The organism is Microvirga terrestris (assembly GCF_015694425.1).
In the GTDB taxonomy this organism is placed as follows: domain Bacteria; phylum Pseudomonadota; class Alphaproteobacteria; order Rhizobiales; family Beijerinckiaceae; genus Microvirga; species Microvirga terrestris.
On record NZ_JADQDN010000001.1, the window covers coordinates 53,116 to 282,860 of the forward strand.

Sequence of the window (229,745 nt, forward strand, 5' to 3'; positions counted from 1 at the left end):
TGTAGTCGGCGGACGCATAGACGTGGAAGTGGATGGTGAAGAGGCGGCGCTGGATCAGGTCGGGCTGGGCCGGGCGGCGCAGGCGAATGGCGACATCCGCCTCCCGCATGGCGAGATCCAGTTCCTCATTGGAGAGGATCAGCTCGACCCGGACATCCGGGTAGAGATCCAGAAATTCCGCGATGCGCTGGGCGAGCCAGATCGACCCGAGACCGACAGTGGTGGTCACCTTCAACTCGCCCGAGGGGCGCTCGCTGGTCTCGACGAGCCGGGCCTTGGTGGTCTCGAGCCGCATGCGCATGTCGCGGGCGGCCCGGAACAGCAGGTCGCCCTGCTCGGTAAGGATCAGGCCTCTGGCATGGCGGTGGAAGAGCGGGGCCTTCAGCTCGCTCTCCAGGGCGCTTATCTGGCGGCTGACGGCCGACTGGCTCAGGCCCAGATCGTCACCGGCGCGCGTGAAGCTGCCCGCTTCCGCGACGGTGTAAAAGATCCGGATCTTGTCCCAGTCCACGGCATTCCCCTACAGCATCGGACCCAAAAGTGGATTGCACTTTTGGGATCGGATCCGATGCTTCCTTCTTGGATAAGAGCATCGTTGACGCGGAAAACCGGATCCACTTTTCCGCACGATGCTCTAAGCCCCGCATGCTCCTGACGCAAGGCACCTCTTATCTCTTATGAGCCGCGAGCCCGACGCAACAGGAAATCGGCCTGAAGGCTAAAGGGTTGTTAACAAATCCTATTCGGCGGCTTCCTGGGCGGCCTCGAGGGCCGCCAGATAGCGCTCCGAATCCAGAGCTGCCATGCAGCCCATGCCTGCCGAGGTGACCGCCTGACGGTAGATATCATCCGTGACGTCGCCGGCGGCGAAGACGCCCGGGATATTCGTCTCGGTGGAGCCCGGCTTCGTCACCAGATAGCCGCCCGACTTCATCTCAAGCTGGCCCACGAACAGCTCCGTCGAGGGCTTGTGGCCGATGGCGATGAACACACCGTCGGTCTTGAAGTCCGAGGCCTCGCCCGAGACGAGGTTCTTCAGCCGCACATGTGTGACGGAGGAGGGATTTTCCGAGCCGCAGATCTCCTCGACGGCGGAATTCCAGATCACCTCGATCTTGGGATGCTTGAACAGGCGGTCCTGCAAAATACGCTCGGCACGAAGTGAGTCCCGGCGATGGACGAGAGTGACCTTCGAGGCGAGGTTCGCTAGGTACAGCGCCTCCTCGACGGCGGTGTTGCCGCCGCCTACCACCACCACTTCCTTGCCGCGATAGAAGAACCCGTCGCAGGTGGCGCAGGCCGAGACGCCGAAGCCCTGGAACTGGCCCTCAGACGGCAGGCCTAGCCACTTGGCCTGGGCGCCGGTCGCGACGATGAGCGCATCGCAGGTATAGGTGTCGCCGGAATCGCCCTCAAGCCGGAAGGGGCGTTGCTTCAGGTCCACCTTGGTGATGTGGTCCGAGACCATCTTGGTGCCCACATGCTCGGCCTGCAGGCGCATCTGCTCCATGAGCCACGGGCCCTGGATCACGTCGGCGAAGCCCGGGTAGTTCTCCACATCGGTGGTGATCATGAGCTGCCCGCCGGGCTGGAAGCCGGAGATCATCACGGGTTCAAGAAGGGCACGCGCCGCATAGATCGCCGCCGTATAGCCTGCCGGCCCCGAGCCGATGATGATGAGCTTGGCATGAGAATTGGCCATCAGGGGGTCTCCAGTGGTAAGGCGATGTCCGGCACGCCGAGAGCGCGGCGGTGGCGGCCGAAGCCTTCAGCGATCGCCTTCGCGACCTTGGGTGTTGAATTTAAGGGTTCGTAGGGCTGTCCTACAAGACGGCCCTCGAAGGGATGCACAATTCCATGGCTTTTAAGCCCCTTCATGTAAACATCCAGTTTCGGATGGCCACCGGACGGCTCGAAGACCAGGATCGGCCGCCCCGTGGTGGCAGCCTCGCCGATCATGTTGAAGGAATCCGCCGTCGCGACGATGAAATCGGCCAGCGCTAAGAGGTCCACGTAAGGGTTCTCGCCGGTCCCATCCCAGAAGAAGCCGTCATGCCTGGAGGTGAGGGCGATGAGCGCGTCCCGCAAGGGCGCGGGAGTGCGGCGTGAGGCCGTGACCATCAGCCCGGCTCCGGCCTCGGCGATGGAGGTCAGGTTCCCCATCAGGCGGGCGATATCCTCATCCGTGAAGCGGTGGTGTCGGCTGTTCCCTCCGGCCAGAACGGCCACCCGAGGATGAGGCAGAGGGGCGAGGCGCGGATCGGGTTGCGCACGGGCGGTTTCGATCCGCCGCGCAGAGATCCGATGCGGCGGGGTGAGGGTGGTCAGCACGTTCGGCCCCTTTAAGCGATCGTAGCTTGGGGACCAGATGAAGTCGGCGGTCGTCGGTCCGGTGCGAGGATCCTTGAGGAACACCGTGTAGGTCTGCCCGCCGGACGCCCGTTTCACGTAGCGCAGATAGGCCACGGCCCGGCGGCCGGAGGCGATGAGAAGATCGGGGAAGGGCGGGGCGAGGGGACTGTCGGGAGCACCCGGCCGTTCGCGCGGGTCGATCGGTCCCCAGGGCATCAGCCATGTGAAGAGCGGCCTCGGCTTCACCCGTCGAACTTGCGGGACCAAGCCCAGCGCCTCGGCCACGCTCAGGGCCTGCAGCTCGTCCCCGGCCTTGCCGTCCGTCAGCACCCAGGTGATTGGGCCGGTTTCCTCGCGCAACATTCGATCAATGAGCCTGTGGAGTTCATGAAGTTCGTTGCGACTTAATCGCCCGTCCTCCTTGTGCGGATCCCTTATACGGTCTAGTCAGCCAAGACGAGATTTTTCGAACCAATACTGCATGATCCGGACGACAGGCCGGTTGTCCGCCCGTCCCGACCATGCCTACGGAGTTACCGTGCGCGGACGCCTCGATTCCATCGACTGGGCCATTCTGAAAGAGCTTCAGGCCGACGGCAGCATCACCAATGTGGAGCTCGCGCGCCGGGTCGGCTTGTCGGCGCCCCCGTGCCTGCGCCGGGTGCGGGCGCTGGAAAGCGCCGGCATCATCAAGGCTTACCGGGCGATCCTCGACCCGAAGAACCTGGGCTTCGAGATCGTCTGTTTTGCCATGGTGCAGCTCGACGTTCAGGGCAAGAAGGAGCTCGGGGAGTTCGAGCAGCGCGTGAAGGAATGGGCCATGGTCCGCGAGTGCTGGACCCTCTCGGGCGATATCGACTTCATCATGAAATGCGTGGCCCCGAACCTCGCCTCCTTCCAGGGACTGGTTTCCGAGCTCACCTCCCTGCCGAACGTGCGTAACGTCCGCACGGCCCTGACCCTCGACCTGATCAAGGACGAGCCGCTGGTGCCGATCGAGGACGTCGAGGCTGAGAAGGTCTAACCGGATCAATGCGACTGTAGCAACGTGAGGCGAGAGCCTGATCCCGGCTCTCACAGCGCGTTCAGATCACGAAGAAGTCCGAGATCGTGAGCTTGGGCTTGTTGATGAAGATCGCGATCTCGATGGCCTTACCTGCCTTGTTCCCGTCGGCATCGTAGGACAGGACGCCGTTCTTGCGGTTGTAGACCAGGTAATCGTTGCCGTCGTTCGGCGCGCCGAGTTCGAGATAGGTCTTGGACAGCTTCGCCGGCTTCTCGAGTGAGCCCTTCTTTCCAAGCTTGGTGAAGAACGCGTTGTCGAAATAGAGCGAATCCTTGCGCGGATCGAAATCGGTGATCGTATCGCGGTTGCTGCTCGACGGGCGCTGGTCGAACACCACTACATCCTTGCCGCTGCCGGTGGAGATCCGGTCGCGTCCGAGATCGCCATGCAGCCGGTCGCTGCCGCCGGCGCCCGACAGGGTGTCGTTGCCGAGCTCGCCGAACAGGATGTCGGCCCCCGAAGTGCCGTTCTTGCGCAGCGGCGTCTTCTCGCGCACGTTCGCGACGCTCAACGTCACATCCTGAACATGGCTGCCACCGAAGGCGTCCGTCACCTTGAGGCGCAGGCTGTGAGACGCGGCCTTTTCGTAGTCGAGCTTGGCGCCGGCCTTGAGCTTGATCGCATTGCCTGAAACCTCGAACAGCGCGTTCGACGTCGGCGCGTTGCCTGCATCGACCAGGGTGTAGGTGTGTTTGTCGGACAGGTCGAGATCGACCGTCGAAAGCGTACCGGCCGTGGTGCCGGCCGCAGCCGTTTCTTGGATCGACCCGCTGAGCGCGATGCTTTCCGGCGCGGCATTGATCTTGAAGCGCTGGAAGAAAATACCGCCGTCGGCATCCTCTTGCCCAGGCTGATCGCCGGCGCCCTCCCAGCCGACGACGAGGGTGCCGTCCTCCGCGAGATCCAGGAGCGTGCCGGTCTGGGCGCCGGTCTTTGAGGTGTTGACCAGGATCTCGCCCCCGACGCGCTGGCCGTCGCCGTCGAAGACCTGCATGAAGAGGCCGGTACCGTCGCCATCGGGGCCCTGCCAAGCCACGACGAAGCTGCCGTTCGGCAGAGCGCGGATCATCGCGTCGGTCTGGATTCCGCCTGTCGTTGTGTTGACCCGAATCTCGGAGCCCATTCGGTTGCCGTTGCTGTCGAACATCTGCATGAAGATGTCGCCGTAGTCCTCCTGCCCGCCAATGGAGCTCTTTCCGGTCCAAGTGAAAACGGAGCGTCCGGTGGCGGGGAGATACCCAAAGTTGAATCTGGGAAAGTCATCGACTGACTCCAGGTGGATTTCCATGCGGATTTCTGGGCCGATCTTGACTCCGGACGGACTGAGCGCCTGGACGTAAAGCGCATCGGGCTCCTGCACATCATCGGTGATGACCGACCAGACCGCGACGGCATGCTTGAGGCTATATTGATTGGTGTTCAGGTCCTTCTGGTAGCTGCTGAAGACAAGCAGATCGCTTTGCTCGCCTTCGGTGGTCGTGTTCAAGCGCGTCTCGGAGCCGATTTTTTCCCCACGGGCATCGAAGCGCTGGTAAAACAGGCCGCTGTCGTCCTTATGGCCCTCCTGCGTGCCTTCTCCCGACCAGAACATGATGAAGCCACCGTCATCCATCGTCATCATGGCGGTGGTTCTGAACTGATCTCCTTGAGTCGAGGCGCTGACGACCCGTGCGTCGCCGTTGGGTGTGCCGTCCGCGTTGAAGATCCGGTAGTAGAAGTTGATGCTTTCGTCGCCCTTGGGCTCGTGCCAGAACGTCGCCCATTTGCCGTCCGCCAAAGTACGGATGTTTGGCGCGACGCTCACATTTTGGGACGAGATCTCGATCTCACCGCCGCGCTTTTCACCATTGGCATGGAACGCCTGCTGGTAGGTCCCTCCGAAGGAGGCCTTGTAGGCGATGACAAACCCGCCGTCAGGGAGTGCAGTGGCTGTGGTCAGAGATTCCCGGCGCCCCTCCACGGCCGCGTTGACGCGCGTCTCCCGACCTATGAACTCCCCGTTGGGGCCCATGAGCCGGAAAAAGACGCCTGCGTCATCCTCCTGGCCTGACTGAGTGCCGCGCCCATTCCAAATGACGAGCGAGACGTCGTTGCGCAGGAACACGTTGCGCCAAGACCCTGTCCCCGATAAGCCGTTTTCCGTCTCGTTGATGCGGAATTGCTGTCCGAGGGTTCCGTTTGCATCGAAGGTGCGGAAATAGGCGTTCCCACCTAGGGCGGGATCGGCCATGCTCCAGACCGAGGCCAATGTCGTCCCGGTCAGCGCGACCGTCAGAAAGTCCGATCTGACCTCCCCGTCCGTCTTGTCGTTGACGCGGATCTCGCCGCCGATCTTCACCCCGTTGGCATCGAAAAGTTGCTGAAAATAGCCCTTGTCGTCTTCCTGGCCGGAAATGGTACCGTTGCCGATCCACTGCATGACGAACCGCCCGTCAGGCAGCCCGATCAATTGCTGCGCAGATTGCGCTCCGGATGCAGATAGGCTGGTACGGGTCTCCCCGCCGAGGCGGACGATATTGTATGGCATGGCGAAGAACCTCAAGGACGCGCTAAGCGAAGCTTAAGGTAAGGTTGTATACTTACAAGACAATTTACCTGATAGTCTCAGATCTGCCGCCGCAACCAGCGGACCCAGTGCTGGGTCACAGCGACGGTGCGGCCCTGCTCGTTGGGAGCGACGCTGGGAGCACGGGCGCTGAGCGCGGCCAGCATCGGGTGCTGTGCGAAGATCTCGCCCCGACCGCCGACAGCCAAGGCTTCGCCTTCCACCGTATCGTCTCCCCCACCGTCACCGCCGCGCCAGCGGGAGCCGCCACCCCCTCCCGGGAAAGGGCTCAAAATAACGCTGGTCAGCCGTACGACGAGCCGGGGACCGCGCGGATCGACCCTGTCGGCGAAGGAGCGCCGCAGCTCGTCGAGAGCGACTTCTCCCACGAAATCGGCATAGGGCCCGAGGCCCTTGGCTTTCAGGACGCTCACATCGACGGAGAAGGACGAGAATCCTTGAGGGAAGCTTTGCGCCTGAGCGGGCAAAGTAAGGCCTGCGCCAGCGAGACCGGCAGAGGCGAGAGCTTTCAGAATGGAGCGGCGGGAGAGAGGGGACATCATCGGATTTCTCACTGGTGAAGCCCCCTTCTTCGCATCAGGCGCCAAACTGGACGCCGACAACCTCGTAGGACTTGCCGCCACCGGGGGTCGAGACCTCCACCGTGTCGCCGATGGTCTTCCCCATCAGGGCGCGGGCGATGGGGGAGGCGACCGAGACGCGGCCCGAGCGCACGTCGGCTTCGGGCTCGCCGACGATCTGGTAGGTTTTCTCCTCCTCGGTGTCCTCGTCCACGAGCTTCACGACCGCACCGAACATGATCCGGTCGCCCGAGAGCTTCGTGATGTCGATGACCTCGGCACGGGAGATCAGGCTCTCCAACTCAAGGACACGCCCTTCGTTGAGGGACTGGGCTTCCTTAGCGGCATGGTATTCGGCGTTTTCCGACAGGTCGCCAAGCGCGCGGGCTTCCGCGATTGCTTGGATGATCCGGGGGCGTTCCACCTGCTGCCGGTGCCTGAGCTCTTCTTCGAGCGCCGCAAAACCCTTGATCGTCAGAGGGACCTTGTCCATCGTTTGTCTCGTCCAAAAAGAGGTACGAGGCCGCTGTTTCCAGCGCCCTCGCATGTCAACGAAAACTCCATCGAAGCTTCGCAGTTCCAATGTGAGGCCGGATGCCTCAGGCAAAGTATTCCTGAAGCGCCCGGACTTCGAGATCGCCGCTGAGGTATGCCTTGATACCCTCGGCTGCGGCGACCGCTCCTGCAAGAGTGGTGTAGTAAGGTATCTTATGCAAGAGGGCAGCCTGTCTCAAGGAGCGGGAATCCGACAGGGCGCCGGCTCCTTCAGTGGTATTGAAAACCAGCTGGATGTCACCGTTCTTCATGGCGTCGACCACGTGGGGTCGGCCTTCGAGCACCTTGTTGACGCGCCGGGCCTTGACGCCCTGCTCCTCGAGATACCGCTGGGTGCCGGCGGTCGCCACGATTTGGAATCCGGCCTCCTCCAGCATCTTTACGGCCGGCAGGATGCGTGGCTTGTCCGAGTCGCGGATCGACACGAACAGGGTGCCGGTCTTCGGCAACTGACTGCCGGCGCCGAGCTGGCTCTTGGCGAAGGCCACCCCGAAGCCCCGGTCGAGGCCGATGACCTCGCCGGTGGATCGCATCTCAGGCCCGAGCAGCACGTCCACGCCCGGGAAGCGGTTGAAGGGGAACACGGCTTCCTTCACGGCGATATGCGCTAGCTCCTTCGGCTTGAGGCCGAACGTGGCCAAGCTCTCGCCGGCCATGATGCGCGCCGCGATCTTGGCAACGGGCTCGCCGATGACCTTGGCCACGAAGGGCACCGTGCGCGAGGCGCGGGGGTTCACCTCCAGCACGTAGATCGTGCCGTCCTTGATGGCGTATTGCACGTTCATCAGACCGCCGACTTCGAGCGCCAGCGCCAGCGCCTTCGTCTGGCGCTCCAGCTCGGCGATGATCTCAGGAGACAGGGAGCGGGGCGGGAGCGAGCAGGCGGAATCGCCCGAGTGGATGCCCGCCTCCTCGATGTGCTCCATGATGCCCGCGATGAACGAGTCCTTGCCGTCGCAGAGGCAGTCCACGTCGACCTCGATGGCGTCCGAGAGGTAGCGGTCGAAGAGCAGTGGGTTCTTGCCCAGCACCGTGTTGATCTGGCCAGTCTTGTCGTTGGGGTAGCGGGCCTTCACGTCCGATGGGATCAGGCTCGGCAGGGTGCCGAGCAGGTAATCCTCGAACTGCGCCTCGTCGCGGATGATCGCCATAGCCCGGCCGCCGAGCACATAAGATGGACGCACAACGAAGGGCAGGCCGAGTTCGGCGGCGATGAGGCGAGCCTGCTCCACGGAATAGGCGATGCCGTTCTTGGGCTGCTTCAGATGCAGCTTGTCGAGCAGGCGCTTGAACCGGTCGCGATCCTCGGCAAGATCGATGGCATCCGGCGAGGTCCCGAGGATCGGCACGCCTGCCTCTTCGAGCGCGTGGGCGAGCTTGAGCGGCGTCTGGCCGCCGAACTGCACGATCACGCCATGCAGCGTGCCCTTGGAGCGCTCGGTCTCGATGATCTCCAGCACGTCCTCCTGCGTCAACGGCTCGAAGTAGAGCCGGTCGGAGGTATCATAGTCGGTCGAGACCGTCTCCGGGTTGCAGTTGATCATGATGGTCTCATAGCCCGCGTCCTTGAGCGCGAAGCAGGCATGACAGCAGCAATAATCGAACTCGATGCCCTGGCCGATGCGGTTCGGGCCGCCGCCGAGGATGATGACCTTCTTGGCATCGGACGGATTCGACTCGTCGGCCGGGGCGCCGGCGAACGGAGCAGTATAGGTCGAGTACATGTAGGCGGTGGGCGAGGCGAACTCCGCCGCGCAGGTATCGATGCGCTTGTAGACCGGGCGCACGGCAAGTGAGCGGCGCAAGCTCCGCACCTCTTCCTCGGTCTTGCGGGTGAGCACGGCGAGGCGGGCATCCGAGAAGCCGAGTGCCTTGATCTGGCGGAAGGCGCCGGGTGTCTGCGGCAGGCCGTGGGCCTTCACCTTGGCCTCCATGTCGATGATGTCCTGGAGTTGCTCCAAGAACCAGGGATCGATCTTGCAGGAGGCATGGACCTCGTCATGGCTGACGCCGAGGCGAAGGGCCTGGGCGACCTTCAGGATCCGGTCCGGGGTCGGAGTGCCGATGGCGGCCTTGATGGCGTTCCGGTCGTCGCCCTTGCCCATGCCCTCGATCTCGATCTCATCAAGGCCGGTGAGGCCGGTCTCCAGCGAACGCAGGGCCTTCTGCAGCGATTCCGGGAAGGAACGGCCGATGGCCATGGCTTCGCCTACGGATTTCATGGCCGTGGTGAGGGTCGTCGAGGCGCCCGGGAACTTCTCGAAGGCGAAGCGCGGGATCTTGGTGACCACATAGTCGATGGTCGGCTCGAAGGAGGCCGGCGTCGCGCCGCCGGTGATGTCGTTGGCGATCTCGTCCAGCGTGTAGCCGACGGCGAGCTTCGCCGCGACCTTCGCGATCGGGAAGCCCGTGGCCTTGGAGGCGAGCGCCGAGGAGCGCGACACGCGCGGGTTCATCTCGATCACGATCATGCGCCCGTTCTCCGGGTTGATCGCGAACTGCACGTTCGAGCCGCCGGTCTCGACGCCGATCTCGCGCAAAACCGCCAGCGAGGCGTCGCGCATGATCTGGTATTCCTTGTCGGTGAGCGTGAGCGCCGGCGCGACCGTAATGGAGTCGCCGGTGTGCACGCCCATGGGGTCGAAGTTCTCGATGGAGCAGATGATGATGCAGTTGTCCGCCTTGTCGCGGACGACCTCCATCTCGTACTCCTTCCAGCCGAGCACGCTCTCCTCGATCAGCACCTCGTTCGTGGGGGAGGCGTCGAGGCCGCCTTCCACGATGCTGAGGAATTCCTCGCGGTTATAGGCTATGCCGCCGCCGGTGCCGCCCATGGTGAACGACGGGCGGATGATGGCGGGCAGGCCCACTTCGGCCAGGGCCAGCAGGGCCTCGCCCAGGGCGTGCTCCTGGTAGCGCTTGCGCCGCTCGTTCTCGCCCGCGTCCCACTTGAGCTTGTAGGCGGCAATCATCCGCTTCTTGTCGCCCGGATGGATGTCGAGCGCTTCCATGCGGGCGAGTTCTGCGAGATAGGCGTCGCGGTCGGCCTTCTTCAGGGCCGAGGCGTTGGCAAGCCGCGACTTCGGCGTGTCGAGGCCGATCTTGGTCATGGCCTCGCGGAAGAGCTGGCGGTCCTCGGCCTTGTCGATGGCTTCCGCCGTGGCGCCGATCATCTCGACGTTGAATTTGTCGAGCACGCCCATTTTTTTAAGCGACAGGGCGCAGTTCAGCGCCGTCTGGCCGCCCATGGTGGGCAGAATCGCGTCCGGGCGCTCCTTCTCGATGATCTTGGCGACGATCTCGGGCGTGATCGGCTCCACGTAGGTGGCGTGCGCGAGATCCGGGTCCGTCATGATCGTGGCGGGGTTCGAATTCACCAGGATGATGCGGTAGCCTTCCTCCTTCAGAGCCTTCACGGCCTGGGTGCCCGAATAATCGAACTCCACGGCCTGGCCGATGATGATCGGACCGGCGCCGACGATGAGAATGGAGGAGATGTCTGTCCGCTTCGGCATTGGGCCACCCAGGCGTGTCCAGCCGCGCGGCCGTAGAGCTACGGCGCTTCAAGCGCAGCCGGGATGTGATCGGATTATAGGTTGAGGGAGGCTCTTACACGGACCTTGGGCAAATTCAAAGGCCTTAGAGCATCGGACCCAAAAGTGGTCCCGCTTTTGGGATCCAATCCGATGTCCAACTTTTGGCTGGCTCATCGCTGGATCCTCACGATGCGCCAGCCATGATTTAGACAGCCAATGCCCATGCGGTACGATCCGCCGCGACCGAGTCGGCAACGGAGTTGGGAAAACATGGCCACGACAGAAGAACCGCGCTGGACCGTCGTGACGGGAGCCTCCAGCGGGATCGGCGCGGAGCTGGCCCGCGCGTTCGCGGCCCGGGGCTATCCGCTGGTCCTGACCGCCCGGCGGCACGAGCGGCTGGAGGCGCTGGCCGACGAGATCCGCCAAGCCCATGGGGTTCCGGTCGAGGTCATGGCCCTCGACCTCGGAGACAGGGAGGCACCCCAGGACCTGCAGGATATGCTCCGGGAGCGGGGCATTGTGGTACATACCTTGGTCAACAATGCGGGGTTCGGCTTACGGGGTTACTTTGCCTCGCTTCCCCACGAGCAGCAGCTCGCCATTATCGACCTCAACGTCACGGCTCTGACCTCCCTGTCCCGCTTGATGCTGCCGGGCATGATCGAGCGCCGGCGGGGCGGGATCCTGAACGTGGCCTCCATCGCGGCTTTCCAAGCCGGACCTTACATGGCGGTCTATTACGCCACGAAGGCCTTCGTGCTGTCGCTGTCCGAGGCCCTCCACGACGAGGCCAAACCCCACGGCGTGACCGTGACGGCCCTCTGCCCAGGTCCAACGGAAAGCGAGTTCTCGGCCACGGCAGGCCTGAAGGATTCCCGGCTCTTCAATGCCGGCGTCATGCCCTCGGAGGAGGTCGCCCGCGTCGGACTTGAGGGCTACGAGGCGGGACAGGCCATTGTAATTCCGGGCGCGAAGAACCGGGCGGGCGCCATTGGGGCCAAGTTCATGCCGCGCTTCGTCTCCCGCCGGGTCGCCGGGCTTCTGCAGGGAATGAAGTGACGGGCAGGGCATAAGCCGCTATCGAAGCATCGTGACCGCCTCCCGTCCCCTCCATCGCCTCGCCCGCCAGTTCACCGCCTTCTTCGGCGTGGGACTCGTCGCGGCTGTCATCCATTACGGGCTCCTGATCGGCCTCGTGGAGGGCAGTGGGCTTCACCCGGTTCCGGCGACGCTCGCGGGCTATGTGGCAGGCGGGCTCGTATCCTATGGGCTCAACCGCCGCCATACCTACGGCAGCGAGCGGCCGCACCGGGAGGCAACCTGGCGCTTCGCCGTCGTGGCTCTAATCGGCTTTCTCGTGACCTGGTTCCTGATGCACGCTTTCACGATCTGGCTCGCGGGTCCTTACCTGCCGTCGCAGATCATCACCACAGGCGTGGTGATGGTGTGGAGCTTCATGGCGCACAAGAAATGGACGTTTGCCTAAGGCTTGAGCTGCGCCAGGAAGCACCGGTCAAGTTCCAGGACTGGGGCGCAGCCCTGGGCTGCATTTCTGCGGGTCGCCCGAATCTTTTTGCAGTGCAATATGAAGGCTTGCTCATCCATCACCGAAAGTCTGGGGGCTTCATGTCCGACATGGCCATTGCCGAGGAAGCCTGTCTTGTTGCGAAGGACACGACTCCTGCCTTTCCGCGCTCCCGCCTGGCTGTCGCGCTGATCGAGCTGGCGCTCGCCGTCGGGAGCTTCGGTATAGGCACCGGCGAATTTGCCATCATGGGCCTGTTGCCGAACGTCGCCCAGGAATTCAACGTCACGACGCCTGAAGCCGGATACGCGATCAGCGCCTATGCCCTTGGAGTCGTTGTGGGTGCGCCCATCATCGCCGTCCTGGCGGCCAAGCTCGCCCGTCAGACGCTCTTGCTTCTCCTCATGGCCGTTTTCGCCGTCGGCAATGTGGTGAGCGCCATCGCGCCGAGCTTCGAATCCTTCGTGCTGCTGCGCTTCCTCACCGGCCTGCCGCACGGGGCGTATTTCGGCGTGGCTGCCTTGGTCGCAGCCTCGCTGGTGCCGCCCAACAAGCGCACCCAGGCTGTCGCCCGTGTCATGCTGGGCCTCACCGTGGCGACCTTGCTTGGCACGCCAGTCGCGACCTTCTTTGGGCAGGTCGTCAGCTGGCGGATCGCCTTTGCGGCCGTCGGCTTCATGGGCGCACTGACTGTGTTGCTGATCTGGCTGTTCCTGCCGAAGGACAAGGTCCAGGAGGGTGCAAGCCCCATGCGGGAGCTCGGCGCCTTCAAGCGCAAGCAGGTCTGGTTCACCCTGGGCATTGGAGCCGTGGGCTTCGGTGGCCTGTTTTCCGTCTTCTCCTATATCGCGTCGACAGCCACTCAGGTGGCCGGAATGCCCGAGAGCGCCGTTCCGATGATGATGGCCCTGTTCGGCGCCGGCATGATCGTGGGTAATCTTGTGGGCGGCTGGCTTGCCGACAAGAACCTGATGGCCACCATCGGCGGCACTCTGGCGGGCAGCGTCGTGGTGATGACCGTGTTCTGGCTGACCGCCGAGAACCCTACCATGATCGCGATCTGCGTCTTCCTAGTCGGCTGCAGCGTGGCCATCGGGCCTGCGCTCCAGACCCGGCTCATGGATGTGGCGGCCGATGCGCAGACCCTTGCCGCAGCCCTTAACCACTCGGCCTTCAACATCGCCAATGCGCTTGGCGCCTGGCTCGGCGGCCTCGCGATTGCGGCCGGTTATGGCTTCGAGTCAACGGGCTGGGTGGGTGCCGTGCTGGCGGTTGCAGGTCTGGTCGTCTTCGGCCTGTCGCTGGCGAGCGATCAGCGCTCCGTCAGATCCTCGGCGTCCAGAGCCTGAGCGGGCCGTGCCACAAAGGTCATGCGGGCTTGGTTGTGCCCGAGATTACGCGCAGCCCGTTCCGGCCTGAACCCGGCATCCTCCAGAAGATCGACGATCTCATCCTCGCCGTACTGAGCAAGCCCGAACTCCTCGCGGATCTTGCGGTACTCGGAAAAGGCCGTGCGCGCGAGGCCGGTTACGGCTGAGCGCAGGAAGCCGCCCTGCCAGGCGAAGGACAGCAATGCCCTTGCATCAGTGAGCGGGCTGATGTCTGGCGGGATGATGTCGCCGAGGATCAGCCTTCCGTTCTCTTTCAGCTTGTCGTGGGTGAGCTTCAGAAGGGCGCGGAACTCATCCAGGGACAGGTACTGGACGAGGGAGTTCACCACGATGAGATCAAAGGAGGCGTCCGGAAGATCGGCGACGTCATCCGTCGACAGCACCGTGATCCGCTCATTGCCCTTGAAGCGCTCGTTCAGGCGCTCGCGCACCAGCGGCGCCGCATCGCTTAAGATCAGGCGGGCGCATTTCGCCGCGATCTTGTCCGCAAACAGAGCCTCGCCGCAGCCGTAATCGAGCACCGCCGCGTCCGGGGAGGGAATGAGGCCGATGATGTCGTTCGCGATCAACCGGTAATGGAGGAGCTTGTGCCGCTCGCCCGTGTAGATCGGCGTATCCTGGTTCCAGTAGTCGCGCCAGTTCATCGATGAAGCTTTCCCTGCTCGGTTCAGGATTTCGCGGACAGCGAGGCCGATTCATGAAGCCTGACGGGCAGTTTCGCAACCTGCTCGGTTGGGGTGCGGAGTTCATTCAGGAACACGTCTTGCGCATAGGTCAGGTCAAGCGGGCAAGTACGCCGGGGTTTGCTGATAATGATCTATTAATGAAAGACGCTGGAAAATTTAGGTTGCGCACAATCTAAATAGTGGTTACGGTTGCTTTTATATTGCACGCAATCAAATTGTGAGCATGCAATTTGACAGCTTGATATCAGGCATGACAATCTAAGGAGCTATCTGATGACCCCTCTGTACACAGCCCATGCTTCAGCCCAGGGCGGCCGCGAAGGCGTTGCTGCTTCCAACGATGGGAAGCTGGAGGTTCGCCTCTCCACGCCGAAGGAGCTTGGCGGCGCGGGCGGCGAGGGGACCAACCCGGAGCAGCTCTTTGCAGCTGGCTATTCGGCCTGCTTCCTTGGCGCGCTGAAGTTCGTGGCGGCTCAGAGCAAGGTTGCTCTCCCGGCCAATACCCATGTCGAAGCCAAGGTCGGTATCGGCAAGCGTGATGACGGCGCAGGTTTCGGATTGGTGGTCGAACTGAAGGCCAGTCTGCCAGGGCTGCCTCATGAGCAGGCCACGGACCTGCTGCACAAGGCCGACGTGGTGTGCCCGTACTCGCACGCCATTCGTGGCAACGTTCAGGTCACGCTGTCGGTCTAAGCTTCAACAATAAAGCCGTAGGGGCGAAGGCCCCCTGCTCACCGGGCAGGGGGCTCTTTTATGGTCAGATCCACAGCTTCATAAGCGGCCCGTCGGCGCCGTCCACAGGATCGGCATCCGGCAAAGGCACCTGGGCGATGCGCTGCTGCGAGGACGCCAATGCCTTGGGGTCGTCGCAGACGGTATCGTAATCGGATCCGTTCGGGTAGGCGCCGACCACAGCGAAGTCGTCGCTTGCATTGATTAATGCATGGGCGACGCCGGCCGGAACGACGATGACATCCCCCATGGTGACGGAGACGAGTTCGCCGTCCTCACCACCGAAGCGGACCCGACCCGAGCCCGACACGATGCCGAGCACCTCATGAGTGTTGGAGTGGTAGTGCTGGTAATCGTGGATGCTGTCGAGCCACGCATTCGTCCAGCCGTTCTTGGCGAAGGTCGCCTTGAAGGTTCTGACCGCATCGTGCTCAGAAGGGGAGATCGCCCCACGGCGGACGATCAGCGGCAGCGACGAGTTCGGCACGATGCCGTTGTTGCGGAAGATGTAGGTCTCAGTCCCGAGCGGTGCGTTGTAGCCGTGGGGATCGCCGTATCCTTTCGCCTGAGCCATGTGTCTCTCCCTTCATATCGGGGAGAGAACGCATGGTGCAGGAGAAAGATCGACCTGGACCGTTGAAGGGTTTGGCTTACATGCCGATGAGCATCGCCGCGACGGCGCGGTCGATGGACAGGTAGAACATGCCGAAGGCCACCATTGCGGCGAAGGCGAACTCGATGATCTGGTTCTTGAAGATGCGGAACTGTGCGAAGAGGTTCTGGCCAAAGATGGAAATCAGCCAGGCCGCGGTGAGCACCACCGGGAAAATGAAGAGATAGGACCAGGTGCTCTCGACCGGACCCACATTGGCCGGGTCGATCAGCGGGCGGATGTTGCGCACCCACGGAGCATAGAAGGCGGCGTAGAGCGATGTCAGCCAGGCGAGCGACACGGCAATGCCGAGGTGGAACGTGAACAGATTGTGCAGCCGGCTGAATTCGCCGGAATCGTCATCGAAAGTCATGGATGAAATACCCCCAAATCAAGGCCCGAGATCATTTTCGTTTTATGGTTAATGATCGGTTACCGTGATTTGGGTGGCTGGCGCAACCGACCCGTTTGTCGCGGCGCCAGCCTTTAGAGGGTCGTCAGGCCCTGGTCTTCTTCTCGTCCATCAGCTGCACGAAGCGGTCGAACAGGTAATGGCTGTCCTGCGGGCCCGGCGAAGCTTCCGGGTGGTACTGCACCGAGAAGGCGGGACGGTCGGTCAGAGAGATCCCGCAATTGGAGCCGTCGAACAGGGAGACGTGGGTCTCCACGGCGTTTGTCGGCAGGGTTTCCGGATCCACCGCGAAGCCGTGGTTCATGGAGGTGATCTCGACCTTGCCGGTGGTCCTGTCCTTCACCGGGTGGTTCGCCCCGTGATGGCCTTGGTGCATCTTCTTGGTCTTGGCGCCCACGGCCAGGCTCAGCATCTGGTGGCCGAGGCAGATGCCGAAGGTCGGGATCTTCTCGTCCAACACCTTGCGGATGACTGGCACGGCATATTCACCGGTCGCGGCCGGATCGCCCGGGCCGTTGGAGAGGAACACGCCGTCGGGCTTGAGGGCCAGCACGTCCTCGGCCGTGGCGGTGGCGGGCACCACCGTGACCTTGCAGCCGGCCTGGGCCAGCAGCCGCAGGATGTTGCGCTTCACGCCGTAGTCGATGGCCACCACGTGGTGCTTATGAGCGCCGTCCTGATGGCCGTAGCCCTCGCCCCGGTTCCAGGTGGTCTCGTCCCAGTCGAAACGCTGGCCGCTGGTGACCAGCGGCACGAGGTCCTGGCCGTCCATGGACGGGAGGGCGGCAGCCGTGGCCTTCAGGGCCTCAATGTCGAAGCGGCCTTCCGGGTCATGGGCGATGACCGCATTGGGCATGCCCCGGTCGCGGATCAGGGCCGTCAGCGCCCGGGTGTCGATTCCGGTGAGGCCCACGATCTGGCGCGCTTTCAGCCAGGCGTCGAGGTCGCGGGAGGCGCGCCAGTTGGACGGCTCGGTGATCGAGGCTGCCAGCACGACACCGCGCACGCCCGAGGACGAGGCAGCGTTGACGCTCTCGATGTCTTCCTCGTTGGTGCCTACATTGCCGATATGCGGGAAGGTGAAGGTGATGATCTGGCCGGCGTAAGAAGGGTCCGTCAGGATCTCCTGATAGCCGGTCATGGCGGTGTTGAAGCAGACCTCGCCGGTTGCGTCGCCGATGGCGCCGATGCCGAAGCCCTCGAGAACCGTGCCGTCCTGGAGCACGAGAACGGCCGTCGCGCGCGGCTCTGCCCAGCCACCGCCCGTGTCTTTGTCTTGCAGCATCGTCATGATCTCTTTAAGTCCGGGGCCAATGGGCCGTGCTTGAGCAGGCCGCTAACGGGCCGCCCGTGAACTGTCCTGCGTGACTTAAGGGGCCGGTCGCCGTCAGTCAACGCTCAAGCAACCGAAAACCAAGGAGATATCCATGCTGCGCGAACGTTTCACCGCCGACATGAAGGAGGCCATGAAGGCTGGGGAAAAGGGGCGCCTGGGTGCCATTCGCCTGATCCAGGCCGCCCTCAAGGACAAGGACATCGAGGCTAGAGGCAACGGCAAGGAGCCTCTCTCCGACGAGGAGATCCTGGCCATGCTGCAGAAAATGGTGAAGCAGCGTCAGGAATCGATCACCATGTACGAGCAGGGCGGACGCACGGAGCTGGCCCAGCAGGAAAAGGACGAGGTGGCGGTCATCACCTCCTACCTGCCGCAGCAGATGGATGAGGCCGAGACGAAGGCCGCCATCGAAGCCGTTATTGCCGAGACCGGCGCCGCCTCCATGAAGGACATGGGCAAGGTCGTGGGTGCGCTCCGCGCCAAGTATGCCGGCCGCATGGACTTCGCCAAGGCGAGCGGCCTCGTGAAGGACATGCTTCCGAAGGGCTGAGCCATCCCAAACACACCTTCGTTATCACCGGCCTTGTGCCGGTGATCCCGACCCTGTGAGGTGCAGCGCTTTTCCAATCGAGATGGCCGGGACAAGCCCGGCCATGACATTGGACAAGTAGGACGAAGCCCTTATGGCTTGACCGCCGGAGCCCCGGCACTGGCCTCAGGCGCCTGGCCGGGATTGCCCATCCGGCCGCGTTGCTGTTCCGCCTGCTTCTGAAGCTCCTCCTGGATCTTCTTCTGCTGCTCGGCCAGAACCTGCGGATCGACCGGCGGGCCATCGAAGGCCTTGCCGAATCCATCCGTCGGCACGGTGAAGGTCACTTCCTTGCCGCCTTGGTTCCGGGCGCTGACATTCAGGGTCGTGCCCTTCTTGAGGGCGGCGACGAGGTCATCCTTCACTGCTGCTTCAGCAAAGCAACCATGCGGGAGGCAGCTGGAGTAGCGGCCGGCCACGGGCTGGCTCTTCTCCGCGGCGATCCGGATGCCGGGCGGCACCAGCAGGCCGAGCGGCATCAGGATCCGCAGGAGCTTGGGCGCATTCTTGGCCTTCACGTCATAGAAGGCCACCGCAACAATCCGCTGTCCCTTGTCGGTCACGAAATCGCGTGTGGTGTAGCAAGTCTCGGCATTCGTGCGCTCATCCTTGCCGCAGACCTTCGTCCATTCCGGCTGAGCCGGCGCGGCCTTGAGGGCGACCACCACGGGAGCGGCAGCCGGAGGCTGGGCCTGCTGGTTCTTTGGAGCGGGCTGTTCTTTCGGCGCAGGCTGCTTCGGCTTTGGGGCCTGCCCTGAGGTCTGGGCCAGGGCCGGCAGGGGGCTGAGCGCCAGCATGGCGGCCATCGCGGCCCCGGAAAGTCGGGAAAGGGTGGGCATTTCGGGAGTTCTCCTCTCGTTGAACTGAACGGTCATCGGCCGGCTCTCCCGGGAGCTGAGTGGCACTCAGCTGGAACCCGCCTTGGGGATCGGCCGTCTATCGGGCAGGTTGATGTCAGAATTTGGATGACGGGTCGTTAAGGCCAAACTGCAGGAGTGCGCGAATGAACAAGGGATTTGGCGTAACCGTGACGGTGCCGCAGCCGAACGGCCAGGAACCCAAGACGGCTCCCTTGGTGGTGGTCGCCCGCGACGAGCGGGATGCCGAGCTGGTTGCCGCACAGGCCGCAGGGCCGCAGGCCTCCGCCGAAACCCTGCGCGAACTCACGGACGAGGAGGTTCTGGCCTATGATCTCGATCTCCAGGCGCATGGCAGTGCGAAAGTCCTGCCCATCCTCAATCTCTAGCGCTTCCATATGAGGGCGAAGCGCCGCAGCGACCGGCACCATCGTCTGATGTTCAACACCCGGCTTTGCTGATAGGCAGGTTCACGTCCCCGTTACCTTTACCCAATGTCCTTGCAGTCAATTACCTCCGCATCCCTGACCCGTGAATGGCCTCTGTCCATCATCACCGGGTTGGGTCCAGGCCAGAATTGTAAGGATCATGCCACCGGTGAGCGCAATGCACGGTAAGCCCGAAGCTCCCATGCGCTCTCCAGGAGATGCTCCGACGGACCGTCTGCGGTTCTTCTTTCAGCAGGCCCCGGGGATGATCGCCATCGTCAGCGGGCCCAACCACGTCTTCGAATTCGCCAATGCGGCTTATCTCGATCTCGTCGGCCGGCGCGAGGTCGTCGGTAAGCGAGTTCGCGATGTGCTGCCCGAATTGGAAGAGCAGGGCACCGTGGCGCTCCTCGACAAGGTGTATGCGACGGGAAAGCCGTTCATCGGGCGGAGGATGCCCGTTGCCTTTCAGCGGCAGGCGAACGCCCCGGCTGAAACCCGGTACATGGACTTCGTCTACCAGCCGGTGTTGGACGAACAGGGACGAGTGACGGGCATCTTCGCCCAAGGCTTCGACGTTACCCAGCAGGTCGAGACCGAAACAGCCTTCAGCGAAAGCGAGGCCCGATACCGGCTCTTTTCGGAGGAGACCCGGGAAGGCGTGGTCATTCACAACGGCGAGGTCATTCTCGACTGCAACCCTGCCTATGCGCGAGTCTTCGGTTACGACGATGTCGCCGAGGTGATCGGGCTGCCCAGCACGGCTTTCGTGACGCCCAGGAGTGCAGCCCTTCTTCAGGAGAAGGGGGCTCGCGGTGATGAGGAGCCCTACGAGATCGAAGCGATCCGCAAGGACGGCTCCGCCTTCCCTGCCGAGTTCGTGGGCAGGGTGGCCACATGGAAAGGCCAGAAGGTCCGGATTGGCTTGGCGCGCGATCTCACCGAGCGCAAGCGGCGCGAGGCTGCGCTGCGTGAGAGCGAGGCTCACTTTGCCGCCATCTTTGACCAATCCGCTGCAGGGCTTGCGGAAGCTGACCTGTCAGGGCGCTTTATCCGGGTGAATGACCGGTTCTGTGAGATCTCCGGCTATGCCCGGGAGGAGCTCCTGAATGGCCGGCGCATGCAGGACATCACCCATCCCGATGATCTTCCCCGAAATCTCGTTCTGCTCCAGAGGTCAGTTGAAACCGGCGAACCGTTCGAGATTGAAAAGCGCTACATTCGTCCGGACGGTTCGGAGGTCTGGGTCAGCAATACGGTGACTCTGATCCGTGATTCGATCGGCGAGGCACACTCAATTGCGTCGGTTAGCATCGATCTCACGGCGCGCAGGGAGGCCGAGGCCGCCTTGCGTCAGAGCGAGTCTCGCCTTCGGCTTGCGCTCGATGCCGGTCGCATGGCCGTGTGGGAAAGCGACAACCGCACCAACTCGGTGACGACCTCACCCGAACTCAACCGTCTTCTTGGCTTCCCCGAGGATGCGTCTCCGACCATCGAGGAGATCAGGTCTCGCTATGCGCCGGGGGCTCAGGACCGGCTCCGGACGGCGGCTGCCGCCGCGCTCCAACGGGGTGAGCGCAATGCCGAGGAAGAATTCGAGATCATCTGGCCGGACGGTTCCCGTCATTGGCTGCTTCTGAGGGCAGACCTGGAGGTTATGCCAGGAGAAGACGGCGCGGTTTCCGTCAAAGCGACGGGCGTTGCCTTCGAGATTACTGAGCGCAAACTTTGGGAGGAGCGTCAGCGCCTTCTCATCAACGAACTCAATCATCGTGTGAAGAATACGCTTGCCACCGTGCAATCGATCGCTCTCCAGAGCTTTCGCCACACGGACAAAGCAAACGGTTCGAACGTCACGGCCTTTCAGGATCGGCTGTTCGCCCTGGCACGGGCGCACGACATCCTTACCCGCGACAACTGGGAGGGAGCCGAGCTTCGCGACATTGTCGGCGAGGTGATCGAACCCTATTGCCGCCAATCCAGCGGGCGCTGCGACATCGATGGGCCGCGTGTCCGCCTGACGCCGAGCATGGCGCTCGCCTTGTCCATGGCCGTTCATGAGCTTGCAACCAACGCCGCGAAGTATGGAGCCTTGTCGGTGGCAGAAGGGCAGGTGTCGGTCTCGTGGTCAATCATGTCTGGCACACCAAGGCAACTGACCCTATGCTGGGAGGAGCGCGGCGGCCCTCCCGTCGCGTCGCCGGAGCGAAGGGGATTCGGCACGAGGCTGATCGAACGAAGCCTGGCGCAGGAACTCGCAGGCGAGGTGAGTCTCGCTTATGTCCCGACAGGAGTTGTGTGCACCGTCAAGGCTCCGCTGCCTGACGGCATCATCTAGCCCCAATCAGAATTGCACTGTCGCTCGTGCTTAGGAGCGCGGTATCGGAATCGGTGCCGAATGCCTTGGCTTCGGAGCCTCCACGAGGCGAAACTGCACGGGAGCGGATGTCCAGGTGGTGGGCAGCTTCAGAGGGACAGCGCACGCCGTCAAGAGGCTTTGTCCCTCCGCATTCCTGACCTCAAAGACATAGCCGGGTCGCTCGAGCTGCGGGCATTCCTTCCATCGGTCGAAATCAACCCACTCGCTCAAAGCCTTCTCCCGTCAAAGATAGAAATCCGTCTGCTTCAGGGACAGGACAGTTGGAAGGCTGATCTGAAAATCAGCCACATGGTCGCCGTTGACGTCGCCGGACAACAAGCCGTCACGGAAGTTCAGCTGCCCGGCCTTGCCGGTGAAGGCACTGCCGCCGATGAACGAGAATGCCTGGTTGCCCGAGAGCTTCGTGTTGGCGTCGATGCTGCGCAGGTCAATCCTGTCCGTTCCGGACACGAAATCTTGGATTGTATCAAACGCACCCGCTGCAGTTTCACTCCGCGCCTTGAACACGAAAAGGTCGGCCCCTGAACCGCCGGCCAGGACGTCGCTCCCCGCACCGCCATACAGGGTGTCGCGGCCGCTGTGCCCGTACAAAGCATCGGCCCCAATACCGCCATCCAGATAATCGGAGCCGTCGGCGCCTTCGAGCCGGTCGGAGCCGCCACGGCCGGAGAGAGAATCCGATCCGGAGCCGCCGATCAGAACGTTTGCGGCATCATTGCCTTTGAGCGTGTCGGCATAGGCGCTGCCGGTCAGGTTCTCGATGCCGACATAGCGGTCTCCGGAGGCATCCCGCGTGTTTCTCGATGCGGCCATCAGGTCGGCGATAACGCCCGCTCTGGCGGTCGCATAGCTGGCGGTGTCCATACCGGTGCCGCCATCGAGGATGTCGCGCCCCGAGCCGCCGGTCAGGATGTCGTCGCCATCCTGGCCATAGATGGCATCGTTCCCGGACCAGCCGTTGATCTGATCGTTTCCGTCCGCGCCATCGAGCCTGTCGGCCGCACTGGTCCCGCTGAGCACGAGATCCTGCTTGGGGGGAGGATTCTCCGTGACCGGCGGTTCGTCCGTCACTGGCGGCTCATCTATGACAGGAGGTTCGGTCGGCACCGGCGTGTCAGCCGGGGCGAGTTCCGCGAGGGAGTAGATCCTGTCCTTGAACTGGATCATTTCGATATTCGAGATGATGTCCGTGCCATCCAGCGCGCCCGTGCGCAGGTCCGCGACCTGAAGCGATCCATTGGCCAGCCGTGTGACGCTGTAATCCGAGCGCTGGCTCCCGAAGATCGCCGTGTCGCTGCCGATCCCTCCGTCGAGCATGTCGTCACCTTGGGCGCCGGTGAGCCTGTCGTTGCCGGCATTGCCCTTGAGCGTGTTCGCAGCCTGGTTGCCGACGATCACATCCGCGCCCGTTCCGCCGATGGCATTCTCGATCAGGGAGCGCGTGTCGCCCTGATAAAGCAGCGCGTTGGCGATGTTGCCGGCCGCTAACCGCGAACCGTCATAGTGCAGTTTGGCCAGCTGGCTCGTGGCCGTGGTCGTCCAGCTTCCGGGGCGCAGATCGACCTTCAGGTTGGTGCCGTAATTGGAAAAATCATAGGTGTCGTTGCCGCCGCCGTCCCAGATCGTCAGCAGGATCCTGTTGCCGCCGGGGGCGCTCTGGCCGATGCCATCGACGAACATCTCGCCGGTCGTCGCGCTCCAGCGATAGACCGTGCTGCCGCTGTTGGTGGCGTAGTTGGCGCCATAGAGGTGCTGCACGGCGGCGATGTCGAGCATCATCAGCGACTGGGCGTAGCCCCAGGTCTCGTTCATGTAACCGCGTGTCGCCGAGGCGCCGATATAAGAGCGATAGCTCATGACCGTGTACTCCATGGAGTCACGGTCGGTCGGCATGCCGGCCTCATGAGGATGCTCCAGCCCGAGGGCGTGGCCGATCTCGTGGATAAAGGTCAGGAAGGCGTAGTTGCCCTTCATCGGGTTGCTGTACGCGCCGCTCGACTTGTTGAACCAGGCGTCACCTCCCTCAGTGTCCGTGGAGGGATAATAGGCCCAGGCCGTGCTGGGCAGGTCGGATAGGCCAAAACGCAGATCGGCGTGAGCGGTCGCCGACTCGCTTATTTCAGTAAAGGTGACGTTCGCCACGGAGGCGAACATCGACAGGGCCGTGCGGGTGGTCGCTTGCTGAAGGGGGGTGAGCGCGCCGAAGGTGGCAGTCTCTCCCTCACCGTAGGACATGCCGTAGGGAGAGACGCTTGTCGGAAAGCTGTAGGTGAAGGTGTTGACGGACCATTTCAGGTTTCCAAGAAGGCCGTCGATGTAAGTATCGCCTGATGAACCAATTATCGTAACAGCGGGCATCGCCCTGAGCTCCAAAAATTCTTTGTTGTCGTTTTTTGCAATGCTTAGATGCTGGCACTGGGCCGTTAATAATCTTGAAACAAGCTACGCGACTTAATTCAGAATTTGGCTCCTGCATGGCAGGCGAATCAGAAGGGTAAGTGGTCAGCTAGGCCTTGGGAAGACGCCTTTTGGGGCCTGCGACGAGGTTCCGCTCCTGACCGGAGGACTGCTCCTGTGGATTGTGGGCACAGAAAAGCTTGGCCGTTCCGTTTTTGCGCTCCTGCCCCGCCGCCCTAGGTTATGCAACAGGTTTGGAGACCGACGCCTCGTGCGATACCCACCCCAAATTCTCGAAGAGATCCGCGCCCGGCTGCCGGTTTCGGCTGTAGTCGGCAAGCGCGTGCGTCTCAAGAAGGCCGGGCGGGAGTGGAAGGGTCTGTCGCCCTTCAACGCCGAGAAGACGCCAAGCTTCTACGTGAACGACCAGAAGCAGTTCTATCACTGCTTCTCCTCCGGCAAGCACGGCGACATCTTCACCTTCCTGATGGAAACCGAGGGGCTGTCCTTTCCCGAAGCCGTCGAGCGTCTCGCGGGCGAAGCAGGGGTGCCTTTGCCCAAGCTGTCCCAGGAGGACCGGCAGGAGGAGGTCAAGCGCAAGAGCCTCTACGACGTCATGGAACTGGCAGCCGTGTTTTTCGAGGCTTCGCTGCAGGACCGGGTCGGGACCAAAGCGCGCGACTATCTGGCCGGCCGTACCCTGAGCCGGGACACACAGGTCCGCTTCCGCATCGGCTATGCCCCTCCTGAACGATTTGCCTTGCGGGACCACCTTGCCGGCAAGGGCGTGCCCATCGACATGATGGTGGAGGCGGGGCTCCTGATCGCCGGCGAGGAGGTGAAGGTCCCCTACGACCGCTTCCGCGACCGGGTGATGTTCCCGATCTGCGACTTGCGCGGCCGGGTGATCGCCTTCGGCGGGCGTGCCATGAGCGCGGATGCTCCGGCCAAGTACCTCAACTCCCCCGACACGCCGCTCTTCAATAAGGGGCGGCTCCTCTATAATTACCACCTCGCCCGCCAGCCGGCCCATGACCGGGGCACCGTGATCGCGGTGGAGGGCTATGTGGACGTGATCTCGCTCAACGTCGCGGGGTTTCCCCATGCGGTGGCGCCGCTGGGCACGGCGCTTACGGAGGACCAACTCACCCTGCTCTGGCGCTTGGCTGAGGAGCCCATCCTCTGCTTCGACGGCGACAAGGCCGGGCAGCGAGCCGCCTACCGGGCCCTCGACGTGGCCCTCCCGGACCTGATGCCGGGCAAATCCCTGCGCTTTGCCATGCTGCCCGAGGGGCAGGACCCGGACGACCTCGCCCGCGGCGGAGGGTCTGCGGCCGTCGAGCGGGTGCTTGGCGCGGCCCGACCCCTGGTGGACGTGCTCTGGACCCGGGAACTCGAGGCTGGCCCCCGCGATACCCCAGAGCGGCGGGCCGCCCTGGAGCGACGCCTGCGCGAATCACTTGGCCTGATTCGCGACGAAACCCTGAAGAAATACTACCGGGAGGAGGTGGAAAGCCGTTTGGCGGCTTTGAGTCCCGACACCCGGTCGAACCGGTTCAACCGCCAGGGTGGCGGCCCGCGGCGGGATTTCCAGAAGCCTCAGCCGATGACGCCGAGCTCCCGCCTGAGCGTCTCGCCGATGCTGGCCCGGAGTGCGCTTTTTGCCGGCGGAACGGCCGAGTCTCCCCGGGAGGCGATGATCCTCTGCACCTTCCTGGTGCACCCGGAAATCCTTCAAAATCATGCAGAAACCCTTGCAGATCTTGAACTTGAACGCCGCTCTACCCAAATGGTGCGCAGTCTCCTGCTCGATGGAGCGGCGAGCGGCGAACCTGCCGACCTGACGGTCATGAGGGCCCGCCTTGAGCGGGCTGGACTGACGGCCGAGGCTGACAGGCTAACGGCTTTGGTCCGTCCCGGCGACCGATGGATGCTCGATCCTCACGCGGACCCCTTGCGTCTTGAGGACGCATTGAGGCAAGCCATCACCTTGCATCGCCGCGCCCGCACGTTACATAGCGAACTTCGAGCAGCCGAGCGCGCACTCGCCGAAGATGATAATGAGGCCAATCTCGCTTGGCTGCGGGAGGTCCAGAACCAGCTGTCTTCCGTCGAGGGTGCCGAGGCCGACATGGACGATGCAGGGATCCCCGGGGGTCACTGAAGATCAAGAATTTCAAAATTGCGGCGGGTCGGGTGGCTGCCACAGTTTGAGCAGGAGATGGTTAACGGTTAGTCAGCGACTCACTGTTTATAATCGGGAATGAATTTCGGGTGGCGGAGCCTTCAAGGCTGGCCGCCCTTTCGCGCAGCGCAGGTCCTGTAGGGGGGACAGGCGGGGCGCTGGAGTTGAGCAAAGCATGGCAACGAAGACAACCGGCGGCGACGAAGGCGATACCACGACCACCGAGCAGCAGACCGATGGGCCTCTGCTCGACCTGAGCGATGCCGCCGTCAAGCGGATGATCAAGCTCGCGAAGAAGCGCGGGTATGTCACCTATGACGAGCTGAACGAGGTCCTGCCTCCCGAGGAATTCAACTCGGAGCAGATCGAGGACGTGCTCGGCCAGCTCTCCGAGATGGGCATCAACGTCGTCGAATCGGAAGAAGCGGACGAGGGCGAGAAGCCCGAGGCTGAGGAGGAGGAGGCCGAGAGCGGTGATCTCGTCGAGGCCTCGCAGACCCGCGCCGTTGCCGTCCGTGAGACCACGGCCAAGGAACCGACCGACCGGACGGACGATCCGGTGCGCATGTATCTGCGCGAGATGGGCTCGGTGGAGCTTCTCTCCCGCGAGGGCGAAATCGCCATCGCCAAGCGTATCGAGGCCGGCCGCGAGGCCATGATCGCAGGCCTCTGCGAGAGCCCGCTGACCTTCCAGGCCATCATCATCTGGCGCGACGAGCTCGTCGAAGGCCGGGTGCTGCTGCGCGACATCATCGACCTCGAGGCCACCTATGCGGGCCCCGACGGCAAGGGCGCGCCCAAGGTGGATGCCCTGGGTGAAGGTGAGGCGGAGGAAGAGACACCCGAAACCGAGGAGGGGATGACCCCGCCCGAGGGCGATCTCGACGATGACGATATGGAGAACAACGTGTCGCTCTCGGCCATGGAGGCCGAGCTGAAGCCGCGCGTTCTCGAGACCTTCGACTCGATTGCCGACAATTACAAGAAGCTGCGCCGCCTGCAGGTCGAGCATGTGGAACAGCGCATGCAGAACAAGCAGCTGACCCCGGCCCAGGAACGCAAGTACAAGGAACTCAAGTCGGATATCGTTGCGTCGGTGAAGTCGCTGTCGCTGAACAACAACCGCATCGAGGCCCTGGTTGAGCAGCTCTACGACATCAACAAGCGCCTCATCTCCCATGAGGGCCGCCTGATGCGCCTGGCCGAGAGCCATGGCGTCGCCCGCGAGGAGTTCCTCAAGCACTACCAAGGCTGGGAGCTCGACCCGAAATGGGTGCTGCGCGTGTCCAAGCTCGGCGGCAAGGGCTGGAAGGACTTCGTCGCCAAGGCGAAGGACGGCATTCACGACCTGCGCGAGAACATCCACAATCTGGCGAGCGAGACCGGCCTGGAGATCCAGGAGTTCCGCCGCATCGTCATGATGGTGCAGAAGGGCGAGCGCGAGGCCCGTCAGGCGAAGAAGGAAATGATCGAGGCGAATCTCCGCCTCGTGATCTCGATTGCCAAAAAGTACACGAACCGCGGCCTGCAGTTCCTGGACCTGATCCAGGAGGGCAATATCGGCCTCATGAAGGCGGTCGATAAGTTCGAGTACCGGCGCGGCTACAAGTTCTCGACCTATGCCACCTGGTGGATCCGGCAGGCGATCACCCGCTCGATCGCCGACCAGGCCCGCACCATCCGCATCCCGGTGCATATGATCGAGACGATCAACAAGATCGTCCGCACCTCGCGCCAGATGCTGCACGAGATCGGCCGCGAGCCGACCCCGGAGGAGCTGGCCGAGAAGCTTGCCATGCCGCTGGAGAAGGTGCGCAAGGTCCTCAAGATCGCCAAGGAGCCGATCTCTCTCGAGACGCCCATCGGCGACGAGGAGGATTCACACCTCGGCGACTTCATCGAGGACAAGAACGCGATCCTGCCCATCGATGCGGCGATCCAGAGCAATCTGCGCGAGACCACGACCCGTGTGCTCGCCTCGCTCACCCCGCGTGAAGAGCGCGTGCTGCGCATGCGCTTCGGCATCGGCATGAACACCGACCACACCCTTGAGGAGGTCGGCCAGCAGTTCTCGGTGACCCGCGAGCGCATCCGCCAGATCGAGGCGAAGGCCCTGCGCAAGCTGAAGCACCCCTCGCGGAGCCGGAAGCTGCGGAGCTTCCTCGACAACTGAGCGAATTGAAAAGGCGGGCCTCAAGCCCGCCTTTTTCATTTATGTAACGTCGATGATCGTCAGCCTCACCCTCATTCTTCTGTGCCAGCTTCTCGGCGAGGTCGTCGCTCGCGGGCTCGGCTGGCCGCTGCCGGGACCTGTGCTCGGCATGTTGTTCCTGCTCGTGGTCCTGATCCTGCGCGACCGGATCAGGGCGAAAATTCCTGAATTCGGCCGAGCGCTCGACTCGACGGGGAAGGGGCTGCTCGCCCACCTCTCGCTGCTGTTCATTCCCGCGAGCGTCGGCGTTGTGCAGCGGCTCGATGTGGTGGCGGAATATGGCGTGAGCCTCGCGATCGCCCTCGTGGCCTCGACCTTCGTGACCCTGGTCGTGACGGTCGTCACCTTCGTGGTGGTGTCGCGCCTCAGCGGTTCTTCCATGGAGGAGGGCGAGCGCCGTGACTGATCCCGCCTTCTCCCTCTGGGTCTACCTTTCGCAGACGCCGCTTCTCTGGCTCGTGGTGACGCTCGGTGCTTATGTGATCGCTGACCGCATCTCGCTCGCCTTCAAGCGTCATCCCCTGTTCAATCCGGTGCTGATCTCCGTCGCGGCCGTTGCGCTCGTGCTGTGGAGCACGGGCACGTCCTACCCGGTCTATTTCGAAGGCGCGAAGTTCGTGCACTTCCTGCTGGGACCTGCGACCGTCGCGCTCGCGATTCCGCTCTACGAGAACCGGCACATCGTGCTGCGCTCCATCGTGCCGATGGTGGTGGCGCTGGTCGTAGGTTCGGTGACGGCCATCGTGTCTGCCGTCGTCATCGCGCAGCTTCTCGGCATTCCTAACCTCATCCTCATCTCGCTCGCACCCAAATCCGTCACTGCTCCAGTGGGCATGGGCATCACGGAGACCCTGGGTGGCGATCCATCCCTTACTGCCATTCTGATCATGCTCACCGGCGTTATCGGCTCGATCATGGTCACGCCTCTGATGAATGCGTTGCGCATGAAGGACTGGCGCGCCCGCGGGTTTGCCGTAGGGCTTGCGTCGCATGGGATCGGAACGGCGCGGGCCTTTCAGGTCAATTCCCTGGCCGGCACATTCGCAGGGATCGCCATGGGGTTGAATGCCCTGGTGACGGCGCTGCTTCTTCCGTTGGTGCTGAGGCTCTTGCTCGACTAATCAGGGGCTTGGTGCCTGCCCGCCGTTAGGGCCAACGCTGCCGGTCGTGTCCTCTGACTTCGGCAGAAGCGCTGGAACGAAGCCGTCTGCAACGAGCGCGTGAAGCTGACCAATATAGTTGTCCTCCCGTGACGGCTCCGTCGGGTCGGAGGTCATGGTGATCGTCAGTCCGAGGCTGGGGATCACGTAGAGCATCTGCCCGCCGAAACCCCAGGCGTAATGAGCCTTGTGTCCGTGCATGTCGCGCATGAACCAGCCATAGCCGTAAGCATCGCCGGTGAAGGGTGACGACGTGCGCGGGGTCCACGATTCCCTGATCCAGTTCTCCGACACCACGCGCCTGCCGTCGATGGTGCCACCCTGGCGAACCATCTCGCCGAAGCGGTGGAGCGCACGGGACGAGAGCGCCATCTCGTTGCCGCCGAGATAGATGCCTTGAGGATCGCGGGTCCAGGGCGCAATGGTGATGTCGAGCGGCTCGCCGAGCCACTCGCGGGCAAGCTCCAGGGTGCTGCGCTTCGAAGCACGGGTGAGCGCTGCAGAGAGCAGATGTGTGCTGCCAGTCGAATAGAGCATGCGTCCGCCCGGCTCATCTGCGAAGGGGCGCGAGAGAGCATCGCGCACCCAGTTGCCGGTGCTGATCCAGGCGCCGTAATTGCGGCCGGAGGTGCGCTCCAGCCCGGCCTGCATGGAAAGCAGATGCCCGATGGTGATTTGCCTCACGCGCGGATCGGCGTCGGACGGAATGCTCTGATCGAGGATCGACGCAACCGGCTGATCAACACCCGTCAGAATCCCGCGCTCGATGGCGATGCCCACAAGGGCTGACATGATGGTCTTGGAGGCGGACTTGATGTTCGTCGGACGATCCAGCCTCGCGCCGCCAAGCGCCTGCTCCGTCAGGACGGTCCCGTTGTGCGAGACAATGAGCGAACGGAGATTGGGCAGGTCCTTGGCTCGTTCGACTGTCTCCTCGATCAGCCGGGCGTCGGGAACGACCGGGGGAGGAGAGGCGGGTTGAGCCGCCACACCGACACTACCGGCGACAAGAAGCAGGAGCGATGTGCAAAACTGTCGAAAGCCAGGTTGCGATAGGGTCATGAGATCATCGGTAGCTCTTCTTGACGGTCGGACAAACCCCGAAATGGGACCGCGGTTCTCGACCACAACCCGCCACACACCATTGTGAGTCGCCTCTATCCATGCACGCGAGCACCCTCAGCCCTGCACCTGCGACATTTGTGCTGCGCCCGGTCATGTATTATTTGCATATATCTTCGTAAATATAAGGCAATCCACATGTTTCAACCGTGGTTTACCCGTCCGCTCTGGCAGCGGGTCGCAGTGGGCTTTGCCCTCGGCATCCTCGCAGGCGTGCTGGCCGGCGAGCAGGCAGCCGTCTGGTTCAAGCCTCTGGGCGACATCTACCTGAACCTCGTGCGGATGATCGTCATCCCGCTGGTGTTCTTCACCATCACGTCCAGCGTGGCGAAGCTCGCGGAAGCCGGTAACGTGGCGCGCCTCGGATTGCGCACGCTGTTCTGGTTCGTCGCCACTTCGGCGATTGCCGTTCTGGTCGGCATCACGTTCGGCCACCTGATCGACCCGGGTCTCGGCCTGTCGAACCTGCCGCTCGGCGAGGTGAAGTCGCGCACGATCCCGACACCGCTCGAGGTGCTGATCGGCATCGTGCCCACGAACCCGATCAAGGCCATGGCCGACACCAATGTGCTGCAGGTGCTGTTCTTCTCCGGCATCGTCGGCGCGGCCCTCGTGTCGCTCGGCGAGAAGACGGCTGGCATCCGAAACTTGGTCGATCAGGGCGCAACCCTCGTATTCCGTATCACCCGCTGGGTGCTGCAGCTCACGCCCATCGGCACCTTCGGGCTGATCGCCTGGGTGGTTGGGCGCTATGGCCTGTCATCGCTGCTGCCGCTCGGCAAGTTCATCGCCGCCATGTATATCGCCTGCCTGTTCCACATCATCGTGGTCTATGGCGGCCTGTTGAAGCTGCATGGTCTCAAAGTGGGACGCTTCTTCCGCGGTGCAGCGCCGGCGATGCAAATGGCTTTTGCGACCTCGTCGAGCCTCGCCACCCTGCCGATGTCCTTGCGCGTCGCGGTCGAGAAGCTCGGCGTGCCACAGAGCTATGCGAGCTTCGCGGTGCCGCTTGGCGCCAACGTGAAGATGGACGGTTGCGGGGCGATCTATCCCGCCATCGCGTCGATCTTCATCGCGCAGTATTTCGGACTCGATCTCACGGTCACGCAATATGTGCTCATTGGCCTCACGGCCGTGCTCGGTTCGCTCGGCACCGCCGGCGTGCCCGGCACCTCGATCGTGATGCTGACGCTCACCTTGAGCACTGCCGGCCTGCCGCTCGAAGGCATCGGCTACATCATCGCCATCGACCGCGTGGTCGACATGATGCGCACCATGACCAACGTTACCGGTCAGGTTCTCGTGCCAGTACTCGTGGCAAAGGAGGAGGGCGTTCTCGATCAAGCACTCTATGACGGCGCCATCGAAACGCGCGCTCCTGCACGGGAGACAGTTCTCGTCGCAGCCGAATAAGAGACACGACAACGGATCAGCAAAAAGGCGGGCCAAAAGCCCGCCTTTTTCTGTGTCTACGCAAGTAAATTCAGAACAAGAAGTCCGAAGCGCCGATCAGCGCGACCTTCACGTTGAGCAGAGCAATCGATTGGCCGTCGGCCTTGATGATCACGTCATCCGCCACGCCGTCGCCGTCGCCATTGCCGCGGGCGATGCTGAGTTCACGGAAGCTCAGACCGTTGCCGCGCAGGTCGATGTGGTCGACGCCGTTCGTGAAGTCGGTGATCTTGTCGGCTCCCCACTTGCCCACGAAGCGGAAGGTATCCGCATAGGAGCCGCCGGTGAGAATGTCGTTGCCGCTGCTTCCATTGAGCCTGTCCTTGCCGCTCTCGCCATAAAGCCGGTCATTGCCGCTGTCGCCCACGAGCCCGTCGTTTCCGGTGCCGCCGTAAAGCTTATCGTTGCCGGACTTGCCATAGAGCTTGTCGTTGCCGCCCATGCCCTTGATCGTGTTGGCGGCCGAAGTGCCGGAGAGGCTGTTGGCCGCCGCCGTGCCGATGATCGGGCTGCTGGTGGCGGCTGCCGGATCGATGAGATCGAGCTTCACGTTCGAGGGCCCGACGGTCACCTGCTTGGTGACGGAGGCATAGCCGCCCCCGGAGAACGTGACCGTATAGGCGCCTGCTGCCAAGGCCAGATTGTAGCCTCCTGCAGCCCCTGTCGTGGTCGTATACTTGGCCCCGCTCGCGCTCACGGCCGAGACGGTGAGCCCGCCGAGCCCTTCGCCGATATCGTAGAACCGGTCGCCATCCTTGTCGTCCATGGTGACGCCGGTCAGGAAGGTCTTAGTGCCCGAGCGGGCGAAATTCTGCGTTACGAAGGCCGCGTCCCAGGTCAGGTAGCCCCCGGTCTGAAACCCGATGCCGATTTCCTGGAACTTGCCATTGAGGATGTTGGCTTTATGGCCCGCGCTGTTCATCAGGTTCGTGTGCAGCAGTTCCACCTCGTCCTGCAGCCCTGTCGGCTCCCGGAGGCTCGCCCAGGCGATGTTCTCTCCTGATGTCCAAGATCCGGTGAAGCTGTAACCGGCGTTGATCATCCGCTGATGCGGGGATGTGCCGCTCACTCCTGTGTGGTTGAAGATGTCAGTTGAGATCATCCAGTTGCTGTGCGCATCCGCCGAATCGTTGAGGTTGCCGTTGAAGGCAAGCGGCTGAGCCCCTGTCTTCGCGCGTTCCCGGTTCACCAGTTCGAGCATCAATTGCTCGTAGGATGTGGCCTGAGACATGAAATACCCCTTGTTCTCACACTGTCCCGTTGCCGGGCTTATTCCTTGGGTTTCGGGCTTAGACATCAAATGGGAAAAAGTTGTGACCTATGCGCTATTTTGTTGCATTTCGGTCACGGCCCGGCACGAACAGGAAGCTTGCCCCGCCTGAGCCGTAGCCCTGGATTGCAGGATGGGCAGGAGATCAACATCCCATTCTGGGCTATAGGAGAATCGGAAACGCTGCAGAAGGCCCGAGTCTCAGGCTCGGTCCGATAACAAAGAACATCTGATGGACACCAAATCTCCTGTCATGCCCGCTGCGACCGTCCAGATTTCGGCGGAAAGGGTCGCAGTGCCCATCCTGATTGCCATCAGCGTGTCCCACATGCTGAACGACCTCATCCAGTCGCTGCTCCCGGCGATCTATCCGATCCTCAAGGACAATTACCGCCTCGACTTTGGGCAGATCGGCCTGCTGACGCTCACCTTCCAGATGAGCGCATCACTGCTGCAGCCGCTGGTCGGCACATTCACTGATCGCAAGCCGCAACCCTTCTCCCTCGTGGTCGGCATGGGCTTCACGCTCATCGGCCTTCTGACGCTCTCGCAGGCGCATTCGTATCCGATGCTGCTCTTAGGCGCTGCGCTCGTCGGCATGGGCTCGTCGGTCTTCCATCCGGAATCCTCCCGCGTCGCCCGCATGGCGTCCGGCGGACGGCACGGGCTGGCGCAATCGGTGTTCCAGGTCGGCGGCAATGCGGGCACGGCACTGGGGCCGCTGCTGGCGGCATTCATCGTGGTGCCGTTCGGACAGGGCAGCATTGCCTGGTTTTCCGCGGTGGCGCTGCTGGCGATGCTGATCCTGTTCTCGGTCGGGCGCTGGTACCGGGACAAGCTGGTGGAATTGAAGGCAAAGCCGAAGGCGATGGAGAGGAAGTCCTCCTTTTCGCGCAAGCGCATCGCCCTCTCGATCACGATCCTGATGCTGCTGGTTTTTTCGAAGAACTTCTACATGGCCGGGCTCACCAGCTACTACACCTTCTACCTGATCTCGAAGTTCCAGGTGTCGGTTCAGGATGCGCAGATTTACCTGTTCATCTTCCTCGGGGCGGTGGCGGCAGGCACGCTGCTCGGCGGCCCGGTGGGCGACAGGATCGGACGGCGCTACGTGATCTGGATCTCGATCCTCGGCGTGCTACCCTTCACGCTCCTGCTGCCTTATGTCGGCCTGTTCTGGACGGCGGTGCTGAGCGTCATCATCGGCCTTGTGCTCGCCTCCGCCTTTTCGGCCATCCTCGTCTACGCAACGGAGCTCGTGCCCGGTCGCGTCGGAACCATTGCAGGCCTGTTCTTCGGCCTGTCCTTCGGCATGGGAGGTCTAGGCGCCGCAGCCCTGGGGCAGCTTGCCGACATGACCAGCATCGAGACAGTCTACAAGATCTGCTCGTTCCTGCCGGCCATCGGGCTGCTCGCCTACTTCCTGCCTAGGATCGAGAAGGCGCGCGCTTGAGGTGAGGTTGGCCCTGTCAGAGCAGGGCTTCTCTTGCAGCGCTTTCCAGCGCCTTCATCATCATCCGATACGGTCCGGGCCCGTGGCTGATGCGGGCGACGCCGAGCTCTGCGAGACGTGCAGCCGGCGGCATGGCTGTATTGAACATGACATTCACCGGCAGAGACGAGCCTTCGACCACACGCGCGATCAATGCCTCATTGACGAGGCCCGGCACGAAGAAGCCGTCCGCACCGGCATCGGCATAGGCACGCGCGCGTTCGAGGGCCTCTGCAACGAGGCCTTCATGCGTATCTGCGGGAGCGATGAGAAACACGTCGGTGCGCGCATTGAGGAAGGCGGGAATACCCAGCCTGTCGGCTGCGTGCCGCGCGCCCTTGAGCCGCGCCGCCTGTTCGGAGATCGTGCGCAAAGGCCCGGTCTCACGCGCGCTGTCCTCAAGATTGCAGCCGATGGCCCCCGCCTCCAGCGCGCGGGCGACGGTCATGCCGACACCGTCTGGGGTCACGCTATAGCCGCTCTCCAGGTCGATGGTCACCGGAAGCTCCATGGCGGCCGTAATGCGCTCCAGATTGGCTAGCGCCAGATCGAAGGGCATATGCTCGCCGTCCTCGAATCCATGCGCTGCTGCAACCGACCAGCTACCGGTCGCGAGCGCCTTTGCGCCACTTGCCGCCACGGCTTTCGCGGTGCCCGCATCCCAGATATTGAACAGGATGATCGGATGGCCCGGAACGTGGAGCGTCTTGAACTTCTGGGCTTTCGTGACTTGATCGGACATCTTTCACCTCAGGTCTGCGATTGTGATAGTGCCATGCGCTGTTCGTGATTCAACAGCCATTGCTTGCGCCAAATCTTGCCGCCGTAGCCGGTCATGGACCCATCGGCGCCGATCACCCGATGGCAGGGCACGATGATCGCCACCTGATTGGCACCGTTCGCCCTTGCCACCGCCCGCACTGCGTTCGGGCGATCCATCGCGGCTGCGAGTGCGCCGTAGCTGCGTGTCTGACCGGCTGGAATCTGTCGCAATGCATCCCAGACGCCCGCCTCAAATGCCGTGCCCTTCTGGACGACCGGTATGGCGAATGCCGTCAGCTGCCCAGAAAAGTATTGCTCCAGCTCACCGGCAAGCCTGTCGATCATCGGGTGATGGCCGAAGCGGATCGGTCCGACACGCTCGCGCAGCCGCTTGATCTCTTTGGGAAGTGCTTTGCGCTCGGCGAATTCGAGCAGATGGATGCCCGCATCGTCCACCACGGCCAGCATTGCCCCGATGGGCGTGTCGAGCCATTGTGCCGTGAGGATCTGGTGCGCGGCCGTGCGGACCGGCGCATCGCCGATGAGGCGGTTGATGGCTTCGCGAAAGCCGCTGCCCGACTCGTAGCCGGCATCGAGCTGGGCATCCGTGACGGAGCCTCCGTGCTGGAGGGTATCGACGGCAAGCCCCAGCCGCTGTGACCGGGCATATTGCACGAAGGTGACGCCGTATTCGCGCTGGAAGGCACGGCGCACCGTCGACGGATCGTATCCGAGAGTCTTCAGGTCTTGTGCACTCCACCGCCTGTCGGGCTCTGTCTTGATCCGCTCTTTCAGCGTATGGAAAGCCTCGCTTGCAGGCGGCTTGATGTCGAGGGGCTTGCAGCGCAGGCAGGGGCGAAAGCCCGCCTCCTGGGCAGCATCCCGGCAGGAGAAGAATATGACGTTCGTGCGCTTCGGCTTGCGGGCCGGGCAGGTCAGGCGGCAGAAGATGCCGGTCGTCTTCACGCCCACATAGGCGAACCCTTCATAAGAGGGATCGCGGGCGATCAGAGCGGCAAAGAGAGTATCGTCGTCACGAGGCATTGGCATGACGAGGTTTTAGCGCAGATTCCGGGTCTCTGTCGCCGAAAACGAGGCGTGTATTTTTCTTTCCGTCTTCGCTGCCTCAGCGGGCCCGTGCCGTCGAGACGGTCACGCTCAGTCGCATGTCTGGGTGAATGCCGCAGATCACGTCGTATTGCCCCGGCTGATCGAACCCGATGTTCACCGTGTCGCCAGGGTTCTGGGCATCCGAAATGAAGCTTTTGGCCGGCCCGTCTACGCGCACATTGTGCACGCGGGTATCATCGTTGAGGATGCGCAGCGCTTCGCCCGCCTTCATGAGGATCGCACCGGGCGAGAAGCGGCGGTCCTTCTGGCTGATAGTAGAGGCCACGACAGCATCGACGCTTGCGCCCCATGTCATCGCTTTCGCCGGCAGCCTTGCGGGGCGCGGGGGATCGTCGCCGGACAGGGTGTTCAGAAAGGCAACGAGCTGCGCGCGCTCCGTCGCGCTGAGCTCGATCTGCTTCGGCAGATCGGCCGAGAGGGTAGGGCGCTTCACGATGCGATCCGCATAATGATCGACCACATCCTCGAAGGTGGTGAGCGAGCCGTCATGCATGTAGGGCGCGCTCCAGACGCGCTCGCGCAGGCTCGGCGTCTTGAAGGCGTGATCGGCCGCCGGCACGCCAAGCACCGGCCCACGTCCCTTGTCGGTGCCAGGCAGGCCGATGTCGTGGAGGGCCTCGTCGGTGAAGCGCCAGCCCTGATGGCAGGCAACGCAGCCCGCCTTGCCGACGAAGAGAGAGAAACCCGCCAGTTCGTCCGGCTCCAGCGCGTTGTCGTCGCCCTTGACCCAGCGGTCGAAGCGCGTTTCCGGCGAGACGAGCGTTCGTTGAAAGGCCGCAAGGGCCTTTGCCAGGTTGTCTTGAGTGACCGCAGGATCCTCCGGGAAGGCAGCGGAAAACTCCTTTGGCATCTGGGGATCGGAAGCGAGGACCTGCAGGGCTGTCCGCAGATTGCCCGCCATCTCGCGTTCGTTTTCGATGGGGGCCATTGCCTGGGCCTCCAAGCTCGGTGCCCTTCCGTCCCAGAAGAAGGACAGGCCCCAGGCTAGATTCCACAAGGGCGGCGTGCGCCGGTCGAGCGCCTGCCCATCATGGCCCACATGCCGGTCGATGCCGTCGGAGAAGGAGAGATCGGCCTGATGGCAGGTCGAACAGGCTGTCATGCCGTCGCCCGACAGGCGGGTGTCGTCGAACAGTTTCGCTCCGAGCGCGATCTTCTCGGGCGTGGCCGGATTGTCCGGCGGTGTCGGCGTGTGATCGGGGCGCGCAAAGATCGCGCGCCAATGCGCGGCATCGAACGGAGCGGGCCTGTCGGCCGCTCCGCTCACGAGGCTTGCGAGCACGAGTCCCGCAAGCAAACGGCCGGCCCTGGCGAAACCTTCGCGCACCATCGATCCTAGCGCAGGTTTCCGAGCTGAAGTTCGAACTTCGCGATGGTGCTCAGGAAATCCCCGGAATCCTTGACGGCCTGCTTCGGCGGCGTCACGGACGGGAAGACGGCCTTGAGATCGGCGAGGCTTGCCTGAACGGCCTTGGCTGCATCCGCGTTCTTAGCAGTCGCAGCGGGCATCACCGTTCCCACGAGGCGGTCGGCCTCCATCACGAAGCCGCGCGCATCCTGGTACTCGACCACGTTGGCAATGCGGCCCTTCTCGACGGCTTCCGCATATTCATCGGCGGCCTGCTGCAGCACCTCGAGCGCAGTCTCGAGCACGAAATAGGTGCCGTTCTCTTCCTTGGCCTTCACCGCCGTCTCGGCAGCGGCAAGGCGCTCCTCGAGCGCTGCACGGGCACGGGCATAGGCTTCCTTGTTCTTAGCCTTCACCGTCTGAGAAAGCGATTTCAGGGCCACCTGGAAGGGCGCGATGCTGAAGGTCTTCAGATCGTCGCGAATGCTGGCATAGATCTCTCCCTCGGGGTGCAGGAAGTGAGGCAGGGCATCGGCCCAGCGGCTGGCTTCGATCAGCTCCCCGCCGACAAGAAGGTGGCCGCGGATCATTTCGATGCCGCGGTAGAGGTGCAGCGCCGGGGGAAGCTGCGCGCCGCCGGCCCCGCCTTCATCGCCCTCTCCGCCCGAGGTCGCGGCCGGAGCTGCGGCTCCATGGCCCTGGTGCTGGGCAAGCTGCAGCAGGGCCTGATCCGCCTTGGCCTCAACCCCGGGCTGCCGGGTCTGGACATCCATCATCGTTGCCTGGGAGGCTGCCGGTACCGCAACCATGACGGCGGTGCCCAGGCCCGCCCAAATCTTCCGTCTCTTCATGCGATTTCCCGTCGGCAGGACAAGATCGCCGCCGGCTAGTTTGGAATTGCTAAAAACTACTAGTCTTTACAGATACTTAGCTACATAATAAGGGGTGTCCTGGCAAGCGCGAAGGTGCCTCACTCATGCTCATGACGATTGCTGATGTCCTGACCCCGACCGAGCTCGAAGAGGCTCGTTCCATGCTGGGCTCCATGCGCTTCGAGGATGGCCGCGCCACAGCAGGGTGGAGTGCCAAGCTGGTCAAGGACAACGAGCAGGCCCGTGAGGGAGCAGCGCTCAGCCTCCTGCGGGAAAAGGTAACGAAGGCTATTGCCGGCAACGAGGTCTTCAGCCTCGCCGTCCGTCCGAAGGCCCTGACGCCCTTGATCTTCGCCCGCTACGGCCAAGGCAAGGAATATGGCTCCCACGTGGACAATCCCCTGATGAACGGCATTCGCACGGACATCTCCTTCACGCTCTTCCTGGCCGATCCGGATTCCTATGAGGGCGGTGAACTCGTGATCGAATCCGTCTCGGGCGAGGAGGAGGTAAAGCTCCCTGCGGGCCATCTCGTGGCTTATGATTCGACGAGCCTGCACCGGGTGGCGCCCGTCACCCGCGGCGAGCGCCTCGTCGCCGTAGGCTGGGCGCAGAGCTACGTGCGCGACAGCGCCAAGCGGGAGCTTCTCTTCGACCTGGAGACCGCCAAGCGCAACATCTTCGCGCAGTCGGGAAAGACGCCGGAATTCGACCTGCTGGCAAAGAGCAGCGCCAACCTCTTCCGGATGTGGGCGGAGGTTTGAACCTTACTGCCACGCGTAATTGAAGCTGATGCTGATCCGCTCGGATTCCGCCTCGTTGAGGGGCACCTCATGGCGCAGCCAGCTTTCCCACAGCAGCACGGTACCGGGAACGGGCTTCATATAGGCAAACTGCCGATTTTCAGGCTTGGCCTTGGACCTGCGGGGCGGGGCCGCCATCATGAAGCCGAGGCGCGGGTCCTCCAGCTTGAGGGCGCTCGCGCCCTCCGGGATCGTCACGTAATAGGTGCCGCTGATCACCGAATGCGGATGGATGTGCGAGGTGTGAATGCCGCCGGGAGGCAGGATGTTGATCCAGAGGCTGTCCATGACGAGCTTGCGGCCCTGAAGGTCGTATTCCAGCTCCTTGGCAAAGGCCGCCACATGCTTGTCGATCTCCTTCAGGAGGTCACCGAAGACCGGGACCCGCCAGGGCAGGTCGTTGAGGGATGCGTAGGACGTGTAGCCGGGATAGCCGTGCTTGGCGCACCAGCGCTGGCCGGCCTCGTCATCCTCCGCGATGGACAAGCTCGCAGCCTCAAGCTCGGCGTTGCGCTGTTCGGCTTTGGCGCCGGTCAGCTCGGCGCGGTAGACTTTAGTGACGAAAAGCGTATCGATGCTTGCCATGGTCCGGCTCTGTATGGGGCCTGGCCCCTTGTCAAAATGATTGCCCAATTGAGGCGCATAGCAGCTTTCCCGGGCGAACGCCTCCCCCGACTTGAAGGTTTCACGGGGACACCACACCTTGGCCTTATGACGCTTCCTCCCGCTACAGCCTTTTCGGACGATCTCCTGACCATGGCCAAGAGCCTCGACAAGGAGAGCCTGTCGCGCGTCGTCGCCCTGCGGGATTGGCTCGTCACCATCGCGGCCCGGATGGAGGATGCGAACGAGGTCCTGACCGGCTTCCTCAACCGGCTGATCGATCTGGGACTGCCGATCGATCGGGCGGTTTCGGCCATCGAGGCCCTGCATACGGAATATGCCGGCATCGGCCGATTCTGGACTCGGGAGGAGGGCACCGTCGTGCGCTACCTGCCGCATGGCGACCGGCGCGAGGATATATATCAAGCAAGCCCCTTCGCCTATGTGAACCGCACCGGCGAGTGGCTCATTCTCGATCTCGACGAGACGCCCGATGATCTCTTCCCGGTCATTCCGGAATTGAAGGAGGCGGGCTACCGGCAATACGTGACGGTCCCGATCCAGTTCACCAACGGTGCCGAGAACGCGATCTCGTTTGCGACCCGGACCCCGGGTGGGTTCGGCCAGCGCGAGCTGGCGATCCTGCGCATGGTGATGCCCTCTTTCGCCCTCGTGACTGAACTGCGGGCGACCAGCAATCGCCTCGACGAGGTGTTGCGCGTCTATGTGGGCGACGGCCCGCACAAGGCGATCCTCTCCGGGGCGATTCAGCGCGGGCAGGTGACGCGCATCCGCTCGGCCATTCTGTTCGCCGACATGCGCGACTACACGCATATCTCGTCGACGCTGAGCCCCGAGAGCGCAGTGGAGTTGCTGAACACCTATTTCGACTGCCTCGTGCCACCCATCGAGGACGAAGGCGGCGAGGTGCTGAAATATCTGGGAGACGGCGTTCTCGCCATCGTGCGCGACAAGGGCGACGACACGGGCGGCGCGGCGCAATCGGCGCTCACGGCCGCCACCAATGCGCTTCGCCGCATCGAGGCGGCGAACAGCGAAGGCCGCTTCCCGGTGCCGATCAGCGTGGGCTTTGCCCTGCATCACGGCGATGCGGCCTATGGCAATGTGGGTTCCGGCCAGCGCCTCGACTTCACCGTGATCGGTCGCGACGTGAATCTCGCAAGCCGCATCGCCGAACTGAACAAGCGGCTGGGCGAGCCGCTCCTCATGTCGAAACCTTTCGTGGAGCACCTGTGGGGCAATCCTTCGCCGCTAGGCGCTCATGCGGTAGAAGGATTCGCGGAAGCGATCGAGGTCTACCGGCCCTGAAGGCGCTCGCGTCCATGTGGCGCATCGAGGTCCAGCACGGGCCCGGCCGGCACGATGCCGGTTGGATTGATGGTCTTGTGGCTCTCGTAATAGTGCCCCTTGATATGAGCCATGTTCACGGTCTCGGCGATGCCGTCCGTCTGGTAGAGGTCGCGCAGGTAACCGGACAGGTGCGGGTAATCGGCAATGCGGCGCAGGTTGCACTTGAAGTGGCCGACATAGACGGGATCGAAGCGCACAAGCGTGGTGAACAGCCGGATGTCGGCTTCGGTGAGTCCGTCGCCGCAGAGATAACGGCGTGAGGACAGGCGCTCGTCGAGCGTGTCGAGCGCCTCGAAGAGCGGGCGGACGGCCTCTTCATAGGCCTGCTGCGTCGTCGCGAAGCCTGCCTTGTAGACGCCGTTGTTGATATGATCGTAGATGCGGGCGTTCAAGGCGTCGATCTCAGGCCGGAGACCCTCGGGGTAGTAGTCGCCAGGCTTTGCTCCGATGCCGTCGAAGGCCGCGTTCATCACGCGGATGATCTCGGCGGATTCATTGCTGACGATAGTGCCTTTTGCTTTGTCCCAGAGCACCGGCACCGTCACGCGTCCCGAATAGTCGGCCTTGGCGGCGGTGTAGACCTGATGTAGGTAGCGGGCGTCATGGATGGGGTCCGGAATGACGCCGGGACCGTCCTCGAAGGTCCAGCCGTGTTCCAGCATGCGCCAATGTACGACGGAAACGCCGATCATGGCCTCCAGGCCTTTCAGCTGGCGCATGATCAGGGTGCGGTGGGCCCAGGGGCAGGCGAGGGATACGTAGAGGTGATAGCGCCCAGCCTCGGCTTTGAACCCGCCCTCACCGGTCGGGCCCGGGGACCCGTCCGCGGTGACCCAGTTGCGGAAAACCGCGTTCGTGCGTACGAAGCGCCCGCCCGTAGTCTTGGTGTCGTACCATCGGTCCTGCCAGACCCCGTCGACAAGCAGCCCCATCTCTTCCTCCACCGGCTATGAGACCAGACAGATGGTCGATTTGCGTCTGGATCAAGAGCGCGCCCGGCGACAAACGGTGGCCAGGGGGCTGCCAAAGGCGTCTTAAACCATTGAAAAGATTGGTGGGCCCGGCAGGACTCGAACCTGCAACCAGACCGTTATGAGCGGCCGGCTCTAACCATTGAGCTACAGGCCCTTCCTAAGAAGGAGGGTCACCTTCTGCCTAAGAGGAAACGTTTCCTCCTCGGCTTGTGCCGGAGCATGTCCGGCATCCTCTCATGTTCCTGTAATACATCGCGTCCCCCGTCAAGCCGGTTCTGCCATGGCTGCCCGGTCCCGACTGTTGCGTGCCTATTGCCTCCATTCAGAGTGATAGCAATCTAGAGCGGCCCAGGATTGCCCCGCAGAATGCTCCTCGTGTTAGGCTGACCGAGATTGGGAGCCTTTGATGACCGGACGCGCCAAGAAGATCAGCCACCCTGTCCGCGGGCTGAGGAGCCCGGACGCCGAGAAGCCGGTTTCGCTCGCCTTGCAGGGCGGCGGGGCTCACGGCGCCTTCACCTGGGGCGTTCTCGACTATCTGCTTGAAGATGGCCGCCTCGCCATCGAGGCGATCTCCGGTGCCAGCGCCGGATCCATGAACGCGGTTGTTCTCTTCGAGGGTTGGCTCGAAGGCGGCCGGGATGGTGCACGCGAGCAGCTCCGCACGTTCTGGCAGCGCGTCAGCCTCGATGGCAGTCTGTCGCCTGTGCAGCGCTCGCTGTTCGATCGCATGCTGAGCTTCTGGAGCATCGGCAGCGCAACGACCCATCTCTGGCTCGATGCCTGGTCGCGGGTGGCGAGCCCCTATGATCTGAACCCGCTCGACATCAATCCCTTGCGGGATGCCCTCAATCAGCTGATCGATTTTAACCGGGTGCGCGCCTGCACGGATGCCAAGCTTTTCATCGCGGCGACCAATGTCTGGACCGGGAAGATCCGGCTCTTCACCGGCCCTGAGCTGACCGTCGATCATGTTCTCGCCTCGGCCTGCCTGCCCATGATCTTCAAGGCCGTCGAGATCGATGGCGAGCCCTATTGGGATGGGGGCTATTCCGGCAATCCTGCGCTGTTTCCGTTGTTCTACGAAACAGAGGCGGACGATATCGTGCTCGTTCAGATCAACCCGATCGAACGCCGGTCGACGCCGCAGACCCCCCAGGAAATCCAGAACCGTCTGACCGAGATCACGTTCAATGCCCATCTCCTCCAGGAGCTCCGGGCCGTCGATTTCGTCACGCGTCTGATCGATGAAGGCAAGCTCTCGACGCAGGACTACAAGCGGGTGCTGATGCACCGGATCCACGGCGGCGAATTGCTCGACGAGTTTGCCGCCGCCTCGCGCCTGAGCGCCAAATGGGAGTTCTTCGAGACGCTCAGGGATCTAGGCCGGGCGGCTGCCCGGAGCTGGCTTGCGGAGAACTATCAGAATATCGGAGAAAGAAGCACTCTCGACCTGCGTAGTGCTTATTCCTGACCCGCTTTGTGGAATGTCCCTGGCGGCAGCCACAAGCGCAGAAGTAACTGTGACAGAGTGAAGTCGAGTTGACTGCGTGTAGAAACAGGCCCCGCTGTTGCCAGCGGGGCCTCCTGTCGATCAGCTGCGCTTGGGCGGATTGGCCGGCCAGCTCTTGATGAGCGTGTCGTAATCCACCGTCTCGCCTTTCGGCTTCTCGTTTGCCAGCTTGCGCTGGGGCGCGATGGTGCCGGCGGCTTCGGCCTTCTTGAACCATTCCTCGGCTGAGGTCTTGGGGTTCAGCTTCGGACCGCATTCGCCCTGCACGTTGGCGCGCTCGAGACGTCCGAGAACGTCATCCTGTGCAGCTGCCAGCGAGTCCATCGCCTGCTGCGGAGTCTTGGCGCCGGAGGCTGCATCGCCGATGTTCTGCCACCAGAGCTGTGCGAGCTTCGGGTAGTCCGGGATGTTATTGCCGGTGGGCGACCACTGCACGCGAGCGGGCGAGCGATAGAACTCAACGAGGCCGCCGAGTTGCGGCGCGCGCTCGGTGAAGCTCTTGTCCCAGATGTCGCTCTCACGGATGAAGGTGAGGCCCACGTGGCTCTTCTTCAGCGACACGCTCTTCGAGGTGACGAACTGCGCATAGAGCCAGGCCGCCTTGCGGCGCTCGAGCGGCGTTGACTTCAGCAGGGTCCAAGATCCCACGTCCTGGTAGCCGAGCTTCATGCCATCCTTCCAGTAGGCGCCGTGCGGGGAGGGAGCCATGCGCCATTTCGGCTTCCCGTCCTGGTTCATCACTGGCAGGCCCGGCTTCACCATATCGGCCGTGAAGGCGGTGTACCAGAACATCTGCTGGGCGATGTTGCCCTGCGCCGGCACCGGTCCGGACTCGGAGAAGTTCATGCCGTTCGCCTGCGGCGGGGCATATTTCTTCATCCAGTCGAGATATTTGGCGATAGAATAGACTGCGGCAGGGCCGTTTGTGTCGCCGCCGCGCTCGACCGAGGAGCCGACAGGGCGGCAGCCCTCCATGCGCACGCCCCATTCATCGACCGGCAGGCCGTTCGGAAGGCCCTTGTCGCCGTTGCCGGCCATGGAGAGCCAGGCATCGGTGAAGCGCCAGCCGAGCGACGGATCCTTTTTGCCGTAGTCCATGTGTCCGTAGACCTTGACACCGTCGATCTCCTTCACGTCGTTGGTGAAGAATTCGGCGATATCCTCATAGGCCGACCAGTTCACAGGCACGCCGAGGTCGTAGCCGTACTTGGCCTTGAACTTCTCCTTCAGGTCCGGGCGCTGGAACCAGTCGTAGCGGAACCAGTACAGGTTCGCGAATTGCTGGTCGGGCAGCTGATAGAGCTTCTTGTCCGGGGCGGTGGTGAAGGACAGGCCGATGAAGTCGTTGAGGTCGAGCGTCGGGCTCGTCACGTCCTTGCCTTCGCCGTCCATGAAGTCGGTGAGCGCAATCGCCTGCTTGTAGCGGAAGTGGGTGCCGATGAGATCTGAATCATTGACCCAGGCATCGTAGATGTTCCGTCCAGATTGCATCTGCGTCTGGATCTTCTCCACCACGTCGCCTTCCTGGATCAGGTCGTGGTTGAGCTTGATGCCGGTGATTTCCGAGAACGCCTTGGCGAGCGTCTTGGCCTCGTATTCATGAGTCGTGATCGTCTCGGAGACCACGTTGATCTCCATGCCGGCGAAGGGCTTTGCCGCATTCACGAACCATTCCATCTCCTTCAGCTGCTCGTCCTTCGAGAGCGTCGAGGGCTGGAATTCGCTGTCGACCCAGCGACGGGCTTCGTCCATCCCGGCGAGAGCGGCACTGGTGCCGAGCGTCATGGCGATGACGCTGGTCGAGACGAAGAGTTTCAGGCGCCGGTGAGATTGGGTGAGTTTCATTCTGTTCCTCCCAAGTGATGCCCTGCCGGTTGATGCACCGGTCTTGGTCCCTGCGGTCCGGGCGAACCGCAAGGTCTTGATGTTTCCCTCTCCTCACACGTAGCGGAACACCGCTGCCGCATAGAGGAGCGAAAGACTCGATGCCCACCACAGATCCGGGCCAACGAGCCCGAGCCAGGCGAGGTGGATGAACGCTGAGCCGAGAAGCGAAATGAAGAGCCGGTCGCCGCGCGTCGTAGGGATGCGCAGGATGCCGACGCGTTCCGTCTCAGGCCGATACGCTGCCAGCAGTATCATGGTCAGCAACAGGCTGGCGATGACGGCAAAGAAGATGCCGGTCTGCCACGTCCAAGCCATCCAGGCGAAATCAGGCATGGCGCTCTCCTTCAGACCCGGCCCAGGGCAAAGCCCTTGGCGATGTAGTTGCGGACGAACCAGATCACGAGCGCGCCGGGCACGATGGTCAGAACGCCAGCGGCGGCCAGGAGGCCCCAGTCCATGCCGGCCGCCGAAACCGTGCGCGTCATGGTGGCGGCAATAGGTTTTGCGGTTACGGACGTGAGCGTTCGTGCCAGAAGCAGTTCGACCCAGGAAAACATGAAGCAGAAGAAGGCCGCGACACCGACGCCCGAGGCGATCAGCGGCATGAAAATCTTGATGAAGAAGCGCGGGAAGGAATAGCCGTCGATGGCCGCTGTCTCGTCGATCTCCCGTGGCACGCCGGACATGAAGCCTTCGAGAATCCACACGGCGAGCGGCACGTTGAACAGGCAATGCGCCAAAGCCACGGCCCAGGGCGTGTCGAAGAGGCCGATGGCCGAGTAGAGGTTGAAGAAGGGCAGGGCGAACACCGCCGGCGGTGCCATGCGGTTGGTGAGCAGCCAGAAGAACAGGTGCTTGTCGCCCAGGAACCTGTAGCGGGAGAAGGCATAGGCGGCCGGCAACGCGAAGGCGATCGACAGCACCGTATTGATGAGCACGTAGGTGAGCGAATTGATGTAGCCCGAGTACCAGCTCTCATCCGTGAAGATCTTGATGTAGTTGTCGAAGGTGATGTCACGCGGCCAGAGCGTGAGCCCTGAGGTGATCTCCATGTTTGTCTTCAGGCTCATGTTCACGAGCCAGTAGATCGGCAGCATCAGGAACAGGAGATAGAGGGTCATCACCACCACGCGTCCGTTCACGCGGGGACCGGACAGGGCGCGGTTAGCAGCCAAAGGTGCCGCCACAGGCTTCACGTCCGAACGGCCGACGGCAATGGTTCCGGTCATGCTTCGATTCTCTCGCGCTCGGCATCCACGTTGGTCATGACGGTGTAGAAGACCCAGCAGATGGCGAGGATGATCAGGTTGTAAACCAGCGACATGGCAGCGGCCTTGCCGAGATCGAACTGGCCTAGGGCCAGCTTCACCAGATCGATGGACAGGAAGGTTGTGGCATTGCCTGGACCGCCGCCGGTGAGCACGAAGGGCTCTGTGTAGATCATGAAGGAATCCATGAATCGCAGCAACACGGCGATCAGCAGCACGCGCCGCATCTTCGGCAGCTGGATGGTGCGGAACACGGCCCAGCGCGAGGCGCCGTCGATGCGGGCGGCCTGGTAATAGGCGTCGGGAATCGATTTCAGCCCGGCATAGCAGAGAAGCGCCACAAGGCTCGTCCAGTGCCACACATCCATGACGATGATGGTCACCCAGGCATCTATGGGATCGCCCGTGTAGTTGTAGTCGATGCCGAGACGGTTGACGACCCAGCCGAGGAGGCCGATGTCGCCGCGGGCAAAGACCTGCCAGATGGTGCCGACCACGTTCCACGGAATGAGCAGCGGCAGTGCCATGAGCACAAGGCAGAGCGCCACCGTCCAACCCTCGCGCGGCATGGACAAGGCCACGGCGATGCCGAGCGGCACTTCGATCAGCAGGATGATGGCCGAGAACAGCAGCGTGCGCATGAGCGAGGACAGGAACTGCTCGCCGAGCTGGCTCGATGGATCGAGCAATTCCTGGAACCAGCCGATGCCGTTCCAGAAGAACTGGTTGTTGCCGAAGGTATCCTGCACCGAATAGTTCACAACCGTCATGATCGGCAGAATGGCGGAGAATGCGACAATCGCGAAGACGGGCAGGACGAAGAACCAAGCCCTGTTGTTGAGGGGCTTTGTCATGACGTTTGCCCTCCGTTTGCTTCGCCCGCTACCAGATGCCCGTTGGCATAGATGTGCACGTGCTTCGGATCGAGCACGAGCGAAGCCTCCCTCCCTTCAATGGAGATGCCGTCCGGAACGCTCGCGGCAAGGGAGCGGCCATTCATCTCCACGCGGGCGATGCGTGCCCGCCCGATATCGTCGATGCGCCTCACCTGGACGGGCAGGCCCGCACCTTTCGGCTGGAGCCGTACGAATTCGGGCCGGATGCCGAGCTCGATATGCTCGCCGTCGGAGAGAGTGCGATAGACGCGCCGGAGGGAAATCATGGTGTTGCCCACGAAGGCAGTTGAACCCTCGACCCGGCAGGGCAGGATGTTCATGCCGGGCGAACCGATGAAGTGACCCACGAAGGTATGAGCCGGGCGCTCGAACAGCTCTTCCGGGGTGCCGGTCTGCACCACGGCGCCGTCATGCATGACCACGACCTTGTCGGCGAAGGTGAGCGCCTCGGTCTGGTCGTGCGTGACGTAGATCATGGTGATGTCCAGTGCCCGATGGATCTCTTTCAGGGTGGAGCGCAGCTGCCATTTCAGGTGCGGATCGATCACCGTCAACGGCTCGTCGAAGAGGATCGCCGCCACGTCGGGGCGCACGAGGCCGCGGCCAAGGGAGATCTTCTGCTTCATGTCGGCCGTGAGATTACTTGCCTTGCGGTCGAGCACCCGGGTGAGATCGAGAAGGCTGGCGATCTCCTCCACCCGCCGTGCCGTCCTGTCGCGGGGCACGTTCCGGTTCTTGAGCGGGAAGGCGAGGTTCTCGCGCACGGTCATCGTGTCGTAGACCACGGGAAACTGAAACACCTGTGCGATGTTGCGGGACTCCGTCGACAGGTCCGTCACGTCGAGCTCGTCGAAGAGCACACGCCCGCGCGTCGGGCGCACGAGGCCGGAGATGATGTTGAGCAGGGTCGTCTTGCCACAACCTGAAGGCCCCAGCAGGGCATAGGCGCCGCCCTGGCTCCAGACGTGGTTGATCTCCTTCAGGGCGTAATCCTCCGCATTGCGGGGATTGGCCTTATAGGCATGGGCGAGATGATCGAGCGTGATGCGGGCCATGGTTCTTTCTCACGCTGCTTTTTGAGTGGGATCGGCCGCGGCGAGCCGGCCATCCGCATCGAAGAGGAAGAGGCGGCGGGGATCGAGATAGGCGGTCACGGGAGATTTCGGCTCCAGGCGCCTCACGCCGGGCACCAGGGCGACGAAGCGATGGCCGCTCGCATCGAGATGCACGTAGCTCTCCGAGCCTGTGATCTCGGCGACGGACACGGTCGAGGCGATCGTGATCTCATGGGTGCCGGTGGGCTCGAGCGTGAGATGATGAGCCCGAAAGCCGACGGTGTACTCGCCGTCAGGAACGCTGGCGAGAGGTCCGATCGCAGGAACCTGCCCGCCGGTGCTCAAGGTGGCAACGCCATCCGCCTTGCGGGCTTTCAGGGTGTTGAGCGGCGGGTCCGAGAACACGCGGGCCGTGACCAGATCATGCGGCTGCCGGTATACCTGCGGGGTTGGTCCAAACTGCGTCACCCGGCCTTGGAACAGGGTGGCCGTGTTGCCGCCGAGAAGCAGGGCCTCCGACGGCTCGGTCGTGGCATAGACGAAAATGGCCCCCGAGGCTGCAAAGACCCGCGGCAGCTCCTCGCGCAATTCCTCCCGCAGCTTGTAATCGAGATTCGCCAGCGGCTCGTCCAGGAGGACAAGGTCGGCGCCCTTTACCAGCGCCCGCGCGATGGCGGTCCGCTGCTGCTGGCCGCCGGACAGGTTGAGCGGCTTGCGGTCGAGATAGGGCTCAAGCTTCAACAGCTTGGCGGCATCGCGCACACGCACATCGACCTCGTTCCGGGCTGCGCCGGAAACGCGTAAGGGGGAGGCGATGTTCTCGTAGACGGTCAGCGAGGGGTAATTGATGAACTGCTGATAGACCATCGCGACACTGCGCCGTTGCACGGGCCAGCCCGTCACATCGTTGCCATCGACGAGCACACGACCGCTCGTCGGTGCATCGAGTCCGGCCATGAGCCGCATGAGGGAAGTCTTGCCTGCCAATGTCGCCCCAAGCAGCACGTTGAGCGAGCCACGCTCCAGGGTGAGATTGACATCTTCGATGTGCGTGGAGGCTCCGACCTTCTTCGAGACGCCATCAAGAACGAGAGTCATCGGCACTTCCCTGGAGGGCGAGCAGCATCGAGAGAGTCCAGAACGAACGGGGCAATCCAGGGCTGTTCCGGCAGGACACTGCAGGTGCTGGCATCACACCTCCGGCAAAGTTCATCCCGGCGACACGCTCGGTCGCGTCAAGGGCTCTGCCGTGCCCGTATGCGCAATCCCTCACCGCGACGCGCAGCGTCGCCGTTGCCTGTGGAACCAAGAGCGCTTCTCCCGACTGCCGACCCTCCGGGCCTGTTCTGTTGTTATTGTTATGGTGAAGGTATCTTGCCATCTGGGCGAAAGCAACCGGGTGGCATCGGGTCCGAAATTCGCTTTTTTGGCCGGGCTCGAGGATGCTCCATGAACGATGCCTGCCGCAGGCAGCAGTAAGCTATTGAACTCTCGCGTCCTCCAGGAGTTCAAGCTGATGTGCCGGGCTCACTCGTCTCCAGCAGTGGCCGGTTGAATGCCGTCACACCTGCAGAGAGAGCGCCATGCCCGATACATCCAAGCCACTCGCCGTCGTCACCGGAGCCTCATCGGGCATCGGGTTTGAGCTTGCCAAGCTTTGCGCCCAGAACGGCTATGACCTTCTGATTGCGGCCGATCAGGCGGCTATTCACAACGCGGCGAAGGAATTTCAAGCCCTTGGTGCTTCCGTCGATGCGGTTGAGGCCGACCTTGCCACCACCGAGGGGGTCGACAAGCTTTATGCAGCTCTGAATGGCCGGCCTGTCGCCGCACTCCTGGCCAATGCCGGCCATGGCCTCGGGCGTGCCTTCCTGGATCAGGACTTTGCCCAGGTGCGCCATGTGATCGACACGAACATCACTGGCACGATCTATCTCATCCAGAAGGTCGGACGCGATATGCGAACGCGCGGTGAGGGGCGCATCCTTATCACAGGATCCATTGCCGGCTTCATGCCGGGCTCGTTCCAGGCAGTCTATAACGGCACCAAGGCCTTCATCGATTCCTTCTCGTTCGCGCTCCGCAACGAGCTGAAGGACACGGGCGTGACGGTGACCTGCCTGATGCCCGGCGCTACGGAGACAGAGTTCTTCGAGCGGGCGGGCATGGAAGACACCCAGGTCGGGCAGGATAAGAAGGACGATCCGGCCGATGTGGCCAAGACCGGCTTCGACGCCATGATGCGCGGCGATGGCGACGTGGTGAGCGGGTGGAAGAACAAGTTCACCACCGTTCTGGCCTCCGTCACCCCGGCCGGCGTGCTGGCTGAGCAGCACCGCAAGATGGCCGAGCCCGGATCCGGGAAGAAGTGAGCGCAACCCTGCTGCATTCACCCTGGCTCTCGTGGATACCGCGTTGACGATCCCGCCGCGATCCGTCAGGAGCGGTAATCGATGCCGTGAACGCACGGCTACGAGGACTTACCATGACGATGTCGATGGATCTGCTGCAACGCCTGACGGGTCTTGTCGGACCGGCGGGCATCGTCACGGACCCTTCCGATCTTGAGCCCTATGCGGTGGACTGGCGCAAGCTCTTTCCGGGCAAGCCGGCTTGCGTGGTCCGTCCCTCATCGACCGAGCAGGTCGCCGGGATTGTGCAGATCTGCCGCGAGGCCGGGGTGGCCATCGTGCCCCAGGGCGGCAATACGGGGCTCGCCGGCGGCGCGGTTCCGGATGCGTCCGGCACGCAGGTGGTCCTGTCCCTCAACCGCATGGCGGCCATCCGCCATGTGGATCCCGTGGGCCTGACGATCGAAGCGGAGGCCGGGTGCATCCTGAAAGTCGCGCAGGACGCCGCTTCTGCTGCCGGCCGGCTCCTGCCGATCAGCCTGGCGGCGGAAGGCTCGGCCACCATTGGTGGTGTCGTGGCAGCCAATGCGGGCGGCGTGAACGTGCTGCGCTACGGCATGACCCGCAGCCTCGTGCTCGGCCTCGAAGTGGTGCTGCCGGACGGGACCATTGCCAACGGCCTGCGCCGGCTGCGCAAGGACAATGCGGGCTATGACTGGAAGCAACTCTTCATCGGCAGCGAGGGCACGCTCGGTATCGTGACCGCAGCGGTCTTGAGGCTCCTGCCGCGGCCGAAGCATGCCGTGACGGCGCTGCTTTCGGTGGCCGACCCCGCGGCCGCCCTGCGGCTCCTGGCGCTGGCTCAGGACGAATTGGGTGATCAGATCTCCGCTTTCGAGCTAATCTCGGCCACTTCCATGCAGCTTGTCGCCAAGCACGCCGGCCTGAAGGCTCCCATCGCGGAAGGCGAGTGGTTCGTGCTGATCGAGGCAGCCTCCAGCCTTGCCGGCCTTCGTGAAGCCGCCGAGACCATGCTGGGGGCAGCCTTCGAGCAGGAAATCGCCCTCGATGGCGTCATTGCCGAATCAGGCGCGCAGGCGGCCCAGCTCTGGGCCCTGCGCGAGCATGTGACGGAGTCGGAGGCGCGTGAGGGCAAGAGCGTCAAGCACGATGTCTCGGTGCCGCTCACGGAGGTGCCGCGGTTCCTGTCCGAGGCAGGCGAAGCGTTGGCTGCCGGAGCGCCTGGAACGCGTGTGAACGCCTTCGGGCATCTGGGCGATGGCAACATCCACTACAACATACTCGTTGGACCCGATCACGATGCAGGAGTCGTGAATCGCATCGTGCACGACGTGGTGGCGGCCTTCGGCGGCAGCATCTCAGCTGAGCACGGCATCGGTCAGTACCGCGTCGGCGAACTCGCCCGCTATCGCGCTGCCACCGAGATGGAGCTGGCTCGCACAATCAAGAGGGCGCTCGATCCCGACAATCGGCTTAATCCGGGCAAGGTGCTCCTGCCCTAAGCCTGCTTTTCGACACGGCCGAGCATGTAGAACTCGTCGTTCGGCCGCATGTTGCTGACATTGGCAAGGCGGTTCGACATGGCGAAGAAGGCGGCGATCGCCGCAATGTCCCACACGTCTTCCTCGCTGAAGCCGTGGGCGCTGAGCGCCGCAATGTCCGCGTCACCCACGGTGTGAGCCTCGAGAGCGACCATCATGGCAAAATCGAGCATCGCCCTCTGCCGGGGCGTGATGTCCGCCTTGCGGTAGTTAACCGCGACCTGATCGGCGATCAGCGGGTTCTTGGCGCGGATGCGCAGGATGGCCCCATGGGCAATGACGCAATACTGGCATTGGTTGGCGTTGCTGGTGGCCACCACGATCATCTCGCGCTCGGCTTTGGTGACATTGCCGGGCTTGTCCATCAGGGCATCATGATATGCGAAGAAGGCGCGGAACTCGTCCGGACGGCGGGCTAGCACGAGGAAAACGTTCGGCACGAAGCCGGACTTCTCCTGAACGGCCAGGATGCGCGAGCGGATATCCTCCGGCAGATCGGCGATCTCGGGAACAGGAAAACGACTGATCGGCGGCTGGCTCACGGGACACCTCTTCGTGATGGGCTCCTCCGGAGGGCGTTTTCCAGAGGCTTCTTGCCAGATCGAGCTTATTCGGGTTGGATTCGGTAAACAACGTGTCCTGACTTTCAAGGAGAGCATCCATGAGCGCCCAGCAGGCCTTGTCCGGTGAGAGCATCCTGCTGCGCGAGGAGCAGGGCGGAGTCGTCACGCTCACCCTCAATCGTCCGGCCCAGTTCAATGCTCTGTCCGAGGAGATGCTATCGGCTCTCCAGGAGGCGCTCGATGACCTGAAGCAGGATGAGGCGGTCCGCTGCGTCGTCATCGCGGCATCGGGTAAGGCTTTCTGCGCCGGTCACGACCTCAAGCAGATGCGCGCCAATCCGCGCCAGGATTATTACGATGCCCTGTTCGCCCAGTGCAGCCAGGTCATGCAGGCCATCGTGAACCTACCCGTCCCGGTGATCGCCCGCGTGCATGGCATGGCGACGGCCGCCGGTTGCCAGCTGGTGGCCTCCTGCGATCTAGCTGTTGCAGCCGAGAGCGTGACCTTCGCGGTCTCCGGCATCAATGTCGGCCTCTTCTGTTCCACGCCGGCCGTGGCCCTCTCGCGCAACGTCTCGCCGAAGCATGCCTTCGATATGCTGGTGACGGGCCGCTTCATCTCATCGGCAGAGGCCCTGTCCTTCGGGCTCGTCAGCCGCGTGGCGCCGGATGCTGAGCTCGACGAAGCTGTTGAAGCACTGACGGAAAGCATTTGTGCGAAAAGCCCCGTGGCCATCCGCACAGGCAAGGCCATGTTCGGCCGTCAGCGTTCCATGGGGCTGGAGGAGGCTTATGCTTATGCGGGCAACATCATGGCCTGCAACATGATGGCCGAAGATGCCGCGGAAGGCATCGATGCCTTCATCGAAAAGCGCAAGCCGGTGTGGAAGGGGCGCTAACCCCTCAGCCAGCGGCCTTGTAGGCCCGGGCCATCTCGCGCAACTGGAACTTCTGGATCTTGCCCGTTGAGGTCTTGGGTAGTTCCGTGAAGATCACCGTGCGCGGACACTTGTAGGACGCGAGGTTCTGGCGGCACCAAGCGATGATGTCCTCAGGCGTTACTGATTGGTCGGGTTTGAGCTCCACGAAGGCGCAGGGCGTCTCGCCCCATTTCTCGTCGGGCATGGCTACGACAGCGGCCGCCTGAATGGCCGGGTGCTTGTAGAGCGCATCCTCCACCTCGATGGATGAAATATTCTCTCCGCCCGAGATGATGATGTCCTTCGACCGGTCCTTCAGCTGCACATAGCCGTCCGGATATTTCACACCGAGATCGCCGGAATGGAACCACCCGCCCTCGAAGGCCTTGGCGGTGCCGGCAGGGTTCTTGAGGTAGCCCTTCATCACCACGTTGCCGCGGAACATCACCTCGCCGAGCGTCTGCCCGTCCGCCGGAACGGAATGCAGGGTCTCGGGGTCGAGCACATCGAGGGCTTCGAGGACCGGATAGCGCACGCCCTGACGCGCCTTCTTCGCTGCGTACTGGCCTGCATCGAGTTCGTCCCACTCCTGCTGCCACTCGTTGACGACGGCAGGACCGTAGACTTCCGTCAGGCCGTAGACATGGGTGACGTCGAAGCCGGCAGTCTTCATGGCGGCGAGCACCGCCTCCGGTGGCGGGGCTGCCGCGGTCATGAACCTCACCGTATGCGGCACTGGCCGTTTCTCGCTGTCGGCTGCATTGAGCAATGTCGACATAACGATGGGTGCGCCGCACAGATGCGTGACCTTGTGGTCGGCAAGCGCATCGTAGACAGGTTTGGCCCGCACGGCGCGCAGGCACACATGAGTGCCGGCCACTATGGAGAGCGACCAAGGAAAGCACCAGCCGTTGCAGTGGAACATTGGCAGGGTCCAGAGATAGACTGGGTGCTGGCCTATGCCGCCCGTGATGATGTTGCCCATGGCGAGCAGATAGGCGCCGCGATGGTGATAGACGACGCCCTTCGGATCGCCCGTGGTGCCGGAGGTGTAGTTCAAGGTGATGGCGTCCCACTCGTCCTGCGGCGGGCTCCAAGCGAAGTTCGGATCGCCCTGGCTCAGGAGTTCTTGGTACTCCATGCCGCCGAGGCGCTCGCCTGGACCGGTGAATTCCGGATCATCGTAGTCGATCACCAGAGGCTTGTTCGTGCTCAGCTCAAGGGCGGCTTTGATGGTGGCGGAGAATTCCCGATCTGTGATCAGAACCTTGGCCTCGCTGTGCTCCAGGCAGAAGGCGATGATCTTCGCGTCGAGGCGGGTGTTGAGGGTGTTGAGCACGGCGCCTGCCATCGGCACGCCGTAGTGGCATTCGAGCATGGCCGGCGTGTTCGGCAGCATCACCGACACCGTGTCGCCTCGTCCGATGCCGCGCTGGGCCAAGGCTGAGGCGAGGCGCCGTGCGCGTGCATAGAGGTCGCGGTAGGTGCGCTTCAGGGGGCCATGGATCACGGCGATCCGATCCGGATGCACACCGGCCGCCCGCTCCAGAAAGCTGAGGGGTGTCAGCGGCTGGTAGTTCGCCGGGTTCTTGTCGAGATCGGTGTCGTAGATGCTCGGAGCCACGTCTGGTCCTCCCCCTTAGAGCATCGTGCGGACCCGGCGGGCCGCGCAAGCGAAAAGTGGATCCGGTTTTCCGCACGATGCTCCATCCAAGAAGAAAGCATCGAGTTCGACCCCAAAAGTGCAAGTCCACTTTTGGGTCCGATGCTTTGGACATGAGTATCGCCACGGGGGAGGGGCCTGACAATCCTACCAAATGTCAGGCAAGCGGCTCACGCTTGTGCTGCTGCAACGGCCTTCTGGGCTTTCGCCGTGATCACATCCCAGGCCTGGGCGCGAATGTCGGCGGTTGAGCAGATCCATGAGCCGCCGACCGCCACCACATTGGGCAAGGCAAGCCAGTCCTTGGCGTTCTTCTCGTCAATGCCGCCCGTGGGGCAGAACCGCGCTTGCGGGAACGGTCCTGCAAGAGCCTTCAAGGCAGGAATGCCGCCTGCTGCAACGGCGGGGAAGAATTTGACGGTCTTGAAGCCATGGGTCAGGGCCATCATCAGTTCGGACGCCGTAGCAATGCCGGGGATGAACGGCAGCTCGCTTCGGGATGCTGCATCGAGCAGGTCCGGCGTGGCTCCGGGGCTCAGGGCATAGCGGGCACCGAGACCTTGAGCCCGCTCCAGGTCTTTGGGCGTCAACACTGTGCCGATGCCCACGATGGCTTCCGGCACATCCCGAATGATGGCGGCCGCGGCATCGGCGGCTGCCGGTGTGCGCAAAGTGATCTCAAGGAGGCGCAGCCCGCCTGCCACGAGGGCCTGGGCGAGAGGAACCGCATCCTCCACACGCTCCAGGGTGATGACCGGAACGACGGGCCCGGAGCGGAGCAGATCGGCAAGCTGCCGGTCGCGGGAAACAGCGAGAGCTGACAGATCTTGGGTCATCCGAGGATCTCCTTGAGCTTTGTGTTATGGGTTCGGCATGGCATCGCGAGGAATGATCGCACCGCGATAGCGAACCACCTGTCCGGCGAGGCGATGTCCTGCCTGGGCCGCCTCCTCAGGGCCTTGTCCCAAAAGGCGTGCGTGCAGATAGGCGGCCGCGAAGCTGTCGCCGGCTGCGGTCGTGTCGACCACGTCGTCTACAGGTGTGCCCGGAACGACAATCTCCCGGCCCTGCAACACAACCCGGCAGGTCAGGTCAGGATATTTGAGGACGATCTCCGCCCTGTCCGAGAAGGCCAGCAACTCCTTCACGCCAGTTTCTCCAAACAGGAGATCGAGGTCTTCCGTCGAGGCGAGAACGATATCGGCGCATGTGAAAGCCTGCCGGAAGGCCTTTCGCGCAATCTCCTGATCGGGCCATCCCCGCGGGCGGAAATTGGTGTCGAAGGCCACGCGCTTTCCAGCTGAGCGCACCTCGCGCAGGGCTTCAAACAAACGTCTGCGTCCTTCATCTCCGTAGAGGGATAGCGAGATACCCGAGAAATAAATCAGGTCGTCGCCGGCGAGGGAGGCGATGATCGTGCGGGCCTCGGGAGCCTGGAAGAGTAGGCGGGCGGCCGCGGTCTCGCGCCAATACGAGAACCGGCGTTCGCCTTTGGCATCCGTCTGGATGATGTAGAGGCCGGGCAGGCGGCCGGGCAAGCGCAGTACGCGGCTCGTGCCCACGCCCTCCGCGGCCCAGGCGGCGATCAGCTCGTCGCTCCAGCTGTCGTCTCCGAGGGCGGTGACGTAATCCACCTGTGTGCCGAGGCGGGCGAGATAGACGGCCGTGTTGAGGGTATCCCCGCCGAAGCTGCGGGACAGCCTACCATCGGCCTCCTCCCGAAGCTCGATCATGCATTCCCCAATGCAGGCGACCCGTGTCATGCTTTCACCGTGGCGTTGCTCCATCCCGCTTGGGAATATGATGGGACGATGCGCTTTGTCGATCCGAATATTGCAGTCATTCGCCTGGCCCATCGAAGAAAGGGGATCAAGCCGTTCACGACATCCGAGGCCGTATAGTGGCGGCAAGAACTTGCTCCGATGCCTAACGCGATCTCACACTGATTCTCTGGCAAGTCGTAGGCCTCGCTGGAACTCATCCAAAGTCGAGAGCGATCTGCCGCGCAACGAAGCGGGGCCTATGAATGAAAGGCAGCATTCAGGCAGTCTTTGAGCGGATATGGGCAAGTATCCCTTGTCTATTGTGCGTAAAACGGACTTTACCACTTTAATTCCTGGCTGAACGCGCTAATGAGGAACTGCTGTCTTATGCATTCACCGTCGAAAACAAGGAGTTCCTGATGGCCAAGACTGCAACCAAAGTTTCCAAGAAGGCCCCGGCCAAGAAGGCTGCGGCGCCGAAGGCTGCAGCAAAGGCAACGTCGAAGACCGCAAAGGCGCCCGCCAAGGCTGCCGGCAAAGCGGCTGCGACCAAGGCTGCAAGCAAGACCTCGAAGGCATCCGTGAAGAAGACCGCGAAGGCTTCGGCCTCGTCCGCTTCCCCGATCCTGACGCTGCGCAACATTGCCGATCGTCTCTCCGAGATGCATGAGGTTCCCAAGCGCCAGGCCAACGAGATGTTGACCCAGGTGGTCGAGATGATCGCCAAGAGCCTGAAGAAGGGCGACAAGATCCGCCTGTCCGGCCTCGGCATCCTGCAGGTGCGCAAGCGCGCTGCCCGCATGGGCCGCAATCCCCAGACCGGCGAGCCCGTGAAGATCAAGGCCTCGAAGAAGATCGCCTTCCGCGCGGCCAAGGATCTCAAGGACTCCATCTGAGCGACCTCAGGCGGCAGAGGGCAAAAGCCTTCAACCGCAGAAGGCGCCGGGTCTCTACAAAAGCAAGGCGGGAAACTGCCTTGCTTTTTTGTTGGCTCACGCCTGAAGGAGCATGGCCTCCCTGGATGCGCCCTCCAATAAAGGACGCATCGCATATGGCGTTCAGGTGGATCCTTGACTGACCAGCCCTAGAACAGGGTCGTGCATGACGATCATTCTCAACAGCCGCGACGCTCCACCCTCATGCGGGTCATCCTTGTCCGGCTGGTGCTTGCGCTCGCGCTGGGACTCCTTGTCGCTTCGGGATACATCCGGGCCGGTTTTCTCGACATCCCGAACAGGCTCAATCCCTTCACGCCGTTGCGGATTGCCGATGACGTCAGTTGGCTGACCCGCTGGAAGCTCTCCCGTCTCGAGCGCGATGGGGCTCAATGTCTGGCTGTCCTGGACGGATCACAGGTTTCACACAGAATCGTGCCGGATCGTGCCTCAGAGGAGGGTTGCGGGCTGTCGAATGCCGTCGAGGTATCCCAGTCTTCCGTCAGGTTGAGTGGGAGCTTCACGGCCACTTGCCCACTCACGGTCGCCTGGGCTCTGTTCGAGCAGCATGTGCTGCTTCCGGCTGCACGGGAGCATCTCGGGCAGAACATCGTGAGCGTCATGCATTTTGGCACGTATGCTTGCCGAAACATCAATCATCGGGCTGGCGGGCGGCGCAGCGAGCATGCCACCGCCAATGCCATCGATATTGCCGGGTTTGTTCTTGCCAACGGGCAGCAGATCACGGTGAAAGGCGACTGGGCCGGAGGCGATACACACCAGAGGGCGTTTCTAAGGACTCTGAGAGACGGAGCCTGCCGCTTCTTCGACGTGGTGCTCAGCCCCAACTACAACGAGGCTCACTACAATCATTTCCACTTCGATATGGGATCCTACCGCGCGTGCCGGTAGCAGGTCCCGCATCGTTCAAAAGGCAATGGATCAGTTCATTGCGTAGCTGGGGGCCTCGCCCATCTGAGCCGCCTTGGCCGCCAGAAGGAGCGCTTCGCCGAGTTCACGGGCGTGCTCGGGGGTCATGGCCACCGGCATCTGACGCCGGATGCCCTGCTCATATTCCTCAGGCGTGGTGGCAAGTTCAATCACCATCATCGCGTCCCGGCCATCGAGTGTGCCGACGGAGAAGCTGGTGAGAGCGCCGATCAGGTCCATATCCGGTTTCATTTTCTGCCCCCTTGCGTAACGTTGCTGAACCTTACTGAAGGGTCCGATCCCTGTCTGCTCTGCGTATAGAGAGTGGATTTTGTTACGTCGGGGTTTTTCGAGCTATATTATTGTAATTATTGATTATTTTTCTTCGTAGATGCGCAAAAAATAACGCAATGCCGGCTTGATTTGGCTTCCGCGGCCTCAGGATTAATGCCTCTTTCCGCGCATCAAATGCTCGATTGACGCGTTGACCAAGCGCAGCCTCGGCACCGGTCGCTGGATCAGGTGCCGGGAGCGGAGGTGGTCATGGCGAACAGGCTCTTGAGTGCTCTGGCGTTTTTCCTCCTAGCCGGTCAAGTCCTTGCGGCGGGCCCGATGAATGCCGATGCAGAACTCGACCTTGCTCTCGTCATTGCGGTCGATGTCTCCTCGTCCATGGAGGGTGAGGAGCAGGGCCTGCAGCGTGAAGGTTTCGTGGAGGCGTTCCGGTCGTCTCTCGTGCATGAAGCCATCGCAGAGGGCCTGAATGGCCGCATCGCCGTCACTTATGTGGAATGGTCGGGGGTGAAGGATCAGCGCGTGCTCGTGCCATGGACCATCATCGACAGTCCCGAGCGGGCGATATCGTTCGCCAATCATCTCGCCTACCAACCCATTCGTCAGGCCGGAATGACATCGATCTCCGGCATCATCGATCACAGCCGCAAGCTGTTCGAGCAGTTGGGTGGAATTCCGATCCGCCGTGTGGTCGACGTGTCCGGGGACGGTCCCAACAACGACGGCCGCCACGTCACCTATGCAAGGGATGAGGCTGTTGCGGATGGCATCGTCATCAACGGATTGCCGATCATGTTCAAGCGAGTCTCAGGCAGCACGGAACTGCAGGACCTGGACCTCTATTTTAAGGAATGCGTGATCGGCGGCGCCGGCTCATTCGTTCTGCCCCTGCACGATCCCGAGCAGTTCGCCATGGTCATCCGCACGAAGATCATGCGGGAGATCGCAAGTGTCGATGAGCCAGCCCCTCGCATCATTCCCGCGCAGGCCGGCATGTCGATCATGAATTGCGTGACGGGCGAGAAGCGCAAGCAGGAAGACCTGCTGAGCCAGGAGAGAAAGCCATAGAGCAAGTGAAAAGAGCCAGGCGCACCCGCGGGTGCCTGGCCCTCGCTCACGCGGCTCTGCAAGCCAGCCTATTTCATCAGGCCTGCCGCCCTCAGCGCCTTCGTGATCACCGAGCCAACATCCATGTGCGGCATGCCTGAATTCGGCGTATCCTGTCGCGGCTTGCGTGCAGCACCTCGTGCGGCCCAATCATCGGCTGCTGGTCGTTCGCCGGTGAACACCGTTGGCAGTTCGGTCCGAACGGGTTCGGTAGTGGGACGGATCCGTTGGACGTCCTCCGCCTGCTCGGTCAGGCCCCAGAACTCCGCGATCCGGTAGCTTGATGAGATGCCCACGTCCAGCAGGAACGGGCCGGCCGCACCATAGCTGTTCTCGTCGTCGCCGACGGCCAACGGCGTGCCATGCGCCATGCCGGTGATGACATATTCCTCGATCACGTCGTCGCCGGACGAGTTGGTCCAGACACGGCGCGGATAGCCGTCGACGGTTTCACTGAAGCTGGGGCTGGCCTTGAGACCATGAACATCCGTCCATTGCTTGACGATCTCGCCGGCATTCATCGGCTTCACCGTGGCATCGGCACTGCCGTGCCAGACCGAGACCTTGGGCCATGGTCCCTGATGGGATGAAGCGTTGCGGACGAGGCCTCCCCATTCCTGCGCCGATCGGGTCTGACCCTGGAACATGCATTCGAAAGCCTCGGGAACGCTGGTGGCGCAGCGATAGGGAAGGCCCGCAATGATGGCGCCGGCCGCGAAGACATCGGGGTAGGCGGCGAGCATGGTGGCCGTCATGGCTCCGCCGGCCGAAAGGCCAGTAACGAAGACACGGCTGCGATCCACGTTGTGTTGCTTGATCGCATGATCCACCATCTGCCGGATCGAGTGGGCTTCGCCCTTGTCACGCTCGATATCTCCGGCTTGGAACCAGTTGAAGCAGCGCTTGGGGTTATTCGCATCCTGCTGCTCGGCATAGAGCACGACGAAGCCATGGCGGTCCGCCAGGGAGGACCAGCCGGAGCCATGGTCGTAGCCGGCGGCGGTCTGCGTGCAGCCATGCAGAACGACCACAAGGGCCGGGGAAGAGGAGATGGATTCCGGCACATGGGTCATCATGCGCAGGTTGCCTGGATTGGACCCGAAGCCGACAATCTCTGTCAGACGGCTCGTTACGGTCGAGTTTTCGAAAAAAGCCGCCGTTGCATTGGAGGCTTTCATATTGGTTTCCCACTGACGTCGGTGACGCGCCAGCTGCTGAATCATCTGACCTAAGCGTTGCATTATCGTTTGGCCCTTCCGGGTAAAGGAGGATCTGAAATGAACGCTCAATATGGTGCGTATGTTGCAATGCACAATAGTTATAGTGCGATGCAACAGAAACGAATGCCTTGCCACCTTTGGACTGATGGTCTCCAGGCCGTAAAAGTCGTATGGAGAGGGCTCTCTCCGAAGCTTTAATGCAACAGGCCGGGACATGAACATGTCCCGGCCTGTTGCTTTTGATCAGGGGCGCTTGTCGGTCGAGCGCTTTTTGTCCTTCGGTTTCTTGAAATCCTTTGGACCTTTGAAGTCTTTAGGACCCTTGCCGGCCGGTGGTCCCTTGCGGGCAGGATGAGCATCTCGCTCCCTGGGGCCATGGCTCTTCGGCCCATTGCCCTTCGGTCCGCTCCACGGCTTGGCATCGCGGGGCTTGCCGGGGCCAGCCTTGCCGAATCCTGGCTTCCCAGGCCCTGCATCGGCAGGCTCGATGCTGATGTCCTCATCGTTGGTCTTGCGCACGGCAGCGGCAAATTTCGAGGCCTGCGACTTCACGATCTCGAACTTCGTTTCCCGGTCGAAGATCTTGATCGAGCCGATCTCCTTCTTCGTCACGTGGCCGAGGCGGCAGATGATCGGCAGGAGCCAGCGGGGATCCGCGTTGTTCCGGCGGCCGACGCTCATGCGGAACCACACCATGTCCTCGGACGACCGCTCGAAGCCGCCTTCCGAACCACGGTCACGATCATTGAAGCCGCGGCTTCGCTCCTCCCCCCGCTCGCGCTTGTCCTTGCGCTGGCGCGGCTCGCGGTCCGAGCCCGCATCGACGATCTCTTCGGGAGCAGGCAACCGCGAGCGGTTGAAACGCACCAGGGCGTTGGCAATTTCCTCCGCCGAACGCTCGGCGAGCAGCGCCCGCGCCATGGCCAGATCCTCTTCCGTCGCCTCTTCGGCGAAGATCGGATCCTGCATCAGCCGTTCCCGGTCGCGCACCCGGATCTCGTCCGCAGACGGTGGGCCTGCCCAGGACACGTCGATCCCGGCCATGTCGATCAACCGTTCGGCCTTGCGGCGGCGGGTATAGGGCACGAGAAGGACGCAGGTGCCCTTGCGGCCGGCACGGCCCGTGCGCCCGCTGCGATGCAGGAGGGTCTCGTGATCGTTCGGCAGGTCGAAATGGATCACGAGGCCCAGGTCCGGCAGGTCGATGCCGCGGGCTGCCACGTCGGTGGCTACGCATACCCTTGCGCGCCCGTCGCGCAGTGACTGCAGGGCGTTGCTCCGCTCGCTCTGGGTCAGCTCGCCCGACAGGGACACGGCTGAGAAGCCGCGCTCGATCAGGCTCGCATGGAGGTGTCGCACGGCCTCGCGGGTATGGCAGAACACCATGGCGCCGCGGCTTTCATAGAAGCGCAGCACATTGACGACCGCGTGCTCGACCTCATTGGGCGCGCACCGGAGCGCGCGGTAGTCGATGTCACCGTGTGGCTGGTTCTGAACCAGGGTGTCGATGCGGTGCGCATCACGTTGGTAGCGCCGCGCCAGGGCGACAATGTTCTTTGGCAGCGTCGCGGAGAACAGGAGGGTACGTCGGCCTTCTGGCGTTGCTTCGAGAATGAATTCCAGATCCTCGCGGAAGCCGAGATCGAGCATCTCGTCGGCTTCGTCGAGCACCACGACCCTCATCTTGGAGGTGTCGAGGCGGCCGCGCTCCAGGTGATCGCGCAGGCGGCCAGGCGTACCGACCACGATGTGGCAGCCATCGGCGAGCGCCCGCTGCTCGCGGCGCACATCCATGCCGCCCACGCAGGACGCCACGCGGGCTCCGGCCGGACCATAGAGCCAGATCAGCTCCCGGTTGACCTGTAGAGCGAGCTCACGGGTAGGGGCGATGATCAGGGCGAGAGGTTCGCGCGGCGCCTCGAAGCGCTCGGCGTCGCCCAGCAGGGTAGAGGCCATGGCGAGCCCATAGGCGACCGTCTTGCCGGAGCCGGTCTGGGCGGAAACGAGGAGGTCCCGGTCGAGCGCGTCCGGCTGCAGCACGGCGGCCTGGACGGGGGTCGGGTCGTTGTAGCCTTTGTCGGCCAGGGCGCGGTCGAGGCTGGGATTGGACTTGGGAAAAGGCATGAGAATGGGCTGAACCGTTTCAAGAGGAGCCCTCATGGGCTCCGGTAAGGATGATCAGCCGGAGGCAGCGGCGTCGTCTATTTCGTCGATGGACACCAGGAACACGACATCGATATCGAGGTCGTCATCATCGTCTTCGCCGTCTTCGTCGACCTCGTCCTCTTCGTCCAGGGCCTCATAGAAGGCATCGATCTCGTCTTCCGATGCGGGCCGAGTCGTCAAGGCAGCTGAGCCGTCCCAGAGGGAGCGGCTCTCGCTCTTAAACGACTTTAGGTCATCTTTAAAGCTCTCGCTGAGAAAGAGTTCGCGGGCCTGCTCCTCATCGGCATTCGTCACGGCAACTGCCTTGCCGGCTATTTCCAGGGTGACCATGGCTCATCCTTTGCCACTGCAATGGGATCCAAGTGACTAACGCTCAAGCCCGGAATTCGATCAAACCCACCCTGGGTAAGCTTTTCCGAGCCTTCAGGAAGGGTGTGAACAGCCCTTTAGACCAGTATGGACATGGGGCAACCAATATGAGACCAGTTACGTTGTGAACGTGACTGGCTCCACTGTCTGCTTCCGGTCCCTCGACCGGCTTTCCCTGACTGGTTCCCGCTTTAACGAAGACGGAGCCGGTCTGCGCGGCCGTTTCGCCTGGGTCATTGATGGGGCCACTGGTCTCTCCAACGACCAGCTGACCTCAGGGGGCAGCGATGCCGCGTGGCTTGCGGCCTTCATCGACGAGCGGCTGGCAGCCCTGTCCGAAACGGAAGGCGCCTATCTGGTGCTGCGGCAGCTTGAAGGCGATGTTCGATCAGCCTTTGGGGAAGAGACCGCGCATGTGCAGGATGTCGGCGACCATCACGCTCCGTCTGCCTGTCTCGGCCTGATCGAGTTGATGCCGGGCGACACCGGTCTCCTCAGGCTCCAGGGGCATCTTCTGGGCGATGTGGTCGTGCTCGTGCCCTCGGAACATGGGATCGACCGCTGGAGCGACGAGCGGGCGAAGCCCTTCGAGAGGAAGACACTGGCGGCTCTTGGTGCCCGGGGGCATGAGCCGGGGCAGATCCCCGAAGCCGTCAGGCGACAGATTCTGGAGAACCGTACCCGGCTCAACCAACAGGACGGCTATTGGGTCGTGAACCCGCGCCGGCCCTGGGCTGGCCAGGAGCTGCGGTTCGACGCGCAGGTTAGATCGGATGCGCCCATCGTGCTCGCCACCGACGGCTTCATGCGGTTGGTGGATGTGTTCGCAGCCTATTCGGACCACGAACTCTACGACCGGCTCGCCGCCGGAAAGGGGCAGGACCTGATGCAGGAACTGCGGGAAAGGGAGCGAGGCGACCTCATGGCAGGCGCCTATCCTCGTGTTAAGACCCACGATGACGCAACCTTTCTTGTCATTGCAGCCGAGCGATCGCGCTGAACGAGTTCCGCAGGGCTTGTTCGAAGAGCGGGCTCTGCGGTGGGAGGACTAAGGACTTCAACAATGAGGGAAACAACAATGAAACTGACCCGACGCATTCTTATGGGCGCTGCCGCCGGCAGCTTCCTGCTCTCATCCGGCGCCGCCATGGCCCAGCAGACCGAGCTCACCTTCTGGAGCTGGCGCCAGGAAGACAAGGCATTCTACCAGGACACCATCAAGAAGTTTCAGGAGAAGAATCCCGGCATCACGGTCAAGTTCGAGACCTATGCGCCTGAGAACTACCAGACAATCCTCTCCACGGCGCTTGCCGCCGGCCGCGGCCCGGACGTGATCCAGGTGCGCGCCTACGGCAACCTGGAGACCGTCGCGACCCCGGGCTACCTGCTCGCCCTCGACCCGCAGAACGTGCCGGAGCTGGCGAACTTCCCGGAAGCGGCGCTCGCCGCCGAGACGCTGCGCTCCGACGGCAAGGTCTATGCCGTTCCCTTCGCCATGCAGGCGCAGCTCGTGGTCTACAACAAGAAGATCTTCAAGGATAACGGCGTCAACCCGCCCAAGACCTGGGACGAGCTGATGACGCTCGCTCAGGCGCTCAAGGCCAAGAACATCACGCCATTCGCCAACGGCACGGCCACCGCCTGGCAGAACGAGACCATCGTCGGCGGCCTGCTCTCGTCGATGCTCGGCAAGCAGTTCGAAGCCGACATCGTCGCCGGCAAGGCGAACTTCACCGATCCGCGCTTCGTCGGCGCGCTCACCAAGCTGAAGGACGTCGGCCAGTACTTCTCGCCGAACTTCACTGGCGTCGATTATCCGTCCTCGCAGCAGCTTTTCGTGGCCGGCCGCGCGGCCATGTTCGCGGGCGGTTCCTACGAGGTGGCGAACTTCAAGAACCAGAACCCGACGCTGGATCTCGGCGTGTTCCCGGCTCCTGTCCTGAAGGCGGGCGATCAGGCGCTGATCGCCACCTATTATGACGGCGGCTATGCGGTGAACGCCAAGACCGAGAAGAAGGATGCGGCGCTGAAGTTCGTGCGCTATCTCGCCACGCCGGAATACGGCACGGCCTTCACCAATACGCTCAAGAACCTGTCGCCGATCAAGGGCATCAAGATCGAGGACGCGATCACCCAGGAGGTGGCGAAGCTCGCCGAGAACTCCATGTCGTACCTGATGCTCGTGCGCTTCCGCTATCAGGAGCCGAGCGGCTCGGTGCTGCTGCAGTCGAACGTGCAGAAGATGCTCGCCGGTCAGCAGACCCCCGAGCAGGCTGCGGCCGAGATCAACAAGGGCATCGCGACCTACTACAAGCCCTTCCAGAAGTAAGTCTGTGATACAAGGGCGGCGGGCTCTCGGGCTCGCCGCCCTTTTTGAAAGCTGTCGATGTCCATGCTCGTCTCGCGCAAACAGGCTCCGTCGCTGAAGCGGCAATTATGGGTGGCGTTCCTCGTCGTCCCGCCCATCGTGTTCATGTCGCTCTTCGTGGTTTATCCGATCCTGTCGGCCTTCGCCTATGCCTTCTATGACTGGCAGGGGTTGGCGCGCGGCGAGTTCGTGGGGCTCAGGAACTTCAAGGAAGTGCTGTTCGGCGCCACCATGGCGCCCGTGGTGTGGAACGCCTTCCTGCACAATGTCTATGCGCTGATCGCCCTGATGATCATCCAGAACGGCGGCGGGTTCCTCCTCGCCTGGCTGCTCTACAAGGAGCCCTTCGGCTTCCGTTTCCACCGGATCGCCGTGTTCGTCCCGGTGGTGCTCTCAACCATCATCGTGGGCTTCCTCTGGAAGCTCTTCCTCAATCCGAACTTCGGCATCATCAATCAGGCGCTCTATTCCCTTGGCCTCGATGCTTTAGCCAAGCCCTGGCTCGGCGATTCATCGACGGCGCTCGGCGCGCTGATCCTGGCCAATGCTTGGCATTTCGTGGGCTTTCCGACGCTGGTCTATCTCGCCGGCATGCAGCGCATTCCGCCTGAGATCATCGAGGCGGCGCGGCTCGACGGCACCAGTGAATGGCAGCTCTTGAAGAATATCGTATGGCCCCTGGTGGCGCCGAGCACCACCATCCTGTTCACGCTGCTCTTCATCGGCGCGTTCAACTGGTTCGAGATTCCGTATGTGATGGTGGGCCTCGACGGGTCGCCCTTCGGCACCACCGACGTGCTCGGCCTCGTCTTCTACCGCACAGCCTTTGGCAACCAGAGCGCCAGCATCCAGAACTTCGGCATGGGCTCCGCGCTCGCCACGCTGCTCTTCCTCTTCATCGTCGTCTTCGCGTCCATGCTGACCCTGTGGCTGCGCCGTCGGGAGATCCAGTTTTGACCGCCCTTACATCTCAGGCGCCCGCGGCGCGCCAGCCGATCTCCTTCGCGCTGCTCGCGCAGGTCATCCTGATCGCCAATTCCTTCATCATGCTCTATCCGGTCGTGGTGATGGTGCTCTCCGCCTTCAAGACCACGGGCGAGATCTTCGAGCATCCCTTCGCGCTGCCAGACTTCACGCAAGTCGGAAACTTCGCCAAGGTGCTCAGCGAAACCGCGATGCCGACCTACTTCATGAACTCGATCCTGGTCACGGGCACATCGGTCATACTGATCCTCGTGCTCGGTACCATGGCGGGATATGCGGTGGCGCGCTACGAGTCGCGCACGAACACCTTCATCCTGCTGTTCTTCCTCGCGGGTCTGATGCTGCCCCTGAAGCTGGCGGTCATTCCTCTCTTCATCCTGCTGCGCGACCTCGGCCTGCTCGACAGCCGCTGGAGCCTGATCGTCACCTACACGGCCATCGGCCTGCCGTCGGCCGTGTTCATCATGGCGGGCTTCCTGCGCACGTTGCCGTCGGAGCTTGAGGATGCTGCTCGCATCGACGGCGCGTCCGAGCCGCGCATCATGTGGTCGGTGATGCTGCCGCTGGCCCGCCCGCCCATGGCGATTGCCGCGATCCAGAACGCGGTCCCGATCTGGAATGACTTCTTCTTTCCGCTCGTCTTCATCCAGACCGACGCGCGAAAAACCCTGCCGCAGGGGCTCACCACCTTCATGGGCGAATACACCACCGACTGGGGCATGCTGTTTGCCGGCCTCACCATCGCGGCGGCGCCCATCACGCTTCTCTACATTGCCCTGTCGCGCCAGTTCATCCAAGGCATGACGGCGGGCGCGGTGAAGTAGCATGCTGATCCCGAAGGGCGCGCTCGTCGTCTCCTGCCAGGCCCGCGCCGACAACCCGCTGCACGGGCCGGTCTATATGGCCGCCATGGCGCAGGCAGCCGAGGCGGGCGGCGCCCGGGGCATTCGCGCCAACGGCGCAGATGACATTGCAGCGATCCGCGCCGTGACGGCGCTCCCGATCATCGGCATTGCGAAGGTGTGGGACGACCGCTTCCCGGTCTACATCACGCCAGGCTTCGCGCAGGCAGCCGAGATCGCCAGAGGCGGCGCCGACATCATCGGCCTCGATGCCACGCCGCGCCCGCGCGACGGCGAACCGGTGGAGCGCCTGATCGGGCGCATTCGCTCTGAGCTTGGCAAGGAGGTCTTCGCCGATATCGCCACCCTGGAGGAAGGGCGGGCCGCCCATGCGGCTGGTGCCACTTATGTCGCGACGACGCTCTCCGGCTACACGGAGGGGACGGCCTCCGGCAGAACCGAGGGTCCCGATTTGGAGCTTCTGTCGGCCCTCGTGGCCGAAGTTCCGGTTCCCATCGTTGCCGAAGGGCGCTTCGACACTCCTGATCTCGTCGCAGAGGCTTTCAGGCGCGGAGCCCATGCGGTCGTGGTGGGCACCGCGATCACCAATCCGCGCGAGATCACGAGAAAGTTTGTTCGGGCTGTTTCCTGAAGGGCCCTTAAGGCAAGTTTGTAACGGAAACGTGAGAGCACCTCTGGCGTTCTCGGGTGTACCCATCCACAATGGGTTTCAACCGAGGTGATGCCGTGCTGATCCGCCGCCCTTCCGATATCCTGCCTTCCGAGATCACGCCCCGGGAGGTCTACCTCAATCGCCGCCAGTGGATGAGTGGCGCGGCCGGGCTTGCCTTTGCGGCGTCGCTGCCGGGTGGCCTCTCGGCTGCGCCGCTGTCGGCGGTGAAGAGCCCGTTCTCGACCGACGAGAAGCTGACGAGCCGGGAGGACGTGACGAGCTACAACAACTTCTATGAGTTCGGCACCGGCAAGGACGATCCGGCCGCCAAGGCCAAGTCTCTCAAGACTTCGCCCTGGGCTGTCAAGGTCGACGGCATGGTCGGCAAGCCGGCCGAGTTTGCCATCGAGGACCTCATCAAGTCCTCGACCCTGGAGGAGCGCATCTACCGCATGCGCTGCGTCGAGGGCTGGTCCATGGTGATCCCCTGGGTCGGCTTTCCGCTCGCGGATCTCATCAAGCGCGTGGAGCCCTTAGGGAGCGCGAAATACGTGGCCTTCGAGACGGCTTACCGGCCCGAGGAGATGCCGGGCATGGACACTGTCTTCCCGGTGCTCGAATGGCCTTACGTGGAGGGCCTTCGCCTGGACGAGGCCATGAATCCGCTGGCCATCCTGGCGGTTGGGCTCTACGGCGAGACGCTGCCGAACCAGAATGGTGCGCCCATCCGCCTCGTGGTGCCGTGGAAATACGGCTTCAAGGGCATCAAGTCGATCACCCGCATCAGCTTCGTCGACAAGCAGCCGGCAACCTCCTGGAACAAGCAGGCACCGAGCGAGTACGGCTTCTACGCAAATGTTAACCCGAGCGTCGACCATCCGCGATGGAGCCAGGCGACCGAGCGGCGCATCGGCGAGGGCGGTCTGTTCGTGAAGCGCCGTCCGACGCTGATGTTCAACGGCTATGCCGAGCAGGTGGCGAGCCTCTATACCGGCATGGACCTGCGGAAGCTCTACTGATGGCGGGACGAGTCTCCGCGCCCGGCGCCGCCAAGGGCTTCGTTCTGCCTCAGGTGCCGAAGATCCTCGTCTACATCGTCGGCTTCATTCCGGCCGTATGGCTGTTCTATGCCGGCATCACCGATCAGCTCGGCGCCGATCCCATGAGATATCTGGAGCAGGCGCTCGGCCTCTGGGCGCTGCGCTTCCTCATTGCGACGCTGGCGATCACGCCGCTGCGGCAGCTTTTCAACGTCAACCTGCTGCGCTACCGCCGGGCCATCGGATTGTTGGCCTTCTATTACGCCGCTCTTCACCTCATCACCTATCTGGTGCTCGATCAGGGCCTCGACGTGGCGGCCATCGTGGCCGACATCCTCAAGCGGCCTTATATCACCATCGGCATGGCGACCTTCGTCATCCTCGTGCCGCTGGCCGTGACCTCCAACAACGCCGCGATCCGGCGCATGGGCGGGCAGGCCTGGGCCAGGCTGCATAAGCTCGTCTATGTAGCGGCCATCGGTGCGGCACTGCACTTCATCCTGGTGGTTAAGTCCTGGCCGACCGAGCCTCTGGTCTATGCGGCCATCGTGGCCGTTCTGCTCGGCTACCGGCTGGTTCGCTCCCTGGTGAAGAAGCCTTCGCCCCGGCGGCGCGCTGCTTGAAGAGCAAGCCCACTTGGCTAGGATGCAAGGGGTTAGCATTAGGGTCTCATCCTTGAACAGCCGGACCACCCATCGAAGAGATTTCGTCACCCGCGCAATGGTGCGGGTGCTCCTGGGGGGGCTTTTGTGGGCGGGTCTTGCTCTGCCGGCAGGAGCTTTGGCCCAGAGCAGGGACGTGGTGGTCTTCGCTGCTGCCAGCCTGAAGAACGCGCTCGACGATGCTGCCGCCGCCTGGATGCGCGATAACAGCGGCAGGCGAGTCGTGGTGTCCTATGCCGCCAGCAACGCGCTCGCCAAGCAGATCGAGGTAGGAGCCCCGGCCGACCTGTTCTTTTCCGCCGATCTCGATTGGATGGACTATGCGGCCGCTAAAAGTCTCATCAAGACGGAAAGCCGTGTCAGCCTTCTCGGCAACTCCCTCGTGCTCATTGCCCCGAAGGGATCCCAGGCGCGGATCGACCTCAGGCCCGGCGTTGATCTTGCTTCGATCCTCGGCAGCGATCGCCTGGCCATGGGCCATGTGAACGCAGTGCCGGCCGGCAAATACGGCAAGGCGGCGCTCGAACATCTCGGCGCCTGGGCGGGTGTGAAAGATAGGATCGCCCAGACGGAGAACGTGCGCGCCGCGCTCGTGCTCGTCTCCCGAGGCGAGGCGCCCCTCGGCATCGTCTACAAGACGGATGCGGTGTCCGATCCGAACGTGACGATCGTTGCGACCTTTCCCGAGAGCAGCCATCGGCCGATCGTCTACCCGGTCGCATTGACGAAGGACTCGGCTAATCCCGAAGCCGTAGCGTTCCTGGCCTTCATGCGCTCGGACAAGGTGAAGCCCATTTTCGAGAAGCAGGGCTTCACGATGTTGAGCAGGGCGGGGTCGGGCTCCTGATGGAGGGGCTGTCTCCGGAAGAGTGGACGGCGGTTCGCCTCAGCCTGAAGGTCGCCTCCGTGGCGATGGCGGCAAGCCTCATCCCCGGCATTGCCATCGCGTTCCTGCTGGAGCGCAGGCGTTTCTGGGGGCGACAGGCGCTCGACGTGGTCGTGCATCTGCCGCTTGTATTGCCGCCTGTCGTCGTCGGCTGGTTTCTGCTCATCGGCTTCGGGCGCCGTGGCCCCATTGGGGCCTTTCTCGCTGAGCAATTCGGCATCGTGTTCTCGTTTCGCTGGACGGGTGCTGCGCTCGCCTGCGCGATCATGGGCTTTCCGCTGCTGGTGCGTGCCATCCGTCTCTCCATCGCGTCCGTCGATCGCAAGCTCGAGGATGCGGCTGGCACGCTCGGCGCCCATCCCGTCTGGGTGTTCGGCGTTGTGACGCTGCCTCTCATCCTGCCCGGTATCATCGCCGGCATGGTGCTGTCCTTCGCCAAGGCGATGGGCGAATTCGGCGCGACGATTACCTTCGTGTCCAGCATTCCCGGCGAGACGCAGACCATTCCGTCGGCGATCTATGCCTACACGCAGGTGCCGGGAGGCGAGGGTGGCGCAATGCGACTCACCCTCGTATCGATTATCATTTCCATCGCCGCGCTGTGGCTCTCTGAATGGCTGGCGCGGCGTGTGCGTCGCCGGGTGCAAGCCTGATGATCCTCGACGTTGACATCTATCACCGGCAGGGCGGCTTTTCGCTTGAGGTGCGCTTTCAATCGGATGGGAAACTCACTGCGCTCTATGGTCCGTCAGGCTCCGGCAAGACGACCATCGTGAATGCCATCGGTGGTCTCGTGCAGCCGGATCATGCTCGCATCGTGGTGCAGGGTCGGGAGCTCGTTGATACGAAGACAAACATCGTCGTGCCCAAGCACAAGCGGCGCATCGGCTACGTCTTCCAGGAGGGGCGTCTCTTCCCGCATCTCAACGTGCGCCACAACCTGCTCTTCGGCCGGTGGTTCACACCGAGCGGTGAGCGGAAGGCGAGCTTCGATCATGTGGTGGATCTTCTTGGCATCACCCATCTCCTCGACCGCCGCCCGTCGACATTGTCCGGCGGCGAGAAGCAGCGCGTGGCCATCGGCCGTGCGCTGCTGGCCGATCCGCAGCTCCTCTTGATGGACGAGCCGCTCGCGTCACTGGACGAGGCGCGAAAAAGCGAGATCTATCCTTATATCGAACGCCTGCGCGATGAGGGTGGCGTTCCCATCGTCCTTGTCAGCCATTCCGTCGCCGAGATCGCGCGACTTGCAACCTCCGTCGTGGTTCTCTCCGAGGGGAAGGTGGTGGCCTCCGGTCCGGCTGCCGAAGTCCTGCGGCACACGAATTACTTCGCGCAGAGCGGTCTCACGGAGGCCGGTGCGCTGATCGAGGCACAGGTGTCGGGCCATAATGCGGCTTATGACCTGACCGTGCTGCAGGCCAGGGCCGGCGCCTTGAGCGTCCCGCGTCTTCCTCATCCCATCGGCACGATCCTGCGCGTGCGTCTGCGCGCCCGCGACATCATCCTGTCGCTGGCGCCGCCTCATGGCCTGAGCGCCCTCAACGTGCTGCCCGCATTCATTTCCTCGATTGGCGATGCCGAGGGTGCGAGCATGGACGTGCAGCTCGATTGCGGCGGCGACCCTGTTGTGGCCCGCGTGACCCGCAAGTCAGTGGAGGAGCTTGGCCTCAAGCCCGGTCTTCCGGTCCATGCCATCATTAAGAGCATCGCCTTCGACCCGGAGGCCCTTGGCGTCGCGGGGCAGGAGAATATTTGAGAGCCGAGCCCGTCGAGGTTGCATGAGCAGCAGGGCCGTGTAGCCTCTCCAACCATCTTTTTCAGTCTTGAGAGACCAGGATCATGAACGAACAAGTCCGGAATCTGCCCAATGCGGCCTCCCATGCCCAGTCTCTCGACCGTCTGGCAGAGGTCGCCATTCGGGTCGGGCTTGGGCTGAAGCCGGGGCAAGAGCTGGTCCTGACGGCGCCGCTCGAGGCGATCGCCCTCGTGCGGCGCATCACGGAGCATGCCTATAAGGCTGGTGCCTCCCTCGTGACCACGATCTTTTCCGACGAGGAGAGCACACTGATGCGCTTCCGCCATGGGCGGGATGAGGGCTTCGACACGGCTCCGGCCTGGCTCTACGAGGGCATGACGGAGGCCTACAAGAAGGGCGCCGCCCGGCTTGCCATCGTGGGCGAGGATCCGTCGCTCCTCGCCAAGGAGAATCCGGACAAGGTCTCCCGTGCCAACCGGGCCCGCTCGAAGGCTTATATGCCTGCCCTCAACATGATCGCGGGCTTCGACATCAACTGGACCATCGTGTCTGCCGCGACACCGGCCTGGGCCAAGACAGTGTTCCCGGAGGATACGGACGAGGTGGCGCTGGCCAAGCTGTGGCAGGCGATCTTCTCGGCGTCGCGCGTCGACACGCCCGATCCCATCGCCGCCTGGGAAAAGCACAACACGGCCCTGCAGACCCGCACGCGGATGCTGAATGAGAAGAACTATGCCGCGCTCCATTTCCGCGGCCCCGGCACGGATCTGCGCGTCGGTCTCGCGGATGGGCATGAGTGGAACGGCGGTTCCACGACGGCGAAGAACGGCATCGTCTGCAACGCCAATATTCCGACCGAGGAGGTGTTCACCACGCCGCACAAGGACCGGGTGGACGGAACGGTGACGAGCACCAAGCCGCTCTCCTATAACGGCACCCTGATCCAGGACATCCAGGTGCGGTTCGAGGGCGGGCGGATCGTGGAGAGCAGGGCGCGCACGGGCGAGGCCGTGCTGAACAAGGTGCTCGATACGGACGAAGGCGCCCGCCGCCTCGGCGAGGTGGCCCTGGTGCCCTATTCCTCGCCGATCTCGCAGAGCGGTCTATTGTTCTTCAACACCCTGTTCGACGAGAACGCCTCCAGCCACATTGCCCTCGGCCAGGCCTACAGCAAGTGCATCCGGGGCGGTGGCGCAATGAGCGAGGACGAGCTGACGTCCCGCGGCTCCAACAAAAGCCTCATCCATATCGACTGGATGATCGGCTCCGATGAGGTGGATGTGGATGGTATCACACAGGACGGCAGGGCGGAGCCGCTCATGCGTGGCGGCGAATGGGTGACATCGTAACAAAGGACTCGCGCTTCGCCCTGTGCTGGATCTATGATCCAGATGATTGCCTGATCTGACGCAAACGGTGCTTGACGTAGCGGCATCGTGGCTGTGATGGATAACAGGTATCAAAGAGGTGCTGGTCCGATTGGTTGTCGGGCCGGTGCTGTCTCAAGAGCGTGGATGGATGTCGGACACACCCAATCGTCAATCTGAAGCCCTCCTGTCGGTCCGCTCCCTGTCGGTGGAGTTCGGCACGGGGCAGGGAACCTTCAAGGCCGTCAAGGACGTTAGTTTCGACGTGCAGCCGGGCAGGACCCTAGCGGTCGTCGGTGAATCGGGGTCGGGCAAGTCCGTCACTTCGCTCGCGATCATGCGCCTGACGGATTACACGGGCGGGCGTATCACCAGCGGACAGGTGCTGTTCCGCCCCGATGGCGGCGAGGCCATCGATCTGGTTCAGGCCTCCGACGCCAGGCTCCGGGAGATTCGCGGCAACGATATCGCGATGATCTTCCAGGAGCCGATGACGTCGCTCAATCCGGTCTTCACCATCGGCAACCAGATTTCCGAGACGCTGATCCTGCACCAGGGCCTGAAGGGGCGCGAGGCGCGGCTGCGCGCAAGGGACCTGCTGCAAAAGGTGCGCCTGCCGGATGCTGACAGACTCCTCGACCGCTATCCGCACCAACTCTCCGGCGGCATGCGCCAGCGCGTGATGATCGCCATGGCGCTTGCCTGCAACCCGAAGCTGCTCATCGCCGACGAGCCGACGACGGCGCTCGACGTGACCATCCAGGCACAGATCCTCAACATCATCCGCGACCTGCAACAGGAGATGGGCACCGCCGTCATCTTCATCACGCACGACATGGGCGTGGTGGCCGAGATGGCCGACGATGTGGTGGTGATGTGGAAGGGCGAGAAGGTGGAGCAAGCGCCGGTGCGCGACGTCTTCGCTTCTCCACAGCATCCCTACACAAAAGCGCTTCTCTCCGCCGTCCCGCGCTTAGGAAGCCTCAAGGGCCAGCCGCTGCCGAAGCGCACGCCTGTCATGGTGATGGATGGCAACGTGGCCAAGCCTGTGGGGGACACGCACGAGCAGAACACGGCCGATTACACCAAGCCCGTTCTCCAGGTCGACAAGCTCACCACGCGCTTCGACGTAGGAAAAACTTTCTTCGGCCGCGTCACGCACCGCGTCCATGCGGTCGAGGAGGTGAGCTTCGACATCTATCCCGGCGAGACGCTGGCGCTGGTGGGCGAATCCGGAAGCGGCAAGTCCACCATCGGGCGCACGCTGCAGCAGCTCGTCGAGCCCACGGGCGGCACGGTGCGCTTCGACGGGCGCGATATGGGGGCCATGAGCCCGGCCGATCGGCGACGGTTGCGGCAGGAGATCCAGTATATCTTCCAGGATCCCTTCGCCTCCCTCGATCCGCGCCATTCGGTGGGCTACAGCATCGCTGAGCCGATCATCGTCCATGGCCTGATCAATGACCGCAAGGCGCGCGAGCGGCGCGTACATGAACTCCTGGATCAGGTCGGCTTGCTACCACAGCATGCGAAGCGCTACCCGCATGAATTCTCCGGTGGACAGCGGCAGCGCATCTGCATCGCGCGGGCGCTCGCCAGCAATCCGAAGCTCGTGATCGCGGATGAATCCGTGTCCGCCCTCGACGTGTCGATCCAGGCGCAGATCGTCAATCTTCTCATGGAGCTGCAGGAGAAGCGAAAGCTGTCCTATCTCTTCATCACCCACGACATGGCCGTGGTGGAAAAGATCAGCCATCGCGTCGCCGTGATGTATCTCGGCCAGATCGTCGAGCTCGGGTCGCGGCAGGCGATCTTCGAGAACCCGCAGCATTCCTATACCCGCAAGCTGCTGGCCGCGGTGCCGATTGCCGATCCACAGCGCGAGCGGGCGAGCGTGCGGATCGAGGGTGAGATTCCAAGTCCTGTTCGCCCGGTCGGGCAAGAGCCCGCCATTCATCGCATGCGCGAGGTCGCGCCGGGACATTGGGTTGCCATCGAGGCGGATTCGCTTCGTGGCGCAGCGTAAAAAGACTTTCCAGAGGGAGACAAGACAAGATGAAGTTATCGACAAAACTGAAAGCGCTCGGTTTCACCGTCGCCACGGCCCTGGTGCCGCTCACGGCATCCGGTGCGCAGGCGGCAGGAACCATTACGGTTGCAATCACCATCGATCCGGGTAGCTGGGACCCGATCGACAGCTTCCTCGTGCCGTGGTCGTCGGCGGCCAACAACATCTATGACGGCCTGCTCTCGCGCGGGCCTGACATGAAGCTCCAGCCGGCACTGGCGACCTCGTGGGAGTTTCTCGACAACAACAGCCGCATCCGCTTCAAGCTGCGCCAGAACGTCAAGTTCCACAACGGCGAGCCGTTCAACGCCGAGGCCGTGAAGTTCACCTTCGACCGCCTGCTCGGCGAGGAGGGCAAGAAGGGTCCGCAGCAGTCGAACTACAACTCCATCTCCAAGGTGGAGATCGTCGACGACTCCACCGTCGACTTCATCATGAAGCAGCCCGATCCCGTGCTGCTGACCAAGCTCGCCGGCTACGGGGGCATGATCGTGCCGCCGAAGTACATCCAGGAGAAGGGCGACGCGCACTTCAACATGAATCCGGTCGGCACCGGGCCGTTCAAGTTCGTGGAATACACCCCAAAGGTGAACCTGGTGCTCGAGGCGTTCTCCGAGCATTGGGGCGGCGCGCCGAAGCTGGACAAGGTGGTGAACCGGTTCATTCCTGAGGCCAACACTCAGGTGGCAGAGCTCCAGGCCGGCCGCATCGATATCGCGACGCTCATCCCCTTCGGTCTTGCCCCGACGGTGGAGAAGAGCCCGAACGCCACTCTGGTCAGCATCACGGGCCCGACGGTTGTGGCCCTGCGCCTCAACACCAAGGAGGGCATCACCAAGGACATCAACGTCCGCAAGGCCCTCACCATGGCGGTTGATCGCGATGCGATCATCAAGGCGGTGCTGCTCGGCCATGGCAAGCCGATCGCGAGCTTCCAGTCGGAGCTGTCGTTCGGCAACGACCCCACCTTGAAGCCGCTGCCGTTCGATCTCGCGAAGGCAAAGCAGATGCTGCAGGAGGCGAAGGTTCCGGCCGGCTCTCCCGTGCGCATCGACTTCCGCGGCAATGACGCGACCTTCCGCGAGGTCGCTCAGGCGGCGGCCGGCTACTTCCAGGCGCTCGGCCTCAAGCCGTCGCTCCAGCCGCACGAGCCCCCGGTTCTGCTCAACGACATCATCCCCAATGGGAAGACCGGCGAGGCCTGGCACAATTCCTGGGGCGGATGGACCTTCGACTACGACAACACCGCTTACCTGATGTACCACTCGGGCGAGAAGTGGAACCCGTACGACAACGATCCGAAGCTGAATGCCCTGCTCGAGAAGCAGCGCACCATCTACGACACGGAACAGCGTCAGAAGATCCTGCAGGAAGTCGCGCGTTACGTGGCGGACCAAGCGCTCGAAATTCCGCTCTATAATGAGAATACCGTGCTGGGCGTGAGCAAGCGGGTCAAGAACTTCGTGCCTCCGGCTGACCGGCGGTTCCGCTTCAACGACGTGACCGTCGACTAAGCTCGTATCCCCGTGACCATCGAACAGGCCCTGCGAAAGCAGGGCCTGTTCCAGTGTAGAAGGAAACCCCGTGGCGGGCTTTATTCTCAAACGATTGCTGCAGGCCATTTTCGTGGTTCTCGCCGTCACGCTGATCGTCTCCTTCGCGATCAGGTTGACGGGCGATCCCGCCGTCATGCTGGTGGGCGGCGCCGGCAGCGTCACCGAACAGGATCTGCAGAACATCCGGCAGTCGCTGGGTCTTGAGCGTCCGTTCTTCGTTCAGTATCTCAGCTTTCTCGAAGGCATTCTGACCGGCGATTTCGGCAAGAGCTTCATGGGCGGCACGCCCGTCTCCATGCTCATCGCCCGCGCATTGCCCGCGACGCTCCTGTTGGCCTTCGCCTCGCTGATTGTCTCCATCATCCTGTCCGTGCCGCTCGGCATTTACGCGGCCGTGCATCGCGGCCGCTGGCCGGATCAGATGATCCGCATCCTGTCGCTGGTCGGCCTGTCCTTTCCGAATTTCTGGCTCGCCATCATGCTGGTGCTCCTGTTCTCCATCGTGCTCGGGATCCTGCCTCCGAGCGGCATGGAAGGGCCTGAGAGCTTCGTCATGCCGGCGCTCACCATGGCGACCATTCTCACCGCCACCAATGTGCGTCTCGTGCGCACCTCCATGCTTGAGACCCTGTCGCAGCAATACATCATGGTGGCGCGCTCCAAGGGCCTGCGCGACCGCGTGGTGCTCTACAAGCACGCGCTGCGCAACTCGGCCATTCCGCTCGTCACCTATATCGGCCTGCAGTTCGGCGGCCTCATCGGCGGCATCGTGATCGTGGAGCGGGTGTTCAATTGGCCCGGCATGGGCACGCTCGCTTTCGACGCCATCTCGAACCGTGATTATCCGGTGCTCCAGGGCACCATCACGGTGCTGGCGCTGTTCATCATTCTCATTAACCTTCTGATCGATATCGCCTACGGGCTGATCGATCCGCGCATCCGCACGGAGTGAAGCCTATGGCAACGGCTCAGGCTGTCTCCTCGTCGCGCTCATGGTTCAAGTCGCTCGAGCTTGTTCTTGGCATCCTCTTCGCAGGCGGCATCGTCCTGGTCGTGCTGCTCTCTCCCGCGCTGTTTCCGGATGGTGGCGAGGGCATGGACCTCATGGCGAGGCTCATCCCGCCGTTCCAGAGCTGGCAACACATCCTCGGCACCGATCCTCTTGGCCGCGACGTGCTGGCTCGGGTCGCTGTGGGCGGCAAGATTTCCCTCATGGTCGGCTTCCTGTCCGTGATCGGCGCCGTCATCATCGGCACTCTCGTCGGGTTGGTGGCGGGTTATTACCGCGGCATCGCCGAGATTCTCCTGATGCGTTTTGTCGACATTCAGCTCGCGCTGCCCTTCATCCTCGTTGCGATCATGTTCCTGGCCATCCTGGGTGCGGGCATCGATAAGGTCATCTTGGTGATGATCGCCACCCAGTGGGTGCAATATGCGCGCCTCGTGCGCGGCTCCGTGCTGTCGTTGCGGGACCGCGAGTTCATCCTCTCCGCCCGTGCCATCGGGGTCGGCAACGGTCGCATTATCTTCACCCACATTCTGCCCAACGTACTCGGCCCCATCATCATCCTCATGACTCTGCAGGTGGCCAACAATATCCTGCTCGAAAGCAGCCTGACCTTCCTCGGCCTCGGCGTCGATCCGCTCATCCCGAGCTGGGGCGGAATGCTGGCCGACGGGCGCACCTACCTGCAGACGGCCTGGTGGGTCAGCGTGTTTCCCGGGCTCGCCATCATGTTCACCGTGCTCGGCCTCAACCTTCTGGGTGATTGGCTGCGCGATTATCTCGACCCGACAGGACAGACATCGAAATGACGATTTTGCTCAACGAGCGGGTGCCGCGCACGCTCGACATTCTCGTGCGCGATTGGGCGAAGAGCGACCATCGCGGCATGATCCTTGAGGCCTGGCTGTTCGAAGACGAGGCGGCGCGGCGCCGAGCCGAACAGGTCTTTGCCGCATCCGGCATCCATGCCCGCCTGCGCAGCGCCTACAAGCCGCTCGTGCACGCCTTTCTCGAAGAGTTCGACATGGCGGGCGTGACCCGCGCGGTCGTGCGCTACCCCTTGCACGAGAAGGCGGACCGCCTGCGCTTCCTCTCCGAGGCCTATCCCCTGGCGGCCCTGCTTGGGAACATCGAGACCCGCTTCGAACCCGGCGAGGTCGATCTCACCTATCAGATCACGCTCGAATACGCGGATGGCAGTGTTGCGGAGCATGAGGTGTTCGCCCCCAACCGCCTGCGCACCAACCATCTCGATCAGGTCGACCTCACCCCGACCGGCTGGCTGAAGGTGACAGGACGCGCTGACGCAGGCCCTGACCTGGACGAGCCGCTCGAGACCGAGATCGAGCAGGTGTTTCACAAGGTCATGGCGGCCGTCATGGCTCATGATTGGCCCGCAACCGAGCCCTATATGGAGACGCTTGCCATCGACGTCGCCATTCCGGGCATCGAGCGCGAGCTCGATTACGGCGACGAGGTCATGAGCACCCGCGAAGCGCTGCACGAGGATTTCTATTTCTCGATCCTCGAGTTCTTCAAGCACCGCTCGGGCCGTCCTCCCGAAGACCGCGGCCTGCAGCCTGGCCAGATCGTGCCGGATATTCGCGCAGGGGAAGGTGACGCAGAGATTCGCGTGACGCTGCGCTCCTTTGGCGCGCCGTCTGATCCGGCGCGGCCGGAGCAGGATATCGAAACCGCGGATGCAGCGCCGTCTCTTGCCCAGATCCACCGCGAGCTTGCGGAGCTTCCGGGCGAAACCTTCGAGGGCGTCTCCCGCGAGGGACGGCCGGTGCGCGGCCTCTACCGTCCCGGCTCACGTGCGCCCGTCCTTGTGACGAGCGGTCAGCACGCCAACGAGACCTCGGCTCCGGTCGGCACCCTGCGGGCCGTTCGCCGGCTTCTCGCCAATCCCGAGGCGAACATCGCCTACATTCCGGTTGAGAACCCGGACGGCTACGCGCTGCACGGCCGCCTCTGCGAGGGCAGCCCGCGGCACATGCACCACGCCGCGCGCTACACGTCCCTCGGCAACGATCTGGAATATGGAAGCAGCGAACCTCTTTATGAGATCGGCGCCCGCAATCAGGCCCTCGTCCTGTCGGGCGCGCAGCTTCACCTCAACTTCCACGGCTACCCGGCCCACGAATGGACCCGTCCCTTCACGGGCTATCTGCCGCGCGGCTTCGAGCTCTGGACGATTCCGAAGGGCTTCTTCCTGATCATGCGGCACCACCCTGCCTGGGCCGAGACGGCCAGGACACTGATCGAGGCGGTCACGACGGGCCTGTCGGCCGTGCCGGGACTGGCCGAGTTCAACCGGCGCCAGATCGAGATCTGCTCGATCCATTCGGGCGGAACGCCCTACGAGATCATCAACGACATCCCGTGCCTGATCACGGCCGACGAGCGCCACCCGACCCCGATGACGCTGATCACGGAATTCCCGGACGAGACGATCTATGGCGAAGCCTATCGCTTCGCCCATACCGTCCAGATGGCAACCGTCATCGCCGCCGAGGAAGCTTTCAACACGCTGATGAGTGCGGCCGCTTAAAGTTAAAAGCTACCCGTCCGATGGCCAGGGCTCCCGAGCAATCGTATCGGGACCGATTGCTCGCCTGTGACTGTTCATGTGATTAAATTCTTATTTATAATTCAGAAAGTTAGGCCTTATTGGCGCCAGTCCTCATGCCTTGGCTCTGCTTGATCCCCTCTCCGATATATTGTAATGAAACTCTATATCGCACAATAAGCGAATTTTATGGATCGTAGGGGCAGTTAGTATGGCCAAGCTTTTTGATTTCCAGGCGGAGAGCCTTCCGTCCTGGTGGGACGGCAATTACACCATTCAGGGGGCCAATCTCGACCTTATCAAGGGTGATGGCGCCTCCCAGGTCGTGCTCGTGCCGACCGTCTATATGGATTCACTGACCTCCACCCGGGTCTACCGCGATAATGGTGATGCCGGCGGTTATAATACCGATGGCGCTCCGCGTACGGAGAGCGACGCTTCGATCAGAGAGGCAATTAATGCAGCGCAGACCCGTGGGCTTGAGGTGATCTTCAAGCTGCATGTGAACATGCAGAACGACGACTGGAATGCCCTCATCGGCCCGCCCGCAGGATCCACGCCCGCTGAGGCCAAGGTGTGGGCCGATGCCTGGTTTGCTTCCTACAAGGAAGCCGTGATTCATTACGCCAGGCTCGCGAAGGCGGAAGGCATCACGGCCTTCGCCATCGGCAATGAATGCGAGAGCATGACGCAGCCGCAATACACCCAGTATTGGCGGGACATCATCACGGATGTCCGCAAAGAGCTGGAGGGCACCGACATCAAGCTCACCTACGCGGCAACCTGGACGGAGGCGCTTCACGTCGAGTTCTGGGATCAGCTCGATTACATGGGAGCCAACCCTTACATCGCCTTCACGGCCAACAATGCAAATCCGACCGTGCAGCAGCTGGTCGATGGCTGGACCAAGCCGTCTAATGTCTCCAGCACGAGCAATCCGATCATCGCGAAGTTCGGACAGAACATGTCCGCGATGGATGCCCTGAAGCATGTGGCCCAACAGTTCGGCAAGAAGCTGATCTTCACGGAAACCGGCTTCCGCAGCATGAATCTCAACAACACCTCGCCGTGGGAATGGGGCGAGGACAACTTCATCGATGAGCCCGAACAGCTGAACATGTTCAAGGCCTTCTATAAGATCATCACAGATCGCATCGATGAAGGCTGGATGGGCGGCTACTGGCTCTGGAACTACGATGCCAACCAGCCCAATCCGGCTCCGGATAGCGGCTATGGCACCGACGGCAAGCTTGCCGACGCGATCGTCGAGCAATACTTCAAAAATCCGGGATCGGTTGCCGGCCTCAAGCTCGATGGCACGACTGCGGGTGACAGGCTCGCAGGCGGGTTCAACCATGACACTATCGCGGGCGGTGCAGGAAACGACATCCTGACAGGTAACCGGGGTGGCGACCTGTTCGTCTATGCCGGCGGCGACGGCGCCGACACCATCACCGACTTCCGGTATACCCAGCAGGGCGACAGGATCCGCCTGATCAATGTGGGAGCCGCAGGTTTCGATGACCTCGAGATCGTGCAGACCAATGGCGGCTACATCGTCCGCTTCTCGGATGGCGGCAGCCTCACGGTTCTGACGACTGATACCAACCCGAACGCGAACTGGTTCACCTTCACGGCTGAGACCGGTCCGTCGATCAAGCCAACAGATGGCGATGATAGCATCACCGGGACGAGCAAAGCCAACGTCATTAAAGCCAAGGCCGGTGACGACACCGTACTCGGCCTCGGTGGCAGTGACCGGCTGAGCGGGGAGCTAGGTAACGACACCATCGATGGCGGCACCGGCAATGACGTTCTCTACGGTGATAAAGGAGACGACTACCTCGAAGGCGGCAGCGGAGCCGATCGCGTCTATGGTGGCGAGAACAACGACATCATCTCCGGCGGTGCCGAGAACGATCAACTCCGAGGCGATAGCGGCGACGACATGCTCAATGGCGATGCTGGCAATGACCTCCTGCGCGGCGGTGCCGGCTACGATGTCCTCAACGGCGATGCCGGCCATGACAAGCTCTATGGCGAGGCCGACAATGACCAGCTCAGCGGTGGAGATGGCAACGACCTCGTCAATGGCGGTGACGGAAACGACGGCGTCGAAGGCGGCGATGGTGACGACAAGCTCTATGGCGGCAATGGTGACGATGCCGTCCAAGGCTGGTTCGGCAACGATCAGATGTGGGGCGGAGCCGGCAACGACATGCTGGAAGCAGGCGGCGGCACCGACAAGCTTTGGGGCGGCAAGGGTGCTGACGATTTCGTCTTCGGCCAGGGCATGGGCAAGGATGTCATCTACGACTTCAAGCTCAAGCAAGAGGATCAGCTGATCGTCCAAGGCAACATGAACGGAACCGGCATCGGCAGCGGCGCGACCGATGCGGAGGTCATGCAGATCTTCAGGAAGCTGGTGAAGCAGGTCGGCCGCGACACCGTCATCAACTTCGGCGATGGCGACGTCCTGACCCTGAAGAACTTCAAGGCTTCCACCCTGGACCGCGGCGATCTCTGGTTCTGGTAACCGCCTGATTTTTTCACGTGAAGCGACGGCCGGAGAGAGCATCTCCGGCCGTTTTCATTTCATACGATGGTCAGGTTTGCCCGGCGGAACAAGCCGAGTCCTGCTTTCGTTCTTCGGCTGCGCCGGATGCGGAGATCCGGCCCTGCGGGAGATGGAGCCATGGCCCAGTTGTCCTGGAAGCAGAACGAGAACGAAGCCTCGGTTAAGGAAGCCGTCGATCTCGTGCGCGAGCATGGTGAGGAACTTCCTTCGATCGCCAACGAGCAGGCCTTCGGTGCCATGTTCGACCGTTTTGCCGATGCCAAGGTGGTGCTGCTCGGCGAGGCCACACACGGCACGTCGGAGTTCTATCGGGCGCGAGCGGCCATCACGAGGCGTCTGATCGAGCGTCACGGCTTTTCCATCGTGGCCGTCGAGGCCGACTGGCCCGATGCGGCGCGGATCGATGCTTATGTCCGCCATCGCCGGGTTCCCGATGGCGACGATACAGCCTTCGAGCGCTTTCCCACCTGGATGTGGCGCAACGAGGAGGTGGCCGATTTCGTCAACTGGATGCGCGACCACAACAGGGATCCGGCGGAGGACGAGCGAGCCGAATTCCGAGGGCTCGATGTCTACAGTATGAACGCGTCCATCCGGTCCGTTCTCGACTATCTCGACAAGGTCGATCCGGAAGCTGCGAACGATGCAAGGGGGCGCTACGGCTGCCTCAGCCCCTGGCAGTCGGATCCGGCCCGCTATGGCCGCGCCGTCCTCACGGGTCAGAAGAAGCCCTGCGACGAGGTTCTGCTGCGCCAGCTCCAGGACATTCTCGACAAGCGGATGCACTATCTCCAGGCCGACGGCAGCGACGAATTTTTCGACGCGCTTCAGAACGCCAGGATCGTCCATGCGGCCGAGCACTATTACCGGATCATGTATGAGGGCGCGACGGAGTCCTGGAACCTGCGCGACCGGCACATGTTCGAGACGCTCCAAAGCCTGCTGGCCCGGCGCGGCAATGCCAAGGCCGTGGTCTGGGCGCACAATTCCCATGTCGGCAACGCCGCCGCCACGGCCATGGGTTGGCAGGGCGAATTCAACATCGGCGAGCTTTGCCGCAAGACCTATGGCAATGAGGCCGTGCTCATCGGCTTTGGGACGGATCGCGGCACGGTGGCGGCAGCCGATGATTGGGACGAGCCGATGCAGGTGAAGGGCGTGCGCCCAGCACGGTCGGACAGCCATGAGCGGATCTTTCGCGATACGGGCTTAAGCTGCTTTCTCACCGACTGGCGCGAGAACGGTCAGGCCGACCTGAAAGATGTTCTCGCCCGGCCTCGCCTGGAGCGCGCCATCGGCGTGATCTACCGGCCGGAGACAGAGCTCTACAGCCACTATTTCGAGGCCGTCCTTGCCGAGCAGTTCGATGCCTTCGTCTGGTTCGAGGAAACCAGGGCCGTGACCCCGCTGACCCATGCACACGGCAAGGGCATGCCAGAAACCTACCCGTTCGGGCTTTGATGCATACAACCCTCTCCCGCGAAGGGGGGAGGGCAGTGCGAGTTTATGTTCCTCTTTTGTTCTTGACAATTCTCCTAACCTGGGTTATATCGTTGTGCAGATCTGCTCCTGTCGAGGGGCGCGCTCGCGAGGCGTCGCAGTGTGGGAGCAGACACGGTCCTGTGGTGCAGCCTCGCAAGCCGCATCGACAGGAGGCCCAGGCTGTGGGCCGGTGGTCGGAATCGGTTCCAGGCCCCCGTCGAGCAGACGGGCCACGCCTGGAGCGGTCACCGGGCTGGTCTCGCCTGAACGCCTAAACAAGCCGTGCGCGAAGAGGCACTCCGGCTCTTCCTTCTCACCATCCATCATCGAGCCGGGATGCCTGTCGCGCCACCCTCGATCTTAACCTTAGGCTCGCAGCTCACGCTGCGGGCCCCAAGGTGCTGGCTGTCTGGAACTCTGCCGGCGACGAACCCATGGCGACACTCCCCCGCCTTGCCCCGGTCGTTCGCCCCTGCTAACTGACGGCCAACTCCATTCACATCTCGATCAAGCAGGGCTTTTTAAGTGTCCCGTCAATTCATCTACCACATGCGTGGCCTCACCAAGACCTATTCGGGCGGCAAGAAGGTCCTGGACAACATCCATCTCTCCTTCTACCCGGACGCCAAGATAGGCGTGCTCGGCGTCAACGGCGCCGGTAAGTCGACGCTGCTTCGCATCATGGCCGGCACCGATACGGACTGGACCGGGGAGGGCTGGGTGGCCGAAGGCGCTCGCGTCGGCTACCTGCCGCAGGAGCCGCAGCTCGACCCGTCGAAGAACGTGCGCGAGAACGTCATGGAGGGCGTGGCCGCCAAGAAGGCGATCCTCGACCGCTACAACGAGCTCGCCATGAACTATTCCGAGGAGACGGCGGACGAGATGACCCGTCTCCAGGACGAGATCGAGGCCAAGGGCCTGTGGGATCTCGATTCCCAGGTCGACCAGGCCATGGACGCGCTCCGCTGCCCGCCGGACGACTGGTCCGTGGACAAGCTTTCGGGCGGCGAGCGCCGCCGCGTGGCGCTCTGCAAGCTGCTCCTGGAGCAGCCTGAGCTGCTGCTCCTCGACGAGCCCACCAACCACCTGGACGCCGAGACAACCGGCTGGCTGGAAGGCCACCTGCGCAATTATCCGGGTGCGATCCTGATCGTCACCCACGACCGCTACTTCCTCGACAACGTCACCGGCTGGATCCTCGAACTCGACCGAGGCCGGGGCATTCCATACGAGGGCAACTACTCATCCTGGCTCGAGCAGAAGCAGAAGCGCCTCGCGCAGGAAGGCCGTGAGGACGCCGCTCACCAGCGCACCATCGAGCGCGAGCGCGAGTGGGTGTCGGCCTCGCCGAAGGCCCGCCAGGCCAAGTCGAAGGCCCGTATCCAGCGCTATGAGGAACTCGTGGCCAAGGCCAACGAGAAGGGCCCGACGACCGCGCAGATCATCATCCCGATTGCGGAGCGTCTCGGCAACAACGTCATCGAATTCGACAATCTCAAGAAGGCCTTCGGCGATAAGCTTCTCATCGACGGCCTGTCGTTCAAGCTGCCGCCGGGCGGCATCGTCGGCATCATCGGCCCGAACGGCGCCGGTAAGACAACGCTCTTCCGCATGATTACCGGCCAGGAGCAGCCGGACGAGGGTTCGATCAAGATCGGCGAGAGCGTGAAGCTCGGATACGTCGACCAGAGCCGCGACTCGCTCGATGCCAACAAGACCCTCTACGAGGAGATCTCCGGCGGCAACGAGATCCTCTATCTCGGAAAGCGCGAGATCAACGCCCGCGCCTATTGCGGTGCCTTCAACTTCAAGGGCTCCGACCAGCAGAAGAAGGTCGGCGTGCTCTCGGGCGGCGAGCGCAACCGCGTGCATCTCGCCAAGATCCTGAAGTCGGGCTCGAACGTGCTCCTCCTCGACGAGCCGACCAACGACCTCGACGTGGATACCCTGCGGGCGCTCGAAGAGGCGCTGGAGGATTACGCGGGCTGCGCTGTGATCATCTCGCACGATCGCTGGTTCCTCGACCGCATCGCCACCCACATCCTGGCCTTCGAAGGCGACAGCCACGTGGAATGGTTCGAGGGCAACTTCGCCGATTACGAGGAGGACAAGAAGCGCCGCCTCGGCACGGATTCCACGATCCCGCACCGGATCAAGTACAAGAAGTTCTCGCGGTAAAGGTCGTGCGGACATACCTCGTCACAGGCATCGGACGCGGGATCGGGCAGGCGCTCGCCCGCGTTCTTTTGCAACGTGGTGATCGCGTCGTCGGCACCCTTCGCGACCTGAGTCAGAGCCAGCCCGAATGGCGTGAGTTCATTGCTGGCGGACAGCTCAGGCTGCTCGCGCTGGATGTCCGAGACTTCTCCTCGATCCGTAAAGCGGCTGCGAGCTTCGATGAGCCCATCGATGTTTTGGTCAACAATGCAGGCGTCATCGGCCCGCCGCGGCAATCGACGCTCGACATGGATTTCGAAGGGTTTCTTGAAACCCTGGATATCAATACCCTCGGCCCTCTAAGGATTGTTCACGCGTTCCTGCCTCAATTGAGGCGCGCCAAGGCAGCCAAGATCATCACCATCAGCAGCCGCATGGGCTCGCTCTCCCATGCGAAGTCAGACCGCATCGCCTATCGCGCCTCCAAGGCTGCCGTGAACAAGGTGACGCAGGGCCTCGCGACGGATCTGTATGCAGAAGGGATCGTTGCAGTGTCCGTGCATCCCGGATGGGTGCAAACGGATATGGGCGGCTCTAGCGCCGATATTGCCGTTGAAGAGAGCGCGGCGGGGCTGATCCGGCTCATCGATGGTCTGACGATGGACAAGACGGGCAGCTTCTTCGATTGGACGGGGGCTGAGATCCCGTTCTGAAGCAGGCCTTCAGGAGGTTTGGCATGGGAACTTCAAGCCCACGGACATAAGAAGCGCCCCTTCCATCGCAACAGCTCTGTAGGGTCCCTGCAAAGCAAACTCTCTAAAGACGGCTGCAATTTGCTCGGTAGAAATACCCTCCGGCAAGCAAAACGGGGGAGAGATTTTCTTGTTCTTTACAAGTGTTGATGTAGCGCCCAGAAACCCTTCGATATATGCCTTGCAGATGGGCCACTCTGCTGAACTGGTCTCGCACGCATCTAAATACTGAGAAGCCCATCGCCGCTTCTCAGCTTTTGCAGCTGACGAGGCCGCCGGCATGCACAGGCAAAGTAGGGCTGATAAGAGGATGAGGCGGCTTGTCATGGCAGATCACTAAGCTAGTTATTACATAGTATCAATTGAGAGTGCTTCGAATTCAGTCATCTCAGTTGGGTTCCGAGACGAAACAGTGTATGACCCTTGAGGCACGAGACATAAGAAGAGAGTCCACGTGCCAGTCGACAACATTTTCAGCTTCGAATCCGTCGCAACCCCACAAGAAGCCGTCGAGCGGCTGATCGAGCTCCATGACAGCGCCATCGAGGCGCAGCGCCATGCTCTGGAGCATTTCTTCGCCACCGGCACGCCCCCCACGCCCCTTGAGCGTTCCCGCTTCCGCTATCCGGAGCTGCGCCTGGACTACCGGGCATCGTCCGTGCCGCCGATCAAGCAGCGCGCCTACGCCAAGTTCCAGGGGCCGGGCGTCTATGCGACGACGATCACGCAACCGACCTTCTATCGCAACTACCTGCTGGAGCAGCTCAACTACCTCGTGCGCGACTACGGCGCCACTATCGAGGTCGGGTTCAGTGACCAGGAAATTCCGTACCCTTACGTCTTCGAGCGCGGCGACGAACTGGGCCGGGGGGCGCATTCCGCCTCCGAGCTCGCCCAGCACTTTCCGACCCCACTTCTCGCCAAGGTCGGCGACGAGATCGCCGACGGTACCTGGATGTTTCATGAGAATGAAGCGCGGCCGCTGGCGCTCTTCGATGCGGCCAGGGTCGATTATTCCCTGCGCCGTCTGGTGCACTACACCGGCAGCGACTGGCGCTGCGTCCAGCCCTGGATCCTCCTCACCAACTATCACCGCTACGTGGATCAGTTCGTCCGCTGGGCCGTGAAGGAGCTGGCCGACGAGAACGGGCCCTATACAAGGCTCGACCTGCCCGGCGGCGTCATCATCGAGCGGGGCTTGGACGAGGCAACGGTCGAGGATCTGATCGGCTCGTCCCCTTGGCACCGGTTCCAGATGCCGGCTTACCATCTCATGCGCAAGGACGGGCAGGGCGTGACCCTGGTCAATATCGGCGTCGGCCCGTCGAACGCGAAGAACATCACGGATCACTTGGCGGTGTTGCGGCCGCATTGCTGGCTCATGGTCGGCCATTGCGGGGGGCTGCGCCAGTCGCAATCCATCGGCGACTACGTGCTGGCTCACGGCTATCTCCGGCGCGACCACATCCTCGACAGCGCCGTACCGCCGGAAATCCCGATCCCGGCGCTGGCCGAGATCCAGGTGGCCCTGCAGGATGCGGCCGTCCAGGTCACCGGCGAGCGCGGCGAGGAGCTGAAGCGACGCCTGCGCACCGGCACAGTCGTGACCTATGACGACCGCAACTGGGAGCTGCGCTGGAGCCAGGAGCGGCGTCAGATCAACCTCTCCCGCGCCATCGCGGTCGACATGGAGAGCGGCACCATCGCGGCCCAGGGCTATCGTCTGCGCGTGCCCTACGGCACCCTGCTCTGCGTCTCGGACAAGCCGCTCCACGGGGAGATCAAGCTGCCGGGCGCGGCCAATGCCTTCTACGAGCGCGCGGTGAGCGAACACCTCATGATCGGGCTGGCAGCCCTGGACATTCTCCGGGGACAGCGCACCTCGCTCCATTCGCGCAAGCTGCGCAGCTTCGACGAACCCCCCTTCCGGTAAGCCGGCGCTCCGTGTCCCGCCAAACGCTCGGTCTGCTCCTGGGCTTCATCGGCGTGTGCATTTTCGCCGGCACGCTGCCCTTCACGCGTATTGCCGTCGAGGATTTGAGCCCTCTCTTCATCACGGCGGGGCGAGCGGCACTCGCCGGGCTTCTGGCGCTGGCGACCCTGCTCCTGTTGCGCAAGTGCTGGCCATCGCGTCGGCAGGCGGGCACCTTGACGCTCGTGGCCCTTTGTCTGGTTGCGGGCTTTCCCGGCTTCACAGCGCTCGCCATGCAGACCGTGCCGGCCTCCCATGGCGGCGTGGTGCTTGGCATCCTGCCGCTCGCCACCTCGGCCATCAGCACTCTGATCGCAGGTGAGCGCCCGAGCCCGGCCTTCTGGCTGGCGGCCTTGGCCGGCGCCGCTCTCGTCATAGGGTTCACCCTGTACGAGGGAGGAGGCTCATTAGGGCAGGGGGATGTTTTTCTTCTCGGGGCAGCCCTGTCATCAGCGCTGGGCTATGTGCTCTCCGGCAAGCTCGCCCGCGCTGGCCTCGCCGGCTGGGAGGTCATCTCCTGGGTACTGGTCGTTGCTCTGCCGGTCACGATCCCGGCGGCCCTCTGGAGCATGCCGGCGGCGCCGGCAACGGTTCCAGCTTGGAGTTGGGTCAGCTTCGCGTATGTCGCCCTCATGAGCCAGTATCTAGGCTTTTTCGCCTGGAATGCGGGGCTTGCCATCGGGGGCATCGCCCATGTTAGCCAAGTTCAGCTCCTGCAGACCTTCGTCACCTTGCTGATCGCTTCGGTTCTGAACAGGGAGGATATCCCATTGTCCGCTTGGTTCGTAGCCGGGGCAGTATTCGTGCTGGTCGTCCTGTCGGGCCGCGCAAAAGTGCGCCTAGAAAAGTCCTAAGGCCCTGCTTGCTCCCGCTCCAAAAAAGATATAAACATATCTTTATATGTAAAAGCGAGATTTGGCCGTGCCTGACACTCCGTCTCCATCGCTGGATCTGACCTTGGACGTCCTGCGGGCTGCCGCGGAAGAAACGCGCCTGAGGATGCTCGCCCTGTTGACGGAGGGCGAACTGTCCGTCTCCGACTTCACTGATATCCTGGGGCAGTCCCAGCCCCGCATCTCCCGGCACTTGAAGCTTCTGGTCGAGGCCGGACTCGTGGAGCGGCACCGAGAGGGGGCTTGGGCCTTCTTCCGGCTCACCGATCGGGGCGTCGCCCTGCGCATCATCCGCCCAACCCTGGAAAGCCTGGATCACTCCGATCCGCGGCTGCTGGAGGATCGCACCAGGCTTCAGGCCGTACGCGCCCAGCGGTCACAGGCCGCGCAGGCCTTCTTCTCACGTCTGGCTCCCGAATGGGACCGGATCCGCTCCCTGCACGCGCCGGAGGCCGTGGTCGAAGCCGCCGTACTCGACGCCTTGGGCACACGGTCGATCCGCAACCTTGTCGATCTTGGCACCGGCACCGGCCGCATGCTGCAGCTGCTGGCCCCTCGCGCCCAGCGAACGGTTGGTCTGGATGCCAGCCATGCCATGCTCTCGGTGGCACGCGCCAACCTGGAGAAGGCGGGCTTAAGGGGAATCGAGCTGCGCCAGGGCGACATCTATGCCCCTCCGTTCCCGCGCGATACGTTCGACCTCGTCGTCATCCATCAGGTCCTGCACTACCTCGACGATCCGGCCCGGGCGATCCGCGAGGCGGCGCGCCTCGTGGCTCCGGGCGGACGCATCCTGGTGGTGGATTTCGCACCCCACAGCCTCGAGTTTCTGCGCGAGGCCCAGGCCCATCGCCGCCTTGGCTTTGCTCCGGCTCAGGTGGCCGGCTGGCTCGACGAGGCCGGCCTCGACTGCACCCTGAACCGGGAGATCGCTCCGCCCACGAAGGGCGACGAGCATCTGACCGTATCCCTTTGGCTTGGCCAGGATCGCCGCGTGATGACGGATTGGCCCTTGAACGAACCCGACAGAGAGGTCGCCTGATGTCACCGCTCACTCTTCGTCCCAGCCGGCAGGCCTTTCGTCCCATCAAGGTGTCGTTCGAATTCTTCCCGCCGAAGACGTCGGAGATGGAAGCGACCCTGTGGTCGTCGATCCAGCGTCTTGCTCCGCTCAATCCGCAGTTCGTCTCCGTTACGTACGGTGCAGGCGGGTCGACCCGTGAGCGCACGCACGCCACGGTGTCCCGCCTCGTCCAGGAAACGCATCTGAAGCCTGCCGCGCATCTCACCTGTGTTGCGGCCACGAAGGCCGAGGTTGACGATGTCGTGCGGTCCTATTGGGATGCAGGCGTGCGCCACATCGTGGCTCTGCGCGGCGATCCGGTCAGCGGCATCGGCACAGCGTACGAGCCTCATCCGGGTGGCTATCGGCAGACCTGCGATCTGGTCGCTGGCATCAAGGCCATTGGGGATTTCGAAGTATCCGTCTCAGCCTATCCGGAGAAACATCCCGAAGCATCCTCGCTGGATGCGGATATCGACGCGCTGCAGGCCAAGGTCGATTGCGGCGCGGATCGGGCGATCACGCAGTTCTTCTTCGACAACGATCACTACTTCCGCTTTCTCGACCGCGTGCGTGCCCGCGGCATCAGCATCCCGATCGTGCCAGGCATCGTGCCCGTGCAGAACTTCAAACAGACTTCGAATTTCGCATCCAAGACAGGCGCGAGCGTTCCGGACTGGTTGGCAGCCCGCTTCGAGGGTCTAGAGCACGATGTGGAGACCCGAAAGCTCGTGGCCGCAGCTGTGGCCGCCGAGCAGGTGATCGACCTCGTGGATGGCGGCGTCAACGAGTTCCATTTCTACACCATGAACCGTGCCGATCTGGTCTATGCCATCTGTCATCTGCTTGGATTGCGCGATCAGGGCATGAAGGCTGCAGCCTAAACTTCACTCCACGCCCGGCTCGCTGCCGGGCATTTGCATGTGCCCAATGGCATCAGCATCGGCGGCCGAACCCAAGTCTGCTGCGATGAAGAGAGAACAAATCGAATGACTGCGTTCAATCCTTGCCCTGCCAGTGGTTCCGATGTGCTCAAGGCGCTTCGTGAGGTCGCCTCCAAGCGCATCCTCGTGCTCGATGGCGCCATGGGCACGGAGCTGCAGAACTCGCGCTTCTCGGAAGAGGACTTTCGTGGGCAGCGGTTCAAGGACTGGAAGCAGGACGTCAAAGGCAACAACGATCTGCTCATCCTCACGCAGCCTGACGCAGTCCGCAATGTACATCTCGACTATTTCCGCGCAGGCGCTGACATCGTCGAGACGAACACCTTCTCCGGCACCTCCATCGCCCAGGCCGATTACGGCATGGAGGAGATCGTCTACGAGTTGAACTTCGACGGTGCGCGCCTTGCCCGTGAGGCTGCGCTGATGGCCGAAAAGGAGGATGGCCGCCGTCGTTTCGTCGCTGGAGCCATCGGCCCGACGAACCGCACGCTCTCCATCTCGCCCGACGTGAACAACCCCGGCTACCGCGCGGTGACATTCGATGAGGTGCGCGAGGCTTACGCCGAACAGGTGAGGGGACTCGTCGACGGCGGTTCCGAGATCATCCTGATCGAGACCATCTTCGACACGCTCAACGCCAAGGCCGCCATCGTGGCCACGCAGCAGGTTTTTGCCGAGAAGGGCGTGAAGCTGCCCGTGATGATCTCGGGCACGATCACGGATCTCTCCGGTCGCACGCTTTCGGGCCAGACGCCTGAGGCCTTCTGGTATTCCGTGCGCCATGCGGAGCCTTTCTCCATCGGCCTCAACTGTGCCCTCGGCGCCCGCGAGATGCGGGCGCATATTCAGGAGATCGGCCGGGTCGCCGACACCCTCGTCTGCGCCTACCCGAATGCCGGTCTGCCGAACGAGTTCGGGCTCTACGATGAACGCCCCGAGGCGACGGCTTCCATGCTGGCCGAGTTTGCCGATTCGGGTCTCGTGAACGTGGTTGGAGGCTGCTGCGGCACCACGCCGGCGCATATCCGCGCTATCGCTGAGGCTGTCGCCGGCAAAGCACCGCGCAAGGTCCCGGTGATGCAGCCGCTCATGCGCCTATCGGGTCTTGAGCCGTTCACGCTCACCTCCGAGATTCCGTTCGTGAATGTGGGCGAGCGCACGAACGTCACGGGCTCCGCCAAGTTCCGCAAGCTCATCACCAACAACGATTATGCGGCTGCGCTCGACGTGGCGCGCGATCAGGTGGCGAACGGGGCGCAGATCATCGACGTCAACATGGACGAGGGCCTGCTCGATTCCGAGAAGGCCATGGTGGAGTTCCTCAATCTCGTTGCGGCCGAGCCTGACATCGCCCGCGTGCCGGTGATGGTGGATTCCTCCAAGTTCCACGTGATCGAAGCCGGCCTCAAGTGTATCCAGGGCAAGGCCATCGTGAACTCGATCTCCATGAAGGAGGGCGAAGCGGCCTTTATCGAGCAGGCTAAGATCTGCCGCGCTTATGGTGCGGCTGTCGTGGTCATGGCCTTCGATGAGGTCGGTCAGGCGGATACGCTTGAGCGCAAGGTCGAGATCTGCACCCGCGCCTACAAGATTCTCACCGAACAGGTTGGCTTCCCGCCGGAGGATATCATCTTCGATCCCAACGTGTTCGCGGTCGCAACGGGCATCGAGGAGCATAACGGCTACGGCGTCGACTTCCTGGAAGCGACGCGCATCATCCGCGAGACGCTGCCGCATGCCCATATCTCGGGCGGCGTGTCGAACCTGTCGTTCTCCTTCCGCGGCAACGAGCCCGTGCGCGAGGCCATGCATTCGGTGTTCCTGTTCCACGCCATCAAGCTCGGCATGGACATGGGCATCGTCAATGCAGGCCAGCTTGCGGTCTATGACGAGATCGACCCCGAGCTGCGCGAGCTGTGCGAGGACGTGGTGCTCAACCGCCGGCCCGACGCTACTGAGCGCCTACTGGAAGCCGCTCCTCGCTTCAAGGGTGATGGCAGTGGTGCAGTCAAGGCGGCCGATCTTGAGTGGCGTTCGTGGCCCGTCGCGAAGCGCATCGAGCATGCTCTCGTCAACGGCATCACCGAGTTCATCGAGCAGGATACCGAAGAGGCACGTCAGACGGTTGAGCGTCCGCTGCATGTGATCGAAGGCCCGCTTATGGCCGGCATGAACGTGGTGGGCGATCTCTTCGGCGCCGGAAAGATGTTCCTGCCGCAGGTGGTGAAATCCGCCCGCGTCATGAAGCAGGCAGTGGCTTATCTCATGCCGTTCATGGAAGCCGAGAAGGCAGCCAACGGCTCGACCGAACGCTCGGCTGCCGGCAAGGTGCTGATGGCCACCGTGAAGGGCGATGTGCACGATATCGGCAAGAACATCGTCGGCGTCGTGCTCGCCTGCAACAACTACGAGGTCATCGACCTTGGCGTCATGGTGCCGGCCCAGAAGATCCTGGAGACCGCGCGCCGGGAGAATGTGGACGTGATCGGCCTCTCGGGTCTCATCACGCCGTCGCTTGACGAGATGGTGAACGTGGCGAGTGAGATGGAGCGCGAGGGCTTCGAGATTCCCCTGCTCATCGGCGGCGCCACCACCAGCCGCGTGCACACAGCGGTGAAGATCCATCCGAACTACAACAAGGGCCAGGCTGTCTATGTGACGGATGCAAGCCGTGCCGTCGGTGTCGTGTCCTCGCTGCTCTCGTCAGACATGAAGGACGGCTATGTTGAGACGCTCCGGGCCGAGTACCGGAAGGTGGCGGATGCGCATGCGCGCTCCGAGGCCGACAAGCAGCGCCTCTCCATCGAGAAAGCACGCGCCAACAGGCTGACACTCGATTGGACGTCTTACCAGCCGCCGAAGCCTACCTTCACCGGCGCGCGGGTGTTCCGCAGCTACGATGTGGGCGAGCTTGTGCCCTATATCGACTGGACGCCGTTCTTCCAGACCTGGGAACTCAAGGGACGCTTCCCGGCGATTCTGGAAGACGAGAAGCAGGGCGAGGCGGCGCGTCAGCTCTGGGACGATGCGCAAGGGATGCTCAAGCAGCTTGTCGAGGAGCGCTGGTTCAACCCAAAGGCGATCATCGGCTTCTGGCCTGCCAATGCAGTCGGCGATGACATTCGCCTCTTCACCGGCGATAGCCGCAAGGATGGTCTTGCGACATTCCATGGCCTGCGTCAGCAGCTCTCCAAGCGCGATGGCAAGCCGAATGTGTGTTTGTCCGATTTCGTGGCGCCCGCCGAGAGCGGCAAGCCCGACTGGATCGGCGCCTTCGTGGTGACGTCCGGCATCGAGGAGGTGCGCATCGCCGAGAGATTCGAGCGCGCCAACGACGATTACCGCTCGATCATGGTGAAGGCTCTGGCCGATCGCATCGCGGAGGCTTTCGCCGAGCGCATGCACGAGCGTGTGCGCAAGGAGTTCTGGGGTTATGCGCCGAACGAGAGCCTCGGCAATGACGGGCTGATCGGCGAGGAGTACCAGGGCATCCGCCCGGCCCCGGGCTATCCGGCTCAGCCCGATCACACCGAGAAGGCGACGCTGTTCAGCCTGCTCGAAGCCGAGCGGCGCATCGGCGTCAAGCTCACGGAATCCTATGCCATGTGGCCGGGCTCATCGGTGTCGGGCCTCTACCTGTCGCATCCGCAGTCCTATTACTTCGGCGTCGCCAAGGTGGAGCGGGATCAGGTGGAGGATTATGCCGAGCGCAAGGGCATGAGCGTGACGGAGGTGGAGCGCTGGCTCGGCCCCATTCTGAACTACGATCCTGCGAGCTACCGGGTGATGGCGGCGGAGTAATTCTTGGGTGTCCTCCCGGATCGGCCTGCGCCGTCCGGGATGACGGGATCTGAACTCTACTCCCGCCTTAACGCCTCGATCGGGTCGAGCTTCGCCGCACGCTGCGCCGGATAGAAACCGAAGAAGATGCCGACCAATGCCGAGAAACCCACGGCCATGAAGATGGCGTTCGTCGACACGAGCGACGGCCAGCCGGCAAGTTGCGCCACGAGATAGGCGACGCCCATGCCAAGGCCGATCCCGAGCGCGCCGCCGATGGTGGAGAGCGTCGTCGCCTCGATGAGGAACTGCCTGAGGATATCGCGCGGGCGCGCACCAACCGCAAGACGCAGGCCGATCTCGCGGGTGCGCTCGGTCACTGAGACCAGCATGATGTTCATGATGCCGATACCGCCTACCAGCAGTGAGACGGCCGCGACGGCGGCGAGCAGCATGGACAGGGTGTTGGCGGAGGCGGTCGCGGTATTGGCGATCTCGGTCAGGTTGCGGATCGAGAAATCGTCTTCCTGCTCTCCGATGATCCGATGGCGTTGGCGCAGAAGTTCCGTCATGCTCTCGATGCCGGGCTCGATGTCGCTCTCATTGGCGAACTTCACGAAGATCGAGCCGACGGAACGGTCCTTGGCGTAGTTGCGGCCGATCACACGGCGTCGGCCCGCATCGAGCGGCACGAAGACCACGTCGTCCTGGTCCTGCCCGAATGCTGACTGGCCTTTTGACGCCATCACGCCGATGACCCGGAAGGGCACGTTGCGCACGCGCACGATCTGGTCGATGGGATCGTCCTCGCCAAAGAGATTGCGCGCCACCGTCTGCCCTAGAAGGATGACGATGTCGCCGCGGCGCACCTCTTCAGGATCGAAGGTGCGGCCGGTCGCAACATCCCATTCGCGGGCGGAAAACCAATCGAGGTCGATGCCGTAAATCCGCGTGCCCCAGTTGCTGCCGCCTGCCACCACCTGCGCGCCGCCCTGCACGAAGGGTGCTGCCGCCACCACGCCGTCGATCTCACGCCGGATCGCCTGCGCATCCTCGTCGGTCAGCGATGAGGCCGCGCCTGCACCAAGGCGTGCGCCGCCCTGTGTCACGTTGCCGGGCGTGACGATGGCGAGGTTGGCGCCGAGCGATCGGATTTGGCTGTCGACGAGATTGCGCGCGCCCGAGCCGATCGCCACCATGGCGATGACCGCTGCCACCCCGATCACGATGCCGAGCATGGTGAGCAGGCTGCGCAGGGCGTTGGCCATAATGGCCGAGAGGGCTGAGCGGATCGCTTCGATCAATCTCATTCGGCCGCCTCCGATGCGAGATCGCGGGCATCGACGGGTGTCTGGCGGCGATCTTCGGTCACGCGGCCGTCGCGGAAGCGGACGAGACGTTGCGCGTGGCGGCCGACCTCCGCATCGTGCGTCACGAGCACGATGGTCACGCCTTCGCGGTTGAGCTCTTGGAACAGCGCCATGATCTCATTGGCCGTGCGACTGTCGAGGGCGCCGGTCGGCTCGTCGGCGAGCAGCAGGCTTGGGCTGTTGACGAGGGCGCGGGCAATCGCCACGCGCTGCTGCTGTCCGCCTGAGATCTGCATAGGGCGGTGGTGAGCGCGTTCAGCAAGACCGACGCGGCCGAGCGCCTGCAGGGCGTGCTCCCGGCGCGTCCTGCGGTCGAAGCCCGCATAGATCATGGGCAGTTCCACATTGGCCAGGGCGTCGACGCGCGGCAGCAGGTTGAACTGTTGGAACACGAAGCCGATCTCGCGGTTGCGCAGGCGCGCCAGACCGTCCGCATCAAGGCTCTCGACGGCGGTGCCGGCGAGCCGGTACTGGCCATCAGTCGGCCGGTCAAGGCAGCCGATCAGGTTCATGAAGGTCGACTTGCCCGAACCCGAAGGTCCCATGACAGCCACGAAATCACCCTGATCGATGTCGAGGGAGACGCCGTCGAGCGCCACGACGCGTCCGGCATCGAGACTATAAACCCGGCTGAGATCGCGCGCTTCGATGAGAGCCACGGGGCGCGTTCCTAGAACATCCGCGGCGGACGCGGGCGGCGGTTGGCGGGGGCGCCATTCGCCTCATCCGCCGCGTCACCACGCGGCGCACCGATGATGATCGCAGCCCCTTCCTGCAGGTCGTCGCGCAGGATCTCCGTATAGGCCCCATCCGTCACCCCAAGCCGCACGGGCAGGGGCTGAGGATTGCCGTCAGGTCCGACGCGATAGATGCGCGCTCTGGTGCCTTCGTCCTGCATGGAAACGGCCCGTTCGCCACGGGGCCGCCGCGGTCCTTGGCCATCCCTTGCAGTGCCCCGTCCTTCGCCGTTGCCAGCCTGCTCATCCGGCAGACGAGGCCGTCGTCTTGGTGACTGGCCGTCCCGTGCGCCGTCTCCTGCTTCGGTCGCCGCCATCGTGACGGCGGGCCGGAAGCGCAAGGCCGCATTCGGAATGCGCAGCACGTCCTCGCGCTCGTCGGTGATGATCTGGAGGTTCGCCGTCATGCCGGGCAGTAGCGCCTGGTCCTGATTGCGCACGCTGATGACGGCCGTGTAGGTGACCACATTCTGCACCGTCTGCGCGGCAAGACGCACCATGCGAACCCTGCCGTCGAAGGTGCGGTTCGGATAGGCGTTGACCGTGAAGGACACTTTCTGCCCTTCCTTGAGACGGCCCACATCTGCCTCGTCGATATTGGCATAGATGTCGATCTCGCGCAGATCCTGCGCGATGGTGAAGAGAGTTGGGGCGGAGAGCGAGGCGGCGACCGTCTGGCCGAGCTCGATGTCGCGTTTGACTACCACGCCCTCGACCGGCGACTTGATCTCCGTGCGGGCAAGATCGATCTCGATATCTCGCAGTTTTGCCTGCCGCTGCAGGATGATCGCCTCGGCAGATTTCACATTCGCTTCCGACAATGCGAGATCGGCTTTCAGCCCAAGCGTCTCCGCTTGGTTTGATGCGATCTGCGCATCGGCCGAGGCGAGGTTCGCCGTTTGAATGTCCACCTGCGTGCGGGCCTGCTCGAGGGCGGTCTGCGTTCCCACCGCGCGGGTGTTGAGTTCCGTCTGCCGCTCGAGACCGCGTCGGGCTTCCTCCAGCTGAGCCTGAGTCCGGTCGCGCTGCGCCCGAAGGTCGGCAGCCTGCGCTTCGGCGCGCCCGAGCCCGGAGCGGGCCTTGTCGATCTGGGCGCGCTTGGTGTCGAGGTCGGCTTTTGCCTGGGCGAGATCCGCCAGCGCCGCATCCCGGCGCGACTTGATCTGCTCCGCATAGAGGCGGGCCACCACCTGGCCTTCTTTCACGGGCGTGTTGTAATCGGCCAGGATCTCGACAACTTGGCCGGAAAGCTGCGAGCCGACAAGCACCGTCGTGACCGGGTTGAGCGTTCCTGTGGCACGCACGCTCGCGACGATCGGCCCGCGATCGACCGCGCCGAGGCGATAAGCCTGGGCCGAGGCATTGCCGCCTGTTGGTTGCCACACAACGAAGCCGGCGCCTCCTGCCACCAGAAGAATGACGATCAGCCACAACCAGACGCGACGCACCCAACAACCCTCAGCAAGACATGATCATTCATGCAGGGTGATTGTGGCCGATTTCCTATAGCGTTGCGAGTTAACTCTTTGTCATGTGGCGGCTTGCGGCCGGGCTGCGATCAGGTTGCGCAGGGTCATGATCGTGGAGGCATCCGCCACGCCATCCACGCGCTCGGGCCGGAAATGGCGCTGGAAGGCGGCGACGACCTTTTCCGTATCCTCATCGAAGACGCCATTGATCTTGAGACCATAGCCGTACATCACGAGCATGGCCTGCAGCGCCTCGATGGGCATACCCTGATCGCCACGGGAGAAGAAGCGGCCGTCGCCGGTCGCAGCCGGCGCGACCCAGTGGCCGACGCCCGCCTCGTGCAAGGCTTTCCAGGGAAAGAGCTCGCCCGGATCGACCTTGCGGCCGGGCGCGACATCCGAATGGGCAAGCACCCGGGTGGCCGGAATGCGCCAGCGGGTAACGATGTCTTTCGCCAGAGACGCGACGCTCTCGATCTGGTCTCCGGGGAAGGGCGGCAGGCCGCCGGGATGACCGGGATTGGCGATTTCGATGCCGATAGAGCAGGAGTTGATATCGGTGTCTCCGTCCCAGGTGGAGAGACCCGCATGCCAGGCCCGGCGCGATTCCGGCACCAGCTGCAGCACGTGCCCATCGCCGAACACGAAGTAATGGGCGGAGACCTGGGAGACCGGATTGCACAGCCATTGCAGCGCTTCGCCCTCGTCGGGCATGCCCGTGTAGTGAAGGATGAGCATGCTGGGGCGCTGACCGTTCTTGCGCTCTCCGTGATTGGGAGACGGAAACACCTTGGCGGCGACGGGGCTCTCCGGTGTCAGCGCGCTCATGCGGTCACCTGATGTTCCGCTCGGCGGCGATGCGTTCCCAAGCGGCGTTGATGGTGGCAACCCGCTCGGTGGCGATCTTCACGGCTTCCGGCGGCAGACCGCGGGCGATCTCCCGGTCGGGGTGATTGTCGGCGACGAGCTTGCGATAGTGACGCTTCAGATCCTCGTCGCTCATGCCGCGGTCGGCGTTGAGGATGAGATAGGGATCGTCCTTGCGCTTCACATGGCGCGCGGCGATACGCTCGAAATCCTTGTCTGAGAAGGCGAAGATCGTCGCTACCTCCTTGAGGTAGGCGTATTCGGCCTCGTGAACGGCCTCATCCGCTTTGGCGATGTGGAATAGGCCGTCGAGCACGTCCTCGAGAAGGCTGGGCTCCTCGCTGAACTCCTCGTGGATCTGGCGGGCATAAGCCTCGAACCCGTCCGAGGTCTGCATGGCGAGGTTAAACAGACGCTCCACCCGGTCATGCTCGCTGTCCGGCACCTCGACGATCTGCTCGAAGGCCCGGACCTCGACGTCGACCACGACGCCGTCGGCCTTCGCCATCTTGGCGGCGAGCGCCACAAGGCCCATGGTGAACATGACGTCACGCGGCGGCTTTCCGAACAAAGCGCCTTCGCGATCAACGAGAACATGGCCGGCGACGCCACCCAGGAGGGCACCTATCGGCCCACCCAACGCGAGGCCGATGCCGGCGCCTCCGAGCTTACCCCAAATCGACTGAATCATCTTGAATTAAGTCGTACGCTCAAGTGCAGGCAAAAGAAAAGGGGCCGAGAACGCCTCGGCCCCGAAATTCGCTTTCAGGCGCGATTAGCGGCAGTACACGTTGCCGTAGACGTCCTGGTAGGTGCCATAGGGGCAGGCCGGGCCGCGCGGAGCCGTCGAGGCACCCACGATCGCACCACCAGCGCCACCGATGGCTGCACCGGCGAGAGCGCCGCCTGCCGAGCCTGTCGCTGCACCGCCGATAGCCGCACCGGCGAGACCGCCGATGGCTGCGCCGCCGACGGCACGCTCACCAGGAGTATTGCAGGCGGCCATCGAGAGGGTGAGAGCACCGGCGGCAATGGCTGTCATGATCTTCTTCATGGAGGCTTCCCTGTTGTTGAGCGGGCCGTTGGCCCGGCGGTAGTTAGCTTGACCTTACGCTGTCGCCAACTCCTGTGCGAAGAAAGAGTTCCTCCAGCGCACGGGATAGGGCGGGATTCGGAGCCAATCGGAGGCTAGAATCCCGTTGTAGGGCCCGAGTACCGTCAAGACAATACGGTCAAGCTTGAACCCATTCTGAACAAAGTCGTGTCATGATGCGCCACATCTTCGCCTCATTCCGCCGTCACCCAGCGCCCCCTTATGGTTACCGCCAGCTGGAGTTTCGGTTTGACTTGGCAACACTTCCTCAGAACGCTGGCGATTGCAGGCTTGGGCGCAGCGGCCCTTGTGGTGGCATCTCAAGCCAAGGCGAGCGGAGGCGAGAGCGCCCCCATCTCTCCGGATCAGGCCGAGGAGTTCCTCGACGCTGCCGCAGCTGAAGCCGCTGCCTTCGCCAAGGAAGAGGCTACCGCGGAGGCCCCGGAGCCGGATGCCAAGGGCGTGGCCAAGAAGAAATCGAAGGAAGCGGTTGCCTCCAAGTCCAACAAGTCTCAGGTCAGCAAGGCGGAAGAGGCCCAACCCGAGGCAGTTGCAAAGACGATGGCTGCGCTTGAAGGGGCCGATCAGCAGACTGCTTCCCTTCCTGCTCCGTTGATGGCCGCCGGGTCGAAAGCGCGCCTGCCCGATGCAGCACGTGCCGGTGTGCTCAAGCCGCTCATCGTCCGCTATGCGTCCGAGAACGGGCTGCCCTATGAATTGGCCGATGCCGTGATCCGGCTCGAGAGCCGGTACAATGCCGGCGCCCGCAACGGGCCGAATATGGGCCTCACCCAGATCAATATCCGCACGGCGCAGTCGCTGGGCTACAAGGGCGATGCCGCCGGGCTTTTCGATGCGGAAACGAATCTCCGCTACGGCCTCAAGTACCTGGCCACGGCCTATAAGCTCGCGGGTGGCGACACCTGCGGCACGATCCTGCGCTATCAGTTCGGCCACCGCACCCAGACCATGACGGCTGCTTCGCGGGCCTATTGCGCCAAGGTGAAGGTGATCACGGCGGCTGCCGATTGATCGACCGGCCTTGACGGCAGGGCCCTTTTGGCACCACATCCCATCCGTCAGCCGGCCGGGCGGCCGCTTCGAGTTCATCTCGGGGAGGAAAGTCCGGGCTCCATGGAAGCAAGGTGCCGGATAACGTCCGGCGGGGGTAACCCTAGGGAAAGTGCCACAGAAAGCAGACCGCCCTGCAAGGTCTTCGGACCCCAGGGTTAGGGTGAAAGGGTGCGGTAAGAGCGCACCGCGGACGCAGCAATGCGGACGGCATGGTAAACCCCACCAGGAGCAAAACCGAATAGGGACGACAGGCGCTCGCGCCAGGCCTGCTTCCAGGCTGGTCGTCCGGGTTGGTTGCTAGAGGCGGTCAGCAATGATCGTCCCAGAGGAATGGTCGCCACGTCCGAAGTCTTAGACTTTGGGCCCTACAGAACCCGGCTTACAGGCCGGCTGACCCCATCTTTCCACAGGCTCGAAATTTGCAGAAAGCGGAGCAAACCTTTGCTCCGCTTACGATTCATTAACCGTAAATGCGTCTCATGAGGAACACATGCCATAAGGCCTGCGCTCCACCTCCGTTCCGTTGACGACCATATTATCCCATGTTATCCCAAACCATCCCGTCGACGGTGTCTTCCGAAGAGGGCGTCAAGCACCCGAGAAGTGCTGGCGTACTGCTTCGGAAAGTAGCGTCACCACCGACAACGGGTGGCAGATCCTCAGGATCTGTCGGGGGGCTGACAATCAGGAGCGTGCGAGCTGCGGCCAATGAACCGCTTCGTGTCCAATTTCACCAACAAGTTGGATTCGAAGGGTCGCGTCTCGATCCCCGCATCCTTCAGGGCCGTGCTGGCTCGGGATGGATTCGAGGGGCTCTACGTACATCCGGCGCTCGATGCGCCGGCACTGGACGCAGGCGGCAACGTGCTTCTGAACGAGATCGATGCGTTCTTGTCGACGCTGTCGCCCTATTCGGACGAACGGGATCAGCTGTCGACGGCATTGTTCGGAACCAGCGAGATTCTGAAGGTCGATCCGGAGGGGCGTGTCATCCTGACGGACACAGTAAAAGTGCATGCCGAGATCGGCGATACGGTGACGTTCGTCGGACTTGGTCACAAGTTCCAGATTTGGGAGCCCGAGCGCTTCCGTGCGCACTTGGAGGAGGCGCGCACGAAGGTCCGAGACCTGAAGAAAGCATTGGGCAATCGAATATTGGAACCGAGGCTAGTGCAGAACGCCTCACCAGGAGTACGGGAGCGATGATGGGACGCGGCGACGGCCCAGGAGCCGGAGCCGCTGGCGGACCGTCCCGTCACGTTCCTGTTCTCCTGGCGGAGGTTGGCACAGCGCTCGATGCAAATCGCGGTGGCATTTTCATCGATGGCACTTTCGGTGCGGGCGGCTATACGCGCGCCATTCTCGACGCCCATTCGCAGAATAAAGTGATTGCTATCGACCGTGATCCCGATGCGATCGCCGGCGGCGAAGCGCTTGCAGCCAAATTCAAGAAACGCCTGATGCTCGTGCCGGGCCGCTTCGGCGACCTCGACGACATCGCGCGAGCACAGGGGTTCGAGAGCGTCGATGGCGTCGTGCTTGACATCGGCGTGTCGTCCATGCAGCTCGATCAGGCCGAGCGCGGCTTCTCGTTCCGCAACGAGGGGCCGCTCGACATGCGCATGGAGCAGTCGGGCCCCAGCGCGGCGGATCTTGTCAACGAAGCGTCCGAGTCCGAACTCGCGGACATCTTCTATCATTATGGCGAGGAGCGGCGCGCGCGCGCCGTGGCGCGTGCGGTGATCGAAGCGCGCCGCCGTCAACCTTTCGAGACCACGCGGCAGCTGGCCGATCTCGTGGCCTCCCTGATCCGGCAGGAGCCCAGCGGCATCCATCCCGCCACGCGCGTGTTCCAGGGACTGCGCATTGCCGTCAACGACGAACTCGGTGAGTTGGCTCGTGCCCTGCATGCGGCGGAGCGCATCCTGAAGCCCGGCGGACGTCTCGTGGTCGTCACGTTCCATTCGCTCGAAGACCGCATCGTGAAGCAGTTCTTTGCCGCCCGCACCGGCCGCGCGCCCACCGGCTCGCGCCATTTGCCGACGGCGGCGGCCGCTGAGCCCACTTTTGACGCGATCACCCGCGGCCCTGTCGCGCCAAGCGAACAGGAGATGGCGCGCAATCCGCGGGCCCGTTCGGCGAAGCTCCGCGCAGGCGCTCGCACCGATACGCCGCCGCAGGACCCCTTGAGCGCCATCACCATGCTGGCCGAACTGCCGCAGACAGCCGAGAAAAAGGGAGGCCGTCGGTGATCCGTCTGCTCCATATCATCGCGATCTCCGCCCTCATCGCATCGGCGGGCTATGCCTATTCGGTCAAGTACGAAACCCTCTACTACGTGGAGCAGGTGGCGAAGCTGAAGTCGCAGGTCAGCCGCGAGCGCGAAGCCATCGCGGTTCTGCAAGCCGAGTGGCAATATCTCGACCGTCCGGACCGCCTCCAGGATGCCGCCGACAAGCACCTCGATCTTCAGGCGCTGAAGATCCAGCAGCTCGCGCGTCTGTCCGACCTGCCGAACCGTCCGTCCCGCGAGGACGAGATCGGCCGCAAGCTCGAAGCGCTCGGGCTGCTCGAGCCGACCTCGACTCCGAAGGACAGGAATTCGGACGCCCGCACCCCGACGACTCAAACTCCGAAACGGTGAGCCTCGTGTCGCAAGAGTCCCAAACCGAATGGCCGGGTAAGACCTTTCCCGCAAAGCGTGGTCTGCTCGGTCATGCCCGCGAGCTGTTTCGCCTGCGTCATGACAAGAGCACGTCGCGCGTGGGCTTGGCTGCGGTCTGCTTCGTCGGCCTGTTCAGCTTGATCGGTGGACGTCTCGTTCATCTCGCGCTCACAAGCGAGAATACGAGCGAGGTGCGCCGTGCGGCGTCCTCCGAGATTTCCGCCGCGCGCCCTGACATTGTCGACCGCAATGGCGAAGTTCTTGCCACTGACGTGAAGATGGTGTCGGTTTTCGCCGAGCCGCGCAACATCGTCGACAAGGACGAGGCCGTCGAGCTGCTGACCGCCGTTCTGCCGGATCTCGACGCCACGGACCTGCGCAACAAGCTCGGTACCAAGAAGGGCTTCGTCTGGGTCAAGCGCGAGATCACGCCGCGCCAGCAGGCGGAGGTCCATCGGCTGGGCATTCCCGGCATCGGCTTCCTGCCGGAGAACAAGCGCGTCTATCCCAATGCAGAGGCTGCCGCTCACGTGCTCGGCTTCGCCAACGTGGACAATGTGGGCATCGCCGGCATCGAGAAATACATCGACAGCATGGGCCTGCAGGACCTCAACGGCGCAGGCTTCAACATTTCCGCCGCTGACCTGAAACCCATCCAGCTCTCCCTCGATCTGCGCGTGCAACACGCCCTTCGCGACGAGCTTGCCAGAGGCATGGCCAAGTTCAAGGCCAAGGCCACCGCCGGCGCGATCCTGGATGTGAATACGGGCGAGATCATCGCCCTTGTGTCGCTGCCCGACTATGATCCCAACAACCCGGTCGATGCCCTCGACAAGGACCGGATCAACCGCATCAATGTCGGCGTGTTCGAGATGGGCTCGACCTTCAAGGCGCTCACCGTCGCGATGGCGCTCGATTCCGGCAAATACAACATCAACTCGACCTTCGACGCCCGCTCCGGCCTGCGCTACGGCAAGTTCACCATCGGTGACTATCACGCCACGCACCGGGTGCTCAGCACCCCTGAAGTCTTCGTGCACTCGTCGAACATCGGCACCGCCCGCATGGCGCTCGGCATCGGCGTTGAAGGTCACAAGTCCTTCCTGCGCAAGATGGGCCAGCTGACCCGCCTTGAGACGGAGCTGCCGGAGAATGCCCTGCCGATCGTTCCGCCACGCTGGGGTGAGCTGAACACCATGACCATCGCGTTCGGCCACGGCCTTGCAGTGGCGCCGCTCCAGGCCCTCATGGCGGTGGGCGCACTGGTGAATGGCGGCGTCATGATCAAACCGACATTCATGAAGCGCACCATCGATGAGGCACGCCGGAACGCTCTTCAGGTTCTCAAGCCCGAGACGAGCGAGGCGATGCGCTACGTGATGCGTCTCAACGCCTCGACGCCGGAAGGCTCCGCCGGAAACGCTTCGATTGCGGGCTTCTTCGTCGGCGGCAAGACCGGCACCGCCGAGAAGGTGATCGGCGGCCGTTATGCCAAGAACAAGAATTTCACCACCTTCACGGCCGTGGTGCCGGCGGACAAGCCGAAATACGTGTTCCTGACCATCATGGACGAGCCGCAGGCGATCGAAGGAACCTATGGCTTCTCGACGGCCGGCTGGAACGCCGCTCCCGTGACCGGCAACATCATCGAGCGCATCGCGCCGCTGCTCGGCGTTCCGCCGCGCTTCGAACCACCAGTGCAGCCCTTCCCGCTCATGTCGCGCCTCGGCGCCTGGGGCAGCAATCGATGAGCGCGCAGGTTATGCATCTCGGCAACCTTCTCGACCTCGCGGCAGGTGACGCTCACGCGTCCCTTTCCGTTTCGAAGATCGCCTCCGACAGCCGCAAGGTGGTGTCTGATACTCTGTTCTTTGCCGTACCCGGCACCAAGGTGGACGGCATGAGCTTCGTGCCGCAGGCGGCGGCCGCCGGTGCAGTTGCCATTGTCGGCGAAGCGGAGCGCCCGGCCGATCTGCCGGAATCCGTAGCTTACATGCAGGTGAAGGACCTGCGCCGGACGCTCGCACTTGCGGCCGCACGCTTCTATCCCAATCAGCCCGAGAAGGTCGTCGCCGTCACGGGCACGAGCGGCAAGAGCTCGGTGGCCGATTTTATCCGCCAACTCTTCGCGCATCTTGGCTACAAATCCGCCAGCGTCGGCACACTCGGCATCATCACGTCGGACGGCGCCGCCTACGGCTCGCTCACGACACCTGATCCGATTTCCCTGCATGAGAGCCTCGACCGGCTGGCTAATGACGGCGTCACGCGCCTTGCCATGGAGGCGTCCTCGCATGGCATCGACCAGCGCCGCCTCGACGGGGTGCGCCTGCATGCTGCAGGCTTCACCAATCTCGGCCGCGACCATCTCGACTATCACGCCACCACGGAGGCCTATGCGGCGGCGAAGCTTCGCCTCTTCGATACGCTTCTGCCGCAGGATGCGCCTGCGATCATTAATGCGGACGGTCCTTATGCGGACGTGTTCCTGCATGGCGTTCGCAATCGGGGGCTCAACGTCATCACCACCGGCAGCATGGGCGAGACCATCCGCCTCGTCGAAGCGCGCGCGGAAGGCTTTACGCAGGCCCTGACCATCGAGGCGGTTGGGAAGACCTTCCAGACACATCTTCCGCTTCTTGGCGCTTTTCAGGTCGAGAACGCCCTCGTCGCGGCCGGCCTCGTGCTGGCCGTGGAAGGCGAAGGCCGGGCGGCCGAGGTATTCGAGGGCCTTAAAACGCTCAAAGGCGTTTCAGGCCGTTTGGAGCAGGTGGGTGAGGTGGACGGTGCCATCTGCATCGTCGACTACGCCCACAAGCCCGATGCGCTCGCCCATGTGCTCGATGCGCTGCGCCCCTTCGTGAAGGGAAAACTTGTCTGCATCATAGGCTGCGGCGGCGACCGGGATCGGGGCAAGCGCCCGCTCATGGGACGCATCGCCAACGACAAGGCGGATGTGGTCATCGTCACGGACGATAATCCTCGCTCCGAGGACCCGGCCGCCATCCGCGCCGAGGTCATGAAGGGCGCTCCCCGCGCTCGGGAGATCGGCGACCGCGCTCAGGCCATCCGCACCGCTGTGAGCGAGCTTCGCCGGGGCGATATTCTGGTCGTGGCCGGCAAAGGTCATGAAACGGGCCAAATCATCGGCGACCGGACCCTGCCGTTCTCGGACCATGACGAGGTCCGGGCGGCCATTGCAGCGAGGCAGGGATGAATTCGCCCCTTTGGACACGAGACGAAATCGCAGCCGCCACTAATGCCCGCATCGGCAGCGGTTTCGCGAAAGGCACGGGTGCGTCCATCGACACGCGCACGCTCGAGCCCGGCGATTTGTACTTCGCCATCAGGGGCGACGTGCATGACGGGCACGATTTCGTGCCCGCGGCCCTGGAGAAGGGCGCATCGGCTGCTGTCGTGTCCGAGGAAAAAGCTCCTGGCTTCGCAGGCTTCGACAGGTTGATCGTGGTTACCGATGTGCTCGAGGCGATGCGCCAGCTCGGCCGCGCGGCCCGCGCCCGCACGAATGCCAGGATCGTCGCGGTCACCGGCTCCGTCGGCAAGACCGGCACGAAGGAGGCCATGCGTCTCGCTCTCTCCCGCCAGGGTGCGACGCATGCTTCGGTTGCGTCCTACAACAATCACTGGGGCGTGCCGCTGACGCTCGCGCGCATGCCACGTGAAACCGAGTTTGGCGTGTTCGAGATCGGCATGAACCATGCCTATGAGATCCTGCCGCTCACCGGCATGGTGCGCCCGCACGTGGCGGTGATCACCACGGTCGAGCCGGTTCACATTGAGTTCTTCCCCTCGCTCTGGGGCATCGCCGACGCCAAGGGTGAGATCTTTTCAGGCTTGGAGCCCGGCGGTACGGCCGTTATCAACCGCGACAACGCCTATTTCGAGCGCATGCGCGTTCATGCCCTGGCCTCCGCGGCAGGCCGCGTCATCACGTTCGGTGAGCATGAGGCGGCGGATATCCGTGCGAACCGCATCATCGTGAAGCCCGACCATTCGGTGGTCGATGCCACGATCTTCGGCCAGCCCCTGACCTACAGGATCGGCACGGCGGGCCGGCACCACGCGCTCAACTCTCTGAGCGTACTTGCGGCATCCCATGCGCTCGGCGCGGATATCGCTCTGGTGGCGCTCTCCTTCGCCGAACTCAAGCCCCCGGTCGGACGCGGCGAGCGCACGATGCTCACGGTCGGGGAGGGCGAGGCCCTGCTGATCGACGAGAGCTACAATGCCAATCCGGCGTCCATGCGCGCGGCGCTGGCCAATCTCGGCGCGGTGGAACTCGGGCGCGGGGCGCGGCGGATTGCCGTTCTGGGCGACATGAAGGAATTGGGCGAGACGGGCCCGCAGCTTCACGCGGAATTGGCGGAGGCGGTCCAGGCCAACGGGATCGATCAGGTCTTTGCCGCCGGTGCCCTGATGCAGAACCTTGTGGACGCATTGCCGAAAGCCATGGTGGTGGCTCACACGCAAACCTCCGCCGATCTGGTCGACGCGGTCTGCGCCGCAATCCGTCCTGGCGATGCTGTGACCGTCAAGGGCTCGCTCAGCATGAAGATGGCCCTGGTTGTCAAAGCTTTGAAAGAACGTTACGGCGCGAGCCCAACGGCCCACGCGCTGAAAGGATGATCGATGTTAACCTGGTTGGCTGAGCTCAGCCCCTATTTCAGCCCCCTCAACATTTTCCGCTACATCACGTTCCGCACTGGGGGCGCGACGGCGACCGGCATGCTGTTCGTGTTCCTGTTCGGACCAGCGATCATCTCGCTCCTGCGCGTGCGCCAGGGCAAGGGACAGCCGATCCGCGAGGACGGGCCGCAATCGCACCTGCTGACGAAGCGCGGTACGCCCACCATGGGCGGCCTGATGATCCTCGCCGGCGTGCTCGTCTCGACCCTGCTCTGGGCAAACCTCGAGAACCATTATGTCTGGGTCGTATTGTTCGTCACCGTGGGCTTCGGCGCCATCGGCTTCTATGACGATTACCTGAAGGTGACGAAGCAGTCGCACAAGGGCTTTTCCGGACGCTCACGCCTGACCATCGAGGCGATCATCGCGGTTCTGGCCTGCCTGGCGATCTCCTACATGGCGACACCGGGACTGGCGAACAAACTGGCGCTGCCGTTCTCGAAGGACCTGATCATCAATCTCGGCTGGTTCTATGTGATCTTCGCCGGTTTCGTCATCGTCGGCGCCGGCAACGCGGTGAACATCACCGACGGTCTCGACGGGCTCGCCATCGTGCCGGTGATGATCGCGGCAGGCACTTTCGGTTTTATCGCTTATCTCGCCGGTAACGCGGTGTTCTCCAACTACCTGCAGATCCATTTCGTGCCCGGCACCGGCGAACTCGCGGTGCTCTGCGGTGCGCTCATCGGGGCTGGCCTCGGCTTTCTCTGGTTCAATGCGCCGCCGGCGCAGATCTTCATGGGCGATACGGGTTCGCTTGCGCTCGGCGGCATGCTCGGCGCCATCGCGGTTGCGGCCAAGCACGAGATCGTGCTCGCCATCGTGGGCGGCCTGTTCGTACTGGAGATCCTGTCAGTTATCATCCAGGTCACGTCGTTCAAGCTCACCGGCAAGCGCGTCTTCAAGATGGCGCCGATCCACCATCACTTCGAGCAGCTGGGCTGGACCGAGCCGCAGGTGGTGATCCGCTTCTGGATCATCGCCGTGGTGCTCGCGATCACCGGCCTCGCCACCCTGAAACTCCGGTAAGCGCATGACACCCGTCACCTCCTTCGCAGGCAAAACGGTCGCTCTCTTCGGCCTCGGCGGCTCGGGGCTCGCGACTGCGCTTGCCTTGAAGGAGGGCGGCGCGCGGGTGATCGCCTGCGACGACAATCCGGCGAAGATGGCAGAAGCAGGCGCGAAAGACATCGAGACCGCCGACCTGCGCAACATCGACTGGTCCGAGGTCTCGTCCTTCATCCTCTCGCCCGGCGTACCGCTCACCCATCCCGAGCCGCATTGGTCAGCGAAGCTCGCGCGTGAAGCCGACGTCGAGATCATCGGCGACATCGAGCTGTTTTGCCGCGAACGCGCCAAGACCGCCCCGAACGCGCCCTTCATCGCGATCACCGGCACCAACGGCAAGTCGACCACCACGGCCCTCATCGCCCATATCCTGCGCCAGGCAGGCCATGATGTGCAGATGGGCGGCAACATCGGCACCGCGATCCTGTCGCTCGAACTGCCTGCCGACAATCGCATCCACGTGATCGAGTGCTCCTCGTTCCAGATCGACCTCGCGCCGTCGCTCGCGCCCACCATCGGCGTCCATCTCAACCTGTCGCCCGATCACATCGACCGTCATGGGACGATGGAGCTCTACGCGGCGATCAAGGAGCGGTTGGTGGCGAAGGCGGGTCTGGCCGTCATCGGCGTTGATGATCCGATGAGCCGTGCGATCGCTGACGCCTGCGAGGCCAAGGGCGTGAATGTCGCCCGCGTTTCGGTCGAGCCTCTTAACGTGAAGGGTGTCTTCGCTGACGGAGAAACCCTGGTCAGCGTGACCGGAGCTGACGCCGTTCCATTGGCAAACCTGTCCGGCATCGGCTCGCTGCGCGGCGCTCACAACGCGCAGAACGCTGCGGCGGCCATCGCCATCGCCCTGGCCTTGAACGTGCCTGCGGACGAGATTCGCTCGGGCCTTCACACCTTCCCCGGCCTGCCGCATCGCATGGAAGAGGTCGGCCATATCGGCGAGGCGCTCTTCATCAACGACTCCAAGGCCACCAACGCGGATTCCACCGAGAAGGCGCTCAAGTCCTTCGACGATATTTTCTGGATTCTCGGTGGCAAGGCGAAGGAAGGCGGTATCGAGCCGCTGAAGCCTTACTTTCCGAAGATCCGCAAGGCCTATCTCATCGGCGCAGCTTCGGATGAGTTTGCAAAGACGCTCGGCACGCAAGTCCCGCACGTTCATTGCGGCACCCTCGACAAGGCGGTAGCGCAGGCGGCATCCGATGCGCAGTCGCTCGGCGCTCATGCCGTCGTCCTGCTCTCGCCGGCCTGCGCCTCCTACGACCAATTTCCCAATTACGAAGTGCGCGGAAACCATTTCCGCGATCTGGTCCGGGCATTACCCGGCATCGAAGCCAGGGGGGCTTGAGAGATGGTGTCACGCGCGGAACGCTCGGCATTCGGCGATTGGTGGTGGACGGTCGACCGCCTGCTTCTCGCAGGCCTCGCCATCCTCATGCTGGCAGGCCTCGTTTTCCTCATGGCGGGCGGTCCGCCCGTTGCGGAGCGGCTCGGGCTCTCCACCTTCCACTTCGTGAACCGGCAGGTGATGTTCCTCGTCCCGGCCCTGTTCATCATCGTCATCGTCTCGTTCCTGTCCCTGCGCCACCTGCGGCGTCTCGCTCTGCTGGTCTATGCAGCCGGCATGGTGATGATCCTTTTGGCGTTCCAGTATGGGCCCGAGATCAAGGGCGCCCATCGCTGGATCATGGTCGGTCCGCTCGGCCTGCAACCGTCCGAGTTCGTGAAGCCCGCCTTCGTGGTGCTTTCGGCCTGGGCGTTCTCGGAAGGTGCACGGCGCAAGGACGTGCCGGGCACGTTGCTGGCCTTCCTGCTCCTGCCCGCCACCATCATCCCGCTCATCCTGCAGCCGGATTTCGGCCAGACCATGCTCGTCACCATCGTGTGGTGCGGCCTGTTCTTCGTCGCTGGCCTGCACTGGTTCTGGGTGATGGGTCTCGGCGGTGCCGGGCTCCTCGGCATCGGCGCGGCCTATCAGTTCCTGCCGCACGTGCGCGCCCGCATCGAGCGCTTCCTCGACAAGGATTCCGGCGACACCTTCCAGGTCGACACGGCGATGGAATCCTTCTCTCGCGGCGGCTGGCTGGGGCGCGGCCCGGGCGAGGGCTCGGTGAAGCGCATCCTGCCCGACGCCCATACCGACTTCATCTTCGCCGTCACGGCGGAGGAGTTCGGCATCATCGTGTGCATCGCGCTGCTCATGGTCTTCGCCTTCATCGTGCTGCGCGGCCTCACGCTGGCGCGCCGCAACGATGATACCTTCTGCCGCCTTGCCGCCACGGGCCTCATCTTCATGTTCGGCCTGCAGGCCTGCATCAACATGATGGTGAACGTGCATCTGATGCCCGCCAAGGGCATGACGCTGCCCTTCATCTCCTATGGCGGCTCGTCGCTCCTGTCGCTGGCGCTCGGCATGGGCTTCCTCATCGCGCTCACGCGGCGGCGCCCGCGCGCCGAGATGATGGACCATTTCGGCCAGGATCGGATGTGAGGATGAGCGCGCCTCTCATCCTCCTGACCGCCGGCGGCACCGGCGGTCATCTCTTTCCGGCCGAGGCCCTCGCTAATGCGTTGAAGGCGTCCGGCGCGCGGGTGGCGCTTGCCACCGACAAGCGCGCCAATGCCTATGCAGGTTCGTTTCCGGCCGACGAGATCGTCGAGATACCCTCCGCCACGCCGTCAGGCCGCTCCATTCCGCAGATGGCGAAAGCCGCGCTGATGCTCGGGCAGGGGACCCTGAAGGCCATGGCCGTGATCCGCCGGATGAAGCCCGCCGTAGTCGTGGGCTTCGGCGGTTACCCCACTGTGCCGCCGGTGATTGCCGCCTCGCTTCTGAACGTGCCGAGCGTGATCCACGAGGCGAACGGCGTTATGGGGCGGGCCAACCGCCTGCTCGCCCGCCGCGCCACCGTGATCGCGACGGGCTTTGCCGGCATCAAGGGCATTCCGGCCAATGTGCCGGGCAAGACGATCCATACCGGCAACCCGATCCGCCCCGCGGTGCTGGAGGCGGCGAAGCAAGCTTACACGCCGCTTGAAGCCAATGACAAATTCCGCCTCCTCGTGGTCGGCGGCAGCCAGGGCGCCCGGGTCATGAGCGACGTGGTGCCGCCCGCCATCGAGCGTCTGCCGCCGGAGCTTCGCTCCCGCATCGTCATCACGCAGCAGGCGAGGGGCGAGGATCTGGATCGGGTGCGCGCCCAATACCAGCAGCTGAATGTGGAATTCGAGGCCGAGCCCTTCTTCAAGGACCTGCCGCACCGGCTGGCTCAGGCCCATCTCGTGGTCTCCCGCTCGGGCGCCTCGACGGTGGCGGAACTGGCCGTAATCGGCCGTCCCTCGATCCTCGTGCCCCTGCCGGGCTCCCTCGATCAGGACCAGGCGGCCAACGCCAAGACCCTCGGAGATCTGGGCGCCGCCATCGTTTGCCCGCAATCGGAGTTCACCCCTGAGCGGCTGGCAAACGAGATTCAAGCGTTTTTTCAAGAGCCTGACCGCTTGACCCGGGCCGCCGCCGCCGCACATAGCGCCAGCATCACGGATGCGGCGGAGCGCCTGGCTCACGCCGTTCTCACCCTCACTTCTGCGAATCATAACGGAAAAAGCCCATGAAACTGCCGCCGAAGCTTGGACCCATTCACTTCATCGGCATCGGCGGCATCGGCATGTCGGGCATCGCCGAAGTCATGCACAATCTGGGCTACACGGTGCAGGGCTCGGACGCCGCCGACAACTACAACGTCAAGCGTCTCGCCGACAAAGGCATCAAGACCTTCATCGGCCACAAGGCCGAGAACGTGGAGGATGCCGAGATCGTCGTGGTCTCTACCGCCATCAAGCGCGACAACCCTGAACTCGTCGTTGCCCGCGAGAAGCGCCTGCCCGTGGTGCGCCGCGCCGAGATGCTGGCCGAGCTCATGCGCTTCAAGTCCTGCGTGGCGGTGGCCGGCACCCATGGCAAGACCACGACGACATCGCTGGTCGCGACGTTGCTCGATGCCGGCGGCCTCGACCCGACGGTGATCAACGGCGGCATCATCAACGCCTACGGCACCAATGCCCGCATGGGTGACGGCCAGTGGATGGTGGTGGAGGCGGACGAATCCGACGGCACCTTCCTGAAGCTCCCGGCCGATGTGGCGATTGTCACCAACATCGACGCCGAGCATCTCGACCATTTCGGTACCTTCGACGCGATCAAGGACTCGTTCCATTCCTTCATCAACTCGATCCCGTTCTACGGCTTTGCTGTGATGTGCATCGACCATCCGACGGTGCAGGACCTTGTGGGTCGCATCGAGGACCGGCGCATCATCACCTATGGTGAGAACCCGCAGGCCGACGTGCGGATCATGGATGTCGATCCGCGTGGCGGGCAGACCAAGTTCCGCGTGATGATCCGCGACCGCCGCCCCGGCTTCCGCCTGGAGCTCGAAGACCTCGTGCTGCCGATGCCAGGCGCGCATAATGCGCTCAACGCCACAGCGGCAATTGCGGTCGCCCATGAGCTCGGCGTCTCGCCCGATGCGATCCGCAAGGCGCTCGCCGGCTTCGGGGGCGTGAAGCGCCGCTTCACCCGCACGGGCGAGTGGAACGGCGTCACGGTGTTCGACGATTACGGCCACCATCCCATCGAGATTGCCGCGGTGCTGAAAGCCGCGCGTGCTTCGACGGACGGGCAGGTCATCGCCGTGGTGCAGCCGCACCGCTATTCGCGTCTCTCGTCCCTGTTCGATCAGTTCTGCACCTGCTTCAACGATGCCGATGCAGTCATCGTCGCGCCGGTCTACGCGGCAGGCGAGCAGCCGATCCCCGGCATGGATCGCGACGGTCTCGTGTCGGGTCTCAAGGCGCGTGGGCATCGCAACGTGATGGCGCTGGAGAAGTCCGAGGATCTCGCCAATCTCGTCAAGGGCGTTGCAAATCCCGGGGACTACGTGATCTGCCTCGGCGCCGGCAACATCACCCAATGGGCCTATGCACTACCGGGCGAACTCGAGCACATCGGCGAGAAGGCGGCCTGATGTTTGCCGACATCACTGCCGACCTGAAGGCCGGTATGCCCGAGCTGCGCGGCAAGCTGGATGCGAACGCGCCGACGGCGCCGCTCTCCTGGTTCCGCACGGGCGGCCCGGCGCAGGTGCTGTTCACGCCGGTGGACGCGAACGATCTGGCGTATTTCCTTCAGCGCCTCGACCGCAGCGTTCCGGTTCTCGTCGTGGGTCTTGGCTCAAACCTGCTCATCCGCGACGGCGGATGGGAAGGTGTCATCATTCGTCTCGGCAAGGGTTTCGCCGAAGTCTCAATCGAGCCCAATCTGCGCGTGCGGGCCGGTGCTGGCGCTCCCGACGTGAAGGTGGCGCGCGCGGCTGCCGAGGCCGGCATTGCGGGGCTCTCCTTCCTGCGCGGCATTCCCGGCGCCATCGGCGGGGCCTTGCGCATGAATGGCGGCGCCTATGGCGGCGAGACCAAGGATGTGCTCGTCGAGGCCAAGGGCGTCACGCGCACCGGCGAGGCGGTGACCTTCACCAATGCGCAGATGGGCTTCACCTATCGCCACGCGGCCGTGCCGGACGACGTGATCTTCACCGAAGCTTTGTTCGAGGGCCGGGCCGGCAATCCGGAAGAAATCCTGGCCGAAATGAACGCCATCACCGAGGCGCGCTCCTCGACCCAGCCGGTCAACACCCGCACGGGCGGCTCCACCTTCAAGAACCCGCCGGGCAGGAAGGCCTGGGAACTGGTCGATGCCGCAGGCTGCCGGGGCTTGCGCATCGGCGATGCCCAGGTGTCCGAGATGCACTGCAACTTCCTGATCAACCATGGCTCCGCCTCTGCAGCCGACATCGAAGGCCTGGGCGAGGAAGTTCGCCGCCGCGTCCGAGAGACGTCGGGCGTGGAGCTCGAATGGGAGATCAAGCGGGTCGGGATTGCGAGCGCATCGTACGGAAAAGTGGATCCGGTTTTCCGCGCCTAACGATGCGCCAGCTAAGAGAAGGATCATCGGACCCAAAAGTGCAAGTCCACTTTTGGGTCCGATGATCCGGGCCTGATTCGAATCACTTTCTGACCCGGTGTCGCCGGGCGCATGACGGGAGACACCTATGGCGAAGCACGTAGCCATCCTTTATGGCGGCTGGTCGGCGGAGCGCGAGGTTAGCCTGGCGTCGGGCCGGGCCTGCTGCAAGGCCCTGGAGAGCCAAGGCTACAAGGTCACTCCCATCGATGTGCAGCCCGACATCGCCACCGTTCTCCAGGCAGTTGCGCCGGACGTGGTGTTCAACGCGCTTCATGGGCGCGTGGGGGAGGACGGGACCATTCAGGGCCTGCTCGAACTCTTAAAAATTCCCTACACCCATTCCGGCGTCCTCGCTTCGGCGCTCGCTATGCAGAAGGACAAGGCGAAAATCGTCATGGAGGCGGCCGGCGTGCCGGTTCCCAGAGGCATGGTCGTTAACCGTTTCGAGGCGGCGAAAAGCCACGTTCTGTCGGCCCCCTATGTGATCAAGCCGATCAGCGAAGGCTCGTCCTACGGGGTCATCATCGTTCGCGAGGACCGCTCCCATCCGCCCCAGGAGCTGTTGCGCGAGGACTGGGCCTTCGGCGACCAAGTCCTTGTGGAATCATACGTTGCGGGCCGTGAGCTGACCTGCGCGGTCATGGGCGACAAGGCCCTTGGGGTCATCGATATCCGGCCCGCCACCGGGGTCTTCTACGATTACGATGCGAAATATGTGAAGGGGGGCTCCATTCACGTCCTCCCGGCAGAAATTAAACCGAATATTTACCAAAAGGTCCAAGAGTTGGCGTTAACGGCGCATCAAGCGCTCGGCTGTCGGGGAATCAGCCGCGCCGACTTGCGGTACGACGATACTCCTGGGGGAACCGGGGAACTCGTCGTTCTTGAGGTCAACACGCAACCCGGCATGACCGAGACGAGCTTGGTGCCAGAACTGGCAGCCCATGCGGGCTATACGTTTGGCGAGCTTGTGCAATGGATGGTGGAGGACGCTACCTGCAACCGATGACGGCCTACCCGGCCGGATTCGCCGTTGCGCGCGCTGCCTCCGGGGACCGGAGGCCCGCCTCATCGTTCAAGCAGCCCTCCCGAATCAGAAAGCTGTTCGGCGCCTCCAGCAGCGTGCGCCGACGCTCCGCCGCCCCGATCGAGCAGCGCCTTCCGCGTTTTCTCGGAACCGGCCTGACGCTGGCCTTCTTCTCGGCCGTCGTCGGCTACGGCCTCTGGCAGGGCGGTCATATCGACGGTTTCATCCGCCAGCACGGCGAACCGCACCATGCGCTGGCGCGCACCGTGGGTCTCGGCCTCGAGCAGGTGACGATCTCCGGCATCTCGCAGATGAGCGAGAACGAAGTTCTTGCCGCGGCCGGCATAAACGGAAAGCTGTCGCTCGCCTTCCTCGACGTGAACGACCTGCGCGAGCGCCTCGAGCGCGTGCCGATGGTCAAGTCGGCGACCGTGCGCAAGCTCTATCCCAATGAACTCGTGATCACGCTGGCCGAGCGCGAGGCCCATGCCATCTGGCAGAACAACGGCGAGCTCTTCGTCATTGCCGCCGACGGCACGGTGATCGACCTGATGCAGGACGAGCGCTATGTCGGTCTGCCGTTCGTGGTGGGCGAGGGCGCGAATGCCCGCAGCAAAGATTATCTCGCGCTGGTCGAGGCCGCGGGCCCGCTGAAGCAGCGCATCCGCGCCGGAACGCTCGTGGCCGGACGGCGCTGGACGCTGAAGATGGACAACGGCATGGACGTGCGCCTGCCGGAGATCGGGGCAACCCATGCGCTGGCCCGTCTCGTGAAGCTCGAGAACGAGCAGAAAATTCTGGAAAAGGACGTGCTGGCGATCGATCTGCGCATGGCGGATCGCGTCGTCGTCCGCTTGACGGAAGAGGCCGCCTTGGCCCGCGCCGAGGCACTCAAGAAAAAACCAATGCGCGGCAAGGGGGTCGATACATGAGTCTCTCGGGTCACGGTTTGACGCCTCGCCTGAAGCCACTCTCCGCACGCAAGAGCGCCATTCTTTCGGTGCTCGATGTCGGAACGAGCAAGGTCGTCTGCGTGGTGGCGGAACTGAAGCCGGCTGATGAAACCGAGTCACTGCGCAGCCGCACACACGTGGCGCGCATCCTCGGCATCGGCCATCAGCGCTCCATGGGCCTGAAAGGTGGCGTGGTCGTCGATCTGGAAGCGGCTGAGACTGCGATCCGTCAGGCTGTGCATGCCGCCGAACGGATGGCGAAGGTCGAGATCCAGTCGGTGATCGTCAATCTCACCGGCGGGCGTCTCGCGTCCGAGCATTTCGAGGCGCATGTTCCCGTGCGCGGTGCGGTGAGCGAAAACGATGTCCACCGCGTGCTCGATGCCGCATCCAGCTACGATCTGCGCCGCGGCCGCACCGTTCTTCATGCCTTGCCCACGGGCTTCTCGCTCGATGCGCAGAACCACATCGTCGATCCGGCCGGCATGATCGGCGAACGCCTCGGCGCGGACCTGCATGTGGTGACCTCCGAGGCGGCTGCCGCGCGAAACCTGATGCTGGCCGTCGAGCGCTGCCATCTCGGCGTCGAGGCGGTGATCTCCACGCCTTACGCTGCGGGTCTGTCGGCTCTCGTCGACGATGAGGCCGACATGGGCTGCGCGGTCGTCGACATGGGCGGCGGCACCACGAGCGTCGGCATCTTTTCCAACGGGCATCTGGTTCACACCGATGCCATCGCGGTCGGCGGTCATCACGTGACCATGGACATCGCGCGCGGTCTCACGACCCGCGTGTCCGCAGCCGAACGGCTCAAGACTTTCTACGGCTCCGCCATCGCTTCGAGCGCGGATGACCGGGACATGATCGCGGTGCCGCAGGTCGATGAGGACGAACGTGACGTTCCGAATCATCTGCCGAAGTCGCACCTCGTTCGCATCATCAAGCCGCGGGTCGAGGAGGTTCTCGAACTCGTGCGCGACCGGTTGAAGGGCGCGGGCTTTGCGGCCCAGGCCGGACGGCGGGTCGTGCTGACGGGCGGCGCAAGCCAGCTCGTCGGGCTGCCGGAAACGGCACGTCGCATCCTGCAGGGTCAGGTTCGTGTCGGGCGTCCGCTCGGCATCAAGGGCCTGCCGGAAGCGGCAAAGGGTCCTGCCTTTTCGGCAGTGGTCGGCCTCCTGGTTTATCCACAGGTGGCACACATCGAGTATTTCGAGCCGCGTTCCAGCGGCTTGTTTCAGAGTACGGGAACCGACGGCTACTTCTCTCGGATGGGCCGGTGGATTCGCGATAGTTTCTAAGACGAGTAACGCGTTGGCGCGGCGGGCCATCGTGAAGAGTTCAAGTAAACAAAGGTCAGCGTCCGCCAAACGCTCATCACTATAAGGCCAGAAGAGGCACAGATCATGGCTATCAATCAGCAAGCTCCGGACATCCGGGAACTCAGGCCGCATATCACGGTTTTCGGCGTCGGCGGTGCCGGCGGCAATGCCGTGAACAACATGATCGAATCCGGTTTGGAGGGCGTCGAGTTCGTGGTGTCGAACACCGACGCGCAGGCGCTGGCTTCTTCCAAGGCCCAGCGTGTGGTCCAGATGGGCATCCAGGTCACGGAAGGCCTCGGCGCCGGCTCGCAGCCGGAAGTCGGCCGCGCGGCCGCCGAAGAGGTGATCGACGAGATCCGCGATCAGCTCGCAGGCTCGCACATGGTGTTCATCACCGCCGGCATGGGCGGCGGCACCGGCACGGGCGCGGCCCCCGTCGTGGCCCGCGCAGCCCGCGAACTTGGCATACTGACGGTCGGCGTCGTGACGAAGCCGTTCCAGTTCGAGGGCGTGCGCCGCATGAAGCTGGCGGAGGCCGGCATCAACGAGCTGCAGCAGGCGGTCGACACGCTCATCGTGATCCCGAACCAGAACCTGTTCCGGGTCGCCACCGAGAAGACGACCTTCGCGGACGCCTTCGCCATGGCCGACCAGGTGCTCTACTCGGGCGTCGCCTGCATCACCGACCTGATGGTGAAGGAAGGCCTCATCAACCTCGACTTCGCCGACGTGCGCTCCGTCATGCGCGGCATGGGCAAGGCCATGATGGGCACCGGCGAAGCCTCCGGCGAGAAGCGCGCGATCCGCGCGGCCGAGGCGGCCATCGCCAACCCGCTCCTCGACGACGTGTCGATGAAGGGTGCCCGCGGCCTGCTGATCTCCATCACGGGCGGCAACGACCTCACCCTGTATGAACTCGACGAAGCCGCCACCCGCATCCGCGAGGAAGTCGACCAGGATGCCAACATCATCCTCGGCGCCACCTTCGACGAGAGCCTGGAAGGCATCATCCGCGTCTCCGTCGTGGCGACCGGCATCGACCACGCGATCATGGAGAACGGCGGCGATCTGACGGCCACCGAGCAGCGCATCTCCGAGGTTGCCGAGCGCCTGCGGGCCGAGGCCCGCGCCCGCGCCACCCAGGCCACGCCGACCTTTCGCTCCGCCGCCCATCCTGAACCGGTGAAGGCGGCCCCGATCCTGACCCAGGGCTCACCCGTTCTGGCTCCGGCCCCCGTCGTCGCGGCTCAGCCTGTGGAGCCCGCTCCCCAGCCGATCGTGCGCGACGACGTGGTTCTCACCCCGGCCCAGCCGCGCCAGGCGGTGGCCTATGAGGCGCCGGCGCCTCAGGCTCCGGTCTACGAGGAGCCGATGGAGCAGGGCGCCTTCATCCCGCCGCAGGCCGAGCGCGCCATGCGTCCGGCCCGGATGCCGCGCATCGACGAGCTGCCCATGCCCGGACAGGTCGCCCTGCGCGCCAGCCGCGGCGAGGAGTCCGCCCAGGAGCACAGGCCTTCGCTGATCCAGCGTCTCGCGACCATCGGCTTCGGCCGCCGCGAGGAACCGCAGCAAGTTCCTGCCGAGCCCCGTCAGGAAGCTCCGCGCCAGCCCATGTCGTCGGTTCACGCCGAATACGCCCGCCGGCCCATGCCGGCCCAGGCGCAGCGGCCGCCGCAGGGCCAGCCGGCCCCGGCTCCCCGGGCGACGTCGGAGGACGATCAGCTGGAGATTCCTGCCTTCCTCCGCCGCCAGGCGACCTGAGCAGGCCCGACGAGGCTGTTACCGCTGTTGCAAAAGGCTCCCAGCCCGAACCGGCTGGGAGCCTTCTTCGTTAAAAAATCATTAATATCAAAGATTTGGCGCTTACCACTTTTGTAACACACGGTAAGAAAGCGTGATTTGGCCTGGCCATATAGCGGGACTATGGTGCCTCACATCAAAAGGGGCACCGCTACAAGAAGCCTGCCGCGGGAAGCACAACGCAGACAATGCACCTTCCTCCGGCGAAACAGGCTCTGTCAGGCGACAAGGGTAATTGAGGTCCAGGACTAATGAAGCAAAGCCAGCAAACCACGCTTCGCGCCGCCGTGACCCTCATCGGAACCGGGGTCCATTCCGGGGATGAAGTGAAGATGATTCTTCATCCGGCTGAAGCGAACCATGGCATTGCTTTCCTCCGCACCGGTCTTCCGGGCGGCCTGGACCGTCTGATCGATGCTCGGCATCTGGCGGTCACCGCCACCGAGCTGTGCACGGTCATCGGCGACCGCGATACGGGCGCGGTCGCCACCATCGAACACCTCATGGCGGCTCTTTCCGGCCTTGGCATCGACAACGTTCTCGTCGAGATCGACGGGCCGGAAGTTCCGATCCTCGACGGCAGCTCGGAGCCGTACATCGACGCCATCGACCAGGTCGGCATCGTGGTTCAGGGCGTCACCCGCCGCTACATCAAGGTTCTCAAGCCCGTTCGGGTCACGCAGGGCCGGGCCTTCGCCGAGCTTCTCCCCAACGAGCGCGCCTTCCGCCTCGACGTGGAGATCGATTTCCAGACCCCGGTGATCGGCCGCCAGCGCAAGGCCATCGACCTGTCTCCCTCCGTGTTCCGCCGCGAAATCTCCCGCGCCCGCACCTTCGGCTTCATGCGCGACGTGGAGAAGCTCTGGAGCGCCGGCTTCGCGCTCGGCGCCTCCCTTGAGAACACCGTGGCCATCGGCGACGACGGTATCATGAACCCGGAAGGCCTGCGCTATGCCGACGAGTTCGTCCGGCACAAGCTCCTCGATGCCATCGGCGACCTTTCGCTTGCCGGCCTGCCGCTGCTCGGCACCTACCGGTCCTATTGCGGCGGTCACCGCATGAACTTCTCCGTGCTGGAAGCCCTGTTCTCGAGCCGCTCAAACTACGCCATCGTCGACGCCACGCCGCGTCGCGAGACGGGCTATGCCGACATCGGCAGCGCGGTCGCTTCGGTTTTCGCTCCCGAAGTGCACTGAATTCCTTCCTGAAGATCACCGCTACGTTACCTTAGGTTTCAAGGCGCCCATTGGCCGCATGATTTCGTGCAGGCTTTCTTAATTCCTATTGGGTAAACCCTGTGCTATGGGCTTGGCTCTTCCCATATGCTTGGGCTAAAGAACCTTTGATGCACCGTTAAAACATCGGGCACGGTTTTTGGAGGACCGCGAAGCATGTCGTTCGCGAAGGCTTATTCGGGTATGAAAAGCGCGGCCGCCCGCGCTCTGATCCTTGGCATCTGCGGCTTGGGGCTCGCGGGATGCGACACGCTCTCGTCCCTGAACCCGTTCGAGAAGGACACGAGCTACAAGCCCGAGGTCGTCGCCAACCTGCCTGCCGAGGAGATCTATAACGACGGTCTTGCCCGGGTGCAGAAGGGCGATTTTGACGGTGCGGTCACCAAGTTCAGCAGCCTCGACAAGCAGTATCCCTACACCGACTGGGCCCGCAAAGGCTTGATCATGGAAGCTTACGCCAATTACGAGGGCGGCTTCTACGACGAGGCGATCACGGCTTCGCGCCGCTATCTCCAGAGCTATCCGAACACCACGGACGCAGCCTACGCCCAGTACATCATGGCGTCTGCCTATTACGACCAGATCCCGGACATCACCCGCGACCAGGAGAAGTCAGAGCGCGCCATCCTGGCCCTGCAGGAGCTGGTCCAGCGCTATCCGAGCTCCGAGTACGTGTCCGACGCCAGGAAGAAGATCCAGGTTGCCAGCGACCAGCTCGCCGGCAAGGAGCTGGAGGTTGGCCGCTTCTACCTGCAGAAGCGCAACTACGCCGGCGCCATCAACCGTTTCCGCCAGGTCGTGTCCCGTTATCAGACGACCCGCCACGTGGAGGAGGCTCTCGAGCGTCTCACCGAGGCCTATATGGCCATGGGCATCGTGGGCGAGGCGCAGACCGCCGCCGCCGTTCTCGGCCACAACTTCCCCGACTCTCCCTGGTACAAGGACGCCCACGCCCTTCTGACGAAGGGCGGCGTTGAGCCTCGCGAGGATTCCCAGTCCTGGATCAGCAAGGCCTTCCGCGGCGTTCCCCAGGTCGGTCAGCGGACGGGCTAAGCCTCACGATCCATGCTCATCCAGCTGGCGATCCGCGATATCGTCCTCATCGACAGGCTTGAGCTTCACTTCCATGAGGGCCTGAGCGTCCTCACGGGTGAAACCGGCGCGGGCAAGTCGATCCTGCTCGATGCCTTCGCCCTGGCCCTCGGCGGCCGTGGCGACGGCAGCCTCGTGCGCCATGGCGAGAACCAGGGCCAGGTGACGGCCGTCTTCGACTGCCCTCTGGATCATCCGGCCCGCCGCATTGCGTCGGATGCGGATATCGACATCGACGGCGACCTGATCCTGCGCCGCGTGCAGGTGGCTGACGGGCGCACCCGCGCCTTCGTCAACGACCAGCCGGTCAGCGTCCAGGTGCTCAAGGCCATCGGCGCGACCCTGGTCGAAATCCATGGCCAGCACGATGATCGCGCCCTCGTCGATCCCGTGTCTCACCGCGCCATCCTCGATGCCTTCGGTGGTCTCTCAGAGGAAAACCAGGCCGTGGCCGATGCGGCTCGCCGGGTGCGCGAGGCGCGCACGGCCCTGCAGGATCATCGCAACCGCATCCAGAAGGCCCGCAAGGAGGCCGATTTCCTGCGCCACGCGGTCGAGGAGCTGACGAAGCTCAACCCTCTGGCCGGCGAGGAGGAGAGCCTCGCCGAGCGCCGCGTGATCATGATGCAGTCCGAAAAGGTGTCGACGGACCTGAACGAGGCCTACGAGGTCGTGGCCGGCAACGCCTCCCCGGTCAACGAGCTCTCCGCCGCCGTGCGCAAGCTGGAGCGCCGTGGCGCCCAGGCGCCGGCTCTCGTGGACCCGAGCGTCAAGGCCCTCGACGCCGCGTTGGTTGCCATCGACGAGGCGCGCGCGGCTCTGGAAGACGCGATCCGTGCCACTGAATACGACCCGCGCGAGCTGGAGCAGACGGAGGAGCGCCTGTTTGCGCTTCGCGCCGCCGCCCGCAAATACGACGTGCCCGCCGATGAGCTGGCCTCCCTGCGCCAGCGCTTCGAGGAGGACGTGGCCGCCATCGATGCCGGCGAGGAGAAGCTTGCCGGATTGGAGAAGGCGTTGAGCGAAGCCGACGCCGCTTATGTGAAGGCCGCCAAAGCGCTGTCCGCCGGCCGCAGGAGGGCTGCTCAGGCCCTCGACGCCGCCGTGCAGGCGGAGCTGCCGCCGCTCAAGCTGGAGCGGGCGCGTTTCATCACTGAGATCACCACCGACGAGGCGAGCCGCGACGCAGGCGGCTTCGAGCGCGTCGAGTTCTGGGCTCAGACGAATCCCGGCACCCGCGCCGGCCCGCTCATGAAAGTGGCCTCGGGCGGCGAGCTTTCGCGCTTCATGCTCGCCCTCAAGGTGGTGCTGGCGGACAAGGGCTCGGCCCCGACCCTGGTTTTCGACGAGATCGACACGGGCGTCGGCGGCGCCGTGGCGGATGCCATCGGCCAGCGCCTCGGGCGTCTGGCCCGCAAGGTCCAGGTGATGGCCGTGACCCACGCGCCGCAGGTGGCCGCCAAGGCCGAGAGTCACTTCCTCATCGCCAAGGAGGGCGTGCGCGGCGCCGAGGACCGGGTCGCCACCCGGGTCATTCCGCTCGAGGCCACGCCGCGCCGCGAGGAGATCGCCCGCATGCTCGCCGGCGCGACCATCACCGAGGAAGCCCGTGCGGCGGCTGCGCGTCTGCTCGAAGCGGCGGCGCATTAGTCTAGTCTCACGTCTGTGTGAGGGAACAGGCTGCCGCACTTGTTGCGGCACGCACTAACCCGATTTTCCATGGCCGCACCCAGAGGTGCGGCCATGGAAACGAGCCCCGCGTGCCCCGATTGCAGCCGAACATCCGCCGAACCGCACTCGCTGCCTGTGCCCTGCTGATCGGTGCAGCATCGTCCTACGCCGATGTCGGCCTGCCGGCCTCTGCCATGCAGATCGATCCTTTCCGCCATGTCCAGGCGCTGCAGGATATCGCCACGGCGAATGGCGGCAACAGGGCGGCTGGCACGCCCGGATATGACCGCTCCGCCGAATACATTGCCGATCAACTGCGCGCCGCAGGCTACAATGTGCGGTTCGAGGAATTCACCTTTCCGTTCTTCGACGAGCGGTCTCCGCCGGTTGTCGCCTTCGAGTCCTTCACACCGCCCCGCGAGGCGCTGCGCACCCTGGCGAGCTCCGGTTCCGGCGATGTGGCGGCACCCGTCCAGGCGGTGGATCTTGGCTTGGACGAGGAGCCCCTGCAGACATCGACCAGCGGCTGCGAGCGCGAGGATTTCGCTGGCTTCATCCCAGGCCACATCGCTCTTGTGCGGCGGGGCACCTGTCCGTTCCAGACCAAGGCGGAGCTGGCCCAGGCGGCGGGAGCCGCGGGCCTCATCATCATGAATCAGGGCACTGGGGACCAGGCCGGCACCTTCGGTGGACGTCTGTCGACGCAGGCGTCGATCCCCGTGCTGGGGGTAACCACCGAGGTGGGGCGCAAGCTCGCAGAGGCGGCGCAAGATCCATCGCTCAAACAGGTGCGCCTCAAGGTCGATGTCGAGACTGGCACCCGTTCCACCCGGAATGTCCTGGTGGATCGCGGCGAGACGAGCGGTTCCTTCATCGTGGTGGGAGCGCATCTCGACGGCGTCGCGGAAGGGCCCGGCATGAACGACAATGCCAGCGGTTCGGCCGCTGTTCTTGAGACGGCCCTGCGCCTTGCAAAGGAGGCTGGGATCGGCATGCCGATCCGCTTTGCTTTCTGGGGTGCGGAGGAACGCGGCCTCATCGGCTCGCGCCATCACCTCGATGCGCTCTCCGAGGACGAGCGGCGCCGGATCCGGTTCTACATCAATCTCGACATGGTCGGCTCGGTGAATTTCGGGCGGTTCATCCAGCTGTCGCAGACGGAGCGCACCGCCGAGACCGCCGGCTTCATTCAGGCCTTCATCGATCACTTCGCGTCCAAAAACCTTGCCGTGGAGGAGCGGTCCCGCAACCAGCGCGGCTTCGGCTCTGACGATGCGGCTTTTGCTGGCAAGAACATCCCGACGCTCGGCCTCTTCACCGGCGCCAGCAATGCGAAGACCGACGAGCATGCCGCGCGGTTCGATGGCAAGGCCGGGCAGCCTTACGATCCCTGCTACCACAAGGCGTGCGATACTGCGGAGAACGTGGATCGGGTGGTGCTCAGACAGATGACCGATGCGCTGACACAGATGCTGCGCGGTGCGCGGCCGATCATGCCGGATCGATAATCAAGCAGGATCGCTCGCCCTGTCGCCTAGACGGCTGCATCTAGCTCAACCGCCGCCAACAGCGCAGCTTCCTTCTCCGGCGGCATCCCAGCCTTCAGGGGCGTAGCACGGCGGGTCCTGTCCCAAGTGAGGATGTTGCCGAGCGTTTCACCCAACGGCCGTGTCCGAAGCCCATGGGCGAAGGCCTTTTCCGTATCGATCTCCAGAAAATGGCGGAACGCCTCATCGGCCTGCGGTAGCCAGAGAGGAACTTCCGTCCAAGGCTCGAGTCCTGCGGCCAGCACTGCCTCATCCGGGCACCAGACGAACCGCGCATCCGATCCCGCCACATGACGGCACGAATCGAGGAGTACGCTCATAGGAAGAGGGCGGCCGATGAGGTTGAAGATCCCGCCCAGACCTCTCTCCGCACCCTCGACGATGAAGCGCGCGGCGTCGCGCACGTCGATGAGCTGAACGAGCCGCTTCGGATCCCCGGGAGCCGGGACAGGCCTGCCCAGGTCCACACGGCGCACCCAATAGGTGAGGCGGTCCGTGTAATCGCCCGCGCCGACCAGGAGCCCGGAGCGAAGAATGAGGGCCCTCGCCCCAAGACGCTCGAACGCCACCAACTCGCATTCGCGTTTCAGCGGGCCATAGGCCGTGCCATATGAGGCCGCGCTGGAGCGCTGCTCCACGGGGAGCGATCGCGCGAGGTCCATCTGCTCGGGTGTCGCACGGCTCGCCGGGGCCTGTTCCGTCAGGCCGGGCTCTGTGAAACCCGCATAGACGGAAACGCTCGACACGAGCGCGTAACGGCCGATACTCGGGGAGAGGGCATCGAGCAGGCTCGCCACGGCCTCGGGCGCGAAAGCGCAGGTGTCGACCACAAGGTCGAAGCTGCGGCCTCTGAGGCCTGAGAGGTCACGGTGCCGGTCGCCGACAATCGTCTCGAACCCGGCGCCGACCGCCGGATTGACGGTCTGGCCGCGGGTGAAGATCGTGATTTTATGGCCGGCCTTGAGCGCGGCATCCGCAACGGCACCGCCCAGAAACCCCGTTCCGCCGACCACAAGCACATTCATCGCGGGCATCCCGACTCACATTGAGCATCCGTCTATGAGGACGGAGGTCCAAAGAGAGGTCAACTTCCGCTGGGGCATACCTTGTGATGGCGGCATCGATGTGAGGCCTGGTGAAGAGGAGGTACGAGGCCTTGCTGACCGGCTGAGAAGACGAGCGAAAAAAGTCCGGCTGTCATCCCCGGCGAGCCGCAGGCGAGGGAAGGGGAATTCACTCACACCCATGGCACGATGCATTCCCTCCGCTGCGCTCCGGCCGGGAATGACAGTGGTCGAGCGGAAGAAATGTTCTCAATTTGTTCTTGACAATTCTCCTAAGCGGGGCTATATCGTTGTATAGATCTGTTCCTATCGAGGGGCGCGCTCGCGAGGCGTCGCAGTGTGGGGGCAGACACGGTCCTGTGGCATGGCTTCGCAAGCCGTGTCGACAGGAGGCCCAGGCTGTGGGCCGGTGGTCGGAATCGGTTGCAGGCCCCCGTCGAGCAGACGGGCCACGCCTGGAGCGGTCACCGGGCTGGTCTCGCCTGTCCGCCTAAACAAGCCGTGCGCGAAGAGGCATTCCGGCTCTTCCTTCTCACCATCCATCATCGAGCCGGGCTGCCACTCGCGCCACCCTCGATCTTAACCTTAGGCTCGCAGCATTCGCTGCGGGCCCGAAGGCGCTGGCTCTTTCACAGCTTCATCAAAAGACGTCATCCCGGACGGCGAAGCTGATCCGGGATCGCAAGACCAGTCTGACACTGTCATCCCGGGGCGGCTCGTAGAGCCGAGCCCGGAATCCATAACCGCCACCGGTGCAGAGACAGGCGCGATACTGCTCGCCCTTTCCTGAGACGTCGTGGTTATGGATCCCCGCCTACGCGGGGATGACACCAGTGAGCCTCTGGCCCTCCATCCTGTCCACGATCCCGGATCACCTCCGCCTCCCGGGATGACGACGGTGGATTCCGTGCATCGTCTCGCTTCGCCCCTGGAGACTCCGCCCTGGCGCGCTATGGTTCAAGCACCCTCAAACCCGATTCGATCATGCCCCCACGCAACACCTCCTCAAAGCCCGTCGACCACCTCACGCCTGACGAAGCCCGTGCCGAGCACGAGGCGCTGGGTGCCGAGATCGCAGAGCATGACCGGCGCTATTACGAAGAGGACGCGCCCAGCGTCTCGGACGCGGAATACGATTCCTTGCGTAAGCGCTACGAGGCGCTGGAGGATCAATTTCCCGAGCTGAAATCGCCCGAAAGCCTGACCCAGAAGGTCGGCTCCAAGGTGTCGGAGAAGTTCGGCAAGATCCGGCATCGCGTGCCGATGCTCTCACTTGCCAATGGCTTCGCCGATGAGGAGGTGGAGGAGTTCGTCGAACGCATCCGCCGCTTCCTCAATTTGAAAGACGATGCGCCGCTGGCGTTCACGGCGGAGCCCAAGATCGACGGACTGTCGCTCAGCCTGCGCTATGAGAATGGAAAGCTCGTGTCCGCCGCCACCCGCGGCGACGGCGCCGTGGGCGAGGACGTGACCAACAATGCTCGCACGGTGGGCGATATTCCGCACAAACTGAAGGGATCGAGCGTTCCGGAGATCATCGAGGTGCGCGGCGAGGTTTATCTCTCGCATGAGGATTTCGCCGCCATCAACGCGCGCCAGGAGGCAGCCGGCAAGGCGCTCTTCGCCAACCCGCGCAATGCGGCGGCGGGCAGCCTGCGCCAGCTCGATGCATCGATCACCGCCGCGCGTCCCCTGCGCTTCTTCGCCTATGCCTGGGGCGAGGTCAGCACCATGCCGGCGGACACGCAACACGGTATGATGGAATGCTTCAGGAGCTTCGGCCTCAAGGTCAATCCGCTGACGCGCCGCTGCGAGAGCATTGCGGAATTGCTGGAGCATTACCACGCCATCGAGACCGGCCGCGCCAATCTCGGCTACGACATCGACGGCGTCGTCTACAAGGTCGATTCATTGAGCCTGCAGCAGCGCCTCGGCTTCGTGTCGCGCTCGCCGCGCTGGGCGCTGGCGCACAAGTTTCCGGCGCAGAAGGCGATCACGGTGCTGGAGGACATCGAGATCAATGTGGGCCGTACGGGATCGCTCAATCCCATTGCGCGCCTGAAGCCCGTCACGGTGGGCGGCGTGGTGGTGTCGAACGCGACGCTGCACAACGAGGATTACATCAAGGGCATCGGCGGCAACGGCGAGAAGATCCGCAATGGTGTCGACATCCGCATCGGCGACACGGTCGTCATCAACCGCGCCGGCGACGTGATCCCCAAGGTGCTCGACGTAGTGCTGGAGAAGCGTCCGGCCGATGCAAAGCCGTACGAGTTTCCCACCACATGCCCGGCCTGCGGCAGCCACGCGGTGCGCGAGGTCAATCCGCGCACCGGCAAGGAAGATGCGGTGCGCCGCTGCACCGGCGGCCTCATCTGCCCGGCGCAGGCCCGAGAGCGCTTGAAGCATTTCGTGTCGCGCAACGCCTTTGACATCGAAGGTCTCGGCTTGCAGCGCATCGACGAGTTCTACGAAGAGGGATTGATCCAGCGTCCGCAGGACATCTTCACGTTGGAGGCGCGCAATGCCCGCAGCCTCAAGCGATTGGAAAACCGGGAAGGCTGGGGCGAGACGAGCGCGAAGAATCTCTTCGCAGCCATTCAGGCGCGCCGTTCGATTTTCCTCAACCGCTTCATCTTCGCCCTCGGCATCCCACATGTGGGCGAGACCTCGGCGCGGTTGCTCGCGCGCCACTTCGGCACCTTCGAGCATCTGCGCGAAACCGCCAAGGCCGCGGCCGACGAGACATCGGAAGCCCACGCCGAGCTCACCTCCATCGGCGGCATCGGCCCGGTGGTGGCGGAGGCCATCGTCGAGTTCTTCAAAGAACAGCACAATGAGCAGATGCTCGACGCGCTGCTTGCTGAAGTCACTACTGAGCCCATGGAAGCGCCGGCCTCCGCGAGTTCGCCGGTCGCGGGCAAGACCGTGGTGTTCACCGGCTCCCTCGAGCAGATGACCCGCGAGGAGGCGAAAGCCATGGCCGAGCGGCTTGGGGCCAAGGTGGCGGGCTCCGTGTCCAAGAAGACCGATATCGTGGTAGCGGGCCCTGGCGCTGGCTCTAAGCTCGCCAAGGCGGCCGAGCTCGGTCTCCAGGTCATGGATGAGGACGGGTGGTTCGCCCTTGTCGGTCGGGGGTGAGACTCCTGTCCAAGACTTGGCAAGCCCGATATGGCATGGTGCGCCCATGACGGTGATCACCCCGGAGGTCTCGCTCGATCCTGCCCAGGTCGGAGCGGGCGACGTGACGCATTTCTGGCGGGTGCCGCGCTATCGCGGCCTCGACTGCCTGCGCGCGACCTTCTGCCGTCACGCCTACGCCCGCCACAGCCACGACACCTATGCTATCGCGGCCGTGCTTGCCGGCTGCGAGACGTTCTTCCATCGGGGCGAGCAGCGTTATGTTCCGGCCGGCTGCGTGGCCGTCGTCTGCCCCGACGAGATCCATGACGGCGAACCCTATGGCGGCGGCTTCGAGTACCGCACCTTCTATCCCTCGCCGGAGCTGATGCAGGAGATCGCCGAGGATGTGGCCGGGCGTCCGCTCTCCCGTCCACCCTGGTTTCGGCATTCCGTCATCGACGATCCCGCGCTGTTTCAGGCTCAGGTCAGGCTCCATGCCTGCCTCTGCCAGGAGGACAGCTGGGCCTCCGAGATGGAGCAGGACACCCGGCTCATCGATTTCCTGAGCCGTCTGATTGCCCGCTGGGCCGATCTCGATGCCCTGCCGAGCGTCCGCTATGGCTCGACAAGCATCCTGCGGGTGCGAGACTACCTGGATGAGCATATCGGCGAGGAGGCTGACCTCGCCAACTTGGCCAATCTGGCGGGGCTGTCGCGCAGCCATTTCATCCGCGCCTTCGCCAAGGAGACCGGGCTGACGCCCCATGCCTATCTCCTCGACCGCCGTTTCCGGGCCGCGACCCGGTTGCTGGGGCAGGGCGAGGTTCCGGGCGATGTGGCAGCGGCCTGCGGCTTCTTCGACCAGAGCCATCTTAACCGGGTCTTCAAGGCCCGCATGGGCGTGACGCCAGGGGCATATCGAACTGCTTGAAACCGCACTTTCATCCAAGACGTCCCAGGATTCATACCGCATAAGGCCGGGACAATGAGGACGGTCATGGATCAGGCAAACCCCTTCGTCTCCACACCGCGCCGGGACATCCAGGCGGGCCTGCGCGACATCGCGCCGGTGGCCGTTGCGGCTCTGCCCATCGGTCTCCTGTTCGGCGCGATTGCTGCCGCCAAGGGCATGTCGACCCTCGAGGTCATGTTGATGTCCGCGCTCGTCTTTGCAGGCGGTGCTCAGTTCGCCGCCATCGAGACCTGGATTCATCCCGCGCCAATCCTGACGCTCGCCTTCGCGACTCTGCTGATCAATGCTCGGCATGTGCTGATGGGGGCATCGCTCACGCCGAAGGTCCGCATGTCACGGGTCCAGACCCTGCTGGCCTATTTCTTTCTCACCGACGAGGCCTGGGCTTTGTCCGAACGCCGCGCGCTGGAGCGGCCCGTGACGGGAGCCTATTGGTTTGTCATGGCCGTGGTGCTGTGGGCAAACTGGACGCTCTCGTCGACCATCGGTGCCATCCTCGGTTCCTTCCTCGGTAGCCCTGAGCGCATCGGCGCCGACTTCGCCTTCACGGCGCTGTTCATCGGGCTCGTCGCCGGCTTCGGGAAAAGCCGCGTGACGCTGGTGACGGTTGCCTCCAGTGCTGCTGTCGCGGCCCTCGTGCATTACTTCATCGGCGCACCCTGGCACGTGGCATCGGGTGCACTCGCAGGGATTGCCGCAGCTTACCTCGCAGCCCCTCAGGAGGCGCGCTCATGAGCCTCGACACGACAACTCTGATCGCCATCCTGGCCATGGCGCTTGTGACCTATTTTACGCGCATCGCGGGCCTGTTCGTAGCCGACCGTCTTGTGCTCACGGGCCGCGCAAAAGCCGCCTTCGACGCCATTCCGCCGGCGGTGCTCGTGGCCGTGATTGCGCCCACCGCGCTCACCACCGGTTGGGCGGAAGCCATCGCGGCGGCGATTACGGCAGTAGCAGCGTTCCGGCTGCCGCTGCTCGGCACGGTGGCGGTCGGCGTGATCGCCGTCGTGGTGCTTCGGAACTTGATTTGATCACACACAGCCACTGTCATTCCGGGCTCGCCCGTTGGCCGCCCCGGAATGACAGTTGTAGTTCTCTAGCCGATGGCTCGCGTCGCGTTCTCCAACCAAGCGCGCGTCTCGGCATCGAGGTGTGGGCCGATCTTCTCTTGAACAGCGGAGTGATACGCGTTGAGCCACGCAATCTCGTCCGCCGTCATGATCGCCGGCTCCACAAGGCGCAGGTCGATGGGCGTGAAGGACAGCGTCTCGAAGCCCATCATCTCGCGGTCGCCGCCAGGGATCGTGCGCGGCTCGACGAGGATGAGGTTCTCGATGCGGATGCCATAGGCGCCGGGCTTGTAGAAGCCGGGCTCGTTGGACAGCATCATCCCGATCTCGAGCGGCGTGTGGCCGGTCTTGGCGATGCGCTGCGGGCCCTCGTGCACGGAGAGATAGCTGCCGATGCCGTGGCCGGTGCCGTGATCGAAATCGAGGCCCGCGTCCCAAAGGGGCTTGCGCGCAAACGCGTCGATCTGCGCGCCCGTCGTGCCTTTCGGGAACACCGCCTGCGCGATGGCGATGTGCCCTTTCAGCACGCGGGTGAAGCGATCCTTCATCTCCGCTGTCGGCTCACCCACGATGATCGTGCGGGTGATGTCGGTGGTGCCGTCCTCGTATTGCGCGCCGGAATCGATCAGGAAGATCTGGTTGCGCTCGATGGCGCGGTTGCTCGTACTGGTCACGCGGTAATGGGGCAGGGCGGCGTTCGGGCCTGCTCCCGAAATGCTCGGGAACGAGACGTTTTTCAGCGCGCCGGTCTCGACGCGGAACGCCTCCAGCGCCTCGACGGCATTGATCTCGGTCAGCTTGCCCGAGGGCGCCTCCCGGTCGAGCCATGCAAGGAAGCGGGCCACCGCCACGCCGTCACGCAGATGCGCCGCGTGCGAACCTGCGATCTCGGCCTCGTTCTTCACAGCTTTCATGAGGGCGATGGGATCGGCCCCCACGTCGACTTTGCCGCCCGCTGCCTCAAGGCGCCGGATCAGGGCAACGGCGCCGGTGGCCGAATCGATGCGGATATTGCCGCCTGTTTGCCCCAACGCGTCGAGGGCGCCCTGGAAGCCGCTGATCGGCGCGAACGCGGCAAGGTCACCCACCGCGTCGCCAGCCTCGTTCGTCACCTTCGCGGGATCGAAGAACAGGCTGGCGCGACCCTCCCTGGGAAGAATGGCATAGCCGAGCGGCAGGGGCGTATGCCCTACGTCGCCGCCGCGCAGGTTGAACGCCCAGGCGAGGTTGTGCGGATCGGAGATGACGAGCGCGTCGATCTTGGCCTCCGCCATCTTGCGCCGGATGCGCTCCAGCTTGGCGGGCGCCGCTTCACCGGCATAGTCGAGCGGATGCGGCCGCACGGGAGCCTGTGGAGGCGCCGGGCGGTCGATCCAGATCACATCGACCAGGTTCATGTCGACGGGGGCAAGCTTCCCGCCGGCCCGGCTTACTGCCTGCTCCAGGCGCTTCAGGCTGTCGCTGGTGTGCAGCCAGGGGTCATAGGCGAAGGTGCCGCCCTGCGGCAGGTTCTCGGTGATCCAGTCCTCAGGCGTGAAGTCGGCCAGCTGAACCGGCGTGATGACGGAAGTATCCACCTGTTCGGCGGCCTGCACCGTATAGCGACCGTCGACCACGAGAGCGGCCTTGTTCTGAAGGATGACGGCTGTTCCGGCCGAGCCGGTAAATCCGGTAAGCCATGCCAGACGCTCTGCACTCTTCGGCACGTACTCGCCCTGGTGCTCGTCGGCGCGCGGCACGATGAACCCGTCGAATCCCCGGCGGGCCATCTCGGCTCGCAGCTTGGCGATATGCTTAGGTCCTTGGGCGGGAGAAGTCGTATCGTCGAAGAACTGGAATTGAGCCATGGAGAGGAGCACCGGCAGTCGGGAATGAAGAGGTCCGCACGCTAGGCTGGAGCGCGCGCGGCCGCAACTGCAATGCTGCCTAGAAGGGAGGCTGCATTGCGGAGCAGATCGCATCAGAATTATGTGCCAAACGACTAGATGTTAATCAAATTTAGGAGTGACCTGCGGCTAGTGCATGACTTGCATGTGATCATGTGACTTCTACCAAAGTCGAACAGCGCTTATCTTCCTGACAACAAGAACAGAGGAGCGCTGAAGGGTTTCAGCATCGATCTGTTGGAGATAAGCCCATGACCGCAGCCGTTTTTTCCTCCCACCTTGCCAGCCCCGTCACCACGTCATCCAAGCTGTCGCAGGTCGCGACCCGCGTGATGAATGCTCTCATCGAGAGCCGCGCTCGGAGCGCTGCACGGGAGCTGCGCCGTCACGAAACACTCATGTCCGATCTCGGCCGCCGGCAGGATCACTCGCCCCTGTTCCTCGATCAATCCGACGATTTGCCGTTCAAGCTGTAATCAGTTCATTTGCCAAGAAAGATAAGACCATGATCATCATCACCGCCCTCAAGGCCGTCCGCGACGTCTGGACCGAGACCCTCAAGCTCCGCCGCGAACTCGCCAAGCGTTATCCGGGCGTTCTGTCCGAGTAATAGGAACTACAGGCGGGGCAGCGCACGGGCGCTGCCTCGGGTCATGACCAAAGCTGCCCAGCCGTCCAGATCGTAGCGGCGCTGCAGATACCAGCCCTGGTGCGCATAGGCCGACAGAACGCCGGGGACGTCGCGGTAGAGAAGACCCGACAGAATGATTGTCCCGTCATCGCTCGCAACCCGTGCTAGCGCCGGTGCCAGCATCCGCAGGGGCTTGGCCAGAATATTGGCGAAGACCAAATCGAAATGACCGGGGCGATCCGCTTCCGCATGGCGGATGCCGGGGCCGACATAGAGCCTCATCCACGCCGCGATCCCATTGAGCCGCGCGTTCTCCCGCGCCACCCGAACCGCCTCCGGGTCGATATCACCCGCCACGACGGGACGCTTCAGAACCTTCGCCGCCGCAAACGCGAGAATGCCCGTGCCAGTGCCGACGTCGAGCACATGGCGCGGCGTACGCATTTTCAGCTCGTCCACGAAGGCCAGCAGGCAGCCCTTGGTGGTGCCATGGTGGCCGGTACCGAAGGCGAGACCCGCCTCGATCTCGATGGCGATGTCGCTGGGCAAGCGTTGCTCGCGGTCATGAGAGCCGTGGACGAAGATGCGGCCGGCGCGAACGGGCTTGAGACCCTCCAGAGACGATTTTACCCAATCCTTCTGCTCGAGGGGAAGGAAGACGCCCTTGTCGGCCTCCGCGCCCACGATGGGGCGCAGCAGGTTGCGGATTGCCGCCTCATCGGGCTGATGCGCGAAATAGGCTTCCAGCAGCCAGGGGCCGTCATCCTCCGTCTCGAACGACGCCACGGCGGTCTCGGCCGGATCGAAGATCTCGCCGATCATGTCGGTCATGGCGCGCGCGGAGCGCTCGTCCGTGGTGATGCGGAAGACGTGAGTGGGGCGGTTGGGGTGCAGACCTTCAAGCATGCGGTCGCCTTACCATCCATCAAGGCGCAGGTCACCTGTCCGTGAAGATGAGGACCGGGAGGAACCGTCAGGGAGGCGGCTCGTTTTGCCCTCGCTCAGCAGCAGTCTTGCCCGAGGGCAAATGGCTGTGCTTGTTCCTTTCAGGAGATCCCCATGACCGGACGCCTCTTCGACAAGGTTGCCATCGTGACGGGTGCCGGAACCGGCATCGGCGAGGCGATTGCTCTCAAATTTGCTCGGGAGGGCGCCCGCCTTCTCCTTGTCGGCCTGCCGGACGATCCGGTGGAGGATGTGGCCCGGATGATCAACCGGGCCGGCGGTTTTGCCGAGATCTACCTTGGCGATATTGCCGAGGAGCGTCATGCAGAGGCTGCCGTCGAAGCCTGCCTCCATGCCTATGGGCGCATCGATGTGCTCGTCAACAATGCCGGCAAGTTTCTGGTCGCGGCGGAAACGCAGGATTATCCAATCGACAAGTTCGACGAGACCCTGCGGTCAAACGTCCGTTCGGTCTTCCTGATGACCAAGTTTGCCCTGCCTCATCTTCAGAAGACCTACGGCAACATCGTTTCCACCGGTTCGGAAGCCGGCATGATCGGTATCGCCAAGAACACCATGTACGGCGGCACCAAGGCTTTCATTCATTCCTTCATGCGCGGCGTGGCCGTGGAACAGGCGGCTTACGGTGTGCGCGCCAACTGCGTCTGCCCAGGTCCGATCGACACTGCATGGACCCACAAGTCAAGCGGCCCTATGGACCGGGAGATGGAGTCGATGATGATCGACGCGACACCGATGGGCCGTCGCGGTGCGCCGGAGGAGGTTGCGAACGTATTCTGCTTCCTCGCTTCCGATGAGGCCAGCTACGTCACCGGCGCGCTCTATGCGGTAGACGGCGGTGTGACGATCGCCAAGGGGGCCGTCGGCTCCATGGCCTCCTCGCATTTCAAGAAGCAACCCGACGGCACATTGCCGACCCGTCATTCGCATGACGGTTTGAAGAACAAGGATTACGAGACCCTCACATGAGCGATAGCCGATCAGTTCAGCTGATGCCGGTTCTTCACACCGGCGTCAGCTCCCTGGCCGGCTCGAGAACCTTGAGGCGCTCCGCCTCCTTCGCCTTGTACTCGCGCTGCACATCCGTCACGTAGTCGCGCACGATCGGTGCTGCATCGCGCTTGCGGGCGAGCTGCATGTGGAACACGAGCTGGCTGCCGGTGGTGAACATGGTCTCGGCGCTGATGAGATAGAACTCGAACATGCGGCAGAAACGCTCGTCGTACATGGCGGCGATCTTCTCGCGGTTCGCCTCGAAGCGCCGGTGCCAGTGGTTGAGCGTCTTCGCGTAATGCAAGCGCAGAAATTCGAGATCCGTCACCCAGAGCTGGTTCTGCTCGACGGTGGGGAACACCTCCGACAGTGCGGGCGAGTAGGCGCCGGGAAAGATGTATTTCCTGAGCCATGGGCTCGCCGTGCCGGGAGGGCTCATCTTGCCGATGGAGTGCAGCACCATCAGCCCCTCATCGTCGAGCAGCGCGTTGATCTTGGCGAAGAACTCGCCGTAATGATGCACGCCCACATGCTCGAACATGCCGACCGAGACGATGCGATCAAACTTCCTGTCGACCTTGCGATAATCGAGCAGTTCGAAGCGCACCCGATCCGACAGGCCCGCCCGCCGCGCCTTCTCGTTGGAGAGTTCGTACTGCTCTTTCGAGAGCGTGACCCCTGTCACGTCCACGTCCTCCATGGCCGCGAGATAGAGGGCGAGGTCGCCCCAGCCGCTGCCGATATCGAGGATCTTCAGGCCCGGCTTCAGCCGAAGCTTCGATGCGATCAGCCGCAGTTTGTTCTGCTGCGCCTCTTCCAGCGTGTCGTTATCGTTGATGAAATAGGCGCAGGAATACTGCATGCCCTTGTCGAGGAAGAGCTTGTAGAAGTCGTTGCCCAGATCGTAGTGATGCGCCACGTTCTGTTGTGCCTTGCCGACGGGGTTCGCCTGCTGGAAGCGCTTCACACCCCGCGAGATGCGCTTGAGCACGCTCTGCAGCGGATAGTTTGCCAAGGACGAGCGGTTCATCGAGAAGAGGTTCAGGAAGTCTCGTAAGCTGGAGCCTTCCTCGAAGCTCATACGGCCGTCCATATAGGCTTCGCCTGCATGCAGTTCCGGGTTGAGGAACAGCTTGTGATAGAGCGAACGGTCCGTTAGCCGCATGGTGACGCTCGGTCCCGGCTTCTCGCCGCCGAACGTGTGAATGCCGCCCTCCGCGTCGATCACCTTCAGGTTTCCAGCGCGGACGAAAGATTTCAGCATGCTCGACAAGGGAAACATCGGCACCTCTTCAGGTTTGGTCCTCTGAACCGGATGGTTCCACAGTTGCGAGCGGGTGGCTAGAGGGAGGTCGGAAGTCGCCTAAAGCACAGGAACCATGACCTCAATCGGGAACAACGGGAATCGCTTTTGTTGGAAAGGCTGACTCTTGCGGGGCTGAGAGACGCCACTCGATCCCCGCACTTACGGCACCCCGCTGGCTCCCGTGCCGCCGGCTGCTGCGGAGTAGTCGCCAGTTCAAATCGTTGTTCTGCGTCATGCCCGGCCTCATGCCGGGCATTGTCACCTCTGAGGTGCTTTTCGCTGTCATTCCGGGCTCGCCTGCTGGGCCCCGGAATGACAGTTGGAGACGTTGCGGCTCAGCCCATCGCCTCGACGAAACTGTCGAGCACCATCTTCCGCCCGGCCTTGTCGAACTCGACCGTGAGCTTGTTGCCGTCCACGGCCTCGATGGTCCCGGGACCGAACTTGGTGTGCAGGACGCGCCCGCCCAGCGTGAAGCCTGAACCGCCGGTGGATTTCGCCACCAGCTCGCCCTCGATCAGCATGGGCCCGCGCCGTTCGCCGGAACGCCGGGCGGAATAGCCGCCGTCATCGGTCGCTGCACGATGGGCCTGAGCTCGCTGCCATCCGGGAGTCTGGTAGGACGAGCCGCTGAAGGGCTGCATGCGGTCGAAGCGTGATCCGCCATGGGAGAAGTTGGCCGGAGCCTCGGCGATCTCCACGTTCGATTCAGGCAGGTCGTCAACGAAGCGGCTCGGCACCGTCGAGTTCCACAGGCCGTGGATGCGCCTGTTGGAGGCAAAATAGATCTTCGCCCGGCGCCGGGCGCGGGTGATGCCCACATGGGCGAGGCGCCGCTCTTCCTCAAGGCCCGCGCGGCCGCTCTCGTCGAGGGCCCGCTGGTTCGGGAAGAGGCCTTCCTCCCAGCCGGGCAGGAACACGGTGTCGAATTCCAGGCCCTTGGCCGCATGGAGCGTCATCAGGCTCACGCGCTCAGTGGTGTCGGATTCGTTGGCTTCCATCACGAGCGACACGTGCTCAAGGAAGCTCTGCAGGTCGGGGAATTCCTCCATGGAGCGCACGAGCTCCTTGAGGTTTTCCAATCGCCCCGCTGCATCCGCCGATTTGTCCTTCTGCCACATGTCGGTATAGCCGGATTCCTCCAGCACCGTCTGGGCGACTTCGGACTGAGACAGGGTCTCGGACAGCTTCGCCCACCTTCCGAAGGAGATGAGCAGATCGCGAAGGGTGGCGCGCGGCTTCGGCTTCAGCTCATCGGTCTCGACGATGAAACGCGCGGCCTCCATCAGGGGTACACGAGCGGCGCGGGCATGATTGTGCAGCACCTGGATCGTCGCATCGCCCAGGCCGCGCTTCGGCGTGTTCACGATGCGCTCGAAGGCAAGGTCGTCCGCAGGCTGGTTGACGACGCGCAAATAAGCGAGCGCATCGCGGATTTCTGCGCGCTCGTAAAAGCGCGGGCCGCCGATGACCCGATACGGCACACCGAGCGTCACGAGCCGGTCTTCGATCTCGCGCATCTGGGCGGAAATACGCACCAGGATGGCGATCTCGGACAGCGAGTGCTTCTTGGCGTGCAGCGCCTCGATCTCCTCGCCGATGAGTCGGGCTTCTTCCTCGGAGTCCCAGGCGCCGGTGATCGTCACCTTCTCGCCTAGCTCGTCCTCGGTACGCAGGGTCTTGCCGAGGCGGCCCTGGTTCTTGGCGATGAGGCCAGACGCGGCGGAGAGGATGTGGCCGGTGGAGCGGTAATTGCGCTCCAGACGGACCACGGTCGCGCCGGGAAAATCGTGCTCGAAGCGCAGGATGTTGTCGACCTCAGCACCACGCCAGCCATAGATCGACTGGTCATCATCGCCGACGCAGCACAGGTTCTTGCGCGCCTGGGCGAGAAGCCGCAGCCAGAGATATTGGGCCACGTTAGTGTCCTGATACTCGTCCACCAGCATGTAGCGGAAGCGGTTTTGATACTGCTCCAGAATATCCGGATGCTCACGCCACAGGCGCAGGCATTCGAGCAGCAGATCGCCGAAATCGACGGCGTTCAGGGTCTTGAGGCGTTCCTGATAGGCGCGGTAGAGCCGCCCGCCCTTGCCATTGGCAAAGGCTCCGGCTTCGCCGGCCGGCACCTGATCGGGCCCGAGGCCTCGGTTTTTCCAGCCGTCGATGTGGCCGGCCAACTGCCGGGCCGGCCAGCGCTTCTCGTCGATGCCCTCGGCCTCGATCACCTGTTTCATCAGGCGGAGCTGGTCGTCGGTGCCTAAAATCGTGAAGTCGGAGCGCAGGCCCACCAGCTCCGCATGGCGGCGCAGGATCTTGGTGCCGATGGAGTGGAACGTGCCGAGCCACTGCATGCCCTCGGCCACGGGGCCGATGACGGCGGTGATGCGCTCGCGCATCTCCCGAGCGGCCTTGTTGGTGAAGGTCACGGACAGGATCTGGGACGGGTAGGCTTTGCCGGTCGCGATCAGGTGGGCGATCCGGGTGGTAAGCACACGGGTCTTGCCCGTGCCGGCGCCGGCTAGCACGAGGACCGGACCCTCGGTCGCCTCGACGGCGGCGCGCTGTTCCGGGTTCAGGCCGTTCAGGTACGGAGATTGCGGCGCAACCGCCGCACGGGCGCGGGCGCTCAGCGAGCCGGACGCCGGCTCATGGGCCAAGCTGTCCTGCGGATCGGGTCTGGGATCGGACTGATTCATCGGCGGGACCATGGATCAAAAGGCGAACGGCGTCGAGCCCGGAATGCCTGTCGATCCTGCCGCAGGCGCGAACTTTGGGACCAAAATGTCATTGTTGACGAGGGGCCTTGTTCCCATATGAGAATGACCTGCTCGAAAAGGAATGTGCCATGCGTTTCATGGTGGCAGTAGCCGTCGTTTCCAGCTTCGTCCTGCCTCTATCCATTCCCGCGGACGCTCAAACGCGCCTGCCGCGAGTAAGCCCTTCCGAGCGATCTGCGAAGGACACTAACCGTCGGATCCGGCAGGATCAGCAGTTGCTGAACTTGGAAGAGCGGATCCAGATGGAGAACAACCAGATCCGCCAGGATATCCAGCGCGAGCGTCTCTTTGCGCCCCGCTCATTGCCCTCAATTCGTCCCGGAGCCTGCCCACGGGGTTCGATCAGCTGCTAGTGTCGAGTGCCCGAGACTGACAAGGCCTCCTGAATCTCGGTTCGATGCGGAATGCCGATGACACGGCCCAAGGCCGATGGTTTCGGCAGCCGGGCATGGGTGGTCTTCATCACGGCGAGGTTAGCCATGATGTCATCCGGGAAGGGGCTGACCTTGCGGGTTTCCATGTCCACGTGAAGGGACAGGCCTTCCATGGTGGCGGCAACCCAGCCTTCGCCCGCATGGCGGATTTCCATGTAGTAATGGATGCGCTTTTCGTCGAAGTCGACTAGTTGGAGCGTGACGCGCACTCTATCGTGCATCGCCAGTTCGCGTTTGTAGGTGGTGTGGATCTCGGCCGCGAAGAACGAAGCCTTGCGCTTCTCCAGGTAGTCCTGGCCCAGGCCGACGAGGCTGAAGCCCTCTTCCACGGCCCGGTCGAAGAGGACATGGTAGTAGGCCATGTTCATGTGGCCATTGTAGTCGATCCAGGCGGACTCGACCCGCATCGTGGAGGACACGAAGGGCGCGAAGAAAAAGACGGGGGTCCGCTTTTCCATGTCAGTCTCGTCCTTCGATCCGTCCCAGAGGCCCATCCCCTCGCGCTGGAAGAAACAATGTTAGCACGATCCGGCAGCCTGTGCATGATGGGTGCGGCATCTTTCTCATCGGAGTGTTGCCTTTGCAACGGTTCTGGTAGCTATGGATCCCGTGAGCATTACAACCGGATCTGAAGCCTCCATGAATACGCCCCACGCTGCCGTCCGCCAAAAAGCCAGCGATGCCGCCCTTGCCTCCCTCCAGGCCGAGTTGACGCGTCGCCTAGGCGACCGGGTCGCAGTCTCGGCCGCCGTTCGAGAGCAGCACGGCCACTCGCTCACCTGGGTGAAGAACCAGCCGCCGGACATCGTGGTGTATCCCCGGACGACCGAGGAGGTGTCGGAGATCGTGAAGCTTTGCGCCGTGCACAAGATCCCGATCATCCCCTACGGCACCGGTACCTCGCTGGAAGGGCACGTCAACGCCCCATACGGCGGCGTTAGTATCGATCTGAGCCTGATGAAGCGCATCATAGCCGTGCATGACGAGGATCTGGACTGCGTGGTCGAGGCCGGCGTGACTCGCAAGGAGCTCAACGAGCACTTGCGCGACAAGGGCCTGTTCTTCCCCATCGATCCCGGGGCCGACGCTTCCATCGGCGGCATGGTCGCCACACGGGCGTCCGGGACCAATGCGGTGCGCTACGGAACCATGAAGGACGTCGTGCTTGCGCTCACCGCGGTGCTGCCCAGTGGCGAGATCGTGAAGACGGCAAGCCGCGCCAAGAAGAGTTCGGCGGGATACGATCTCACGAGGCTCCTGATCGGCTCGGAGGGGACGCTGGGTATCGTCACCGAGATCACCCTCAAGCTCAACGGTATCCCTGAGGCGATCTCGGCCGGAATCTGCCCGTTCCCGTCGGTGAAGGCGGCCTGCGACGCCGTGATCATGACGATCCAGTCCGGCATCCCGGTGGCCCGCATCGAGCTGCTCGACGAGGTGCAGGTGAGGGCGGTCAACCTCCACTCCAAGCTCACCCTGCCGGAGAGCCCTTTGCTGCTGCTGGAATTCCACGGCTCCGAAGCCGGCGTGCAGGAGCAGGCGGAGCGCTTCGGCGAGATCGCGGCCGAGTTCAGCGGCGGACCTTTCGAATGGGCTACGAAGCCCGAGGAGCGCTCGCGCCTCTGGCAGGCTAGGCATGACGCCTATTGGGCCGCCAAGGGCCTGCGGCCGGGCGCCCAATCGGTGGCGACCGATGTCTGCGTGCCGATCTCGCGTCTTGCCGAATGCGTGGATGCCACGAAGCAGGACATTCTCGAGAGCGGGCTCATCGCCCCCATCGTGGGCCACGTAGGCGACGGCAATTTCCACGTCCAGCCCCTCGTGAACACGGATGATCCGGCCGAAATCGAGGCCTGCGAGGCCTTTGTAGACCGGCTCGTGCGGCGGGCGGTGGCCATGGAAGGCACCTGCACAGGCGAGCATGGCGTCGGTCAGAAGAAGATGAAGTACCTGGAGATTGAGCATGGGCCGGCGGCGCTCGGCCTCATGCGCGTCTTGAAACAGGCCATCGATCCTCACAACATCATGAATCCGGGCAAGATCATCGCGCTTTGACGGTGGAACACGGTGAACAGCGCTCCCGGTCCTTGCTGTCATGGGGTAAGGACGTGTCAGAGTAACGGAGAAAAGGCGGCTTCTTGCGCGATATCCTGACGATCATCGCCTCCATCGTGATCCTGATCCTGGCGATTGCCGTGGCGGCGCCTCCCTTCATTCCCTGGGAGGCCCACCGCGAAACAATCGATCAGATGATCGCGCGCGCGTCGGGAACGGAAGCACAGACCGAGGGCGAGATCGGCATTCGCCTGCTGCCCGAACCCAGGATCATCCTCGACCGGCTGAGGCTCGGCGGGAAGACGCCGGACTCGCCGGTCCTGACCGCCGACAATGTCTGGGCTGAGGTCGCCCTCACGCCCCTGCTGCGGGGCGAGGTGCGCTTCACGGAAACCCGGGTGGGACGCGCCGATATCCGCGTCCCGGTCTCCGGAGACGGCGAGTGGCGCCTGCCGCCGGATCTGGTGTCGGGCAGCGGCCGGGCTCGGGAATGGGCAATCGAGAACCTTGCCGTCGGCCAGCTCCTCGTCACCACCCAGAGCGCCAACACCGGCCGCACCAATCAGGCTTTTGCCGAGAACGTCCTCATCGAGGGCCAGAAGCTCATCGGCCCCTGGCGCGTTGAGGGAACGACATCGGGCGTCCCCTTCCGGCTCGTGACCGGGGAACTGGCCGAGGACAAGACGATCCAGGTCAAGCTCTCCGGCGGAGGCGACATCTATCCGCGCTTCGATCTCGATGCCCGGCTGGGACTGAGCGAAGGCGCCGGCGAGGCTGCGACCCCGAACGTCTCAGGCAAGGCCAAGATCCTGTTCGGTCCCCCGGCGCAGGTCTCCGCCGCCGGCATACCGATCCCGATCGTCGTCGAGACCGAGTTCAAGACGGTGCCGGGCGCGGTCGAGCTCAACCCCGTCAGCCTGGAAGCGGGAGAGGGCGGGGCAAGCCTTCGCATGACCGGCGAGGGGAGAGTTGGACTCAATGATCCGCGCATTTCGTTGCGTCTCGAAGGGCGCAGACTCGATGCGGACAGCTTCATCCTCTCCGGCAACGGGCAGGACTTCGCAAGCCGCCTTCAGCAATGGTCGCTGCCGCTGATCCGGGTACCGGTCGATCTCGATCTCAAGATCGACAGCATCGGCCTGGGCCAGGAGGATCTGACGAATGCCAATCTGCGCCTGTCCCTGGACACCGGACGGGCGACGTTGGATCGGATCGAGTTCACGGCTCCGGGCGACACAAAGGTGGCCCTCGAAGGACAGCTCGGCCTGACCACGAGAGGCGGCATCAACGGCAAGGTAGCGCTAGCCTCTAAAGCGTCCGACCGTCTCGCGCGCTACCTTGCCAAGATCAACCTGAACTCGCCGCTTCTGACGGCCCTGGATGGGCGGCCTGTGGAGCTCTCCTCCGAGGTCGCTTTCTCGAACCCCGTCCTGTCCTTCAATCGGCTGCGGCTGAAGATGGGCGAGTCCACGCTCACCGGCAATGTCCGCTATACGGCCCCGGAGGCAAGCGAGCGCGGCAGGCTCGAAGCCCAGGTGGCTCTGCAAGGCCTGAACCTCGACGATCTGCCCCAGGTCTCAAGCGTGTTCCAGGCGACCGAGAACCTCGACATCGGCTTCATCCTGGACGCCCGTGGGGTCAGCGCCGGCAAGAGCCCGGCGACGGGGCGGATCACCGCCCGTATCCTGTCCGACGGTCCGGCGCTGTTGGTCGAGACCCTCGACATCGTGGATCTTGCCGGCGCCAATGCCCGGGTGCGCGGGCGGATCGCCCCGGATGGCGCGGGCCGGATTTCCGGCAAGGTCACGGCCCAGCGCGCCGATCCCCTGATCGACCTCCTAGGAAGCGTCTGGATCGGCGGCATCTCGAAGCTCGTGCCGCATTTCGTCCGTGAGGGGGCGCTCGATCTCGACGTCGCCTCCGAGCGGGTGGCGCCGCCTCCCGGGTCGACCGAGCTGCGGCTGCGCACGACGGCTACGGGCCGCATGGCCGGTGGGCCGTTCGAGGGGCAGGTCGAATCCATCGACGGACGCACCGAGAGCCTGACACTCGCCCTCTCCACCGACAATACCGGGCGCTGGGTCAACCGGGCGAACATGACCGGCCTCAACCAGCCGTCCAGGATGGACCTGCGTGGCTCCCGCGCCGGAACCGGCCGGTTCAGCGTGACCCTCACCGGGGATGTCGCCGGATTGAAGGTGGCGACGACAAAGCCGTTTGCCCTGAGCGAGGGCGACGATGTGGTGGACAGCGGCGAGGCCGAGCTCGCAACCCCCGACATCACGCCCTTCCTGCGTCTGCTCGGCGATGGGGCCGGCGTCGCCCCGCCGGTGCCGGTGAGCGGGCGAGTGACTCTCGGCCGTGAGCGCGGCGCGACCCTGCTCGACATCAACGCCAAGGTTTCCAACGAACCCGTTCAAGCGCGCCTCGTGGCCGCCTCGCGGTCCGAGATCGGCGGAGACGTCTCCCTGGGCCGCCTCTCCATGCCGTGGCTTGCGGCGGCCCTGGCGCTCAATGTGCCGGGTGATCAAACCACAAACGCGATCTGGTCCACGGCCCGGTTCGGCCAGAGCGGACGCCTCGTCTCCGGCGGTCAGGTCACCTTCCGGGTCGGGACGCTCGATCTGGGCCGCGGCCTTCAGGCCACACGAGCCGCCTTCGTCGTCGGCGCGCAGCCGGACGGGATCTCCATCCGCAACCTTGAGGCGACCATCGGCTCAGGCAGGATCACCGGGACCACGACGATCACCCGGCAGGGAGCGGTCGCCACCATCGTGGGCGAGGGCGCTCTGGATCGCGTGCCCCTCTGGGCCCTGACGGGCTCTTCGCCTTTCGAGGCCATCCTGTCCGGTCCGCTCCGGTTCGGAGCAGCAGGAGCAAGCCTCTCGGAACTCGTCGCCAATCTTGGTGGCGCCGGCGACTGGCAGGTCGCCAATCTGCGTATCCCGGCAGCCGATCCGAACGTCTTCGACCGTGCTCTCAAGCGCGCTCTCGCGGAGACCGATCCTCTGGTCGAGGGCAAGGCGGAGGCGATCTTCGGGATGGAGCTTGGAAGAGGCCCACTCAACACAGGTCTGGTCCGAACGTCGGCGGCCCTCGTCAGCGGAGTGCTGCGGCTTTCACCCTTCGTGGCCGAGAGCGGGCCGGCTGTCTGGCAGGGCGGCATCACCTACGACTTGAAAACCCTCCAGCTCGATGCCCGCGGCGCGCTCACGGCAAAAGCTGCTCCGCCTGAATGGGTCGGCGCCCCGCCGTCGATCGGCTTGAACTGGCAGGGTTCCCTGACGGCCCCTGTTCGCCAGATCGACGCGGGGCCGTTCCGCAATGGGTTGGCCGCCATCGTGTTGAAGCGGGAGCTGGAGAAGATTGAGGCATTTGAGCGGGCCGCGGCGGAGCGCCAGCGCCAGATCGATGCCCAGCGCGAGGCCGAGCGTCAGAGGGCTAAGGCTGCCGAAGAGGAAGCGCTTCGGCAGGCCAAGGCCCGGGCCGAAGCCGAGAGGGCGCGAAGGGAGGCGGAACGGCTGCAATCGGAACAGCGGAGGCAAACGGAAGAGCCTGAGCCTGCCCCGTCGCAGACCTCGCTGCCGCCCTTGAACCCGCCCGTCGAGGTCGCTCCTCCGCCGTCCGTCTATGGGGCTCCGCCGGTACGCTGATCGGCGGCTCCCAACCGGGTCCGTAAATCATTGAACACGAAGACGCGGATGGCTGAGGACAGATTCTGCTCGCCGCGTTCCGCATCGATGCGGCCGATCAGAGACTGCACGGAGCGCTTGTCCCGCTCCGCGATCTCCCTCAACGCCTCCCAAAATGGCTCCTCAAGGGAAATGCTCGTCCGGTGACCGGCAATGGAGACGGAGCGCTTGACGACGGCAAAGCCCATTCACGGCGTCTCGTCAGAATCGCGCTTATGGCCTTCCAGGCGGCTCTTCGCCAGATCCTGCTCGGCCTTGCTCAGCGCCTTTTCGGCCTTGGTGCGGCCGAAGCTCGCACGGTTCTGTTCGGCGCGGATCTCTTTCTCGGCCCGCGCCTTGTGCTTGCGCGCCTGGCGCAGATTGATGATCTCAGCCATGGCGCGAATGTAGCCTATTCGCCCGGTTGAAGCATCGTTTCGGGGCGGACGACGGCGTGGAAGTGATCTTCCGCTACCCCCGCCTTCAGAGCCTCTTCCTTCAGCGTCGTGCCGTTCTTGTGCGCCGACTTGGCGATGGCGGCCGCCTTGTCGTAGCCGATGGACGGGGCCAGCGCCGTCACCAGCATCAGGGAGCGCTGCATCAGGTCCTGGAGGCGGTCGTGGTTCGGCTCAATGCCGACCACGCAATTGTCCGTGAAGCTGATCGCGCCGTCTGCCAACAGGCGGATCGACTGCAGCACGGCATTCACGATGACCGGCTTGAATACGTTGAGCTCGAAATGGCCCTGAGAGCCCGCGACGGTGACAGTGGTCTGGTTGCCCATGACTTGGCAGCAGAGCATCGTCATAGCCTCGGCCTGGGTCGGATTGACCTTGCCGGGCATGATGGATGAGCCAGGCTCGTTCTCAGGCAGTGAAATCTCGCCGATGCCGGAGCGGGGGCCGGAGCCCATCAGGCGGATGTCATTGGCGATCTTGAACAGGCCGGCCGCGAGGCTTGCCAGGGCACCGTGGGTGTAGACGAGCGCGTCATTTGAGGCGAGCGCCTCGAACTTGTTCGTGGCCGAGGTGAAGGGCAGAGCGGTCAGCTCCACAACCTTCGAGGCGAAGCGATCCGCGAATTCCGGGTGGGCGTTGAGGCCGGTGCCGACGGCGGTGCCGCCCTGGGCCAGAGCATAGATGCCGGGCAGCGTCTGCTCGATGCGAGCGATGCCGAGGCGGACTTGGGCGGCATAGCCGGAGAATTCCTGGCCGAGGGTGACTGGTGTTGCATCCTGCAGGTGCGTGCGGCCGATCTTGACGATGTCCTTGAAGGCTTCCTGCTTGTCTTCCAGCGCCTTCAACAGGTGCTTGAGGGCGGGCAGCAGGCGATCATGGACCTCGCGGGCGACTGCGATGTGCATGGCGGTCGGGAACGAGTCGTTGGACGACTGGCCCATGTTCACATGGTCGTTCGGGTGGACTGGTTTCTTGCTGCCGCGCTCGCCGCCGAGGCGTTCGATGGCAAGATTCGAGAGAACCTCGTTCATGTTCATGTTGGACTGGGTGCCCGAGCCGGTCTGATAGACCACGAGCGGGAACTCGTCGTCATACTTGCCCTGCACCACATCGGCCGCCGCCGCCGCAATGGCGTCGGCCAGGCGTGACTCCAGCTTGCCCAGATCCTTGTTCACAAGGGCGGAGGCCTGCTTCACGATGGCCAGCGCATGGACCAGGGGCAGCGGCATCCGGTCTGTCCCGATGCGGAAGTTCTGGAGGGAGCGCTGCGTCTGGGCACCCCAGAACTTGTCGGCGGGAACGTCGATGGGGCCGAAGGTATCTGTTTCGATGCGGGTGGAGGGCGACATCCTGACCTCTTTCGATGGAGTTGCGTGTTCTTATCTCAAATGATGGCGCTCGCAACCGCGAACGCGCATTGGAGGCCTTGGAAATTCGCATGAGCGACACCCTGGAAACGCCCCTTTTCCGCCCGCCTCACCCAAAGCCGCGCACCGAGCTTCTCGGCATGATGGCCTTCCTGCGCGCCGTTCGCGAGAACCCCTTGAACATGTGGATGGAGGCGCACTTCGAGGAGCCGGTCGTCACGGGCGAGGGAGCCTTGGGCCGCATGACCGTGGTGAGCGACCCTGCCGGCATCCGCCATATCCTGGTGGACAATGCCGCCAACTACCGCAAGGACGACCTGCAGATCCGGATCCTGGCGCCTGGCTTAGGCCGGGGCCTCGTGACGGCGGAAGGCGACGAGTGGCGGCTTCAGCGCCGCACTCTGGCGCCGCTCTTCACCCCGCGCACGGTCACCGGCTTCTTCCCAGACATGGTGGAGGCGGCCGATCGTCTGGTGAGGCGATGGCAGAGACGGTCCGACGGCCGCGTGGTCGATGCGGCTCTCGACATGACCCGGGTTACCCTCGATGTGCTGGAGCGGACCATCTTTACCCAAGGCGTGCCCAAGGACCCGGACGCCCTGGGACGGGCAATCACCCGCTACTTCAACTCCATCGGCCGGGTCGACCCGCTCGACATTTTCGGCTTCCCGGATTGGGTGCCCCGGATCGGGCGCCTGCGAGCAAGACCATCGATCCAGTTCTTCGAGGAGACCGTCAATGAACTGATCGACGCCCGCAAGGCGTTGCTCGCCAGCGGGGAGCCTGCTCCCCGCGATCTGCTCACCCTGCTCCTGGAGGCGGCTGACCCTGAGACGGGCAAGGGCCTCAGCGACATCGAGGTGCGGACGAACATCGTCACCTTCATCGGCGCCGGGCATGAGACGACGGCCAACGCCCTGTCCTGGTCGCTCTATCTCCTCTCGCAGGACGAGCATGCCCGCGCCCGTGTCGAGCAGGAGGTGGACGAGGTGCTGGCAGAAGGGCCGGTCGAGCCCCACCACCTGGAGCGGCTCGTCTATACCCGGGCTGTCATCGACGAGGCAGTGCGGCTCTATCCGCCCGCACCTTATATGAGCCGGACGGCTATCGCGGATGATCGAATCGGGGATGTGGATATACCGGCGGGATCGATGGTGGCGATTGCTCCTTACGTGCTTCACCGCCACCGGAAGCTGTGGGACGAGCCCGATGCCTTCAGGCCTGAGCGCTTCCTGCCGGAAAACCGCAAGCAGATCGACCGCTTCGCCTATCTGCCGTTCGGAGCGGGCCCGCGAGTCTGCATCGGGGCGAGCTTCTCCCTGCAGGAGGCCGTGATCGTGCTGGCGACCATCGCCCGGTCCATGCGGCTCGATCTCGTAGAGGGGCACATGGTCGAGCCCGTGCAACGCATCACCTTGAGGCCGCGGGGCGGCCTACCCATGCGCGTGACACAGCGCGTGAGCAAAGAGGCTTTGGTCGAGGCTTAGGAGGCGCTTAGTTCTTCTTACGGAAGGCGTCGAGGCTGACGACCTCGGCGGTGCCTGAGGCGGCGTCGGACTCGGGAACCTGCTCCACTGGCGCCTCGGTCTGCTCGGCCTTGGGAGATGCGGTCGGCTTCTCCGCCGCCGAAAGCGCTTTGCGGGGCTGCTTCAGCTCCACGGGTTCAGACGACGTATCGCGCACCGGCTGAGGTGCGGGTGCAGCCTCGGGGGTCTCCTCCGCTTCGTCATCCTGGCTGTCGAACTTCAGGCCGAACTGCACGGACGGGTCAAAGAAGCCGGTGAGGGCATCGAACGGAATGAGCAGCCGCTCCGGGATGCCGGAGAACGACAGGCCCACTTCGAAAGTGTGCTCCGTGACGTTCAGGTCCCAGTACTGATGCTGGAGAACGATGGTCATCTCCTGCGGGTATTTTTCGCGCAAGCGGTTCGAGAGGCGAACGCCTGGAAAATCCGTCTGGAAGGAGATGTAGAAATGGTGCTCGCCCGGGAGCCCGTCCTTGGCATCGATCAGCACCTTGCGCACGACGCCCTTGAGAGCATCCTGCACCAGAAGATCGTAGCGGATCAGGTCTTTACCACCGGCCATAAGCGAGCCCTTGCAGAAACAAAAGTGGAGGCTTCTGTTGCCAGGTGCCTCCGGACCCCGCCTTACGGTGCTAACCGCAAGGGCTTTGATTCGGCGTTAGGGACCGCTTACGCAGCCACTGCAACCGGAGCATAGTTGTCGTTGGCAACTATAGATTCGGCCCGATAACGGCGGAACCATGCCGAGCGAAAGTCTACCCTTTACGCCCTCGTCGATCCTATTTCGCCCCCGCCGAAAGCCAGATACTGCCTGGATTTTGGTGGAGGCGCCGGGTACCGCCCCCGGGTCCGATGGGTTTATTCCGATAGCCGTTTATCGCCATAGCCGATCTTGCGACCGGCACCCCCAATATAGGCAGGCTGGACAGATTTTGAAAGAGTGGGGATGGAGATGAATCGCGACTCGGAGGGGCAAACAGCCTGACCTATAATGCGTCGAGGAGTACCGTATGCAGGCCTATCACGATCTCATCCGCCGCATCATGGACGAGGGCGTCCGCAAGGACGACCGGACCGGAACGGGCACCATTTCCGTGTTCGGCCACCAGATGCGCTTCGATCTCAGCGAGGGTTTTCCGCTTGTCACCACGAAGAAGTTGCATCTGCGCTCCATCATCCATGAACTGCTCTGGTTCCTGAAGGGCGACACCAACATCCAGTATCTGAAGGACAATGGTGTTTCGATCTGGGACGAGTGGGCGGACGAAAAAGGCGACCTCGGTCCGGTCTACGGCAAGCAGTGGCGCTCCTGGGCCAAACCCGATGGGGGCACGGTCGATCAGATCCGCTGGGTCCTGGATGAGATCCGCCGCAATCCGGACAGCCGCCGCCTGATCGTCTCCGCCTGGAATCCGGCCGACCTCGACAAGATGGCGCTGGCGCCCTGCCATTGCCTGTTCCAGTTCTACGTGGCGGAGGGGCGGCTCTCCTGCCAACTCTACCAACGCTCGGCGGATGTGTTCTTAGGGGTTCCCTTCAACATCGCATCTTACGCGCTGCTCACGCAGATGATGGCGCAGGCGACCGGACTGCAGCCGGGCGATTTCGTCCATTCCTTCGGCGACGCGCACCTCTACCTCAACCATCTGGAGCAGGCCCGCCTGCAGCTCTCCCGGGAGCCGAGGTCTCTGCCGAAGCTGCGGCTCAACCCGTCCGTGCGGTCGCTGTTCGATTTCACCTACGACGACATTGCCATCGAGGATTACGACCCGTACCCGGCCATCAAGGCTCCCGTCGCAGTCTGACCGACATGAACAGGCGCGAAGCCATCGAGAGCGCCGTCCGCATCCTCGCTCCGCGCATTCCGCGGCACGAATTCGAGGCCGTGACCGATCATGCCTTGGGCAGCCGCGGCCTGCACGGCGCTTCCCCGGAGGCCGCCGCCTGGCTGTCCCTCACCGCCTATATCCGCCACCGGCTGACCGATTACGACAGCCTTCTGGACGAAGGCTATGACCAGGAAAGCGCCCGGTTCTTCGTGCAGGACGACATGAACGCCGTCCTGGAGGAATGGGGGGCGCCGCGTCGGGTCGTCGAGGAGTAGGGTGAGGGGGCGAGATAGCCGCACTGTTCAAGGCAAGGATAATTGGTTAGGACATTCAATATATTTTATATCGTTTGTTTTTGAGGTCCTCCCGTGCCTTCGCTTCGTCAGTTGCAAACGACCGGCTCCAGCTCGAACCGGATCGACATGGTTTTCATGGGGGATGGCTACACCGCCCCGGAAATCGGCACGACTTATACGTCGCAGGTCCAAGGCTTCCTTCAATACATGTTCAGCGGAAGCCTTTTGAGTGAACCCTTCGGGCGCTACCAAAACTTCTTCAACATCCATTCTATCGAGGTCATCTCCAACGAATCCGGCGCGGACGATCAGGCGAACGGCATTTATAGGGATACTGCCCTGGACGCACACTACAACGGCCGTGAGCTGAGCGTCGACCTCTACAAGGCGGACCAGATCGAGGAGGGGGTGCTGCCCTATGGCGTCACATCGGAGATGCGCTACATCCTTGTGAACAGTGCAGTTTATGGAGGCGCAGGTTATGATTCCGGCATCTACTCGGCTGGAAACGTCCATGCGCATGAGATTGCGCTGCACGAGATAGGGCATGCCTTTGCAAATCTAGGCGATGAGTACGATTATGGCATTTCTGGTCCTTATACAGGCAATGAGCCATCATACGTCAATGTGACAGCGGACCCTACTGGAGCCAAATGGGCTCGCTGGCTCGGCTACGATCAGCCAGGTATCGGTGTAATTGGAGCCTATGAAGGGGCCTACTATCGCGCTGACGGCGCGTATCGTCCCTCGCTCAATTCAAAGATGAAAAACTTAGGGCAGCCCTTCGATGCGGTCTCCCGGGAGCAGTTCATACGTAAATTCTATGAATTTGTAGATCCACTCGACGGCTACATGGATCCCTGGTCAACGAAGCACAATCTGACCGATTTCTATGTCGACACGATCGACCCTGCAGTCATCAAGGTGGACTGGACTGTCGATGGGAAAACAGTTGTCAATGCGGGTGAAACCTTTCGCGTTGATCAGGACTATTACGGGTTTGGCACTCACACCGTGACAGCCCGTGCCTATGATCCTACAGATTGGGTGCGGGGTGACCGCAGCGCCCTGGAGCAGAGTGTCAGCTGGACTGTCGTGAATGATCACCTTCTGACGGGCGGTTCCGCGGCTGACAGGTTGGTCGGCAATGGGTTGCCCAATGAGCTTCAGGGCAGAGCTGGCAGCGACACGCTCGATGGTGGAGCTGGCGCAGACGTCCTCATTGGCGGTTCAGGCAACGATACCTACTATATCGACGAGCTCGATACGCTCGTTGAAGCGGCCGGCGGCGGTAGTGATACGGCCTATGCCAGTGTCAGCTATGCTCTAGGCGATAGTGAGGTCGAGACCCTGGTTGCCCTTGGTTCGACAGCCATTAGCCTGACCGGAACGCAATCTGCTAACAGGCTTCATGGCAACTCAGGTAAGAACACGCTCAAGGGCCAGGCCGGCCATGATACAATCCACGGAGGGGGCGGCAACGACACTTTGTGGGGTGAGCACGGCAGAGACGTATTTGTTTTCAATTCCAAGCTCGGGACCCATACCTCCGATCGCAAAGTGAACTTCGACAGGCTCACCGACTTCAAGGTCGACGACGACACGATCTGGCTTGACAATGCGGTGTTCAGGAAGCTGGGCAAGGGTTCGGAGGCCAAACCGGTCAAGCTCAGCCATGAGCTTCTGTCCGTCAGCGGTGACGCCAAGGAACGGGACGATCATATCATCTACAACAGGAAGACGGGTGTGCTCTCCTACGATGCAGATGGCTCGGGTAGGGGCAGGATGGTGGAGTTTGCTCAGCTTGCAAAGAACCTCAAGCTGACCTCCAGCGACTTCTTCATCGTCTGAAAGAAGACCCTATAGGCATCCCCACCTCTTTCGGGATGATGGATTACAAGCAGCCGCAGGTTCGGGTAGAGACGGATCATGACCCTCTCGATCCGACCTGCCATAGCGTCAGACGCGGCCCTGATCTTCCGCTTCATCCGGGAGCTCGCCGAGTATGAGCAGCTGGCCCATGAAGTCGATGCGACCGAGGCCGATATTGCGAGTGCCCTCTTTGGCCCCAACCCGCGCGTCTTTGCGGACGTTGCCGAGTGGGAGGGTGAGCCTGCCGGCTTTGCCCTCTGGTTCTACAATTTCTCCACCTTCCGCGGGCGCCATGGGATCTACCTCGAGGATCTCTTCGTGAGGCCTGATCTGCGCTCCAAAGGGATCGGCCGCGCTCTGCTGCGGCATCTGGCTCGTCGGTGCGTGGCGGAGGGGCTGGCGCGCCTCGAATGGTGGGTGCTCGACTGGAACGAGCCGGCGCTCAAGGTCTACAGATCCATCGGGGCGATGCCGATGGACGAGTGGACGGTGCAGCGCGTGACAGGCGAGGCCTTGCAACAATTGGCGGAGGAGCCATGACCATCCCCCTCATCCTCGTGGTCGCCATGGCCGAGAATGGCGTGATCGGGCGGGACAACCGTCTGCTCTGGCGGATCAAGACCGACATGGGCCGCTTCCGACACCTCACCATGGGCAAGCCGATGATCATGGGACGCAAGACGTTCGAGTCGATCGGCAAGCCCTTGCCGGGCCGGGAAACGATCGTTCTCACCCGCGACAGAGAATTCTCAGCGGAGGGCGTGCATGTGGCCCACACCTGGGAAGAGGCCGTTGCCAAAGGGGAAGAACTCGCTGATAAGGCAGGAGCCGATGCTGTCGCCGTGGCCGGCGGGGCGGAGATCTATGCCCTGTCGCTGCCGCATGTGCAGACCCTCTTCCTGACCCAAGTCCATACAGCGCCCGAGGGCGACGCAGTCTTCCCGTCCTTCGACCGGTCACAGTTCCGCGAGGTCAAGCGCGTGGACCACCCGCAGGGGCCGGATGATGAGCACCCGTTTACCTTTATTGACCTCGAAAGGCGCCATTGAGCCGCCTCAAGGTTGACGAAGCCGTTCGGAGTCCCCAATTCGCAGGCTTGACAGGCGGAAGAGGCAACACCCACAACCGTCTCAAGTTTCTTATCGGCTGTCTCGGCCGGTCTCTTCGTTAAGTGAGGAAAGGCGTCCTATGCCTTGGAGTAACCAAAGCGGCGGCGGCGGCCCCTGGGGGCAGCGTGGCGGGTCGGGAGGCGGCAAGAGCCCATGGGGCTCGGGCGGGCCGCAGGGGAACGGCAACCCCCCGGATCTCGAAGATATTCTGCGCCGCAGCCAGGACCGGCTGAAGGACTTTATCCCCGGCGGCTCCATGGGAGGCCGGGGTCTGATTATTCTTGTCTTGGGTGTCATTGCCGTCTGGCTGCTCACCGGCTTCTACACGGTGCGGCCGAACGAGGTCGGCATCAACATGATCTTCGGGGAATATACTCGGACAGCCGGCGAAGGCCTGCGCTACAACCTTCCTTACCCGATCGGTCGCGTCATGAAGCCCAATGTCACCGCTCAGCAGCGGGTTGAGGTTGGCTACCGGTCCACCCCGACGGGGCAGGGACGGGCTCGTGACGTCATCGAAGAAAGCCTGATGCTCACTGCTGACGAGAACATCGTCGACATCGATTTCGATGCGGTCTGGCAGATCAATCCAGCCCGTCCGCAAGATTATGTCTTCAACCTGCAGAACCCTGATGGCACCATCAAGTCCGTAGCAGAAAGCGCCATGCGCGAGGTCATTGGCCGCCGCAATATCCAGGCGATTCTAACCACCGAGCAGGCCAGCGTCGCCCAGGAAGTCCGCGAGATCATGCAGGAAGCCCTGGATGCCTACGGGGCTGGTGTGCTGATCAACGTGGTCCAACTCCAGGCGGTCAGGCCGCCGTCGGAAGTCCAGCAGGCCTTCTTCGACGTCAACGCTGCCCAGCAGGATGCCGTGCGCGTGCAAAATGAGGCGGGCGCCTTCGCTAGTCGTGTCGTCCCCGAATCGCGAGGCGAGGCCGCCCGCACGGTCCAGCAGGCCGAAGCCTATCGCGAGCAGTCGGTGGCCGACGCCACCGGTCAGGCCGCCCGCTTCCGTCAGGTCTATGAGGAGTACCGCAAGGCTCCGGAAGTCAGCCGCGAGCGCATCTTCCTCGAGACGATGGAGCGCGTTTACGGTGGCGTCGACAAGATCATTGTGGACCAGAACGGGCAGGGTGTTGTGCCCTTCCTGCCGCTCAACCAGATGCAGCAACGGCTGCAGCCTCAGGGCAATGCCGCCAACCCGCAGCAGGGAGCCACGCGATGAACGGTTCGACTCTTCGCACAGGCCTCCTCCTCCTGGTGGGCCTGATTGCCATCGTCCTCTACAGCTCGATTTTCATCGTGCAGCAGACCCAGTACGCCCTGGTGCTGCGCTTCGGCGCAGTACAATCCGCGATCTCGGAACCGGGCTTGAAGTTCAAGGTACCGCTGGTCGACAACGTCACCTATTTCGAGAAGCGGGTGCTCGATCTCGACCTGCCGGTCCAGACCGTTCTCTCCGCCGACAGGCAGAACCTGGAGGTCGATGCCTTCACGCGTTACCGGATCGTCGATCCGCTGCGCTTCTATCAGGCGGTCGGCAACATCGCCCTCGCCAATCAGCGCCTGCAGAGCTTCACCAACTCGGCCATGCGTAATGTCCTGGCGAATGCTTCTCGCGACGCCATCGTGCGCACCGAGCGGTCCGTTCTGATGAACCGCATTCAGGACGACGTGAACCGGCAGGCGGGCAGCCTCGGCATTGAGATGATCGATGTGCGTCTCACCCGGGTCGATCTGCCTGCAGCGAACAGCCAAGCGGTCTATCAGCGCATGCGCACGGAACGTGAGCGTGAGGCTGCCGATATCCGGGCCAATGGCCAGCAGCAGGCCCAGACAATCCGGGCGCGGGCCGAGCGTGAGGCAACCGTGATCCGCGCTGATGCCAATCGACAGGCCGAGGAACTGCGCGGCCAGGGCGATGCGGATCGAAACCGCATTCTGGCTGAGGCCTTCGGACAGGATCCGGAGTTCTTCTCCTTCTACCGGTCCATGCAGGCCTATGAGATTGGGTTGAAGGGGGATGACACCCGCCTCGTGCTGAGCCCGGATTCCGATTTCTTCCGCTATTTCAATGATCCCACGGGTCAGCGCGGTCGTGGAGTTGCTCGTCCAGCACCAGCGCCGGCCCAACCGGCTCCAGCCCAATAAGCCTGCCTAATGTTAGACTTGATTGCAGCCCTCGGCCTCGCTCTCGCGGTCGAGGGCATTCTATTTGCGGCCTTCCCGGACGGGATGCGCCGGGCGATGTACGAGGCCGCCCACAGCCCGAGCGACCAGATGCGGATCGTCGGCATCATTTCGGCGGTGCTTGGGCTCGGGGTGATCTGGCTTGTGCGCCAGTTTGGATAGGCGGCGGTCAGGCTTCCGCTGCCATGCCCGCTTGAATGCCGGGGCCAAGCACCAATCTATATGCACAAACTCCGAAAGAGGATTGTCGATGAACACAGCCACGAATGCGCTGGCCCCTTCCAAGGCGGTGCTGCCCCAGCGTCCCCTGCGCCGGCTTGCTACGTCCTGCTTCGCGGTCCTGACCTTGGTCGCGACGGCGATGCCCCTGCCGGCCTATGCCCGCTCGGCTCCTGAATCCTTTGCCGACCTGGCTGACGAGGTCACGCCGGCGGTGGTCAACATCTCGGCCTCGACCACGGTTGAAGCCCGCAGCCGCACCCTGCCGCAGCTTCCACCCGGCACGCCTTTCGAGGATCTCTTCGAGGAATTCTTCAACCGTCGCGGCCAGGGCGGTGGCCCCGGTGGAGGTGGAGGTGGTGAGAATTCCCCCTCGCGTCCCCGCAGCTCGAACTCTCTTGGCTCCGGCTTCGTGATCGATCCGTCCGGCATCGTGGTGACGAACAATCACGTGATCGGCGACGCGAACGACATCAGCGTGATCTTCCCCGACGGGACGCGCCTGAAGGCGGAGATCATCGGCAAGGATTCCAAGGTGGATCTCGCGGTCCTGAAGGTGAAGTCCGACAAGCCCCTCAGGGCTGTGAAGTTCGGCGATTCCGAGACCATCCGCCCGGGCGACTGGGTCATGGCGATCGGCAACCCCTTCGGTCTCGGTGGTTCCGTGACGGCCGGCATCGTATCGGCCCGCGGCCGCAATATCGAGTCCGGTCCTTATGACAACTACATTCAGACCGATGCCTCCATCAACAAAGGCAATTCCGGCGGTCCGCTCTTCAACATGAATGGCGAGGTCATCGGCATCAACACGGCGATCCTTTCGCCCACCGGCGGCTCGGTTGGCATCGGCTTCGCGGTTCCTGCCTCCACGGCGGTGCCGATCATCGATCAGCTGCGCCAGTTCGGCGAGACCCGCCGCGGCTGGCTCGGCGTGCGCATCCAGAACGTGGACGACGCCACCGCCGAGGCCCTGAATCTTGGAACGGCGCGCGGCGCGCTTGTCGCCGGGATCGACGAGAAGGGACCGGCCAAGCCGGCTGGTCTCGAAGTTGGTGACGTGATCGTTCGCTTCGACGGCAGGGAGGTGAAGGATTCCCGCGACCTGCCGCGGATCGTAGCTTCTTCGCCTGTCGGCAAGGCGGTGGACGTGACGATCGTCCGGAAGGGCCAGGAGATGACAAAGCAGGTCACCCTGGGCCGTCTTGAGGACACCGAGAAGCAGGCGAGCCTGCAGCAGCCCTCGACCGAGCCCCCGACGGCCACCCGTCAGGCCCTCGGCCTCAACATGTCGGGCATGACGGACGAGTTGCGCCGCCGCTTCAGCCTGAAGGATGATCTGAAAGGCGTGGTAATCACCCGGGTCGACCCGAACTCGGCCGCTTCCGACAAGCGGATCCAGGCCGGTGAGGTGATCGTCGAGGTCAACCAGGAGCCGGTCTCCAATCCGGCCGATGTGACCAAGAAGATCGACGACCTCAAGGCGCAGAACCGCAAGTCGGCCCTGCTTCTCGTGGCAAATGCCCAGGGCGAGGTGCGCTTCGTGGCCCTGTCCATCGAGTAAGCCGATCGCTGAGATTAACAATCAAAAAGGCGGCCTCCAGGGCCGCCTTTCTCGTTTCAGGGATGACTCAATAGCTTCGGCTTATTCCTGCACGATATCATCTGGCTGATAGCCCTGCGCATAGAGCAGCGCCGTCAGGTCGGAATGGTCGAGCCGCGCATGAGCCGCGGCCGCCACCGCGGGCTTGGCCCGGAAGGCCACGCCGAGGCCCGCTTCACCCAGCATGGCGAGGTCGTTGGCGCCGTCGCCCACGGCCATCGTTTCTTGCGGGGTCAAACCGAAGCGAGTGCGCAGTTCGATCAAGGTCGCAAGTTTGGCTTCGCGGCCGAGGATCGGCTCTTCAACGGTGCCGACAAGCTTCTCTCCGTTCAAGACCAGGCGGTTGGAGCGGTCCTCATGGAAGCCGATCATCGCTCCGATGGGGCCGGTGAAGAGTGTGAAGCCACCGGAGACGAGGCAGGTATAGGCACCATTGGCGCGCATCGTCCGGACGAGCGCCGTTCCACCGGGCGTAAGGGTGATGCGCTTCTCGATGATCTCATCGACAACGTTGACGGGAAGATTCTTCAACAGGGCCACGCGCTCGCGCAAGGCTGGCTCGAAGGCGATCTCGCCGCGCATGGCGCGCTCCGTGATCTCGGATACTTCGCTTTTGAGCCCCACATAATCGGCGAGTTCGTCGATGCATTCCTGACCGATCATGGTGGAGTCCATATCGGCCAGGAACAGGCGTTTGCGGCGGTGGGCTGACGGTTGGACCACGATGTCGATGGGTTGCCTGTTCAGGGCTTGACGCAGGGCTGTTTCGACGGCTTTCGCGTCTGTTATACCGGGAAGAATTATATCTGCCGCAATTCCGCTTGCCAGAACAGCTTGTTCCGTCTTTTGTCCGAGCGCCTGGGCAGCCAGGGCCACGATCTCGTCGGTGACGACCGGTTGCGACGGATTGGCGATCAGGGTCGCGACGAGAGAATTCTGGGGAAACGCCATTGGGGAGACCTGGCTGTGAGTGACGTTCGGGTCGGCGCGATTCTCATCGCAGGGCCGACCGCATCAGGCAAGTCCGCTCTGGGCATCAGGCTGGCCCAAGCCTTGAACGGCCTAGTGGTCAATGCGGATTCCATGCAGGTCTACCGGGACCTGCGCGTCATCACAGCCCGTCCCACGCCAGACGAGGAATCCCAGGCGCCCCACCGGCTCTATGGCCATGTGGATGCCGGGGTGAATTTTTCCGTGGGGCGCTATGTGGCCGATGCCATCAAGGTCTTACGGGAGATCGAGGGAACGAAACTGCCGATCTTTGTGGGAGGCACTGGCCTCTACTTCAAGGCCCTGACCGAGGGGCTCTCCAATATGCCGCCTGTCCCGGAGGAGGTTCGTGAGCAGGTGCGGCGGGAGAGCGAGGGCCTTGAGACGCCCGAGCTTCATCGCCTGCTCGTTGAACGCGATTCCGAGACGGCGCGGACCTTGCGCCCATCAGACCGCCTACGCGTGCAGCGGGCTCTCGAAATCTTCGCGGCGACCGGCCGCCCGCTCGTGTCGTTCCATGGCGCCCGCGAACCGGGCCCCTTAGCGGATCGCCCCGTCGTCAAGCTCTTCCTTGCCCCAGACCGGGACGAGTTGCGCCGGCGGATCGACCGGCGGTTCGAGTCCATGATGGAGCATGGTGCGCTCGATGAGGTCAAGGCCTTGGGCGAGCGGAATCTCGATCCGATGCTGCCCGCCATGCGCGCCCATGGCGTGCCCGGTCTCCTGGCCTACCTGCGCGGCGAGAGCTCGCTCGATGAGGCTATTGCCAAAGGGCAGGGGGATACGAGGCGCTATGCCAAACGCCAGTTCACATGGTTCCGCCACCAGTTACCCGACTGGCATTGGGTCGATCCCGAGCAAGGCTATGAGGCCGTGATGGCCACCTGGAGAGAAGCCAATCCTCAAGCAAAATAGGCATCCCACATCAGATTGCGGAACAGCAGATCCTGGTCATAGTGACGCTTCTGGGAAATGAACCTTTGAATCCGGGGATAAGATTTCTCGACTTGATCGCGTCTCGCATGAAGCCGGTAAGGTAAGTAGAAGCTGCCTCCTATGGCCAGAACGCGGTCTATAAGCTCCTCAGTCATCCGCATCATGTCCGCCTCCACCCCTGGAAGCATCTCCTGCGAGAAGGACATAACGGCGGCTATTCGGGCCGTTGGGGCATAGGCGAGCACGCTGAGTTGATCAGCTTCAACATACCGTAACGTAATGTTGAGAAGCTCCTGCTGCGATCGTGGAATGACTTCTCGACAGGCCTTGATGAAATCGTTCAGGCGCTCAGGGGGGACGAAATATTCGTGGAGTATGTCCGTGCGTTTGATGGATCTCCCTGCGAGGTTTGACACGGGCTCATTAAGCAGAGAGTTGCGAGTGAACATGGTTGATGCGATGGAAGGACCGGCCACCGTTTCCGCGAACCAGCGGGCTCGTTTGCCTGTCTCCCATCCGGTCTGCGCCCGATATATCTCCCGAGCCAAGCCAGCCATTTTGCCGCCGGATTCCGCCCCGGGCAACTTTCCTTCGGGTCGTGGCTGCTCGTGGAAAACGACGATGAGCGCTTCCTGGAGAAAGTTGGAGCGCGCCACAGTGACTCGGCCATAGGCCATGCGAGCTCTATGATTTTGCGTGATTAATCTCAGGAATTGCTGCGCGAAGTTTTCAGTCGGCACGACCTGAAAAGATGGCTTTAGAAGCACGTTTTGAACCATCTCGACCTCAAGGTCTAAGATGACGCCGAATAGACCATACCCGCCCATCGTGAGAGCAAATAGCTCGGAATTTTCTTCACGTGAGCAGGTCAGGATCGTTCCGTCTGCCAGCATGAGGCGGAAAGAGCGAACAGTCGTTCCGAAGGGGCCGAAAGGTGTCGGCCAGCCATGTGCATTGACCGAAAGAGTGCTGGCGACGCCGAAGTCATTGTTGGATTGCATGACTGCAGGCGAGAACCCGATGGGATCAAGCGCGGCGATCACATTTCTCCAGCGCGTTCCGGAGCCAACCCTGTAGATGCGCTTGTCCACATCGGGATCGCAGGAGGACGGTGTCAGCGTGATTACAGTGCCGTCACGTGCGAGGCTTTGCCCTCCCATGGAATGACGGGCTGCGCCGAATGCCACCGGCCTTCTCGCAGCCTGCGCCGCCTTCAGCTCCGAACGCAGTCGTGCGATGAAGGTGTCATCCTTCTCCTCAGCGACCCAATGCCTAAAAACGGGAGTCGGGTTGAGCTGACTTGCATCATTGAGAACAAAGCGCTGCTGGGCTCTGGACACCTGAGGCAGGCTTAAGCTTAGGGCGGCCGCTCCGCCCCCAGCAAGGAGTGATCGTCTGGAAATTTTCGCCATCAGGCGATGTAATAAAATTCTAATTCAAATAAAAGTTTTTTCGAACCCCAGTCAGGCAGCCCGCTGTCAATGTCCCGAGACGCCGGTAAACATCTGATAGAACGTGATGAAGATCTCGAAGACGATCAGGAGGACGATGATCAGTTCGAGGCGCAAAGAACGCTCAGTGTCGATGATGTCGGTCAGGGCCTGCGCTGTATCACCGAGAACCTCCAGCTTGCGGTGGAGGGCCGCCGCCCGTTCCTTCAATTCGTATTCGTCCTCAAGTCGGGCATAGAGACGCTCCAGGTCCGGTCGGTCCCACAGAACATCTGGCTTCTCCTCCACGGCCACGCCTCCCGACATGCGCTGCCGGACAAGGAGTGCTTGGCCGACCTGCTTGAGGATCCTGCGGCGGTCGCGCGGGCGGCGCCCATTCTCGGCAAGGTGCTGAACGGAGGGCTCGACCAGTTCGAAGGCTGCGGTGGCCTCCCGCTCGTCGCGGGCGAGGGTGGCACTCTTGGACAGGGCATCCGCAATGACGAGCAGCCGCTCGGTGGACATCTGCTTGATGTAGATCGGACCGCCCGGTGGGATCTGGTCGTCCCGGTCGGGCGAGATCTCGATGATCGCGGTTTCCTCCTCATGGCGGGCGAACTCGCCGGAGATCCGCTGGCGCAGGCTGCGGATGACCTCGTCTTCCTCCAGGGGTGTGAGACCGACCAGAACCGCCACGCCATAGCGGAACAGGGCCACGAATCCGTCCTGACCGGCGCGAAAGGCAAGGGGGGTTGTCGACAGAACATCGCTGCGCTCCAGCCCCGCGACATCGAGGCGGTCGCCCAGGAGGAGGGCACGGGCCGTAAGGCGCAGGTTCTGCGTCGGCACGGCGGTGGAAGAGCTGGTATCGGTCATGATCATACGACTAAAATAGGGGTCTCACCCTAAAAGCTAAGCCGCTTTGCGCCAAGTCGCTTCCGCTTGACCGAATGAAATGGATCGTTTAGCCTCAGCGCAACTTTTGAAATTAAGAGCTGCCTCAATGCGCAAGCTTATTCTCGTAGTACGAGCGCCATCGACGGAGCGGGATTGACCCGCATGTCCGGCGATGGCGCACAGGCCCCCTCAGGGGCCTTTTTTATTGCCCAGATTTCTTGAGACAGCAGACGAGACCGACGGAGCAAGACCCATGAGCGAGATGATGACCGGAGCCGAAATGGTGATCCGAGCCCTGCAGGATCAGGGGGTCGACCATATTTTCGGTTATCCGGGCGGCGCGGTACTCCCCATTTACGATGCACTTTTCCATCAGGAGAAGGTGCGGCACGTTCTCGTCCGTCATGAGCAGGGCGCGGTTCACGCAGCCGAGGGCTATGCCCGCTCGTCAGGCAAGCCCGGCGTGGTGCTGGTGACCTCCGGCCCCGGCGCGACGAATGCCATCACGGGCCTTGCCGATGCTATGATGGATTCGATCCCGCTGGTCTGCATCACCGGTCAGGTGCCGACCCATCTCATCGGCACGGACGCGTTCCAGGAATGCGATACGGTGGGCATCACGCGCCACTGCACGAAGCACAACTATCTCGTCAAATCGATCGAGGACCTGCCGCGGGTCATGCACGAGGCCTTCTATGTGGCCCAGAACGGCCGCCCGGGTCCGGTCGTGGTCGATCTGCCGAAGGACATTCAGTTCAAGACCGGCTCCTACGTGCGGCCCCTGAGCAACCAGCACAAGACCTATCGTCCGACCGTCAAGGGCGACATAGAGCACATCCGGGCCGCCATCGAGCTGATGGCCAATGCCAAGCGGCCGGTCTTTTACACGGGCGGCGGCGTCGTCAACTCGGGGCCCCATGCCGCGACGCTGCTGCGCGAACTCGTCAGACTCACGGGCTTTCCCATCACCTCGACCCTGATGGGGCTCGGCGCCTATCCGGCCTCCGACAAGCAGTGGCTTGGCATGCTCGGCATGCACGGCACCTACGAGGCCAACCTCGCGATGCATGAATGCGACGTGATGATCAATATCGGGGCACGCTTCGATGATCGCATCACGGGACGCCTCGACGCGTTCTCGCCCTTCTCCAAGCGCATCCATGTGGACATCGATCCGTCATCCATCAACAAAACCGTGAAGGTAGACATTCCGATCGTCGGCGATTGCGCCCATGTGCTGGAAGACATGGTGCGTCTGTGGCGGCAGGGTGCGCATCAGGCCGAAAAGGTGGCGCTGAAGGACTGGTGGGGCAAGATCGAAGGTTGGCGCGCCCGCAACTGCCTCGGGTTCCGGAATTCGACCGAGACCATCAAGCCGCAATACGCAATACAGCGCTTGTATGAACTCACCAAGGATCGCGAGACCTATATCACGACGGAAGTGGGCCAGCACCAGATGTGGGCGGCCCAGTACTTCAGGTTCGAGGAGCCGAACCGCTGGATGACCTCAGGTGGTCACGGCACCATGGGCTACGGCCTTCCGGCTGCCGTCGGCGCACAGCTCGCGCATCCCAATGCGCTGGTGATCGACATCGCCGGCGAAGCCTCGATCCAGATGATGCTGCAGGAAATGTCCACCGCCCTGCAGTACAATCTGCCGATCAAGGTCTTCATCCTCAACAACGAGTATATGGGCATGGTGCGCCAGTGGCAGGAGCTGCTGCATGGTGGGCGCTACTCGCAGAGCTACTCGGAATCTCTGCCCGATTTCGTCAAGCTCGCCGAAGCCTATGGCGGCGTCGGTATCCGTTGCGACAATCCCGGCGATCTCGATGCAAAGATCCTTGAGATGATCAATGTGAACCGCCCGGTGATCTTCGACTGCCTCGTCGACAAGACCGAGAACTGCTTCCCGATGATCCCATCGGGCAAGGCGCATAACGAGATGCTGCTCAACGATTATCTCGGCGAGACAGGAGCCGATATTGGCTCCGTGATCGACGAGAAGGGCAAGATGCTGGTTTGATCCGGAAAGTATGAGCCATGCCGACTCTTGTCATCGCCAACAAGTGCTACTCGTCCTGGTCGCTGCGTCCCTGGCTGCTGATGAAGCAGCTTGGGGTGGCTTTCGACGAGATCAGCATTCCGCTCGATCTGCCGGATACCAAGGAGAAGGTGCTCAAGCATTCGCCTGCTGGTAAGGTGCCGATCCTGATCGATGGCGATGTGACCGTGTGGGAGAGCATCTCTATCATGGAATATATCGGCGAAGCCTATGGTGTTCCTGTATGGCCCGCGGATCGTAAGGCCCGCGCCATGGCACGCTCCATCGCGGCCGAAATGCATGCCGGGTTCTTGGCGCTGCGTTCGGCTTGTCCAATGAACCTCGGCAAGAAATATGCTTCGAGAGATCGCAGTCAGGCTGTCGCGCAGGATGTCACGCGCTTCAGTGAGATCGTGCGCGAGGCGCGTCAACGCTTTGGCGCTGGCGGTACCTTCCTGTTCGGCGCCTTCTCGGCGGCGGATGCCATGTATGCGCCGCTTGCGACCCGCCTCGACACATATTCCATTACCCTCGATACAACAACGCGCGCCTATGTTGATGCGATCCTGTCGCTGCCTACCTTCCAGGAGTGGCGCTCGGCAGCGCTCAAGGAGGAGTGGATCGTCCCGGCTGACGAGGTGGAAGAGGATGCCATTGAGAACTACCGCAAGGCGGCTTGAGGCTTGAAAGACATTCGGGAAACCAGACCATGCTCCAGATGAAGACCCACTATCCCGATGCGACCCGCGTCGAGCCCTCTCACCGGCGCACGCTCGCCATCATCGTCGATAACGAGCCGGGTGTTCTCGCCCGCATTGCGGGCCTCTTCTCGGGCCGCGGCTACAACATCGAGAGCCTGACCGTCACCGAGACGGAGCACGAAGCGCACATCTCGCGCATCACCATTGTGACCACGGGCACCGACAGCATCATCCAGCAGATCAAGAGCCAGCTCGAGCGTCTCGTGCCGGTGCACCGCGTGGTCGATCTCACCCTCACCGGCGAGGCTGTCGAGCGCGAGCTCTGCCTCGTGAAGGTGGTGGGCAAGGGTGATCATCGTGTGGAGGCCATGCGGCTGGCATCCGCCTTCGGCGCCCGCACCCTCGATGCGACGCTGACCTCGTTCGTCTATGAGCTGACCGGCACGACCGACGAGGTCGAGCGCTTCATCAAGCTCATGACGGCCGTCGGCCTCGTCGAAGTCTCTCGCACCGGCGTCGCCGCTATGGCGCGCGGTGCGGAAGGAATGTGAGCCTAGCGCATCGTGCGGAAAAGTGGGAACCGGTTTTCCGCTCAGAACGATGCGCGAGCTCAGAAGATGAGCATCGGACACAAAAGTGCAAGTCCAGTTTTGTGTCCGATGCTCTAACCCCTGAAGTCGCTTTCCTTCAGGAATGCCTCCTCCTCGGGCGTCGTCTCACGGCCCAAGATGGCATTGCGGTGAGGGAAGCGGCCGAAACGGGCGACGATGTCGTGATGATGATGGGCATACTTGACCGAGTCCTCCGCGCCGAGAGCTTCGTTCAGGGCCACTGAGCGCTCCTGATCCGCCAGGGCTTCGGAGTGCATGAAGGGCAGGTAGAAGAACCGGCGGAACTGCGGTTCCACCTTGTGGTCGAAACCCCGCTCGATGGCGCGGTCGGCAGCCATCAGGGCAACCGGGTCGGTCTTATAGGTTTCACGCTGACCCCGGAACATGTTCCGGGGAAACTGGTCGAGAAGGAGAATGACGGCGAGAGCCCCATCTGGGGTGAGTTCCCACTCGTTGAGATCGCCTCTCGCGGCGGCCTCGTAGGTGGGCATGAAACGGTCACGGCAGGCTTGGTCGAAGGTTTCATCCTTCGAAAACCACTTCTCCGGACCGGCTTCGCGCCAAAATGAGATGACTTCGTCGGGAGTGGCAAGGCGCTGCATGCGGTTTTGTCCTTCTCGGTCGAGATATGAAATTCCAATCTAGAGCATCGGGGAGCTGTTTGAACTCTCCAGGCTCGGATCGTTTGAGCGAAATGGTTTCTTCTGCATCTAAAGCAGGGAGGGTCGAAGTTTTGCTACAAACAACAGCTTGTCAGCGCAGTTTTATTCGCTAAAAGCGGCGCCTGATAATTCAATGTTGCGTCACGTCCATGCGGGTGGTGCAGCGTCAACGAACCTGGGGGAATGCCCCCTTTGAGATAAGGGACTTGAAGACCATGCGTGTCTATTACGATCGCGACGCAGATATCAACCTGATCAAGGGCAAGAAGGTCGCCATCGTTGGCTATGGCAGCCAGGGTCATGCCCATACGCTGAACCTGCGCGATTCAGGCGTGAAGGACATTGTGGTCGCGCTCCGCAAGGGCTCGCCCTCCGCCGCTAAGGCCGAGAAGGCCGGTCTGAAGGTCATGGAAGTGGCCGAGGCAGCTAAGTGGGCCGACGTGGTCATGATGCTGACCCCCGACGAGTTGCAGGCCGATATCTATCGCAATGACCTTCAGGACAACATGAAGGAAGGGGCTGCCCTCCTTTTCGCCCATGGCCTCAACGTCCATTTCAATCTCATCGAACCCCGTAAGGACCTCGACGTGCTCATGGTGGCTCCGAAGGGCCCCGGTCACACGGTCCGTTCCGAGTACCAGCGCGGCGGCGGCGTGCCGACGCTCATCGCGATCCACCAGGACGCCACGGGCAATGCCCATGACATCGCTCTCTCCTATGCTTCCGCCAATGGCGGCGGCCGCGCCGGCATCATCGAGACCAGCTTCAAGGAAGAGTGCGAGACCGATCTCTTCGGCGAGCAGGTGGTACTCTGCGGCGGCCTTGTCGAGCTGATCAAGGCAGGCTTTGAGACCCTGGTCGAGGCGGGCTATGCTCCCGAGATGGCTTATTTCGAGTGCCTCCACGAAGTGAAGCTCATTGTCGACCTCATCTATGAGGGCGGTATTGCCAACATGAACTACTCGATCTCGAACACTGCCGAATACGGCGAGTACGTGACCGGTCCGCGGATCATCACGGCCGAGACCAAGGCCGAGATGAAGCGCGTCCTTGAGGACATTCAGTCCGGCAAGTTCACCCGCGACTGGATGCTCGAGAACAAGGTCAACCAGACCTCCTTCAAGGCCACCCGCGCCCGCAACGCCGCCCACCCCATCGAGGATGTGGGCTCCCGCCTGCGCGACATGATGCCCTGGATCAAGGAAAAGGCCCTGGTCGATAAGAGCCGGAACTAAGCCTGATAGGCGGGGCGAGGCTCTAGAACCCTTATCCGTTAAGAGATAAGGGCTTTGCCTCTGCCCCGCCTATTATCCCTTATGCACTAAGCTGAATGTGGATTTGCGACGTAAGGCAATCCCGGCTAGTGGGCTTTAAACCGCAAATGCCCGACAGCCCATGAGTGCACCGATTCTGACCGAAGACCTGCTGGAATTGAAGGCGTCCTTCTGGGCGGGTCTCGATCCTGTGACGCGCCTTGAACTCCAGGCAGAACTACAGCAGGTGGTTCTTCCGGGAGGGGCGGTTCTGTTCCAGGAAGGTGATCCGGCTGACGCGCTCTACATGCTCGTCTCGGGTGCGCTCGGAGTGTCCATCCAGGGCAGCCATGGAGAGCAGAGGCGCGTTGCTCGCATCTTTCCCCCAGAGACGATCGGGGAAATGGCCCTCATCACAAATGCGCCCCGCTCGGCCAGCGTAACCGCCTTACGAGACTCGGTGCTGCTCAAACTCACGCGGGAATCATTTGAGCGCCTCGTGGAGCGCTGCCCCTCGGTGATGGTCTACCTGTCGCGGCTTCTCGCCGATAGGCTTCGCGCCACGACCCGCAGCAGCCCCATCACCTTCAAGCCCACCACCTACGCCATCGTTCCGATTACTCAGGGCGTGGCCGTGGCCGACTTCGCCCATGCGTTTCAGGAGGAGATGCGGCGCAGTCATGGGGCCGGGGTGGATCTTCTCGATGCAATGCCGTCCGAGGAGGACGAGAACTGGCTCTATCGCTTCGAGGCCAGCCGGGAGCGCGTCATCTATGTTGCGTCGGAGCCGTCTGGCTCCTGGACGGGACGCTGCATCCGCCACGCCGACCATGTCATGTTTCTGGCCTGTCCGGGCGAGCCCTTGGTGCCTGAGGCGGAGGCGCTGACCTGCGCCGTATCGTCCTGGCGCCGTCATGACCTCGTGCTGCTTCAGACGGCAGACGCCCCCCGCCCGATGCCGGCCCATCCGTCGCTCGCCCGTCTTCCCGTGGACCAGCGGCTTCATGTGCGGGCGAAAAGCCCAGCCGATATGCAACGCCTCATCCGCACCTCAAGCGGGCACGCTGTCGGCTTGGTTCTGGCCGGGGGAGGGGCTCGGGGCTTTGCTCATCTCGGGGCCATTCGGGCCCTTGGCGAGTATGGCTTTCCGATCGATCTCGTCGGAGGAACCAGCATCGGGGCCGTCATGGCTGCAACGGCTGCGATTCAGATCGGTTTGGACGAGGCTAAGGACCTCATGAGGGAGGCCTTCGTTAGAAACCCGCCGCTGAACGATTACACGCTCCCGCTCGTCGCGCTGGTGAGAGGGCGCAAGGTTGATGCGCGGCTGTTCGAGCATTTCGGTGATCGGAAAATCGAGGATCTCTGGTTGCCGTTCTTCTGCGTGTCGTCGAATCTGACGACTGGCACGGCCCATGTGCATCGTCAGGGTTCGCTCTGGCGCGCCTTGCGGGCGAGCCTTGCCATTCCCGGCTTACTGCCGCCGGTCATCGAGCCGGAGGGCGTGCTTGTGGACGGAGCCATGATGAACAACCTGCCGGCAGACATCATGTCCGACCTGCAGAGAGGCCCGGTGCTCGGCATCGATGTGGCGCGGGACGTTGCCTTCACCACGGCAGGCGAGGAGGAGAAGAAAGCACCCTTCCTGCGCCGGCTCCTCGGCCTTCCATCCCAGGCGCCGGATATCGTCAGTCTGCTCTACCGGGCGGCTACGATTTCCAGCGATGCTCAGACGCTCAAGGCCCGCGCTCATGCGGCTCTCGTCATTCATCCGCCGCTGGCCGACGTGCCGCTGAGGGGCTGGGAGCATTTCGAGAGGGTGGTGGAGATCGGGTACCAACACACCCGAGACAGCATCGAGGCTGGCGCTCTCGATGGATTCAACGTGGCCTGAAGATCGCTTTCCGGCTTCGATTCTACAGCCGGTGCCATGCCATGGCAGCCGCCGCCGCTAGAAGGCAGAGAACGAGGCCCAGCCTTTCCGAGCGGTGTCGGCAGAACTGGTAAACGGCATAGCTGCTCCCGAGGACTAGGATCAGGCACCAGAGATCCTGCGCTAGATTGTTGATTTTCGTGGGCCCGATCAGAGACTGCGCTGCCCTCCAGCCCTCCGCCATCCAGAACATGGAATAGACCAAGGACCCAAAGCTCCAGACGCAGGGCCACCAGAGAGCCGGCAGGCCTGTCGCGAGCGGGTTTGCACCGTTTGAGTGCAGGGGCGCCGGTGCAAGATTGGTATAAGAGTCAGATGTGGACAGGGTCACGGCAGCGTTTCGCAGTGTTATAGCTAAGCCAATAACACTGCGAAACGCTGCCGTGACCTATGGAAATGGATAGGCTTAAGGATAGGCGAGACAGAATGATGCCAGCTGTTACTGCTGGTTGTTCTTCGTGTTCTGCGCCTTGTTGTTATCCTGCTTGCCGGGATCCTTGCGGTTCTTCATCGTGCCGCCCGAGCCCCTGGTATGATCATCGGGGTGCTTCTTGCTCTCGCTGGAATTGTCGCCGTTCATCTTGCCTTTGCCCATGGAGGCCTCCTCTAGTGATGGAGGTTAATGAGCCCTCGGACCGCAGGTTCCCAGGTGCGCGGCCCTACCACAGCAGGTATTGCGCCAGACCCGCACCGGGCGCGAGGATCACGAAGGCCCAGACGGAGGCCGAGGCCAGGTTGGCGGCTTGGAACAGCACGCCCGGCATGAGGAAGATGCCGGCGATCAGGGCAATGACGGCTCGGACGGGGCCGAAGAAGCGACCCAGGAACACGGCCCAGGGGCCGAAGCGCTGGAAGAAGTCCTCTCCCCGCACGATCAGCTTGGGATTGCGGGACAACGGCCAGACTCCATAGGCGGCCTTCTTATAGCGCTGGCCGATGGCATAGGAGACCCAATTGCCCAGAAAAGCCCCGCAGACAGCTCCGACCCAAGCCTGCCAGAACGGAATATCCGCTGCAGCCAGGATGAAGCCTACGGCGATCATGATCGTCATGGTCGGCAGGAGAAGAGACACGAAAGCGAGCGACTCGGCAAAGGTCATCAGGCCGAGCACGAAGGGCGCATAGGCCTGATGGGTCTGCACAAACTCCAGGACGCTGTTCTTCCAAAACTCGATATCCATGAATCCGACCCGCCTCCTTCATCGTTGAGGGCATATAAGCATTTGCGGCTGATCAGACAGATCCAATCGCATCCGTGATGAATAGGATCACATCGCGCAATTTGAAGCAGGGCTCATGTTGCGCTAACCCATCCTCAAGGGGGCAAGAGCCATGAACGTTCTCTCAATCCAATCCCATGTCGCCTATGGCCACGTCGGCAACGCTTCGGCGGTCTTTCCGATGCAGCGCCTCGGCGTCGAGGTGTGGCCCATTCATACGGTCCAATTCTCGAACCACACCGGCTACGGGTCCTGGAAAGGCCGCGTCTTCGATGGCCCCGCCATCGAGGATCTGGTGGAGGGCATTGCCGAACGCGGCGTTCTCGGTCGCTGCGATGGTGTTCTCTCCGGCTATATGGGCTCGGCCGATATCGGCAACGCTGTCCTGTCCGCCATCGCGCGGGTGCGGTCTCTCAACCCGGATGCGCTTTATTGCTGCGATCCGGTGATCGGGGATGTTGGCCGCGGTGTGTTCGTGCGCCCTGGCATTCCGGAATTCATGCGCGAGCAGGCGGTGCCGGCAGCTGACATCATCACCCCGAACCAGTTCGAGCTGGATTATCTGTCAGGCCTCACGGCACAGACACTCGACGATGTGAAGAAGGCAGTCACGATTGTGCACAAGATTGGCCCTAAGGTCATTCTTGTCACCTCCGTCGAGACGAAGGAAACGCCCTCGGATAGCGTCGATCTGATCGCTGGGGAAAACGGGCGCTTCTGGCGCGTGCGCACGCCGAAGCTGTCTCTGTCCGTCAACGGGGCGGGGGATGCCATTGCGGCGCTCTTCTTCGTTCATTATGCCCGCTCACGCTCAGCGTCGACGGCCCTTGCCGAAGCCTCGGCCTCTGTTTACGGCTTGCTCAAGCGCACGGAAGAGGCAGGCTCCCGCGAGATCCTGACCATTGCCGCGCAGGATGAATTCGTCTCGCCCACCCGTCGCTTCGATGTTGAAGAGGTTTGATCCGCATGACTCGCCGCTTTGTCACCCTCGATGTCTTCACGGGCGAGCGCTTCGCCGGCAATCCTCTCGCGGTCGTGCTCGATGCCGAGGGGCTCGACACGGCGGCCATGCAGCGGATTGCGAAGGAGTTCAATCTCTCCGAGACGGTCTTCGTTCTGCCTGCTTCCGAGCCTCGCCAACGCGCCGACATCCGGATCTTCACGCCGGCCCGCGAACTGCCCTTCGCGGGTCACCCGACAGTAGGAACCGCCGTGCTCCTAGCCCTGCTCGATCAGGACGGCCAGCCGGGCGCAGTGGCTTTCGGGCTCAAGGAGCAGGTCGGCATCGTGCCCTGCGCCGTCGAGGTCATGGATGAGGTGAGCGGTACGGCGCGTTTCCGTCTCCCGCGTCTGCCGTTCGTGTGGGGCGAGGGCAAGGATTCCACGACCTGTGCCTGGGCGCTTGGTCTCGATCCGACTGAGATTGGCTTCGACCGCCATGTTCCCAATCGCCACTCGGCCGGCGTCGCTTACGATCTTGTGCCTGTTGCGTCTCTTGAAGCATTGGCGAAGTCCAAGCCGCAGGGCGAGGCCTTCGACAAGGCATTTGGCGACAGTGACCACCCGGCACCCTATGTCTATGCCCGGATCCCTCAAGCCGATGGCTTGCGCTTCCGCGCCCGCATGTTCGGATTGGGCATGGGCATCGCGGAAGATCCGGCTACCGGCTCGGCCGCTGCGGCCTTCGCCGGTGCACTCATGCAATGCGAACCCCTGGGCGACGGCGAGCACAACATCATCATTGAGCAAGGCGTCGAGATGGGCCGCCCGAGCGAGATTCGCCTGCAGATGGTGATCAAGGATGGAGCGCTTGTCTCCGCCGAGATCGGCGGCGGCGCCGTGATGGTGAGCCGTGGCGAGATTTTCGCGTGAACCGTGAGATCGAGATCCGACGCGTCTCCCGCGTCGAGGCGTGCTGCCGCCCGTACGACTGGGCTTGGCCGAAGCAGAACCGAGGTTTCATCGAGGAGAACTGGAAGCGGCGCACCGCGGGCAAGCCGCAGATGTTCAACGGGCGCGTGCTGCTGCTGCAGGATGTGGTGTTTGAACAGGACTTATGCCGCAACACCTATTTCGAAGTGGACTATGCCGACTTCGTCGCCTGGATCGACAAGGGCTACCCCAACCCGGTGATCGCCAACGGTTTTGCCATGGGGGCGCTGCGTGGGTCGGACGGCGCTTATATCTGCGCCGTGATGGGCTCGGGTACGACGAATGCAGGGCGCGTCTATTTCGCGGCCGGAACGCCCGACCCCTCCGACGTGAGACCCGACGGCACGGTCGACCTTGCCGCTAGCCTCACCCGGGAGCTTGAAGAGGAAACGGGTCTGCAGGAGGGCGACTACCACGTGGATGACGAATGGATCATCGTCCAACGCTGGCCGACTATCGCCCTCCTGCGCATGGTGACTCTGCCGGTGACGGCAGAGGAGGGCGCGGCGAGGATCCGCGCCAACATCGCCCGGCAGCACGAGCCTGAACTGCAGGATGTCCGCATCATCCGTAGTGCGGACGATATCGATCCTGAGCGGATGCCGCTCTTCCTGCAGTCCTTTTTCGATTGGGTCTTCGATCAGAGGTAGCCGTGGCGCGCCTTCGTGGCGTTGACCATCCGCACGGCTTCCGCATCCCGGCCTGCGGCGCAGACTTCCTCGGCCTGAGCGATATCCCGATCTACCCGGTTATAGACGGATTGGTTCACGTGCCCCATGGCCAAGTCATTGCTCATGACGGCGCGATAGCGGGCGATTTCGCCATTGCAGCCGGTGGCGGAGCTGCCGGCCACGACACTGGGGCCGGCAGGTGCCGAAGCGGTCTGGTTGCATGCGGCCAGCGCCAGACCGCCGGTCAGGAGCAGAGCGGGGGTGACAATCTTCATGAAAGCATCTCCTCGATGGACCTCGCGAGCGAGGAATAAAGGTCAAGCTTCATCCGTTCTAGGGCGCTTTCCCGGGAGAACAGCCCCGTCACGCTTTGAGTCACATCCCGTCCAATAGTCGATGCTTCTCTTTTCGTTTGTTTCAACGGCTTGCCATTCCAGTGGACCGCCGTTACAAACGAGCCCGTTGTTCGCGGCTCAAAGCCCGCGGCCATGGAGGATTTGGGCAGCGATGATCATCGGCTCCCCCAGCGCAAGGATGAACGGCACCGCTTCCGCTGCCGCTCGCGCGCGCCTTCTTGGCCTCCTTCTCCTTAGCTGCCCCTGAGGGTCGGCTGGGCGTTGCCGCCTGGGCTCTCAGGGGTTCTGGACAAGCAGGAACAACCTTGAGCCCAAAGGCTCCTCCCAAGAAGGACTAGACTGATGACCGCTTCCGTATCCGGCTCCCCCAAGGACCGCGTTCTGATCTTCGACACCACCCTGCGCGACGGCGAGCAATGCCCCGGCGCCACCATGACCCTGGAGGAGAAGCTCGAGGTTGCGGAACTGCTCGACACCATGGGCGTCGACATCATCGAGGCGGGCTTCCCCATCGCGTCGAACGGCGATTTCGAGGCCGTCGCCCTGATCGCCAAGCATGTGAAGCGGGCCACCGTCGCTGGCCTCGCCCGCGCCATCTCGGCCGACATCGCCCGTGCCGGCGAAGCTGTTCGCCACGCGGCGCGGCCGCGCATTCACACCTTCGTGTCCACGTCCCCGATCCATCTGGCGCACCAGATGCGCAAGTCGGAGGAAGAGGTGCTGGAGATCATCACCACGACGGTGACCCAGGCGCGCAACCTGATCGAGGACATCGAGTGGTCCGCCATGGACGCCACCCGGACCCCGATCGACTATCTGTGCCGCTGCGTGGAAGCAGCCATCAAGGCCGGCGCCACCACCATCAACCTGCCCGACACAGTGGGCTATGCCACGCCTGACGAATACAGGGCCATGTTCCGCGCCGTGCGCGAGCGCGTGCCGAACGCCGACAAGGTGATCTTCTCCGCCCATTGCCACAACGACCTGGGCCTCGCGGTCGCCAATTCCCTGGCGGCGCTGGAAGGCGGCGCACGGCAGATCGAGTGCACACTCAATGGCATCGGCGAACGCGCTGGCAATGCAGCCCTGGAAGAGATCGTCATGGCGATCAAGACCCGTGGCGACGTGCTGCCGTACGAGACCGGCATCGAGGCCACCATGCTGACCCGCGCCTCGAAGCTGGCGTCCGCCGCGACCTCATTCCCGGTGCAGTACAACAAGGCCATCGTCGGCCGGAACGCCTTCGCGCATGAGAGCGGCATCCACCAGGACGGTATGCTCAAGAACGCCCAGACCTACGAGATCATGACACCCGAGAGCGTCGGCGTGTCTAAGACCTCTCTGGTCATGGGCAAGCACTCCGGTCGGGCAGCCTTCCGCAACAAGCTGGAGGAGCTGGGCTACAGCCTCTCGGACAATCAATTTCAGGACGCCTTCGAGCGGTTCAAGGAACTCGCCGACCGCAAGAAGCACGTCTATGACGAGGATATCGAGGCCCTAGTCGACCAGAATATCGCCATGGCGCATGACCGCATCAAGCTGGTCTCGCTCCACATCGTGGCCGGCACCCGCGGGCCCCAGCGCGCCACCATGCGGCTCCAGGTCGACGATCGGATCGTTGTGGAGGAGCAGGAGGGCAACGGCCCGGTGGATGCCACCTTCAACGTCATCAAGGCCCTGGTGCCCCACGAGGCGGTGCTGGAACTCTATCAGGTCCATGCCGTCACGGAGGGCACGGACGCCCAGGCCGAGGTCTCTGTGCGCCTCTCGGCCGACGACCGCAGCGTCACCTCCCGCGCCGCCGACCCGGACACCCTGGTCGCCTCCGCCCAAGCCTATCTCGGTGCCCTCAACAAGCTCATGAGCCGGGGTGCCCGCCTGCACGCCCAGCACGCGGCAGAATGATTGGGCACAAAGGGCCCGCTCGGCGGACCTTTCTCTTGTTTGCGTGAGCATAGAGGCTCGAACCCTCAAGCTTGAGGGTTCGAGCCTCTTGCCACTTGCCGCAACATTCAAAGGCTTGTGGGACCGGTTCGAGGCCGAATAGCGCAATAGATCTGCTCTGCATTCTGAGCTCTAGGGAAAAAACCTTTCCATGGCGGAAAACCGCACCTGCGGGGCTAGACAGGCCCCGTCCGGTTTGTTACACGCACGACCTCTTCAGCGGACATCGCGCCGCTGAATTCGCTTCGGCGATGGGTGATTAGCTCAGTTGGTAGAGCAGCTGACTCTTAATCAGCGGGTCGTAGGTTCGAGCCCTACATCACCCACCAATCTCTTCAAAGAATTAGCTAAGATTTGGATTGGCGTTTTAAGAATCTAGCAACCCTATAGCTACCACAAGCTTACACCTGCGACTGAACTTCAGGCGAACGCTCTCATCCTCGTCAGTCAGGGGGATTTCTGGCTCCTTCAATGTAACTGCAAGCGTGCAACGGTACCTGAAGGCGTCGACCCAAACGTATTAGTATCCAGATCGCATTTTATCGACCGTGATCGCTAATCAGGCGCTTCCGAGAGAAGCGGAAAGCCATAGAAGTGGAAGCTGAAGCTTTGATTTAAGCTGTCGGCGAGCCGGCTTGTTTCAGTGCGCGGATCGGGTTCGTGAAGCTCCCAAATTGGAGACAGTGTCAAAAGCAGGTTCTGGTACAAAGTTGCCGTTTCTATCGTAAAGCAGAGTAACTACGCTATCGGCGAGAAAAACCGCCGACAAGTACCTTTCAGACAACGTAAGGTCGTCCTGAACATAGGCGAGACAATACTCAGGAACAATGTTCTCCACAAAGTCCAGCGGCAGAATAAACCAATAATTTGAGTGCTATAGCTCCGCCTTGTCCACAGCACTCTGCGGTTGTTTGACTCACTAGGCATATAAGAACAAAATAAGAACATCAACGCAGATCAAACAGACAAGAGGCAGGGCGCATGCGTGCCGGGCAGCAGGTGGCTATTGCCGATTTGCGAGAGCAGATCGAGCGCATGGAAGGTGACAAGCGTCATCGCCCGGTTCTGCCATTCGGTGTTTATACACTTGACCAACACCTGCCCAATGGCGGTTTGGCGCTAGGAGCAGTCCACGAAGTTGTTGAAGCGGGTCCTGCTGCCGAATTCGCCGGAGCGGCGACCCTTTTCACAGCAGGGATCGCGGCGCGCCGCAAAGGCCCTGTGGTTTGGTGCCTGACGCGGCGTGACCTATTTGCGCCAGGCCTTGCGGCAGCCGGCCTTCACCCGGACCGGGTCATCTATGTCGAAGCAGGCCATGACCGGGAAGTCTTGCCTCTGGTCGAAGAAGCCCTTCGTGAAAGGGGCCTTGCCGCTGTTGTAGGGGAAGTCACGCGCCTCAACCTTGTTGCGTCACGACGTTTGCAACTCGCAGCGGAAGCCTCCGGCGTACCAGCCCTCATGTTGCGACGATGGTGGACGGTTGCCGAGAAGAACCTCACCACATTGCCAACGGCTGCCGTCACACGTTGGCGGATCGCGTCAGCGCCGTCAGCCGTCCTTTCCGTTCCGGGTATCAGCCGCCAACGATGGCGGGTTGATCTTGTTCGTTGCCGTGGCGCTGAAGCGCGTTCCTGGATTGTTGAGGGGTGTGATGCGAAGGGTCGTCTCGCTGTTTCTGCCGACATGGCCTACAGATCGCATACGTCGCCAATTCGGCACGCCGCCTTTGGATGAGCCGCTTGTCACTGTCGCCAATGAAGGCTCACGCCGCATCATTGCAGCGGCGGACAGGGCAGCGAAGATGGCAGGGCTGAAAGCAGGTCAAACCATCGCCCATGCTCAGGCACTTATCCCTGATCTTCATGTTCGCGATGCTACTCCGGAAGAGGATAGGGCGGCTCTGACACGTTTAGCCTTATGGTGCCTGCGCTACTCGCCAATCGTTGCGCCCGATACGCCCGATGGCATCTGGATCGATACGGCCGGAGCAGATCATCTTTTCGGCGGAGAACATGCCCTCCTTGAGGATCTTACCGGACGGTTGAATGCCAAAGGGATTGCAGCCCGTGCATCCATTGCCGACGCGCCCGGAATCGCCTGGGCTGTTGCTCGATACGGCAATCAAGCTGTTGTCTCTCCAGGCAGAGCCGTTGATGCTGTGGCTGGCTTGCCGGTCCAGGCTTTACGCCTTGAGCAGAAGACTCTCGACATCATGGATCGCCTTGGCATTGAAAGGATAGGGCAACTGGCTGCGATGCCACGCGGACCGATGACCCGGCGCTTAGGAACACAGACAGCGTTGCGTCTTGATCAGGCGCTGGGACATGCCTTCGAGCCGATCAGCCCGCTTGTGCCGCTAGAGACCCTATCCCATTCCATCGTCTTTCCAGAGCCAATTGGCCGCCCTGAGGACCTGAAGCGGGTTGTATCGCGGCTGACAGCTATTCTCTGTGCGGATCTTGCCAAGCAGGGGATTGGCGCTCGCCGCCTCGACTTGATCTTCCGCCGGGTCGATCAAAAGTCCTTGGCTCTTCGCGTCGGAACAGCAAGAGCATCCCGTGACCCCATCCACCTTGCGAAGCTATTTGACGAAAGCCTTGGCACGATCGACCCTGGTTTCGGAATCGATGAAGTCCTGATCGTGGCCAGCCGTGTCGAACCGCTCGGTGCGATGCAGCTTCAAGCCCGTGGCATCGACAAACAAGATCCTGAACCGGATATCAGCCCTCTGGTTGACCGCCTCTCCGCGCGCGTGGGTGCGGGCAAGGTCTTTCGCCTTGTCCCGGTTGAGAGTCATGTGCCTGAGCGGTCCGCGAGACGTATTCCGGCGCTTGCTCCAGCGTCCGGGCTGACATGGCCTGAAGACCTGGTGCGACCCGCCCGTATCCTCGATCCGCCTGAGCGCGTCGAAGCCACCGCGGTCGTACCAGACCATCCGCCGATCTTCTTTGTCTGGCGACGGGTACGGTATGTCGTGCGCGGGGCTGATGGCCCGGAGCGGATCACAGGTGAGTGGTGGAAGTCTGACAGCGAGATGTCGTCGTTTCGCGACTATTACCGGCTTGAGACCGACCGGGATGCTCGCTTCTGGCTCTTCCGCGATGCGCCGGCCGCCGAAGGCGGGCGCTGGTGGCTCCATGGACTCTTCGGGTAGGCCTGCATGAGCTATGCCGAACTGCAGACCACCACGCATTTCTCCTTTCTGCGCGGTGCCTCAAGCCCGCGTGAACTCTTCGAGCAGGCCAAGCTTCTCGGCATTCCGGCCTTGGCGGTCGTTGATCGGAATTCTGTCGCTGGCATTGTCCGCGCCTTTGAGGCTGCAAAAGAGACGTGCGTTCGTCTCGTGGTCGGCTGCCGCCTAGATCTCAGCGATGGCATGTCCTTGCTTGTCTATCCGACTGACCGCGCTGCATACTCTCGACTTTGTCGCCTGCTCAGCACCGGAAAGGCGCGAGCAGGGAAGGGCAAGTGCCTGCTGACCTGGGAGGACGTGGTCCAATGGAATGAAGGAATGCTTGCCATTCTGCTCGGCGATAAGCCCGATGATGCGTTGGCAGAACGGTTGAGGCGATTGAAGTCAACCTTCGGTGACAGGGCTTACATGGCTCTCATTCGCCGGTTTGCTCCTAATGAGTTCGCTCGTCTCCGCGCTGTCGCTGATATGGCGCAAGCTGCACGGGTGCCTGCTGTCGCAACCGGCGACGTCTTGTATCACCACCCCAGCCGCCGCATGATGCAGGATGTGATGACGTGCATCCGGTTGAAGACGACCATCGATCAGGCAGGCTACCGGCTGGAGCGTCACGCGGATCGCTTCTTGAAAGACCCTGACGAGATGGCCCGTCTGTTCAAGGACTATCCAGAAGCGGTGGCAAGGACGCTCGAAGTTGCAGGACGCTGTCGCTTTTCGCTGGATGAGCTTGATTATCACTACCCGAACGAGATTGTGGCTGCTGGCGAAACAGCGCAACAGACGCTGGAGCGCCTGACGTGGCAAGGCGCCAAGCGGCGCTTTCCTGATGGGTTGCCGGATCGTGTCGCCGCTCAACTCCGACATGAGCTGACGCTGATCGAAGAGCTTCAATATGCTCCCTACTTTCTCACCGTCCACTCTATCGTCCAGTTCGCCCGCGGGCGTGGCATTCTTTGTCAGGGGAGGGGAAGTGCGGCGAACTCCGCCGTCTGCTATGTGCTCGGCATAACGGAGATTGACCCTGTGCGGTCTGGGCTGCTGTTTGAGCGGTTTATATCTCAGGAGCGCCGGGAGCCGCCGGACATCGACGTCGATTTTGAACATGAGCGGCGGGAAGAGGTCATTCAGTGGGTCTTTGAAACCTATGGGCGGCATCGGGCGGCTCTGACTGCGGTGGTCACGCGCTTTCAAGCGAAAGGGGCCGTGCGAGAGGTCGGGAAGGTTCTTGGCATTCCAGAGGATGTCACAAAAGCCCTGTCGCGTTTGGTTTGGGGATGGGGGACTGAAGGCATCGGCGAAAAGGAAGCGAAGGAACTCAACCTCAACCTGAACGACCGCCGCTTGCGACTGACGCTGGAGCTGGCTTCCGAACTGATTGGGACGCCGCGTCATCTGTCGCAGCACCCCGGCGGGTTTGTGCTGACGCAAGGACGCCTTGACGAAATGGCTCCCATCGAACCGGCGGCTATGGAGAACCGCCAAGTTATCGAGTGGGACAAGGATGATATCGACATTCTGAAGTTCATGAAGGTCGACGTGCTGGCGCTTGGGATCCTAAGCTGCATGAGGCGCACCTTCAACCTCCTACGTGAGTACAAAGGTATCGATCTAGACTTAGCTTCCATCCCGCCTGAGGACCCAAAGACCTATGCCATGATCCGCCGCGCAGACACAATGGGCACCTTTCAAATCGAGAGCCGGGCCCAAATGTCGAGCCTGCCTCGAATGAAGCCCAGAACATTCTATGATCTCGTGATCCAGGTTGCGATCGTCAGGCCAGGGCCGATCCAAGGCGACATGGTACATCCCTATGTGCGGCGTCGCAACGGCGTGGAGCCTGTAACTTACCCAAGTCCGGAACTGGAAAAGGTTCTTGGAAAGACGCTTGGCGTTCCTCTCTTCCAGGAACAAGCCATGCGGGTTGCCATCGAATGTGCAGGCTTTACTCCATCTGAGGCTGATCAACTCCGCCGCTCTATGGCGACCTTCAAGTTCACAGGTGGCGTCTCAAAATTCAGAGATAAGCTCATCAACGGGATGGTCACCCGTGGCTATGAGCGCGAGTTCGCCGAACGCACGTTTAGGCAGTTGGAGGGTTTTGGCTCCTACGGCTTTCCTGAGAGCCACGCAGCTTCTTTTGCGCTGATCGCCTACGCTTCGTCCTGGATGAAGTCCCATCATCCCGAAGTGTTTCTATGTGCGTTGCTCAATTCCCAGCCAATGGGTTTTTATCAGCCGGCGCAACTGGTGCGTGATGCCAGGCAGCATGGGGTTGAGGTCCGGCCTATCGATGTGAATCACTCCCGTTGGGAGAGCACCCTTGAGCCAAGCAAGGGGGGCAATCTTGCCGTTCGTCTTGGCCTCCATCTGGTGAGGGGACTACCTAACCAAGAGGGGGCTATCATTCCGCTAATGCGAGCTTCCGGCCCATTCGTATCAATTGAGGATGTTGGAAGACGTGCAGGCTTATCCTTTTCTACCCTGAAGCATCTGGCGGACGCTGATGCATTTGGAACGCTCCGCGTGAACCGGCGGGATGCGTTCTGGAAGGTGCTCATCTTGAGCGATGAACAGCTACCACTGTTTGCAGTTGCCGATGGTCGCGAGGGTGAAATTAAGCCCGAAGTGGTGGAGCGGAATGTTGCTCTTGAGCCGATGACAGCAGGCCGGGAAGTCGTTGAGGATTATATCTCAACAGGCCTGACCCTGCGACAGCACCCGGTGTCTTTCCTTCGACCTGACCTAGAGAAAAGACGCATGACCCCATGCGCAGCCTTGAGGCAGGCTCGTGACGGCAGCCGGGTCACAGTCGCGGGATTGGTCCTTGTGCGACAGAGGCCGGGCACAGCTAAGGGCGTCACATTCATGACAATCGAGGATGAAACTGATGTTGCAAACGTTGTAATTTGGTCGGCAATCTTTGAAAAGCATCGGCAGTTGATCCTATCCTCCGGAATGATCGCTTGCCGGGGAAGCGTTCAACGAGAGGGAGATGTGATCCATGTCGTCGCCGAGCATCTGATCAGCCTCTCAGATCTCCTGCGCAGCGTCGCCCAAAGAGGAAAGAATGGGCTGCTTTCGCACCGTGAGCCAAACTACAAGCCTGATATGGACACTTCAGGCGCACGAAGCATCAAGATGCCAACGCGGGATTTCCGGTAGGACGCAACCCTTATAAAATGGTAGAATGAACCTTCAACAGTCAATCGGATGATCCAATGCCTGATACTTTACAGATGGCAATGAACGTACAGCGAGCCTGGGCTGCGCCGAACCAGCCCACCACGACGTTAGAAGCTGCTGGAACCGCGTTCTCACAAGCAGTAGGGTACCGCCTCTATACCGTGACGCGAATGCTGAATGGCGGACTGGAAGTCGAACGAATCTATTCGACGAATGCCACTGTCTACCCTGTTGGCGGCCGCAAACCTGTATTGCCTAATGCCTACACCGAGCGTGTGCGGGCATATGCAACCATTTCTTGCGAGAACGCCTGCCGAATTCGCGCCTCTGTTTCCGGATCACGAGACAATTACGAGCCTCGGCCTCGGAAGCGTCATGAACTTGCCGGTCGTTTTCGATGGGGCAATGCTCGGAACTGTGAACCTGCTCGACAGCGAGGGGGCGTACCACGAAGGGCACGTCGACCAGGCTATGTTGATCGCGCAGCAGATTGTACCATCACTTCTGGCTTCTAGGCCTGATTGATAATCGATGGAACACCGCTCCCATCCCAATCCAGCCTAGAAGAGCAGGGGCGACCTTAAGGCCCCGCATCAGGCTCCGAGCTAGTGTTGTCATTGGCCTTCTGAATCTTACTAAGATCAACACAGAGCTGAGCCACGACCTCCCTGGCTTCGCTCGGAAGAGTACCATAAGGCCTGATGAACTGGCGGGTATGTGCGCCGTGTGCTCCGCATGCGTTGATGCCGCGATCGGACGCTGATCGACGAACCGCCTTCACCCTTCAACGAAAGAGCTCCATCGAGCAAACGGCCAAGGCAAGTTCCAACAGTCAATGAAAATGCTATTAGCCAAAGCCGTAGTGCTCTCAGCGTTGACGTGAGCACACAGGATGAGCTGCCTCAGGCCTATCATTTTATCTGCAGGTCTATCAGCAGGTGCCGAATGATCGCCTGCAGTCTGCACCCCTGCAGAATAAAAAAACCATTTATAATCAGTCCTTCGTACAGCCAGACAAAGAGAAAATTGGGACTCGGAACCCTGCACAATCGGCCGCAACTTTGCCTGCGAGCGATGTAGCGTCGCAATTCGAGCTTGGATTTGCTGTGCAATCCAAAAGAGCGAACCTAGCGGGTCGCTGAACTTGCTGTCTGGCTATCTTGGGTGTGTGGACTAACGACAAGTCTTCATGCATGACGAGCTTCGATCTTCGATCAAGTACCATTGGGTCCTGCTCCGGATCGTTTGTGGGTAGGGCAGTCGGCGCGTCTACTCGCTGATAACCGAGCAGGATCCGTAAGTCGGCGAGACGATCTTTATCGGCATGCAAGGGACCGATTAGCGACGACAGCATCCACTGACCAGGCAGCCATTCCGGAGGTTAATTGTGAACGCTATTCCTTGGCAATGGATTGAGTGATGGGAAACCGTGACTCATGGTACATCTCGGAAGTAAGTCGAATGTCTGCCATCCTGCAGTGAGCAGACGTTCATTACGTCGGCTCAATTGCCTGGTTTGACCCTAAGGAGACAGTTGAGGTCAAGCCACGGCTTCAGATTTGGGACAAGTTCGCAAACCTAGCCTATGGAGATAGGAGACGCGACTCAAGGCGTCTACAGAGCGCCGAAGTTCGAGCGCCTCAAGCAGTTCATCTCAAGCCATCGATAGACCACCGCTTAGTCCGGATGGTTAGAACCCGCTTCAGTAAATCATTCGAGTGCCAAGCGGCGCTGCATTATTCATCACCCGACCCGCCGTTGCAGCTTTGCTTGAGATAGTTGTAGACCGTCGCCCGGCCCAGCCCAAGCACTCTCGAGATGTAGGACGCCATATTGCGTCCGCCGAATGCTCCGTCCCCGGAAAGGTCCATGATGAGTTGTTGTTTCTCGCGTCGCTCCAATTCGGCAACGGACAATCCGCGTTCCCAGGTCCAGGATTGGATGTACTCGTTGACCCGTTCGTGCCAGTCGTCCTTGAACAGCGATGCCGGTTTCTCGTGAGACTGGGGCACCGAGACAAGAGCCTCCAATGTGCTGATGACGGCGTGGAAGTGAGAAACATCCACATTGATGCATAGAATGCCGATTGCCTTCTCGCCGGCCCGGATCACTGCGCTGACCGACTTGATGCGTCGCCCGTCCCAATTCACCTTCTCGTACGGGCCGATGATCCTGTCGGAGGGCTTGAAATCAATCTCATGAATGAGGGACGGCTCACCCAGCTCCCGTTTTGAGAAGCTATTGGTCAGATATACCACCGTCTCGGTCGCGAGGTCGTGCAGGACCACCTCGGCATAAGGCTGGAACAGCAGCGTGATCGCATCGCAGATATGAGTATAGGCCGCGAGCTCCGGCACAAGCCCAGGCTTGGCCGCTTGCCTTGCTTTTCTCATCTCGGCATCTCGTTGCGCTTTGAGTGGGTCATGCTTTCTCACCCAGGCACAGGAGGCTTGAGAGGATTCTCCTAGACTGTCGCATGCTCGAAAGTCCAGGCAAGCGGCGCTACTCGGACAGACCAAGAGATAACGACCACCTGCGAAAAAAATATAGACAAACCAGTCCAAATTGGACTTTATTGTTCAATACAACAACTGCCATGTTGTCAACAATCACGCATCCACAAGGGAACTCTGACGATGAAGAAGCTCGGTCGCCTAGCCCTGGTAGCCGTCGGCATTGCGATGGCTCCGGCGCTCGCCCACGCCCAAGCCGGAAAGGTCACAAGCCTCAAGATCGCGACTGAGGGCGCCTATGTCCCCTGGAACTTCACGGGCGCGGGCGGCAAGCTGGAAGGCTTTGAGATCGACTTGGCCAACGACCTGTGTAAGCGCATGAGCGTGTCCTGCGAGATCGTGGCCCAGGACTGGGACGGCATCATTCCAGCGCTTGCCGCCAAGAAATACGATGCCATCATGGCCGGCATGAGCATCACCGACAAACGCCTGGAGACCATCGATTTCACCCGACCCTATGCTCAGGTGAGCAACGGAATCGTAGTCGCGAAGAGCTCTGCGGAAGCGAAGGCGCTTGGTCCTGTTGCGCAGTTCAGCCTCACCTCCCAGGCGACCGAATCCGAAGCGGCTGTAGCCAAGATTCGCGAAGCCCTCAAGGGCAAGACGCTCGGCGTCCAGACCTCTTCGTCTCACTCAAACTTCACCGACAAATACCTTAAAGGTGCCGTCGAGATCCGCGAGTACAAGACGACGGAGCAGTACGATCTCGATCTAGCTGCCGGACGCATCGATGCGGTGATTGGTGACAAGACGGCCCTTCAGGGCACTCTGGATAAGCCGGAGTTCAAGGATTTCGCAGTTGCGGGACCAGGCTTCTCCGGCGGCATCCTGGGTCGCGGCGTAGGAGTAGGCCTGCGTAAAGACAGCCAAGAGCTCAAGGCCATGTTCGATACCGCCATCGGGGCAGCCATTGCCGATGGCACCGTCAAGAAGCTCGCCGAGAAGTGGTTCAAGGTTGATGTAACACCAAAGGGCTAATCAGAGGTTGCGACGGTTGCCCTGCGGAATGTTCGCAGGGCAACCGCCTATGGGAACCATACGGGATGCAGCACCGTCGGACGATGCCGTGACATAGTAGGCTGTTGCGCAAGCCGCTCTTGTTGATTTCCGACCCTATCTCAAGACCTTGAACGAGGCCGAGACCCGATGATGAATAACAGCGTCCTTGAATCTGCCGCCCGCTCCGTCCAGGCGCGGCGTCGCATCCGCAATTACGTCTACGAGACACCACTGTTGCCTTCGCGCCAGATCAGCCGCGACATCAATTCCACCATCTCCTTCAAGGCGGAGAACTTCCAGCTCACCGGGTCATTCAAGATCCGTGGCGCGGCGAGTAAGATGACCGCGCTCGGCCTCGATCAGGGCGTCATCACGGCATCCTCTGGCAATCATGGTATCGGGTCCGCTCAGGCTGCGAGCCTGATCGGCCAGAAGCTGACGGTTGTCCTTCCCGAAACCGTGTCGCCTGCGAAGCTCGCCAAGATCCGCTCCTTTGGCGTGGAAGTAATCCTTCACGGGGCAGAGACCGGGTTGGCGGAGCAGCACGCGCAGAAGGAGGCCCAAAGTCGGAGCCTCGTCTACGTCTCCCCGTACAACGATCCCGAGATCATTGCGGGGCAGGGTACGATCGCGCTGGAGATGCTAGAACAGGCCGACCGGATCGACAACGTCTTCGTCGCCATGGGCGGCGGCGGGCTGATCAGCGGGATCGGTTCTGTCCTGAAGTGCTTCAGCCCGAGCACGCGCGTGTTTGGTGTTTCCGCACAGAACTCGGCCGCGTTGGCGGCCTCGATTGTGGCGGGGCGCGTCGTCGAGACGGAGCATCTCGATACTCTTGCAGACGCCGTCGCAGGTGGCGTCGACGATGACAGCATGACCTTGCCGCTGTCGAGCGCCGTCATCGACGAAGTCTTGACGTGCACGGAGGCAGAGATCGCCGCCGCGCTCAAGGACATGGCCATCAAGGAGAACCAACTCGTCGAAGGAGCGGCGGCCCTTGCTCTTGCGGGCCTCTATCAGGTTGCCAAGCGTTGTGAGGAGCAGAACAACGTCGTGGTGCTCTGCGGGGCCAATTTTGACCATGACCGAATCCTGGCGGTCGTAAACGGTTAAGGGTCGGACGCCATGGCAAGTCTCGAGATCGACTGGAACAGAGACGGCCGGCAGGCCTCCTACATCCAGGTGCCAAGTTCCACGAACCGGAGCGCATGGCAGAACCTGCGCATACCAGTGTTCGTCATCCGCAATGGCTCGGGACCAACGACGCTACTGCTCGGAGGCAGCCATGGTGATGAATACGAGGGACCGGTCGCCCTCTCGAAATTCGCCCATTCCGTCGACCCGGACAGTATCAAGGGCACCCTCATCGTCGTGCCGGCGATCAACCTGCCGGCCGTCCTGGCAGGAGCACGCCTGTCGCCGCTCGATGGCCTCAACCTCAACAGGGAGTTCCCCGGCAACGGGCGCGGGTCGGCGACCCAGCGCATCGCGCACTTCATCACCACGGAACTGGTCCCCAGGGCCGACAACGTCTTCGATATCCATTCGGGTGGCCGCTCACTGCGCTTCGAGCTCTGCACATTCATCCATGAGCAGCCCGACCCCGAGCGGACCAGCAGTTTCCTGGCGGCCGCCGAGTCCTTCGGAGCCCCGCTGATTGTCGTGATCCGCGAGCCGCATGCAAGCGTGATGCTAGACGATGTTGTGGAGAGCTCGGGCAAGCTCATGCTGTCCAGCGAACTCGGCGGGAGCGGCATCATCACGGCCGAGACAGCCCGCATGAGCTACGAGGGGTTGCTAGGAGTCCTGCGCCATCTGGGTCACCTTGCCCCGTCTGACCAAGACGGCGCCGAAGACCGTAGGATCTCGCGCCGCGTCTCGGTGCCGGGTTCGGATTACTATGTCCATGCGGACGACACCGCCTTGTTCGAACCTGCCGTGAGTCTCGGCGCGCCAGTCGAAAAAGGGATGGTCATCGGCTACTTGCACTACGTGGACCGGGTGGAAAGGGCACCTACACCAGTGCTCTCTCCCCAGTCGGGGCTCCTACTCTGTCTGCACGGGCAGGGCGTCGTTCACCGCAACGACACCCTGGTCGTCGTAGCCAGAGACTACACGCCGTGACACCGCTTTGCACCCATCATCTAATTCAAACCCGGAACCGAGACTTTGACCTCCATCACATTCCTCAATCCAGACGAAATCGAAGAGCGCGTCGGAAACCTCGATGTCGTTGGACTGATGGAGCAGGCCTTCGCTGCGTTCTCCAAGGGAGAGGCCGTCATGCCGATGCCGGGCGAGTTGCTGATCGAGGATCCGCCGGGCGAAGTCCATCTCAAGTACGGGTACTTTAAGTCCGGTGATACCTACGTCATCAAGATCGCCTCGGGATTCTGGAACAACCCCGCCAAGGGGCTGAGCAGCAGCGATGGGCTTCTCCTCGTCTTCAGGAAAGAAACGGGCGAGCTTGCTGCCGTTCTCAATGATCGCGGCCGCCTGACCGATCTACGGACCGCAGCAGCCGGGGCCGTGGCCGCCAAGCATCTAGCATCGACGGATGTGGACACGATCGGGGTCATCGGGAATGGAATCCAGGCCGAGTTGCAGGTTCTGGCTCTACAAGCCGTCCGTCCCTGCAAGAACGTCGTGGCTTGGGGACGAAATCCCGAGCGCACGTCTGCCTATGCCAAGCGCATGGAAGAGAAAGGCTTTACGGTCGAGATTGCGCCATCGGCCTCCGACGTCGCTGCCCGCAGCCGCCTTATTGTTACCGCGACCGCAAGTCCATCGCCGTTGCTGCAATGGTCCGACATTCGGCTTGGTACCCACATCACTGCGATCGGGGCGGACAGCGCAGACAAGCAGGAGCTGGCTGAGGCGATCATTCGCAATGCCGACATCGTCGTGACGGACAGCCGGCGCCAGGCCATAACGCGCGGCGAGCTCTTGCGTGCGTACGGGGAAGACTCAGCCGCCCTGTCCAGGGTAGCCGAGATTGGTGAGATCGTTTCGGGTATCGCCAAGGGACGTACGAGCGAGAGGCAGGTCACTGTTACGACCCTATCGGGCCTCGCCGTCCAGGATATTGCCATGGCTTCGGCGGTGCTGTCCGGGTAGTGGGATATCGTGTGTTCAACGCGGGCTGGGCAAGCAGGCGCGCGAACGTGATTCCATAAGGACACATTCATCATCTTACCCGGTTGATCCCGCAAGGCGGAAGCATTCGTTGAAGGTGTCCTCAGTCTGTCTGCGAAGCGCCAGTGATTCTGTGTTGGACTTGCAGGACTTGGCTTAGATCCTTTCGGGGAAGTTCCACTTCTGGCACTGAGCTGAAGTAGGGCTTGAGTCTCCTCCTGCGGCGTTTAGTGAACCTTCATTTCATTTACTGCACATTACTCTTTGACCCGACTCGAACCTCCGCTTGCACCAGGCGCAGTTGCCGATCGATGATAGGCAAGGTGGGTTTGCATCGGCAGATACAGTCGTCTCCTGCAAGATCGGCGCATGCCGGCGGGAACACATCGGCGCTGGGCAGCGCCTTCACAAGGATAGATCGACATGCACTTCGTCGTCGCCCGCCTGAATCATGAAACCAATACATTCTCGCCGGTACCAACGCCACTCGCATCGTTCAACCCACGCTGGAACGAGGATGCCCTGCAGGTGGGCAGGGGCTCCCGCACCGCCATGGGCGCCTTCCTGGCCTTTGCGGAAGCGCGGGGCGCAGAGGTGGTGACACCGATCTTCGCCACTGCCAACCCGAGCGGCCCTGTGGCCGATGAGGCTTTCGAGGCCATGGTGGTCGCCATCGTCGATGCGGTTGGGAAGGGATGCGACGCCATTCTTCTCGATCTTCATGGTGCGATGGTGACGGACAGCTTGGACGATGGCGAGGGCGAGCTTCTCGGCCGAATCCGCGCCGTCGCGCCGGATGTGCCAGTCGGCGTTGCCCTCGATCTTCACGGTAATATCACTGAACGTATGGTCGCCAACGCCGACGTACTCGTGGGCTTCAAGACCTATCCTCATGTGGACATGTATGAGACCGGCGCCCATGTGGCCCGGCTCGTCGGGCGCATGCTCGACGAGGGGCTCGCGCCGAAGCGGGCATGGTGCCATCCACCGCAATTGGCTCATACCTTGAAAATGAATACCGGCATACCAGGAGCCATGCAGGACGCGATTGCGGCCGCCCGGCAGGCGGAAGCAAGGTCCGGCATCCTCGCGGTCAGCGTTTTCGGCGGCTTTCCGATTGCAGATACCCCGGAGGCCGGCGTATCAGTGGTCACGGTCGCGGAAACGGCAGATCTCGCGGCGGAGGTCGCACGCGAGATTGGTGGGCTTCTGTGGGAGCGCCGAGCTGAACTCGTCTATCACGAGGAGCCTCTTCAGCAATCGGTTGCCGCTGCGCACGCCGCCGGCGAAGAAGAGGGACAGGGCCCTGTGCTTCTGCTCGATCACGGCGACAACTGCATGTCCGGCGGCACCTGCGATACGATGGATGTGCTTGGCGAGGCACTAGCGCAGGGGCTCGACGACATCGTCGTGGGCCCGATCTGCGATCCCGATGCCGTGGCGGCGATGATGGCCGCAGGCGTCGGCGCACGGATCAGGGTTAAAATTGGCAACCGCGTGGCCATGCCTCGTATCGGCATCTCCAAGGATCCGCTGCAGCTCGGCGGCGTAGTCCGCGCTCTGGGCGACGGGGAATATACGATCAGCGGCCCGACTTACACGGGGATGCGCTGCTTCATGGGGCAGGCTGCCGTACTTGATACTGGTCAGGCGCGCATACTCGTCACCGAGTTGCCCCACGAGCCGTGGGACCTTGCCGTGTTCACAAGCGTCGGTCTCGACCCACGTGCGTGCCGTCACCTCATCCTGAAATCCCGCATGTACTGCCGCCCCGTCTTCGAACCTATCGCGAGGGTTGTCATCGAATGTGCAAGCCGTGGGGTGACGAGCTCGGATTACAAGTTATTCCATTTCGAGAAGCTCATCCGCCCGGTATATCCCCTCGAGGAAGACGTCTTGTGGAGGCCTGAGGCAGTTCGGCTATGGCAAACGATAAGGACAGCGTCTTGGCCCAGGGGGCGCGGTTGAGCAGACAGGTGAAGGCGGGATTTTGGCGTGAGGCGGAAGTATGGCCAATTTCTGAGTTGAGGCAGTAAGCCGACCTTCATTCAATCCGCTCTTCGTTATACTTTGACCCAAACCAGACCTGTCGTGCCCTGCCAATAATTCCTCAGATAACGTTCTGTCCTGCCAGCAGTGCTCTGCGCCGCACTTACGCTCCGATTGTGCCGACAGATTCGTCAATGATCGGCTTGCAGCCAGTCCCAAGCAGGCTGCGCCGCTTCCGGCAATTCTGTGCGTCAAGCATGAGCAAAGCCTCTCAGCGGATTCGCGGTGGGGCTCCGCCTGCCGACTGCACGGAGAGGGCTCCCGCTTCAATCCCGGCGGCCAAGCTTCTCCCAAGGTCCGAGGTGCCGAGCCAGGAGTGCAGAAAGCCTGCATTGAAAGCATCACCCGCTCCTGTTGTATCGACAACGTTCACCCGAAGCGCTTCAGCAGAGATACGGGTCGATCCGCAGGAGGCCACTGCACCGCGCTCGCCGCACTTCAGCACCACCAAGGGAAATCGTTCCCGCAGACTTTGCAGGATCGCCTCGTCCGTGCTTTCTCCCGTCAGCGCCTTTCCCTCCTCGATATTCGGAAGCAGCAGGTCGATCCCTGCGCAAATTTCAAAGAAGTCCGAGCCACGGTGGATCAGTTCATCGTCCCAACTTGGGTCGAGGGAGATCGTCAGACCTAAGCTGCGAGCCAGTGCGATCACCTCCGGAGCATCCCTGAGGGTGGCAAACTCCGCGATGTGCAGATGGGCGACATCATGGGCGGAGAGAGCCTGCTCCAGCGTCGCCGGACGGGAGCCCCCAGCACGCCGGGACACAAAGGCCCTTTCCCCGTTTCTGACCAAGGCCACGGTCGGCTGGGGTCCGGCGTCAGGAGATCGCTCGATGAACGACAGGTCGATCCCGCTGGCTTCGAGCTCCGGATTGAGGCTCTGCGACAGCGGATCCGTACCCAAGCGGGTGAGCAGGGCAGTCGGACGGCCGAGGGAGGCGAGATGCGCTGCCGTGATATAGCCGCCGCCGCCGGCTGCGATGGTCACGCTGTCTGCAAATCTTTCGCGGCCGAGTGCCGGCATCTCGTGCAGCCCCATGAAGATGATGTCGCAATAAGTCCGCCCAAGACATAGGATCTTGCTGCGCTCGGCAGGCATTCCTGTCATCGGCTTGCCAGCGCTTTCTCGGTGGCCTTGTCGAAATAGTAGAGTTTTTCCATCGGCGCATGGAGGGTGAGTTCCTCGCCGATCCGCGGAATCTGCCGTCCCGGCGCGGAGCCGATGATGGTCTGGCCGGCGTTCTCGATGTGCACGAGCGTCTCCGAGCCGAGGGTTTCCACGACGGCGACGGTACCGGATACGGTCAGGCCCGCGGAGGTGTCGCCGGCCGGGATAAGGTCGTGCGGCCGAGCGCCAACGAGGATCTCCGAGCTATTTGCGGAGGAGAGCGGAACCTGCAACGTTCCTCCGAGCGCGAGAGTGGCTGCGCCACCCTTTAGGGAGGCGGGCAAGAGGTTCATGGTGGGGCTGCCGATGAAGCAGGCGGTGAACACGTCGACAGGGTTTTCGTAAAGCTCCATGGGCGTGCCCACTTGAAGGATGCGGCCCTCGCGCATCACCACGATCCGGTCTGCCATGGTCATCGCCTCGACCTGATCGTGGGTAACGAAGACCGAAGTGGTGCCGAGGCGGTGGTGGAGCCGCTTGATTTCGATTCGCATCTGTGTACGCAGCTGCGCATCGAGATTGGAGAGCGGCTCGTCGAACAGGAATGCGGCCGGATCGCGCACCATGGCGCGGCCGATGGCGACGCGCTGGCGCTGGCCGCCCGACAGGGCGGAAGGGCGACGCTCGAGGAGATGCGTCAGGCCGAGGGTTTCCGCCACTTGCTCCACGCGTTGGCGCTTCTCGCTCTTGGAAAGATTGGAGCGGTAGAGGCCGAAGGCGATGTTGTCCGCGACCGTCACATGCGGATAGATCGCGTAGTTCTGGAACACCATGGCGATGTTCCGGTCCCTAGGCTGACGCTCGTTGACGACGCGCCCGTCGATGCGGACCGTGCCGGCGCTGATCTCCTCGAGCCCGGCGATCATCCTGAGCGTCGTGGACTTGCCGCATCCCGAAGGACCGACCAACACGACGAACTCGCCGTCTTCGATCGAGAGATCGATGCCATGGACCACGGTGGTTGTTCCAAAGCGCTTGACCAGGCGCTCGATTTCGATGGTCGCCATCAGCGGTCTCCGAGAAGTGCGTTGAAACGGGAATGGAGATCCTGGGCAGAGGCTTCGCCCCGGCGCTTCGCTTCCTGCATCCGGTGGCGGATGCCGGTAATCTCCTGGTTGTACCCAGCAATCGCCTCAGAGAGCGCCCTGGGCGCCGGCCCGCCGAAGCGATCGCGCACGGCGACGAAATTTTCCGGGGAGACGATCTCGGCGAACTGAGCCCTGTCGACGGCAGCGCGCCGGCCGGTGCAGCGCTCGAATGTTTCCTGGAAGGATTCGTAGCCGTCCTCCTGAATATCGCCGCCGATAGCCACCACAGCGCGAGACACCTCGGCTGCGACCTCGTGGGCCTCGCGGAACGACAGGCCCTCGCGCCGCACCAGGCTGTCGGCGAGCTCCGTGACGGTAATGCAGCTACGGCGGATGTTCTCGCGCACCCGCTCAGGGTTGATGCGCAAGGCCGGAACGAGGGCGGCCAGCAGATCGAGGACACGCCCGCCGCCTTCGAAGGCTCCGTAGCCGAAGCCCTGGCTTTCGCCCTCGCTGTCGTTCATGTCCGTGAACGGCGTGTTGTGCATAATTGTGAGCATGGCCCGCGCCCGCCCGACCGTCTGGGAGGCGAGGTGGCGCATGTGCTCGATGGGGACCGGATTGCGCTTCTGCGGCATGATCGAGCTGATCTGCACGAAGGCGTTGGGCACATAGACTTGGCCTACCTCGAAGCTCGTCCAGAACTGGAGGTCCTGGATGAAGCGGCCGAGATGCAAGAATGCCAGCTCGATGGCCGAATAGGTCGAAGTGATGTAGTCGATGGAGGCGATGCAGCCATAGGAGTTCTGCAGGGGACGGCTGAAGCCGAGAAGCCGCGCCATCAGGTCCCTGTCGATGGGAAAGCCGCTTGTGGTGATGGCCGCCGCTCCCATGGGGCTGTGGTCCACAATGTCCCGAGCCGCTTCAAGCCGCGCGATGTCGCGCAGCAGCGTCTCCAGCATTGCCGCAAGATAATGTCCGAAGACCGTCGGTTGCGCGGGCTGGCCGTGAGTATAGGCGACGATGAGCGTAGCGCTCTCCCGCTCGGCAACAGACGCCAGGGTCTCGGCGAGACGGACGAGGCGCTCCAGCAGGGGATCGATTCGTGCTTTGAGACCGAGCTTGAACAGGGTGTGGTCGATGTCGTTGCGGGACCGAGCCGTATGCAGGCGGCCGGCGAGGTCCGGCCCCAGGCGCTTGCGCAGCTCCTTCTCGATCAGGAAGAAAAAATCCTCCACCTCGCCGGTATAGGTGAGTGCGCTCACGTCGATCTCGTCGTCGATGGCTTCGAGCGCCTGCGCGATGGGACGGGCCTGCTCGATGGTCAGGATCCCGGTCTCGTGGAGCATTACGAGGTGAGCCCTGTCGATGAGGCGGAATCCCTCGGCGTGATGGTCCTTCGCTCCGTCGAAGAGCGGCCGAAGGATGGTCTCCTTGTAGACCGGATCCGGGAAGACGGAGGTGTCATTGAATGGGCCTGGGGTCATCGGCACTCAGCCTTTTAGTCCGGCCAGCATCACGCCGCGGACGATGTAGCGCTGGAGGAACAGGAAGATGATCAGGGTAGGAAGGGTCGCGATGCTCGCGCCGGTCATGATCTTCTCCCATTGGATCGACTGCTCGACCGCGAAGCTGGAGAGACCGACGGGCAGGGTGTAGAGCTCGGCGCTTGTGGTCACGATGAGCGGCCAGAAGAATGCCGTCCAATTGCCGAGGAAGGTGAAGATAGCGAGCGCCGAGAGGGCTGGGGTGACGAGCGGCATGGCGATCTTCCACCAGATGGTGAACTCGTTGAGCCCGTCGATCCTCGCCGCCTCCAAGAAGTCGTCCGGCACACCCTCGAAAAACTGCTTCATCAGGAAGGTGCCGAACGCCGTCATCATGCCCGGGAACATGATGCCCCAGTAGCTGTCGATCCAGCCGAACTGGCTTGCCATGAGATACCAGGGCAGGACCAGCATCTCGGTCGGGATCATCAGCGTGGACAGGATCGCGATGAAGACGATGTAGCGCCCGCGGAAGCGGAATTTCGCCAAGGTATAGCCGACCAAGCTGTCGAAGAACACGTTCGACAGCGTGACGATCACGGCTATGATGGCCGAGTTGATGAGCCAGCGGGTGAACCGCCCGTCGCCGAGAATCTCGATGTAGTTGTCGAGGGTCGGGGCCTCCGGGATCACGCGCAGGTCATAGACCTGCGAGGCATCCTTCAGGGAGGTGGAGATCATGAAGAGAAGGGGCGTTACCATGATGACGCCGCCGATGAACAGGAGCGTCCAGGCAAGGATCCGGCCCGGCCGGATATTCGGCATCGCAAGGCTCGGTGAGGATGCGGCGGCTTTCATCAGCGGTCTCTCATGAGGCGCAACTGAACGAGGGAAATCACGAGCAGGATCAGGAACAGCACCACGGTCTGTGCGGCGGCATAGCCCATTTCGTAGGAGCTGAAGGCGGTCTGGTAGATCATCAGCACCAGGGGCTTGGTGGAGTTGAGCGGCCCGCCGGGGTCGTTCGTGTTGATGTTGTAGACCTGGTCGAAGATGCGTAGGAAGCCGATGGATGAGAACACGACCAGGAAGACCAGGGTCGGCTTCAGCAGCGGCAGCGTGATCTTGCGCAGGATCGCGCCTTCCGGAAGACCGTCGATGCGCGCGGCTTCGTAATAGGTGACGGGAATGGCCCTGAGTCCCGCGAGGAAGATGATGATCTGGAAGCCAAGGCCCGCCCACACCGCGGGCGCGAGCACGGCCGGCAGAGCCTGCGAGGTCGAGCGCAGGAAAGGCTGCTGCGGGATGCCGAAGCTGGAAAGAAGGTCATTGATCACGCCGATGGGAACGGGCTGATAGAACCAGCGCCACACCCAAGCCATCGCGGCAGCGGTAGTGAGGAAAGGCAGGAAGTACAGCGCGCGGATGAAGGAGTGCATGAACCGCACGCGGTCCAGGTAATAAGCCACTACGAAGGAGATCAGCAGGCTGATCGGCGTGCCGAGGATCAGGTACAGGAAGGTATTGCGGAACACCTGCCAGAACAGCGAATCCTCGATCAGCCTCCCGTAGTTCTCCAGCCCCACGAAGGAGGCGGGCTTGGTGATCGTCCAGTCAGTCACGGACAGGTAGAAGGCCTGAAAGGTCGGCCAGAAGCGGATCACCACGTAGAAGACGAGCGGAACCGCAAGAAAGCTCCACGCCCAGAGCACCTGTTTCTGGCCGAGGCTCATCCTCGACCAGAGGCCGCCTCCAGCGGCCTCCCGATATGCGACGGCGGACATGCGCTGCTTCCTCGCGGGTGTGCTTTAGCGCTTGGCGCGGTCGATGATTGCTTGTTCGGCCTCCGCAGCCTTGGCGAGGGAGGTCTTCGGATCCTCACCACCGATCAGGACGCGGTTAGCCATGTCGATGGCTACCTGACGCTGGGCCGCCTCGTCCTTGAACAGAGTGGTGTGAGCATATTCCAGGCCCTTGAGGAACGGGCCGTAGACGGGATGCGCAACATTCTCAGGAGTTAGCGCCACATCACGGCGGGCCGGCAACTCGCCCACCACCTCCATCCAGACCTTCATGGCCTCGGGCGAGGAAACGTACTTCAGGAACTTCTCAGCCGCCGCCAGCTTCTCGCCTTCGGCCTTCGTGGTGATGGCATTGGCGAAGTAGCTAGCATAGTTGCTGCGTAAGCCTTGGGCGTTGGCAGGGAGCTCGGTCACGCCCCACTCGAAGGCTTTGATCGTGCCAAATGAGCCGAGGCGGAAGGTGCCATCGATGGTCATGGCGGCAAGGCCCGCACGGAAGGCGGCCTGTCCCTCATCCATGAAGCCGGCTTGGCCGACCTTATGCTTCTTCTGCAGATCCGTGTAGAAGGTGAGCGCCTTCAGGCCGGCCTCGTCATTATAGGCTACCTTGGTGTCGTTCTCCGTGTAGGGAACGCCGCCGAACTGGCGGATCAGCACTTCGCGCCACCACTGATGGTCTTGGCCGCCCATGTCCAGGGTCATGCCGGCGGAGACGATGTTGCCGCTGCCATCGCGCTTCACGGTCTTCTCGGCGGCGGTAACAAGTTCGTCGATCGTCTTCGGCGGGTTGTTGGGATCGAGGCCGGCGTCCTTGAATGCCTTCTTGTTATAGAAGAGGGCGAGGGAGCGCACGGCGGTCGGCAAGCCGTAATAATCGTTCCCGCGCTTCATGGCGCTCACGATTGGGAAGAAGTCGCGCTCGATTTCAGTCGAGGGGAAAGCCTCTGCGCGCAAGGGGCGGATCATCTTGCCAGAGATGAAGTTGTCGGTCCAGCCGTAGAAGAGTTGTACCACATCCGGCCCTTGGCCGGCGAGGATCGAAGCGGCCACCTTGGTCTGGTAGTCCGCATAGGGGAAGGTGGTCTGTTTGACCTTGATGTCCGGGTTCGCCTCCTGGAACTTAGCGATCAGTTGGTTCATCGCCTTGACGCGGGTGTCGAACACATACTGCCAGTACTCGATCTCGACGGCCTTGGCGCCAGTAGAGGCCAGGGTGGCAAAGCCCAAGGCAACGCTCGCGAGCATATGACCGAAACGCATGTTCCTCTCCATTCTTGCTGGCGCTGAGCGCCGATCCTTTTCTGGTGCCGGCCTTTGAGGCCGATCCACCTTCCAGGCTCCCTTAGAGTTAACAGGCTGTCAATAAGATAATCCACTTGAGTTATTACGTGCGCTGGATAAACCTTACGGCTTGGAGAGTTTGGAGATGCCGAAGAAATCCAAGGCCGGGGTACGCTCGACCATCGGCAGCAATCCGGAGCGCAACCGCTCCCACAACCGCCGTGTGGTGCTCGACGTCGTGCGCCAGCTCGGCCCTATCGGACGCAGCGAGATCTCGCGCCATGCACATCTGAGCACGCAGGCCGTTTCGAACATCGTCGAGGACCTCGTTGCCGACGGCCTTCTCATCAAGACCGGGCGGCTCAGGGCAGGGCGTGGTCTTCCGCCGATCCAGTTTGCCGTCAATCCGAACGGCGGCATGACGGCCGGCATCGAGATCGCGGCGGATCACGTCTCTACCCTTCTCGTGGACGTCGGCGGCCGCGTCCGCGCACAGCGCACGGTGCCGATCCGGCACAACGATCCGGACTCGGTGCTGCCCGTCATCAATGCTGAAATCGAGGCGGCGCAGGCCGCTCTGAGTAAGCCCGTGCCCCAGCTCCTCGGGGTCGGAGTCGTGATGCCTGGTCCGTTCAACGTCGAGGGCATGACCTCCGTCGGTCCAACGACCCTGTCGGGATGGCTGGACTTTGATGCGGCCGCCGGAATCGGACGCATGCTGAATGTGCCGATCACCCTGGAGAACGATGCCACGGCCGCCGCCGTCGGTGAGCGCCTGCATGGGGCAGCGAAAGACCTCAAGAACTTCTGCCTTATCTATTTCGGACAGGGCCTCGGCCTTGGCATCATGATCGACGGGCGGCCTTACCGTGGAGCGAACGGGAACGCCGGCGAGATGGGGCACGTGCTGGTGCAGAAGGGCGGCCATCGCTGCTCCTGCGGGCAGCATGGTTGCCTCGAGGCCTATGCGTCGATCCAGGCCCTTACGGAGAAGCTGGCTGCGGCGGGAGTTGAGGGCGTCGACTACGAGCGTCTCGAGCAATTGCATCGCCAGCGGCATCCGGTGTTCGAAGCGTGGGTTAGTGAGGCGGCCTCCTATCTCGCTCCGCAGATCGCGATGCTGGAAAATCTATTCGATCCCGAAGCCATTGTGATCGGCGGCGCACTGCCGCTAGGTCTGCTTGAGGATCTCACGCAGGCCATGCAGCCGCTGCCCCTGTCCGTCGCACGCCGCAGGAACCGCAGCGAGGCGCGGCTGATCCAGGGACGAACCGGTCGGCTCACTGCGGCGCTCGGTGCCGCAGCCCTGCCACTTCTGGAAACGATGACGCCTCGGCTCGACACCGCCCAGGCCGCCAAGCGCGAACAACCGAACGAGGAGATGTCCCTTGCTGGATGACCACAGCCGCCTTGCCCGCGTCGTTCACCAGCCGACCCTGGTGCGCCTTCATCGCGCCCTCAGCCGGCTGCGCTCAGTGCTCACCGTGATGAACACTGGGGCTCATCCGGACGACGAGATTAACGGTATGCTCGCAGCCCTGCGCTTCGGCTACGGCATGCGGGTTGTGGTGGCCTGTTCCACGCGAGGCGAGGGCGGCCAGAATGCCCTCGGGCCGGAGCGGGGTGCCGTTCTCGGCGTCCTGCGCACAGCGGAGATGGAAGAGGCCGCCCGACGCATAGATGCGGATGTGGCTTGGCTCGGCCATGGTCCGGACGACCCGGTCCACGATTTCGGCTTCTCGAAGAACGGCGACGACACGCTCCGCCGCTGGGGCGAGGAGCGCGTCGTCGAGCGCCTCGTGCGAGCCTACCGTCGCTATCGTCCGGACATTGTCATCCCTACCTTCCTGGACGTGCCGGGCCAGCACGGTCATCACCGCGCGATGACCCGCGCCGCAGAGGCGGCACTCTCACTTGCCGCCGATCCTTCCGCCTTTCCGGAACATGCCGCGTCCGGCCTCACGCCCTGGCAGGTGTCGAAATATTACCTCCCGGCTTGGTCGGGCGCAGGCTATGCCTATGACGACGAGGTGCCTCCGCCGCCGGCGACGCTGAGCCTCAAGGTTGTCGGCGGCGACGAGGTGACCGGGCTCTCCTATAAACAGCTCGGTGAGTGGTCGCGCGCCGCGCATGCATCGCAGGGGATGGGCAAATGGCGCGACAAGCCGGCCGACCAATGGAGCCTGCACCTGAAGGCCTGGGCCGACGGCGAGGCTGGGCCGGAGAAAGATATCCGCGCTCATGTGCCCGCAACCCTCGCCGACATTGCAGCCATGCCAGGCGTGACCGGGTCGGCGTCAGCAGCCCTGCAAGAGGCGCAGAGGCAGATCGATGCTGCCATCGCCGCCTTCCCAAATCGCGCCCGCATGGTCGAGGCGCTCGTCGATGCGGCACGGCGGATCGAACAGGCTCGCGCGGAACTGGACAAAGAGGCAGCGGGCAGGGTGGGGCATCGCCTCGACCGGAAGCTGCGGGAGATAGATGCGGCTCTCTTCGAGGCCAGCGTCAACACAGCCCGCGCCGTTTTCACCGGACCGGCGCATCCCGGCGCGCAGATCACGCTGCAAACGCATATCGACGGGCAGGACCTTTCTGATATCGCGATGACGCCTCGCCTTCCCGAAGGCTTCAACGCCGTCGGGATGCACGAGGAGCCGGGATATGTGCAGTTTGAGATCGTGATTCCTGCATCAGCTCCCCACACTGGAAACTATCCCGAAGCTTACGATCCATTGGGTGGCAATGGCGAGGGAGGCGTTCGCATCTCGGGCAGGGTCGGGGGGCGCAGAATCGAGGTAGATCTCGATTCGGAGGAGCCCCTGAGAATCGGACCGCTGCAATCCCTGTCCCTTGAGCCGACAGTGGCGCTCTTCAAGGCCGGGGAGCCAGCCAATGGCATTCGGGTGCAGACTACGAGAGCCGAGCCGACCGACTGGCAGGTGCTGGCGGGCTGGAACGTTCGCAAGGAGGGGAGTGACTGGGTTGTTCTGCCGCCCCGAGAGTTCCGCCCTGGCGTCACGACGCTCGTTCCTGTCGTGGACGGCAGGCCTGCGACTTCGCTCCACACCATCAGCTATCCTCACATCAGGCCGACATCCTTCATTGCGCCGGCGGAGCTGAAGGTTCTGTCGCTCGATGTCACTCTCCCAGTGGGTGCCCGCATCGGCTATGTGGGTGGCGGGAGCGACAATGTCGGCGTTCAGATGTGCCGCCTTGGCCTCGACGTGACAGATCTCGGCGAGTCCGAGCTGAAGGCAGGTCAACTTTCCGCTTTCACCACCATCGTTGTCGGCATCTTCGCCTTCGGCCTCAGGCGCGATCTCAAGGCGGCTACAGGGCGGCTGCATCACTTCGTAGAGGAGGGCGGCCATCTGGTGACGCTCTACCATCGCCCCACTGATGCTTGGAACCCGACCGCCACGCCGCCGCGCCGCCTCGTCATCGGCTCGCCCTCCTTGCGCTGGCGCGTTACCGATCCCGGCGCTCCCGTGACCGTCCTGAGGCCGGATCATCCCCTGTTGAGCTCTCCGAACCGCATCGATGCTGGCGACTGGCAGGGTTGGGACAAAGAGAGGGGCCTCTACTTCGCGGCGGAGTACGATGCCGCCTACGAGGAGCTGCTGGCCCTGAATGATCCGGGCGAGAACCCGCTTAAAGGCTCCCTGATCTCCGCGCGCATCGGGCGGGGGCGGCACACCCATGTCTCGCTCGTGCTGCACCACCAGCTCGACAAGCTGGTTCCCGGCGCATTCCGCGTGCTCGCCAACCTCGTGCAGCCTGCCTGAGCGCATGGCGGCCGAAGCAGACAGCCGCTCCGCCCGCCCTGCGGTTTCCATGTGGAGCAGCGCGGGATGGCTGCTGCTCGACATGAGCCTCGTCACGATCATGCAGGCAATGGTCAAGGCGAAGGGCGAGACCTATCCGGCGATCCAGCTCGTCTTCCTGCGCTCCCTTGTCGGGTTCCTGGCCGTAGCGCCGCTCATGTGGCGTCACCGTGCCAAGCTGGCGAACCTGTCGAACATTCGTGGCCATCTTGTGCGCGTCGCCTTCAACTCTGCGGCGCTCACCTGCAACTTCGCAGCCTTCGCGGTGCTCCCGCTCGCCCTCGTCACCGCCATTAGCTACACCCGCCCCCTCATCCTGCTGGCGATGGCGGCTTTCCTGCTCGGGGAGAGGGTGAGCCGGATCCGCTATTCGCTTACGGCCTTAGGTTTTGTCGGCGTCGTCATCATGCTGCGGCCGGACGAGATTCCCTGGAATGTCGGGCTGCTCGCGGCCTTCGGCTCCGTGTTCTTCGGCGCACTTTCCGTGGTGCAGACGCGACGCCTGGCGGGCGAGGACACGGTTGTCCTGATGCTTTTCTACACGGTGGGCCTGACCCTCCTGACATCGGTTCCGGCGGCCCTCGTCTGGATCCCGATCCCATTGGCTGAGGCACCCAGCATCATCGTGATCGGGATTCTGGCCCAGGTCGGGCAATATTGCTGGCTCCAGGCCTACCAGAAGCAGGAGGCACGGCTTCTGGCGCCCATCGGATACCTGTCCATTATCTTCTCGGGCTTTGCAGGCTGGCTCTACTTTGGCGAAGTTCCATCGTTGTCGCTGTGCCTCGGTGCAGCCGTGGTCGTCCTGACCACCATGCTCGCAACACCAGCCGAAAGGTGGCTCAAGAATTGGGGATAGCGGCAGGGCTCGAGCTGACATCTGCACAATGTTAGCTTTTGGCACATCCCACCAGTAACTCGAATGTCTCCCTTCACGCGATGAGCAGTCGTTCATTCGGTCTGCTCAATTTCCTTGTTTGACCCGAAGGGGACTTCTATCCTGCAGATAGGGATAGATCGGCAGGCTGGCTCGCAGACGGCCACCGGTGTGCCTTGCCCTTAGCGGACAGCACGAAGGTCGCAGGAGGGTCGAGAGCGCTCACAACTTTCGGTCAGACGAGACACCCTCCCTGTTTCCAGGACTCGTACCCGTGCAGAGATGCGCCATGGATCAGGTCAGGAAGTGGCGGGCTGAGATACGGCTCAGCCGACGCAGAGAAAGTGATTGGGACGAGATCGGATTCGCCTTGCACGTAGGTTGGACAAAAGCCGTAACCACATCGCTCCGTCCGACATGGCGTCAGGTTAGCTACTTTGTCGTGACGTTCACCAAAGCGGTCACCGGCTTGCCGTTCACGAGAACGGGCTTGTGGTAATCATCGGCCAGGAGAACACCGATCACGTGCTGGCCGGCAGCCTTCGGGCAGTGGCCGAAGCGAGCCTTGATGAGATCGCCCCCGAAGTCGCTGTTCATGCTGTTGGAGGGCTTTCCCGGGATGTTGCACGTGTCTCCGTCCGGATCGATCTTCAAATGCACATGACCGCATTGGTGGTTCGCGCCGCATTGTCCTGCGGGGAGGAGTGTGAAGTTGCTCTTCAGTACGACGCCGATCGCTTTTTCAGGATCATTCCCAAGGTCAACGGCTGAACCGGGCTGTGGCCAAACGATCTCCAGGGTGGGCTGGTCTTCGGCGTAAGCCAACCCGATCGGGGATGCTAGGAGAGCGAGACTGAACAGCAAGGAAGGACGAAACATGTGGATCTCCATCTACGGTGTAATCAGTGATTACATGCAAGAGAGACGGGGTCAACAAAATAATCGATGATTACATTGAAGCATGCTATCGATCAGGAATGGCCAAGACATCCGTCACCAAAGCAGGCGACCAGCCTAAGCCCTACCATCATGGCAATCTGGTCGGAGCGCTCATTTCAGCAACCGTCGAACTCATTGAGGAACATGGGGTCGAGCAACTGTCCGTGCGTGAGGTGGCAAAGCGTGCAGGAGTTTCGCCCGGAGCGCCGTTCCGGCACTTCCGATCAAAGACCGCGCTCCTGACGGCCGTCGCCGAACAGGCAATGGATCGGCTCACGGAGGCAGTCGCCAGAGCGGTGTCCGATGTTGATAGCACTGATCCCGCAGCCGCGTTCGAAGCGATCGGTCAGGGCTATCTTGAATGGGCGATGGCCAATCCCACGCACTTCCAAATCATCAGCTCCCGCACCCTGATCGACTTCGAAGCGTCCTCCAGTCTGCGCGACCAGAACGGAGCCATACGTGAGAAGATGGTTGAGCTGTTGGCTCGAGCCCAACACCAAGGCCGGCTGGCCCCGGACGTTGACCTGGATCATCTCGTTCTCGCCGCCCGTGCCTATGTCTATGGCTTGGCACGGATGGCCATTGATGGCCACTTCCCGGAATGGCATCCGTCCGAACCGCCTGCCATCGCGGTTCGCAGAGCTCTGCGTCTCTTCATGAGCCAGATGATTGTTCCACCGAGATGTGACCTCAGGAAACCAAAGAAGTCCTCCTAAGAAAGACTCGCTACCAGCAAGACCTCATCGAAAGATCCAGCAATCCATTCACAGTCAATTCGGCTCGTTGAGCGGTCCGATGCCTCTGACCGCCTTCGACACCCCGAATACTCAGGCCTGACCTCCTCGGCGATACTGCCTCCCGCAGGAGTGCGCCGGCAACCTGGACGCTCGACGAGCTGGTGCATGTTGTCGACCACTCAGTTGACGGTGCCGTTGAATTGGATTTGGCTCGCACTGGCGAAGATCTGTAATATGCATGGAGGAGAGGTAGTCCAAAAGTCTGTGGTCATAGGGCAAGCGGACCTTCAAACGGCCACGTCAAACGGCTCATTCTGACCCAAAACAGTCCTTGAGGAGCACGTGGAAGTCGTCAGCCAAGCCTGATTGCAGTTGTACAACGAGAGAGATGACTACAGGCAAAATTGCTGGCAAAACTTTTTATTCCACTCCATCAGAAAAGATCGCCTGCTTCGGGGCTGGCTATTGTGCTTTCTCGTGTCTATATCATGCATGTCAGGTTCGCCTGACTATGATCGTAGAGGCAGAGTGGAATAGGCGTTTAGGACGCGGGTTCGATTCCCGCCGCCTCCACCACAAGCACACCGGCCGTCCAAGTTCCGCAAGACGGGTTTTGGGCGAATGGCCTTTCGTTGAGGTCATGCCGCTGTCCCGGTGTGTTTGTGATGGGGGCGACATGGGTTCGACTGGGCGCAATAAAGGCTAGGCTGCGATTAGGCTGAGCTACGGCCTTGATAGTGCAAAACTCATAAATGCCAACGATAACGTTGACATGGGTGCAGTGCGCCTCGCGGCGTAACCATCCGGGGCTCGGGAAGGCCTAGCAACAGAAACGGCACCTTCGGGTGCCGTTCCCATTTCTAAACCTTGGCCTTTTACGCTCACGTTGCCTACAAAAGAAAGACGAAGAACAGATGTCAGAGATGCAGGTGGACGGATACATCCGCGTTCCAAAAGGAACGATGGTCTATCCTAAGGGTGATGGCGTCGAGGCCCCATCCACCCGCGATCAGGTCGTGAAGGTCACCAACATCTTCGACGTAGATGTCAAGAGTGACAACTTCTATCTGCTTCTGCCCGATGAGATGCGGTTGCGCTACTTTGAGGCCAGTGGCAGCAAACGTCTCATTGATCAGGACATCCTGGAGTTCACTGATCGGCTAACGAAAGGCGATTATCGAGCGGTGGAGTGGTCAAGCAAATGGGCGCTGATCGCCGATGTTCAGCCTGCCGAAGCTCCCACCCGCGCCAAAGTGGCAAAGAAGGCTGACAAGCCGGAGAAGAAGCCGGTCTCCAAGCAGCAACAGATGGTGATTGGCTCCGTGTGGACCTTCACTCAGGATGTGGAGCTTCGCTACAAGGTCCGTAATCCCGCATATGCTGTCATGCGTGACGATATTGAGAGCAGCCTCCGTCAACTGCCATCACACGCTCGGAAGCAGACCGTCGACGCGAAGCTGAACGAAATCGGCATGGTGGACTATCTTGATGAAGTTTGGGGGCCTGTGGTGGCAGGCGAGACCTTCACGGTCCGCAGCAAGCTGACGTCTGGCTTCGCAGGTGAGCAGGACGTACCGATGGTTTTTCGAGGCGAGAAGTTTACACTGCCCTATGCCAGCCTTGAGCCTTTCATCGAGCTGGTGATTAAAGGATAAACCGTGCGAGCCGGGTCAGCTGACTATTGCAACTGATGGGATCGTTGAGCCGGCAAGACGCAATCTTCGAACACTGGATCTAATCGGCCTGGCGCCGCGAGGAGCCTCCCCCAGCCTCGACAGATCGATCTGCCTTGCGCGTGCACTCATGGCTGGCTAGCAATCGCGGCAACGCGGGCGGCCCCGCTTACACTATTCTTGACCCTGTAGCCGACATCATGATCGCTCTCAGGCACCTGACGATTGAATATCATTAGTTGCTAGGGTGGCTTACCAACAAATGCCCTCCTTTCTGAGATGCAACTACTCCATAGTGTACTTCGGCGAAAGTGCCCTGGAGTTCTATCTCTCTACGCATCGAAAAAGCGGAACCTGCTGATAAAGGTCGAATGTGCGGGCTGCGCCAGCCGTTGCAGAGGTGTTGGGTCAAGTAAATGGTTCGGGATGGTTGCCACACCAAACGATTTCTCTGCTTCTCTATGAGTGCAGGTCCGTCAGTCAGCTTCGCGGAAATCGGCTTAGGGGCCGGTCCGGTGCGACAGTCCTAAGGTGCGCATGAGATATTGATAACGCATCTACCCCAGAGCAATCAGGCTGCTATATGACCTTCACCGTTCAGCTCATGCGGGTGGCGACAGATTTTTGACGAAGAGGGCATGATAGTCCTCAACGAGGAGCATCGGCTGATGGCCGTGCTGGTGCGCCTCTAGGGCGAGAACGAAGTGGCTCCGGGGCAGTGGTACCTAGAGGCTGGTGTTGGGCGCCTGGATGGCGGAAGCCATCCGCTCTTCTCCAACCTGGATCAGGCACAAGCTTGGATCAGTCCGCGTTTCCAGAAAGGATGGTTGGCGGTTTCCACTCGAATACGCTGCTTCCAGTTTTCGTGAGGGCTTATTCAACCTGCTCTAACCTCCACCGCAGTCAGGAGATCATTAGACGACATACAATGCCGCGGACGCTCATGGAGAAACTTGGCCGGCCACAGGTCCTGTGGAGGGTATGTTTCCCATCCAGCCTTGCAACCCAGTATAGAAGCCCCATATCTACATTATCGACTTTGGCCGAACAATCGGGCCGTTTCGCTTGTGGCTTTGCCAGGCGCACGTTCAGACACTCTCCCCAAAAATCGACGAACCCAAGCACAGCGCCGCAATCTTGCGCGGCCTCAAGCTCACGTGCACTCACGCAAAGCCTAAGGATACTCCGATGATCACGGGCACCGTAAAATTCTACAACGATCAAAAAGGTTTCGGCTTCATCGAACCGAGCAACGGCGGCGCGGACGTATTCGTCCATGCCACCGCTCTGGAGCGCGGCGGAATACGCGGCCTCGTCGAAGGCCAGAAGGTCGCCTTCGATACGGCGGAAGACCGCCGCTCCGGCAAGATGGCCGTCAACAACATAGAGATGGCATAAGGCCCGTCCCGCCGGTGCAGGCTTATCCGCACTGAGGCATTGAGGCCGCTCCCGCATGGGAGCGGCTTTTTATTTGCACCTGCGACGCTGCCACTGCGCAGTCGTGTAAGTGAGCTGAGCCGGTATGTTGGCCGAACACCTCAAGTCACCTCATTGCATTAACATCATACGGGATCGGCCATGAACGAGTTTCAGGAGAATGTGGCCGACACCTCGGAGCGAACCATCGCCGAACGGCACATCGAAGCCGTACGGCAGCAAGGTGGCCTCTTCGTCGAGGCCGTTCGCCGGACCCGCATGCCGATGCTCGTGACCGACGCCACCCTACCCGGCAACCCGATCGTTTTCGCCAACCAGGCGTTCGTCAAGTTGTCGGGCTACAGCTCGGACGATCTGCTCGGGCAGGACCCGCACTTCATGAACGGCGACGGCACCGACCCTGAGGCCATCCGGCGCTATGAGACTGCGATCCTGGAGAGACGGGACGAAACCCTGGAGATCCTCCAGTACCGCAAAGACGGCACCCCATTCCGGGCGATGCTGTTCGCCAGCCCGGTGGATGACGGTCAAGGCACCGTCAGCAATCATTTCCTCTCGTACCTCGACATCACCCGACGCTACGATGCCGAAGAGGACCTTCGCGCGCTGACCTCTGACCTAGAGGCCCGAGTGGCGGCCCGAACACGGGAGTTGGAGACCACTAACGGAAAGCTGTCGGCGCTGGTCGCTGAGCGCGAGATGCTGCTGGTCGAGGTCAACCACCGCGCCAAGAACAGTCTTGCCATTGCGGCATCCCTCCTAGCAATCCAAGGACGACGGCAGCCGGACCCGGCCGTCAGGGCCCTGTTCGAGGAGGCCCACGATCGCCTCAACGCCATGGCGCGGGTGCACGATCTCCTGAGCAAATCGGAGAAGGCTCAACGCATCGATGTGTCTGTGTACGTGGCAGACCTGTGCCAGGCATTGAAGCCGATTACGGAGAACGATGATCGCATATGTCTTGAGGCGAAGATGGATGACGGGATGCTGGTGGACGCGGATACTGCGGTTCCGCTTGGCATTGTGCTCACCGAACTGATCACAAATGCTGTCAAGTACGCTTTCCCGGCACCACGGTCAGGGACGATCTTCATTCGGGCGCGCCGCAGCCAGCCGGGATGGATTGAACTGATCGTCCGGGATGATGGCGTCGGGATGTCGAGTCTTCGAGAAGGATCGCTCGGCTATGGCCTTGTTCGGTCTCTCGTTCAGCAGATCCGGGGTGAGATCGACGTGCGCAGCGATACGGGCTTGACGGTCACGATCTCGTTCCCAGAGACGTCCCAGTAGGCGCCAGAATACATCCGAGATGTGGCACAGGTGGTGACACGAGTTAAAGCCGTCGGCCGTACTGGCCGAATATCACTGCGGCCTTAGGAACGACGAGGACTGATTGCTATTCCAATCGATATGCCTGAGAAGAAACCTGACGTTCGCGCATTCATTCTCGTCGTCGAGGACGAAGCACTCGTCCGCATGATGCTGGTGGACGTGCTGGATGATGCTGGGTTCAAGGTCATGGAGGCGGCTCACGCGGACGAAGCGCTCCATATTCTCGCGGCTGTTCCCGACGTCCAGGTGGTCGTTACGGACGTGGAAATGCCACGCGGGAGCATCAACGGCTTCGAGCTTGCCCGCAGAGTGCGGCATGATCGTCAGGATATTGGTGTCGTGATCGCATCGGGACGCGTTGCCCCCGCACCCGGGGACCTGCCGGAGGGGACCCATTTCGTCGGAAAGCCCATTCGCCCTGAAAGACTGCTTGAGCTGATCCGAGCGCTGCTCCCTAAGGGCTGAGAGTGCAACGAACGAGCACTCGTGGCCCTGAGGCGTGGTCGCAAGCCTGAATTCTGGTTACTGGCGCCCTGCAAAGAGCGCGTCGTTCCGGGTGCGCCACGCGTCGTCCGACAGCCACTTGTAATCCTGATCGGGCATGTGGGGAATGGTCTTCACCTGCGCCTCCGGCATTGGAAGGAAGAAGCTGTCCCGCTCCTGTGAGACTTTGAGGGAACGGATCGGAACGACGATGCTGTCCTTGCCAGGCGTGAAGAACCCACCTGACGCCACAATCGCGTAGTCGCGACGGTCTTTGGTGCCAAACACAACGTTCCGCACTTCGCCCACGATCTTATCGTCGGCGCTGCGCACCTCTGCGCCGATGATCTGGTCCGCCCTCAAGCCTGGAGCAAGCTCCTCGATGTGGATCAGCGGCTTGGCGTCCTTGTCAGCACGGCGACCCTGAACGGCGCCCCGCTGGACCTTTGGCTCGCGCGCGTTCATCTGCGTCTCCGCATCCTCCTCGTCGTTGCCGCCCAGAGAGTTCATCGGAGGGCCGGCGAGGAGTTCCCGGATGTTGCCTAAGAGGCGCTCACAATCGTCATGCCGCCCGTAGGACCAGAGCGTGATCGCCGCGTCGCGCAAGTTGCGCAAGTCACGAACTGTCTGGCGATTGGCCTTCCCGCGAAGCTCGGGCCTTTGCAGGATGGCCTCTTCGAGTTTGGCGTCCGCGATCTGGCAGTCGGCCATCGCCTGCGTGACACCGAGCATGCTGAGAAGAGCAACTGCAAGGAGAATTCGTGCCGGTTTCATCGTTAGTCCGATCTGTAGGAAGGGCAAGGTGCCAGGCGAGGCCGCCTTCTGCCGCCAGCCATCCGTGTCTGGAGCATCAAGAGGCATCGCGATGTGAATGCAATTTAAATAATCAATTCAGGAAAAATGTTGCGCCAACGTAAGTAATCGATCAAAAATAATATGCTTTTCTAGAATATTTGTATGTTCACCATACATATTTTCAGCGAGGATGATACCTAAAGTTACTCAATTTTTATTGTTAATATTATCTGTTCGTCCTCAATAAACAATCGTGAAGGCCGCATACAGCTAGAAGAAAACGCGGGAAGAACAATGATATGGAGCAGCATTCCGACGAGATACAGGGCCGAATAAGACGGCGCGCCTATGAGCTTTGGGAGCAACATGGCGGTCGCGAGGGCCATGAGGCGGAGTTTTGGCACCAGGCCGAACGTAAGCTGAAGAGTGAAGCGATCAGGAGCGACATCAGCAAAGGCATCAGCGCGAATGCTGCTTCGGCGAGGAGCGGTTCCGGGTCCGATAGGCCAGGCTAGAAACGGAAAGAGCGCCAAAGTTCATGCTTAGCGGGTCGGTCGAGACTATTCTTCACAACCTTCACGGTTGGACTTGTGGTCAAGGTTGATCCTCGCCCGGATTGCGCCGGCAGACGCCTCGGGTGTGCTTTTCAATGGCTGCCAAAGCGGCATCAAGGGATGCGAAGGGTCCACGGTCGATGCCGGTCATGGTCTCCGAAGCATGGCCTTCCGGGTGGATTGTGAACTGGCTGGCAGATGCCTCTGTGATCCGACCCATCGAGCGGCCGAGCAGGTCCGTCAGGTTCCATGTCCTGCCGTCGTCTGTTGGTGTCACAATCACATCCAAGCCTACCTCCAGTTCCCGCAATGCGCATCAATTTGTATGGGTTGTCGGGCTCACTGCACGGCTTGCAGACGCAAGTTGTTCCAGAGAACTCCCGGTCTTACTTGTATAGTAGGCAGTGTCCACAGCCCCGGCCACCTCCTCCTCTGAAAAGCCTCTCCGAGGAGCCGGCTTCTCTTCTATGCTTAGAGCAATTACGTGTGCGGCGTAATACGAAGCATGCAGAGAGCTTTGCGTCTGCCTGCCAGTATTCAGTTGGGCTCCACAGCGCGGGACGGGTGCCTTTATCCAACGTTCGTTCTCGTGAGAAACAACCCACGAGGCTGGCTGTCGAATCAGGTATCATGGGGTCCCGAAGCATCCTGCGTCAGTGCGGCCTCAAGAGCTTCCGGCGTGACCAAGATCGCTTGGAAGGATCCTGCCCCACGGTGTGTTAGGCGGAGAAAGATCACGGTGGCTACACGGCGGTAGGCCAAGAAGGATAAGCCCTCGATGGGTTCCTCGTCCGTCTGGACCGTGTAGCTCCCGGCTGGCTGAGTCTCATCGAGTCCATCCAACGAGAAAGGCCGCGCGAAGGTGATCGTCCTGGATGTAGTGCGCAAAGTCATGGCTATTCTCCATAGGGCAAGTGGGGGCAGCCTAGATCCCAACGTCGTCGACGCACGCAACTGCTGCAACGCGCGAGTTTCGCTGCTGCTCATTTTCCCAGGACGTTAATCACCTGGGACATCCTATAGGGCTTCGAGATGATGATCCCACCAGGTACGGGCTGCATCTGCTCTGAATAGCCTGTCACATACAGGACAGGCAGATCCGGGAAGCGCTCGCGGTAGGCCCTGGCCACTTCCCAGCCATTAGCCTCTGGCATCCGAACGTCGGTCAGCAGAGCATCAACGGCGATGCCAGCTTGAAGGAGCCTCAATGCTTCCCCGCCGCTGGCTGCTTCGATAACCTCATGCCCGGCATCTTCCAGCCCCGTCACGGCCATCTCACGGATGAATGGGTCATCTTCGACGACGAGAACTTTCATCATGTCGGTGCTTGCCTGACTCCTCCCTTATGGAGGCTTGTAGTTTCGAGAGCTCTCGAATGGCTTGGCCTTCAGAGAACGGGCTAAGCCGAGATCTTGATCTTGTGGTCAACTTCATGCGTGTTGCCTTGATCTTGGGCTGATAAGCGGAGCTTGAGCACAGACTGTCCTGTGGGATCGGTGACATCCAGTTACCACTCTTCGCCTTCCCAGAACTTGTCGCCTTCATCCCACAGGATGGCGCCAGCGAACTGAATTGCTTCGACGCGGGCTTCCTTGAGGTCGGCAAGCTCCGACCCTACATTGTCGATGATGTCGCGGCCGTCGATCACATGGAAGAAATAGCGAGGCATGGGGCGCTCCTTTACCTGCAGGCGGGAGCGCATCGAACTCTCGGTCACCGACGCCTGGGTAAACCAGGCCAGTAATACTAAATAGATATAGTGCGGAGTCTCACTAAATCAACGTTATCTCATCGGTCATGACTGCATATCATCCCAGTCTGTATTCCACTGAATTCTATAGCGCTGCCGCGAAGTCATGTGTCGCCAATGTTAAGTTCAGATCTCAGGCTTGCGCAGGATCAGCTCGTTCTCCCTGGGTCGGTCGGAGTCGGGATCGATTTCAAGAGCTTCGGAAACTCGCTGCTTGCCACGATCCTGCTCAACCCCGGCCCTCACTATCGTGCCGCGCGCAACTCAGGCGTATCCCGCCTTAAGCACCGACACCTGCAAGAAGGCGTCGCCGTAGCCGACATCCAACGCTCGAGAAAGACCACACCTGTTTCGACATGGTGTTCTCGGACCCGGTTATGCCGGGAATGAGTGGGATCGAGCTGGCTGGGAGATCCGGTAGTGGTACTCCTCACTTCTGGTGGCGCTGACCTCCGACTATAGCCACGTGCCGGCGGAGGGGGCGGCGCGACTTGGAGCTGCTGCAGAAGTCATATGGTGTCGAGGACGTGTCGCTGGTGCTGCGGCGGGTGAACCGAAGGAAAGCTGCAGGTTAGCCTTGCCCAGTTCGACCTGTCGGACCGACGTCCACAGCGGTTTCGATGGCGGTAGAGCTAAGGTCGATTTACAGGGCCCTCGCCAGACGGAACGTCCGGAAATGGCACGAGGCGGAAGTAAAGCCAGTTTCTGAATTGAGGCAGTAGGCCGACCTTCATTCAATCCGCTCTTCGTTACACTTTGACCCAAAGCAGAAGTTCCCAAAGTGCAGGTGTATCGTCGCTGCCTGACCCCAAGCGACCTCTGCAGAAATAGGTCCCGTTTGCGGCCGCTTGATCATGCGAGTGGAGCATGAATCAACGTTGCTCCGTTCTGCCGGCCCCACTCTAGTGCCGCCGCGGCGAGACGCCACTGATCTTATCTCCACTGGACCCGGTCAGGAACTCCTGCCAAGTTGTACCATCCAGCCGGTGAGCCGGAGCTATCGCAATGCGCAAAATGCCAGGGGAGAACAATTTGATGATACGAAATAGCGTCCTCATCCCCGCCTCGATCATCCTTGCAGCCCTATCTACGCCCGCCTTTGCCGCTTCCCTGCGTTACGCCAACCAAGGCGATCTGAAATCCCTAGATCCCTATACGCTCAACGAGACCACCACCAACGCCCACCTCGGGCATGTCTACGAGGGCCTGACGCGCCGCGGGAAGGACCTCGCGGTTCAGCCGAGTCTCGCCGAGCGCTGGGAAATCAGCGATGACGGCCTGACCTGGCGCTTCTTCCTGCGCAAGGGTGTCAAGTTCCACAATGGCAACGACTTCAATGCGGATGACGTCATCTTCTCGGCCACTCGGGTGCGGGCGCAGGGCTCAAACTTTACGACACGCGTGCCAACTAATGCCGAACTTGTGAAGGTCGACAACCACACGGTTGACGTGAAGCTCAAGTCTCCGAACCCGATCCTGAACTCCCAGTGGGACACCTGGTACATCATGGATAAGGAATGGGCAGAGACGAACAACGCCACCGCTCCGACGCCAGCGGCTGCCACCACGCCGAGCTTCGCGGCGCTGAACGCCAACGGCACGGGTCCGTTCAGGATCGAGAGCCATCAGGCTGGCGTGAAGACGGTCTTTAAGCCCAACCCGGCCTGGTGGGACAAGCCGGAGCACAACCTCGATGAGATCGTCTTTACGCCCATCGCAAGTGACGCCACCCGGGTCGCCGCGCTCCTGTCGGGCGAGGTTGATGTGATCGAACCGGTCCCGGTGCAGGATATCGCACGCGTCAATTCCTCTCCCAATGCCCAGGTGCTCACCGGGCCCGAACTCCGGACGATCTTTCTCAACATGGACTCGTCCCGCGACGAGCTTCTGTTCTCGAACGTGAAGGGGAAGAACCCCTTCAAAGACGTGCGGGTTCGGGAGGCCTTCTTCAAGGCGATCGACATCAACCTCATTCGCGACCGCGTCATGCGGGGGCTATCCACTCCTTCGGCCCTGATGATCGCGCCGGAGCTCTTCGTCCATGCAAAGGACTTCGAGCGCCCGAAGTATGATCTTGAGGGTGCCAAGCAGCTTCTCGCCGACGCCGGCTATCCGAACGGGTTTGAGGTCGGCATGGACTGCCCTAACGATCGCTATGTGAACGACGAGGCGATCTGTCAGGCCGTCGTCGGCATGCTGGCGCGGGCCGGCGTAAAGGTGAACCTGACAGCGCAGCCGAAGGCACTCTATTTTGGCAAAGCCGGTAAGTCGGGCGGCTATACCACCTCGCTCTCGCTGCTCGGCTGGACCCCCGGCACATTCGACAGCCACAATGTTCTCTATGACGTCATGGGCTGCCGCGATGTTCCCGGATCAAGTCGGGGCGAGACCAACTACGGCGGGTACTGCAATAAGGATCTTGATGCTGTGACCGATCAGATCCTGGTCGAAACGGATCCGGAGAAGCGCAACCAACTGATCAAGAAGGCATTTGAAATCGCCACCAAAGACTACGGGCATATCCCGTTGCACCAGCAGGCGCTCGCTTGGGGCGTGTCGAAGAAGGTCAAGCTCGTCCAGCGGGCCGACAACCAGCTCCTATTCTATTGGGCAAAGAAGGAATAGCGCGCTAGATAGAAGGGTACTCACCATATTGGAGCAAACAGGCTTCACAAGGCAGGATCTCCTCACCAGCCATCACTAGGCAACTGAGGAGATCTACTGTCGTCCGTTTGCGCGTTTCCGGTTGGCAGAACGATGTGTAACCAGCCGGATGTGACACAGCAGGAGGCTCCCTCACCAAGCCGCAGCACGTCGTGCGCAGGTTCGGGAGAGGAATCGTGGCTTGCGTGAATAGAGGAATGTCCGGGGCTAGTACAACTCCGACGAAGGCAGAACTTCCATAGTCATAAGGTTAGGCTGACGTTCGTAAGGTCAGCTCCAACGACGCAGTTTGACCCAATACAGACTTTCGCTCAGCAATCCCCCGCCTAGCTAACGCCGAGATCAGGTCCGGGAAGTTCACGAAAATGGTCCTTACCCGATGCAGGCTGGGTCGGGCGCTATCGTGAGCTGTTAGCCCAAATGTGGCCCAAAGGTGGAGGCGGATGGGTTGCTGGGAGTTCCCACAGAGTTCCCAGTCGCCTGTCGGCGGGGCAGGCCGCGGTCCATCTCTTCGAGGGAACGCTGGCTTTTGGGTAGAGCTCACCAGACATAATGGCAGTCAAGTTGAGCAAAGTGACGGCCTAACACGGAATCCTGCGTGGCGAACCTCGCTTTGGAGAGGACTAAAGTGACATTGACCGAGTTGCAGACCGAGAACGCTGCTCCCGCTGCCCGGAGTATCGGGTTTGTGAGCAGGATCGCGAAGAAGGAAACGGAAATGCAAGATGCATCGCCGACGGGTCCCGTTCAGTTGGCCAGCGAAACATGGTGGGCAAACGTGCTCTTGGAGCATTTTGGCTTCCCAGCCTCTCTCACTCCGCTAGACGGAGAATACGACTTGAACTTCGCCGTGCACCAGGAGGGAGCGAGAACTCATGTCCTGAAAGTGATGCGGCCCGGATGCGACAGCTCTCTCATCGAGGTGCAATGCAAAGCCCTGAACCATGTCGCGGCGCACGCTCCGGAGGTCGCTGTTCCCCGCGTCGTGAAGGCGCTTGACGGATCCCACTTCGTGTCGGCCCGCGACCAGAGTGGTGAGGAGCGGTTGGTCTGGCTCATCACGAACCTGCCCGGCCAGCTTTACGCGGAAACCAGCCCACAGCCGCCTTCCCTGTTGCGCGAGATCGGGGCGACCTTGGCAAAGATGGATCGGGCTCTCGAAGGCTTCGCTCATCCTGCTCTCGGACGAGAGATCAAATGGGATCTTCGCCGATCGGGTTGGGTTCGCCATGCGATAGGTTGGATCGATGGTGACGGCAGGCGGGAGATCGTCGAGCGGATTATCGCCGAATTCGAGGGTAACCTGCTAGGGCGACTTACCGCACTCCCCACCACCGCGATCCACAACGACATCAACGACTACAATATGCTCGTGGATGCCAGCACGGGGGAGCCGCGGCTCTCGGGCATCATCGACTTCGGTGACATGATCGACTCCCCAGCCGTTGCGGAACTCGCGATCGCCGGGGCGTACGCGGTTCTGGGCCAGGAACGGCCTATTGCGGCCCTGGCAGCGCTCATCGCAGGGTACGATAGCGTCCGGCCACTGAGCGATGAAGAACTCGCCTTGGTCTATCCGCTTGTCCTGACGCGCCTTGCCGTGAGCGTCGCGAACTCCGCCATCGTCAAGCGGGAGAAGCCGGACGATCCGTATGTCACGGTGTCTGAGCAGCCGGCATGGAACTTCCTGGAGACGAATTCCAGCCTTCCCCCCGATTGGGTCCTCGCATGCCTTCGCGTCTCGTGCGGACGTCCCGGACACCCTCGTGCCGATGCGGTGATGGGTTGGATCGCAAGCCACCGGGGTCGGTTCGCCCCTATGTTTGGCCGAAGCCTCGACGGAATTCCGGTCATCGACCTGAGCGTCGCCAGTCCCGCATCCCCCCGTAACCCATTCGACCTCGATCCCGACGACCTGGACGATGCGGTCGCGGAAGCGATGGGGGGCGCTGACATCGGACTCGGCCGATATGGCGAGCCGCGCCTCATTTATACCGGGCCCGAATTCAGGAAGACTCCCTATGCGGGATCCCACAGACGCACCGTTCACATCGCCGTGGATGTGTTCATCGATGCCGGTACGGAAGTCCGAGCCCCCCTCGATGGTGTCGTGCATGCCGTTGAACTCCGCACCTCGCCGCTCGACTATGGCGGCGTCGCGGTACTGGAACACACGATACCGGGCGGCGATAGGTTCTACACGCTTTACGGTCACTTGGCGGCAGACGTCGTCGCACGTCTTTCGCCGGGACAGACCGTGGTCGCCGGGGAGGTCATCGCCCTCATCGGCGATCGGTCAGAGAACGGTGGCTGGACCCCTCATGTCCATTTCCAACTCGGCCTTACCACACTGGGTCGCGGAGCGGACTGGCCTGGTGTCGCTGATCCGGATGAGTCCGCCGGATGGATGGAGCTGTTCCCCAACGGGGCGGCACTCCTGAACCTAGCCAATGAGAAAACTGCCGCTGTCACCACGGCGACTGAAACCGTCCTGCCCCGGCGCAAGAAGCGCTTCGCGGGCAACCTGAAGCTCTCCTATCGTGCGCCGCTCACCTTGCTTCGTGGATATCGGCAGTTCCTGTTCGACCAGTATGGCCGGACCTACCTCGACGGTTACAACAACGTGCCGCATGTGGGCCACTGCCACCCGCGGATTGTCGCTGCAGCAGCGCGGCAGAACCGACTGCTCAATACCAACACCAGGTATCTGCACCCGGCGCAGGTCGAGTATGCGGAGGCACTAACATCGCGGCTCCCCGATGAGCTGAGCGTCTGCTTCTTCGTGAACTCGGGGAGCGAGGCGAACGAACTCGCCCTGCGGCTTGCGCGGGCCCACACCGGGGCCGACGACACGATCGTGATGGACGCAGGCTATCATGGCAATACCAACACGGCGATCGACATCAGTCCGTATAAGTTCAATGGTCCCGGGGGACGGGGAGCGCCGGACTGGGTTGAAGTGGTGCCCGTTGCCGATCCCTACCGTGGTCCGTACAAGGGAAGCGATCCGGAAGCCGGACGCAAATACGCTGATCATGTCCGCGTCGCCGTTGAACGGATCCAGGCGCGCGACCGGAGGGTCGCGGCCTTCATCTGCGAGATATTCCCAAGCGTTGGTGGGCAGCTTATTCCGCCACCAGGCTACTACCGTCATGCCTACGAGGCCGTACGGGCGGCAGGGGGCGTGTGCATTGCTGACGAGGTGCAGACCGGACTCGGCCGCATCGGCACCCATCAATGGGGTTTTGAGACGCAAGGCGTCGTGCCCGACATTGTCGTCCTGGGTAAGCCAATCGGAAACGGGCACCCGATCGGCGCAGTGATCACCACCCCCGCAATTGCCGCCTCATTCGCCAACGGGATGGAGTTCTTCAGCACCTTCGGTGGAAGCACGCTTGCTTGCGTGATTGGCCGCGAGGTCCTTCGCGTCGTCGACGAGGAGAACCTTCAAGCCCAGGCCTTGGACGTCGGCACCTTCATGCTGGATGGACTGCGCGCACTTCAGGACGACCACGTCATGATCGGTGACGTCCGGGGATCCGGCCTCTTCATGGGCGTTGAGTTGGTCGAGAGTCGCGACACCTTGGAGCCGGCGCAAAAGGCGGCTTCGTACATCGTGAACCGCCTTCGCGAGCATCGCATCCTGATCGGGACTGACGGCCCGTTTGACAACGTTCTAAAGATTAGGCCACCCCTATGCTTTACCCGCGAGGACGCGTCCTATCTCCTGCATCGTCTAGCCGCGGTGTTGCGGGAGGAACCCTGCCGCATCTAGGAACGGGATATTGCAAATCACGGATCAGTCTTTCAGGATAATACGGTCCTGAAATTAGTTGCTAGAACCATGTGTGTTCGCACTTCGGCGACCCCGGAAATGGTCGAGACCCGATCCCGAACCTTGTTGAGGGTCTCAACCGCGTCGGCGGCAACATCCAGGACGAGGTCGATGTCCCCAGCCACGGACCTGCATTGAATGACCTCGTCAATCTGCCGAATGGCATCGATAATGTCGTAGGCAGGCGTCTTGTCGAGCTTCACGAGCAGGACGGCCTGGTTCGGCCTCGGCGAGACGCTGGATGAAAGGATGGCACAGTAGCCTTGAATAAAGCCCTCTCGCTCCAGACGCCGAAGACGAGCAGTCGTTGTACTGCGGGACAAGCCAACGGCGCTTGCCAGTTGTTTCAAGGGTTGGCGACCGGAGCGTGCCAGGAGCTTGAGAATCTGGCGGTCGGTTTCATCGAGAGACGTCATCATGTTGCTTTAGCTCTAGTAATCGCACGAGAGACAGTCAATCCAACTGCCAAGTCATTTGATTGAGCCAAACAAATCAAGTGGCAGCGGTCACACAGACAGTCACCGTGCTGGCCGGAGTCTTGCCCACGCATACGACGTCTAGCTGCATGCCAAATTTGTCATGGGGTCGATTGGCAAGCCTCGGCTGATAGGCGATATCCCACTATCGTTATCGGATGGACGCGGAAATGCTGCTGTCCTAGATCCGCTCGAGCAGAAGACCTAGGTATTCACTGGTGGGCCGAGGAACGCGAGATGTCTCCTTTTGGCACATTCCGGAAGAAGGGCTTTGATCTGCTGCTTGGAGGGCAAGCGACCTTTTAGAAATTGAAGCAGTTTGCCGGCACAAGTCGGTCGACTGCAGCCTTTGTAATCTTCGTTCCTCGTGTTGGCATGCTGGTTGCTACCCATCGAATTAGCTACCATGCCAGAGCGTAAGCCAGAGCCCTCTTGGCGCCTAGTGAGAAGCGAAAACTCTTTTGGCGTAAGCTCTTGGCGGTTTGTGACGGACCAGTACATGGCTGGCCCGCAAACTCTTAATCGGGTCGTAGATTCGAGTCCTAAATCACCCACCAATCTTCTCAAAGACTTAATGGTCGCGCTGAAACTTTATTCTGACAAGCCGCGTCTTTTTGTTCTCGCCCCGAGTCGTTGGCGGGCTTAGGCGGCGTTGTTTCATTGTCTTCTTTACGGACAATACTGTCATGTATGCTGTCTTGTGACCATCCACACGACCTCGCCATGGCTACGAGGCGCTCGAGCTGGCCGGTCCCTGAAACTTGTAGAGCTTCTTCCTCCGACCCAAGTACCTTGAAGACGCGGTCCATTGCTGTAAGTCGGAGCAGCTTCTGCACCTGAGCACTTGGGGCGATGATGCTGATATCGCCACTCGCCTTTCTTGCCGCTTTGAGAGCGGACACCATTGCTCCCAGACCTGTGCTGTCCATGAACGACACATGGGCGATGTGTAGCGCGAGGCGAACATTACCTTGCGAGATGGCTTCTACAATCTGATGCTTGAAAGTAGGAGCAGCCGCTGCATCGAGGCGGCCCTGCAAGTTAACAACGGCCAAGCCTTGGCCACGCGAGTCTACATCGATCTGCACATTCGCACCTTATGGATTACCCCGAAATCGGTATAATCAAGCATCTAGGGGCGAATTCTGTTCCGGGTAGGGTCGGTGGTCAGGCTGCCCTAGAAATAGGAATCTGAAGCACCCGAGCTGGCTCAAGGCCTTCCATAGCTTGTAGAACCTCAATGACCCTCATAGGGGCCGCCGGGGGGATGAAGACGACATTTGCAGATGTCTTGGCTGCTGGATCCGACGTTGAAAGCAGAAGCGCGGGACGATCAGGGTGATGCTCGTGATATTCGTCTGCGAGAATCCATCCACAGACGAGCCCTGGAAGGCTCACTTTGCTGACAAGCCAGTCGATCTCGTTGCCCAGGTGGCAAAGGTTCAGCAGGGCCCGGTCTCCTGCCGGTGCGGCGATGACATTAAAGCCACCTGCATGAAGCAGCTGAGCCAGCAGCTCTCGGGTAAGCGCATCATCTTCGACAACAAGGACGGTGACCTTGGAACGGGAAGTGGAGACCATTCTGGCTTCCTCCAGATGATGCTCAAGTCTCCGCCTGTGCTGCTTAACGTCAGCTTAATCAAATGTCCCCCTTTGAGGGATCACCACGAAGGGTTGCTGCGATGCCACGGAAGCTTGGCACAAGCTTGGCGAGCTATTCCTCAGAAGCTTAAGAACCTGCGTGGCTAGGGGCGTACGTATCCCGCTCCTACGCGGCAAGGTATCATGGGGAAGTCATGAAATCTCAAAATTCGGTTACAAGACCTAAGGTCGGGTTCTCCGGCATCTCAGGACGCTTCTACGCAGGCATAGCGGCGGGTATCCTCGCGCTGATTGCGCTGGCCATCTACGGATCGCTTACAATCTCGAGCATCCTGCTTGAGCGGAAGCAAGCGGAGTTGAAAAGCCTTGCGCAGACTGCAACCACTCTCATCGCGGGTTACGAGGAGCGTGCGAAGAAGGGTGAATTGACGGTCGAGGAGGCGAAGAAGCGTGCAGCCGACACACTGCGTACCATGCGGTACAATGGGAACGATTACTTCGTGGTGCTCGATTTCACCAATTTCGTCGTCATGCATCCCAACAAGGCTACGGAAGGCAAGAACCTTTCGGACGTGAAAGATGCAAACGGCACCTATGTAACCCGCGAGCAGGTCGAAGCGGGCAAGAAGGGCGGGGGCTTCGTAAACTTCCTTTGGCCGAAGCTGGGTGAGACTGCGCCATCTCCAAAGACCGTGTATGCCGTATCCATTCCTCAATGGGAGTGGGTTGTGGCAGCTGGCATGTATGTCGATGATCTCGCAGCGATCAGCGCTACGTACCGGAACGTGTTCCTCGCGTTTGTCGGCGTGTCTGCCTTGATCCTGATAGGCATTGCCTTCGGACTCGGGAGGAGCATCTCCCGCCCCATCAGCCGCCTTGTCGATAACATGCGCTCGCTTGCGGATGGAAACCTTGAGGTGACCATTGACGGAACTTCTCGTCGCGATGAGATCGGCCAGATGGCTGGTTCCGTTCAGGTCTTCAAGGATGCCATGATTGCCAAGAAGCTTGCAGACGAGCGCGTGGCACTCGAGGCGGACTCGAAGACACGAAGGGCTGAGGCCCTGGATCAGCTGACCAAGCGATTTGAAATGAACGTTTCGTCCCTGACGCAAGGCGTCTCGGCAGCAGCCAGCCAGATGGAGGCAACGGCCAGATCCATGACTTCTGTGGCGAACCAGACTACCCAACAGTCCGTGACCGTCTCGTCCGCTGCTCATCAGACCTCGGCCAATGTCCAGACCGTGGCGGCTGCAACTGAGGAACTGTCTGCCTCGATCCGCGAGATTGCCTCGCAGGTGAGCCAGTCCTCTCTAGTGGCAGAAAAGGCAGTCAAAGGCACCCAGCGCACCACCGAGACAGTGCAGGAACTCGCTGCCAGTGCCGAGAAGATCGGCAATGTCGTTCAGCTGATCAACACCATTGCCGGCCAGACCAACCTCCTGGCACTCAATGCCACCATCGAGGCGGCGCGCGCCGGCGAGGCCGGCAAGGGCTTCGCTGTTGTGGCATCCGAGGTGAAGGATTTGGCGACCCAGACAGCCAAAGCAACCGAGGAAATCTCGCAACAGATCGGTTCGGTGCAGCAGGCGACGCAGCAGACTGTGGAAGCGATCCAGGAGATTGCCCGCACGATCTCTGAGATGTCGCAGATCTCCACCGGGATTGCCGCCGCCATGGAGCAGCAGGGCTCGGCAACGGCTGAGATCGCTCGCAGCGTCCAGGAAGCCGCACGCGGTACGGAACAGGTGACCGGCAGCATTCAGAATGTGCAGAGCGGGGCAGGGGAGACAGAAACGGCAGCTTCCCAGGTTCTGGGGGCTGCTCAGGAGCTGGCTCGTCATTCCAACGATCTCAGCCACGAGGTTGCAACCTTCCTGAACGGCGTCAAGGCTGCGTAAGTTTCGAGAGAGTCAGCCAAGGATGTTGGAGTTTGCCCCACGTATGCTCCAGCATCTCTCGACAATCCAAACTCAAAAAGGGTCGCTGGAAACAGCGACCCTTTTTTGCTGAAAACCACACATCGCGTCGCGAACTCGGGCTGACGCTGGCGTCGTGTGAACAGGTGCTAGTGCCGAAGTTATGATGGTCTCAGCTATTCGCGAGCCCACAGCAGGTGGGTAAGGCAACAGAAATCACCTCAGCAGACGACAGGGTTGGAACCCTTGCGCACCCACAAAGTTCTCCGCAAGCCAAGCGTAAATGCGATAGCCTATGGATGTCACTGCCGCCGGATTGCGTCCGCATTGATGATCCGCGCTGCTCTTGAGGTAAGAGCTTAGCTCGGCTTGTCCGGATGCCCGGCTGGCAGCGCGAGATGTTCGTTCAGAATGCGCACGATCCGGACGACATCCTGCCTGGGGAGGGCAAAGCCGAGAGGTCCGTAGGACGGATGGTCGAACGCGAGCAGCGAGCCGTCGATGCTTGCGACCTGCACATACCAGGGTGGCTCGATCACTGTTTCCACCGTCTTCCCGTCGAGCGGAAGCTTCCGTGAGCCTTCGACCATGCGCGACCTTGCTTCGCCGAGCAGTTGGATCACCTTCGTGAGCTGCTTGAGATCAAGTCCGACCGGGTGAGACGGTCCTGCCGTAGAGCCGATCTCGATCGTCACCGTCTGCCGGTCGTCGGAGACCTTCACGCCAACTCTTGCTTCGGCCATGACACACGCCTCCATCCTCATTCGGGTCATGTGGTTCACAGCACCGAATTCAACCCGGCATAGTCCGAATGGGTTTTCTCTACAGATCCGTTCGAGAAAGTGAGCAATGTAATGCCCAAGCCCCATAAGCTAGAAGGTATGGTCGCGTTCATGTTCGAGACAGGCTTTTCGCAGAAGGCTACGGCCTTCGTGACCGAGATGGGGCGATGCAGAAGGCCTACCTCCTAAGGCTACAAAGTGAAGAAGCACTTCAACCCAATCCAGCTGTAAGTAGCGATGTTAAGTGCAACGTGCCGGATGCTTGAATCACGGCACCTTGCAATATTGAGCCGTAGTGATGTCCATCGCAATGTGTTGTGAGCGGGCTATATCGTTGCTCAAACTCCCTTTCGGACGTCTGCCACATTGCGGCCGCACTGCAACGCTTTGCTCTGCGTTCAGGCGCTGAATTTGCGCTTCTGCAGAACAAGGGACATGCGGAACAAGTTGCTGATGAAACTGGAACGAAATAACCACTCGATCGCGCTGGACACGAACAATGTTCTAGCTGAACTTGAACGCACGATGGTTGCGTCCATTGCGTTGATGAAGCGCCTAAGGCGGCAGAAACGGCGCTCCAATCGCATAACGCACTCAGTCGAGCAGCATAGCGCCTGAGAAAAGCGATGTTATTGGTATCCTATGGGCAGGAAACACGGACATCCTGCCCACAAAGTTGTTTGTGGAGCTACTTCATTTACTAAGCGCACGCGGTTTATCACGTTGTAACGATAGCTACTCCAAGAAGCATAGAATTCAGCACCGCGCTTATCGATCCCCATGTGCCACTGAGCACCGACGCAATTGAGAGGCATGATTATCCTCCTGCCCGCAATAGGGAGGATCTGTTCAT

The 229,745-nt window shown here is 62.3% G+C and carries 195 protein-coding genes, 2 tRNA genes and 3 other RNA genes (2 of these 200 only partly in view); 122 read left to right on the plus strand and 78 right to left on the minus strand.

Annotated features, from left to right (window positions below; genetic code table 11):
- From I2H36_RS00310 to I2H36_RS00320, 3 genes are all read right to left on the minus strand, one after another.
- A protein-coding gene (locus tag I2H36_RS00310) for a LysR substrate-binding domain-containing protein (protein WP_196261905.1) crosses the window boundary here: on the minus strand, nt 1-511 show its 5' portion. 380 nt of this gene lie to the left of the window's left edge; 511 of the gene's 891 nt are visible here — the first part of the coding sequence; it begins with the start codon at nt 509-511; its stop codon lies beyond the left edge, outside the window.
- Nucleotides 512-739: 228 nt separating this feature from the next.
- Nucleotides 740-1,702: a thioredoxin-disulfide reductase gene (gene trxB / locus I2H36_RS00315; RefSeq protein WP_196261906.1), complete on the minus strand. Its 963-nt coding sequence runs from the start codon at nt 1,700-1,702 to the stop codon at nt 740-742.
- Nucleotides 1,702-2,715, minus strand: coding sequence for a mitochondrial fission ELM1 family protein (locus tag I2H36_RS00320; protein WP_196261907.1), 1,014 nt, complete (start codon nt 2,713-2,715; stop codon nt 1,702-1,704). The genes trxB and I2H36_RS00320 overlap by 1 nt, the downstream gene beginning before the upstream one ends.
- 175 nt (nt 2,716-2,890) lie before the next feature.
- On the opposite strand from I2H36_RS00320, the gene I2H36_RS00325 reads away from it, so the two are divergent.
- A complete protein-coding gene (locus I2H36_RS00325; RefSeq protein WP_196262561.1) occupies nt 2,891-3,376 on the plus strand; it encodes a winged helix-turn-helix transcriptional regulator in 486 nt (161 codons plus the stop codon).
- 61 nt (nt 3,377-3,437) lie between these two features.
- Here I2H36_RS00325 and I2H36_RS00330 read toward each other — a convergent pair whose 3' ends face one another.
- From I2H36_RS00330 to carB, 4 genes are all read right to left on the minus strand, one after another.
- Nucleotides 3,438-5,945: a hypothetical protein gene (locus tag I2H36_RS00330; RefSeq protein WP_196261908.1), complete on the minus strand. Its 2,508-nt coding sequence runs from the start codon at nt 5,943-5,945 to the stop codon at nt 3,438-3,440.
- A 77-nt stretch (nt 5,946-6,022) separates the two neighbouring features.
- A complete protein-coding gene (locus tag I2H36_RS00335) occupies nt 6,023-6,526 on the minus strand; it encodes a twin-arginine translocation signal domain-containing protein (RefSeq protein WP_196261909.1) in 504 nt (167 codons plus the stop codon).
- 34 nt (nt 6,527-6,560) lie between these two features.
- Nucleotides 6,561-7,037 (minus strand): transcription elongation factor GreA, encoded by a 477-nt coding sequence (greA, locus tag I2H36_RS00340; protein ID WP_196261910.1) that lies wholly within the window; start codon nt 7,035-7,037, stop codon nt 6,561-6,563.
- Between the two features lie 106 nt (nt 7,038-7,143).
- A complete protein-coding gene (gene carB, locus I2H36_RS00345; protein ID WP_196261911.1) occupies nt 7,144-10,614 on the minus strand; it encodes a carbamoyl-phosphate synthase large subunit in 3,471 nt (1,156 codons plus the stop codon).
- A 291-nt stretch (nt 10,615-10,905) separates the two neighbouring features.
- Between carB and I2H36_RS00350 the strand changes: the two genes are divergently transcribed.
- The 3 genes from I2H36_RS00350 (at nt 10,906) to I2H36_RS00360 (ending at nt 13,512) form a co-directional block, all read left to right on the plus strand.
- Nucleotides 10,906-11,697 (plus strand): SDR family NAD(P)-dependent oxidoreductase, encoded by a 792-nt coding sequence (locus tag I2H36_RS00350; RefSeq protein ID WP_196261912.1) that lies wholly within the window; start codon nt 10,906-10,908, stop codon nt 11,695-11,697.
- A 31-nt stretch (nt 11,698-11,728) separates the two neighbouring features.
- On the plus strand, nt 11,729-12,124 hold the full coding sequence (locus I2H36_RS00355; protein ID WP_196261913.1) for a GtrA family protein: 396 nt from the start codon (nt 11,729-11,731) through the stop codon (nt 12,122-12,124).
- A gap of 149 nt (nt 12,125-12,273) precedes the next feature.
- Entirely contained in the window at nt 12,274-13,512 is a 1,239-nt protein-coding gene (locus I2H36_RS00360; RefSeq protein ID WP_425523268.1) for an MFS transporter, read from the plus strand.
- Here I2H36_RS00360 and I2H36_RS00365 read toward each other — a convergent pair.
- On the minus strand, nt 13,476-14,198 hold the full coding sequence (locus I2H36_RS00365; RefSeq protein ID WP_196261915.1) for a class I SAM-dependent methyltransferase: 723 nt from the start codon (nt 14,196-14,198) through the stop codon (nt 13,476-13,478). The genes I2H36_RS00360 and I2H36_RS00365 overlap by 37 nt on opposite strands.
- 315 nt (nt 14,199-14,513) lie before the next feature.
- Between I2H36_RS00365 and I2H36_RS00370 the strand changes: the two genes are divergently transcribed.
- On the plus strand, nt 14,514-14,933 hold the full coding sequence (locus I2H36_RS00370) for an organic hydroperoxide resistance protein (RefSeq protein WP_196261916.1): 420 nt from the start codon (nt 14,514-14,516) through the stop codon (nt 14,931-14,933).
- A gap of 64 nt (nt 14,934-14,997) precedes the next feature.
- Here the strand turns inward: I2H36_RS00370 and I2H36_RS00375 are convergent, their stop codons facing one another.
- The 3 genes from I2H36_RS00375 to carA form a co-directional block, all read right to left on the minus strand.
- Complete coding sequence (locus tag I2H36_RS00375; RefSeq protein ID WP_196261917.1) at nt 14,998-15,546, minus strand: cupin domain-containing protein; 549 nt, start codon at nt 15,544-15,546, stop codon at nt 14,998-15,000.
- Nucleotides 15,547-15,622: 76 nt separating this feature from the next.
- Nucleotides 15,623-15,997, minus strand: a complete 375-nt coding sequence (locus I2H36_RS00380) for a hypothetical protein (protein WP_196261918.1) — start codon at nt 15,995-15,997, stop codon at nt 15,623-15,625.
- Between the two features lie 124 nt (nt 15,998-16,121).
- Entirely contained in the window at nt 16,122-17,321 is a 1,200-nt protein-coding gene (gene carA / locus I2H36_RS00385; RefSeq protein ID WP_196261919.1) for a glutamine-hydrolyzing carbamoyl-phosphate synthase small subunit, read from the minus strand.
- A 142-nt stretch (nt 17,322-17,463) separates the two neighbouring features.
- On the opposite strand from carA, the gene I2H36_RS00390 reads away from it, so the two are divergent.
- On the plus strand, nt 17,464-17,922 hold the full coding sequence (locus tag I2H36_RS00390) for a GatB/YqeY domain-containing protein (protein WP_196261920.1): 459 nt from the start codon (nt 17,464-17,466) through the stop codon (nt 17,920-17,922).
- A gap of 131 nt (nt 17,923-18,053) precedes the next feature.
- On the opposite strand, the gene I2H36_RS00395 is transcribed toward I2H36_RS00390, so the two are convergent.
- Nucleotides 18,054-18,800, minus strand: a complete 747-nt coding sequence (locus tag I2H36_RS00395) for an invasion associated locus B family protein (protein WP_196261921.1) — start codon at nt 18,798-18,800, stop codon at nt 18,054-18,056.
- Between the two features lie 164 nt (nt 18,801-18,964).
- On the opposite strand from I2H36_RS00395, the gene I2H36_RS00400 reads away from it, so the two are divergent.
- Both I2H36_RS00400 and I2H36_RS00405 read left to right on the plus strand, forming a co-directional pair.
- Nucleotides 18,965-19,207: a hypothetical protein gene (locus tag I2H36_RS00400; protein ID WP_196261922.1), complete on the plus strand. Its 243-nt coding sequence runs from the start codon at nt 18,965-18,967 to the stop codon at nt 19,205-19,207.
- 217 nt (nt 19,208-19,424) lie between these two features.
- Entirely contained in the window at nt 19,425-21,584 is a 2,160-nt protein-coding gene (locus I2H36_RS00405) for a PAS domain-containing sensor histidine kinase (protein ID WP_246718611.1), read from the plus strand.
- 264 nt (nt 21,585-21,848) lie between these two features.
- Here the strand turns inward: I2H36_RS00405 and I2H36_RS00410 are convergent, their stop codons facing one another.
- On the minus strand, nt 21,849-23,984 hold the full coding sequence (locus tag I2H36_RS00410) for a M10 family metallopeptidase C-terminal domain-containing protein (protein WP_196261924.1): 2,136 nt from the start codon (nt 23,982-23,984) through the stop codon (nt 21,849-21,851).
- Nucleotides 23,985-24,294: 310 nt separating this feature from the next.
- Between I2H36_RS00410 and dnaG the strand changes: the two genes are divergently transcribed.
- From dnaG to I2H36_RS00430, 4 genes are all read left to right on the plus strand, one after another.
- A complete protein-coding gene (dnaG, locus tag I2H36_RS00415; protein WP_196261925.1) occupies nt 24,295-26,187 on the plus strand; it encodes a DNA primase in 1,893 nt (630 codons plus the stop codon).
- 196 nt (nt 26,188-26,383) lie between these two features.
- Entirely contained in the window at nt 26,384-28,381 is a 1,998-nt protein-coding gene (gene rpoD, locus I2H36_RS00420; protein WP_196261926.1) for an RNA polymerase sigma factor RpoD, read from the plus strand.
- Nucleotides 28,382-28,433: 52 nt separating this feature from the next.
- Nucleotides 28,434-28,826 carry a CidA/LrgA family protein gene (locus I2H36_RS00425; RefSeq protein ID WP_196261927.1) on the plus strand — a complete coding sequence of 131 codons (393 nt, stop codon included), beginning with the start codon at nt 28,434-28,436 and terminating at the stop codon, nt 28,824-28,826.
- A complete protein-coding gene (locus tag I2H36_RS00430) occupies nt 28,819-29,541 on the plus strand; it encodes an LrgB family protein (protein ID WP_196261928.1) in 723 nt (240 codons plus the stop codon). Before I2H36_RS00425 ends, I2H36_RS00430 begins: the two co-directional genes overlap by 8 nt.
- Here the strand turns inward: I2H36_RS00430 and I2H36_RS00435 are convergent, their stop codons facing one another.
- Complete coding sequence (locus tag I2H36_RS00435) at nt 29,542-30,642, minus strand: serine hydrolase domain-containing protein (protein WP_196261929.1); 1,101 nt, start codon at nt 30,640-30,642, stop codon at nt 29,542-29,544.
- Nucleotides 30,643-30,840: 198 nt separating this feature from the next.
- On the opposite strand from I2H36_RS00435, the gene I2H36_RS00440 reads away from it, so the two are divergent.
- The gene (locus I2H36_RS00440) at nt 30,841-32,115 is read left to right on the plus strand and encodes a dicarboxylate/amino acid:cation symporter (RefSeq protein WP_196261930.1); all 1,275 of its coding nucleotides are present in this window, start codon (nt 30,841-30,843) and stop codon (nt 32,113-32,115) included.
- 70 nt (nt 32,116-32,185) lie between these two features.
- Here the strand turns inward: I2H36_RS00440 and I2H36_RS00445 are convergent, their stop codons facing one another.
- Nucleotides 32,186-33,385 (minus strand): CAP domain-containing protein, encoded by a 1,200-nt coding sequence (locus I2H36_RS00445; RefSeq protein WP_196261931.1) that lies wholly within the window; start codon nt 33,383-33,385, stop codon nt 32,186-32,188.
- A 292-nt stretch (nt 33,386-33,677) separates the two neighbouring features.
- Here I2H36_RS00445 and I2H36_RS00450 point away from each other — a divergent pair, with 292 nt between their 5' ends.
- The gene (locus tag I2H36_RS00450; protein ID WP_196262562.1) at nt 33,678-34,877 is read left to right on the plus strand and encodes an MFS transporter; all 1,200 of its coding nucleotides are present in this window, start codon (nt 33,678-33,680) and stop codon (nt 34,875-34,877) included.
- A gap of 16 nt (nt 34,878-34,893) precedes the next feature.
- Here I2H36_RS00450 and I2H36_RS00455 read toward each other — a convergent pair whose 3' ends face one another.
- The 4 genes from I2H36_RS00455 to I2H36_RS00470 form a co-directional block, all read right to left on the minus strand.
- Nucleotides 34,894-35,658, minus strand: coding sequence for an isocitrate lyase/PEP mutase family protein (locus I2H36_RS00455; protein ID WP_196261932.1), 765 nt, complete (start codon nt 35,656-35,658; stop codon nt 34,894-34,896).
- An 8-nt stretch (nt 35,659-35,666) separates the two neighbouring features.
- Nucleotides 35,667-36,722, minus strand: a complete 1,056-nt coding sequence (locus I2H36_RS00460) for a bifunctional transcriptional activator/DNA repair enzyme AdaA (RefSeq protein ID WP_196262563.1) — start codon at nt 36,720-36,722, stop codon at nt 35,667-35,669.
- An 82-nt stretch (nt 36,723-36,804) separates the two neighbouring features.
- Nucleotides 36,805-38,139 carry a cytochrome c peroxidase gene (locus I2H36_RS00465; RefSeq protein WP_196261933.1) on the minus strand — a complete coding sequence of 445 codons (1,335 nt, stop codon included), beginning with the start codon at nt 38,137-38,139 and terminating at the stop codon, nt 36,805-36,807.
- 5 nt (nt 38,140-38,144) lie between these two features.
- The gene (locus tag I2H36_RS00470) at nt 38,145-39,008 is read right to left on the minus strand and encodes a hypothetical protein (RefSeq protein ID WP_196261934.1); all 864 of its coding nucleotides are present in this window, start codon (nt 39,006-39,008) and stop codon (nt 38,145-38,147) included.
- Between the two features lie 125 nt (nt 39,009-39,133).
- Between I2H36_RS00470 and I2H36_RS00475 the strand changes: the two genes are divergently transcribed.
- Entirely contained in the window at nt 39,134-39,793 is a 660-nt protein-coding gene (locus I2H36_RS00475; protein WP_196261935.1) for a Fe2+-dependent dioxygenase, read from the plus strand.
- 3 nt (nt 39,794-39,796) lie between these two features.
- On the opposite strand, the gene I2H36_RS00480 is transcribed toward I2H36_RS00475, so the two are convergent.
- Nucleotides 39,797-40,417 (minus strand): TIGR02466 family protein, encoded by a 621-nt coding sequence (locus I2H36_RS00480; RefSeq protein ID WP_196261936.1) that lies wholly within the window; start codon nt 40,415-40,417, stop codon nt 39,797-39,799.
- A gap of 126 nt (nt 40,418-40,543) precedes the next feature.
- On the opposite strand from I2H36_RS00480, the gene I2H36_RS00485 reads away from it, so the two are divergent.
- On the plus strand, nt 40,544-41,764 hold the full coding sequence (locus tag I2H36_RS00485; RefSeq protein WP_196261937.1) for an adenylate/guanylate cyclase domain-containing protein: 1,221 nt from the start codon (nt 40,544-40,546) through the stop codon (nt 41,762-41,764).
- Here I2H36_RS00485 and I2H36_RS00490 read toward each other — a convergent pair.
- Both I2H36_RS00490 and I2H36_RS00495 read right to left on the minus strand, forming a co-directional pair.
- On the minus strand, nt 41,752-42,738 hold the full coding sequence (locus tag I2H36_RS00490; protein WP_196261938.1) for a glutathione S-transferase family protein: 987 nt from the start codon (nt 42,736-42,738) through the stop codon (nt 41,752-41,754). The two genes, I2H36_RS00485 and I2H36_RS00490, sit on opposite strands and share 13 nt — an antisense overlap.
- Before the next feature lie 120 nt (nt 42,739-42,858).
- Nucleotides 42,859-42,934, minus strand: a tRNA-Ile gene (locus I2H36_RS00495).
- Between the two features lie 252 nt (nt 42,935-43,186).
- Between I2H36_RS00495 and I2H36_RS00500 the strand changes: the two genes are divergently transcribed.
- Complete coding sequence (locus tag I2H36_RS00500) at nt 43,187-44,254, plus strand: patatin-like phospholipase family protein (RefSeq protein WP_196261939.1); 1,068 nt, start codon at nt 43,187-43,189, stop codon at nt 44,252-44,254.
- A 120-nt stretch (nt 44,255-44,374) separates the two neighbouring features.
- Here the strand turns inward: I2H36_RS00500 and I2H36_RS00505 are convergent, their stop codons facing one another.
- From I2H36_RS00505 to I2H36_RS00530, 6 genes are all read right to left on the minus strand, one after another.
- Complete coding sequence (locus I2H36_RS00505) at nt 44,375-46,078, minus strand: ABC transporter substrate-binding protein (RefSeq protein WP_246718614.1); 1,704 nt, start codon at nt 46,076-46,078, stop codon at nt 44,375-44,377.
- Between the two features lie 153 nt (nt 46,079-46,231).
- Nucleotides 46,232-46,513: a DUF2160 domain-containing protein gene (locus I2H36_RS00510; RefSeq protein ID WP_196261941.1), complete on the minus strand. Its 282-nt coding sequence runs from the start codon at nt 46,511-46,513 to the stop codon at nt 46,232-46,234.
- A gap of 11 nt (nt 46,514-46,524) precedes the next feature.
- A complete protein-coding gene (locus tag I2H36_RS00515; protein ID WP_196262564.1) occupies nt 46,525-47,301 on the minus strand; it encodes a carbohydrate ABC transporter permease in 777 nt (258 codons plus the stop codon).
- A 104-nt stretch (nt 47,302-47,405) separates the two neighbouring features.
- Nucleotides 47,406-48,302, minus strand: coding sequence for a carbohydrate ABC transporter permease (locus I2H36_RS00520; RefSeq protein ID WP_196261942.1), 897 nt, complete (start codon nt 48,300-48,302; stop codon nt 47,406-47,408).
- Nucleotides 48,299-49,399 (minus strand): ABC transporter ATP-binding protein, encoded by a 1,101-nt coding sequence (locus I2H36_RS00525; RefSeq protein ID WP_196261943.1) that lies wholly within the window; start codon nt 49,397-49,399, stop codon nt 48,299-48,301. The genes I2H36_RS00520 and I2H36_RS00525 overlap by 4 nt, the downstream gene beginning before the upstream one ends.
- A gap of 9 nt (nt 49,400-49,408) precedes the next feature.
- Entirely contained in the window at nt 49,409-50,497 is a 1,089-nt protein-coding gene (locus I2H36_RS00530) for an ABC transporter ATP-binding protein (RefSeq protein WP_196261944.1), read from the minus strand.
- 485 nt (nt 50,498-50,982) lie between these two features.
- Between I2H36_RS00530 and I2H36_RS00535 the strand changes: the two genes are divergently transcribed.
- Both I2H36_RS00535 and I2H36_RS00540 read left to right on the plus strand, forming a co-directional pair.
- Nucleotides 50,983-51,771, plus strand: coding sequence for an SDR family NAD(P)-dependent oxidoreductase (locus I2H36_RS00535; RefSeq protein WP_196261945.1), 789 nt, complete (start codon nt 50,983-50,985; stop codon nt 51,769-51,771).
- A gap of 113 nt (nt 51,772-51,884) precedes the next feature.
- On the plus strand, nt 51,885-53,273 hold the full coding sequence (locus I2H36_RS00540; RefSeq protein ID WP_196261946.1) for an FAD-binding oxidoreductase: 1,389 nt from the start codon (nt 51,885-51,887) through the stop codon (nt 53,271-53,273).
- Here I2H36_RS00540 and I2H36_RS00545 read toward each other — a convergent pair.
- On the minus strand, nt 53,270-53,854 hold the full coding sequence (locus tag I2H36_RS00545; protein ID WP_196261947.1) for a peroxidase-related enzyme: 585 nt from the start codon (nt 53,852-53,854) through the stop codon (nt 53,270-53,272). The genes I2H36_RS00540 and I2H36_RS00545 overlap by 4 nt on opposite strands.
- Nucleotides 53,855-53,973: 119 nt before the next feature.
- Here I2H36_RS00545 and I2H36_RS00550 point away from each other — a divergent pair, with 119 nt between their 5' ends.
- Nucleotides 53,974-54,774 (plus strand): enoyl-CoA hydratase, encoded by an 801-nt coding sequence (locus I2H36_RS00550; RefSeq protein ID WP_196261948.1) that lies wholly within the window; start codon nt 53,974-53,976, stop codon nt 54,772-54,774.
- A 4-nt stretch (nt 54,775-54,778) separates the two neighbouring features.
- On the opposite strand, the gene I2H36_RS00555 is transcribed toward I2H36_RS00550, so the two are convergent.
- The 3 genes from I2H36_RS00555 to I2H36_RS00565 all read right to left on the minus strand — a co-directional run bounded on the left by I2H36_RS00555 (nt 54,779) and on the right by I2H36_RS00565 (nt 58,221).
- Nucleotides 54,779-56,419 (minus strand): AMP-binding protein, encoded by a 1,641-nt coding sequence (locus tag I2H36_RS00555; protein WP_196261949.1) that lies wholly within the window; start codon nt 56,417-56,419, stop codon nt 54,779-54,781.
- A 209-nt stretch (nt 56,420-56,628) separates the two neighbouring features.
- Nucleotides 56,629-57,294, minus strand: coding sequence for a bifunctional 4-hydroxy-2-oxoglutarate aldolase/2-dehydro-3-deoxy-phosphogluconate aldolase (gene eda / locus I2H36_RS00560; RefSeq protein WP_196261950.1), 666 nt, complete (start codon nt 57,292-57,294; stop codon nt 56,629-56,631).
- A 24-nt stretch (nt 57,295-57,318) separates the two neighbouring features.
- A complete protein-coding gene (locus I2H36_RS00565) occupies nt 57,319-58,221 on the minus strand; it encodes a sugar kinase (RefSeq protein ID WP_196261951.1) in 903 nt (300 codons plus the stop codon).
- 419 nt (nt 58,222-58,640) lie between these two features.
- Here I2H36_RS00565 and I2H36_RS00570 point away from each other — a divergent pair, with 419 nt between their 5' ends.
- Together I2H36_RS00570 and I2H36_RS00575 are read left to right on the plus strand one after the other, a co-directional pair.
- Entirely contained in the window at nt 58,641-59,117 is a 477-nt protein-coding gene (locus I2H36_RS00570) for an HU family DNA-binding protein (RefSeq protein WP_196261952.1), read from the plus strand.
- 201 nt (nt 59,118-59,318) lie between these two features.
- Nucleotides 59,319-60,068 (plus strand): extensin-like domain-containing protein, encoded by a 750-nt coding sequence (locus I2H36_RS00575; protein WP_210330877.1) that lies wholly within the window; start codon nt 59,319-59,321, stop codon nt 60,066-60,068.
- 30 nt (nt 60,069-60,098) lie between these two features.
- On the opposite strand, the gene I2H36_RS00580 is transcribed toward I2H36_RS00575, so the two are convergent.
- Nucleotides 60,099-60,338: a hypothetical protein gene (locus tag I2H36_RS00580; RefSeq protein WP_183447719.1), complete on the minus strand. Its 240-nt coding sequence runs from the start codon at nt 60,336-60,338 to the stop codon at nt 60,099-60,101.
- A gap of 291 nt (nt 60,339-60,629) precedes the next feature.
- Between I2H36_RS00580 and I2H36_RS00585 the strand changes: the two genes are divergently transcribed.
- Nucleotides 60,630-61,448: a DUF1194 domain-containing protein gene (locus tag I2H36_RS00585; protein WP_196261953.1), complete on the plus strand. Its 819-nt coding sequence runs from the start codon at nt 60,630-60,632 to the stop codon at nt 61,446-61,448.
- 68 nt (nt 61,449-61,516) lie between these two features.
- Here the strand turns inward: I2H36_RS00585 and I2H36_RS00590 are convergent, their stop codons facing one another.
- The 3 genes from I2H36_RS00590 to I2H36_RS00600 all read right to left on the minus strand — a co-directional run bounded on the left by I2H36_RS00590 (nt 61,517) and on the right by I2H36_RS00600 (nt 65,203).
- Complete coding sequence (locus tag I2H36_RS00590) at nt 61,517-62,665, minus strand: extracellular catalytic domain type 1 short-chain-length polyhydroxyalkanoate depolymerase (RefSeq protein ID WP_246718585.1); 1,149 nt, start codon at nt 62,663-62,665, stop codon at nt 61,517-61,519.
- A 285-nt stretch (nt 62,666-62,950) separates the two neighbouring features.
- Nucleotides 62,951-64,831 (minus strand): DEAD/DEAH box helicase, encoded by a 1,881-nt coding sequence (locus I2H36_RS00595; protein WP_196262566.1) that lies wholly within the window; start codon nt 64,829-64,831, stop codon nt 62,951-62,953.
- Nucleotides 64,832-64,885: 54 nt separating this feature from the next.
- Nucleotides 64,886-65,203, minus strand: coding sequence for a hypothetical protein (locus I2H36_RS00600; RefSeq protein WP_196261955.1), 318 nt, complete (start codon nt 65,201-65,203; stop codon nt 64,886-64,888).
- Between the two features lie 169 nt (nt 65,204-65,372).
- On the opposite strand from I2H36_RS00600, the gene I2H36_RS00605 reads away from it, so the two are divergent.
- The 20 genes from I2H36_RS00605 to I2H36_RS00700 all read left to right on the plus strand — a co-directional run bounded on the left by I2H36_RS00605 (nt 65,373) and on the right by I2H36_RS00700 (nt 89,955).
- On the plus strand, nt 65,373-66,242 hold the full coding sequence (locus I2H36_RS00605; RefSeq protein ID WP_210330878.1) for a hypothetical protein: 870 nt from the start codon (nt 65,373-65,375) through the stop codon (nt 66,240-66,242).
- A gap of 78 nt (nt 66,243-66,320) precedes the next feature.
- Entirely contained in the window at nt 66,321-67,571 is a 1,251-nt protein-coding gene (locus tag I2H36_RS00610; protein ID WP_196261957.1) for an extracellular solute-binding protein, read from the plus strand.
- A gap of 57 nt (nt 67,572-67,628) precedes the next feature.
- Entirely contained in the window at nt 67,629-68,567 is a 939-nt protein-coding gene (locus tag I2H36_RS00615; RefSeq protein WP_246718586.1) for a carbohydrate ABC transporter permease, read from the plus strand.
- Complete coding sequence (locus tag I2H36_RS00620) at nt 68,564-69,418, plus strand: carbohydrate ABC transporter permease (RefSeq protein WP_196261958.1); 855 nt, start codon at nt 68,564-68,566, stop codon at nt 69,416-69,418. The genes I2H36_RS00615 and I2H36_RS00620 overlap by 4 nt, the downstream gene beginning before the upstream one ends.
- Before the next feature lies 1 nt (nt 69,419).
- Nucleotides 69,420-70,088 (plus strand): N-acetylmannosamine-6-phosphate 2-epimerase, encoded by a 669-nt coding sequence (locus tag I2H36_RS00625; RefSeq protein WP_196261959.1) that lies wholly within the window; start codon nt 69,420-69,422, stop codon nt 70,086-70,088.
- Between the two features lie 71 nt (nt 70,089-70,159).
- Nucleotides 70,160-71,128, plus strand: a complete 969-nt coding sequence (gene msrP / locus I2H36_RS00630; RefSeq protein ID WP_210330879.1) for a protein-methionine-sulfoxide reductase catalytic subunit MsrP — start codon at nt 70,160-70,162, stop codon at nt 71,126-71,128.
- On the plus strand, nt 71,128-71,772 hold the full coding sequence (msrQ, locus tag I2H36_RS00635) for a protein-methionine-sulfoxide reductase heme-binding subunit MsrQ (protein ID WP_196261961.1): 645 nt from the start codon (nt 71,128-71,130) through the stop codon (nt 71,770-71,772). Before msrP ends, msrQ begins: the two co-directional genes overlap by 1 nt.
- Nucleotides 71,773-71,869: 97 nt before the next feature.
- Nucleotides 71,870-72,658 (plus strand): molybdate ABC transporter substrate-binding protein, encoded by a 789-nt coding sequence (modA, locus tag I2H36_RS00640; RefSeq protein ID WP_196262568.1) that lies wholly within the window; start codon nt 71,870-71,872, stop codon nt 72,656-72,658.
- The gene (gene modB / locus I2H36_RS00645) at nt 72,658-73,350 is read left to right on the plus strand and encodes a molybdate ABC transporter permease subunit (protein ID WP_196261962.1); all 693 of its coding nucleotides are present in this window, start codon (nt 72,658-72,660) and stop codon (nt 73,348-73,350) included. Before modA ends, modB begins: the two co-directional genes overlap by 1 nt.
- Nucleotides 73,350-74,456, plus strand: coding sequence for a molybdenum ABC transporter ATP-binding protein (gene modC, locus I2H36_RS00650; protein WP_196261963.1), 1,107 nt, complete (start codon nt 73,350-73,352; stop codon nt 74,454-74,456). The genes modB and modC overlap by 1 nt, the downstream gene beginning before the upstream one ends.
- Before the next feature lie 83 nt (nt 74,457-74,539).
- A complete protein-coding gene (locus tag I2H36_RS00655) occupies nt 74,540-75,805 on the plus strand; it encodes an aminopeptidase (RefSeq protein WP_196261964.1) in 1,266 nt (421 codons plus the stop codon).
- A gap of 169 nt (nt 75,806-75,974) precedes the next feature.
- Entirely contained in the window at nt 75,975-77,849 is a 1,875-nt protein-coding gene (locus tag I2H36_RS00660) for an ABC transporter ATP-binding protein (protein WP_196261965.1), read from the plus strand.
- A 29-nt stretch (nt 77,850-77,878) separates the two neighbouring features.
- Nucleotides 77,879-79,405, plus strand: a complete 1,527-nt coding sequence (locus I2H36_RS00665) for an ABC transporter substrate-binding protein (protein ID WP_196261966.1) — start codon at nt 77,879-77,881, stop codon at nt 79,403-79,405.
- A 70-nt stretch (nt 79,406-79,475) separates the two neighbouring features.
- On the plus strand, nt 79,476-80,399 hold the full coding sequence (locus I2H36_RS00670; RefSeq protein WP_196261967.1) for an ABC transporter permease subunit: 924 nt from the start codon (nt 79,476-79,478) through the stop codon (nt 80,397-80,399).
- A gap of 5 nt (nt 80,400-80,404) precedes the next feature.
- Nucleotides 80,405-81,262 (plus strand): ABC transporter permease, encoded by an 858-nt coding sequence (locus I2H36_RS00675; RefSeq protein WP_196261968.1) that lies wholly within the window; start codon nt 80,405-80,407, stop codon nt 81,260-81,262.
- Nucleotides 81,259-83,007 carry a M14 family metallopeptidase gene (locus I2H36_RS00680; protein WP_196261969.1) on the plus strand — a complete coding sequence of 583 codons (1,749 nt, stop codon included), beginning with the start codon at nt 81,259-81,261 and terminating at the stop codon, nt 83,005-83,007. Before I2H36_RS00675 ends, I2H36_RS00680 begins: the two co-directional genes overlap by 4 nt.
- A gap of 229 nt (nt 83,008-83,236) precedes the next feature.
- Nucleotides 83,237-85,561, plus strand: a complete 2,325-nt coding sequence (locus I2H36_RS00685) for a glycoside hydrolase family 113 (protein WP_196261970.1) — start codon at nt 83,237-83,239, stop codon at nt 85,559-85,561.
- A gap of 159 nt (nt 85,562-85,720) precedes the next feature.
- Nucleotides 85,721-87,064 carry an erythromycin esterase family protein gene (locus I2H36_RS00690; RefSeq protein ID WP_196261971.1) on the plus strand — a complete coding sequence of 448 codons (1,344 nt, stop codon included), beginning with the start codon at nt 85,721-85,723 and terminating at the stop codon, nt 87,062-87,064.
- A 546-nt stretch (nt 87,065-87,610) separates the two neighbouring features.
- The gene (gene ettA / locus I2H36_RS00695; RefSeq protein WP_196261972.1) at nt 87,611-89,263 is read left to right on the plus strand and encodes an energy-dependent translational throttle protein EttA; all 1,653 of its coding nucleotides are present in this window, start codon (nt 87,611-87,613) and stop codon (nt 89,261-89,263) included.
- Between the two features lie 5 nt (nt 89,264-89,268).
- Entirely contained in the window at nt 89,269-89,955 is a 687-nt protein-coding gene (locus I2H36_RS00700) for an SDR family NAD(P)-dependent oxidoreductase (protein WP_196261973.1), read from the plus strand.
- A gap of 9 nt (nt 89,956-89,964) precedes the next feature.
- Here I2H36_RS00700 and I2H36_RS20465 read toward each other — a convergent pair whose 3' ends face one another.
- On the minus strand, nt 89,965-90,321 hold the full coding sequence (locus I2H36_RS20465; RefSeq protein ID WP_425523261.1) for a Rap1a/Tai family immunity protein: 357 nt from the start codon (nt 90,319-90,321) through the stop codon (nt 89,965-89,967).
- 127 nt (nt 90,322-90,448) lie between these two features.
- On the opposite strand from I2H36_RS20465, the gene I2H36_RS00705 reads away from it, so the two are divergent.
- From I2H36_RS00705 to metH, 5 genes are all read left to right on the plus strand, one after another.
- Entirely contained in the window at nt 90,449-91,927 is a 1,479-nt protein-coding gene (locus I2H36_RS00705) for an AMP nucleosidase (RefSeq protein WP_196261974.1), read from the plus strand.
- An 11-nt stretch (nt 91,928-91,938) separates the two neighbouring features.
- Entirely contained in the window at nt 91,939-92,820 is an 882-nt protein-coding gene (locus I2H36_RS00710; protein ID WP_196261975.1) for an EamA family transporter, read from the plus strand.
- Nucleotides 92,821-92,887: 67 nt separating this feature from the next.
- Nucleotides 92,888-93,901: a metalloregulator ArsR/SmtB family transcription factor gene (locus I2H36_RS00715; protein WP_196261976.1), complete on the plus strand. Its 1,014-nt coding sequence runs from the start codon at nt 92,888-92,890 to the stop codon at nt 93,899-93,901.
- Nucleotides 93,901-94,806 carry a methylenetetrahydrofolate reductase [NAD(P)H] gene (metF, locus tag I2H36_RS00720; RefSeq protein WP_196261977.1) on the plus strand — a complete coding sequence of 302 codons (906 nt, stop codon included), beginning with the start codon at nt 93,901-93,903 and terminating at the stop codon, nt 94,804-94,806. Before I2H36_RS00715 ends, metF begins: the two co-directional genes overlap by 1 nt.
- Before the next feature lie 105 nt (nt 94,807-94,911).
- Nucleotides 94,912-98,667 carry a methionine synthase gene (metH, locus tag I2H36_RS00725; RefSeq protein WP_196261978.1) on the plus strand — a complete coding sequence of 1,252 codons (3,756 nt, stop codon included), beginning with the start codon at nt 94,912-94,914 and terminating at the stop codon, nt 98,665-98,667.
- Nucleotides 98,668-98,723: 56 nt separating this feature from the next.
- Here metH and I2H36_RS00730 read toward each other — a convergent pair whose 3' ends face one another.
- The 6 genes from I2H36_RS00730 to I2H36_RS00755 all read right to left on the minus strand — a co-directional run bounded on the left by I2H36_RS00730 (nt 98,724) and on the right by I2H36_RS00755 (nt 104,143).
- Nucleotides 98,724-99,956 (minus strand): ABC transporter permease, encoded by a 1,233-nt coding sequence (locus I2H36_RS00730; protein ID WP_196261979.1) that lies wholly within the window; start codon nt 99,954-99,956, stop codon nt 98,724-98,726.
- The gene (locus I2H36_RS00735) at nt 99,953-100,675 is read right to left on the minus strand and encodes an ABC transporter ATP-binding protein (RefSeq protein WP_343234374.1); all 723 of its coding nucleotides are present in this window, start codon (nt 100,673-100,675) and stop codon (nt 99,953-99,955) included. Before I2H36_RS00735 ends, I2H36_RS00730 begins: the two co-directional genes overlap by 4 nt.
- 11 nt (nt 100,676-100,686) lie before the next feature.
- Nucleotides 100,687-102,201: an efflux RND transporter periplasmic adaptor subunit gene (locus I2H36_RS20400; protein ID WP_196261980.1), complete on the minus strand. Its 1,515-nt coding sequence runs from the start codon at nt 102,199-102,201 to the stop codon at nt 100,687-100,689.
- Nucleotides 102,202-102,282: 81 nt separating this feature from the next.
- Nucleotides 102,283-103,050 (minus strand): N-acetylmuramoyl-L-alanine amidase, encoded by a 768-nt coding sequence (locus tag I2H36_RS00745; RefSeq protein ID WP_196261981.1) that lies wholly within the window; start codon nt 103,048-103,050, stop codon nt 102,283-102,285.
- 4 nt (nt 103,051-103,054) lie between these two features.
- Nucleotides 103,055-103,780 carry a TerB family tellurite resistance protein gene (locus I2H36_RS00750; RefSeq protein WP_196261982.1) on the minus strand — a complete coding sequence of 242 codons (726 nt, stop codon included), beginning with the start codon at nt 103,778-103,780 and terminating at the stop codon, nt 103,055-103,057.
- 84 nt (nt 103,781-103,864) lie between these two features.
- On the minus strand, nt 103,865-104,143 hold the full coding sequence (locus I2H36_RS00755; RefSeq protein WP_190844219.1) for a hypothetical protein: 279 nt from the start codon (nt 104,141-104,143) through the stop codon (nt 103,865-103,867).
- A gap of 288 nt (nt 104,144-104,431) precedes the next feature.
- On the opposite strand from I2H36_RS00755, the gene I2H36_RS00760 reads away from it, so the two are divergent.
- The 22 genes from I2H36_RS00760 to I2H36_RS00865 all read left to right on the plus strand — a co-directional run bounded on the left by I2H36_RS00760 (nt 104,432) and on the right by I2H36_RS00865 (nt 130,332).
- Complete coding sequence (locus I2H36_RS00760) at nt 104,432-105,214, plus strand: lytic transglycosylase domain-containing protein (protein ID WP_196261983.1); 783 nt, start codon at nt 104,432-104,434, stop codon at nt 105,212-105,214.
- Nucleotides 105,215-105,261: 47 nt separating this feature from the next.
- Nucleotides 105,262-105,654: RNase P RNA component class A (rnpB, locus tag I2H36_RS00765), an RNA gene on the plus strand.
- A 310-nt stretch (nt 105,655-105,964) separates the two neighbouring features.
- Entirely contained in the window at nt 105,965-106,462 is a 498-nt protein-coding gene (gene mraZ / locus I2H36_RS00770; RefSeq protein ID WP_196261984.1) for a division/cell wall cluster transcriptional repressor MraZ, read from the plus strand.
- Nucleotides 106,459-107,508, plus strand: coding sequence for a 16S rRNA (cytosine(1402)-N(4))-methyltransferase RsmH (rsmH, locus tag I2H36_RS00775; RefSeq protein WP_196261985.1), 1,050 nt, complete (start codon nt 106,459-106,461; stop codon nt 107,506-107,508). The genes mraZ and rsmH overlap by 4 nt, the downstream gene beginning before the upstream one ends.
- Nucleotides 107,505-107,900, plus strand: coding sequence for a cell division protein FtsL (gene ftsL / locus I2H36_RS00780; protein ID WP_196261986.1), 396 nt, complete (start codon nt 107,505-107,507; stop codon nt 107,898-107,900). The genes rsmH and ftsL overlap by 4 nt, the downstream gene beginning before the upstream one ends.
- Nucleotides 107,897-109,672 carry a peptidoglycan D,D-transpeptidase FtsI family protein gene (locus tag I2H36_RS00785; RefSeq protein ID WP_196261987.1) on the plus strand — a complete coding sequence of 592 codons (1,776 nt, stop codon included), beginning with the start codon at nt 107,897-107,899 and terminating at the stop codon, nt 109,670-109,672. The genes ftsL and I2H36_RS00785 overlap by 4 nt, the downstream gene beginning before the upstream one ends.
- Complete coding sequence (locus tag I2H36_RS00790) at nt 109,669-111,138, plus strand: UDP-N-acetylmuramoyl-L-alanyl-D-glutamate--2,6-diaminopimelate ligase (protein ID WP_196261988.1); 1,470 nt, start codon at nt 109,669-109,671, stop codon at nt 111,136-111,138. Before I2H36_RS00785 ends, I2H36_RS00790 begins: the two co-directional genes overlap by 4 nt.
- Nucleotides 111,135-112,568, plus strand: coding sequence for a UDP-N-acetylmuramoylalanyl-D-glutamyl-2,6-diaminopimelate--D-alanyl-D-alanine ligase (locus tag I2H36_RS00795; RefSeq protein WP_196261989.1), 1,434 nt, complete (start codon nt 111,135-111,137; stop codon nt 112,566-112,568). The genes I2H36_RS00790 and I2H36_RS00795 overlap by 4 nt, the downstream gene beginning before the upstream one ends.
- A 3-nt stretch (nt 112,569-112,571) precedes the next feature.
- Nucleotides 112,572-113,657 carry a phospho-N-acetylmuramoyl-pentapeptide-transferase gene (gene mraY / locus I2H36_RS00800; protein ID WP_196261990.1) on the plus strand — a complete coding sequence of 362 codons (1,086 nt, stop codon included), beginning with the start codon at nt 112,572-112,574 and terminating at the stop codon, nt 113,655-113,657.
- A gap of 4 nt (nt 113,658-113,661) precedes the next feature.
- Nucleotides 113,662-115,053 carry a UDP-N-acetylmuramoyl-L-alanine--D-glutamate ligase gene (gene murD, locus I2H36_RS00805; RefSeq protein ID WP_196261991.1) on the plus strand — a complete coding sequence of 464 codons (1,392 nt, stop codon included), beginning with the start codon at nt 113,662-113,664 and terminating at the stop codon, nt 115,051-115,053.
- A 3-nt stretch (nt 115,054-115,056) separates the two neighbouring features.
- The gene (locus I2H36_RS00810) at nt 115,057-116,196 is read left to right on the plus strand and encodes an FtsW/RodA/SpoVE family cell cycle protein (RefSeq protein ID WP_196261992.1); all 1,140 of its coding nucleotides are present in this window, start codon (nt 115,057-115,059) and stop codon (nt 116,194-116,196) included.
- Entirely contained in the window at nt 116,193-117,317 is a 1,125-nt protein-coding gene (murG, locus tag I2H36_RS00815; protein ID WP_196261993.1) for an undecaprenyldiphospho-muramoylpentapeptide beta-N-acetylglucosaminyltransferase, read from the plus strand. The genes I2H36_RS00810 and murG overlap by 4 nt, the downstream gene beginning before the upstream one ends.
- Nucleotides 117,314-118,729, plus strand: a complete 1,416-nt coding sequence (gene murC, locus I2H36_RS00820; RefSeq protein WP_196261994.1) for a UDP-N-acetylmuramate--L-alanine ligase — start codon at nt 117,314-117,316, stop codon at nt 118,727-118,729. The genes murG and murC overlap by 4 nt, the downstream gene beginning before the upstream one ends.
- Nucleotides 118,726-119,682: a UDP-N-acetylmuramate dehydrogenase gene (gene murB, locus I2H36_RS00825; protein ID WP_210330915.1), complete on the plus strand. Its 957-nt coding sequence runs from the start codon at nt 118,726-118,728 to the stop codon at nt 119,680-119,682. Before murC ends, murB begins: the two co-directional genes overlap by 4 nt.
- A gap of 127 nt (nt 119,683-119,809) precedes the next feature.
- On the plus strand, nt 119,810-120,733 hold the full coding sequence (locus I2H36_RS00830) for a D-alanine--D-alanine ligase (RefSeq protein WP_196261996.1): 924 nt from the start codon (nt 119,810-119,812) through the stop codon (nt 120,731-120,733).
- Nucleotides 120,700-121,683, plus strand: a complete 984-nt coding sequence (locus tag I2H36_RS00835) for a cell division protein FtsQ/DivIB (RefSeq protein ID WP_196261997.1) — start codon at nt 120,700-120,702, stop codon at nt 121,681-121,683. The genes I2H36_RS00830 and I2H36_RS00835 overlap by 34 nt, the downstream gene beginning before the upstream one ends.
- Nucleotides 121,680-123,002 carry a cell division protein FtsA gene (gene ftsA, locus I2H36_RS00840; RefSeq protein WP_196261998.1) on the plus strand — a complete coding sequence of 441 codons (1,323 nt, stop codon included), beginning with the start codon at nt 121,680-121,682 and terminating at the stop codon, nt 123,000-123,002. Before I2H36_RS00835 ends, ftsA begins: the two co-directional genes overlap by 4 nt.
- Nucleotides 123,003-123,107: 105 nt before the next feature.
- Entirely contained in the window at nt 123,108-124,787 is a 1,680-nt protein-coding gene (gene ftsZ, locus I2H36_RS00845) for a cell division protein FtsZ (protein ID WP_196261999.1), read from the plus strand.
- Nucleotides 124,788-125,077: 290 nt separating this feature from the next.
- On the plus strand, nt 125,078-126,022 hold the full coding sequence (gene lpxC, locus I2H36_RS00850) for a UDP-3-O-acyl-N-acetylglucosamine deacetylase (protein ID WP_196262000.1): 945 nt from the start codon (nt 125,078-125,080) through the stop codon (nt 126,020-126,022).
- Between the two features lie 195 nt (nt 126,023-126,217).
- Nucleotides 126,218-127,114, plus strand: a complete 897-nt coding sequence (locus I2H36_RS00855) for an outer membrane protein assembly factor BamD (RefSeq protein ID WP_196262001.1) — start codon at nt 126,218-126,220, stop codon at nt 127,112-127,114.
- 12 nt (nt 127,115-127,126) lie between these two features.
- Nucleotides 127,127-128,803: a DNA repair protein RecN gene (gene recN, locus I2H36_RS00860; RefSeq protein ID WP_196262002.1), complete on the plus strand. Its 1,677-nt coding sequence runs from the start codon at nt 127,127-127,129 to the stop codon at nt 128,801-128,803.
- Nucleotides 128,804-128,913: 110 nt separating this feature from the next.
- Entirely contained in the window at nt 128,914-130,332 is a 1,419-nt protein-coding gene (locus tag I2H36_RS00865; protein WP_196262003.1) for a M20/M25/M40 family metallo-hydrolase, read from the plus strand.
- Nucleotides 130,333-130,358: 26 nt separating this feature from the next.
- Here I2H36_RS00865 and I2H36_RS00870 read toward each other — a convergent pair whose 3' ends face one another.
- Entirely contained in the window at nt 130,359-131,396 is a 1,038-nt protein-coding gene (locus I2H36_RS00870; protein WP_196262004.1) for an NAD-dependent epimerase/dehydratase family protein, read from the minus strand.
- 1,023 nt (nt 131,397-132,419) lie between these two features.
- Here I2H36_RS00870 and ligA point away from each other — a divergent pair.
- The 4 genes from ligA (at nt 132,420) to I2H36_RS00890 (ending at nt 136,562) form a co-directional block, all read left to right on the plus strand.
- On the plus strand, nt 132,420-134,576 hold the full coding sequence (gene ligA, locus I2H36_RS00875; RefSeq protein WP_196262005.1) for an NAD-dependent DNA ligase LigA: 2,157 nt from the start codon (nt 132,420-132,422) through the stop codon (nt 134,574-134,576).
- A 46-nt stretch (nt 134,577-134,622) separates the two neighbouring features.
- Entirely contained in the window at nt 134,623-135,489 is an 867-nt protein-coding gene (locus I2H36_RS00880; protein WP_196262006.1) for a helix-turn-helix transcriptional regulator, read from the plus strand.
- Nucleotides 135,490-135,555: 66 nt separating this feature from the next.
- The gene (locus I2H36_RS00885) at nt 135,556-136,266 is read left to right on the plus strand and encodes an AzlC family ABC transporter permease (protein WP_196262007.1); all 711 of its coding nucleotides are present in this window, start codon (nt 135,556-135,558) and stop codon (nt 136,264-136,266) included.
- Entirely contained in the window at nt 136,263-136,562 is a 300-nt protein-coding gene (locus I2H36_RS00890) for an AzlD family protein (protein ID WP_196262008.1), read from the plus strand. Before I2H36_RS00885 ends, I2H36_RS00890 begins: the two co-directional genes overlap by 4 nt.
- Nucleotides 136,563-136,627: 65 nt before the next feature.
- Here I2H36_RS00890 and I2H36_RS00895 read toward each other — a convergent pair whose 3' ends face one another.
- Entirely contained in the window at nt 136,628-138,448 is a 1,821-nt protein-coding gene (locus I2H36_RS00895; protein WP_196262009.1) for an aminopeptidase P family protein, read from the minus strand.
- A gap of 290 nt (nt 138,449-138,738) precedes the next feature.
- On the opposite strand from I2H36_RS00895, the gene I2H36_RS00900 reads away from it, so the two are divergent.
- Nucleotides 138,739-138,963: a hypothetical protein gene (locus I2H36_RS00900; RefSeq protein ID WP_196262010.1), complete on the plus strand. Its 225-nt coding sequence runs from the start codon at nt 138,739-138,741 to the stop codon at nt 138,961-138,963.
- A gap of 140 nt (nt 138,964-139,103) precedes the next feature.
- Here I2H36_RS00900 and I2H36_RS00905 read toward each other — a convergent pair whose 3' ends face one another.
- Nucleotides 139,104-140,024 (minus strand): 50S ribosomal protein L11 methyltransferase, encoded by a 921-nt coding sequence (locus tag I2H36_RS00905; protein ID WP_196262011.1) that lies wholly within the window; start codon nt 140,022-140,024, stop codon nt 139,104-139,106.
- A gap of 153 nt (nt 140,025-140,177) precedes the next feature.
- Between I2H36_RS00905 and I2H36_RS00910 the strand changes: the two genes are divergently transcribed.
- Nucleotides 140,178-141,053 carry an SDR family NAD(P)-dependent oxidoreductase gene (locus I2H36_RS00910; RefSeq protein ID WP_196262012.1) on the plus strand — a complete coding sequence of 292 codons (876 nt, stop codon included), beginning with the start codon at nt 140,178-140,180 and terminating at the stop codon, nt 141,051-141,053.
- Nucleotides 141,054-141,087: 34 nt separating this feature from the next.
- Here I2H36_RS00910 and I2H36_RS00915 read toward each other — a convergent pair whose 3' ends face one another.
- Together I2H36_RS00915 and I2H36_RS00920 are read right to left on the minus strand one after the other, a co-directional pair.
- The gene (locus tag I2H36_RS00915) at nt 141,088-142,359 is read right to left on the minus strand and encodes an SAM-dependent methyltransferase (RefSeq protein WP_196262013.1); all 1,272 of its coding nucleotides are present in this window, start codon (nt 142,357-142,359) and stop codon (nt 141,088-141,090) included.
- 359 nt (nt 142,360-142,718) lie between these two features.
- Nucleotides 142,719-145,082, minus strand: a complete 2,364-nt coding sequence (locus tag I2H36_RS00920) for an ATP-dependent helicase (protein WP_196262014.1) — start codon at nt 145,080-145,082, stop codon at nt 142,719-142,721.
- Nucleotides 145,083-145,231: 149 nt separating this feature from the next.
- Here I2H36_RS00920 and I2H36_RS00925 point away from each other — a divergent pair, with 149 nt between their 5' ends.
- On the plus strand, nt 145,232-145,516 hold the full coding sequence (locus I2H36_RS00925; RefSeq protein ID WP_196262015.1) for a hypothetical protein: 285 nt from the start codon (nt 145,232-145,234) through the stop codon (nt 145,514-145,516).
- On the opposite strand, the gene I2H36_RS00930 is transcribed toward I2H36_RS00925, so the two are convergent.
- The gene (locus I2H36_RS00930; RefSeq protein ID WP_196262016.1) at nt 145,513-146,055 is read right to left on the minus strand and encodes a thioesterase family protein; all 543 of its coding nucleotides are present in this window, start codon (nt 146,053-146,055) and stop codon (nt 145,513-145,515) included. The genes I2H36_RS00925 and I2H36_RS00930 overlap by 4 nt on opposite strands.
- Before the next feature lie 181 nt (nt 146,056-146,236).
- Between I2H36_RS00930 and I2H36_RS00935 the strand changes: the two genes are divergently transcribed.
- Nucleotides 146,237-147,652: an FAD-linked oxidase C-terminal domain-containing protein gene (locus tag I2H36_RS00935; RefSeq protein ID WP_196262017.1), complete on the plus strand. Its 1,416-nt coding sequence runs from the start codon at nt 146,237-146,239 to the stop codon at nt 147,650-147,652.
- An 83-nt stretch (nt 147,653-147,735) separates the two neighbouring features.
- Nucleotides 147,736-151,305, plus strand: coding sequence for an AsmA family protein (locus I2H36_RS00940; protein WP_196262018.1), 3,570 nt, complete (start codon nt 147,736-147,738; stop codon nt 151,303-151,305).
- Here I2H36_RS00940 and I2H36_RS00945 read toward each other — a convergent pair.
- Genes I2H36_RS00945 through fumC form a run of 3 tightly spaced genes read right to left on the minus strand, consistent with a single transcriptional unit; the run spans nt 151,281 to nt 153,130 of the window.
- A complete protein-coding gene (locus tag I2H36_RS00945) occupies nt 151,281-151,532 on the minus strand; it encodes a ribbon-helix-helix domain-containing protein (RefSeq protein ID WP_196262019.1) in 252 nt (83 codons plus the stop codon). The genes I2H36_RS00940 and I2H36_RS00945 overlap by 25 nt on opposite strands.
- On the minus strand, nt 151,533-151,721 hold the full coding sequence (locus tag I2H36_RS00950; RefSeq protein WP_196262020.1) for a DUF4169 family protein: 189 nt from the start codon (nt 151,719-151,721) through the stop codon (nt 151,533-151,535).
- Between the two features lie 14 nt (nt 151,722-151,735).
- Complete coding sequence (fumC, locus tag I2H36_RS00955; protein ID WP_196262021.1) at nt 151,736-153,130, minus strand: class II fumarate hydratase; 1,395 nt, start codon at nt 153,128-153,130, stop codon at nt 151,736-151,738.
- Nucleotides 153,131-153,219: 89 nt separating this feature from the next.
- On the opposite strand from fumC, the gene I2H36_RS00960 reads away from it, so the two are divergent.
- The gene (locus I2H36_RS00960) at nt 153,220-154,635 is read left to right on the plus strand and encodes a cytochrome P450 (protein WP_196262022.1); all 1,416 of its coding nucleotides are present in this window, start codon (nt 153,220-153,222) and stop codon (nt 154,633-154,635) included.
- A gap of 7 nt (nt 154,636-154,642) precedes the next feature.
- Here I2H36_RS00960 and I2H36_RS00965 read toward each other — a convergent pair whose 3' ends face one another.
- Both I2H36_RS00965 and ssrA (I2H36_RS00970) read right to left on the minus strand, forming a co-directional pair.
- Nucleotides 154,643-155,236 (minus strand): SspB family protein, encoded by a 594-nt coding sequence (locus tag I2H36_RS00965; RefSeq protein ID WP_196262023.1) that lies wholly within the window; start codon nt 155,234-155,236, stop codon nt 154,643-154,645.
- A gap of 23 nt (nt 155,237-155,259) precedes the next feature.
- Nucleotides 155,260-155,616: a transfer-messenger RNA gene (gene ssrA, locus I2H36_RS00970) on the minus strand.
- A 68-nt stretch (nt 155,617-155,684) separates the two neighbouring features.
- On the opposite strand from ssrA (I2H36_RS00970), the gene I2H36_RS00975 reads away from it, so the two are divergent.
- The 9 genes from I2H36_RS00975 to I2H36_RS01015 all read left to right on the plus strand — a co-directional run bounded on the left by I2H36_RS00975 (nt 155,685) and on the right by I2H36_RS01015 (nt 163,753).
- Nucleotides 155,685-156,479, plus strand: coding sequence for a thymidylate synthase (locus I2H36_RS00975; RefSeq protein ID WP_196262024.1), 795 nt, complete (start codon nt 155,685-155,687; stop codon nt 156,477-156,479).
- 5 nt (nt 156,480-156,484) lie between these two features.
- The gene (locus tag I2H36_RS00980; RefSeq protein WP_196262025.1) at nt 156,485-156,778 is read left to right on the plus strand and encodes a DUF2293 domain-containing protein; all 294 of its coding nucleotides are present in this window, start codon (nt 156,485-156,487) and stop codon (nt 156,776-156,778) included.
- Between the two features lie 93 nt (nt 156,779-156,871).
- The gene (locus tag I2H36_RS00985; protein ID WP_196262026.1) at nt 156,872-158,650 is read left to right on the plus strand and encodes a M64 family metallopeptidase; all 1,779 of its coding nucleotides are present in this window, start codon (nt 156,872-156,874) and stop codon (nt 158,648-158,650) included.
- Between the two features lie 78 nt (nt 158,651-158,728).
- Complete coding sequence (locus tag I2H36_RS00990) at nt 158,729-159,211, plus strand: GNAT family N-acetyltransferase (RefSeq protein ID WP_196262027.1); 483 nt, start codon at nt 158,729-158,731, stop codon at nt 159,209-159,211.
- Nucleotides 159,208-159,720: a dihydrofolate reductase gene (locus I2H36_RS00995; protein WP_196262028.1), complete on the plus strand. Its 513-nt coding sequence runs from the start codon at nt 159,208-159,210 to the stop codon at nt 159,718-159,720. Before I2H36_RS00990 ends, I2H36_RS00995 begins: the two co-directional genes overlap by 4 nt.
- A gap of 139 nt (nt 159,721-159,859) precedes the next feature.
- Complete coding sequence (gene hflK, locus I2H36_RS01000) at nt 159,860-161,008, plus strand: FtsH protease activity modulator HflK (protein ID WP_196262029.1); 1,149 nt, start codon at nt 159,860-159,862, stop codon at nt 161,006-161,008.
- A complete protein-coding gene (gene hflC / locus I2H36_RS01005) occupies nt 161,005-161,934 on the plus strand; it encodes a protease modulator HflC (protein ID WP_196262030.1) in 930 nt (309 codons plus the stop codon). The genes hflK and hflC overlap by 4 nt, the downstream gene beginning before the upstream one ends.
- Nucleotides 161,935-161,943: 9 nt before the next feature.
- On the plus strand, nt 161,944-162,135 hold the full coding sequence (locus I2H36_RS01010) for a DUF2065 domain-containing protein (protein ID WP_036350916.1): 192 nt from the start codon (nt 161,944-161,946) through the stop codon (nt 162,133-162,135).
- Nucleotides 162,136-162,223: 88 nt separating this feature from the next.
- Nucleotides 162,224-163,753 carry a DegQ family serine endoprotease gene (locus I2H36_RS01015; RefSeq protein WP_196262031.1) on the plus strand — a complete coding sequence of 510 codons (1,530 nt, stop codon included), beginning with the start codon at nt 162,224-162,226 and terminating at the stop codon, nt 163,751-163,753.
- Between the two features lie 81 nt (nt 163,754-163,834).
- Here the strand turns inward: I2H36_RS01015 and serB are convergent, their stop codons facing one another.
- A complete protein-coding gene (serB, locus tag I2H36_RS01020; RefSeq protein ID WP_196262032.1) occupies nt 163,835-164,743 on the minus strand; it encodes a phosphoserine phosphatase SerB in 909 nt (302 codons plus the stop codon).
- 15 nt (nt 164,744-164,758) lie between these two features.
- Between serB and miaA the strand changes: the two genes are divergently transcribed.
- On the plus strand, nt 164,759-165,697 hold the full coding sequence (gene miaA, locus I2H36_RS01025; protein WP_196262033.1) for a tRNA (adenosine(37)-N6)-dimethylallyltransferase MiaA: 939 nt from the start codon (nt 164,759-164,761) through the stop codon (nt 165,695-165,697).
- Here miaA and I2H36_RS01030 read toward each other — a convergent pair.
- Both I2H36_RS01030 and I2H36_RS01035 read right to left on the minus strand, forming a co-directional pair.
- The gene (locus I2H36_RS01030) at nt 165,685-167,130 is read right to left on the minus strand and encodes an FAD-binding oxidoreductase (RefSeq protein WP_196262034.1); all 1,446 of its coding nucleotides are present in this window, start codon (nt 167,128-167,130) and stop codon (nt 165,685-165,687) included. The two genes, miaA and I2H36_RS01030, sit on opposite strands and share 13 nt — an antisense overlap.
- A 66-nt stretch (nt 167,131-167,196) precedes the next feature.
- Nucleotides 167,197-168,024 carry an RMD1 family protein gene (locus I2H36_RS01035; protein ID WP_196262035.1) on the minus strand — a complete coding sequence of 276 codons (828 nt, stop codon included), beginning with the start codon at nt 168,022-168,024 and terminating at the stop codon, nt 167,197-167,199.
- A 274-nt stretch (nt 168,025-168,298) separates the two neighbouring features.
- Here I2H36_RS01035 and I2H36_RS01040 point away from each other — a divergent pair, with 274 nt between their 5' ends.
- From I2H36_RS01040 to ilvN, 3 genes are read left to right on the plus strand one after another with little or no spacing between them, the layout of a single operon-like run.
- Nucleotides 168,299-170,071, plus strand: a complete 1,773-nt coding sequence (locus tag I2H36_RS01040; protein ID WP_196262036.1) for an acetolactate synthase 3 large subunit — start codon at nt 168,299-168,301, stop codon at nt 170,069-170,071.
- A gap of 17 nt (nt 170,072-170,088) precedes the next feature.
- Nucleotides 170,089-170,769, plus strand: coding sequence for a glutathione S-transferase family protein (locus tag I2H36_RS01045; RefSeq protein WP_196262037.1), 681 nt, complete (start codon nt 170,089-170,091; stop codon nt 170,767-170,769).
- A gap of 29 nt (nt 170,770-170,798) precedes the next feature.
- Entirely contained in the window at nt 170,799-171,341 is a 543-nt protein-coding gene (ilvN, locus tag I2H36_RS01050) for an acetolactate synthase small subunit (protein ID WP_036350902.1), read from the plus strand.
- 113 nt (nt 171,342-171,454) lie between these two features.
- Here ilvN and I2H36_RS01055 read toward each other — a convergent pair whose 3' ends face one another.
- Nucleotides 171,455-172,003, minus strand: a complete 549-nt coding sequence (locus I2H36_RS01055) for a DUF924 family protein (RefSeq protein WP_196262038.1) — start codon at nt 172,001-172,003, stop codon at nt 171,455-171,457.
- A gap of 275 nt (nt 172,004-172,278) precedes the next feature.
- Between I2H36_RS01055 and ilvC the strand changes: the two genes are divergently transcribed.
- Together ilvC and I2H36_RS01065 are read left to right on the plus strand one after the other, a co-directional pair.
- The gene (gene ilvC, locus I2H36_RS01060) at nt 172,279-173,298 is read left to right on the plus strand and encodes a ketol-acid reductoisomerase (protein ID WP_196262570.1); all 1,020 of its coding nucleotides are present in this window, start codon (nt 172,279-172,281) and stop codon (nt 173,296-173,298) included.
- 160 nt (nt 173,299-173,458) lie between these two features.
- Nucleotides 173,459-175,210 carry a patatin-like phospholipase family protein gene (locus tag I2H36_RS01065; RefSeq protein ID WP_196262039.1) on the plus strand — a complete coding sequence of 584 codons (1,752 nt, stop codon included), beginning with the start codon at nt 173,459-173,461 and terminating at the stop codon, nt 175,208-175,210.
- Between the two features lie 478 nt (nt 175,211-175,688).
- Here I2H36_RS01065 and I2H36_RS01070 read toward each other — a convergent pair whose 3' ends face one another.
- Entirely contained in the window at nt 175,689-175,844 is a 156-nt protein-coding gene (locus tag I2H36_RS01070; protein WP_196262040.1) for a hypothetical protein, read from the minus strand.
- A 64-nt stretch (nt 175,845-175,908) separates the two neighbouring features.
- A complete protein-coding gene (locus tag I2H36_RS01075) occupies nt 175,909-176,430 on the minus strand; it encodes a DedA family protein (RefSeq protein WP_196262041.1) in 522 nt (173 codons plus the stop codon).
- Between the two features lie 151 nt (nt 176,431-176,581).
- On the opposite strand from I2H36_RS01075, the gene pdxY reads away from it, so the two are divergent.
- The 3 genes from pdxY to I2H36_RS01090 are packed head-to-tail and all read left to right on the plus strand — an operon-like array spanning nt 176,582 to nt 179,051.
- Nucleotides 176,582-177,430, plus strand: a complete 849-nt coding sequence (gene pdxY, locus I2H36_RS01080) for a pyridoxal kinase PdxY (RefSeq protein ID WP_196262042.1) — start codon at nt 176,582-176,584, stop codon at nt 177,428-177,430.
- A gap of 5 nt (nt 177,431-177,435) precedes the next feature.
- Nucleotides 177,436-178,341, plus strand: a complete 906-nt coding sequence (locus I2H36_RS01085; RefSeq protein ID WP_196262043.1) for a PhzF family phenazine biosynthesis protein — start codon at nt 177,436-177,438, stop codon at nt 178,339-178,341.
- Entirely contained in the window at nt 178,338-179,051 is a 714-nt protein-coding gene (locus I2H36_RS01090; RefSeq protein ID WP_196262044.1) for an NUDIX hydrolase, read from the plus strand. The genes I2H36_RS01085 and I2H36_RS01090 overlap by 4 nt, the downstream gene beginning before the upstream one ends.
- On the opposite strand, the gene I2H36_RS01095 is transcribed toward I2H36_RS01090, so the two are convergent.
- Nucleotides 179,042-179,347: a hypothetical protein gene (locus I2H36_RS01095; protein ID WP_196262045.1), complete on the minus strand. Its 306-nt coding sequence runs from the start codon at nt 179,345-179,347 to the stop codon at nt 179,042-179,044. The two genes, I2H36_RS01090 and I2H36_RS01095, sit on opposite strands and share 10 nt — an antisense overlap.
- A gap of 423 nt (nt 179,348-179,770) precedes the next feature.
- Between I2H36_RS01095 and I2H36_RS01100 the strand changes: the two genes are divergently transcribed.
- From I2H36_RS01100 to I2H36_RS01120, 5 genes are all read left to right on the plus strand, one after another.
- Complete coding sequence (locus I2H36_RS01100) at nt 179,771-181,333, plus strand: 2-isopropylmalate synthase (RefSeq protein WP_196262046.1); 1,563 nt, start codon at nt 179,771-179,773, stop codon at nt 181,331-181,333.
- A 292-nt stretch (nt 181,334-181,625) separates the two neighbouring features.
- A tRNA-Lys gene (locus I2H36_RS01105) sits at nt 181,626-181,701 on the plus strand.
- Nucleotides 181,702-182,353: 652 nt separating this feature from the next.
- Nucleotides 182,354-183,106 carry an ImuA family protein gene (locus tag I2H36_RS01110; RefSeq protein ID WP_196262047.1) on the plus strand — a complete coding sequence of 251 codons (753 nt, stop codon included), beginning with the start codon at nt 182,354-182,356 and terminating at the stop codon, nt 183,104-183,106.
- Nucleotides 183,099-184,526: a Y-family DNA polymerase gene (locus I2H36_RS01115; RefSeq protein ID WP_343234375.1), complete on the plus strand. Its 1,428-nt coding sequence runs from the start codon at nt 183,099-183,101 to the stop codon at nt 184,524-184,526. The genes I2H36_RS01110 and I2H36_RS01115 overlap by 8 nt, the downstream gene beginning before the upstream one ends.
- 6 nt (nt 184,527-184,532) lie before the next feature.
- Nucleotides 184,533-187,727 (plus strand): error-prone DNA polymerase, encoded by a 3,195-nt coding sequence (locus tag I2H36_RS01120; protein ID WP_196262049.1) that lies wholly within the window; start codon nt 184,533-184,535, stop codon nt 187,725-187,727.
- Nucleotides 187,728-189,484: 1,757 nt separating this feature from the next.
- Here I2H36_RS01120 and I2H36_RS01125 read toward each other — a convergent pair.
- Complete coding sequence (locus tag I2H36_RS01125; protein ID WP_343234376.1) at nt 189,485-190,183, minus strand: helix-turn-helix transcriptional regulator; 699 nt, start codon at nt 190,181-190,183, stop codon at nt 189,485-189,487.
- 201 nt (nt 190,184-190,384) lie between these two features.
- Here I2H36_RS01125 and I2H36_RS01130 point away from each other — a divergent pair, with 201 nt between their 5' ends.
- The 5 genes from I2H36_RS01130 (at nt 190,385) to I2H36_RS01150 (ending at nt 196,363) form a co-directional block, all read left to right on the plus strand.
- Complete coding sequence (locus I2H36_RS01130) at nt 190,385-191,239, plus strand: lysine/arginine/ornithine ABC transporter substrate-binding protein (protein ID WP_196262050.1); 855 nt, start codon at nt 190,385-190,387, stop codon at nt 191,237-191,239.
- 168 nt (nt 191,240-191,407) lie between these two features.
- The gene (locus I2H36_RS01135) at nt 191,408-192,373 is read left to right on the plus strand and encodes a pyridoxal-phosphate dependent enzyme (protein ID WP_246718588.1); all 966 of its coding nucleotides are present in this window, start codon (nt 191,408-191,410) and stop codon (nt 192,371-192,373) included.
- Nucleotides 192,374-192,385: 12 nt separating this feature from the next.
- Nucleotides 192,386-193,384, plus strand: coding sequence for a succinylglutamate desuccinylase/aspartoacylase family protein (locus I2H36_RS01140; RefSeq protein WP_196262051.1), 999 nt, complete (start codon nt 192,386-192,388; stop codon nt 193,382-193,384).
- 45 nt (nt 193,385-193,429) lie between these two features.
- On the plus strand, nt 193,430-194,377 hold the full coding sequence (locus tag I2H36_RS01145) for an ornithine cyclodeaminase family protein (protein WP_196262052.1): 948 nt from the start codon (nt 193,430-193,432) through the stop codon (nt 194,375-194,377).
- Between the two features lie 441 nt (nt 194,378-194,818).
- On the plus strand, nt 194,819-196,363 hold the full coding sequence (locus I2H36_RS01150; protein ID WP_196262053.1) for a M81 family metallopeptidase: 1,545 nt from the start codon (nt 194,819-194,821) through the stop codon (nt 196,361-196,363).
- 292 nt (nt 196,364-196,655) lie between these two features.
- On the opposite strand, the gene I2H36_RS01155 is transcribed toward I2H36_RS01150, so the two are convergent.
- The 6 genes from I2H36_RS01155 to I2H36_RS01180 are packed head-to-tail and all read right to left on the minus strand — an operon-like array spanning nt 196,656 to nt 203,201.
- Complete coding sequence (locus tag I2H36_RS01155; protein ID WP_196262054.1) at nt 196,656-197,552, minus strand: carbohydrate kinase family protein; 897 nt, start codon at nt 197,550-197,552, stop codon at nt 196,656-196,658.
- A complete protein-coding gene (locus I2H36_RS01160) occupies nt 197,549-198,619 on the minus strand; it encodes an ABC transporter ATP-binding protein (protein ID WP_196262055.1) in 1,071 nt (356 codons plus the stop codon). The genes I2H36_RS01155 and I2H36_RS01160 overlap by 4 nt, the downstream gene beginning before the upstream one ends.
- Nucleotides 198,619-200,127 carry an argininosuccinate lyase gene (gene argH, locus I2H36_RS01165; RefSeq protein WP_196262056.1) on the minus strand — a complete coding sequence of 503 codons (1,509 nt, stop codon included), beginning with the start codon at nt 200,125-200,127 and terminating at the stop codon, nt 198,619-198,621. The genes I2H36_RS01160 and argH overlap by 1 nt, the downstream gene beginning before the upstream one ends.
- Before the next feature lie 6 nt (nt 200,128-200,133).
- The gene (locus I2H36_RS01170; RefSeq protein WP_196262057.1) at nt 200,134-200,985 is read right to left on the minus strand and encodes a carbohydrate ABC transporter permease; all 852 of its coding nucleotides are present in this window, start codon (nt 200,983-200,985) and stop codon (nt 200,134-200,136) included.
- Nucleotides 200,985-201,911 (minus strand): carbohydrate ABC transporter permease, encoded by a 927-nt coding sequence (locus I2H36_RS01175; RefSeq protein WP_196262058.1) that lies wholly within the window; start codon nt 201,909-201,911, stop codon nt 200,985-200,987. Before I2H36_RS01175 ends, I2H36_RS01170 begins: the two co-directional genes overlap by 1 nt.
- 24 nt (nt 201,912-201,935) lie before the next feature.
- A complete protein-coding gene (locus I2H36_RS01180) occupies nt 201,936-203,201 on the minus strand; it encodes a sugar ABC transporter substrate-binding protein (RefSeq protein WP_425523262.1) in 1,266 nt (421 codons plus the stop codon).
- A gap of 154 nt (nt 203,202-203,355) precedes the next feature.
- Between I2H36_RS01180 and I2H36_RS01185 the strand changes: the two genes are divergently transcribed.
- Genes I2H36_RS01185 through I2H36_RS01195 form a run of 3 tightly spaced genes read left to right on the plus strand, consistent with a single transcriptional unit; the run spans nt 203,356 to nt 207,893 of the window.
- Nucleotides 203,356-204,609, plus strand: a complete 1,254-nt coding sequence (locus I2H36_RS01185; protein ID WP_196262060.1) for an ROK family transcriptional regulator — start codon at nt 203,356-203,358, stop codon at nt 204,607-204,609.
- Nucleotides 204,599-206,995 carry a PIG-L family deacetylase gene (locus tag I2H36_RS01190; protein WP_196262061.1) on the plus strand — a complete coding sequence of 799 codons (2,397 nt, stop codon included), beginning with the start codon at nt 204,599-204,601 and terminating at the stop codon, nt 206,993-206,995. The genes I2H36_RS01185 and I2H36_RS01190 overlap by 11 nt, the downstream gene beginning before the upstream one ends.
- A 4-nt stretch (nt 206,996-206,999) precedes the next feature.
- Entirely contained in the window at nt 207,000-207,893 is an 894-nt protein-coding gene (locus I2H36_RS01195; protein WP_196262062.1) for a DMT family transporter, read from the plus strand.
- Nucleotides 207,894-208,343: 450 nt separating this feature from the next.
- Here I2H36_RS01195 and I2H36_RS01200 read toward each other — a convergent pair whose 3' ends face one another.
- Nucleotides 208,344-208,790, minus strand: a complete 447-nt coding sequence (locus I2H36_RS01200; RefSeq protein ID WP_196262063.1) for a hypothetical protein — start codon at nt 208,788-208,790, stop codon at nt 208,344-208,346.
- 26 nt (nt 208,791-208,816) lie between these two features.
- Between I2H36_RS01200 and I2H36_RS01205 the strand changes: the two genes are divergently transcribed.
- The 6 genes from I2H36_RS01205 to I2H36_RS01230 all read left to right on the plus strand — a co-directional run bounded on the left by I2H36_RS01205 (nt 208,817) and on the right by I2H36_RS01230 (nt 214,497).
- Nucleotides 208,817-209,569: a TetR/AcrR family transcriptional regulator gene (locus I2H36_RS01205; RefSeq protein ID WP_343234377.1), complete on the plus strand. Its 753-nt coding sequence runs from the start codon at nt 208,817-208,819 to the stop codon at nt 209,567-209,569.
- A 476-nt stretch (nt 209,570-210,045) separates the two neighbouring features.
- Nucleotides 210,046-210,431: a transfer-messenger RNA gene (gene ssrA, locus I2H36_RS01210) on the plus strand.
- A 73-nt stretch (nt 210,432-210,504) separates the two neighbouring features.
- A complete protein-coding gene (locus I2H36_RS01215) occupies nt 210,505-211,245 on the plus strand; it encodes a hypothetical protein (protein WP_196262064.1) in 741 nt (246 codons plus the stop codon).
- A gap of 1,206 nt (nt 211,246-212,451) precedes the next feature.
- Nucleotides 212,452-212,661: a cold-shock protein gene (locus I2H36_RS01220; RefSeq protein ID WP_196262065.1), complete on the plus strand. Its 210-nt coding sequence runs from the start codon at nt 212,452-212,454 to the stop codon at nt 212,659-212,661.
- A gap of 180 nt (nt 212,662-212,841) precedes the next feature.
- Nucleotides 212,842-213,990 carry a sensor histidine kinase gene (locus I2H36_RS01225; protein ID WP_196262066.1) on the plus strand — a complete coding sequence of 383 codons (1,149 nt, stop codon included), beginning with the start codon at nt 212,842-212,844 and terminating at the stop codon, nt 213,988-213,990.
- 120 nt (nt 213,991-214,110) lie between these two features.
- Nucleotides 214,111-214,497 (plus strand): response regulator, encoded by a 387-nt coding sequence (locus I2H36_RS01230; RefSeq protein ID WP_196262067.1) that lies wholly within the window; start codon nt 214,111-214,113, stop codon nt 214,495-214,497.
- Nucleotides 214,498-214,554: 57 nt separating this feature from the next.
- Here the strand turns inward: I2H36_RS01230 and I2H36_RS01235 are convergent, their stop codons facing one another.
- Nucleotides 214,555-215,289 (minus strand): PRC-barrel domain-containing protein, encoded by a 735-nt coding sequence (locus I2H36_RS01235; protein WP_196262068.1) that lies wholly within the window; start codon nt 215,287-215,289, stop codon nt 214,555-214,557.
- A 320-nt stretch (nt 215,290-215,609) separates the two neighbouring features.
- On the opposite strand from I2H36_RS01235, the gene I2H36_RS01240 reads away from it, so the two are divergent.
- Nucleotides 215,610-215,825 (plus strand): DUF2934 domain-containing protein, encoded by a 216-nt coding sequence (locus tag I2H36_RS01240; RefSeq protein ID WP_196262069.1) that lies wholly within the window; start codon nt 215,610-215,612, stop codon nt 215,823-215,825.
- A gap of 79 nt (nt 215,826-215,904) precedes the next feature.
- On the opposite strand, the gene I2H36_RS01245 is transcribed toward I2H36_RS01240, so the two are convergent.
- From I2H36_RS01245 to I2H36_RS01260, 4 genes are all read right to left on the minus strand, one after another.
- On the minus strand, nt 215,905-216,141 hold the full coding sequence (locus I2H36_RS01245; protein WP_343234378.1) for a hypothetical protein: 237 nt from the start codon (nt 216,139-216,141) through the stop codon (nt 215,905-215,907).
- Nucleotides 216,142-216,485: 344 nt separating this feature from the next.
- A complete protein-coding gene (locus I2H36_RS01250) occupies nt 216,486-216,758 on the minus strand; it encodes a hypothetical protein (RefSeq protein ID WP_196262071.1) in 273 nt (90 codons plus the stop codon).
- Between the two features lie 89 nt (nt 216,759-216,847).
- Nucleotides 216,848-217,183, minus strand: coding sequence for a response regulator (locus I2H36_RS01255; protein ID WP_246718589.1), 336 nt, complete (start codon nt 217,181-217,183; stop codon nt 216,848-216,850).
- Between the two features lie 188 nt (nt 217,184-217,371).
- Nucleotides 217,372-217,533 carry a DUF6894 family protein gene (locus I2H36_RS01260; protein ID WP_196262072.1) on the minus strand — a complete coding sequence of 54 codons (162 nt, stop codon included), beginning with the start codon at nt 217,531-217,533 and terminating at the stop codon, nt 217,372-217,374.
- A 1,116-nt stretch (nt 217,534-218,649) separates the two neighbouring features.
- Here I2H36_RS01260 and I2H36_RS01265 point away from each other — a divergent pair.
- Nucleotides 218,650-220,239: an ABC transporter substrate-binding protein gene (locus I2H36_RS01265; protein WP_196262073.1), complete on the plus strand. Its 1,590-nt coding sequence runs from the start codon at nt 218,650-218,652 to the stop codon at nt 220,237-220,239.
- Nucleotides 220,240-220,996: 757 nt separating this feature from the next.
- On the plus strand, nt 220,997-224,053 hold the full coding sequence (locus I2H36_RS01270; RefSeq protein ID WP_196262074.1) for an aminotransferase class III-fold pyridoxal phosphate-dependent enzyme: 3,057 nt from the start codon (nt 220,997-220,999) through the stop codon (nt 224,051-224,053).
- A gap of 32 nt (nt 224,054-224,085) precedes the next feature.
- On the opposite strand, the gene I2H36_RS01275 is transcribed toward I2H36_RS01270, so the two are convergent.
- The 3 genes from I2H36_RS01275 to I2H36_RS01285 form a co-directional block, all read right to left on the minus strand.
- The gene (locus tag I2H36_RS01275; protein WP_196262075.1) at nt 224,086-224,532 is read right to left on the minus strand and encodes an Lrp/AsnC family transcriptional regulator; all 447 of its coding nucleotides are present in this window, start codon (nt 224,530-224,532) and stop codon (nt 224,086-224,088) included.
- 620 nt (nt 224,533-225,152) lie between these two features.
- The gene (locus tag I2H36_RS01280) at nt 225,153-225,677 is read right to left on the minus strand and encodes an STAS domain-containing protein (protein WP_210330883.1); all 525 of its coding nucleotides are present in this window, start codon (nt 225,675-225,677) and stop codon (nt 225,153-225,155) included.
- A 79-nt stretch (nt 225,678-225,756) separates the two neighbouring features.
- Nucleotides 225,757-226,170: a response regulator gene (locus tag I2H36_RS01285; protein ID WP_196262076.1), complete on the minus strand. Its 414-nt coding sequence runs from the start codon at nt 226,168-226,170 to the stop codon at nt 225,757-225,759.
- 215 nt (nt 226,171-226,385) lie between these two features.
- On the opposite strand from I2H36_RS01285, the gene I2H36_RS01290 reads away from it, so the two are divergent.
- Complete coding sequence (locus tag I2H36_RS01290; protein WP_196262077.1) at nt 226,386-228,092, plus strand: methyl-accepting chemotaxis protein; 1,707 nt, start codon at nt 226,386-226,388, stop codon at nt 228,090-228,092.
- A 377-nt stretch (nt 228,093-228,469) separates the two neighbouring features.
- Here I2H36_RS01290 and I2H36_RS01295 read toward each other — a convergent pair whose 3' ends face one another.
- Nucleotides 228,470-228,853, minus strand: a complete 384-nt coding sequence (locus I2H36_RS01295; protein ID WP_196262078.1) for a hypothetical protein — start codon at nt 228,851-228,853, stop codon at nt 228,470-228,472.
- An 890-nt stretch (nt 228,854-229,743) separates the two neighbouring features.
- Here I2H36_RS01295 and I2H36_RS01300 point away from each other — a divergent pair.
- Nucleotides 229,744-229,745: a 2-nt sliver of a tetratricopeptide repeat protein gene (locus I2H36_RS01300; protein WP_196262079.1), read on the plus strand. 1,879 nt of this gene lie beyond the right edge of the window; just 2 of its 1,881 coding nucleotides fall inside the window; the start codon is cut by the window's right edge — 2 of its three bases fall inside, at nt 229,744-229,745; the stop codon falls past the right edge of the window.

What these genes read in the sequence shown, in the direction of transcription:
- I2H36_RS00600 (WP_196261955.1), bottom strand. Translation starts at nt 65,203, where the DNA reads ATGGTCACCCTGGAAATAGCCGGCAAGGCAGTTGCCGTGACGAATGCC.
- I2H36_RS00795 (WP_196261989.1), top strand. Translation starts at nt 111,135, where the DNA reads ATGAATTCGCCCCTTTGGACACGAGACGAAATCGCAGCCGCCACTAAT.
- I2H36_RS00445 (WP_196261931.1), bottom strand. Translation starts at nt 33,385, where the DNA reads ATGTCTCAGGCCACATCCTACGAGCAATTGATGCTCGAACTGGTGAAC.
- I2H36_RS01220 (WP_196262065.1), top strand. Translation starts at nt 212,452, where the DNA reads ATGATCACGGGCACCGTAAAATTCTACAACGATCAAAAAGGTTTCGGC.
- carA (WP_196261919.1), bottom strand. Translation starts at nt 17,321, where the DNA reads ATGCTGCAAGACAAAGACACGGGCGGTGGCTGGGCAGAGCCGCGCGCG.
- I2H36_RS00870 (WP_196262004.1), bottom strand. Translation starts at nt 131,396, where the DNA reads ATGAATGTGCTTGTGGTCGGCGGAACGGGGTTTCTGGGCGGTGCCGTT.
- I2H36_RS01175 (WP_196262058.1), bottom strand. Translation starts at nt 201,911, where the DNA reads ATGTCCGCCGTCGCATATCGGGAGGCCGCTGGAGGCGGCCTCTGGTCG.
- I2H36_RS00565 (WP_196261951.1), bottom strand. Translation starts at nt 58,221, where the DNA reads ATGACACGGGTCGCCTGCATTGGGGAATGCATGATCGAGCTTCGGGAG.
- I2H36_RS00920 (WP_196262014.1), bottom strand. Translation starts at nt 145,082, where the DNA reads ATGAATCAGTCCGATCCCAGACCCGATCCGCAGGACAGCTTGGCCCAT.
- I2H36_RS00350 (WP_196261912.1), top strand. Translation starts at nt 10,906, where the DNA reads ATGGCCACGACAGAAGAACCGCGCTGGACCGTCGTGACGGGAGCCTCC.
- I2H36_RS01035 (WP_196262035.1), bottom strand. Translation starts at nt 168,024, where the DNA reads ATGACCGATACCAGCTCTTCCACCGCCGTGCCGACGCAGAACCTGCGC.
- I2H36_RS01070 (WP_196262040.1), bottom strand. Translation starts at nt 175,844, where the DNA reads ATGGGCAAAGGCAAGATGAACGGCGACAATTCCAGCGAGAGCAAGAAG.
- I2H36_RS00480 (WP_196261936.1), bottom strand. Translation starts at nt 40,417, where the DNA reads ATGGCAAGCATCGATACGCTTTTCGTCACTAAAGTCTACCGCGCCGAG.
- I2H36_RS00335 (WP_196261909.1), bottom strand. Translation starts at nt 6,526, where the DNA reads ATGATGTCCCCTCTCTCCCGCCGCTCCATTCTGAAAGCTCTCGCCTCT.
- I2H36_RS00410 (WP_196261924.1), bottom strand. Translation starts at nt 23,984, where the DNA reads ATGCCCGCTGTTACGATAATTGGTTCATCAGGCGATACTTACATCGAC.
- I2H36_RS00810 (WP_196261992.1), top strand. Translation starts at nt 115,057, where the DNA reads ATGGTGTCACGCGCGGAACGCTCGGCATTCGGCGATTGGTGGTGGACG.
- I2H36_RS00885 (WP_196262007.1), top strand. Translation starts at nt 135,556, where the DNA reads ATGGATCAGGCAAACCCCTTCGTCTCCACACCGCGCCGGGACATCCAG.
- I2H36_RS00370 (WP_196261916.1), top strand. Translation starts at nt 14,514, where the DNA reads ATGACCCCTCTGTACACAGCCCATGCTTCAGCCCAGGGCGGCCGCGAA.
- I2H36_RS01155 (WP_196262054.1), bottom strand. Translation starts at nt 197,552, where the DNA reads ATGACAGGAATGCCTGCCGAGCGCAGCAAGATCCTATGTCTTGGGCGG.
- I2H36_RS00540 (WP_196261946.1), top strand. Translation starts at nt 51,885, where the DNA reads ATGACGATGTCGATGGATCTGCTGCAACGCCTGACGGGTCTTGTCGGA.
- greA (WP_196261910.1), bottom strand. Translation starts at nt 7,037, where the DNA reads ATGGACAAGGTCCCTCTGACGATCAAGGGTTTTGCGGCGCTCGAAGAA.
- I2H36_RS00525 (WP_196261943.1), bottom strand. Translation starts at nt 49,399, where the DNA reads ATGGCCCGCATCACGCTCGATCATCTCGCCCATGCCTATAAGGCCAAT.
- rpoD (WP_196261926.1), top strand. Translation starts at nt 26,384, where the DNA reads ATGGCAACGAAGACAACCGGCGGCGACGAAGGCGATACCACGACCACC.
- I2H36_RS00730 (WP_196261979.1), bottom strand. Translation starts at nt 99,956, where the DNA reads ATGAGATTGATCGAAGCGATCCGCTCAGCCCTCTCGGCCATTATGGCC.
- msrP (WP_210330879.1), top strand. Translation starts at nt 70,160, where the DNA reads ATGGGTTTCAACCGAGGTGATGCCGTGCTGATCCGCCGCCCTTCCGAT.
- I2H36_RS00465 (WP_196261933.1), bottom strand. Translation starts at nt 38,139, where the DNA reads ATGGTGCGCGAAGGTTTCGCCAGGGCCGGCCGTTTGCTTGCGGGACTC.
- I2H36_RS00450 (WP_196262562.1), top strand. Translation starts at nt 33,678, where the DNA reads ATGCCCGCTGCGACCGTCCAGATTTCGGCGGAAAGGGTCGCAGTGCCC.
- I2H36_RS00505 (WP_246718614.1), bottom strand. Translation starts at nt 46,078, where the DNA reads ATGACGCTCGGCACCAGTGCCGCTCTCGCCGGGATGGACGAAGCCCGT.
- I2H36_RS00685 (WP_196261970.1), top strand. Translation starts at nt 83,237, where the DNA reads ATGGCCAAGCTTTTTGATTTCCAGGCGGAGAGCCTTCCGTCCTGGTGG.
- I2H36_RS00880 (WP_196262006.1), top strand. Translation starts at nt 134,623, where the DNA reads ATGACGGTGATCACCCCGGAGGTCTCGCTCGATCCTGCCCAGGTCGGA.
- I2H36_RS00500 (WP_196261939.1), top strand. Translation starts at nt 43,187, where the DNA reads ATGACCGGACGCGCCAAGAAGATCAGCCACCCTGTCCGCGGGCTGAGG.
- I2H36_RS00585 (WP_196261953.1), top strand. Translation starts at nt 60,630, where the DNA reads ATGGCGAACAGGCTCTTGAGTGCTCTGGCGTTTTTCCTCCTAGCCGGT.
- I2H36_RS00890 (WP_196262008.1), top strand. Translation starts at nt 136,263, where the DNA reads ATGAGCCTCGACACGACAACTCTGATCGCCATCCTGGCCATGGCGCTT.
- I2H36_RS00595 (WP_196262566.1), bottom strand. Translation starts at nt 64,831, where the DNA reads ATGCCTTTTCCCAAGTCCAATCCCAGCCTCGACCGCGCCCTGGCCGAC.
- I2H36_RS00900 (WP_196262010.1), top strand. Translation starts at nt 138,739, where the DNA reads ATGACCGCAGCCGTTTTTTCCTCCCACCTTGCCAGCCCCGTCACCACG.
- ilvC (WP_196262570.1), top strand. Translation starts at nt 172,279, where the DNA reads ATGCGTGTCTATTACGATCGCGACGCAGATATCAACCTGATCAAGGGC.
- murD (WP_196261991.1), top strand. Translation starts at nt 113,662, where the DNA reads ATGACACCCGTCACCTCCTTCGCAGGCAAAACGGTCGCTCTCTTCGGC.
- I2H36_RS01160 (WP_196262055.1), bottom strand. Translation starts at nt 198,619, where the DNA reads ATGGCGACCATCGAAATCGAGCGCCTGGTCAAGCGCTTTGGAACAACC.
- I2H36_RS00945 (WP_196262019.1), bottom strand. Translation starts at nt 151,532, where the DNA reads ATGGGCTTTGCCGTCGTCAAGCGCTCCGTCTCCATTGCCGGTCACCGG.
- I2H36_RS01260 (WP_196262072.1), bottom strand. Translation starts at nt 217,533, where the DNA reads ATGCCTCGCTATTTCTTCCATGTGATCGACGGCCGCGACATCATCGAC.
- I2H36_RS00320 (WP_196261907.1), bottom strand. Translation starts at nt 2,715, where the DNA reads ATGTTGCGCGAGGAAACCGGCCCAATCACCTGGGTGCTGACGGACGGC.
- I2H36_RS00390 (WP_196261920.1), top strand. Translation starts at nt 17,464, where the DNA reads ATGCTGCGCGAACGTTTCACCGCCGACATGAAGGAGGCCATGAAGGCT.
- I2H36_RS00380 (WP_196261918.1), bottom strand. Translation starts at nt 15,997, where the DNA reads ATGACTTTCGATGACGATTCCGGCGAATTCAGCCGGCTGCACAATCTG.
- I2H36_RS00690 (WP_196261971.1), top strand. Translation starts at nt 85,721, where the DNA reads ATGGCCCAGTTGTCCTGGAAGCAGAACGAGAACGAAGCCTCGGTTAAG.
- I2H36_RS00930 (WP_196262016.1), bottom strand. Translation starts at nt 146,055, where the DNA reads ATGGAAAAGCGGACCCCCGTCTTTTTCTTCGCGCCCTTCGTGTCCTCC.
- I2H36_RS00510 (WP_196261941.1), bottom strand. Translation starts at nt 46,513, where the DNA reads ATGCCTGATTTCGCCTGGATGGCTTGGACGTGGCAGACCGGCATCTTC.
- modB (WP_196261962.1), top strand. Translation starts at nt 72,658, where the DNA reads ATGGAGGGGCTGTCTCCGGAAGAGTGGACGGCGGTTCGCCTCAGCCTG.
- I2H36_RS00665 (WP_196261966.1), top strand. Translation starts at nt 77,879, where the DNA reads ATGAAGTTATCGACAAAACTGAAAGCGCTCGGTTTCACCGTCGCCACG.
- I2H36_RS00610 (WP_196261957.1), top strand. Translation starts at nt 66,321, where the DNA reads ATGAAACTGACCCGACGCATTCTTATGGGCGCTGCCGCCGGCAGCTTC.
- argH (WP_196262056.1), bottom strand. Translation starts at nt 200,127, where the DNA reads ATGACCCCAGGCCCATTCAATGACACCTCCGTCTTCCCGGATCCGGTC.
- I2H36_RS00990 (WP_196262027.1), top strand. Translation starts at nt 158,729, where the DNA reads ATGACCCTCTCGATCCGACCTGCCATAGCGTCAGACGCGGCCCTGATC.
- I2H36_RS01030 (WP_196262034.1), bottom strand. Translation starts at nt 167,130, where the DNA reads ATGGCGAAAATTTCCAGACGATCACTCCTTGCTGGGGGCGGAGCGGCC.
- I2H36_RS01295 (WP_196262078.1), bottom strand. Translation starts at nt 228,853, where the DNA reads ATGGCCGAAGCAAGAGTTGGCGTGAAGGTCTCCGACGACCGGCAGACG.
- I2H36_RS01215 (WP_196262064.1), top strand. Translation starts at nt 210,505, where the DNA reads ATGTCAGAGATGCAGGTGGACGGATACATCCGCGTTCCAAAAGGAACG.
- I2H36_RS00905 (WP_196262011.1), bottom strand. Translation starts at nt 140,024, where the DNA reads ATGCTTGAAGGTCTGCACCCCAACCGCCCCACTCACGTCTTCCGCATC.
- I2H36_RS00375 (WP_196261917.1), bottom strand. Translation starts at nt 15,546, where the DNA reads ATGGCTCAGGCGAAAGGATACGGCGATCCCCACGGCTACAACGCACCG.
- I2H36_RS00790 (WP_196261988.1), top strand. Translation starts at nt 109,669, where the DNA reads ATGAGCGCGCAGGTTATGCATCTCGGCAACCTTCTCGACCTCGCGGCA.
- I2H36_RS01110 (WP_196262047.1), top strand. Translation starts at nt 182,354, where the DNA reads ATGCGTGCCGGGCAGCAGGTGGCTATTGCCGATTTGCGAGAGCAGATC.
- I2H36_RS01045 (WP_196262037.1), top strand. Translation starts at nt 170,089, where the DNA reads ATGCCGACTCTTGTCATCGCCAACAAGTGCTACTCGTCCTGGTCGCTG.
- I2H36_RS00535 (WP_196261945.1), top strand. Translation starts at nt 50,983, where the DNA reads ATGCCCGATACATCCAAGCCACTCGCCGTCGTCACCGGAGCCTCATCG.
- I2H36_RS01250 (WP_196262071.1), bottom strand. Translation starts at nt 216,758, where the DNA reads ATGACTTTGCGCACTACATCCAGGACGATCACCTTCGCGCGGCCTTTC.
- I2H36_RS00520 (WP_196261942.1), bottom strand. Translation starts at nt 48,302, where the DNA reads ATGACAAAGCCCCTCAACAACAGGGCTTGGTTCTTCGTCCTGCCCGTC.
- I2H36_RS01135 (WP_246718588.1), top strand. Translation starts at nt 191,408, where the DNA reads ATGATGAATAACAGCGTCCTTGAATCTGCCGCCCGCTCCGTCCAGGCG.
- I2H36_RS01275 (WP_196262075.1), bottom strand. Translation starts at nt 224,532, where the DNA reads ATGATGACGTCTCTCGATGAAACCGACCGCCAGATTCTCAAGCTCCTG.
- I2H36_RS00365 (WP_196261915.1), bottom strand. Translation starts at nt 14,198, where the DNA reads ATGAACTGGCGCGACTACTGGAACCAGGATACGCCGATCTACACGGGC.
- mraY (WP_196261990.1), top strand. Translation starts at nt 112,572, where the DNA reads ATGTTAACCTGGTTGGCTGAGCTCAGCCCCTATTTCAGCCCCCTCAAC.
- I2H36_RS00755 (WP_190844219.1), bottom strand. Translation starts at nt 104,143, where the DNA reads ATGAAGAAGATCATGACAGCCATTGCCGCCGGTGCTCTCACCCTCTCG.
- I2H36_RS01265 (WP_196262073.1), top strand. Translation starts at nt 218,650, where the DNA reads ATGATACGAAATAGCGTCCTCATCCCCGCCTCGATCATCCTTGCAGCC.
- I2H36_RS00460 (WP_196262563.1), bottom strand. Translation starts at nt 36,722, where the DNA reads ATGCCTCGTGACGACGATACTCTCTTTGCCGCTCTGATCGCCCGCGAT.
- I2H36_RS00965 (WP_196262023.1), bottom strand. Translation starts at nt 155,236, where the DNA reads ATGGCCGGTGGTAAAGACCTGATCCGCTACGATCTTCTGGTGCAGGAT.
- I2H36_RS00440 (WP_196261930.1), top strand. Translation starts at nt 30,841, where the DNA reads ATGTTTCAACCGTGGTTTACCCGTCCGCTCTGGCAGCGGGTCGCAGTG.
- I2H36_RS01095 (WP_196262045.1), bottom strand. Translation starts at nt 179,347, where the DNA reads ATGAAGATTGTCACCCCCGCTCTGCTCCTGACCGGCGGTCTGGCGCTG.
- pdxY (WP_196262042.1), top strand. Translation starts at nt 176,582, where the DNA reads ATGAACGTTCTCTCAATCCAATCCCATGTCGCCTATGGCCACGTCGGC.
- I2H36_RS00830 (WP_196261996.1), top strand. Translation starts at nt 119,810, where the DNA reads ATGGCGAAGCACGTAGCCATCCTTTATGGCGGCTGGTCGGCGGAGCGC.
- I2H36_RS01150 (WP_196262053.1), top strand. Translation starts at nt 194,819, where the DNA reads ATGCACTTCGTCGTCGCCCGCCTGAATCATGAAACCAATACATTCTCG.
- I2H36_RS00580 (WP_183447719.1), bottom strand. Translation starts at nt 60,338, where the DNA reads ATGAAACCGGATATGGACCTGATCGGCGCTCTCACCAGCTTCTCCGTC.
- I2H36_RS01055 (WP_196262038.1), bottom strand. Translation starts at nt 172,003, where the DNA reads ATGCAGCGCCTTGCCACTCCCGACGAAGTCATCTCATTTTGGCGCGAA.
- I2H36_RS01225 (WP_196262066.1), top strand. Translation starts at nt 212,842, where the DNA reads ATGAACGAGTTTCAGGAGAATGTGGCCGACACCTCGGAGCGAACCATC.
- I2H36_RS01015 (WP_196262031.1), top strand. Translation starts at nt 162,224, where the DNA reads ATGAACACAGCCACGAATGCGCTGGCCCCTTCCAAGGCGGTGCTGCCC.
- I2H36_RS01075 (WP_196262041.1), bottom strand. Translation starts at nt 176,430, where the DNA reads ATGGATATCGAGTTTTGGAAGAACAGCGTCCTGGAGTTTGTGCAGACC.
- I2H36_RS01200 (WP_196262063.1), bottom strand. Translation starts at nt 208,790, where the DNA reads ATGTTTCGTCCTTCCTTGCTGTTCAGTCTCGCTCTCCTAGCATCCCCG.
- I2H36_RS00935 (WP_196262017.1), top strand. Translation starts at nt 146,237, where the DNA reads ATGAATACGCCCCACGCTGCCGTCCGCCAAAAAGCCAGCGATGCCGCC.
- I2H36_RS01285 (WP_196262076.1), bottom strand. Translation starts at nt 226,170, where the DNA reads ATGGTCTCCACTTCCCGTTCCAAGGTCACCGTCCTTGTTGTCGAAGAT.
- I2H36_RS00675 (WP_196261968.1), top strand. Translation starts at nt 80,405, where the DNA reads ATGGCAACGGCTCAGGCTGTCTCCTCGTCGCGCTCATGGTTCAAGTCG.
- I2H36_RS00490 (WP_196261938.1), bottom strand. Translation starts at nt 42,738, where the DNA reads ATGGGGCTGCTTGTCGACGGGGTCTGGCAGGACCGATGGTACGACACC.
- I2H36_RS00425 (WP_196261927.1), top strand. Translation starts at nt 28,434, where the DNA reads ATGATCGTCAGCCTCACCCTCATTCTTCTGTGCCAGCTTCTCGGCGAG.
- I2H36_RS00895 (WP_196262009.1), bottom strand. Translation starts at nt 138,448, where the DNA reads ATGGCTCAATTCCAGTTCTTCGACGATACGACTTCTCCCGCCCAAGGA.
- I2H36_RS00835 (WP_196261997.1), top strand. Translation starts at nt 120,700, where the DNA reads ATGGATGGTGGAGGACGCTACCTGCAACCGATGACGGCCTACCCGGCC.
- I2H36_RS01140 (WP_196262051.1), top strand. Translation starts at nt 192,386, where the DNA reads ATGGCAAGTCTCGAGATCGACTGGAACAGAGACGGCCGGCAGGCCTCC.
- I2H36_RS01040 (WP_196262036.1), top strand. Translation starts at nt 168,299, where the DNA reads ATGAGCGAGATGATGACCGGAGCCGAAATGGTGATCCGAGCCCTGCAG.
- I2H36_RS00405 (WP_246718611.1), top strand. Translation starts at nt 19,425, where the DNA reads ATGCACGGTAAGCCCGAAGCTCCCATGCGCTCTCCAGGAGATGCTCCG.
- I2H36_RS01065 (WP_196262039.1), top strand. Translation starts at nt 173,459, where the DNA reads ATGAGTGCACCGATTCTGACCGAAGACCTGCTGGAATTGAAGGCGTCC.
- ligA (WP_196262005.1), top strand. Translation starts at nt 132,420, where the DNA reads ATGCCCCCACGCAACACCTCCTCAAAGCCCGTCGACCACCTCACGCCT.
- I2H36_RS01010 (WP_036350916.1), top strand. Translation starts at nt 161,944, where the DNA reads ATGTTAGACTTGATTGCAGCCCTCGGCCTCGCTCTCGCGGTCGAGGGC.
- rsmH (WP_196261985.1), top strand. Translation starts at nt 106,459, where the DNA reads ATGATGGGACGCGGCGACGGCCCAGGAGCCGGAGCCGCTGGCGGACCG.
- fumC (WP_196262021.1), bottom strand. Translation starts at nt 153,130, where the DNA reads ATGTCGCCCTCCACCCGCATCGAAACAGATACCTTCGGCCCCATCGAC.
- I2H36_RS00960 (WP_196262022.1), top strand. Translation starts at nt 153,220, where the DNA reads ATGAGCGACACCCTGGAAACGCCCCTTTTCCGCCCGCCTCACCCAAAG.
- I2H36_RS01235 (WP_196262068.1), bottom strand. Translation starts at nt 215,289, where the DNA reads ATGAAACCGGCACGAATTCTCCTTGCAGTTGCTCTTCTCAGCATGCTC.
- I2H36_RS00925 (WP_196262015.1), top strand. Translation starts at nt 145,232, where the DNA reads ATGCGTTTCATGGTGGCAGTAGCCGTCGTTTCCAGCTTCGTCCTGCCT.
- I2H36_RS01185 (WP_196262060.1), top strand. Translation starts at nt 203,356, where the DNA reads ATGCCGAAGAAATCCAAGGCCGGGGTACGCTCGACCATCGGCAGCAAT.
- metF (WP_196261977.1), top strand. Translation starts at nt 93,901, where the DNA reads ATGTCACCGCTCACTCTTCGTCCCAGCCGGCAGGCCTTTCGTCCCATC.
- I2H36_RS00515 (WP_196262564.1), bottom strand. Translation starts at nt 47,301, where the DNA reads ATGACCCTCTATCTCCTGTTCCTGATGCTGCCGATCTACTGGCTCGTG.
- I2H36_RS00910 (WP_196262012.1), top strand. Translation starts at nt 140,178, where the DNA reads ATGACCGGACGCCTCTTCGACAAGGTTGCCATCGTGACGGGTGCCGGA.
- eda (WP_196261950.1), bottom strand. Translation starts at nt 57,294, where the DNA reads ATGACCCAAGATCTGTCAGCTCTCGCTGTTTCCCGCGACCGGCAGCTT.
- I2H36_RS00625 (WP_196261959.1), top strand. Translation starts at nt 69,420, where the DNA reads ATGCTGATCCCGAAGGGCGCGCTCGTCGTCTCCTGCCAGGCCCGCGCC.
- I2H36_RS00680 (WP_196261969.1), top strand. Translation starts at nt 81,259, where the DNA reads ATGACGATTTTGCTCAACGAGCGGGTGCCGCGCACGCTCGACATTCTC.
- I2H36_RS00470 (WP_196261934.1), bottom strand. Translation starts at nt 39,008, where the DNA reads ATGAAGAGACGGAAGATTTGGGCGGGCCTGGGCACCGCCGTCATGGTT.
- metH (WP_196261978.1), top strand. Translation starts at nt 94,912, where the DNA reads ATGACTGCGTTCAATCCTTGCCCTGCCAGTGGTTCCGATGTGCTCAAG.
- I2H36_RS00615 (WP_246718586.1), top strand. Translation starts at nt 67,629, where the DNA reads ATGTCCATGCTCGTCTCGCGCAAACAGGCTCCGTCGCTGAAGCGGCAA.
- mraZ (WP_196261984.1), top strand. Translation starts at nt 105,965, where the DNA reads ATGAACCGCTTCGTGTCCAATTTCACCAACAAGTTGGATTCGAAGGGT.
- I2H36_RS00750 (WP_196261982.1), bottom strand. Translation starts at nt 103,780, where the DNA reads ATGATTCAGTCGATTTGGGGTAAGCTCGGAGGCGCCGGCATCGGCCTC.
- hflK (WP_196262029.1), top strand. Translation starts at nt 159,860, where the DNA reads ATGCCTTGGAGTAACCAAAGCGGCGGCGGCGGCCCCTGGGGGCAGCGT.
- I2H36_RS00570 (WP_196261952.1), top strand. Translation starts at nt 58,641, where the DNA reads ATGGCCAAGACTGCAACCAAAGTTTCCAAGAAGGCCCCGGCCAAGAAG.
- I2H36_RS20465 (WP_425523261.1), bottom strand. Translation starts at nt 90,321, where the DNA reads ATGACAAGCCGCCTCATCCTCTTATCAGCCCTACTTTGCCTGTGCATG.
- I2H36_RS00590 (WP_246718585.1), bottom strand. Translation starts at nt 62,665, where the DNA reads ATGAAAGCCTCCAATGCAACGGCGGCTTTTTTCGAAAACTCGACCGTA.
- modA (WP_196262568.1), top strand. Translation starts at nt 71,870, where the DNA reads ATGGTGCGGGTGCTCCTGGGGGGGCTTTTGTGGGCGGGTCTTGCTCTG.
- I2H36_RS00360 (WP_425523268.1), top strand. Translation starts at nt 12,274, where the DNA reads ATGGCCATTGCCGAGGAAGCCTGTCTTGTTGCGAAGGACACGACTCCT.
- I2H36_RS00950 (WP_196262020.1), bottom strand. Translation starts at nt 151,721, where the DNA reads ATGGCTGAGATCATCAATCTGCGCCAGGCGCGCAAGCACAAGGCGCGG.
- I2H36_RS01120 (WP_196262049.1), top strand. Translation starts at nt 184,533, where the DNA reads ATGAGCTATGCCGAACTGCAGACCACCACGCATTTCTCCTTTCTGCGC.
- I2H36_RS00745 (WP_196261981.1), bottom strand. Translation starts at nt 103,050, where the DNA reads ATGAGCGCGCTGACACCGGAGAGCCCCGTCGCCGCCAAGGTGTTTCCG.
- carB (WP_196261911.1), bottom strand. Translation starts at nt 10,614, where the DNA reads ATGCCGAAGCGGACAGACATCTCCTCCATTCTCATCGTCGGCGCCGGT.
- I2H36_RS00395 (WP_196261921.1), bottom strand. Translation starts at nt 18,800, where the DNA reads ATGCCCACCCTTTCCCGACTTTCCGGGGCCGCGATGGCCGCCATGCTG.
- I2H36_RS01130 (WP_196262050.1), top strand. Translation starts at nt 190,385, where the DNA reads ATGAAGAAGCTCGGTCGCCTAGCCCTGGTAGCCGTCGGCATTGCGATG.
- I2H36_RS00660 (WP_196261965.1), top strand. Translation starts at nt 75,975, where the DNA reads ATGTCGGACACACCCAATCGTCAATCTGAAGCCCTCCTGTCGGTCCGC.
- msrQ (WP_196261961.1), top strand. Translation starts at nt 71,128, where the DNA reads ATGGCGGGACGAGTCTCCGCGCCCGGCGCCGCCAAGGGCTTCGTTCTG.
- I2H36_RS00455 (WP_196261932.1), bottom strand. Translation starts at nt 35,658, where the DNA reads ATGTCCGATCAAGTCACGAAAGCCCAGAAGTTCAAGACGCTCCACGTT.
- serB (WP_196262032.1), bottom strand. Translation starts at nt 164,743, where the DNA reads ATGGCGTTTCCCCAGAATTCTCTCGTCGCGACCCTGATCGCCAATCCG.
- I2H36_RS01270 (WP_196262074.1), top strand. Translation starts at nt 220,997, where the DNA reads ATGCAAGATGCATCGCCGACGGGTCCCGTTCAGTTGGCCAGCGAAACA.
- I2H36_RS01290 (WP_196262077.1), top strand. Translation starts at nt 226,386, where the DNA reads ATGAAATCTCAAAATTCGGTTACAAGACCTAAGGTCGGGTTCTCCGGC.
- trxB (WP_196261906.1), bottom strand. Translation starts at nt 1,702, where the DNA reads ATGGCCAATTCTCATGCCAAGCTCATCATCATCGGCTCGGGGCCGGCA.
- ftsA (WP_196261998.1), top strand. Translation starts at nt 121,680, where the DNA reads ATGAGTCTCTCGGGTCACGGTTTGACGCCTCGCCTGAAGCCACTCTCC.
- I2H36_RS00435 (WP_196261929.1), bottom strand. Translation starts at nt 30,642, where the DNA reads ATGACCCTATCGCAACCTGGCTTTCGACAGTTTTGCACATCGCTCCTG.
- I2H36_RS01230 (WP_196262067.1), top strand. Translation starts at nt 214,111, where the DNA reads ATGCCTGAGAAGAAACCTGACGTTCGCGCATTCATTCTCGTCGTCGAG.
- I2H36_RS01240 (WP_196262069.1), top strand. Translation starts at nt 215,610, where the DNA reads ATGGAGCAGCATTCCGACGAGATACAGGGCCGAATAAGACGGCGCGCC.
- I2H36_RS00485 (WP_196261937.1), top strand. Translation starts at nt 40,544, where the DNA reads ATGACGCTTCCTCCCGCTACAGCCTTTTCGGACGATCTCCTGACCATG.
- I2H36_RS00475 (WP_196261935.1), top strand. Translation starts at nt 39,134, where the DNA reads ATGCTCATGACGATTGCTGATGTCCTGACCCCGACCGAGCTCGAAGAG.
- ftsZ (WP_196261999.1), top strand. Translation starts at nt 123,108, where the DNA reads ATGGCTATCAATCAGCAAGCTCCGGACATCCGGGAACTCAGGCCGCAT.
- I2H36_RS01180 (WP_425523262.1), bottom strand. Translation starts at nt 203,201, where the DNA reads ATGGAGAGGAACATGCGTTTCGGTCATATGCTCGCGAGCGTTGCCTTG.
- recN (WP_196262002.1), top strand. Translation starts at nt 127,127, where the DNA reads ATGCTCATCCAGCTGGCGATCCGCGATATCGTCCTCATCGACAGGCTT.
- modC (WP_196261963.1), top strand. Translation starts at nt 73,350, where the DNA reads ATGATCCTCGACGTTGACATCTATCACCGGCAGGGCGGCTTTTCGCTT.
- I2H36_RS00330 (WP_196261908.1), bottom strand. Translation starts at nt 5,945, where the DNA reads ATGCCATACAATATCGTCCGCCTCGGCGGGGAGACCCGTACCAGCCTA.
- I2H36_RS00915 (WP_196262013.1), bottom strand. Translation starts at nt 142,359, where the DNA reads ATGTTTCCCTTGTCGAGCATGCTGAAATCTTTCGTCCGCGCTGGAAAC.
- I2H36_RS01100 (WP_196262046.1), top strand. Translation starts at nt 179,771, where the DNA reads ATGACCGCTTCCGTATCCGGCTCCCCCAAGGACCGCGTTCTGATCTTC.
- murC (WP_196261994.1), top strand. Translation starts at nt 117,314, where the DNA reads ATGAAACTGCCGCCGAAGCTTGGACCCATTCACTTCATCGGCATCGGC.
- I2H36_RS00980 (WP_196262025.1), top strand. Translation starts at nt 156,485, where the DNA reads ATGAACAGGCGCGAAGCCATCGAGAGCGCCGTCCGCATCCTCGCTCCG.
- I2H36_RS01195 (WP_196262062.1), top strand. Translation starts at nt 207,000, where the DNA reads ATGGCGGCCGAAGCAGACAGCCGCTCCGCCCGCCCTGCGGTTTCCATG.
- I2H36_RS00855 (WP_196262001.1), top strand. Translation starts at nt 126,218, where the DNA reads ATGTCGTTCGCGAAGGCTTATTCGGGTATGAAAAGCGCGGCCGCCCGC.
- I2H36_RS01170 (WP_196262057.1), bottom strand. Translation starts at nt 200,985, where the DNA reads ATGAAAGCCGCCGCATCCTCACCGAGCCTTGCGATGCCGAATATCCGG.
- I2H36_RS00655 (WP_196261964.1), top strand. Translation starts at nt 74,540, where the DNA reads ATGAACGAACAAGTCCGGAATCTGCCCAATGCGGCCTCCCATGCCCAG.
- hflC (WP_196262030.1), top strand. Translation starts at nt 161,005, where the DNA reads ATGAACGGTTCGACTCTTCGCACAGGCCTCCTCCTCCTGGTGGGCCTG.
- lpxC (WP_196262000.1), top strand. Translation starts at nt 125,078, where the DNA reads ATGAAGCAAAGCCAGCAAACCACGCTTCGCGCCGCCGTGACCCTCATC.
- I2H36_RS00400 (WP_196261922.1), top strand. Translation starts at nt 18,965, where the DNA reads ATGAACAAGGGATTTGGCGTAACCGTGACGGTGCCGCAGCCGAACGGC.
- I2H36_RS00530 (WP_196261944.1), bottom strand. Translation starts at nt 50,497, where the DNA reads ATGACTCTCGTTCTTGATGGCGTCTCGAAGAAGGTCGGAGCCTCCACG.
- I2H36_RS01085 (WP_196262043.1), top strand. Translation starts at nt 177,436, where the DNA reads ATGACTCGCCGCTTTGTCACCCTCGATGTCTTCACGGGCGAGCGCTTC.
- ilvN (WP_036350902.1), top strand. Translation starts at nt 170,799, where the DNA reads ATGCTCCAGATGAAGACCCACTATCCCGATGCGACCCGCGTCGAGCCC.
- I2H36_RS00975 (WP_196262024.1), top strand. Translation starts at nt 155,685, where the DNA reads ATGCAGGCCTATCACGATCTCATCCGCCGCATCATGGACGAGGGCGTC.
- I2H36_RS00995 (WP_196262028.1), top strand. Translation starts at nt 159,208, where the DNA reads ATGACCATCCCCCTCATCCTCGTGGTCGCCATGGCCGAGAATGGCGTG.
- I2H36_RS01255 (WP_246718589.1), bottom strand. Translation starts at nt 217,183, where the DNA reads ATGATGAAAGTTCTCGTCGTCGAAGATGACCCATTCATCCGTGAGATG.
- I2H36_RS00550 (WP_196261948.1), top strand. Translation starts at nt 53,974, where the DNA reads ATGAGCGCCCAGCAGGCCTTGTCCGGTGAGAGCATCCTGCTGCGCGAG.